The sequence below is a fragment of the Psychromonas sp. KJ10-5 genome (genome assembly GCF_055808325.1).
Genome location: NZ_CM147864.1, coordinates 288,358 through 519,043 on the forward strand (window position 1 = coordinate 288,358; position 230,686 = coordinate 519,043).

The following is a 230,686-nucleotide window of genomic DNA, read 5'->3' on the forward strand; positions in this document are numbered from 1 at the left end:
CCTAAAGGATATATCAATGCTTAACATACCAAATATACTAACCTCTTTTCGAATTTTATTAATCCCAGTTTTTGTCATTATTTACTATCTTCCAAGTGTATGGGCAGCTGCTGCCGCTGCATTTGTATTTTGGTTAGCAGGTGTCACAGATTGGCTCGATGGCTACTTGGCACGTCGTTTAAATCAACAAACACCGTTTGGTGCCTTTTTAGATCCCGTTGCCGATAAAATAATGGTTGCCGTTGCATTGGTGATGATTGTTGAGCATTACGCTGTTATTTGGATCACTATCCCCGCGATGGTGATGATTTGTCGAGAAATTATTATTTCTGCTCTGCGTGAGTGGATGGCTGAATTAGGGGAACGAGGCATTGTTGCCGTTTCTTGGATTGGTAAAGTGAAAACCGCATCACAAATGTTAGCGTTATTTTTATTAATATGGCAATACTCTGTGGCAATGGAGTGGGCTGGTTTTGCATTCTTGTATATTGCAACAGCATTAACTCTTTGGTCTATGATCGTTTATTTAAAAGCAGCTTGGCCATTACTAAAAAAAGGTAATGAAGTAAAAGGTGATTAATTTCACTTATATTGATGAATATCTCGCCGCTTAGGCTAAAAAAGCGGCGAACAGAGTAAAAGAAGTAAAAAAGTCGATAAATAGTATTGACTCATTGTGAAGAATCATTAGAATGCGCACACATCGAGAGGGGAAACAGTTACTGCTTCTTCTTGAGATAAGCATAGTGATGCGGTACTAGCTCAGTTGGTAGAGCACAACCTTGCCAAGGTTGGGGTCACGAGTTCGAGTCTCGTGTACCGCTCCAAATGTTTTGGCGGAATGGCAGAGTGGCCATGCAGTGGATTGCAAATCCATCCACCTCGGTTCGACTCCGGGTTCCGCCTCCATTATAGAATTTGCCCGGGTGGTGAAATCGGTAGACACAACGGATTTAAAATCCGTCGCTTAATAGGCGTGCCAGTTCAAGTCTGGCTCCGGGCACCAATTCTATAAATAAACCAGCTTTAGGCTGGTTTTTTTATGCCTAAAATTTGAGTTAAATAGTGCTAAACTTGTTTTCCTCCTAGTCCCTTATTACTTCAAAAATTATTTACTTGCATTTACTTTGAACACCATTAGCAGCTAGCAGTATTTTTATTTGAAATATACGTTCAATTCAATTTATACCCGTAACATTAAATAATGTGATCTAAATTTTCTCAGAAAAATAACTTCGTTAATAATCTATCGGAGAATAAAAATATTCATTCTTTAATAGTTGTTCTATCTACTAAAATTACAATAAAGAAATAAGTATTTTAACAAGTAAAATAGATAAGCTCATTAATGTAACTGGTATTACCTCACCCTTGGCTAGTTGAGCTTTGATCTGTGCATTAAAGTAATTATTGTTTTCTATTGTAAGATTAATTAGGTAATTTATTATTTATAAAGGGATAATTGTCGGTTTTTTTTACATCCATTTATAGGTACTTATTTCTTTTTTTGTATCTAATTGAAACTAAAGAGGTATTAATTTTGGCATAGATTGTGCTTTGTTTAGTCATTAAATAAATATTAATGGATTAGCCTAAGTGAAACCAATATTGGTTAGGTTAGGTAAGTAGCAAAAGGAATAATTTATGATCAATTCAAAGAAACTGTTAACAACTATTTCAGCAGGCTTATGCTTAATGTCTGCATTTATCTCACCAAGTACACAAGCAACTGTTATTAGTTCTTCACCAGATACTATTGTGAGTGTTTCTGCTGATGGCGATGAGAATTCGGTAGGTACAGTTAACAGCGGGTCTTTAAGCAGTTCTGAGTTAATTGTACGTGAGCGTAAAAATACCTCTCAAGAATCATTACGTATTGCTACTTTTTTTGACTTTGACTTAAGTTACCTAACGGCAAGCGATGTTAATAATAATGCCTTTTCTGCTGTATTCAGCATCGATTTTGTTTCTACTGTCAATAATAAAAACGCAATGGGTGTATTGTTAGGTGAAGTAGAAAGTGCTTGGACTGATACTGCAGGCTCTTTACCATTATACGAATGGGCTGACTTATCAACTAACCAAACAACAGTGGTTAATAACGTTAAAACAGCGTCATTTGATACTTATACGTTAGATGTAACAAGCACGATTCAAGATTGGATAAATGGTGTGTCGGATAATTACGGCTTTGTATTATTTGCAGATTCAACAGTTTATCAAGGTGCTGGTTTTAATAACGCTTCATTAGTCGTTAACGTACCCGCTCCTTCAACTATTGCTATTTTCGGATTAGCGTTAGTAGGATTATCATTAGCCCGTAAAGCTAAAAAACAGTCTTAACTAGACAAGTTTACTTTATTGAAAAAGCACTGATCATTAAGGTCAGTGCTTTTTTGTTTTACAAATACTAGAAATATTTGTAATGGGGATTGTCGACTTTTCCATTATCTGTGACATTAATTTTTTTTCTGAATAAATAAACCAACAATAATTAATATGAGTCCAATAATCGTTGCCGGATAGATAGTCTCTCCAATAATAAAGTTGAGTAATAATAGAGAAACAAAAGGCGAGATAAAAATAAGATTACTGATCTTACTGGTACTTTCCGCATATTTAAGTGCTGTTAGCCAAGCTACAAAAGCTAAGCCCATTTCAAATAATCCAATGTAGGTCGCACCTAACCAACCTTGCCAAGAAGTCATGGTTATGTCGTCAAATATAATGACAGAGACTAAGATCATCGGCAAACTACACAGGAAGCATAGTGACAAAGAGGCGATAGGATCTGCATCATTCTTGCTATTAAATATCCAATAGCAAGCCCATAAAATAGTACTTAATAAAGCTAAGCCAACACCTAAAGGGCTTACAAAATCGAGAGTTAATAAGTCGCCCTTAGTAGCAATAATTAATGCACCCAGATACCCCAAAGTAATCGCTATTATGTCATTCCTACGTAGTTTTTGCCCTAATACTGGTACCGCTAATAGGGATAAAGTAATGGCCCAAGTGTAATTGAGTGATTGCGCTTGTTGTGCAGGTAGTAGGTCATAAGCTTGAAACAATAGGGAGTAATATAAAAATGGATTGATTGCGCCCATCAGTAGGTAAAAGTATGGGGCTTTTAAAAAACTCTCTTTTAATAAGTTAATTTTACCTTGTTGGTAGCAAATAATTAACAATACTAAGCTACTCACTAAACTTGCCACTAACAGCATTTGTAAGGCACTAAAATAGATAAGTGTGACTTTAAATGCAGTAGCAACGGTAGACCACATAAGCACAGCTAATAGAGCAAAAAGAGTCGCTGTTTTTTGATTTTTAATCATCCTTGATCCCCGCGAAGGTGAGTGTCGTATCTATTGGTTATATTATTTTTTTGTATTTTTGACTAGATTAAGTTTTTGATCTTAAATCTAAAATCTTTTGTAGGCTAGTTATTTTATTTTCATTCACTTTAAAGTGAAATTATTCAGATAGTAGGACGGTCGATTAATACTGTTACCGAAAAAGTAACTGTATTAATCTATTTTATATTGCAGGTTATTTGATTATTTTACCAAGTTCTGTCGCAATAAACTCTGCGATCCAGCTTTGCGCTTTAACATTAGGATGTAAACCATCATTTTGCATCCATTCTGGTTTTGTGATGACTTGCTCTAAATAAAATGGCATTAATGGAGTGTCTGTTTGTTCACTTAACCTTGGGTAGATGTCTGCAAAGGCTTGCCCATAACGTTTTCCATAATTTGTTGGGACACGAATTTGCATTAATATCGGTTTAGCATTTTGCGCTTTTATTGTTTCAATTATCGCATTTAAATTTTTACTAATAATCGTTGGAGAAAATCCACGTAATCCATCATTAGCCCCTAATTCAACTAATACATAATCGGGTTGATGTGTTGTTAATAGACCTGGTAATCGTGCGAGACCATTACCACTTGTATCGCCAGAAATACTGGCATTTATTACATTAATTTTTTGATTTTGCGCGCTGAGCTGTTCTGGTAATAATACAGGCCAGCTTTCTTCAACTGGTATTTTATACCCGGCGCTTAGGCTATCTCCAACAATTAGTAACGTGTTACTGTTGGCTGCAGATGAAAAAATAAGCAACGAAAATATTAAGGAAACGAGTTTAATCATGAGTCAATCCATTATAAATGTTGAAAATATTACTAAATCGGTGATTAGTAATGATAACGAACTGTCTATCCTAAAGGGGATCTCCTTTAACATCAATGAAGGAGAGTCTGTTGCTATTATGGGAACGTCTGGTGCGGGTAAATCAACCATGATGAGTCTATTAGCTGGATTAGATCTGCCAAGCTCAGGTTCAATCAGTCTACTGGGCTCAATTATTTCCGATATGGATGATGAACAACGAGCTAAAATGCGAAGTGAATCAATCGGGTTCGTTTTCCAAAACTTTTTACTGATACCTTCATTGAATGCATTGCAGAACGTTACTTTGCCGATGTTATTACGTGGCAACGAAGATCAAGAAGATAATGAACGTAAAGCAAAAAAATTACTAGCAGAGGTAGGTTTATCTGGACGAGAAACTCATTTACCAACCCAGTTATCTGGTGGTGAGCAACAACGTGTCGCATTAGCTCGCGCTTTTGTTACCCAGCCTAAAGTCTTATTTGCTGATGAACCTACTGGAAATTTAGACCAAAAAACGGCAAAGACCATTGTTGAGCTGCTATTTGCGATGAACAAAGAGCAGGGGACAACATTAGTACTAGTGACACATGATCCTGAACTGGCGAAAAGGTGCCAACGTACTTTAATTATGAATGCAGGCCAATGTCAGGAAAGCGCATGAAAACAAACAAAATGATAATTAGCTGGAGCTGGCGAGAGATCTGGTCTGGTCAGTTATGGCCTGTGATGGTCGCGTTAACCTTGATCATTGCTTGTGTTGTTGCCTTATCAACTTTAGCGTTACGTGTTGAAAAGGTCATGACCAATCAAGGACGTGATCTGTTAGCTGCAGACTTAGTACTAAGATCTTCTAATCCTATTCCCGAATTATTAGTAGAAAAAGCGCAAGATGCTGGTTTAACTATTTCATCTCAAAGTCGTTTTCAAACCATGGCGTTTAGTGATGAAAAATTACAGCTAGTCACGGTGAAAAGTGTTGAAAGCAGTTATCCATTGCGTGGTTCATTAACCCTTAGAGATGCAAATCAATCGGCTAAAAACCAAGTCAAAGCCGGTGAATTATGGCTTTCTCCTCGTTTATTTTCAATCTTAGAAAGTAAGGTGGGAGACATCATTGCCATTGGTGATGCCGAACTCCCGATCACTGGTGTGATAGAAGAAGAACCAGAGTTAGCTTACAACCCATTTAACAGCATCCCTAATGTGTTTATTCATAGTAGCGATCTAGATAAAACCGGGGCGATTCAGATCGGCAGCCGTGTACGTTACCGCTTGTTTATTAATGGAGACCCCACTGCATTAGCTGCTTTTCAAGAAAGTTATGAATTACAGCCTGGAGAGTCGTGGGTCGACCAAAATAGAGAAAGTCGTGCCGTACGCTTAATGGATAAAGCCAAGCAATATTTATCTCTCACCATTTTAATGGTGATATTGATGGCTGCGGTGACGCTTATTTTAACTTGTCTACATTATGTACGAAACCGCAGTGAAACTGTGTCGATGTTAAAAAGTATGGGCTCAAGTCGTGCATGGTTACGCACTTGGTTAACCACACAAGTGTTGATCATGTTTATTAGTGCATTTGTGGTTGGTAGCACATTAGGGCTGTTACTAGAATATTTATTACGAGTACCTTTGGCGGATATTCTCCCTCAGGAGTTACCTAATGTAGGTGTGCAACCTTTCTTATTCGCTTTGGGTGTTGCACTGTGCATCGGATTACCGGCGTTATTGATTCCATTAACACGTTTATTGGATGCGCCTGCGATTAATGTTATTCAAAAGCAATCTGTAACATACAGTAAAACGAGCTGGTGGTTATTGTTACTTCCTTTCACTGCGTTAGTCGTGTTTTATGGTGGTAATAAATTAGTATGGATGGTGTTAATCGGTTTATTAGTGCTATTTGTTGTGTTGGCTGGCTTGAGTTATGGTTTTTTACAGTTATTGAGCAAGCTAAAGTGGGGAGCCGCCTTTAGTCTTGCTTTAAGTCGTATCAGCCGCTCGCCAAAAAATAGCATGATGCAGCTCGCTGCTTTATCTGGTTCATTGATGTTAGTCGCATTGATTTGGTTGGTGAAAAGCGATTTGTTGGGGGATTGGCAGCAAACCCTAGCACCTGATGCACCTAATGTATTCTCTATTAATATTAGCCCAGAACAACAGCAAGATTACTTACAAGAGCTGGATAAATCAGGGTTACCACACAGCGATGCTTTTGCCATCATTCGTGGACGTATTACTAAAATAAAAGGTCAGGAAACTAACGAGTTAGCTGCTTACCAAGATCCAGAAGTGCGCATCTTAAAACGAGAAGTAAACTTTACATGGATGGATCAGCTTCCTATTTATAACGAGGTGGTTGCTGGTGATTGGACCGGTGAAAAAACCGTATCGGTAGAACAAGAAGTAGCTGAAGAGCTGGGTTTACAAATTGGCGATACGATGACTTTTGAAGTCAATAGTCAGCCTTTTACTGCTACGGTTAATTCATTAAGAGCGGTAGAGTGGCAAAGCTTAAAACCTAACTTTGTATTTATTTTTAGTAAGGATGCTGTCGCTAATTTACCGTCTACTTGGATGGTTAGTTTCAGAGCGGAAGAAGATCAAACTCCTTTGGTTAATGAATTAGCGCGAGCTTACCCAACTGTTACCTTATTGGATTTACGTACCATGGCGACTAAGGTGCAAAGTCTGCTAAGACAAATATCTTGGTCATTAACTGGATTGGCTGCATTAGGCGTAGTGGCAGGTATTCTCTTAATTTTTACTTTATTACGTTTGAGCTTAAGCGAACGTAAAAGAGAGATAACGCTTTACCGCACACTAGGAGCAAGTAAAAAACGCATTAGCCACACATTATGGGCCGAGTATGGATTATTGGCGTTAAGTGGAGGTTTTGTTGCTGCGATTGCTGCAGAAGTCATTTTATCTGCATTAATGATTTGGGGATTCGAGCTATCACCACAGTGGCATCCAAGTATGTTTATTGTACTGCCGGTACTGGCTATGATTGTGGTATTCGTTAGCTTACGCTCAGTGATTAAAAGCTTAATGAAACCATTACGTTAAGTGCTTCAAGATTAGCTATAAATAAATACGGTTTTTACTTTTGTAAAAGCCGTTTTTTATTACCAGTAATCAAATGTTTGATAATAATGGTCATGACGAGTGTGTCTATTTTGATTTGCTTTAGATACTTGTTTGAGTAGAGGAATAGTAGCGGATAAATAACCTGTAAATAACCGCTTTTGTAGTTGCACAGAAGACTAAAAGTCCGTAAACTTCGGCCTTCACTTTATCGCTGAATTAGTGATCGGCGATAATAATTAAAATAGGTTATCCACATAACCGCAAAATATCGGAGTACGTTATGTCACTAAGTGCAGAACAGAAAGCTGAGATTGTAGCAAAATTTGGTCGCGCAGAAGGCGATACTGGTTCACCTGAAGTTCAAGTTGCATTGTACACAGTACAAATCAACCACCTTCAAGGTCACTTCAAAGAGCACATCCATGATCACCACAGCCGTCGTGGTCTACTACGCATGGTTAGTCAACGTCGTAAATTACTTGACTACTTAAAGCGTAAAAATGTTGCAGCTTACACAGCATTAATTGCAGAATTAGGTTTACGTCGTTAATTCGATTTCAAACTTAATTTCAAAAAGAGCCTAAGGGCTCTTTTTTTGTATCTATTGAATAGTGCTATTGCTATCCATGTAGTTTTTTAACGATTATTAATCGCAGAATTAGGTTTAGTCGACTATATAAAACCCGCGACCCCAAACTTAATGTCAAAAAGAGCCTAAGGGCTCTTTTTTTGTTTGTGGGCTTTAAAAATTAATATTCACAAGTAAAAATGTTGCAGCGAGTAATAAACGGCATTAATCGCAGAATTAGGTTTACGTCGTCTATATAAAACCCGCGACTCCAACTTAATGTCACAAAGAGCTTAAGGGCTCTTTTTTTTGTGGGCTTTAAAAATTAATACTCACAAGTGAAAATATTGCAGCGAGTAATAAACGGCATTAATCGCAGAATTAGGTTTACGTCGTCTATATAAAACCCGCGACCTCAAACTTAATGTCAAAAAGAGCCTAAGGGCTCTTTTTTTGTTTGTGGGCTTTAAAAATTAATACTCACAAGTAAAAATGTTGCAGCGAGTAATAAACGGCATTAATCGCAGAATTAGGTTTAGTCGACTATATAAAACCCGCGACCCCAACTTAATGTCACAAAGAGCCTAAGGGCTCTTTTTTTGTGGGTTTTAAAAATTAATACTCACAAGTAAAAATATTGCAGCGAGTAATAAACAGCATTAATCGCAGAATTAGGTTTAGTCGACTATATAAAACCCGCGACCTCAAACTTAATGTCAAAAAGAGCCTAAGGACTCTTTTTTGTGGCTGTTGAAAATGAGTTTACAGATAGATTTGTTTATTCATTTTTTTCTGTTTATTAGTTCGCTTTGATTTATTTCTCTTAACTGAGCAAGTAAATGGTAATAAATCTCATTTAAAAACCATTTATTCACTCTTTGCTATTGTTAAATTGATATTATTCATATATTTATAGTACTAAAGGAGTGCTTTAATGAATTACTGTTCATTATATTGTGTTTTATTTAACGCAAAGGGATCGCACTTAAAATAAATATAAATATAAATATAAAAAGGTTAATTTAAATGGATTTTTCTTGGCTACTTATCTGTGCGCTATTAGTATTTTGTATGCAAGCAGGTTTTTTATGCTTAGAAAGTGGCAAAATTCGCAGTAAAAATAGCATCAATGTAGCTGCTAAAAATATCTCTGATTTCATCCTCTCTAGTGTTATTTTTTGGATCTTTGGTTTTGCCATTATGTTTGGTGATTCATTTTATGGTGTCTTAGGCTTTAGCGAATTTTTTGTTGGCGAACAACAGTCGGCTTACCAAATTAGTTTTTTCTTATTTCAGATGATGTTCTGTGGAACTGCAGCAACGCTTTTATCTGGCGCTGTGGCTGAAAGGATGACTTTCGTTGGCTATCTCTGCATTGCCTGTATTTTATCTGCTGTAATTTATCCTGTTGTAGGACATTGGGTGTGGGCTTCTGCTTATCAAGCAGGGAATCAAGGTTGGTTAGAGTCCATAGGTTTTATTGACTTCGCTGGTTCAACTGTTGTTCATTCCGTAGGGGGGTATGTAGCGCTCGCTGCGATTATCATTATTGGACCAAGGCTTGGGCGCTTTAGTGGCGAAAAGGCATTTTCAATAGGTAATAACGTCCCATTGTCAGTATTAGGGGTTTTATTACTCTGGTTTGGTTGGTTTGGTTTTAACGGAGGTAGTACACTTCAACTAACAGATCGAGTCCCTTTAATTATCTTAAACACCTGCCTAGCTGCTTCTTGGGGCGGCATTATCTCTTCCATTTTACATTATTATTTTAAACGTTTTTTTGATGTGGGCTTTCTTCTTAATGGTGTCATTGCAGGGTTAGTGTCTATTACTGCTAACTGCCATGTTGTATCTCCTTTTGAAGCCATGTTAATCGGTATCGTAGGTGGCATTATTTTGTATTTTTCTACTTTATGGCTGGAAAAATTAAAAATAGATGACGCGTTAGGTGTGGTGCCTTCACATCTATTTGCTGGAATATGGGGAACATTAGCTTTAGCCATATTTGCAGACTTGTCATTACTGGATACTGGGTTAACTCGTTGGGGACAAATCCAAGCGCAATTAATCGGGGTGGTAAGCATAGGTGTTTATTGTTTTACGCTAAGTTACCTGCTGATATCTCTACTGAACCGCTTTGTACTTCTTCGGGTTAGTGAAGACAGTGAGACCAAGGGAATGAATGTATCGGAGCACCAAGCTTCAACCGAGTTAATCGACTTACTGAGTACTATGCATCGACAAAAAGAAGCGGGGGCATTTAATGATCCAGTACCGGTCGAGCCATTTACAGAGGTTGGACAAATTGCGCGCCAATATAACGAAGTTATTGCTCGTGTAAATAGTGAGATGTCCAAACGTGACAATGCGATCAATGATTTTAAAGCCAGTGAAAAACGTAAAAGCGCAATTCTTGAATCCTCTATGGATAGTATTTTAATTATTAATTTATCTGGGGAAATTATTGAGTTTAACCCTTCTGCAGAACGTAACTTTGGGTGTGTAAAACAGCAAGTAAAGGGGAAAAATTTCATTGATCTCTTTATTCAAGATGCTGATCGAGATGTTATTCAAGCGAGTTTAGATTGTAAGTTTTCTGGCTCTGAAGGTATTTTACGCAACATTCGTAATAGTATTACTTTGATGCGTAATATGAGCGAACCTTTTTCTGCCGAAATAACTGTAACTAGTGCTAATTTTGGTGATTCGAAACAGAACGAATTTACACTACATATTCGAGATGTTACTCGTCAACTCAAACTACAAGATAATTTACGTCAACTTGCATACAGCGATCCCCTCACTGGTTTATATAATCGAACATACTTAATGGGTTCACTCACTAAAGCAATCGAATTAAACCAATATAAAGACAGTAATGTTTTACTGTTTTTCATGGACTTAGATAAGTTTAAAAAAATCAATGACACCTTAGGGCACAAAGCAGGAGATGATCTACTCTGTGAAGTTGCTGAGCGGTTAATCCATGTTACACATGATAACGACATTATTGCACGTTGGGGAGGAGACGAGTTTGTCATTTTAATGACCGGTCATTTCACTCCTGAAGTCGCTCATAAAAAAGCAAACGCTGTGTTAACCGTGATGCGTAATCCGTTAACCTTAGCCGGACGCAAGTTAACCATTCCTACCAGTATTGGTGTCGTGATGACTGAAAAAGGCAAACAGTACAAAGCTGAACAATTGATTCAACATGCTGATATCGCAATGTATCATGCTAAAGAGCAAGGCCGAGATAACTATCAAATATTTGAAATGGAAATGATACACAGTGTCCAACGAAGCTTTAATTATGAACAAGAGATGCAAGTAGGTATTAATTCTGGCAAACAGTTTAATTTGGTTTATCAACCTAAAGTAACCCAATTAGGAGAGTTATTAGGTTTTGAGGCTTTGATGAGATGGCATCACCCTAAAGAAGGCTTTATTTCACCCGTTGAGTTTATCCCGATTGCCGAAGAGTCAGACCTTATTATCAATATTGGTGAGTTTGCGTTGTTAGAGGTTGTTCAACAGTTAAGTGATTGGCAAGCAAAAGGTTACCAAAATGTACCAGTTTCAGTGAACATTTCAGGTAAACACCTTGTATCAGAACGTTTAGTGCCATTCATAGAGACATTGCTGATTGAGTACGCGTTAGATGCAAACTTATTAGAAGTAGAAATTACCGAAGGAGTTTTGTTAACTGATATCGATCGGTGCATCGAAGTGTTGTCTCAACTCAAGGGCCTTAATATTAAAATATCCATTGATGATTTTGGTACAGGTTACTCCTCTTTAAATTACTTAAAACGATTACCGATAGACGTATTAAAAATTGATAAATCCTTCGTCGATGACTGTGCCACCTTAATAGAAGATGGTGAGATTTGTGCCACCATTATTAACTTAGCCAATAGCTTGCGATTAATGACAGTGGCAGAAGGAGTTGAAGATCAAACTCAATTAAACTTTTTATTAGCGCATGGATGTCAAGTTTTTCAGGGTTACTTATTTTCAAAACCACAAATAGCGCAAGAGATAGAACAGCTCTATTTCAAACAGTAAAATGGTTTAATCAATGATAATGGTTAAGCATAGATTGATTGAAAAAGAGGCTATTTATCAAGGCTGCTCTTAATTTTTATACAAGAAATGAAACATTTTTTGATGCAACAAGGATCTATTGATAATTTTAATAATAGGCGCTTGGTAATATGAAAGTTAACTGGTAACGTTAAGCGATTAAAGCCCGATACATACTGTGTGACAGGCTCTAGCCATACGTCAAACCTTATATCTTTAAAATAGCTTACCTAAAGGATTATATTATGAAGCTAAATTCAATTGTTAAAACCTCTCTTCTTGCTGCGGCACTTATCTCTTCTAGTTTACAAGCAAAGCCTGTTTATGTTGCGACTACAGCGATTGTTGAACATCCTGCTTTAGATGCTGTTCGTGACGGTATTAAATCGGTATTAGACGAAAGTAAATATAAAGGTGATGAACTAAAATTTACCTATGAAAGCGCACAAGGACAACCGGCGATTGCAGCACAAATAGCTCGAAAATTAGTGGGGGAGCAGCCTGATGTCATCGTGGCAATTGCCACGCCATCTGCACAAGCAGCCGTCAGTGTAAGTCGCGATATTCCTGTTGTATTCTCAGCGGTAACCGATCCTATTGGTGCCAAGTTAGTACCAACACTTGAGCAACCAGGTGGTAATGTGACTGGGTTATCTGACATGGTCAATGTGAAACAACATATCGAATTAATCAAAGAGTTTATTCCTAATCTGAAAACATTAGGTGTCCCTTATAATCCAGGTGAAGCTAATTCTGTTTCAAGTGTTGCGGCACTTAAAGCGGCCGCTGCTGAAATGGGTATTAAAGTGATTGAATCAGCTGCGCCTAAATCATCTGATGTAATGATTGCGACTAAACAGTTAGTGGGTAAAGTTGATGCGATTTACTGCCCAATTGATAATACAATTATCAGTGCTGTAGAGTCTGTGATTAAAGTGGGTATCGATGCACAAATCCCTGTTTTTGCTGGTGATACAGATACCGTTTCCCGTGGTGCTGTTGCTGCTGTCGGTTACAACTACTTCGATTTAGGTCGCCAAACAGGTGATATCGTAGTGAGTATTTTAGACGGTGAAAAACCTGGTGCTATTGATGTCAAACTAGCAAAAGGGACTGACTTATTTGTTAACCCTAAAATGGCTGCACGCATGGGCGTAACTGTACCAGAATCTGTATTAACACGTGCTACTAAAGTTATTAAATAAGAACGGAACACTATGTCACTTTTTTCATTTTTAGGTACCTTAGAAATTGGCCTCATTTATGGTTTAGTTGCCATTGGGGTCTACCTTACTTTTCGTATTTTAGATTTTCCCGACCTGACCGTTGATGGTAGTTTCACTTTAGGTGCAGCGGTAACTGCAACACTGATCGTGATGGGGGTTAATGTTTTATTGGCAACTGTCATTGGAACATTAGCTGCTGCTTGTGCAGGTTTAGTAACCGCATGGTTAAATTTACGTTTTGATATCTTGCATCTCTTAGCGAGTATCTTAACCATGACTGCACTCTATACCATTAATTTACGTGTAATGGGGAAACCGAATGTTGCGTTGATTATGGAACCAACCATCTTAACGCCATTTGAAGGGATCTTTGGGTTACCTGATATGTATATGCGTGTGATTTTTGTTGCCATTTGTGCAGTGGCTGGTGGGTTACTCGTTGCATGGTTCTTAAGAACACAGTATGGATTAGCAATGCGTGCCGTTGGCTCAAATAAACGTATGGCGCAAGCAAACGGGATTGTTGTTAAGCAAAAAGTATACGCAGGTTTAGCCTTATCTAACGGTCTTGTTGGGTTGGCCGGGGCATTGTTTGCACAAACTAATGGGTTTGCTGACTCAACCATGGGTATTGGTACCATTGTTGTTGGTTTAGCAGCGGTGATCATTGGTCAATCATTATTCGCAAGTCGTTCAATGTATGTCATCGTATTAAGTTGTATTGTGGGCTCTGTGTTATACCGTTTAGCAGTTTCTTTAGCACTTAATGCTGACTTCTTAGGGTTTAGCGCCTCAGATCTTAATTTAATTACGGCAGTATTAGTTGCGCTAGCATTAATATTTCCTAAGTTACGAAATGAATGGAAGGCCAAACAAGCTGCGAGGAATGAAGCATGATTTGTTGTAAAGATTTACACGTTACCTTTAACCGAGGTTTACCGACGGAAAAGCTCGCATTACGTGGTATCGACTTAACCATCCCAATGGGTGAGTTTGTTACTGTCATTGGTTCAAACGGCGCAGGTAAATCGACACTGTTAAATACTATTGCCGGTGATATTAATAGCACTAAAGGGCAAATTTTATTTGGTGACCGTGATGTGACTAAATTACCTGCTACAGGTCGTACTGCTGATATCGCGCGAGTATTCCAAGATCCACTGGCAGGTACCTGTGGTGACTTAACTGTTGAAGAAAATATGGCACTAGCTTATGGCCGAGGTCAAAAAGGGCGTTTATCTTCTGCTTTAAATAGTAAAATGCGTAACGTGTTCCGCGAACAATTAAGTCGCTTAAACTTAGGGCTTGAGAATCGTCTTGAAAGTGAAATGGGGCTGCTTTCAGGTGGGCAACGCCAATCTGTTAGCTTATTGATGTCAGCGTTACAGCCAAGTACAATTCTATTATTAGATGAGCATACCGCTGCCCTTGACCCAAAAACAGCTGCGCTGATCATGGATATCACTTCACAAATTATCGCTGAAAAGCAATTAACAGTGATGATGGTTACTCACTCAATGCGTCAAGCACTAGACCATGGCTCACGGACTATCATGCTACATGAAGGTAAGATTATCTTTGATTTAGCTGGTGAAAAACGAGCCGGTTATGAAGTAAAAGACCTATTAAACCTATTTGCTCAAGCAAAAAGTGACGGTGAAGAGTTAGATGACGATAAGTTGCTACTAGGCGCTTAATTGCCAGTAACTTTGTGATTTAGTTTTACCTTCATTAACAATAAAAAAAGAGCCTAAGGGCTCTTTTTTATATGTATGAACTCTTAAATAAAGATTAAGCCATAGAATGTAAGCCAATCATATTTCCTTCAGAATCAACCACCAAGCAGATAAATCCATATTCACCAATATCCATTTTAGGTCTTTGAATTGAACCACCTGCCGCTTTTACTTTTGCAGCTTCGTTGGCGCAATCATCACATGCAAAATAAACCAGCGTACCACCTCCACCTGCAATAACATGCTCCATTTTAACCAGAGCGCCAGTCGCACCATATCTTTCCATATCAGAAGGGAATGCGAGCATTTGTATGCTGCTATCATTTGGATCGCCAATACTCTCTAACGTCACTTCAAATACGGTTTCATAAAATGTTTTAGCGCGCGCTAAATCATCTACATAAATTTCAAACCAGCCGATAGGATTCTTAGACATGCTTTTCTCCTCAATAATGACTTACTTTCAAATAATAGAAATAACGTTTTAGTTGATTAGTACATGACCTTTATGACAATTCAAGTTGTATAGGGTGAGTTAGATTATAAAAGCTGAATTTCTAGCCTTTATAGGTAGTAAAATAAGGGGATTAAAATAAAGGTAACTTTAAAAGTAGAAGAGAATTTGTAAAGTAAGGTGACAGCATATTTAAAACAATAGTATTGTTTACCTTTCTCTCCATAAACCAATCAGGAAAAATAATGCGTCCAAGTGAACAATTAAAACAAAGCTGTATTGAAAACTGGTCAGCTGCAACAGCTCATCCTTTTTGTATTGAACTAGCTGATGGAAGCTTACCATTAGAAAAAATGCGAGTGTATTTGGCTCAAGATTATACCTTTATTGATAACTTTGTACGTTTAGCCGCTTCAGCAATACATCATGCACCAGCGTTACCTGATCGTTTACCATTAGCACATTTTCTTGGGATTATTGCAGGCCCTGAAAACACCTATTTTCAACGCTCCTTTGACATGCTAGAAGTCGCTCAATCTGAACGAGTTTCACCTTTGCTATTACAGCCAACGAATGACTTTCAAGCATTAATGTTAAAAGCGGCAAATAGCGGTGAATATGGCAACATGGTTGCGGTATTGTGTGTCGCTGAATGGGTTTACTTAAGCTGGGCTGAGCCTGTCGTTGCTGCTGTAGAGTCATTACCTTTTTATTTTGGAGAGTGGATTACCTTACATGCTGGCGAGTATTTTGAATCAGTCGTTGAGCATTTACGCTCTCAGCTCGACACCGCTTACAATAAAGCCGATGCAAGCCAACAAGAAACCATCAAAGAGTACTTTCAACAAGCCGTATTATTAGAAAAGCAGTTTTTTGATGCTTGTTATGAATAAAGAACAGTAGCCAATATACAAAGGTGTGTTGGTTATAGGTTGAATGAAGCTCAGCCTGAACTTAGGTATTGAGCTTTACTTCTTTATATCACCAAAAACAATATCTTGATGTCCATCAACCCATAACTCATGTTTTGCCATCACTTTAGTAAACATTGTACTTTGTAGGTAACCGCTTAACCAAGCTCGCAGTTTAGGGTAGGGGGACTGTTGATACCATTGACGTTCAACTTTTGAAAATTGGCGTACAAAAGGCATGAGAGCAATATCTAATAACCCCTCACGCTCTGAGGTTAAAAAAGCATGTTTAGATAATCGATCCTCTAATTTTTGTAGATAAACCTCACAGGACTGACGACACTCAACAATATTGTTTTCTTGGTAACGTTTGGCACATTTATAGGCTTCAACGGCAACAAAAAAGTGTTGTTCAAACTCATCAATAATAGCAATTATGTCGGAAAGTGGCTCTTCACCTTGAGAAGACAATAAGTAACTCGGATCATTATCTTTTAACACCTTCAACATAATATCGAGACTTTCTTCAATAACCTCGTTGCCATTTAACACCAACATCGGCACCGTGCCTTTTGTGGATAATGTGAGCATCTCTGGTGGCTTATTATTAAGCTTGATCGCGCGAATTAATACCGGCTGTTGCGACTTAAAAATAGCAATACGAGCACGCATTGCATACGGGCAATGTTGTAGTGAATAGAGAACAGGTAAATTGCTTAGCATTGTCAACTCGCATAACAGATGTAAATACGTCATATATTACCTGTACAGTAGCAACGGAGCCAGTCCAGAAAACGATTGTAGATTTGATCGGCTTATTTTGTACACTTTTTAGAAGATTCATTGTTTAGCGGTTAATTTTTGATGAGACTGATTGTTTTCTCTTAAAATTTTTATCTAAAAAATGTTAAAACTTATCTGCATCACGTATACTGTCGGCGCGATAAAAAGCAAAATGAAAATAATACTATTAAAGGAAAAAAAATGACTCCTATTGTAAAAAGTTTCCAGTATGGCGAACATACGGTAACACTAGAAACTGGCGTAATTGCACGTCAAGCAACTGCAGCTGTAATGTGTAGCATGGACGATACATGTGTATTCGTTTCAGTTGTTGGTAAAAATGCAGATGATCAAGAGCGTGATTTCTTCCCTCTTACTGTTAACTACCAAGAAAAAACATACGCTGCAGGTAAAATCCCAGGTGGTTTCTTCAAACGTGAAGGTCGTCCATCTGAAGAAGAAACGTTAATTGCACGTCTTATTGACCGTCCAGTTCGTCCTCTTTTCCCTGAAGGTTTCAAAAACGAAGTACAAGTGATTGCAACTGTTGTTTCAATCAACCCAGAAGTTAACCCAGATATCGTTGCTATGATTGCAACTTCTGCGGCACTATCTATCTCTGGTATGCCTTTTAACGGTCCTATCGGTTGTGCTCGTGTTGGTTATAAAGAAGGTCAATACCTACTTAACCCAACTAAAACAGAATTAGAAACAAGTGATCTAGACCTAGTTGTATCTGGTACAGACAACGCAGTATTAATGGTTGAATCTGAAGCGGGTATCTTAAGCGAAGACGTAATGTTAGGCGCGGTAGTATACGGTCACGATGAGCAACAAGTTGTTGTTGAAGCAATCAAAGAATTCGCAGCTGAAGTAGCTCGTCCTAAATGGGATTGGACTGCTCCAACACGTAACGAAGCATTAGATGCTGCTGTTGCAACTGAAGCGCAAGCACGTTTTGAAGAAGCTTACCAAATCAGTGATAAAGGCGAGCGTTACGACGCAATCAAAGCTATCACTGCTGAAGTTAAAGAAAAATTATTAGCCGCTGACGAAGCACTAGCAGCTAAGCAAGTAGGTGAATACCTACACGATTTAGAGAAAACGGTTGTACGTACTCGCATCATCAAAGGTGAGCCGCGTATCGATGGTCGTGATCCTGAAAGTGTTCGTGCACTTGACGTTCGTACTGGTGTATTACCACGTACTCATGGTTCTTCACTGTTTACACGTGGTGAAACGCAAGCACTTGTTACTGCTACATTAGGTACACAACGTGATGCACAAATCATCGACAGCCTAATGGGTGAGAAGAAAGATCACTTCTTATTACATTACAACTTCCCTCCATACTGTGTAGGTGAAACTGGTTTTGTTGGTTCTCCTAAGCGTCGTGAAATCGGTCACGGTCGTCTAGCGAAACGTGGTGTATTAGCAGTAATGCCTACTGTTGAAGAATTCCCATACACAGTACGTGTTGTATCTGAAATCACTGAATCTAACGGTTCATCTTCAATGGCTTCTGTATGTGGTTCATCTCTAGCACTTATGGATGCTGGTGTTCCACTTAAAGCTTCTGTTGCGGGTATCGCAATGGGTCTAGTTAAAGAAGGCGAAGAGTTCGTTGTTCTTTCTGATATCTTAGGTGATGAAGATCATCTTGGTGATATGGACTTTAAAGTAGCGGGTACAACTAACGGTATCACAGCGTTACAAATGGATATCAAAATTGAAGGTATCACTCGTGAAATCATGCAAATTGCGTTAAACCAAGCAAAAGCTGCACGTTTACACATTCTATCTGTAATGGATGAAGCGATTTCTGAAGGTCGTCAAGATATTTCACAATTTGCACCACGTATCCACACACTGAAAATCAACACGGATAAAATCCGTGATGTTATCGGTAAAGGCGGCGCAGTTATCCGTGCTCTATGTGAAGAAACAGGTACAACTATCGAAATCGAAGATGATGGTACTGTTAAAATCGCTGCAACATCTGGTGAGCAAGCTGACGATGCAATCAACCGCATTAAAGCACTTACAGCTGAAGTTGAAGTAGGTACTATCTACACTGGTAAAGTTGTTCGTTTAGCTGATTTCGGCGCATTCGTTAACATTCTTCCTGGTAAAGACGGTCTTGTTCACATCTCACAAATCTGTGAAGAGCGTGTTCAAAAAGTATCTGATTATCTGAAAGAAGGTCAAGAAGTTAAAGTTAAAGTACTAGAAGTAGACCGCCAAGGTCGCGTACGTCTTTCTATGAAAGAAGCAGCAGAGAAGAAAGAAGAAGTTGCAGAAGCGCCAGCAGCTGAGTAATTTTTCTTAAGGTTTGCTTTTAGTTAAGTAAACTTTTGCATAACTTGATAGAGCAAGCTTCGGCTTGCTTTTTTTGTGCCAGTAATAAAATTCTTTGATAAAGAAAAAGACGGTCTTGTTTACATCTCACCTATGCCTCAAATAATGGTGAAGAGCGTGTACAGAAAGTCTCAGTTCCTTCTTCGCACTGCGAAACTGCGTTTCGGTTACTCATCATTAGCTTATTATTTATCTTGTGAAATAAAGAAGGCCAAGAAGTTAAAGTTAAAGTACTAGAAGTAGATCGCCAAGGTCGTGTACGTCTTTCTATGAAAGAAGCAGCAGAGAAGAAAGAAGAAGTTGCAGAAGCTGAGTAATTTTTCTTAAAGTGTCTTTTTTTAAAGGCATTTTAGCGCTAACTTTATAAGCAAGCTTCGGCTTGCTTTTTTTGTGCCTGTAAGAAAGTGGTGGATGTTATTTTATGAGGCTGGGCTCGTCTTCGCTCGTCGGGGCTGGTTGATTTTTATCCACTGTGGTTTCGCCCTGTCGGCGACTTTACTTTCTCTCTGCCAGCAGAGAACCTATACCTATAAAGAACTCAAAGAGACTGACCCCGATCGTTTTTTAATCTGAATAAATGGCTACCTTCTTAACGCACCGCTCATACGCCACGTCCATGTGGCGAACTGAGCTAGCAACGGCAAAGGGCACGCAGAGCTTAGCCCGCTCATTCCACTATGCTGTCGCATAAATCGCTCCATGCCTTAGCTTGCTAAAGGCAGCCATTGATTCAGAAAAACTCAACGGGGAACATTGACCTAGCCTCGATGAGTAACGTCATTTTTTATATTGTTAACATTCTGAATGGAGAATACTTTTTTATTAGACGTAGAGAAGTTGGCTCGTCTGCGCTCGTTGTGGCTTATTGATTTTATTAGCGGTGTTTTCGCCCTGTCGGCGACCTCCTTTCTTTTACCAGAAAATAAAGGGGGCAAAGAAACTGGCCACCGAGTCGCTTTCTGACCCAACCAATAAAGAACTTTCTTAACGCACCAGTTCATACGCACATCCATGTGCTAAATGAACTTACAGCAAACGTCCTGTTTGCTGTTGCTGAAAGTGCTTAATTGTTTGGGAAAGCTCAACAGTGGGGGAGTTGTAGCCGCGTTGAGTTTTGATTCGCCTACGCTCGTTATGGCTGGTTTTTCTGTGCCTGAAGGAAAGATGCTGTTTTGGTTATGTTGTTTGAGGTTGGCTCGTCTTCGCTCGTTGTAGCTTGTTGGTTTTTATTAGTAGTGTTTTCACCTTGTTGGCGACTTTACTTTCTCTCTGTCAGTAGAGACCTATACCTACAAAGAACTCAAAGAGACTGGCCCCGATCGTTTTTTAATCTGAATAAATGGCTACCTTCTTAACGCACCGCTCATACGCCACATCCATGTGGCGAACTGAGCTAGCAACGGCAAAGGGCACGCAGAGCTTAGCCCGTTCATTCCAATATGCTGTCGCATAAATCGCTCTATACCTTAGCTTGCTAAAGGCAGTCATTGATTCAGGAAAACTCAACGGGGGGATTGACCTAGCCGCAATATGTAACGTTATTTTTTATATTGTTAACATTCTGAGTGGAGAATGCTTTTTTATTAGACGTAGAGAAGTTGGCTCGTCTCCGCTCGTCGGGGCTTGTTGATTTTTATTGGCAGTGGTTTCGCCTTGTCGGCGACCTCCTTTCTTTTACCAGAAAAGAAAGGAGGCAAAGAAACTGGCCACCGAGTCGCTTTCTGACCCAACCAATGAAGAACTTTCTTAACGCACCAGTTCATACGCACATCCATGTGCTAAATGAACTTACAGCAAACGTCCTGTTTACTGTTGCTGAAAGTGCTTAATTGTTTTGGGAAAGCTCTACGGTGGGGGAGTTGTAGCCGTATTGAGTTATGATTAATTGAGGTTGTAACTCGTATCTATACTCCACGCTAGGGTGTTTGCAATCTTTCCGTCGTAAATACTGCATTTTGTCACCTTTCTACATGACTTATATTTCATATTTTATTTTAAATTATTGATTAAAATAATAATTAAAGTAGTCTAAGTCTATTATTAATCGTTAGATGTTTGCCGTATTTCCACTGGAAATATGACTTTTTGTCATCTAATAAGTGACTATGGTGTCAAATCCTAATTTGTATTCATTTTAGGATCCCACATGACGCCGTCTCTAACCATTGAGTTTAATATGATAATCATCTTACGAACACAGGCAATTATCGCTGTTTTTTTGGGCTTTCCTACTGCAACTAATCGTTGATATGTCATTTTGAAAACGGGGTTGTATTGCATCGCTGACATCATTGCTATGTACATCACTGTTCGTATTTTATGACGGCCACCACGTATATTTCGTTGACCTTCGTAACTCCCGCTTTCCTTATTAAATGGCGCGACACCGATTAACGAAGCTGCTTCTTTATTGGTTAAATAACCAAGTTCTGGCATATCGCTCAATAGGTTAAAAGCAACCACTGGACCAATGCCTGGCATGCTTTGAATAATGGTGTTTTTAGCTTTGTATTCACTGCATTTCTCAATAAGCTTACTGAGTTTGTCATCGACTTTTTCTATCTGTTTTTTAATAGCGGTTAAGATGGGTTTGATAATACCGGTTATTTCTTTTGGCATGATCTGAAGTCTATTTTTCTCCATGATTTGCATGGTCATGAGTTGCCTTCTTCGGGATAGTAAATCACTCATTAACTGCATGTTTTCGGGCTTTAATGTAGATAGTGGAGGGGCTATGGCCTCCCCGTAATGCGCGATCAATTGTGCATCTAGCTTATCAGTTTTTGCTTGTTGCCCGATTGAACCCGCAAACTTTTTAATACGTATGGGATTTGCCACTGTAAAGGGTAAATCAGCTTGAGAACATGCCATGATAAACGGATGCTCAAGTCGACCCGTAGCTTCAATCACGATTCGCGAGGGTTTGTAAGGTTTTATTTTTTTAATGGCTTCTTTAATGCCTTCTTCATTATTAGTCACAGTGAAGTAAATATCTAAAGGTCTTATAAAGATGTCGAGTTGAGACTTGCCTGTGTCTACACCAATGGTGATTTCTTTTTGATTATTTTTACAATTCATAATAAGCTGACTCCGCCTTGCTATTCGGGCTCGAGGCCCAGTTGACTATCCGAGTTTAATGCTTGGAGTCCTATACAATGTTCCCACTTATTAACGGTCTCTCAACAGAGGAGCCAGCTGTTAGTCGAACTATTGTATAAGAAGGCTTTGGTTGCAGCCAAAGCTTGGGCCTCACTTTACCCGAACTTGGTGTAATAAATTATTTAAATTGTGGATTTATTATCCATACAAGGCGTTAGAGTGATTGTTGCTAGCTAATGAATTCCTAGGATATATATTATGAGCGGGTTCTCTAAGAAAATAGATGTAGAAGCAAGTCTACGAAGAGGTTTGTATCAAGAGCTAACATTAATAATGGCTTTTATAGAACAACAAAATTATCAATTAGAAAACTATCTTTCTGATTTTTCAGAAAACCTAGTAAGTGGCGGGCAAGGTATAAAAACCAATAAGTTTACAGATCTTGTATCTGTATCGAACGTTAGTAATGATATGTATGATTTAGAGTCTACATTTAAAAAAGATTTACCGAATTATATTAGGAAGTCTCAATTATTGATGCTTTGGGCTATGTTGGAAGATACATTAAGTCAAATTGTAAAAAGCCTTAGTGAGCATAAGGGTGTAAAGATTACTAAAAAAGCCAAAGATAAAGAATCAATTTTCCATTTGAATTTACGCAACCTTGATAAAATTAATAAAAGTGAATTGTTATCGCACAATTCAATTGGTTTTTTGAATGACAATGTCAGAGAAATTCGAAATTCATTAGTACATGGATATCCTCCTAGGGTTACACACGATGAAGTCGAAGTAACGGAAACTGGGACTTTAGTATCAGAAAAATATATATGGGAAGTTTGCATGTCTATGCACGACCTCTCAATGTGTTTGTAAATCACTCTAACAAGCAATTCAACTGGAATAAAAATAGCGGGCTATCGCTCCGCGATTTTAGCCCACCATTTTTATCCAGTTAATGTGGGCCTTATGTACTAAAGGATTACTCGATTGACCTTACCTAAAAATCTATATAAATATGAATCATTTTCTGTTCAATCATTATTGAATTTAAAAACTCAAACAGTGTTTTTTGCCGCACCATCTGGATTTAATGATCCTTATGATTGTGCAATCAAAGCTGAACTAGGTGAGCCAACACCAGAAGAAATAGAAAAACTTAGAGAAATATTTTTAGCTAAAAATTGGCCTAAACATGTAATTGAAAAATTAGAAAGCATGCCTTTAGATAAGTTAAAGCCAACATTGATTAGAGCAGCAATGGACGCTAATGAGCAAGTCATTGACAAATTCATTAAAAATAGAGGCGTTTCATGCTTTTCTGAAGCGAATGATGAACTACTAATGTGGGCTCATTACGCAGATAAGTATCAAGGTTTTTGCTTAGAATTCGCTACAGATAATGAGCTTTTTGAAAAAGCCAAAAAGGTAGATTATGTTGATGAAATACCAAAACTTAATATTCAAAGTATTTATGCTGATGATCAAAGCTCTAAAATATTAGAGTTGTTTTGTACCAAGTCTAAAGCTTGGAAATATGAAAAAGAATGGCGTGTAATACATCACGAAGCAGGGCTTGCTTATACATACCCTACAGAAGCACTGACAGGGGTATATTTTGGGCCAAATATGCCTAGAGATGTAATTGAGATCATTTGTCTTGTTTTACAGGGACAAAACCCTAATGTTAAATTTTGGCAAGGAAAACGCAGTGACATTATGTTTAAAGTTGAATTTGAAGAGGTATTTTATACTTCACGAAAGAACGTGGACACCCAAAAACTTTGATGAGTTTTTAACTATAAACTACCTTTAAGAATCCGGATTTATTGCATTCGGAGGTAATTTGTTATGACTCAATCTCGCCAATCACAAGTATCATTATCTGATACGCCTTATTACCATTGTATATCTCGCTGTGTTCGCCGTGCTTATTTATGCGGGGAAGATTATAGCGCTATGCAAGCTTTAAGTGTCATTGTTGAGAGAGCCTTAATATAGCGGCCCCCTCAATATCGCTCTGTTTACCTTACTGCCTGTTGTTGACTAAACAGTATATATTTAGTCGTCACAGGCATGCAGACCTTACGAAGGTAAAACTTCATCAATACTTTTACTACCGTTAAAAATTTCGGTAATAGCGCTTTTCTTAGGTGGATTTGTCACTGTGAATAACAGTGCTTTAGCCACGTCATCGCGCGTGATTGTCGCTTGTTCTTTTTGCTCTGGTCGCTCATTGGTAAACTTGCCTTTACCTGTGTCATTGGTGAGTGAACCAGGGCGTATTATTGAATAATGCAAGCCACTGTTCATTAGGTGCTCATCTGCCATATGTTTGGCCACTAAATAGGGTTGCATGGTTTCTGGACCTTCTGACGGGTCACCAGATCCAATCGAACTAACCATAGTGAAATGCTTCACATCGTGATTTTTTGCATAATCAGCTGCTCTACAGGCTGCCCATAAATCGATCAGTATGGTTTTATCTGCGCCAGTATGGCCACCAGAGCCTGCCGCAAAAACAACATTTTCACAGTCTTTAAATGCGTGTCCAAAATCTTTGTTAAGATCTTCTTCAACAATGGTTAGTTTGTCATTATGTATATCTGATAGTTTGCTTTTATCACGTACCAATGCGACTACGTATTGATCGTTATCTAGCATCCATTGTGTGAGTTTTTTACCAATTTGACCACTTGCGCCAATAATTAATGTCTGTTTCATTTTATCTCCTGCTCGGTTTTAAAATTAGGTTGATGTTATTAAAAATAATGCTTAACGTTGTTATTGAGAATTTACTTATTATGAGTGTGCTTGTTTGGATTTTAGTTATTACATCTCGTCACTTATTACTTTTAGAACTTATGATTGAATAAGTCCTAGACCCAATATCACTAACATAACTACATTTGCTGCTACACCAATCAAAAAGAAGTAGGTACGTGGACTCGGGTTCTTTTCAGTTGCAATGGTGTAGTACAACGTCATGTGTACAATTCTGGCGACAAGGTAAGTCCAAATACAAATAGCAAAAATAGGACTTTGTACGTTAAGTACAAATGCCAATAGCGCCGTGCCTACAAATAACGCACTATTTTCTAGGGTATTGTGGAAAGTACGATGCGCTCTGAAAACAAAACTATTGTGAGATAGATTTTCATCAATTTTCCCAGGGACTGAATTGGGTTGTTTTGATTTACTAAAGGTGGCAACTACCCACTGAATGAATAACATCACTAAATAGAAATAAAATGCCATGTATCCTGTGTAAGCAATGTCGTTCATCTTTATTTTCCTTCTCATCAATTCAGTGACATTAGAGTTGCAACTACTGTTCCAACTTTAACTTATTGATTTAAATGCATTAATTTATTCTTAATTAAAAGGCACATGGAATTAGTACAGAGGGATTGTAAGATTTACATAGGTAAGTTGTTGTTTGCTAATGGAAATATTCTATTATATTTAGGCGTTAAGGGAATAGCTTATCAGTACTAGATATTAAGGTGGATAAAGGGATGAATAAACTCACGTGTGCGACCAAGATAAAATAAATGCGTAATGGCAGATGTATTGCCTTGTTCATGCTGTTGTTTATAAGGGGGTGAAGTTAATAAGTAATTTACATTAAGCAAGAGCAAAGCCCTATAGTTTGAGTAAAATACATAATTGCCTTAATAAACGTCTTTACAATTCAATTTAATCAACTATTTATTGAAAAACGAATAATCTATTTGAGCCTCAAGTAAGTATAAAATATTGTGTTTTTGTCATTAAAACTTGGGCTGAGAATGAGAAATCCTATGGCCTTGTTAGTTGTATTTATAATATGGAGTTGTACTATATGTTGTACATGTTAATGTTGTTTGTTAAAGTTGTCTTATTAGTTGTACAGGTAATGAGGAGTCAAATATGCGAATAGTATCATTTACAGAAGCTCGAAATGGGCTTAAATCAGTTTTAGACAATGTGGTAAATGACGTTGATTATACAGTAATCACGCGACGAGATGCAGATGATGCTGTTGTAATGTCTATGGATCATTACAACAGCTTAATGGAAACTGTTCATTTATTAAAATCACCTGCTAATGCTTCGCATTTATCAAAATCAATTGAACAGTTTCAACTAGGTAAAATTACCGAGAGAGAAATTTCAAATGATTAGGCTGTTAGCCTGGACTGATGAGTCGTGGAAGGATTATCTTTATTGGCAAGGACAGGATAAAAAAACATTAAAGAGAATTAATAAATTAATAAATGATGCAAAGCGTTCACCATTTGAAGGCATCGGTAAACCTGAACCGTTAAAAGAAAATTTGTCTGGTTTTTGGTCTCGTCGTATTGATGAAACCAATCGATTAGTTTACGCAGTCACAGATGCGCATTTAACAATTATTTCGTGTCGTTATCATTATTAGCTTACACAGATAACAAGGTCATTGGGATCCTCGTACTACAAATTAGTCAATCTGTAATGTTATGTGAAGAAGGTCGTGGGCACCTGTAAATTATAACGGGTCATAATCACTCTTCTATTTTTTAGTGATGTAGTTTTACATATTAAGCACTAATTGTTTTACTGCACTAAATCCGGCTTCATTCCTCTTGGAGATATTCATCTTGAAAGTAATACCTGAGTTAGAAACTGAAAATTTAATTATTTCTGTTTTAAAACCAGATGATTTTGAATTACTTGTCAAATATGAAAGCGATAACTTCTGCCATTTAGCTCCTTGGGAGCCAATAAGAACTGCGGGGTATTTTGGCTTAGAAGAAACCAGAAAACGTGTAGAGTTAAACTTTAAAAGCTTTCAATCTGGGACTGTAATTCCTCTTGTTGCCTTTGATAAAAGTAAGTCTGAGATTATTTGTGTATGTACATTTTCTAATATTGTTCATGGTGCGTTTCAAGCTTGTCACCTTGGCTACTCAATCTCAGAGAAAAACCAAGGTAAAGGGCTAATGTTTGAAATGCTGCAAGCATCAATACAGTACGTATTTACCGAATACAATTTACATAGAGTGATAGCTAACTATATTCCAACCAATACGCGTTCTGGTAAGTTATTAGAGAAACTAGGGTTTCAAAAAGAAGGGGTAGCAAAGTCTTACTTAAAAATAGCAGGCTCATGGCAAGATCACGTGTTAACGTCAAAAATAAACCCGAGTTAAGTTAGTAAATAATAAAGGGGATAAGTTGGTCTCGTAACAGTTTGTTTAGTCTCAATTCTTTTCATATTTCATCAAAGAATTACAAACCGCTTAAAATAGTATGCTATTGCAATGATTAGCTAGAGGGCTTCATGGAAGAGCAATCTCGATTTTATTTAGAAAAATACCTCAACACTTTAAGTGATTCAGATCGTTAAAAGTATCAATCATTCAGTTCAGACTACTTTTGTGCAGATGAATATAACGCTAATTTATGTACTGAATGAATCCAAATCGGTCAGAAGATAGCAACCTGTATGAGGCCTTGGTATGAATAAAGGTCATGGTTGCCCTGAATGGCTTAGTATATATTCAGACGTTAAGGATTAGCTTATCAGTACTAGATATTACTATTAATTCACTTAGTGTTTACAATAATGTCGTAGATTGATGTTTTTGGTATGTTTGCTGGCGCTATATGAATATAATAAGAGGTAACTGTATCAAAAATAATAACCCTTCTGCTTTACTTGTTTTGAGTAAGGCACCATTAAATAAATATTGAGATTTAATCCATGGTACCAGCAACCAGCCTAAGCGTACTTGAAATAAGTGCGATATTTTTATCAATTACCGCGTTACTCACCTATGTAAACCATCGCTTTATTGGCTTACCAACAACCATTGGCGTGATGGTTATTTCAATGCTTTTATCTATTGGCGCTATATTTTTAGGATTTTTAGGATTTGATGATCTCATCGATTACGAAGTGAGCTTGCTCGATCAGTTAGATTTCACTGAAGTTTTGCTTGATGGCATGCTCTCTATGCTGCTTTTTGCAGGTGCGTTACACGTAAATGTTAGCGATTTAAGGCGCTATAAATTACCAATAGGTATTTTGGCCTGTGTGGGTACATTGTTATCGACGGTTATTATTGCTGGCGCGCTTTATTTACTGCTTCCTTTACTTGGTTTTGAATTAGCATTCATTTGGTGTTTACTGTTTGGTGCATTAATTTCACCAACTGATCCGATTGCGGTAATGGGGATTTTACAATCTGCGGGTGCGCCCAAAAGTATTGAAACCGTGATTGCAGGTGAGTCGTTGTTTAACGATGGAATAGGGGTAGTTATTTTTGTACTTTTATTAGGGGTGTTATCCAGTGGTGATATTCCTACAACCTATCATGTAGCACACTCGCTCGCAGTTGAAGCTGGTGGCGGTATTGTTTTTGGTTTGGTATTAGGTGGAGTTTTATATTACTTACTGAAAAGTATTGATAGTTACCAAGAAGAAGTATTGCTTACTTTAGCAGGTGTTATTGGTGGTTATGCATTGGCAAGCCATTGGCATTTGTCGGGCCCCCTTGCAATGGTGATGATGGGGTTAATGGTGGGTAATCATGGCCGTAGTATGGCGATGAGCGACAAGACTCGCCATTACGTTGATCTGTTTTGGGAATTGATTGATGAAATTTTAAATGCCATTTTGTTTGTACTGATAGGTCTTGAAGTTGTCATGATTGCATTCTCGAGTAATTTGTTTATTGCTGGTGGTTTAACTATTTTAATTGCGTTATTCGCACGTTTAATCGTTGTGGGGATAACAACGACTACATTTAATAAACAATTAGAGTTGCCATCTGGCGCGTGGAAGGTATTAACTTGGGGAGGTTTACGTGGTGGTATTTCGGTTGCACTAGTCTTGCAATTACCTGATGGGACACAGCGTGATATTTTATTGGCTCTCACTTATGCTGTCGTGGTGTTTTCTATTTTAATTCAAGGTTTGAGTATTGGTAAAGTAGCGAAAACTATCCGTTAAATATAAATAGATTAAATATCATTTTAAAAAGTGTGTGGAGTCGTGATAGCTACATTGAGCATCGTTATTTTTGAATAGTTACTGGGTGCTTAAAGTAAATCTTCTGCTTTATCGATAGCTATGCGAGCTTCGATTAAAGTACAGCCTGTTTCTGCTATTAAGCGATTAATAGTCATTCCAGGGTCAGATAGGGCTATTGCCACCAAATCAAAGCTAGGTTTTGGCAACCCTTTGTTAATAGCTTCAGTAATCCATACTGTTTTTGATTGATGTAGCTCTTCACCTATCTTAATAAGTTGGCTTTGTTGGCCTGTGAGTGACCAATTTTTAGAACGGCGAATTCGCTTCAAACTACAACCATGCTGATTAACCAACGCGATGAGCGTTGCCTTACAATCAATGCGATGCAGGAAGTTGTTTAACTTAATGGAGAGGGTGGTTGTGGTGTTATTTGACACAGATTTTTCCAGCAAGGTTTTGGATAACGATAAATAATAACGTTTGTAGAATCATTTGACGAATAAATGAAGCGTTTAAGGAAAGCTTCGCGGCACTCATTCACCATTTTAACGCATTCTTAACCTCGTCGGTTTTGCTTGATTATTATTAGTAGCATTTTCGCCTTGTCGGTGACTTTACTTTTTCTTATTCAGAAGAAAAAGTTATTAAAAAGACTGACACTGAATCACTTTTCCCAATCGCAAATACCTTTGTTAATGGGGCAATTTATTATTATGATCAATCCCAAGGGTGCTGTTTAAAATATTCACTTAAGAAGTCAACTAAAGCGCGAACTGTTGGCGGCAAGAATTTCCGAGATGAATATAATGCATATATATTCATGTCATTTGCTTTCCAATCAGGTAATACCTGTTCTAACTCACCTCTCTTCACAGCTTCGTTGGCCATATAAGTCGGTTGCATTGATAAACCAGCACCACACAAAGTCGCTTCAAGTAGAGCGGTGGCTTCATTGGCTGTTAATCTGCAATTAACATGTATAGATTTATGCTCATTTTCACGTTTTAAATGCCAAATATGGCGTTCAAAATTAACGTAACTAAGACATTCATGTGAGCTGAGATCTTCAGGTGTAAAAATGGTTGGTTTTGTTGCTAAATAAGCTCGGCTGGCAACGATGATTGACCGGCATACTGCAATAGGTTTCCCTATCAAAGCAGGATCTGGTGTAGAGGCAATTCGAATCGCTAAGTCAATTTGGCTCTCTATTAAATCGATAGCGGTATCTTGTAGATTCACATCAATTTTAACTTTGGGGTGTAACGACATAAACGCACAAATAGCAGCCATAAATTGAGAGTGAGCGAATGACATGCTGGTGGCTATTTTTATTGAACCTGACAACTCTTTTGAAGATTTGATATTAGAAACAAGCTTATCAGCAACGCTGAGCCATTGCTCTATATCTTCAAGACATTCTTCACCTATCGTCGTTAGTGTTACCTTTCGAGTTGTACGGTGAAGTAAGCGTGCCCCAAACCAGTTTTCCATCGTCTCTACATAACGAGTAACCATTGGTCTCGACATCTCTAGTCTGTCAGCCGTTGCAGTAAAACTGCCGGAACGTGTCACATCAATAAATACTTGAGCTGCTTTTATTCTATCCATTTATATGTTCGATTTATGAAACAATGTTGTATATTATTGTGTATATAAACGTACCAATCAATCATTCATAATTATCCCCACTTCAATAAATGACATGGGTAACAGAATGAACAAAATTATATTAATTATCGCCTCGATACTATTTGCTAATACAGCATATGCCACGAGTGAAACAGCACTATCATTAAAAGTATATAACGCAGATAGTCATAGCTTTCACGTTAACTCAACCTTGATATACGGTGAGACAGAGGCTGCTATCATAGATGCTGGTTTTACTAAGGCTGATGCTTTAAGAATTGCAGCTAACGTACTTGATTCAGGTAAAAAACTGACGACCATTTTCATTAGTCAGGCGGATCCAGATTATTATTTTGGCACAGAAATGCTAAAGCAGATATTTCCTAATGCACAAATAATCACAACACCAGCAGTTCAAAAAGTGATCCAAAGTAAAATGGCTGGAAAGTTAGCTTTTTGGGGACCTAAAATGGGTAACAATGCCCCTCATTCACCAATATTACCTAAAGCAATCACCGACAGTGCTTTTACTGTAGATGGATATACAGTAGAGATTCACGGGACATCAGGCTTACTTGCATATCGACCTTACCTTTGGATCCCATCAATAAAAGCAATAGTGGGGAATATTGGAATATTTGGTAATTTGCATGTGTGGACTGCAGATACTCAAAGCCAACAGAAATTGGATGCATGGCAGGCACAATTAGCTGAAATGCAAAGATTAAATCCACTTATTGCAGTACCTGGGCATATGACTCCTAATACCAGTCTAACACCAGATAACATCAACTATACCGCTTTATACTTAAAGAAATTCGAACAAGAAAAACAACACAGCACAAATGCTGAAGAGTTGATCAATAAAATGTCGGAAGCTTACCCTAATGCCTTATTTCCACTTGCGTTGAATATAGGTGCAAAGGTTCATATGGGGGAGATGAAATGGTAAAAATTCACTATTTATATGATCCAATGTGTGGGTGGTGCTTCGGAGCAACTCCCCTTGTAGAAATGATGTATGAAATGACATCTATTCAATTAGTTATGCACCCTGGAGGCATGATCAAAAGAAGAGAAATAGATAGTGGGTTTAGGAAAATGGCGCAGAGTCATGATCAAAAAATCGCATTAAGCACTGGGCAGGTATTTTCTCAAGCTTATCATGAAAGACTGAGTGGTAATGAATCGATCATACTGGATTCATATATAACGGCTCAAGCTATTTGGGTTATGGAAAAACATTATGACAAGGGCTTTTTGATGCTGAAGTCGATTCAGCAAGCTCATTATCAATCAGCACTTGATACAAGTAATCCTAACGTATTAGCTGAAATTGCGATTAGGCTGGGGGCAGATAAACGTCACTGGTTTGATTTGATGTCAGCAGAGGGAGAGCATTCTTCTAATGAGATTCAGAAGAGCCATATGTTAATGCAACAATGGAACCTTCAAGGTTTTCCCTCTTTTATAGTAGAAAAAGAAGGTAAATATACTCGATTACCTCATGCTCAATTTTATAACAACATCACAGGATGGAGAGCGTTATTAAAAAGCTTATAGCTTATTTGGCATGTAGTTATTACGCTGGATAAAGAGAGTGACTCGAGCTTATAAGTACTTAATTCATTAAGCTCGTGCCACTTATGTTTTATAACCTAAACACTAGGCTCATATTGGCCTAGTGTTATATTGTCGTTAAAGGAGATATGATATTGACGAATCTTGAGATTATTAAAAGCACTTATGAAGGTGACACATCAGAAGAAAATGGGCGAAACTTACAGAAGTATTTATCAAACGAAGTTAAATGGAAAGAAGCAAACGGGTTTCCTTTGGCCGGGACTTATGTAGGTTTTAAAGAAATATCAGAAAAAGTATTTAGTCGATTAGCCACTGAGTGGACAAATTATACATTTAACGTTGATGGTTATGTTGCGAATGGCGATCATGTTTTTGCTTATGGTACTTATCAAGGAGTCTTTAATAAAACCGGTAAATCATTTAAGGCGAGGGTAGCTCATTTATGGATCTTAAAGGAACGTGAAATTATTAGTTTTGAGCAGTTTGTTGATAGTGTGCCAGTCATTCAGTCGATGAAGTGACCTTGTTAAGAAAGCAAGATCGTGGACACCCATAAACTTTATTCGCTAAACCGCGACCTCAAAACAAGACTTCTTTACCAGAATATCTGACTGTTCAGTTTGTTTATCCAGTTTGTTTCACTTTACCTAATTAGAAAAAATGAACACACTGTATTTAGGCATTTTGATAGCTCCATTATTTGCGCTAACTTGATCAGTCACTATGCCATCAGACCACGCAAATAAACATGTTGCCTCTTCGTTTAGTTCACTTAATACATATTCATCTATTTCAACATCAGACAGATTTAGGTAAACATTAACTTGTTCGTCAGCAACCCCATTTGAACGGCTGAATCCAATAATCTTATGCTCGTCATCACGATGTATAATGTGTGTTTGGTCACCGGTTAAACCTGCCGAATTACCCTCATTATTTTTACGTAATGCAATTAATTGTTGGAAGGCTGCATAGTATTCATTAAATTTATCTTTTTTGTGCCAATTAAGTGCTTCGTTATCATCAAACCAGCCACTTTCTTTTATCTCCTGACCTTGAAATAGCATCGGGATACCAGCCGTCGTTAAGACTAACGTTGCTGCAATAATTCCTTTTTGACGTGCAAAAAAATCATCATCAACGTTACCGGGGGCAACTTCTTCTACTATTCTAGCCTGCCCGTTAGCAACTTCATCATGTGATTCCGTATAGATCACACGTGAATAAATGTTACCACTGTAACTATGTAGTAGGGCACCTACTATTTTATCAAGGTCTATGTCTACAGCGGTTGGGTGAGTTAACGCTGCTCGTATTGGGTGTACAAATTCAGCATCCCACTGCGATGTAAAACCACAACCACCTTGTTCTACTGGATCAGTGATGAAATCATGCTTGTGTAGATCTTCGGCTATACACACTTTATTAGGGAAGTTTTGTTTAATGGTTGAATTGATATCCTGAATAAGTTTGTAGCCTTCTGGAATATCATCTTGTCCGTTATCTTCCCCAGAAATACAGCGCATGAAAGGCAGCATATCTACTCTCAACCCATCGGCTTTAAATTCTCTTAACCACATCAGTGCATTGTCTTTGATGAAGTCGCATACTTCGATGCGACCGTAATCAGGTCGGGTCTCGCCCCAAGGAGTTGAACTCCTTTGGTCATTGTAAAAATAAATACCGCCTTTATCGTTTTCGCTCCAACCATCGAATTGCCATATGTCCAAATCACTGGGTCCAAAATGGTTGTAAACAACATCTAAAATGACACCAATACCTCGCTGATGTGCTGCATCTATAAATCGTTTTAAACCATCGGGACCACCATAAGCTTCTTCAACAGCAAAGGGGCTAGCTGGGTTATATCCCCAACTAATATCACCGGCGAATTCATTAACCGGCATTATTTCTAATACATTGACACCTAATTCAACTAAATCATCTAGTCTTTCGATGGCAGAGTTAAAGGTACCGCGCTCGTCTGATTTTTGATTAAAGGTGCCGATATGCATTTCGTAAATGATTCTTTGATGGACAGGAGGTAATTCAAAATCGTCTATTTTCCAATTAAAATCATCATCGTATATGATTGAATTGCCTACGCTGTTCGTCATTTTTCTAGCACGAGGATCATTTTTTTTGTGGTTTTTATTATCTGCAGATTCAATACAAAATTTATACTGATCATGATTTGAAGCTGTTGGAATATCGACCCACCAAATCCCGTTATCTGCTTGTTGCATGGCATTTTGGTCTTCGTCCCAATCATTAAAGTCACCCACTAAATAAACTGATTTAGCATGGGGTGCCCACACTGAAAATTGGTAACCTTTATCAATTTTGTTAACACCTAAAACACCTTGAAATGTTGACATAGTTTTATGCTCCAATAATGTATTCGATAAGATAAAAGAAGCGAGCTATCTATATTTAATTTGTTTGAAACTATCATTAGTGTGCGTTGTGAACAGCATCATGGAGCGATTAGCTAATGGGATCTTAACGCTTCAATTAATTCTTCTTTATTCATCTTAGAACGACCATCAATATCTAATGTTTGTGCTCGTTTATACAATTCAGCTTTAGTCCAGTTTTCATATGGCTGCGCTTTTCCGCCTTTTTTAGCTGGGTGCATCTCTGGATTTGCTTGCGCATTGGCGATGCGCGCCGATTTTTCTTTACTGTTTCCTTGGCTAATCAAGGCTTCGTAAACGCTGTCATTTTTGATTTGTTTACCATGTTGTTCAGACATTTTTTTCCCCCTTTAGTCGCGATAAAACGACCGAATTCACGGTCGTTTATTATTCATTCACAGCATTTCACAGTGAACACTGCATAATTGATTTATCGTTCCCAGAAACGTAACGCTCGAAGTGTTTTAATAAATGAATCAGCTTCTTTATCATCTAAGTTAATCATCCCGTTATCTTTTACTTGATCTAAACCCACGGCTTTGAGTAAAGATTGTGCTTGAGGGGTATAACCAATGAATTTTTTGTGGGAATAAGCATCAGTAATAAAATCTTTTGCTTCGGGTACTGTTGCAAAATAGTCTGCTCCCTCATTACTCACTAGGACTAATACTGCGTCGTATAATACAGATGGGCCACCGGCGATAGTTTGCTGTGCTTTAACGTGATTACCTTTAGAACAAGTAGCCCCGCCTATGTCTGCTGCAACCACTTCGTATCGAGCACCTTCATCAGCTAATGCATCAGTAACGGATTTAAATAATGCACCGTCAAAACCTTCTGATATTAATATACCCAATTTTCTCCCTTTGAAAGTATTAATTGAATTTTTTAATATACTCAATGCGTCTGATACAGGTAAATCGGTACGCGTTGCTTTTGCTGCTTCAGCGGCTGCTGGCATGGTTTCAAAACCTAAGCCTGTTGCGACTTCTTCAGCTAACTTTTTATCGATATTGATCAGGTGTGATACTAAACGTTCTCGGATTGCTAATTTTTCGACTTTTGATAACTCAAATACAAGGGCGGATTGGATGTGTTGCTGTTCTACGTCTGTTTGGCTGAGATAGAACTGGCGAGCTTGGCTATAGTGGTCTGAGAAAGTGTCAGAACGATAACGTGTTTTATCTCCGGTCATTTGCTCTGAACTGCTTTTAAAACCTTGTTCAGGGCAAGCACGAGGATTATTTTCATCTGCATCCCAAGAGTTAGGTTCATAATTAACACGGCCCTTTGGATTGTTCATTGCCATGTGCCCATCTTGTTGAAAATGATGCATTGGACATTTTGGTGCATTAATCGGAATGTCAGTGAAGTTTGGGCCACCAAGTCGTTTAGTTTGAGTATCTAAATAAGAGAAATTACGGCCTTGCAATAAAGGATCAGGGGTAAAATCAATACCAGGCACTATGTTTTGGGTACAGAATGCGACTTGTTCAGTTTCAGCAAAAAAGTTATCGACTACGCGATCAAGTACCATACGGCCAACAATTTTAATCGGTACTTGCTCTTCAGGAATAAGCTTAGTGGGGTCAAAAATATCAAACTCAAAATCATCAGCAAATTGTTGGTCGAACACTTGCAGGCCTAACTCCCATTCAGGATAATCATTCGCTAAGATCGACTCCCAAATATCTCTTCGATGAAAATCAGGATCTGCACCGTTTATTTTCAGTGCTTCATTCCAAACCACTGATTGCATGCCTAGTTTAGGTTTCCAATGAAACTTAACAAATTTTTCTTCACCCTTCGCATTAATCATTTTAAAGGTGTGCACACCAAAACCTTCCATAAAACGCAATGAACGAGGAATCGCACGATCAGACATTGTCCACATCACCATATTCATTGCTTCTGGTGTTAGGCTGACAAAGTCCCAGAAATTATCATGTGCTGTTTGTGCTTGAGGAAAGCCTCTGTCAGGTTCTGCTTTTGCAGAATGAATTAAATCAGGAAATTTCATTGCATCTTGAATGAAGAAGACAGGAATATTATTACCTACAAGATCCCAATTGCCTTTTTTAGTATAAAACTTAACAGCAAAACCTCGAACATCTCGAGCCAAATCGCCCGAACCTTTGTTACCTGCTACCGTTGAAATTCGTGTAAATAACGGTGTTTTTTCACCTGCTCGCTGAAAGATATCTGCGCAAGTAATATCAGATAATGATTCATAGTTCTCAAAGTAACCATGCGCACCATATCCCCTTGCATGTACAACTCGCTCTGGGATTCTTTCATGATCGAAATGAAACAGTTTTTCCCTCAGTATATGATCTTCCATCAAGGTGGGGCCATTTGCTCCGGCTTTTAGAGAGTTCTGATCATCACTGATTGGACAACCTTGGCTTGTGGTCATTGTGGGGTAAGCATCGGCATTTGATTGATGAAGTTCTCCACCTTTGCCTTTACCGCCTGAGTATTTAAATGATTCTGTCATATCTAGTCCTTAATCTTTTGCTAAAAATTAATGTTTAGAGGCTAACAATTGAACACGTTACCTATTTGACTGAGAGCAATAAAAATGCCAAATACAAACCCAGTAAATATCACTGTTAATCTATAGTTAGATATTTTTTATGTGTAATATTTACAAATTTTTTGTAATTATTACGCGAGATGGTTAATGATTTAAATAAGCAAAAACGGGTTTTTTTACCTGTAAGCCTCTATTAAATATCATGCATTTCATTGAGTTCGATGGAGAGTTGTTTCTTTTTTTGTTCTGTGTGTTGGTGAAGATTATCAAATACTATTTTTACTTCTTGGGATTCATTTGATTTAGAGATACCTTGGTAAATGTCTGATAAATATTGGTTAAAGCGATCTGCTAATGCTTCAACTTGTTCGCTCGTTACTTGCGTACGATTAAAATCAGTTGAGAATAAAGCATCAAGGTTTTGCTCAGGATCAAATTGAATAAATGCTTTTTGAGTTTTATCCGATGCTTTATCAAGGTAGTTACTGATAAAATCGAGCAATTCAAGTTCGTGTTTTATCAAAATATCCAATAATAACTTGGTTCTTTGGTTTTCAGCGTCCTTTGATAATGATTGATAAAATTCTGCAATACGTGAGTGCAACTTTTGATTTTGTTTTAAGAAATCGTGCACGTTATTAAAGTTATTCATTAAGTTGCTTCCTTTAAATTTTACTTAGTTTTTAACGTTGATTGATAGGCCTATTCAGTGAGTTAAATAGGTCTAACGATGTAAACTAGTCATGTAAATTAATTTGTCGGCATGAGTGTTATTTCTCTTACATCACAACGAGGGTTGGCAGAAATGGCATAAACAACCGCTTCAGCAACATCTGTAGGATCTAACTTGTCGGGCTTAGCTTCATCAAAGAAAGGCGTGTTAACCATGCCTGGACAGATGGTGGTGCAACGACCTTTCCATTCTGCCATCTCAATCGCTAAATTTTGTGCAAAACCATAAGCAAACCATTTTGAAGCGCCGTATACGGAACCTTTAAGTGAAATTTTTCCTGCGATGGAGCTAGTGACAATGAAGTGTCCTTGCGTTTCTTTTAGTGCAGGAAGGCTTGCTTTAGCGGTATACAGTAAAGCGTTTATATTGACATCTAGCATAGTTTTCCACTCATCTGGGTTACCATTTTCAATACCAGGTGTACTTGCACCCATGCCAGCATTGGCAAATACAACGTCTACTCTGCCAAACTTTTCTTTCGCTTTATTGATGACGTTACTAATTTCATCCAAGTTTGATACATCTGCTGTGACAGCTAATACTTTATCCTCTCCCCAACGTTGTACTATTTTGTTAAGTTTTTCTGTGCTTCTTGCTGTGACTACTGCTTTATGTCCAGCTTCGATGACTTTATCGACCGTCGCTGCGCCTATGCCACTTGAAGCGCCTGTTACGACTACTATTTTTTGATTATTCATGTTTGAACCTCTATTTATCTTTTACGTAAGTCATTTAATGTGTCAATTGGTATGCAATCGCATCGACAAAAGCAGGAATGTCATCAGGGTTACGGCTAGTGATTAATTTTCCATCTACGACTACTTTTTTATCTTCCCAGTGCGCCCCCGCATTTTTTAAATCGGTACTGATACTTGGAAAAGAGGTGACCTTTCTATTATTTACAATGTCAGCTTCCACTAATAACCAAGGCCCATGGCAAATAGCAGCAATTGCTTTTATGTTGTCTTCTTTTGTGGCTTTTTGAATTAACGACACCACCTCTTTATTGGTGCGTAATATATCTGGATTGATTTGACCACCAGGAAAAATAATACCGTCGTAATCTGAAAGGGTGATATCGCCAACTTGTTTATCGACTTTAATTTTATCGCCCCACTTATTGACATCCCAACCACAAATTTCTTGATTGTTATCGATTGATAAAACGTCTATTTCTGCACCAAGTGCCGCTAAATTTTTTTTAGGTTGAAGTAATTCGCTTTGTTCAAAACCATCGGTTGCTATCATTGCAATTTTTTTATTGTTAAGTGAGTTGTTGTTATTCATTCTGCCTCCCATTTAAATAGATTAATGCTTATTCGCTAGTCGTTGTTATGTGTAGCGTCTAATTTGACTATTTAGTTACTATGGCACTGCAATACCAATACCATGTTGTAAAAAGTTGGCTAATATCATTTAAAATAGGGGCTTAGAGGAGTTTTAGGCTTTGTAAGGGAATTAATATCTTGGAAGAAATGATGTAATATTTTTATTTATAAATGTAATAATTTCATGGTGTGGTTACTTTTAGGGGGCTTGAATATTTGTATTTCAGTCAATAAAACTCTCCATTATTTTTTTAAATAATGATCTAAATACGCATGGAAAATATTAATTTATTAAGAGGGGAAATTAGCTTGGAAACATATTGATATAGAGTCGAAAGCCTTATATACACTAGCTATATATTGATTTTTGGTATCTTCATTATAGGATTTTTTACTTTTATTACAGATAGAAGTAGTCTGTTTCAATTTATTAATTTAACCACTTTACTGACGCAATATTATGTATATCTCTTCATAAAAGCACTGCCTCTTTTGGAACTGTAAATCCGTGGCATGCTATTTGCTGCAATCTTTACTGTTACACGAATATATTAACCGAGGAAAGTTGCTACTAGGTTGTTGAAATCGCCGCTTAGCGGTTTCCAAAGACTCATTTACATTTAAGGATTAACCAATGGATATCATTCGAATTATTTTTGCTGTTTTATTGCCACCACTAGGTGTTTTTTTACAAGTCGGATTCTCTTGGACATTAGTCTTGAATATCATTTTGACGCTTTTCGGTTATATTCCGGGCATTATTCATGCAGTTTGGGTTATCGCAAGAAAGTAACAAAATAGATTAAATTTCAGTTTCATAATTATCCATTGCGGTTAAGAGAGTGGAGTCCATAAATCGAGTGGACACCGATAAACTTTATTGGTTGATCCACTCTCCCAAAACAATACTTCATAACCAATAACTTACTGTAAAAGTGCGGAGAAGTTAGTTTCGTTATTTTACAATAGTGATCTCATCTACTTTTTTATTTAACTCACCACACAGTTTTTTGTTAAATCTCCAATGTAAGCTGCTTTAAGGTTTTCTATTGCACATGTAATCATGGCAAGCCTTGTTTCTGATGTTGCAGAGCCAATATGGGGAAAAAGAGTTACATTTTTTAACTCCATTAAAGGTGAGCTGTGTGGAAGTGGCTCGACTTCGTAAACATCCAAACCAGCGGCTCTTATTGTTTGATTTTTTAATGCGATGGCTAGCGCATCTTGGTCAACCACATTTCCTCGCCCACCATTAATGAAAATGGCTGAGTTTTTCATGAGTTCAAGTTCTCTTTGGCCAATGAGTCGGTCTGTTTGTTGATTAGCGGGTAATATTGAACAAACAAAATCTGAATCAGCTAATAATTCATCAAGTTCCATTTTTTGTGCATCTAAGTTTTCTTCTGCTTTTGAGTTTACACTGCGGTTATAGTAATTTATTTGCATGTCAAAACCTAAGTGTGCTCGTTTAGCAACTGCATAACCTATGCGCCCCATGCCTAATATACCGAGCTTTTTACCGTGAATATCGACACCAAAATAATCATCTTTTAAGTTATTAGACCATTTACCGGATGTTACGAAGTTATTTAACTCAGTTGTTCGTCTTGCTGAGCACATGATTAAAGTGAAAATAGTGTCCGCAGTGGTATCAGTTAAGACATCAGGAGTGTTCATTAATGCAATTTTTCGTGACTTTAGGTACTCAAGATCAAAGTGATCATAGCCCACTGAAATGGTTGATATTACTTTTAAGTTCAGAGCGTGCTGTAAAATTTCTTGATGCAATTTAACGCCTGAGCCAATTAAACCAATGGCATCTTTAATTTCGTGGATAAATTGTTTTAAATTACTTTCATCTATTTTATCAAAACAGATAAGGTTAAACATTTGGCTTAATAATAATTTTTGTTGTTCTGGGATTTTTTTATATAACACAACTTTATCTTTCATTATTTTTCCTTTTAAGCCTTTTTGAGAGGGGATAGGCTAAAATGTTAATTTAATTATTCATGGCTAAAGATGATATTACCGTAATACGAGGTCGCTTTACTGCCGCTATTATTGCAAAGATCGAAGACACTCATAAACTTTGCAGATTAACCCACTTCCCAAAACAATACTTCCTTACCAATAACTTACAGTTAAAGGAGGATCTCCTGTTTATAAAATCGTTAATATATTTTTAAAAATATACTCTGCAACTGAACTTTACGTTTTTATATCACGTATTTATTGATGTCATTACTTAAGAAATTTGCAATTCGATAGTGCAATTTAGCGATCACAAAATGCTAAATTTATAAGAATTGGTGAACAGTGTTCTTTACCCAATTTCTGCAAGAGTAGATTGCGTCTACGGCATATTCGATGTACCAAATTATCAATGATTTACACAATGGTAATACGCTAAATAAACGTCACTTCCTATTTGAACGTTATATGCCTGATGTTGCTTTTGTTTCAATACTCATTTTATTGCTGCAGGAGTTAAACATAATTTAAATTCAAACTTATACGAGGTCTATGATTATGTTTGAAAGTTTCACTGCCGAGACACTTGCCAGAATTCAGTTTGCGTTCACTGTTTCCTTTCATATTATATTTCCAGCTTTTTCGATTGGACTCGCTAGTTATTTAGCCGTTTTAAATGGCTTGTGGCTAAAAACACATGATAAAACTTACCTTTTCCTGTTTAATTATTGGAAGAAAATTTTCGCGGTCGCTTTTGGGATGGGGGTCGTTTCCGGTATTGTTATGTCTTATCAATTTGGTACTAACTGGTCGGTATTTTCAGATAAAACGGGGCCAGTTCTGGGACCGCTTATGGCCTATGAAGTACTCTCTGCTTTCTTCCTCGAGGCTGGTTTTTTAGGTATTGCTTTATTTGGACGTGAGCGTGTTGGCGATAAGTTACACATGTTCGCGGTCAGTATGGTTGCTTTTGGTACCTTAATGTCAGCAACTTGGATTTTATCTGTTAATTCGTGGATGCAAACACCTGCTGGCTACAGCATTAATGAGTTAGGTCAGTTTGTTCCTGAGGATTGGTGGCAGATCGTTTTTAATCCTTCATTTCCTTACCGTTTAGTACACATGGTTGTCGCCGCTTTTCTCACAACCGCTCTAGTTGTCGGGGCTGTGGGGGCTTTACACCTCTTAAGAAGAAAAACCGATGTTGCCGCGCGCCGTATGTTCTCAATGGCGATGGGTATGTTAATTATTGCTGCTCCTTTGCAAATTGTGGTGGGAGACTTTCATGGTTTAAATACGTTAGAACATCAACCAGCCAAAGTGATGGCGATGGAAGGGCATTATGATAGTCACCCCGAAGGTGCTCCGCTGATTTTATTTGGTATTCCTAACCCAGAACAAAAGAGAATTGATTACGCGATTCAGATACCTAAAGTGTCCAGTTTAATTTTAAAGCATGATTTAAATGCGCCGCTTGCTGGTTTAGATACGATTGCAGATGAAGATGAGCCACCTGTTGCCATTGTATTCTGGAGTTTCCGTATCATGATTTCTCTTGGTTTTGCGATGTTAGGTTTAGCAGTATGGAGTTTTTGGAGACGCATGCGCGGCAAGCTTTATGATGATGATTGGTTAAAGCGAGCTGCGATCGTGATGGGGCCAATGGGCTTTGTGGCCGTGCTAGCAGGTTGGGTTACTACTGAGGTGGGGCGTCAACCTTTCACTGTCTACGGTTTATTACGAACCTCCGATAGCCTTGCACCAATTGCAGCACCTGCTGTCGCAGTTTCCCTTATCGCATTTATTGTTGTTTACTTCTTTGTGTTTGGGGCCGGTACTTACTACATATTAAGGTTGATGAATAAATTGCCGGCGGCATCTGGCGTTGACATGAATGACGGGCCTATCAGAACCGCAGAAAAACAAGTTATTGAAACCATCGATATAACTCACGCAGACCATAAGTCAGATGGCCAAGGAGATAACCATGGAATTTGAATTATCATTTATCTGGGCAATCATTATCACGTTTGCTGTACTCTGTTATGTCATTTTAGATGGCTTTGATCTGGGCATTGGTATTTTGTTTCCGTCGGCTAAATCAGAACAAGACAAATCGGTCATGATGAATACTATTGCGCCGGTTTGGGACGGTAATGAAACTTGGCTAGTAATGGCGGGTGGTGGCTTGTTTGCTGTTTTTCCTCTCGCCTACGCTGTTATTATGCCTGCATTGTATATGCCTATTATATTGATGCTGTTAGCCTTGATTTTTAGAGGAGTCGCCTTTGAATATCGCTGGAGAACGGTTCGTTGGAAACCTGTTTGGGACTTTTCTTTCTTCGCTGGTTCGGTGATAGCTGCCTTTACGCAAGGCATTTCTCTCGGCGCTTTGGTACAAGGTATCGAGGTTGCTAACCGTGCCTACGCTGGTGGTTGGTGGGACTGGCTGACTCCATTTTCATTATTCACTGGATGTGCTGTTGTCATAGGCTATGGTTTATTGGGCTCTACTTGGTTAATCATGAAAACAGAAGGGGAGTTACAAAGGAGAATGCGTGGTTATGCTAAAGGGTTAGCAATTGCTACCCTCGGATTTATAGGTATTGTTAGTATCCTAACGCCTTTTCAAGATCCTGCTTATTTCCAACGCTGGTTCTCTTTACCAGGTAGTATCTTTAGTGTATTGGTTCCAGTTTTAGTTGGGCTATGTACTTGGTTACTCTTTATGGGATTAAAACAGTACAAAGAAGCACAACCATTTTTCGCCTCACTTGGCTTATTTGTGCTTAGCTTTATCGGTATTCTTATTAGTTTCTATCCTAATATTGTGCCGCCAAGTTTAACCATTACTGAAGCTGCAGCGCCTGATTCAAGTCTAAAATTCGCCTTAATGGGAACGGTAGTATTAGTGCCACTCATTTTAATCTATACCGCTTATGCTTACTGGGTATTCAGAGGTAAAGTAAGACCAGAAGATGGGTATCACTAATGGCTTTGAATAAATATAAAAAACTCGCTTGGTTTATTGGTATTTGGTTTGCTGGAGTATTGGCGTTATTTGTTGTGGCTATGTTGATTAAATCAGTCATTCTTTAATGGTAAAAAGCTGTGAAGGTTAAGTCTGTAATGCAGGGAGAAAACTTATTTTCTCCCTTTTTTGTTGCCATGTTATAAGAGGTAGTTGGTGTATCTGTCTCTCTTTGTGCATCAAGTTTAGGTTGGTTTTATTTACTTTTAAATGAGCGATTCAGCATAACAACACTTCCCCTCGATCACTAAAAAAAGATCGAGGATAACGTGAACAGTCATAAGCTTAGTTGGTTAACCCACTTACCAAAATAATGATTAATTAACAGTTGCTTACAGTAGAGGAGACACCTCTTCTATCGGAGTTTAAGCTTTTCTAATAACAATTCAGCTTGCTCAGTTATCATGTCATTAGGGTTAAAGCTAAGTGCTTTTTCTGCGAATGATTCTGCCTGTGCATTTTTACCTTGTCGGTAATTTAACTCTGCTAACTTTAAATAAACTTCAGGGGTACGTGGAGAGATTCTGATTGCTCGCTCTAACGTCCTCGTTGCACCTTGTAAGTTACCTTGGCTTTCTTGCTGCTCTGCAAGGCTTAATAATGAGTTTAATGCAGAGCTTCTGTTAACTGTATTATCGCTCTTACCTGTTGATGTATTGATTGAGCTTGGTGTTGTCGGGTCTGTTACTGGTGCGGTAACCGTCGGTTTGGTACTACACGCCCATAAAAAACTAGATAAACAAACAACAGCAATTTTGTAATGATTCATTATTTTTCTCCCTTTAATTGGTTAAATTACGGAACCAATCGATGACTTTATCCGTTGCATTACACCGTTTTTCTTGTTCTGGTTCACTGCCACTCACGAAAGGCAAAGGGATCGCATTGTTACAATTATCTTCGCTACCGACGCCTGTTTCGCTATCAACCCAACTTAGAGTGATATTTTTTGGTGGAGTATTTTGTAAAGGTTGATGAGCTCGCGCTTTAAAAATATCAGCCCAGACACGAAGTGCGCCACTTGAGCCAGTTAACCCCGTTGTTTTATTATCGTCACGGCCAAGCCAGACGACTGCTTGCATATCTTCTGAAAAACCTGCAAACCAACTGTCTCGTAGGTCATTGGTTGTTCCTGTTTTCCCTGCCACTGCAAAGTCCGGTAATAACCATTCTAGTGCTTTAGCTGAGCCTTCGTGGGTCACTGCTTGCAAAGCATGGCGTAAGGTATAAATGGCACTCGAATTAAAGCGTTTTTCAATATCAATCGGGTAACTGGTGAGTAATTCTCCATGCGCATCAACAACTGAGCTGATCGCTAACAATGGCGTATAAAACCCACCGGAGGAGATGGTTTGATACATTTGAGCAACGTCAAGCGGGCTCAATTCTGCTGCGCCTAATGTAATCGATGGTACGGCTGGGATATCACTCTCAACGCCAAGTCGTTGTATGGTTGATAATATATTATCTAAGCCTAGCTCATTACCTAAACGTGCCGTTGCCTGATTATATGAATGTGCTAAGGCTTTATATAAAAGCACATCGCCGTGATCTTTTAAATCGTAATTTTTAGGTGACCAAGTATCACCGTTCGCTAATTTTTGTTCGTAGGCCGAATCACTTATTAAGCTCGCTAAGGTATATTCTTCACTTTTTTCTAGTGCCGTTAAATACACTGCGGGTTTCATTAATGAACCGATTTGCCGACGTGCATCAATGGCGCGGTTAAACCCTGCATATTGGGTATCGGTACCGCCTACAATCGCTGTAACTGCGCCAGTATTAGGTTGCGTTACAATCACGGCACCTTGTAGCTTATGCTCAGGATCTGATTGTTTCTGTTTAGTCATTGCTTTAACCAAGCTAGATTCAGCGGTTTCTTGAATCAAGGGGTTAAAGTGGGTGAAAATAGATAAACCATTTGAACTTAAGTCTTCTGCTTTATAGTCATTCTGTAATTGTCTGCGTACCAGATCTAAATAAGCAGGGTAACGTTTATGGCCACTGGCATTTCGGTCGCCAACTTCTAGTGGCGCTTGCTTAGCCAATTCAGCAACGTCTTGATCAAGGCGGTTTTCTCTTACGGCAATATCTAATACTAAATTACGGCGTTTTAATGCACGCTCAGGGTTACGCCATGGATTGTAATAACTCGCGCCACGCACTAATGCGACTAACAATGCTTGTTGTGAAAGGGATAAATCGATTAGGTCTTTTTTGAAGTAATACTGACTTGCTAAACCAAAGCCATGAATGGCACGCGGGCCATCTTGACCGAGGTATATTTCATTCATGTATCCTTCTAAAATATCGGCTTTGCTTGCGTGTAATTCTAATAATATTGCCATCAGCGCTTCTTGTGCTTTACGAATTAATGTTCGTTCGGGCGTGAGGTAATAATTTTTAATCAATTGTTGTGTTAGTGTTGAGGCTCCCTGTGAGAATCCACCTTTTTTAATATTGGTAACCATTGCACGTGCAATACCACGAAGTGAAATACCGAAATGGTCATAGAAATCCTTATCTTCAACAGCAACTAACATTGATTGTAAAGAATCAGGAACGTCGGTCAGTTGCACTAATATTCTATCTTCGTTGTGTGAAGGGTAGATACCTCCTATCACCAAGGGCTGTAAACGTACTAATGCTTTGTTATTTTTACTTTTTAAGCTTGATACAAAGCCATTATTTAAGGTGATTTTTATTTTTTGTGCTGGTGCTAATTCATCACTGAACTGAAATTTAGGGATAAATATCGTCACGTTATTACCATTGATTAATGCCTCGCCGGGATGCTTAACATCTTGTACAAAACGATAGCCAAGCATGGTCATTTCTTCACGTAAATCAGCCAACGGAAGTGGTAACCCTTCATATATTTCTAAAGGGCGAGCATAAACAGTTGATGCAACTGACCACTGTTTATCTTTAAAAGTCGAATTAACGAGAGAGTCTAAGTAGAGGAGGATGCCGCTAGCGATGATTACTAATATTAATAATGCAGCCCATTTTTTACTAATGTATTGACGAGTTGTCGATTGTTTATGAACCAATGTAAGACCTTATAAAAACTAGAAATAAAAAGTAGTCGCGTGGTCACTAGGTTATTGCTATAACAGTGATTTGCGATTTTTCATTGAAGTAAAGGTCTTCGACATCTAGCTGAAGCATAAAGTTCACGAGCATCAAGCAACTTTGAAATCTGATACTTTCAACTCATCTTTTAGCCATGTAGATTTTTAATGTTAGTGGTAGTTGTTATGACGCTGTCACGCAATTTTAGACCTTGTTATTTGATATTCTTAAGTATCAATACATTTTGACCTTTAATAGGTCATTTTCGAAAAACATTTGCTTGATTTAAAAAGTTGTTTTTATCATTTAAAGTTAACTTTATTTAAAGCCTAAAAAACTGTTTTATTAGATACATCGTCTACAATGTTAGCTGCGCATATTTTTTCTGGCATATCAGGGCCTGCGTGATAAGCTAAAATCAATACAATCATTCACTTAACGACTCAATTATTTAATTAATCTATGAAAGACATTAACTTTAAAACTGTATTTAACGATATCTTTATTGAATTACAACCCTTGGAAAATAAAGGTGTCGCTGCTTCTTATATTCCTGAGCTTGCTAAGATAGATCCTGATAAATTAGGGATCCATTTAGTACATGCTGATAAAGGCAATTTTTATCAAGGTGATAGTCAAGAGCGTTTCTCAATACAGAGTATTTCCAAAGTGTTTTCGCTAACGTTAGCGATGCGTATTATTGGTGGTGAATTATGGTCACGTGTTGGGGTAGAGCCATCAGGAACTGCATTTAACTCTTTAATACAATTAGAAGTTGAAAATGGTATTCCTCGTAATCCTTTTATTAATGCTGGCGCTATTGTTATTTGCGATGTATTGATGAGTTATTTGGATAACCCTAAAGTAGACCTATTAAATTTTATTAGAGAAATTGCTAATAACCCAAGTCTACAATACAACGAAACCGTCGCTGAATCAGAAAAACTCACTAGTGATAGAAATAAAGCGCTCATTTATTTGATGCGTGATTTTGGCAATATTCATAATGATGTTGATGAAGTCTTAGATTTATATTTTTACCTTTGTTCGATTGAGATGAATTGCTGCGAATTAGCACATTCATTTATGTTTTTAGTGACGAGAGGCGTTGATTTATCAACGGGAGAAGTAATTGTAACACCTAGTCAAGCTAGGCGTATTAATGCCGTGATGCAATCGTGTGGCTTTTATGATGAAGCGGGGGAGTTTGCTTTTAAAGTGGGCTTGCCTGGAAAAAGTGGCGTTGGTGGAGGGATTGTTGCATTGCATCCTGGTAAGTATGCCGTTGCTGTCTGGAGCCCTCGATTAAATAAAAAAGGTAACTCATATATGGGAATGAAAGTCTTGGAGTTGTTAACCACGAAAATGGAAGATTCAATTTTCTAGAGATTAACAGCGCTGTTTGAGTCTGTTTTCGGTCGATTTTTTAGCTTGAATTGACTGGTTACATCTGCGTTAAATTATTTTTCATTTTTGGTGAAATATTGCTATCTATTTTTAATTGTTGGGAACATAATCTCGCTGTTAGCTGGGTACTTAATACCCTGAATAACATATGTCAAAAGGTTAGTAGTTGTTTATCTTAATGAAAGGAAAGCATCGTGAGTAAAGGCCAAGACAGTAAAAAAGACGGTAAGAAAAAACCACTTTTAACAGCCAAAGAAAAAAAAGCAGTAAAAGTCGCTAAAAAAGCCAAAGTTGGATTTTTAGGCAGATAGATATTAGATGAAAGGCCATCAATTTAGCGGTGGCCTTTTATCACTCAACGCGTTAATTCATATGTTCAATGAACATCATTTTCACAAATTTTATAACCTGATTAACTAACTTTTAGGGCGCATTTTTTCATTTGCCCATTCAGCAAATTCTTGTAATGTACAACTCTCCGTTGACCCTTTTCTGTCACCATCTGCAATGCGATATATCACTAGATAACGAGATGGATCTTGGTGTTCTCGCTGGTCAATTACTTGGCGAACTGACCACTGTCTTCCTGGTTTGCTATTGGTATAGAAGGCCCCTAGTTCGAGCACAAACTGCTTAATTAACTCTTCATGATAAATAGCATCGGCTAAATCAACTACGCGTTTTATCTGTTCGTCACTGGCATCAATCACTAGATCTGAACGCTTTATGGCTTGATGAATATGTTGCTTCTTAATACGGCGCGTATCGGGGTGATACCCAACACTGTGGTAACGCATGAAACTTTGTGGGTAGTTTCTCCAATGAAATAGGTTATTAAAAATCATCGCGATAATAAATAATATGCTGCAATTAATCAGTGTCGGTGTGAGCACATACCAATAACCGAGGCCATGGATAGTAGGGCCGCCGATCACTGCTGCTAAAGCTGTTGCACCACCTGGTGGGTGTAAACTGCGGGTTAAATGCATGACTAAAATAGATAATCCGACGGCTACTGGCGCAGCAATAAGCATAGGGTCTATAAATGTAGCACAAGTAACCCCAATAATAGCGGAAAGAATATTCCCTCCTAAAAAGGCCCAAGGTGTAGAAAGTTGACCATGAGGCACTGCAAAAAGTAATACAGCGGAAGCCCCCATGGAAGGTAAGATAGCTACTGACCCAGCGTCGCCAGTAAAGTAAACGGTTGCATAAAAACAACAAAAAATAGCTAACATTCCACCTATTGTTGCTACGGTTTTCTCTGAATTAACAACGTTACTTTGAACCCCTAAAAATCGAATAATTGCCTGAATCATTTGCTATCACTTATATTACTTATTTTTATTATTATGTGGCACTGGGGGCTATTAAGTTTTTACTTATGCTGTTAGCCCTGATCAAAGGTGGTAAAGGGTATAGTGAGGAGCTGCTTAAATCAAAGTAAGCTATCTGAATAAGGTATAATAAAAGTGTTGGTCTTGGTGTGTTGTGAATAATTGAAAGTGTTCAGTTAAATAAGGTTCTCCAGTCACATTGATCATCTTTACTTCAAACTCTTCACAAATATCATTAAGATAGTGTCGCACCTTACAACGACAATTATAATGATAAGGATTACCGATTTATGAACAAAACGATTGAGACTATGTTAAGTCACCGTTCGATTCGCCAATATACGGATCAGCCAATAGAAAAAGCGCAACTGGACACGATTATTCAGGCTGGATTAGCGGCTTCTTCATCGAGTATGCTACAGGTTGTGTCTATCATTAGAGTGACAGACAAAAGCAAGCGAAAATTGTTAGCTGAATACGCGGGTAATCAAGTGTATGTTGAAAATGCAACGGAATTTTTAGTGTTTTGTATTGATTACCAACGTCATGCTGAAATTAACCCTGAGGTACAAGCTGACTTCACCGAGCTAACGCTTATTGGTGCTGTTGACAGTGGGATTATGGCGCAAAACTGTTTATTAGCAGCTGAATCATTGGGGTTAGGTGGCGTATATATTGGTGGTTTACGTAACAAAGTTGAGCTAGTGGATGAGTTGCTTGAGTTACCACAGAATACGTCGGTACTGTTCGGTATGTGTCTAGGTTACCCTGCACAAGATCCTGAGGTTAAACCACGTTTGCCTGCACATGTGATTATGCATGAAAATCAATATAAGCCTCTGAATATGGACGATATTAAAGATTATGATAAAGTTATTCATGACTATTATGCAAGCCGCACGAGTAATCAAAAGCAAAGTAATTGGTCAGAGCAAGTGACTGGACAGTTATCAAAAGAGTCACGTCCTCATATCCTGCCATATCTAAATAAGAAAGGGCTTACAAAGCGCTAGGCTTTTACTGGTTTGTTGTGCTGAACCTTAACTTGATTGCTTAACAAGTTAAGGTTCAGTTGTTGGTGCTAGTGGTTATTATCTCTATTAATAGTCAGATACTTTTAATCTGTATTCACCTGCTTCATTTTCATCTGCATATAAGTTGTCTTGATACTCAAAGTTTGAAGGCGTTATACCTACGACTTTGTGTTCACTCCAGTACACATGATTTGCATCTTTTGAGAAACGATCTGAAATCACGCTAAAGGTATCTGGGTCTGCTCCACTAATAGGTTCGTTATAATAAAAGATTCGATTACCTATTCTAGTAAATGTTTTTTGATCAGGATTAAGTACGACTACATCACTAGGTTTAATCCCCTCTAGCTTATTATTTCTGGTGTAGACTTCATCATTATACGCATAGAACTCGTAGGTGATGTCTCTAACTTCTTCACTAGGCACCATGATAACCGTTGTCGAGGTTAGATGAAGAGCTCTCCACTCCCAGTTTTTTTGAAGTTGATTAGCTTCAGAACGGCCCACATCGGATGCTTTTCTATTGTTAATAATATAGCCATTATAATAAAGATGTTTTTGATCTTTTGAGATGGCGTCATTTAATACTTTAAACGTATTAGGGTCACTCTCTGGAATAGGCGTGTTAAAATAATAAGCTTGGTTTTTATCTTTTCTATAATAAGGCGAAATAACAGTAAAACCTTCTGGTACCATGCCTTCTATTCTCTCTCCATTAGCATAAACACGGAGTGAATCTGTTGCATATTCATCATTAATTATTTCAAAGCTATTGGCATTTTCGCTAATGACTTCCCCATGGTAAAGAATTTGCTCACCATGCTTAATGTATTGCTCATTAGCTTTATTGATTGCAGAAGGCATTGCTTTGAGTGGCATTTTGATATCTTTGTAATAGTAAAGGTAATGTTTATCCATGCTATACAAACCATGAAGGTAAGTGAAACTGTCCAAATCAGCTCCTGTAATGACTTCTCCATGACATAACACTTTTCCTCCACTAATCAGGTAGCCTGAATCGACGCTACTTGTGTTTAACCCTGATGTTACTTTTACTATCGGCTCTGGTTTTACTCCAACAAGAGGCTTCCCATCGTAATAGAGGTGCTCACTGTCTTTTGCATATGAGTTATCTATGGCTTTAAAGGTGCTTGGGTCTGCTCCTTCAATTTTTACTTCGCCTATTTGGAAAAAATTGCCATTCCTTACATACACAACTTGACCGTCTTGGAAGTAATATTGATTGCTCTTGCTATTATCTACAGCACTAGCATTATGCGTGCTAGGGCTGCTAACGTAAAAAGCAAAAATAGCAGCTACTAACGCATAAATTACAAATATGATTAAAAATACGATTCCAATCCACATCAGAATTTTCATAGGTATATCCTGCAAGTTATTAATTATATTAAGGTTTAAAATAACACAATCATAAAAAATTGATATTAAATCATTGGATTATGATATCTTTTAGGAGGATAAATCCTGATTACTTGGTTTTTAAAGGCCGCTATTCATTGTTTAAAGGGGAGCTTGTGAATTCTTTTTTTAATCACTTTTTGAATAGTTCGATGTAAAGAGCGCTTAAATAATTAACAGGTATAATGTTTTTTGGATACTACTTAACAGTATTAATCTACTCAACGTATTAAGTTAAGAGTTAATAACAGCTATTTTTATTCAATAGTGATATGTTTATTGATAAATAATTCACCAATATGCTATTTTAGCTGGAGATTTTAGAGTTTTTCTTTAATTTCATCATATTAAGTAACGCTCTCAGCTACACTTATAAGACGAACTATTTATTGTCAGTCCTTATTATTCTTTATGGATTTTAGATGAGGGGTTTTATTTGAACGAATTCTTTATTGCAATCATTCTTGCTGGCACATTTCTATTATTAGCTAGTCTTGTTAATACACTGCGAATTTGTAGAAAAACATCGCGTGCCGCCTGGTATATTCTTTTCTATTTCATTGTTTTATTTATTGCCGGCTATCTCGGTATCCTCTATTACTTTATATCTTACCCGTTAGATTCTATGTTGGTGTCGATCGTTGCTTGTATTCTATTTGGTGGCGGCGCATTTGTGTTTTTGGTGATTAGGTTAAGCTTTGCTAGTTTACTAAAGGTTGAGAAGGCGGTAGAAGTACAGCGCTATCAAGCTGAGCATGATGCATTAACCGGTTTACCAAATCGTAAAATGTTCTTTGGTATTTTATCTAAAACGATTGAAGCAAAAACGCCATGTACTGTACTGTTTATTGATTTAAATGATTTTAAACAGGTTAATGATTCTTTTGGTCATCACTTCGGAGACCAACTGTTAATAGCTACTGCACAAGGCATACAAAGTCACTTAAGCAATTATGCATCGCTTTATCGTTTAGGAGGAGATGAGTTTGCTGTTTTATCAACTTTTCAACATGCTAATGGTTTACAACAATGTATTGAATTAATTACCAGAGCCGCCAATTCGCCGGTGGAGATTGATGAACAATTCATTAATGTGCGTTTAAGCATTGGAGTGAGCCATTTTCCGCAAGACAGTGAAGATATGCATGAATTGGTAAGGCTTGCTGATTTGGCTATGTACGAAGCCAAAAATAACAATCAAACACTAGTTTTTTACCATGATAAGCTGAGTCAAAAAGAAAGTAATTTTTTATTGATGACGAATAGGATTCAAACCGCAATTGAGCAGGGTGAATTTATGTTGTTTTATCAGCCAATTGTTTGTGCAAAAAGTGGTGAGGAACATGGTTTGGAAGCCCTAATTCGTTGGCCACAACCTGATGGTAGTTATCTTTCTCCTGAGTATTTTATAAAGATTGCAGAGCGCAGTACACTTATTTTGTCTTTGACCAAGTGGGTTATCATTGAAGCGCTTAATAACTTGAGTAACCTTTATGAGGCTGGCTTTAAAGGTATGCTGCATATTAATTTATCTGCGCAAGACTTAAAAAGTAATGAGTTTTTTAAATATATTTGCTCGTTGCATGAACAAGATCCATCAATTAGCAATACCATTATTTTTGAAATAACGGAAAGTGCTATGATGACTGACATTAAAGACGCTAGAGAGATGATTTTAGCGCTCAACAAAAAAGGTTTTCAATTCAGTATTGATGATTTTGGCACTGGCTTTTCATCGTTATCGTTATTGAGAGAGCTGCCTATTACACAGATTAAAATAGATCGTTCTTTCGTCAATGATATGCTGACGCAAAAAGCAGATTATGCGATTGTGAATTCTATAATATTTTTAGCGGAGCAGTTATCTTGTAGTGTGGTTGCTGAAGGTGTAGAAAGTCATCAAATAGAGCAAGCATTGATTAGCTTAAATTGTGATTTTGTACAGGGTTTCTATTATAGCAGACCTTTGCCAATTGAAAGCTTGAGTATGAATATCAATCACTTTAAAAAAGCCATAAATTAATCTTGTTGGTAGGAGTTGTATTATTGGAAATAAAATTAGATGACTTATCGGGCAATGAGGTTGCTTTATTGTTGCAAGAGCATTTACAAGATATGCGAGCAACTTCACCACCAAAAAGTGTGCATGCTTTGGACTTAACTGGATTAAAAGATCCTTCTGTGCAATTTTGGACTATATGGGATGGGCAAGATTTAGCTGGGTGTGCCGCCCTTAAAAAGTTAGATGCTAACCAAGCCGAAATAAAGTCAATGAGGACGGCTAAAAACTTTAAACATCAAGGTGTTGCTTCGCAGTTACTGCAGTATATTATTACTCAGGCTAAAGGCTACAAGTATAAGAAATTAAGTCTTGAAACCGGTTCTATGGATTATTTTTTACCTGCACATGCTTTATATTTAAAACATGGTTTTACATTTTGTGAGCCATTCTCTGATTATCAGGAAGATCCTAATAGTAAATTCATGACATTAGATTTAACCCTCAATTAATCTCTTTTATTTAAAATCAAAGAGCAGCTGATATTTTAATTTTTAACTTGTAGACTAGTGTTTTAACGTTACTTGACAGAGTTTTAATCCTGATGAATAAAATAGAAATTAAATACTGTAAAAAATGTCGATGGTTAATGCGCTCTTCGTGGATGGCTCAAGAGTTATTAAGCACCTTTGAAGATGAACTAGATGAAGTGTCTTTATTACCTGGTGAAGGTGGTATTTTTGAAATGTATGCGAATGGTACGCTTATTTGGTCGCGTAAAGAGAAGGGTGGTTTTCCTGAAATCACGGAGCTTAAGCAATTAGTGAGAAATATAATCGCACCTGAGAAAGACCTTGGCTGTATTGACCGTAAAAGCAATAAGACTTAATTAATAGGTATGGAATAGTATGTCATTAATTGCTGATACACCAAAACCACCTTACTACGCGGTCATTTTCACCTCCACTCGTACTGAAGGTGATCATGGCTATGCAACGACTGCGGATCGCATGGTAGAACTTGCCTCACAACAATCTGGTTTTTTAGGTATCGAATCAGCTCGGGAAGAGGTGGGAATTACTGTCTCTTATTGGTCTGATTTAGCTTCCATTAAAAAGTGGAAAGAGAATGTTGAACACATAACGGCTCAAAAAATGGGACGCAAGTTGTGGTATGGTGAATTTAAGTTACGAATTAGTAAAGTAGAACGAGACTATGGCGGTGACCTTAAACCTAAACCATAGACTTAAGTACGCTGTTCGTTAATATCTAAACTATCCACTTCTTCGCTATTTAAGTCATGTACCACTAAGTCTAGTAAATGCATTAACTGCTCTGCTTGCGCGCTATCAATACTATTAAATTTACACTGTATTTGCTTTGGTATATCTGCGGCTTGGTGTTTGAGAGATTGACCTTGTGTTGTCAGTTGAATAAAGCGTTTACGTTTATCAGACTCATCTTTAATCACCATTAGTAATGCTTTGTCGGTCATTTTTTTTAGGATCTGCGTTAACGCACTGCCATCGATCGCTGTTTTTTCAATCAAAGCGGCAATAGTTATTTTATCCTCTTCCCATAATGCCATCATTACCACATACTGAGGGTAAGTGAGATTAATCTCATTTAAGAGTGTGCGATAAGTGCGAGCAATGCTATTAGATGCCATGTACAAACGGTGACATAATTGATTCTTTAATTGTAGTTGTTCAAATGACATGTCAGCTCCTTTTATCAAACATTTTAATTTGCATGCAAAATATTTGCAATTGCTATTTATTCTCGTTATTATTTTGCGTGCAAAATAAATAATTTTAATCAATGTCAACATTGGAGTTCATTATGAATGTATTACAAGAAGTCGCTTACACAGCTAACGCTACAGCAACTGGTGGTCGTGAAGGTATCGCTAAGTCAGATGACGGTCGTTTAGATGTTAAACTATCTACTCCTAAGAACTTAGGCGGCGATGATGGTCAAGGTACTAACCCTGAGCAACTATTTGGTGCTGGTTATGCAGCATGTTTCATCGGTGCGCTTAAGCACGTTGCTGGCGCTGAAAAAATCGCATTACCTAGCGATCTATACATCAACTCTGAAGTGTCTATTGGTCCAATTGAAGGTGGTTTTGGTATTGCTGTTAAATTATCTATCTCACTAGGTGATATGGATAAAGCGCAAGCTGAAGCATTAGTAGAAAAAGCTGATTTAGTATGCCCATACTCAAATGCAACACGTGGCAACATCGCTAAAGAACTAGTGATCATCTAACCATTTGTTTAATCAGTATTAATATTTAATATTGATTGATGATATCAAGGCCGCTCATAGTGCATATGAGCGGCCTTTTTTATACTAAGCTGAACGTATTAGTTGCTTGTGTTGCGCTTTGTATTTCACTTGGTATACCACTAATAATAATAAGCAGATAATTAATGCAATACTGGTACTGCCTAACACTCCTTGCCACCCCCACTGTTCATAAAATGGTGCAATGAAGAACACACCTAAACTTGCTCCGCTGTAATAAAATAAGCTGTATAAGGCCTGTGCACTCCCTTTGCCTTTTTTTACTGAGCGACCAACAAGTGTACTTGCTTGTGCATGACAGAAGAAAAATCCAAAGGCCATTAATATCATGCCAAATGTCATCACCGAAAGATTTTGATGACTGAGTAATAGGTTCGCAGCCAACATAATAAAAATACCTGTAGCAACACCTGCGAGTTGTCCATAACGTTTACCAAATTTACCCGCTAATGATGCACTCATGGTGCCGCCCAAAAAGGTAACAAAGATTAAACTACGTAGGGCACTAGGTAATTCATAAGGTGCCGCTTCTAATACACTCATTAAGTAACTAAATAGATTAACAAAGCAGCCAAAGCCGAGACCAATAATAATATAGATAATCAATAGTTGCGGGGTCTGTATATGTTTCGCAAACATATTCAGGCTTGGTTTTAATTGGAATTTTTGTTTGGTGAAATGACGTTGCTTTGGTAAAGCTAGGTATACGCCAATGAATAAAACAGCGGTGAGTATCGCCATACCAAAACCGGTTGCCTGCCAGCTGCCTAATAGATCCACAGATGCGCCACCGATTAAACGACTACTAATACCGCCAATGGTATTTGAAGCGATATAAAAGCCTACTGCAGATGGTAACCAGCTCTTTCTTAACTCGTCTCCTAATAACGGAATCGCAACAGCAGGGCATACTGATAATAGGGCGCCTTGAATAAAACGTAATGATAAGAATAGCGTGTAGTTTTCTACCATAGGGAGAATGAATGAAATACACAAACCTGCAATCATGCCTTTTAATAGAATAGGACCGCGTCCAATTGAGTCTGAAATACTGGCAAATATTAATAAACCTAAGCCCATACCTAATAAAGGAGCTGACATGGTTAAGTTAGCTGCTAGCAAGCTAATATTAAACTCATGTTGCAAGGTTGGAAGCAATGGTTGCATCCAGTAGATATTTGAAAATGTAACTACTGAGCATAGGCAAACAGCGATAACTAAACGATTGTAATGTGTGAATTTTTTCATGTTTTTAACAGGAGCCCCTTGTTGAATAGGCGCATAATAGCTGTCTAATTTAAATAAATAAATTCTGTTGTTTTTATGTTATCCATAGATATAATTTATGGGTGTTTAGATCAATTTATAAGGGTAAAAAAGTGGAATTTAGACAACTACAACACTTTGTTGCGATCGTGGAAACGGGGAGTATTTCTGCAGCTGCTCGTCACCTTTTTTTGGCGCAGCCGGCGATTAGTGCCAGCATTAAAAAACTCGAAAATGAGTTAAATATGCCTTTATTACATAGACGTGATCGTGGTGTGGCCTTAACTGAAGCTGGGGAAAAGTTCTTACAGCATGCTAAACAAATATTGCAGCAAGCTAATGATGCTAAGTTAGCGATGCAAGCGATAGAAGGGTTAGATCAAGGTGAGGCTGAGATTGGTGTTCCACCTATGTTAGGGTCTTACTTTTTACCTCCTTTACTGATGGCCTTTAAACATCAATACCCCGCATTAGGTTTGAATATTATTGATACAGGAACACGTAATATTCGTAAACGCTTGTTAGAAGGGGAGTTAGAGTTAGGGGTTGTTGCGGACCATGATTTACCCCCAGAGTTTGCAACTGGTAAACTGATGCGTGAAGAGATGGTTGTGTGTATGGCGGCTGATCACCCTTTAGCTGAGTTTGAAAAAATTGAATATGCTGACTTTTTAAAGCATGAATTAATACTGTTTGGTAAAGGTTATTATCATCACTCATTAATTGAAAGGATCAGTCAAAAAGAGAAAGCTAGCCCACAGATCGCTTTTACCAGTAACCTGCTACCCTTAATTAAGTCCATTATCCGTAAAGGCTATGCGATCTCTCCAATGTGGAAAGTTGCAATTCAAGATGATGATGAAATTATTACTCGCCCTTTTGTAGAGCCTTTCTGTATTGACCTTAGCTTGGCATGGCGAAAAGACAGCTATTTGTCTCGAGCAAATCAGGTATTTCGAGATTTTATCTTAGAAGAGGTTAAAAGTAAGGGGCTGTAGTAATGAGGCCCCTATTATTAAGGTGCCTCGCTAGCTTATTGATAGTTTTTGTTTATTGTAATTTAAATTTCTTAACTAACAAATCCAGTTGATTGTTCGCTGAAGCTAGTTTTTCAGTGCTATCTAGTGTTTCTTCACCATTCATTTTCAGTTGTTGCACCATTTCATTGATAGTTGTCATGTTACAACTTACTTCTTCTGTAACAACACTTTGTTGCTCTGATGCTGTTGCTATTTGAGTACTCAAGTCATTGATATGAATTATGAAATTAGTCATGTTATCTAAGCTCTCTGTGACACGCGCTGTATTCTCTGCAGTTCGTTGACAGCTATTTCTAGTCACATCCATCGCCGCCACTGCATTTTCAGCATCATTGCTGAGTGTTGCAAGTATTTGGTTGATTTCACCTGTGCTAGTTTGTGTACGTGCTGCTAATGAGCGTACTTCATCAGCTACGACAGCAAAACCTCGTCCTTGTTCTCCTGCTCTTGCTGCTTCTATTGCTGCATTTAAGGCTAACAGGTTAGTTTGATCTGCTATTTCACCAATTACACTTAATGCTTTAATTATTTCTTGGGTGTTGTTACTCATTGTATTAATACTTGCTGAAGCCGAGTCCACCTCGTCAACTAATGCAATAACACTATTTGAAGCCTCTGTTACAATTTGTTTTGATAGTATGGCTTCATCATTAGCTTTTTGTGTATTGGTTGATGTATCTGCTGCATTTTGTGCAACACTCTCAGACGTACTACTCATTTCTGTAATAGCGCTTACCACTTGCTCTGTTTCACTTGCATGAGTGAGTAACGCGTTGTTTGACTTTATTGACTGCTCATTCAATTGTTCAGTTGTTGTTGTGATATTGGAAGACGCTTGGGATATATCAAGCATCATAGATTGTAGATAAATAATAAAGTTATTTACAGAGCGGCTGATATCACTTAATTCATCGTTATTGACAATAGTTATACGTGATGTCAAGTCTGCTTCACCAGTGGATAACGTATCAATACGATCTTTTAATATACGTAAATTTTTCATAATCGCAGTGATGATCCAAATAACTATCACAAATGATAAGAGGATTAACACACTTGCAGTCGTTATCATTGATGTTACTTGCTCATCGAATATTTTCTCAGTGACTTCTGTTAAGCTATTTTGAACTTCAATAATATCGTTTTCATATACACCTGTAACAATGGTCCATCCCCAATCTGGGAAGATATTACGAGAGTAGGTGATTTTGTTTTCATGTTGTTTTGTGGTTGGGTTTTCATAAACAACTTTCACCAATGCTTCGGTTTTGCCGTTAATGTTATCTGCAATTGATTTGGTACTGTCAGTCGCTGTACCTATGATTGATTTTTTAGGGTGAGCAATTATTTTTCCATTTTTATCTTGAATCCAAAAATATCCATTTTTTCCATATTTAGCAATGGTTACGGCGTGTAAAGCCGCTTCAATATTATGTGCTCGTAAAGTGCTGATATACTCTCCGCTGGCAATAACAAGGTTTAACGGCTCGAAATAAAAAGAAGCGGTTATTTTATCTTCTTGAGTATCTGTTGTTGGGTTGGTAAAGGCATACTCACTGAACCCTATCTCATTGTCTTTAGCGGCTTTTACAATATCCCGCACATAATATTTACCATCGCCACTGACTTTATTGTAGTCATTGTTGCCTATGTTTTTTAAATTACTACCATAAGCTTTTGCGATATAAGAAGAAGCATTATAAGCAAATAAATAACGACCATTACTCCAACGGTATTGATTTATAAAATTATAAATACTTGTCTCTGCTTCTGCTTTAGAGTTGCTATTTTGATAAATATTATCAAAAGTGGATCTAAATTCAGACATCTCTGCAGCTAAACCTTTTTTAATGTTCTCAATTTTAGAATCGTTATAAAAGTCAGTGATGGCATAAGTAATTGTATCTATTTGACCTTTAAGGTTATCGTTGAGCACTTCTGCAAGTTGGACTTGAACATTTTCTTTTTCTTTATCAAGTACGTAATTCTCTGTCTCGATAGAGGAGTAGATAAAAAATGCAGCCATAATTAATAACGGTGCGCATAGTGTTATCACAAGCTTTGTTTTGATGGTTAACTTTATGGACATTTATATTTCCTAATTTTAGGTATTGAATTCAGCTACAAAAATTATAGACCAGAATGAGGCGCACTCTATCACTAATTACCACTTTGGTGATATTTATCAATAATGAGCAGTATTCTGTAAAAAATACTTTAATTGTGGTGATTTACCTGAGGCTAAATTAATTTTTAAGTTATACAGAGATCAGAAGTAATAGGTATAACGGTGGTAGTGTTTGGGGGGAACTAGAGTGGGGAGTATTTATTTAAAACGTGATTGCTCGTTAAGTTTATTGCTTATACAAAAAGGGACTCAGTGAGTCCCTTTCTAGAAGAATATTCGACGCTTAGTTTAATAAACGAGCGCGGATTGTACCTTCAATTTCTTTTAGTTTGTCTAATGCTGTATCAGCATCTTCACTGTTTACATCAATAACTACGTAACCAATGTTTTCATTAGTTTGTAAGTATTGAGCTGCAATGTTGATATCGTTATCAGCAAACGCCAAGTTGATCTTAGTTAAGATACCTGGTTGGTTACGGTGAATATGTAATAGACGACTTGCATTTTTGTGTACTGGTAAAGACACTTCAGGGAAGTTCTTAGAAGATAGCGTAGATCCGTTATCAGAGTACTTAACGAGTTTACCTGCTACTTCATAACCGATATTTTCTTGAGCTTCTTGCGTGCTGCCACCAACATGAGGCGTTAGGATCACGTTATCAAATTCACGTAGTGGAGATTCAAACTCTTCTGTATTTGATTTTGGCTCAGTTGGGAAAACATCAACCGCAGCACCCGCTAATTTCTTGCTGCGTAATGCATCACAAAGTGCTGGTATATCAACAACAGTACCACGCGCAGCATTCATGAAGATGGCACCATCTTTCATTTGTGCAAACTCTTTCGCGCCCATCATGTTTTTCGTTGAATCAACTTCTGGTACATGTAAGCTAACTACGTCTGATTTAGCCAGTAATTCTTGCATACTAGCAACTTGTGTTGCGTTACCTAGTGTTAATTTGTTTTCAATGTCATAGAAAGAAACATTAAAGCCTAAACCTTCAGCAAGGATACCAAACTGTGTACCGATATGACCGTAACCGATAATACCTAGATTTTTACCACGTGCTTCGTATGATGCAGTTGCAGACTTATCCCATTCACCACGGTGTGCTTTTGCGTTACGCTCTGGAACACCACGTAATAATAGTAATGCTTGACCTAATACTAATTCAGCAACACTACGTGTGTTAGAGAAAGGCGCGTTAAATACAGCAATACCTTTTGCTTGTGCTGCGTCTAAGTCCACTTGGTTAGTACCGATACAGAAACAACCGATAGCCACTAATTTTTCAGCTGCTGCTAATACTTTTGCATTTAAGTTAGAGCGCGAACGAATACCGATGAAATGCACATCTTTAATCTTTTCAATTAAATCTTCTTCACTTAATGAAGTTTTAATACTTTCAATGTTGGTGTAACCCGCATCAGTGAATGTTGCCACTGAGCTAGGGTGTAGACCTTCTAGTAGAAGAACTTTAATTTTATCTTTATTGAGTGAATACTTAGTCATTGTATTTCCTTGGGCCTTATTTAAAGGTGAATGGACAATTTTGCGAATAATTTTAGTGCGCGTAAAATAGCAAAAATAGTCGTCATTGTGAATCTGGGAGTGCTGTTTCTTATATGATAAAATGAAACAACTTATTACTGACGATTGTTGTATTACGCTGGATTGACTCTCATCATATTGAATCGAGTTGAGAGTCAAACTTGCATTTATTTTAAGGTGTTAACACCGCTATCTGTACCAACAAGTACAACGTCAGCCGCGCGGTTTGCGAACAAGCCATTAGTGACTACACCCACGATTGAGTTGATTTTGTTTTCTAAGGTTAATGGCTCTGCAATTTTAAGATTATATACATCTAAAATGACATTGCCGTTATCTGTCACAACACCTTCACGGTAAACTGGGTCTCCACCTAATTTAACTAATTCACGAGCAACGTAGCTACGCGCCATTGGAATCACTTCAACTGGTAATGGGAAGTCGCCAAGGATATCGACGTTTTTAGTGTCATCGACAATACAGATAAATTTATCAGCAACGGCAGATACGATTTTTTCACGTGTTAATGCTGCACCGCCACCTTTAATCATGTGGTTGTATGGATTAATTTCATCTGCACCATCAACATAGATGCTCAACTCTGACACTTCATTTAGGTCGAACACTTCAATGCCAAAGCCTTTTAATTTTTCAGTGGACGCTTCTGAACTGGATACTGCACCAACAATGTTATTTTTGATTGTTGCTAATGCATCAATAAAATGATTAACCGTTGAACCTGTACCAACACCTACAATGGTGTCTTTTTCTACATATTCTAGGGCTGCATAAGCTGCTGCTTTTTTCTTGTCGTCTTGCGTCATGACTTTTAATCCTGTTCAGTGAGAGTGAGTCTTGAAAGTGGCGCGATTATACCCTTAATTACGCTGTTAATTTAAGCTAAATTTGTGAAAAATATTAAAATAAATGTGGGTATTATTATTTGTCTGAAAAATACAAATGTTGCTGTGGTGTGATTATTTCCGGTAAAGGTACATCCCAAGCTTCAATAGGCAGTTGTGTAACACATTGACAGTCGTGCGCTAGCCCAATTGGATAAGGTCCTGAGCGATTAGTGAACCAAGGTGTAAGTAAGCGATCATAATAGCCTCCACCCATTCCAATACGGTTGCCCTGTGTATCAAAAGCGACTAAGGGAGTGAAGACAATATCTAACTTATCAGCAGGAAAAATTTCAGGGTGTTCAGCAAGATTAGATAACTGCTCAGGCGAGTTGTTAAAGAGAGTGGCTAGCTTGGGTTCTTTGATGCCATAGCGGTTGATGATCATTTCGGTATTTGCTTGATACTCCAAAAAGAATAAATGCCCCTTTAGTGTTGGGTGCACCATGGGTAAATACACCTGTTTACCTTGCTGCCAACACCATTCAATGAACAAGCTTAAGTCTATTTCACCATCGTAAGCTAAGGTTACGGAAACATGCTTTGCTTGCATGATTCTAGGGTGATTAATCAAACGAGTTAATAAATTAGCAGAGGCTAATACTTGTTGTTCTTCGCTTAACGCTTGTCGTGCTTGGCGTACAGTTTGTCGAATTTGGTTGCGCTGTGAAGTAATAATGACCGTCACCAATAAGTTGTGATGTTAGTGTGCTAGGGGCAAATACTTTATCAAATATATAGTAATACGCACAACCAAATAGGCTCAATAAAAGCAATGATGTTGGGAATTTATTTAGAAGTGTTTTTACTGAATTGTAATGACTTAATCACTGCAATAAGAACAATGAAGAAATCATCTGAAAGTGAGTTAACCCAAGGGTACCGCTGTTGACTGTGACCTTGAACCCGAAGGTCAAGGTGGTGTATCAGTGCTTACCGCAGGTTTCTCGATACTAGCCGAGTTTACACAATAGTAATCAACCTAATTCACCAGGGTAATACTTATCGGCTCAGGGACTTAGTCAAGATTAACGGGTACCCGAGGGTTAAATAAACTGTACCTACTTTAATTCGCTTTTTAAAGGGTTTTTAAGAAAAAATGGGAAGTTTGTGACTGCTTGATGTTTTTTTACACATAATAATTACCATGCGAATGAATGGTGTTATTTTGTGTACAAACTTTGCTTGAAAAGTATATTCAGGAAAATGGTTTATGTTTCAATTCTTTGTCTTTCTTTTGGCATTTTGTGTTGAGCTGTATAAGAAAATTAAGCGAAATCGAGAGGGAATTGTTATAAATACCGAAACCGCTAATTGTTTTATTTAAGTGGTGTCGGTATGTTTTTTAGAAAGGGGACAAAAAATCTAAATCAATAAAGCAGTGATTAAATCTGAGCTGAATTATTTTTCTGTTGTTGAGCGGGTATCCAATGCGCCATTAATCGCATCTTGTAATTGTTGAATGCGATTATTCAATTGGTCTGTTTGAGCTTGCATTTCTGCTTTGATAGTATTGAGTTGATGGCGATAATTTAATGCTGCCATCACAACCAATTGTTCATTACGCAGATGTCTCGTATTGCTTTTCATCTCTTTAAGATGCTCATCAACTTGAGCAACCGTCCCTAACAGGTTGTCTTGCTCACCGTCAGGGCAGCCGATTTTATACTGTTGGCCTAAAATAGTGATATCAAGATGTGCCATAATGCCCCCGTTAGATTGAGTAAATAAGGGAGTATTCTGTTTCCCTAAAAAAAATGTTGTATTGTGCGCGAACTATATCGACCTAGCTATCAAGTTTCAAGTACTTACTGGCGACGAGATCTCGTGGATGATAGAATAAGTTAACTATATTTCGTTTATTATGAGTGTCGCTATGAATTCTGCTGTATTACCAAGTTTTGATAAAATTTCGCAAGCCCTTGAAGAGGCTGAGCTATTCACTAATGCAGCGGAGACCCATGGGGTGTTGTCTGGCTTTGTTTGTGGAGGGATCGCATTGGATAATAAAAGCTGGCAACCATTGTTTAATGACGTGGTGAATGAAGGCATGGCGCTATCTTCTTCTTTAAAAAAACTGATCGCAGAAATATATGCGGACGTAGTGAAACAATGTACAGATGATGGCTTAGGTTTTCACCTGCTTTTACCGAAAGATGATAAACCTTTAGATGAGCGCGCAGAAGCAATGGCGCAATGGGCTCAAGGTTTTTTAGTGGGTTTTGGTATGGTTCAGCAATCTTTAAATCAAGCCTCTGAAGATGTACAAGAAGTGATCCGTGATATTCGAGATATTTCTCAGCTATCTCTTGATTTTGAACAAGAAGATGAAGAGTCTGAAATTGCATTTACTGAAATTGTTGAGTACCTTCGAGTGAGTGCGATGTTATGTTTTAATACTTTTTCTCGTCAGACATCATCACCCGTTTCTAACACACTGCATTAATTAGAGAGCCTATGACTGAATTTACCAAGCGCCGTCAACTATTTGCCCATAGTATGCTAGACAACAGCATGGCTATTTTCCCTGCTAATCAAGAGTTAACCCGTAGTAATGACACTGAGTTTCGTTTTCGTCAAAACAGTGATTTTTATTACCTATGTGGGTTCAATGAACCAGATGCATGTTTATTATTAATTAAACAAAATAACCAATTAACCACGGTTTTGTTTAATCGTAAAAAAGATAAAAACGCTGAAATTTGGCATGGTTATCGATTAGGACAAACGGAAGCGATTAAAACGCTGGACGTCGATCACGCTTTTGTTATTGATGATTTTGAAACCAAGTTAAGTGAATTGCTAGAGGGTATTGATACTTTATATTACCCCACCTTGAGCGGTCTTGCCTTAGATCTGTCCTTACAAAATGTACTCAACGGGTTACGTAGCCGCTCCCGCAGCGGTTTAATTAGTACTCATCAATTTTTAGATTGGCGACCTACTCTACATGAAATGCGCCTATTTAAAAGTGAAGCCGAGCAAGCGATAATGCGTAAGGCCGGTGAAATATCAGCATTAGGTCATGTACGTGCAATGCAACAGTGCAAACCTGGTATGTTTGAGTTTCAACTGCAATTAGAAGTGGAATACGAGTTTGCACGTCAAGGCACCCGAGATGTGGCTTATAACAGCATTGTCGCTGGTGGTAATAATGCTTGTATTCTACATTACACGGAAAATGATCAAGTATTACAAGATGGTGATCTAGTCTTGATTGATGCCGGTGCTGAATATCAAGGTTATGCTGGTGATATTACACGTACTTTCCCTGTTAATGGCCGCTTCACTGAAGAGCAAGCCATTATTTATCAGTTAGTGTTAGATTGCCAATTATTAGCGCTTGAACTAGTGAAACCTGGGATCAGTGTGTTAGAGATCAACCAACAAGTTGTGACTAAAATGACTGAAGGTCTATTAACATTAGGCCTATTAAAAGGCGAGTTAACAGACTTAATTGAAGAGCAAGCTTACAAAGCCTTTTATATGCATGGTTTAGGACATCCACTTGGGTTAGATGTGCATGATGTTGGTGATACGGGAACGATTCAATCTCCTCGTGCATTGCAAGCCGGCATGGCTATCACTATCGAACCCGGTTTATATATCAGCCAAGATGCAGACGTAGAAGCGCGTTGGAAAGGAATTGGTGTCCGTATCGAAGATGATGTGATTGTGACAGAGACTGGATGTGAGATTTTAACTGCTGCTGTACCTAAAGAAATTGAAGCAATTGAAGCGTTAATGAATGGCTAAATTATCCCAACAAAGCGACCTAATAGAGCAACAACAAGAGGCTATTCTTTACGATGTAGTGATTGTTGGCGCTGGTATGTCAGGTGCATTATTAGCGTTAACCCTGTTAACGCAAAACCCGTTGTTGAAAGTATTGTTACTGGATGAAAATGCACAGCGTTTACCATCCTCGCCAAACAATGAAGCAGGCCATAACCCTAGCTTTGATGCACGTTGTATTGCATTAAATGCTGGTTCAGTGGACATCTTAGATAGTTTGTCGTTATGGACTGATATTAAAGCCCATGCACAAGCGATTGAGAATATTCAAGTGTCGGATAAAGGTTACTTTGGCGGTGCGGAGTTATCCCCTAATTTACAGGGAGATGCTTTCGGTTATGTGGTTGAGTTACGACATGTAGGTAGAGTACTTTCTCGTGAACTCGCCTCCTTTGCCTCATTAACCACACGCTACCAAGTTAAATTAGACAATTTGTCACAACAACAAGATGCTATTCAATGCGTATTGAATAATGGTGAAACAGTGACCGCTAAATTATGTGTAGGTGCTGATGGAAGTCATAGCCAAGTACGCACTTTAGCGGGTATTAGCAGTAGCTTATCTGACTATCAGCGTAGTGCTATTATCTGTAATGTGCGTTGCCATAAACCCCATCAAAATATTGCCTATGAGCGTTTTACCAAAAGTGGACCAATCGCTTTATTACCATTAACCGATAACCGTTTTTCTTTAGTGTATTGCGTTGAAAAACAACAAGCGGAGCAGATAGCTCATTTATCTGACAGTGAATTTTTAGCACAATTACAGAAAAAATTTGGTTATCGTGCAGGCTTATTTGAACAAACAGGTCAACGTGATATTTATCCTTTAAATCTCTTAAAAACCACTAAGCCTATTGCTCACAGGACTGTGTGCATTGGTAATGCTGCACATAGTTTGCATCCAGTGGCTGGGCAGGGATTTAATTTAGGATTAAGAGATCTGTTTGTACTTGCCACTGTTATTGCAGACTCTGATGATATCGGGTCGTTTTCCATGCTAAATGATTATTGGCAATGTCGTGAAAAAGATCACCACAGTACAATTTGGATGACTGATAGTTTGGTGCGTATTTTTAGTAACCATTATCCATTGTTAAGTATTCCTCGCAACATTGGTTTAAAAGCAATGAACCTTTTCCCATTTTTATCCGCGCCTATTATTGAACAGTCTAAAGGACAGTTTGATTTGTTTAACAGAGAGAAATTATCATGATGCAATCCTATGATGTCACTATTGTCGGTGGCGGAATGGTTGGCTTAACGCTAGCCCGCTGTTTAGCAAATAGCACATTATCGATTGCGATTATTGAATCTAAGCAGCCGGTTGCATTGGCTGCAGAGCCAGAAAATCGTGTCAGTGCTTTGAGTTATGCGAGTAAAACCTTGTTTGATAATTTAGATGTCTGGTCACAATTAAATGCTCAACGTGTTACGCCTTATGATCAGATGCAAGTCTGGGAAAAAGATAGCTTTGGTAAAATTGCTTTTGATGCAAAACAGGTCAATCAGTCAGACTTGGGATATATTGTGGAGAATACCAACCTGCAACAAGCTTTGTTAGCGAGCGTACAAAAACAAGCCAATGTTAGCTTTTTTTGTCCTGATGTTTTGCAGAATATGGCGATTGGTGACGGCGAAGCTTGGTTAACCTTAGAAAGTGGTAAACAACTCACCTCTAAATTAGTGGTGGCTGCTGATGGTGCTAATTCCTGGGTACGTCAGCAATTAAATATCCCATTAACGCAATGGGATTACCAACACAATGCGATTGTCGCAACGATTAAAACTGGAGAACCTCATCAAGCCTGTGCACGACAGATTTTTACCGCACAAGGCCCATTAGCTTTTTTGCCTTTATATGACCAACAAACTAGTTCGATAGTGTGGTCATTACCTCCTGAGCAAGCTAGTTTATTGATGGCCTTAGATGATCAAGCTTTCAATCAAGTCTTAGCGCGTACCTTTGATAACCGTTTAGGTTTGTGTGAAGTGCAAGGCAAGCGCCATAGTATTCCTTTAACCATGCGTTATGCACGTGATTTTGCTAAACACCGGGTGGCTTTGATTGGAGATGCAGCACATACAATCCATCCTTTAGCCGGGCAGGGCGTTAACCTTGGTTTACTCGATGCAGCTTGTTTAGCTGAGGAGATCCTCAAGCAGGTTGAGCAAGGCAATGATATTGGCTTGTACCAAAACTTGCGTCACTTTGAACGTTGGCGTAAGACGGAAGCCACTGAAATGATTGCTTCAATGGAGTTATTAAAACAATTGTTCGACGGTGATAACCCAGTCAAAAAAGTACTAAGAGATGCTGCCTTGTTAATAGCCGATACTATTTCGCCATTAAAAAAACAATTTATTAAGCAAGCAATGGGGGTCAATGGCCATAAACCAGCCGTTTGCTTACCTAAAACACTTGTTTAAAGGCTAAATCATTAACTTGTTTCCTTGTTTTTTGGCATTTGCTAAGAGAACAGGTATATTAGCGATAATTTTACTTACGCCTTTGATTAAATACCTCGTTTATTGATAAAACGAGTCTATGATTGAAGGTTTCTAATACCATAAGAGCGAAATAATATGATCATTAAACCAAAGATTCGTGGCTTTATTTGTACGACTACACACCCAACGGGTTGTGAAAAAAACATTCAAGCACAAATTGAATACACTAAAGAGCAAGGCAAAATTGAAAAAGGCCCTAAACGTGTATTAGTGATTGGTTCTTCTGCTGGTTACGGCATGTCATCACGTATCGCTGCGGCATACGGCAGTGACGCATCAACGATTGGTGTTTTCTTTGAAAAACCTGCAACTGATCGTAAACCTGGTTCTGCTGGTTGGTACAACAGTGCTGCTTTTGATAAGCAAGCAAAGGCAGATGGCCTATACGCTAAAAGCGTTAACGGTGATGCATTCTCTAACGAAACTAAACAACTAGTTATCGATACAATCAAAGCTGACTTAGGTCAAATTGATGCGGTTATCTACTCAGTTGCAGCGCCAGTTCGTAAATTACCTGATACAGGTGAAGTAGTACGTTCAAGCCTAAAACCTATCGGTGAGACTTACACATCAACGGCTATCGATACTAATAAAGATACGATCATCGAAGCATCTGTAGAGCCTGCAACAGAAGAAGAAATTGCTAATACTGTTACCGTAATGGGTGGACAAGATTGGGAACTTTGGATGAATGCATTAGCAGATGCTGGTGTACTAGCTGAAGGTGTAAAAACTGTGGCTTACTCTTACATCGGAACTGAAATTACTTGGCCAATCTACTGGGATGGCGCATTAGGTAAAGCAAAAATCGATTTAGATCGTGCTTCTACTGCTATCCAAGCACAACTTGATTCTTTAGGTGGTGAAGCTTACGTATCAGTACAGAAGAGTGTTGTTACGCAAGCAAGTGCTGCGATTCCTGTTATGCCTTTATACCTATCAATGGTATTTAGAATCATGAAAGAGAAAGGTTTACATGAAGGTTGTATGGAACAGATTCACCGTCTATTCACAACACAACTGTTCAAAGCTGATGGTACTGCACCAACCACTGATGAAGCACGTCGCCTTCGTCTTGATGATTGGGAGTTACGTGATGAAGTACAACAAGCTTGTGCAGAATTATGGCCACAAATCACCACAGAAAATCTGTTTGAATTAACTGATTACCAAGATTACAAAGATGAGTTTTTACAACTATTTGGTTTTGGTGTTGATGGTGTTGATTACGAAGCTGATGTGGATACATTAGTAGAGTTTGATTGCCTATAATCACTAATTAAGCGATTTAATCCATTGAAAATACCCGCTTTGTGCGGGTATTTTTTTAGCTAATAATCAACTTCGTGCTGTTAGTGACATAACAAACAGATGACTTTTTTGTTGCAACTTTTCACTAAATAATTAGAATTACGCAGCATCGGTATGTAGCGCAGCTTGGTAGCGCACTGTCATGGGGTGTCAGGGGTCAGAAGTTCAAATCTTCTCATACCGACCAATTTCCTCGTTTATTAGACTGATCACTGAATTAATGTGATTGGTATTACCTTTCCTCTCATATAAAGGAAGCTTCATGTCTCGCTTTTCATTGCCAGAATCTCAACTATTAAAAGAAGTTAAAACCGTTTTTGAAGTACAAAGTGCTGCGATTACGGATCATAGTAATCAAGTCGGTGAAGCTTACTTACAAGCTTTAGCATTGATGAAAAACTGCCAAGGTCGTGTGATTGTATGTGGTATGGGTAAGTCTGGACATATCGGCACTAAAATTGCGGCCACATTAGCATCTGTTGGGACACCTTCATTCTTTATGCACCCAGGTGAAGCATTTCATGGTGACCTAGGCATGGTGACTAAAGATGACGTATTATTACTTATCTCTTACAGTGGCGAAACAGATGAATTATTAAAAATTATCCCATCATTACAACACTTTGGTAATAAAATCATCTCTATTACTGGTGGCAAAGATTCAACATTAGCAAAACATTCAGACGTGGTATTAGATGCTAGTGTTGAAAAAGAAACATGCCCAAATAACTTAGCACCTAGTACGTCTACGACATTAACCTTAGTGATAGGTGATGCACTGGCTAATACACTCACTTTAGAAAAAGACTTCAGCCCAATGGATTTTGCGCGCTTTCACCCTGGCGGCAGCTTAGGTAAGCGATTACTGACTTTTGTGCGTGATGAAATGCGCAGTGATAATCTACCGATTGTCAGTGCACAAACCTCAGTGACTGATGTATTAATGGTGATGACTGAAACCCGTACGGGTTTAGCGTTAGTATTAGACGGTGACAATTTACAAGGTGTGATCACCGATGGTGACGTTCGTCGCTTCTTGATTTCTGGTGAAAGCATTGTCGATAGTCAAGCATCACACTTAATGAATGCCACGCCACGCTTGATCTCTGCTTCGGCGCGTTTAACTGAAGCGGAAGAGTTAATGCGTGAAAAGCATATTAAATGGTTAGTGGTAAGTGAAGATGGTAAGAAGGTTGATGGTATCATCGAGTGGGGCCAGTAAAACTTGCCAACCACATTATTTAGATAGTTAAGGATGGACTCATGTTCATCCTTTTTTGTTTTAAGGTATGTTTATCAAAAAATTAGATCAGCCGATCTTTTAGTTGCCACATTTTGAACACACCAAAAAAGAATATCTCAACACCTTCTTTTTTGGTTAGTTTTAATTTTTCGGCAAAAGCCCCATAAATCACCAATAATTGGATTGCGTGCATGATCACTACAAAGGCTAATAAAAAGTAAAAAGCCATGGCGGCTTTACCTGGGAAAGGGAATACCAAATTAGTCAGTAGTAGCCCCCAAATAATCAACATTAATCCTTTTGCAAAGGGAATAAAATAAGCCATTAACTTTCTCTCTTAAATAATTGATAGCGTACTTGCCCGGCACTTTTTTCTTTTAGTTGTGTCCAGTTAGCAGGAAACTCTAAATTAGTTAAGGTGCTTTCTACTTCTACATAGATCAGGCTGTTATTAGCTAAATAACCTTGCTCTTCCAATTGCTGGATACAAGGTTGAGCTAACCCAAGATTAAAAGGTGGGTCAATAAACACAACGTCATATTGTCGTTTAGCTGCTTGTGCCAAATAACCTAAAGAATCGCCTTGTATTACTTCGGCATTTTGTGCTTTTAATGTTGAAATATTATTTTGTAGTTGAGTAGCAACTTGTTTATCTAGCTCTAAAAAAGTACAGAATTGACAGTATCGAGATAAGGCTTCAAAGCCTAAACTGCCGCTACCACTGAAGCAGTCCAGACAATTTGCTTCGCGAATATCATGCATTAGCCAATTAAAAAGGGTTTCTTTAGTGCGATCGGTTGTAGGTCTTAACCCTTGTTTATCTTTTACAGGTAGCTTCTTTCCACGCCACTGGCCTGATATTAATCGGATAAATCCATCGGAGTTGGGCTTTTTGCCTTTTTCTTGGCTTGAAGCTCGTTGATTTTTACGCATATTATTTTTAGTCCGGGAAGCAATAGTGTTAATATAGCAATTCAGTATGCTCGCTATTTTAGCAGGGTAATCAGCTTGTTAGTAAGGTTTTTAATTAATGTCTAAAAAGAAAGGGTTGTTTTCATGGTTTTCTAAAAAACCAGCCAAGAAAACAGAGCAAGAAATACAGTCAGAAGTATTAGCTCAACAAAAAGCAGCGGAAGCGGATCAACAAGCCGAACTAGCTGAACAGGAAAGAGTTGCTGCAGATGCTGAGCAGCAAGCCAAACTAGCTGCAGAGGCAGCTGAAAGAGAAACAATACAGGCTGAAGCTGAGCATCAAGCTAAGTTAGCAGCCGAGAAAGCCGAGCAAGAACGCCTTGCAGCAGAGGCTGAATCACAAGCTAAGTTAGCAGCCGAGAAAGCCGAGCAAGAACGTCTTGCAGCCGAGGCTGAATTACAAGCTAAGTTAGCAGCAGAGAAAGCCGAGCAAGAACGTCTTGCAGCCGAGGCTGAATTACAAGCTAAGTTAGCAGCCGAGAAAGCCGAGCAAGAACGTCTTGCAGCAGAGGCTGAATTACAAGCTAAGTTAGCAGCCGAGAAAGCTGAGCAAGAACGTCTTGCAGCAGAGGCTGAATTACAAGCTAAGTTAGCAGCTGAGAAAGCCGAGCAGGAACGTCTTGCAACTGAAGCTAGGTTAGCAGCAGAGCAAGCACAAAAAGAGCAAGCAGAGAAGGCTCGTCAGGCTTATCAAGAAGCCCAACGTAATGCTGAATTAGCTCGGCAACAGGTTGAGCAAGATGTGGCGGAAGAAGCACAAGAAAGCCAAGAAGTTGAAACAGTTACTGAAATAGTTGAAGTAGAAGAAGATAAAAAGTTAGGTTTTTTTGCTCGCTTTGCTCAAGGGCTAAAGAAAACTCGTTTAAGCATAGGCAGCGGGTTATTATCTTTATTCAAAGGTAAAAAGATCGATGATGACCTTTTTGAAGAGTTAGAAGAGCAGTTGATTGTTGCGGATATCGGTGTAGAAACGACGTTACGCATTATTAATAACCTAACTGAGCATGCAAATAGAAAACAGTTAAAAGATGCTGAAGTATTGTATGACCTGTTGAAAAAAGACCTATCAGATATCCTTAATGAAGTTGAACAACCTTTAGTGATTGATGCTACTAAGAAACCTTACGTTATTTTAATGGTAGGGGTAAATGGTGTTGGTAAAACAACCACTATTGGTAAGTTAGCTAAGAAATATCAAAGCGAAGGGAAATCAGTGATGCTTGCTGCGGGTGATACATTCCGTGCCGCAGCAGTAGAACAATTACAAGTGTGGGGCGAACGTAATGATATCCCTGTTATCGCTCAACAAACCGGTGCAGACAGCGCATCGGTTTTATTTGATGCGATGGATGCGGCACAAGCACGTGGTGTTGATGTCTTAATTGCTGATACCGCAGGGCGTTTGCAAAACAAAGACCATCTAATGACTGAGTTAGCAAAAGTAGTGCGTATCATGCGTAAAAAAGATGAAACTGCACCTCACGAAATCATGTTAACTATTGATGCCGGTACCGGACAAAATGCCATTAGCCAAGTTAAATTATTTAACGAAGCAGTAGGATTAACCGGCGTTACCTTTACCAAGTTAGATGGTACAGCCAAAGGCGGAATTATCTTCTCTATTGCCGATCAATTTAAACTACCTATTCGCTATATAGGGGTAGGTGAAGGTATTGATGATTTAAGAGAGTTTAATGCTAAAGAGTTTATTGATGCACTTTTCTCTAAAGAAGAAGAATCATAACAAGGTAAAAATAGACGATGATATTATTTGAAGAAGTCAGCAAAATTTATAGTGATGACCATATCGCATTAAATTCCGTCAACTTTCATTTAAAGCAAGGTGAAATGGCATTTTTGACTGGTCACTCTGGCTCAGGTAAAAGTACATTATTGAAGTTGGTAAGTTTAATGGAGCGTCCAACAACGGGACGTATTGTGTTAAACGGTAACGATATTAGTCATATTAAAGGTAATGATATTCCTTATTTACGTCGCCATATTGGTATGATTTTTCAAGATCATCGTCTACTAATGAATAGAACTGTATTAGACAATGTTGGCTTACCTTTATTAATTGAAGGGTATAGCCGCTTTGAAATTAAACGCCGTAGTTTAGCTGCTTTAGAGAAAGTCGGTTTATTAGGAAAAGAAGATGCTTTTCCAATTAACTTATCTGGTGGTGAGCAACAGCGTGTAGGCATTGCACGTGCCATTATTAATCAACCGCCATTATTACTGGCAGATGAACCAACAGGTAATTTAGACCCTAAATTGTCCTTAGAAATTTTAACGTTATTTGAATCGTTGAATAAATTTGGAATGTCAGTGTTGATTGCCACCCATGATTTAGGGCTTATTGCTAAGATGCGTTATCGCACCTTGACCTTACGCGAAGGTCATATGATTAATGACGGTTTATTAAGGGATTGATATGAGTAACAGTTTGGGCGCAAGCAAAAGAAAATTATCAGGCTCTCCTAAAATTAATAAAGTCTCATTTTTTGGACGTGTGAAAGCCACTATCAGTCAGCATATACATCAATTAGTACATAACTTTATGGAGTTGTGGAATACCCCATTTGCGACTTTGATGACTATTTTAGTCTTAGGTTTAGCATTGTCATTACCTACCGTTTTTCATGTTGTTTATAAAAATGTTGATCGTGTTGGTGGGCAGTGGGAAAGCGCATCAGAAATTAGTCTTTTTTTGAAAAAAGACTTATCTGAAGAGCAAATACAAGTTTTGATTAATAAGCTAGGTCTCTATGAAAATATTGAAACAGTGACTTATGTTTCTCGTCATCAAGCCTTACAAGAATTTAAAGAGATGTCTGGCTTTTCTAAGGCACTTAATTATTTAGATGAAAACCCGTTACCAGCAGTATTAATCGTAGTTCCTGTTGAGTCGGCAATGAACCCTGCAGGCAGTAAACTGCTGGTGGCTAATTTAGAACGAGAACAAGATATAGATTTAGTACGTGTCGATATCGATTGGATTGAGAAACTGCAGGCTATTTTTTACTTAGTTGTAGATATTGTTATCGCCATTGCGACCTTATTATTACTGTCAGTATTGTTGATTGTGAGTAATACCATTCGTCTTAATATTTTAAACCAGCGCGCTGAGATAGAGGTGTTAAAACTAGTCGGAGCAACAAATCGCTTTATACAGTTACCTTACCTTTATATTGGTGCATGGTATGGTTTTTTAGGTGGTGTTATTGCGTGGTTATTCTCTTTGATTATGGTGATTTGGTTAGAGTCAGGGGTGGAAAATTTAACTGGCTTGTACAAAGCTAAGTTTGACATCATCTCATTAACCTTTAATGAGTCTATTATGCTATTGATTATAGGTGCTTTATTGGGGTTAATTGCCTCATTTATATCGGTAAAACAATACCTAGTGACGATTGAACCAAAATAAATTAGCTTTATAAATAATCAAAGCACCTAAATTTAAATTAAAGATGATGATTGTTAATTAAGTTTGTGACAAAGGGTAAAGCTTTCCTGGCCTCAGAAAGCAGGAATATTTAATTAAGTTTGTGACAAAATATGTTTGTACATGAACACTAAAGCGCATAACGCTTGATTTTGTGTTGCAGCACTAACGCCTCTATTTACCGTTAAATGGGTCAAGAAATGATTTATTTCCGCTGCGCCCATTTCTTTAGGATGCCTTTTATTATTAAAAGTAATAAAAAACTTTACCCAATATCAATAACTTTTCTCTATTTGTAGGCCATATCGTTTTGTTCGAATTACATCTCGAAGAGATTGTAAAAAAGGGAATTTGATAATCATAAAAACACCTCACCACAACTGTTTGTTTATACAGTTATAGTGGGGTTTATATAAAAATGCAATTTTTTGTGTAGAAAGTGAGCATTTAATTGCTCGCTTTCTACACGGATTTTTTTATAGTTTATTGATTTATAAACTTTAATGTTTTAAGCATTGCGTCATACTCAGCGCAAGAGAGCTGAGTATGACGCAATGCTTAGTTTCTACAAATTTAATGTTTAAAATAAAACCACATATTTTATTATAAAGCTTTGACTGGCAATGATTTAATTATTATTATTTTATCATTTTTTATTTCATAATCCGTTACTATCGTGAATTATGGATAATATACTGTTAGGTGTAAAACAAGGATCTCAGATGAGTCAAAGTACAGATACGGTTCCAGCAATTTCGAAGACAGCCTTTAGTTGTCCTCATTGCAATGCTTACACCACGCAGCATTGGAGCCAACTTTATGCAGAGTCATATCGAGAAGATAGTCGAACTCCAAATATTCCTGACTCCAGTCTCAAAGAAAGATTTGAGAACGATCGTGAGATAGATAAAGAGATGAAGGCCCGTTTAATTGAGTGGGTGGACAAAATGGTTGCAGGTAAACCATTTATCGAATCTCAAGAAAACTCGTGTTACTCCCGAGCTTTACTAATGAATTTGTATATCTCTCGTTGCTATAACTGCAAAGAGATCTCGGTATGGTGTCATGATCAGATTATTTACCCGGCATCTAAAGTAGATATACAACCAAATCAAGATCTACCTGCTCACATTAAAAAGCTATTTGAAGAGGCTAGAGAAATTGTAGGCTCTTCTCCTCGTGGCGCTGCAGCAATTCTTCGACTATGTATCCAGCATCTCTGCAAAGAGTTGGGGGAAAGCGGAAAGAACATCGATAAAGATATAGCAAGCCTTGTAGCAAAAGGCTTGAATCCACTCGTTCAAAAGGCATTGGATGTTGTTCGGGTAATCGGCAATGAATCTGTTCATCCCGGTGAAATAGATCTTGATGACAACCGAGATATAGCCCTTCAATTATTCAATGTTGTCAATCTAATAACGGAGCAAATGATTACCCACCCTAAGCAGGTTGAAGCGATGTATGGCTCGTTGCCAGAGGGTAAGCTTCAGGGAATCGACAAGCGAAATGAGAAAGCGAAGAGTGGAAACACCTAACAAATCAATCAACTTCGCGCCTACGGCGCCGGACAGCTTACACTGCGCTTCGCTACGTTCCAGCTGCCGGTTATTGGGGCGTTATATTGCAATCGAGGGGAGCCCGTGACCAATTTTAAAACTCAATTTATTGATCTAAAACCTAAATATAACCGACTTGCTGAAAATACATCTTTAGCTATGAAACAATTTCTTTCTGAGTCTAAGATTTCTTCTTTTGATGTTGAGTTTCGAGTCAAAGAACAAAAATCATTCCTTGAAAAAGTGACAAGAAAAGAGGTTGCAGACCCATTTTTAGAAATTGAGGATATAGCCGGAGTAAGGGTCATATGTTACTACAAAGAAGACCTAGTTAAAATTGACAATATTATTCATGAACAATTTGATATTTCGTCAGTTTCAAACAAATTCGAAGAGTTACAAGTAGACCAGTTCGGATATACATCTAACCACTATATTGTAACTATTAAGAAAGAATGGCTTGGAGCTCCAAATTATAGGGGCTTAGATGATTTGAAAGTTGAGATTCAGGTAAGGACGATGCTTATGCATACATGGGCAGCAATAAGTCATAAATTACTTTATAAGAGGAACGATGACGTTCCAAATCAGTTTAAAAGAAAACTTAATAGGCTTAGTGCTCTCATCGAGCTTGCTGATGAACAATTTGATGACATAAAGAATATGAAGATTGATTATCAAGAGAAGTTGGTAATTGAAAAAGATATCGAAATAAATGCAGATAGTTTCCTTTCTCTCATGAACAAGCACTTTAGTGATCGAACTTATGAAGATGATGAAATTCCAAGCCTGCTTACAGAGCTTCGACAGTACTCTCCAAATATTCAAGATTTTGAAGAGAAGGTAAATAAATGTTTACCTATTTTGGACAGAATGGAAGAAGATGAGGCTCAAGAGAATCAGGAGCAAGAATATGAGCTACCAATGTGGGGATTAGCGGGCCTTACAAGATCAATACTAGATTTAACCTCAGATGAATATTTATCTAAAAGAGAGTTGCCTGACAGGGTCTTAGCAATTACTGAACAGTACCGCAAAGCAATATAACAAGAGCTTTAAACGGAACTAAAACAGTTGACTACGTTCCGCTTCGCTCCACAATTTTAGCCAACTATCTTAATCCGCTTAAGCGGGTGTTGAGGTTGTAGAATAACTCGTTTTTTGTAAATTTATAAGAAATTGTAATTTTTAACTTGTTGTTTTATTTGGTTAATACATTTCAATAATAGCTGTGCTTTCTCGAAAATAGAGTAATTCTACAGTCTCGTTAGATTTTCTCGTAACTTTGGAGCATCACTTGTTTCCCAGACATCATGATTTTAAATTTTGTGCAAGCTACAAGCTTGCAGATGAAATCAGAGCCGCAGTTTTTGATGGTTACTGCGACTCACCTGTAGATATAGCATCAAATTTTGACGTGCAGGTGTTAAAACCAGTTAAGGTATCTCTTTTACACGACTATATAGCCCACTATATAAATCAATATTTCTATTTTTTCCTTATGGATGCTGGGGCTGATGAATGTGCTGGTGACGAAATTATAGGGTGGTGTGAAGAATATAAGTTACCTTTAAAAACCGCTGAACAATATTATGTCAGTGTCGGTATTCCTTGGATTGAAGATGAAACTGATTTATTTGAATACCATACTGAGTATTTATTAGAAGAGGCTTCGAAGCAGCTAACTCCACTAATTCAAACTGAAGTATTCAACTTACTATTTTCTGATCGCTGTTTTCTTATCGAGTTCAATAAAGCAATAGCGGAAGATATAACAATGTTAAAGTTAGCCGATGAACCTAAAATTCTTAAAAAAGATGGAGTTGTTAAACGAGTTACCTACTGGCCTAAATGGTTAGAGCGAGCCTTATTTTGTAGAGAGAAAGGGTTATGTGCAATTTGTAAAACGGACTTAAGTTCCATTTATCATACAGGTGGAAAATTAGCTATTGATCATATGGTCCCTCTAAATCTTGGTGGGGTTAATGATTCCAGTAATTTACAGTTACTGTGCCAAAAATGTAATTTAGAAAAGCTAGGGGATAAGATTGTTACAAGTAACCTTCATCCTACATTTTGGTAATAAAATCTAACAAGGCGCTTAAAACGGAACTAAAACAGTGGGTTAAGTTTCGCTTCGCTTCACATTATAACCCACTGTTTTAGTCCGCTTAGCGCGGCGTTAGCCATTATTATAATTTTAATTGAGGTATTTAAATGGAACTTATACAAGGCTTAATATTAATCTCATCAATTCATTTGCTTGCTGCTGCCTCTCCTGGACCTGATTTTGTCCTAGTTTCACAGCAAACATTATCTAATGGAAAAAAAGCTGGTTTAATGTGTAGTATTGGAATCGCATTAGGGCTTTCTATCCATATAACATATTCTGCATTTGGTTTGGCAACTGTAATTGCTAATTCATCAAGTGCGCTTTGGGCAATTAAGATTTTAGGTGGCGGTTATCTTATTTACCTTGGCATTAAAGGTCTTAAAGCGAAACCAGCGAATATAACTGAATCGACTATAAGCGCTCCTACAAAATATTCGGCGAAGAAAAGTATCGGTGTCGGTTTTCTATGTAATGCTTTAAATCCTAAAGCTCCAATATACTTTGTTTCATTATTTACAGTTGTTTTATCTCCAGACATGCCCGTTTACCAAATAGCTATCTACGGTGCATGGATTATGGTAATTCAATTTGCTTGGTTTTCCTTATTAGTCGGAATATTATCAAGACCTGCAATTAACCTTCGCTTTAAAAAGTATGGTCATTGGATTGATCGTGTTTTAGGTGGAGCAATGGTGGCATTGGGTATAAAAGTCATTGCTACTCGCACAAATTAATGGCTAACAAGAGTTTAAGCGTCAAGTCAGTTTTCTATCTCGCTTTGGGGGCGTTAGCTAGTTTGCTTTCGAAGCTAACTTAGTAGAGATAGTAATTTAATACTAATAAAACTACCAGAAAGAGGCACTTTCTAATATCGTTCTATAAAATAGAATTTGTCACAAACTTTATTAATGTCACAAACTTAATTGAAATTGTCACAAACTTAATTGATATTCATCAACAAGAGATCTGCTTGATCTCTTTTGTTTTGCCTGTAATATGTGATCGAGTTCACATCATTTCATTGTGGACATGGAGCATGGGTGTTTTATGAAAGTTGTTGATATTAAATTGTTACCAGTCTCTTCACCTACTTTTCAAGCGTTAATTCAAGAACAGATGGCGGTTCAAAAAGAGACAAAATTAGTAGATCTAATTGCTGAATGTAAGGAAATATTAGCAATTCGTCTAGATGGAAGATTGATTGCTTATGCAACTTTTGACTTATTTGATGGTCAAATTATGCGAATTAACTCTTTACACTTTAGAGATCTATTTCAGCATCATGTGTTAGCGCAATATTGGCTATCACGTCATGTTAAGCGAAAAATAGCTGATAAGTGTTATTTAAATTTTTTGATAGCTAGCTAACTTTTTTAGGTATTTAAAAGATTTTTCTTTTTATAATGCTACTGTATAATGAATTGTTTTCTGTAAAGAAACGTTTATTACCAAAACTTAAAGTATTCAAAGGTGAATCATGAGTGAAACAATAAATTCGATGAGTCTCGTTCCTCAAGGAAGTATTGGAGCCTATGTTCAATCTGTTAATTCATTTTCTAAGCTCAGTGCTGAAGAAGAGCAAGAGTTAGCAGAACGTCTATTTTACCAAGGTGATTTAGAAGCCGCTAAAAAGCTAGTTATGTCACATCTTCGTTTTGTTGCATACATTGCTAAAAGTTATGCCGGTTACGGTTTAGCACAAGCGGATCTCATTCAGGAAGGTAATGTAGGCTTAATGAAAGCAGTTAAACGCTTTGACCCAACTGTGGGCGTGCGTCTTGTATCTTTTGCTGTGCACTGGATAAAAGCTGAAATTCATGAATACGTTATTCGTAATTGGCGTGTGGTTAAAATTGCCACGACAAAAGCACAACGCAAATTATTCTTTAACCTGCGTAAGTCTAAAAAGCGTTTAGGTTGGTTTAAGCAAGAAGAAGTTGAAGCGGTAGCTGAAGAGTTAAATGTAAGTACAAAAGATGTACTGGAAATGGAATCTCGTTTAAATGCACAGGATCATTCATTTGATTTAAGTGTTAACGATGATGACGATAATAACTTCGCGCCGATGCATTTTCTTGAAGATAAAACAGCAAGTGTTGAAACTCAGATCGAGCAGGAAAATACTGAGTCTCATACTAAGAACAAGTTGTACTCTGCGTTATCGACATTAGATACACGTAGCCAAGACATCTTAAGTTCACGCTGGTTAAGCGAACCTAAAGCGACATTACATGATTTAGCAGACCGTTATGGTATTTCCGCTGAACGTGTGCGCCAATTAGAAGCCAACGCGTTGAAAAAATTAAAAACCAATATGGACTTTTAATTAATCAATTAAAGGTGAGCAACTAGCTCACCTTTTTTATGTCATACTTATCACTTATTTAATATAATCGGTACCATCTTTCCCTTTTCTATTACTCTCGGTATTTTATGCTCACTATTGCAACGCTTGGCCCTAAAGATACATTTTCAGATTTAGCTACGAAGCGATATATTCAAGCGATACAAGCGAAACAATCAGTACAAGCCACTGATATCAAATACTATGGTACCTTGACTCAAACTTTCCAAGCTGTTGGTAAAGAGTGTCAGTTAGGTGTTTTACCTATTGAAAATTTATCGGAAGGTTATGTTCAAGTGGTATTAGATCAACTGTTAGATACTAAGCTATCGGTTATTTCTGAATTATTACTTCCTATTCAGTTTTCTTTTGTTGGTTTTTGTAAGGATATGTCTGAGCTTACAGACCTTTATGTGCAGTTTGTTGCACATGGACAGTGTGCTGAGTTTATTAATGGCTTAGAGGGTGTCAAAATTCATAACACTCAAAGTAATATTGAATCTTTAGTGTTGGCAAAAAAGCACGGCAATAAGGCAGGGGCGATTATTCCTCAACATGCACTTTCTCATGCTGAAGATGCTAATATCATCAATAATGATGTGACTAATTATGCGAATAATCAAACTCGATTTTTAGTGCTCTCCGAAACACCTCAGGCACGTATTGCAGATAAACAATATAAAACGACATTGGTGGTTAATAACAAACAAGACTGTCCTGGTGTGCTGGGTAATATTGTGAGCGCCTTTGCATTACAGAAAGTAAATTTAACCTCAATAATGTCTCGTCCAACTCGTTCTCAAATAGGCAATTATCACTTTTTCATTGATATTGATGGCCACCAAGAAGATAAGCATATTGCAGCAGCCTTAGCTGAAATCCAGTCATCTTATGACGTGACAGTGATAGGTTCTTATATTAAGGCGCTTAATTAAGCGCCATACTTGCCTAGTATTTTCATTGTAAAAGCTAAAATATTCCTCTGTGTTACTCTATTTCCTTATTAATATAATGGTTATTAATTAATTTACACTTGCTCAAAAAATAGTTATGTTTTGAACGATCGTTTCTTTATTTCTAATAAATTTTAAATAATGAGAGTGTTAATATGACTAAATCTACGGAATTAAAATCAGGAACAGAAGAACAAAGTACGGTGCAAATTCCTCAAGAAGCCTTTGATTGGTATGACGAATATGCACATGGTGATATTGATAGACGGACTTTTTTAAGACGTTTAGCTGGCATTGCTGGTGCCGGTGTTACCTTGGCTGCTTTATCGACAGCATTAACACCTAATTATGCATTAGCAGAGCAAGTGTCTTTTAATGATGATGATATTACTGCAACCTATGAAAAGTTTGCATCACCTGATGGACATGGTGAAGGACAAGGTTACTTTGTTACACCAAAAACTGTTAATGGCAAGCTACCCGTCGTTTTAGTTATTCATGAAAATCGTGGTTTAAATCCTTATATTAAAGATGTTGCTCGTCGTTTAGCTAAAGCTGGCTTTATTGCCTTTGCTCCGGATGCTTTATATTCATTAGGCGGTTACCCAGGTAATGATGATGAAGGTAAAGTGATGCAAAAGTCGCTTGATAAAGAGAAAATTGAACAAGATTTTATTGCTGCTGCTAGCTTTCTAAAAACACATCCATTAAGTACTGGTAAACTAGGAGCAGTAGGTTTCTGTTTTGGTGGTTATATTGTAAATATGTTAGCCGCAAAAGTACCTGAAACCCTAGATGCAGGCGTTCCTTTCTACGGTACACCGGCTTCTGCTGAATTAAGAAAAAATATTAAAGCACCGCTAGTTATTCAACTTGCTGAGTTAGATAAAAGGGTTAATGCATTCTGGCCTGAGTATGAAGCTGACTTGAAAAAGTATGGCGTAGATTATGAGATGTTTATGTATGAAAAAGCTAATCATGGCTTCCATAATGATTCGACAGCACGTTATGTACCGACCATGGCTGAATTAGCGTGGAAAAGAAGTATCGACTTCTTTAATGAGCAGTTAACTTAAGTCAGTTCATGTCAGGCTTACTATCCATTACATTTATTTAATATAATGGGGATGACTAAAAAGGGCTGAATAGATCATCTATTCAGCCCTTTTACATGTTCATTCAGTTAGTATTGTTTAATCTTTTCGTTTAACTAAGTACACACCAGCTTCTGTGTGATGTGTATAAGGGAACTGATCAAATAAAGAGAAACGCTTGATATCATGCGTTTGTGTAAAGACTTCTAAATTCGCTTTTAAGGTTTCAGGATTACAGCTTATGTACATAATATTGTCATAGGTTTGCACCATCTTCACCGTCTCATCATCTAATCCAGCACGAGGGGGATCAACAAAAATGGTGTTACATTGGTAACTTGATAAATCAATATTCTTCTCTTTTAAACGATTAAATTCACGCACTCCGTTAATGGCTTGCGTAAATTCCTCGGCAGACATCCGCACGATCGTGACATTGTCGATGTTATTCGCTGCGATGTTGTATTGTGCTGAGTTCACCGAAGGTGTTGATATTTCAGTGGCTAAAACGCGGTCGAAGTTTTTAGCTAAAGCTAAAGAAAAGTTGCCGTTACCACAATATAACTCTAACAAATCACCTTTGCTATTACGTGTACATTCAATGGCCCAATCCAACATCTTTTCAGATATTTTGCCGTTTGGTTGGGTAAAGCTATTCTCAACTTGTTGATAGATTAACTCTTGGCCATCAACCTGAAGCTTTTCAATGACGTAATCGTGGTCAACAATCAGTTTTTGCTTACGCGCGCGGCCAATGAAATTAATCTTAAATTCACCCGATAAACGTTCTTTGAGTGCTTTGATTGCGGTTAACCATTCGTCATCCAGAATTTTATGGTAGAGAAAACTAACCATGATTTCGCCACTCATACTGGATAAGAAGTTCGCTTGGAACAGCTTATAACGAAGAATAGGAGAGACTTTAAGCTCTTCAACTAGTCTAGGCATTAATTGATTGATTAGCTCGCTTGCAGGCGGGAATTGGTCGACACGAATACGTTGGCGTGTCTCTTGATCTGTCATGTAGAAATACAGATCCATATCTTCATGCCAGACACGGAACTGACTGCGCATACGATAATGGGTTTTTGGCGAAGCAAAGCATTCTAATTCAGGTAATTCAAAGGTTGAAAAAAGGCGATTAAATTGTGCTTTTTTAGCGTCTAATTGTGATTCATAATTATCCGGATCAACAAATTCTATGCTCATTTCTACCTCTGTATTCTATTGCTTTTTTGGCGCTATTCTTTCAATAACATATAAATGGATGGGCATTCTAAAGCAGGTGCTTGTACTTGGCTAGGTTATATCATTTTATTTGTTGATTTATCTGATTAAGGGGAGCATCAACACATTCATTAATGGGGGATTTTACATGTTAAAAATAACTTATTTGTTGGTTGCGAGTTTCCTAAAGGCAACAATCATTAAAGAATGAGCCTCTTTTCGTTAGTTCTCCGAGAGGCTATTCGTGATGTTCATTTTTGAAAGGTTCAATCTTCTCTTTTAATTAAATCATTCTCACTACATAAAATTTAGGTCAGTTATTTAATATAATTGGTATAAAATAGTTTTTTTCTCTAGGAAGCTGATTAATGTCTGTAAAACGTGTACTTATATTTGATTCTGGTGTCGGTGGTTTATCTGTTTATGAGCAGATAATTAAAATCAATCCAAGTATTCAATGTCAGTACCTTTTTGATAATGCGTACTTTCCCTACGGCGAGTTAAAGCAAACTCAATTAGTCGCGCGTCTTACTCAATTATTAACTGATTTTTTAGGGCAATACCCAGCTGATCTGATTGTTATTGCTTGTAACTCTGCCAGTACTGTTGCTTTAAAGGCGTTACGCCAACATTTTACTATCCCAATTGTAGGGGTAGTACCAGCCATTAAACCTGCGAGTGCAGTGACTCGTAATAATGTGATTGGTTTGCTTGCTACGCCAGGAACTATCGCCCGTGATTATACACAGCAATTAATTACACAATTTGCCGCAGGTAAAACCGTGTTAAGTATTGGTTCGACTCAGTTAGTTAAACTAGCGGAAGACAAGTTAATGGGGAAAGAGCTTGATCAAAATGAGTTTTTAACTATTTTAGCCCCTTGGTTAAATCAACAAGTCACTATGCCAGATACGCTAGTGTTGGGTTGTACTCACTTCCCACTATTAAAAGCTGAAATACAAAAATGCTTTGAAATGCCGATCAAGTTAGTAGACTCGGGTGAGGCGATTGCCTTAAGAGTGAAGCAGTTATTAGGTGAGGATCAAGAGCCTAAGGTTAGTTGTGCAGAGGAACATTCACATCAAGCTTTTTATACAAAGCATTTTAACAATACAGCGCAGTTATCTGCACTAAGTCATCGCTTTGCCGAATATGGGTTTCGCAGCTTAAACTATTTTTAACTGTACATTATGCGAGCACCTATAAATAAGCCCAAAGCGGCTATTTATAGGTCTCTGTAGACGATTACAGTACTTTGTAAGTGCCGTTATCTAAGTCTTTAATTGTCCAATCGCCGATAGCATAGCGAATAAGTCGTAACGTAGGGAAGCCAATGTTAGCAGTCATTCTACGTACCTGACGATTACGTCCTTCCATAATGGTAATGCTTAACCAAGTTGTTGGAATATTAGCACGTTCGCGGATCGGCGGGTAACGCTCCCAAATTTCAGGGTTATCCATTATTTTTGCTTTAGCTGGTAAAGTTAATCCATCTTTTAAGGTCACTCCTTTACGTAGCTTATCTAAATCAGCTTCAGTAGGTCGACCTTCTACTTGTACCCAGTATATTTTTGCTGTTTTCTTACCGGGTTGAGTGATCTCAGCTTGTAATTGGCCGTCATTGGTTAGTACTAGTAGGCCTTCACTGTCTCTATCTAAGCGTCCCGCTGCATATATATTAGGAATATCAATATAGTCTTTTAATGTTTCACGGATGCTATCAGGGTTGCCTTCATCGGTAAACTGGCTCAATACATCAAATGGCTTGTTAAACAAGACAATCTTTTGCATCGATTTAGGCATTACTTTTTTAGGAACAAAGGTTTTATGCGCCGCTTTTTTTACATTGAAGTGAGTTGGCTTTTTGGTTTGGCGTTTACGTTTATTTTCACCTGTTTTGTTATTGTTACTTTTTTTATTGATGGGAGCTTGAGTCACTTATGTTCCTTAACACAGTTGAAAAAGGTTAAGTATATCAGAATAAAAAATTCACGCAGTGCAGTGATTAAATGGTATGTTTAAGGGTGTCGAATAATCATGTTTTCAGTTGTTTTGTTACTTGTTTGTAACATATACAGTGCATGAATGGTGATCGAGGTCACATTTAAGCCTTTGAGATAAGAGCACTAAACTAGATAATTTTGTTTTTTTCGATATGATATCGGCTTAATTATTTTGTGTAACAAATTGATAACATTTTTAACGCAATTAATTCACTTCATAAATTTTTGTTAAAGGAAATAAAATGACAGATAAATCAGCAAAGATCATCTATACACAAACAGATGAAGCACCTGCGCTTGCAACTCACTCTCTATTACCGATTGTTAATGCCTTCACTAAAGCAGCAAACATTGTTGTAGAAACACGTGACATCTCTTTAGCTGGTCGAATCATTGCTAACTTCTCGGATAAACTGCCAGCAGAACAACAACAAGCTGATGCATTAGCAGAATTAGGTGAGTTAGCTAAAACACCTGAAGCAAATATTATTAAATTACCGAATGTAAGTGCATCGATTCCTCAGTTACAAGCGGCGATTAAAGAACTACAAGAGCATGGTTTTGATTTACCAGCTTACCCTGAAGTAGCTACAACAGACGAAGAGAAAGACACACAAGCGCGTTACGCAAAAGTGTTAGGTAGTGCAGTAAACCCTGTATTACGTGAAGGTAACTCAGACCGTCGTGTTGCTGATGCAGTAAAACAATATGCACAAGACAACCCACATCGTATGGGGAAATGGTCTTCAGAGTCTAAATCACATGTTGCTAACATGTCAGAAGGTGATTTTTACAGCTCAGAACAGTCAGTTGTACTGCAACAAGATGATGATGTGAAAATTGAATTCACTAATGCGGCTGGCGAAACGTCAGTATTAAAAGCATCAACGCCAGTATTAAAAGACGAAGTTATTGACTCATCTCGTATGAGCGCTTCAGCATTACGTGCTTTCTTTGAGCAACAAATGACAGAAGCAAAAGACAACAACATCATGTTATCGCTACACCTTAAAGCGACGATGATGAAAGTATCTGACCCAATTATGTTTGGCCACGCAGTAACCGTTTACTTTAAAGATGTATTTACTAAGTATGCAGACTTATTTAAAGAGTTAGGCGTTGATGAGCGTAATGGTCTTGGTGATGTGTACGCTAAAATTGCTACTTTACCTGCAGATCAAAAAGCAGAAATTGAAGCTGATATTCAAGCGGTTTACACAACACGTCCAAGTCTAGCAATGGTAGATTCAGACAAAGGTATCACAAACTTACACGTACCAAGTGATGTGATTATTGATGCTTCTATGCCTGCTATGGTTCGTTCTAGCGGTCAAATGTGGAATGCAGAAGGCAAACTTGAAGATACTAAAGCATTGATTCCGGATCGTTGTTACGCAGGTATCTACGACGAAACAATTAAGTTCTGTCGTGAAAATGGTGCGTTTGATCCTGCAACAATGGGTAACGTATCTAACGTTGGTCTAATGGCGCAAAAAGCTGAAGAATACGGTTCACATGATAAAACATTCCAAATCACCGAAGCTGGTACTGTAAAAGTGAGTGATTCAGCTGGTAATGTATTGATGTCTCATGATGTTGAGAAAGGTGATATCTGGCGTATGTGTCAAGCGAAAGATATTCCAATTCGTGACTGGGTACGTCTAGCAGTTAGTCGTGCGCAAGCAACAGGCCAACCAGCTATCTTCTGGTTAGATGAAAAACGTGCACACGATAAAAACTTAATCGAGAAAGTAAATACTTACTTGAAAGAACACGATACAACAGGTCTAGATATTCAAATCCTAGCGCCTGTAGATGCATGTAAATACACATTACAACGTGTTAAAGAGGGTAAAAATACTATCTCTGTAACAGGCAACGTATTACGTGATTACTTAACAGATTTATTCCCTATCTTAGAGTTGGGTACAAGTGCAAAAATGCTGTCAATTGTACCACTTCTTGTTGGTGGTGGTTTATTTGAGACAGGTGCTGGTGGTTCAGCGCCTAAGCATGTTCAACAATTTGTTGAAGAAAACCATTTACGCTGGGATTCACTAGGTGAATTCTTAGCATTAGCAGTATCTATTGAAGATATCGCAGCTAAAACAGGTAATGAAAAAGCAGTAGTATTAGCGGAAGCGTTACATGTAGCTAACGGTAAATTCTTAAAAGAAGATAAATCTCCTTCTCGTAAAGTAGGTGAGTTAGATAACCGTGGTAGCCATTTCTACTTAGCTATGTACTGGGCTGAAGCACTAGCGGCACAAACCAAAGATCTTGAACTACAGGCACAATTCAAACCATTAGCTGAGTCACTACTAAGTAATGAAGCGGTGATTGTACAAGAGCTAAATGATGCACAGGGAGTAAAAGTTGATTTAGGTGGTTATTTCCATACTGACCCAGCTAAAGTAACTGCTGCAATGCGCCCAAGTAAAACCTTGAATGCTGCTGTAGATAACATCTAATACACTAAACAACGTTATTTGATGCATTACTATTTTGCATCGCATAAAACCATTAAGTCATGTGCTTGATGGTTTTTTTTTGCCCATTTTTTGAAGCCACTGAGTTTACTATGGGAAAATGAGAACTTTTACAGATAATTAAACTCTGTAATAGACAAAAATAATGGCCGCGTTGATACGCTTTTCTGTTATAGCTATAAAAATGATATTATGTAGGTCCGGCTATAAATTATGCCCATCTTTTGCTTTGTTTACTTTTACTGTTTAAGGGTGCTTGATGCGTCTTACTTTGTTTAAAAAAATTCTGTTTTCTATGCTACTGATCAGTTCTTTGATGGTGGTGGGTATTGCTGGCCTAATCGATGATAGTTTCCAACAGGGTTTACAACGCTATTTAAACCATGGCGAAGAGCGCAAGCTGCGTTTAGTGTCTGAAAATCTATCATCCTATTATTCTGAAGATAAAGGCTGGGATGAATTAACCCCTGAAGTCGCAGAGTTTATTCTTGGGCGTATCTTTGCTCGGCCTTCTGAAGGGGAGCATGAACCTCAAAAATCACGATCTAGATATGTTAGTCGTTTATTGAAACGTATTACTGTGTTTGATACCAATTGGACTCCATTGTGGAACAAGAATATTGCCATCGGTGATGATGAATTAATTAAAGTACCGATTAAGTACAATCAAAAAATAGTAGGCTGGGTAGCGACCAAGAAGCGTGACATTACCCCGGGTGCTTTAGAGAGCAGTTTTCATCAACAGCAAAAGTACAACTTAATGTGGATTGTATTGTGGGTGACATTGATCTCCTTTGTGCTTTCATGGTTGTTAGTGCGTCATTTATTAACGCCTTTGAAGCGTTTGGAAGATGCAACAAGCTCAATACAGGAAGGGGATTATCAAACTCAAATAGAGATAGATGGTGAAGATGAATTAGCTGCATTATCGATGCGTTTTAATGAGTTGAGCCAAAGTTTATTGGTGCAAAAAGAAACAAGAGAGCAGTGGTTAGCTGATATTTCACATGAGTTGCGTACACCTATTTCTGTTTTAAAAAGTGAGATCGAAGCGTTACAAGATGGCATTCGTAAACCAGAGCCTAAATATATTGACTCTTTGCATTACCAGGTGCAGAACTTAAATAAACTGGTTAACGATCTCTATCAGTTGTCTTTATCCGATGCAGGAATGCAATTTGACTTAAGCGAATCAGTCAATATTAAGAAATTAATAGAAAATAATTGCTTACAATATCAATTGCGTTTTCAAGAGAAAAAAATTCAGCTACAACATTATTTTCAAGAAAGTGCTGTTAATGTCATCACAGGAGACAGCAAAGCCTTGACCCAATTGTTTTCTAATTTATTCGAGAACAGTTTACGTTACACCGATGGTCCTGGCATTTTAAATGTACAAGTTACTCAAGATAAAAAGATCATGCAAATTCGTATTGAAGATAGTGCACCTGGTGTACCAGATGCTGCATTACCTAAACTATTTGAACGTTTATTTAGGGTTGATGAATCGCGAAGTCGTTTAAGTGGTGGTTCAGGCTTAGGATTATCTATTTGCCAAACAATTGTTAAAGCACACCATGGCAAAATGTTGGCAAGTCATTCGGAGTTAGGTGGCTTAGCAATCACCATTCATTTACCTATCGCATCTCATTAATTTTTTAGAGGAAGTGTTATGTCACAACGAATTTTAATTGTGGAAGATGAAGAGTCCTTAGCACAAGTGCTAAGCGAGTATCTCAGTTTATCGGGCTTTGTGACCGATGTAATTAATGACGGTAGTCAGGCCATTGAGTGGTTAAAAAACAATGCTATTGATCTGTTGATATTAGATCTTATGTTACCGGGTAAAAATGGTTTAGATATCTATCGTGAATTACGAGCCTTTAGTGATGTTCCTGTCGTGATGGCAACGGCACGAGTGGATGAGATAGATCGCCTTATTGGTTTAGAGCTAGGTGCTGACGACTATATTTGTAAGCCTTATAGCCCTCGAGAAGTGGTTGTACGAGTAAAGAATATACTAAGGCGTGCTAGCGACGATAAAAAAGCCTTTGAGCAAATTTTAAGTATCAATGAGTCAACGATGCAAGTATTGGTGAAAGGGCAAGAGGTAAGCTTAACTCGCGCTGAGTTTCGCCTTCTTGCTCATTTTCATCAACACAAAGATCAAGTGTTTAGCCGTGAACAATTAATGTCGCAAATCTATTCTGATAATCGGGTAGTAACAGATAGAACCATTGATAGTCATATTAAGAACCTTCGTCGTAAAATACAAAATGTCGATGCCGAGGTCGATTGTATTCAATCAATTTACGGCGTGGGTTATAAGTTCGCACTCTAGTTACTATATCTGGGTGTCTGCTGCTTAGTGCCGGCACCTACTATTACTAGAACTGGCCTCCTTTAATTATACCGCTACAAAAATCTCTTAAAAATATTCAGAAAAACGCTAACTCCTTAATTTATCCATATTTCCTGCACATTGATTATCTATAGTCTCTACATCGGCTCAGAGCAGAGCCATTCTTACTAAAGTAAAAAGAGGTTTATATGAAAAAGTTATTTATGTTAAGCAGTGTTGCATTAATCGTTTCAAGTTCTCTAACAATGGCTGCGGTTAATAAAGTTGCAAATAACGACTTCGCAAGTTTTGACAGCGACAACAATGGTGAAATTAGCCAGTTAGAAGCTACAGGCAAATTAGCAAAGTATTTTGATAAAGTGGATACAGATGCAAACGGTTCAATTTCAAAAGCAGAGTTCGATAATATTAAGCAAATGAAAAAAGATCGTAAGCAACCTAATTTTGCTGATTTTGATACTAATAATGATGGTGAAATTACAAAAGCTGAATTTGAGTCTGCAAAACCAATGCACAGAGGAAAGCAACCTAATAAGCCTGAGTTTGCTCAAGTAGATACAAATAAAGACGGTGTGATTACTAAAGATGAAGCAAAAGGTGGTTTAGCGAAACACTTTGATAAAATTGATAGCGATGCAAATGGTTCATTATCAACGACTGAATATAACGCCATGGAAAACATGCGTAAAGGTGGAAACCATCAATTAGATTTCTCTGATGTGGATGTAAACAATGATAATGCTATCTCTAAAAGTGAAGCTAAAGGCATGTTACTAAAACATTTTGATAAAGTAGACAGTGATGATAATGGTTCAATTTCTGAAGCTGAATTTGCAAAAATCCAAGAGATGCATAAGGGCAAAGGTAAAGGTCATAAAAAAGCTAACTTTGAGAAAATGGATAGCAACAGTGATGGTGTGATCAGTAAAGATGAAGCAAAAGGCCGTTTAGCGGAAAACTTCGATAAAATTGATGCTGATAACAGTGGTGATATCACTAAAACTGAATTAAAAGCAGCGCTTGATATGCACAAAGGTAAAGGTCATAAAAAACCAAGCTTTGAGAAAATGGATAGCAACAGTGATGGTGTGATCAGTAAAGATGAAGCAAAAGGCCGTTTAGCGGAAAACTTCGATAAAATTGATGCTGATAACAGCGGCGATATCACTAAACAAGAGCTAAAAGCTGCCTCTAAAATGCACAAGGGTAAAGGTCATAAGCAACCTAGCTTTGATAAAATAGATGCAAATAACGATGGTGCTATTACTAAAGATGAAGCAAAAGGGCGTTTACTAAAAGGATTTGATAAAGTCGATACAGACTCTGATGGTAAAATTACATCAGCAGAATTCGAGCTAGTTAAAAAAATGCATAAAGGTAAAGGTCATCCCAAAGCAAGCTTTGAGAAATTTGATACAAATAACGACGGTGCAATCACTAAAGATGAAGCCAAAGGGCGTTTATTAAAAGGTTTTGATAAGTTAGATAGCAATGCTGATGGTAAAATCACACAACAAGAAATTGATGCAAAAGTTATCATGAAGCATAAAGGTAAAAAGCGCCCAACATTTGAAATGTTAGATGCAAATGGCGACGGTAAAATAACAAGTGTTGAGTTTGATAATTTTCTACAACATAAAGATGAGATGAAAAAAGCGCAATAAACTGTTTTTTCTCCTTCACTAATATCAAAATGATAATGCCCAAAGAGTTGACTCTTTGGGCATTTTTTAGGTGAAAAATTAAAGTCCCAATTCCGCTAATAAATCTTCATCTGCGGTTGGCTTCTTAGCATGAGTTTCAGTTGTTTTTACTGAGTTATCTGGTTTTTCATCAAATAACGCATCGATATCAAACTTTTCACGCTCTTCAAAGTTAGGAAGCTTAATGAACTCCGTTTTATCCATAGCAAGCTCAAGGTAGAAGATATTATTGTTGGCTGTTGTAAATGTCACACGACGCGCTTGTGGGCGATCTAAGTTGGTATCGATGGATAATAAAACTTGTTTATTGATGGTCAGCATTTTCGGTTGGTTTTGGGTAATGGAAGTATGCAATTCATGGCCAATAACACCAGTAAAATCACCCACCATTTGATTCATTAACTCTCCCATTACATCACTCACTTCATCAGCTGTATGTGTGGTTGCTAGCTCATCTTTTGGCAGCCCCATGTTGATCATGTAATTGGTATATAACTCTAGCGCAGCTGCAGCATTGAAGTTTAAAATAACTAAGCCAGAGAATCCTCCATCAAATAATACAAAACAGCCAATATCTGGTTTCAAGCATGTTTTGTTGATTTTTTGTACCATACCTGAATAGTTAACTGAGTGCCCTGTTGCGCTACTTAACACGGATTTCATGGAGTTACATAACACTAATAAGATATCGTCAGTGGTAATGGTTTTGGTTCTAGCCATAGCGGTTTTTTGTCCCTAAAAAAATAATATCATTTAAATTATTAACAGAGCATAGGCTATTATTCAAATATGGGTAGTTATAATTGTTATTTCTTTATAAAACATCGATTTATATCTAGTTTAATATGATTGTTATCATTTTTTACTCAGGCAAAGACCATTGTCGGCAATAGTCAATGAACTCTTTTAGGATTGGGCTTTGATACTTCTCTTTATGCCAGACCAGGTATAAATCACGAGACATATCAATATCAATAGGTAAGGTGACTACGCGTTTATCATTGAGGGCATGACGAGCTGCGGTTTTAGACATACAGGCGACACCTAGACCTGAGGCACAACAGTTGATGATCGCTTCTGTACTTGTTAATTCAAAAGCAATATCTAGATCTGTTAAGTGTTGGCCTATATGATCAATAAAAAAATGTCGTGAACCTGAGCCCTTTTCTCGTAATATCCAATGTTGATCATGTAAATCATTAATGGTCACTACTTTATGGCTCATTAATGGATGTTCAGGGTGAGCTACAATGACCATTTCATCTTTAAGCCATCGTTCTACATGTAATTGCTTATCAATGAGTAAACCTTCAACCAGTGCAATATCTAACTCATAATCAATCAATTGGTTGCCAATACTTGTGCTGTTATCAATACACATAAATTGATCTTGATGAGTGCTTACTTGCCTGAATTGAGACAATAAAATGGGTAATAGATGGTTACCTACTGTGTTGCTGGAGCCAATGCGTAATTTTCCTTGGAAATTATGACTATTAAATAGGCTAATAATCGCCTTACTACGCTCTAATTGTTCATCGGCTAATGGCAGTAATGCTTTGCCCATTTCATTGATTAATAAGCGGTTATTTTTACGTTCAAATAATTTATGTCCAAGCTGCTTTTCCAGCTCCGCTAATGCCATGCTTACCGCAGGTTTACTCAAGAATAATTTATCTGCGGCTGTAGTCAGGGTCTTTTCTTGGGTAATCGTGATAAAAACATGTAATTGTTTCAGCGTGATATTCATAATCAACTCATCGTTTTGGTTAACTTAACATTATGTTTAATAGTGTAAGTTATTCTTAATGAGTTTGCAGTGACAGATTAATGATTAACGTTAATCTGTGTTAAAAAATGAAGGCCTAATCTAAAGGTGTTGCTGCGTGTATCTGTTTTAATAAATCAGCACTGGCTTGTTGTGGAGATGGTGCATGGCAAATGGCGGAAACTAAGGCAACACCATCCACTCCTGTCTCGATAATAGTGTCTAAATTGCTTTGGTTGATACCCCCAATGGCAACAATTGGGAATTGGCTGAGTTGTAGTGCTTTCTTTAGCCCCTGTATTCCCCATTGTTTCTTGATATTAGTTTTAGTGGGTGTCGCAAAAATAGCACTTAATCCAATGTAGTCCAATGGTAAATCATTAGCTTCAAGCAGTTGTTGATCATTTTCGATGGATAAGCCTAATATTTTTTCTGGGCCAATCAACTTTCGTGCTAATTGTACTGGCATATCCGACTGACCTAGGTGCACGCCATCGGCATTAACTGCTAAAGCAACATCAACACGATCATTAATAATGAGTGCTACTTGAGTCCCTTGCAATATCTGTTTAACGGCTTGAGCTCGTTCAATAAAAGACTGAATATTGTCGCCTTTTTCACGTACTTGCACCATGGTCACCCCACCCGCAACGGCATCTTTTACCACTCTGACTAGTGTTGTTAAATCTTGTTGGTCGTCAGTGACTAAATATAAACGGTACGGGTTCATGCTTATTCCTTGGTGCTTTTATTGATTGATGGTTAATTTTAGATGTTGATTAATCATTTCAGAATCAATCTGATATAGCACATCTAATAGATTCATTTGTAAGCTACCCGGACCAGCAGATTTTTTCTCTGCAAGCTCTCCAGCAATACCTAAAATAGCTGCTGCAGCTAGCCCTGTTTGTTCACCAATTGCAGCAAAAGCACCGGTTAATGCACTTAAACTACAGCCCATCCCAGTAATATAAGGCATCATGGCATGGCCGTTATGTAATTGTATTTCACTGTTAGAATTAATGATGTAATCCACTTCACCGGAAATAACTACATTACATCGATAGGTTTCCACCAAGTAACGTGCTGCATTTACCGCAGATTCACTACTATCTAACGCATCAACGCCTTTACTCGTTGCCTGTTCTCCTGCTAATGCAATGATCTCAGAGGCATTACCACGAATGATTAATTGCTTAGCTAATGCTGCAATTTGGCGAGAGGTCTCTGTGCGTATTGAGCTAGCGCCACAACCTACAGGGTCTAACACTACAGGCTTATTATTAGCATTTGCTTGTTCTACCGCATACAGCATACGTGGAATCCATTGGCTGTCTAAAGTGCCTATATTAATCACTAATGCACCGCTAAATGACATCATTTCTGCTAACTCTTGGCGAGAATGAGCCATAATAGGCGAAGCGCCAATCGCCAGTAAAGCATTTGCTGTGTTGTTCATCACCACATAGTTAGTGATGTTAACCACTAAAGGTTTCTGTTCACGTAAGCTTAGTAATGCATGGGTGATTAATTGTTGTTTGTCTTGGGTAGCGGTCATTATTTTACTCCTTCACTTAAGGTATTTAACCCTTGTTGCCAAAAAGCGACTTCCATTCTAGTTGCTGTTTTGAATACTTTGACAAGGTGTTGTCCACGTTTGCTGTTAATATCAATGTCAGCCAACAATTGATCTAAATGTTGTGTGCTATCAATGATGCTTTGTTGGAACTCCTCTCCACTGTATAGATCTATCCAACTAGCAAACTCATTACCTTCAAATAATGTGTTGTCGTCGTTTGCTAAAAAACGACCAATTTCTGCATAACCAATTGAACAAGGCGCAAGGGCTACATATAAATCCACTAGGTCACCGGTCATGCCTGCATCTAATACGTAGCGTGTATAAGCTACGGTACCAAAGTCTTCATCTTCGGCCTCTAAATCAGCTTCGCTTAACCCCCAATTCTTACAGTAAGTAATATGGTGATTAATCTCAAAGTCTAATAAAGCATGAACACTGGGTAATGCTTTACGCATATCAGCTAATGTATTGGCTTTATAAATGGCTAGTGCGTATGCACGTGCATATTGCTTTAAAAATAGAAAATCTTGCTTTAAATAATGTAAAAAGCATGGCTGAGCTAAACTGCCATTGCCTAGTTGCAAAACAAAAGAGTGCTTTGTATAAGCTTGCCAATCAGTTTGGCAAGCGGTAATTAAATCTTGATGGTTCATTGTTGTCTCACTTAATCAGATTAATGGAGATGACTATTTGAAAGTTTAAGCATTATTCAAAAGTTGGCATATAGTCTTTTGCCTGTGGTCGCTTTTTGATCAGTTTATTATCAAACATAAACTGAGCGTAATCATCGTAACGCGTTAAATCTACCGCAGAAGGGCGAAGTGCAAAACGAGAAAGCGTGTCTCTCCAAGCTCGTTTATTAAGCTCGTTATCTAAAGTATCAGGTGCATAACTAACAAACTCTTTCCATGCCGCTTGAGGGTGATTAGTGATATAGATAGTTGCTTGTTCTAAGGCTTTATTAAATGCCTTAATCATCTTGGCATCATAGTTATTGGCGTTGGCAACAAAGATTAATTCATCATAAGCAGGAACACCGTGTTCTTCAGGAAAATAAGCCTTAGAGTTAAAGCCTTCTAATGCCAGTTGATTACTTTCGAAGTTACGTAATCCCCCCCAGATCGCATCCACTTTTCCTGATGCTAAAGAGGCTGATAATGCCCAACCAACATTAATGATTTCAACATCATTAAAAGTTAGGTTTACTGTATCTAACATTTTGCCAATAATTGCTTCTTCACTGCCTGAGATAGCAATGCCGACTTTTTTATTTTTTAAATCACTTAATGTATTAATTTTTCCATTATCCAATACCATTAACGTATTTAACGGTGTTGCGATCAATGTTGCAGAGCGAACTAATGGTAAACCTTCTGCTACATCAATGATTAGGTTTGGTTGATAGGTTATCGCTAAATCTAGATTGCCTGCTGCAACTAGCTTAGGTGGAAGGCTTGGATCTGCAGGCTCCTGAATATCTACCTCTAAGCCTTGTTGTTTAAAGTAACCTCGTTGTTGTGCAATAACGATTGGGCCATGATTCGGGTTAACAAACCAATCTAACATCAAGGTGACTTTCTTATCTTGTGCAACTACTGATTGGGTAAAAAGTGTTGCCAGTAATGTCAGTGATGCCAGTAAAAATTGCTTTTTCATTACAGTTATTTCCTTATTTTTCAATATACATCCATTTAATGGACCGTGTTGTGTGTAGCTGGCTAAAGTTGCCAGGGTATTAATTTGTTTAAACATTTGTCTGTGACGAAGTACAGCGCGACTGAAATAGTGGATAAAATAAATAGGGCGGCAAACATTTCATCAATTAACATGCGTGCATTGGCTTGTAACATCAAATATCCCAAGCCTTGGCTAGAACCAACCCATTCCCCTGCGACCGCTCCAATGGGAGCAATGACTACAGCGACACGTATTCCTGAGGCAAGTGTTGGTAGGGAAGCAGGGAGTTGAATGTGGCGTAGTAGCTGCCATTTAGTTGCTTGCATGGTATTGGCTAAATCTAAGTAGCCTGTTGGAGTGTTCTTTAACCCATCGTAACAACAGGTCACCACAGGAAAGAAAATAATGATCGCCGCCATCACTATTTTTGATGCAATACCGTAACCCAACCAGATCATCAAAATAGGAGCAATTGCAAACACGGGAATGGCTTGGCTGGCGATAAGAACAGGTAGTAACCAACGTTTGACCGGTTTAAATAAGAGCATTTGTAATGCAAAAAATAACCCCATGGATAAGCCTAATAACAAACCTAATACGATCTCTTGTGTCGTTATCCAGCTGTGTTTGAGTAAAATATCGATACGATTAATTAAGCGTTCAAAGACAGATAAAGGCTCAGGTAAAATAAAACTTGGTAACTTAAACAGTAATACTGTTGCTTGCCAAATCACTAATAATACCAATAAAGTAAATATCACTCTTAGGGCGTTGTGCAGCACTTTTTCTGATGTGTTAATTCGATTATTTAAGACTTTAATATTAGGGATTTTATTCATAATCTTGCTCTAAGCGTTGAATAACTCGCTGTTGTAATGCCGCACTTTCAGCATTCAACTCTCTGGGTGTTTGTTGTTTTGGCAGTGATAGCGCACTAGCAAAAGCTGGTTTTCCATGCAGAATGTATAATTGGTCGGCTAGGCGAATGGCTTCCAACGGGTCGTGGGTGATTAATAAAACTGTCTTATTTTTTAATAATCGGTGCGCTAAGTTTTGTAGTTTATAGCGTGTAACCGCATCTAGGGCCGAGAAGGGCTCATCCATTAGCACCACGGGTTTGTCTTGCATTAAGGTTCTTGCTAATGCTACTCGTTGGCGCATACCCCCTGATAAATTTTGTGGTAACTCTTGGGTTTTGTCTGTTAATCCTACTTCAGTTAATAATGCGATAGCTTTTTCATATTGCTGAACTTTTGATGGAGAGCGCAGAGTTTTTTTTGAAAATTTTTCACTAAGTAACACATTGTCTAATACGTTTAACCAAGGCATTAATAAGTCTTGTTGAGCCATATAAGCGACTTGCCCTTTCAGCGCGATTTGGTTGCTGGTGGATAACTCGCCAGACCACTGCACTTTATCTGCTAGCAGATTAGCAAGATAGCGTAATAGGGTGGTTTTACCACAGCCACTCCGCCCTAAAATACAAGTCCAGCTTTGTGCTGGCATTTGCATATTTAGGCCTGATAATACAGGTTGGGTATCTTGTTGATACTGTATAGCGCCTTGTTCAATGGTAATAGCTGGTGAATATAAGGGCTTTGTATCTGCAGTGGTTAATAGCATGTTAGCAATCACTGTCATTGTGTTGTTGGTAAAAGTGATGTACTGGGCCTCGCCCTTTACCGATAGTGAGTTGGTCGGCATGAACTAACGCTTGAGTAATATAATTTTTTGCAGTTTGCACTGCCTCTGCTAATAGATAACCTTGTGCTAAATAAGAAGCAATAGCTGAGGAAAGTGTACAGCCTGTACCATGGTTATTATCGGTGTAAACTCGATCTGCTGTTAACTCTTGAATTACATTAGATAAAATTAACAGATCAGTACTGTGTTTATCTTTTTGTAAATATCCACCTTTTAATAGCACGGCTTTAGTACCTAATTGGCGTAACCCGTCGACCATTGATTGCATCTGCTGCGTTGTTTCAGGAAGGTTATAGGATGTACTATCGCCGATTAAGGCTGCGGCTTCAGGTAGGTTTGGAGTAATAATATCGGCTAAAGGGAATAGCTCAGATTTTAATGTTTGAATTGCTGATTTTTCTAATAGTAAATCGCCATTGGTAGTGACCATTACCGGGTCAATTATGACAAACTGAGGCTGGTACTGTTTCAGCTTTTTGGTAACCAAGCGAATAATATCACTATCAGCTAGCATACCTACTTTTACGGCCACGATATTTAAGTCACTGAAAACTGCATCCAGTTGCTTTTCAACATGCTCTAGTGGAATTGGGAAAATACCAGAAACACCTAGGGTGTTTTGCGCTGTGATAGCGGTAATGGCTGAGCAAGCATAACCACCTGTGGCTGAAATAGCCTTAATATCCGCTTGAATACCTGCGCCACCGCCACTATCAGAACCTGCGATGGTCAACACAATAGGCACTTCTGCATGAGTTGAAGATATTTTAATTGAGTCTGTTATTTGAGTTTTAAGGTTGTTATTGGCCATCATTGCTCCGATTACAACGCCATCGGAACTATATGATAAAACCCAATACGCGCAAAGGTGCACTATGGTAGGTGTTTACATAGTTCCCTGCGCCAGTGCTAACTGTATCAGGTTCAACGGGTATCGATGCAATCCCAGTAGATATCGCATTCGTTCTCAGCCTTCGGCTCCCCGACTATAAGTGTTTTGAATCATAACAAGTTTAAATGAAAGTGCAATGCAACATATAGCGCTTTGTTATCTGTGAGGCATAAATTTATGAGGAAAAGGGGAAGGATATGTTTGCGCTTGCTGAGTTAAGCAAAGCGCAAACAAGAGATAATTCATTTTAACAAGTAAAATAGATCAGTTACTTAGTGTGATTGGTATTAATACGCGCTTTAAATTGCGCACGAGTTTTCTCATCTGCTTTCTTGTACCAGTAATCTAGCATTTGACCTGCTACATCACCTTCAGTTTGACCATTGGCTGGAATAATAATTGTCGCCGGTTGTTGTAATGAAGCTGGTTTGTCTGTTTGATTATAAGCAACCGTTTCAGCAACTAAGTCTCGGTTAAATTGAATACCGCTCTTCATTAACTTACCTTGCTCGAAGGGAACGGCTTCACCGTTAATATCTGTGATGATGATTTTTGGTTCTGCGTTAAATTGATCAACTTGTCTTGCTGAACGAAGTGCCGGTAAGCTGATTGTATAATCTTGGTTTTTGCCCTGAAAGGTGATTATTAAGGTATCTGTCGTGAAGTAGTTAACCTCACCGCCTTGACGGTAATTGCCTTCATATTCAAAAGCGATTTGGTTTGTTCCATCTTTTAATGTTAATGAGCTTTGCTGTTTAGCCTGTTTACCATTGACGACTTGTAGTGTTAATTGTGTAGGAAGCGTTAAAGTAATATCAGCAAAAGCCTGTTGGCTTAAGGTACTGATTAAGGCAAGGGTTAAAAAATTCATTAGTTTCATATGTAATGCTCATTATGCTTAAAGGAGAGGAAATGATGCGTAGAGTGAGGTATATAAATGACCTATATAATAGGGCTGATATGCTTTACTCAATTTAAGTTTTATACAAATTATTTTAACAAGTAAAATAGATCTGTTGATCGGTATTAATTTACCACAAAAAAAGCACTCAAAAGAGTGCTTTTAATATGTATTCTTTAAATTAAAGAAAGCTTAGAAACCGTAACGAGCACCAAATTGTAGTTCGTTTTCACGACCAGAACCACTTGAAGTATCGTTGTTTAAAGCTAATTTATAGCTACCGTATAATGCGAAGTTACCCATGTAACGAGCGTATTCAACACCAACAAAGTTTGTGTCTAATGCATCGATATCATCAGCTGAGTAGTAGCTGTAGCTTGCATTTACTACGTTCTCTTGGTTTTCACCAAAGTAGTAAGCAGCAAAAGCGTCAGCTGCAACAAAATCAGAGCCCTCTACGCCTTCTGCAGAGATATCACCAGCCATACCCATTGCTGATAGGTAAACATTACCTTTAGTGTATTTAGCTGCTACTAAGTATGAAGTTGAATCATCAGTATCTGTACCGTTACCGTATTCTTGATCACTTGTTGCTACACCAGCTGCTAATTCAAGCTCAGGGCTAAACTTGTAAGCTGCCATTAAACCGTAACCATCAGCATTATCATTTGCGTTTTGCGTTGCAGAAGCTTGTACAGTTAACGCATCAGCAGTGTAAACGTAGCGTAATGTATTTTTTGAACGGTCTGCTGTCGTTACCGTGTTTTCATTAACGTAACCGCTGAATGTTTCAGCTTGGTCGGTAAAATCAGTTAGGTAAGTTACCGCATTAACTTGATGACCGTAAATGAATGAACCTGCTTGTGTATCGGCACCCACGTATAGGTGACGAGTATTTAAGTTAGCTTCATTATCATCTTCGTTTTCAGTAATTTCAAACTCGTAACGGCCAAATACAGTTAAGTCATCGCTTAATTTATTTTTACCATTCACATTTAAACGTACACGTGATGCATCAGAGTATTCGCCATCAGTTACGTTACCACGTACTTCAACACGACCACCCACATTGAATTCTTGAGTATCTGTTTTATAAACTGTTGCTGCATAAAGAGGAGAAGATATAATTGCGCTAGACGTGATAGCAAGTAGGTATTTATTGAATGTCATATTCATTTTCCTGTTTTTCTTAGAGTCATTTAAAAATTGTCATATTTAAATGTTATTATTTAGGTAAGCAGGAAGATGTGTTAAATGCTTCCTGCAGAAAATGTAGACTATCCGTGTCCTTTTAAATCACACTTGCCAATCTATATAATTTTTTCAAAGAATTCACAATAAACTCACAAATAAAGTGGCTTTTGGTGATCCTTGTCACAATTTATGTTGTTTAAAATTTTATATTTTTATAAATTTGGTCTACGTAGTGAATTATCATTTGGGGTAGTTGTTTAAAAGTGAGATTTTTCCAAATCAACTAATGGGGGGCTCTACTTGTAGACACTAGTTGCTTAATTAGTAGCCGAGTAGCTAGAAATCTTCTAATAAAGTGATTATATAGCTAGCAATAAAGAAAGATATCCAAGACCAATTTTTATAGATAACAAAGACTTATTGCTGATAAATAATATTTTTTACGTCTGATCTTTTGTGGATTCCGAAATATAGAAGACAAACCTAAGCTACTTTTCTAGTAAAATAGCTTAGGCTCAGAATTTAGCGTCTATTGAAGTTTATTAATTACAATAATTGAAGATGTTTTTCTTATTGCTTAAACCAGTCGATGTAAAAGTCAGGAGCGACTTTGTATTGCTTGGCTAATTTTTCAATACTTGCAAGATCGGAAATTTTATCTGCGTGAATACCACTAGTAATGAATAAACTACTAATACCTGCGCCATTTGCGCCTGCAATGTCATGCTCTAAACTATCACCGACAGCAATAGCGTTACCCCATCCACCAACTAGGGTTTTGCACATGTCGTAGATCTCTTTTTGTGGCTTACCATGCCAATGTACTTTTCCGCCCAGCTTTTGGTAAGCCATGGCAATCGCACCTGGACAGGTTTTTAAGTTACCTTCTGGTGTCATGGCAACAAGATCAGGGTTACTCACAACTAACTCTAGGTTGTTACGGCAGGCAATAGCTAAATCCTCCACATAAGCTTCAACACTGCCTCTATCTACACCACAACATAGTATAAAAGAAGCTTGTTCTGCTGTTGCTACTGATTGCACACTGCAATCTTCAAGTACAGTATCATCTTCTTCCCATTTGAAATGTAAGGCTTGTTGACCCAGAGTTTTGAACTTCCCTGAGTTGAAGTTATCACGCATATGATCACCAGACGTCATCACATCTAGGTATAGATCACGGCTGATGCCTGATTCAGTGAGTCGAGCATAGGAGAATGCACTGTTTTTGCCGCTATTCGATAAGATGACGACTTTTTTGTTATGTGCTTTTAATAAATTTAATGCAGCTATTGCTTCAGGGAAAGCGTATCCACCATTATGTAATACCCCCCATTGATCTAGAATAAAAGTGTCAAATTTATCAATAATATCTGTTAAACCTGCAATCATTTTCAATGTACTAACTCCTCTTTTTGAAGGTGATAAAGGCTCTATTCATATCATTGTATACTGCTTTTATGTCAGCTTATAGTGTGGCCAATATAGTGCGAGGGCTATCTAGTCGTTTTTTATGAATCAATATTTTCAAGATAATTCAATAATTATTTATTTTTAAGCTTATGATTTTATTTGTTTTTCTATTTATATAGATAAAAAGCATTAAGATTCACTGGGGTATTGTTAAGCGATAGGGAGTCAAATGTTTAGTATTTAAATTAAAATTGATAAAAGCCGACTGTTTGATATTTGTTGTTTAATTAGACTGATCTTATTTGTTTTAGCAAGCGTAAAACAATCTGAACATTTCGAAATAACACTCTACAGTCCAATCCAAAAGGAAAATACTATGTTAAAGAAGTTCATCACTACCTTATCAATTTTAGTTGCTAGCTTTACCTTCACCTCTGTTGCGCAGGCTGCACATCATGGTACGCACAAAGACATCGTTGAAGTGGCATCAGAAAATGGTTCTTTTACAACTTTAGTTGCAGCAGTCAAAGCTGCCGGATTAGTTGATACCTTAAAAGGTGAAGGCCCATTTACAGTATTTGCTCCAACAGACGATGCATTTTCGAAACTGCCTGAAGGCACTGTTGAGATGCTATTGAAGCCAGAGAATAAAGATAAGCTGGTTGCAGTGCTTACTTATCATGTTGTACCAGGAAAAGTGACTGCATCAGAAGTAGTGAAAATTGATAGCGCAAAAACAGTTCAAGGTCAGTCGGTCATGATTAAAGTTAATGACGACAAAGTAATGGTTAATAATGCACATGTTGTGATTGCCGATGTTGAAGCGAGCAATGGTATTATTCATGCTGTTGACACAGTGTTAATGCCAAAATAAATTCCATAATTCATCACTTTCATACGAAAGAGATTAATTCTTAAATTGAGTCTTAAGAATTTAATGTAAAAGGGTAACGCAAGTTATCCTTTTTTTTGTGGTTAATATTTTGTTCTGTATAAGAGCAATCTCAATCATCAACTTCTTTCTTCAGTTTTTCGACTGAAGATTAACCCTGTTAATTTTTGAAAGGTTCAACTTATGCTCTAAACTAAGTTATGCTTCTCACGCAAAATAGGTCGCCTTATAAACCTCTCAACTCAAGGAGGAAATAGCCTCCAGCCTCTCGGGAACGTATTCAATTGAGTCGTGTTAGGTTGGTCTGTTGCTGTAAAGTCTGGCGATGAGATCGATGCTTAATTAAGTCTATGAATGCTTTATATAGATAAAAAAATAGCTAAATCAGGGGGCTGATTTAGCTATTTTATAACTCTGCATATTGAGTTAATGATAAAAGTATTAAGATTTTGCTAACGATTAAGCGGTTAACTCACTCACTTATTTTTATCACACTCTAGAATAAGCCTTTTAACTTGTTTTTTAAGTCTTTTGCTTCTTCTTTTAAGTCATCAGTAGAGACTTTCTCTCCAGATAATATGTCTTTGGTTGTATCTTTGAGTGCTTCTTTAGCTTTATCCTTAACGGCTGTTTTAGCTGCTTCAAGTTGCTCTTTTAACGCACCTTCAGTATCGAGGCTAAAGCTTGGATCAGAAAATGAACCTTGTATACGCAGTGGAATAGAAACCCCGCTTAAATCTGCATAACTAGTACTTTCATCTGTTTTAGATAAAGGTGTAACCCCTAACTTGTAGTCAATCGTTTGCTTGATAGTATCAGCTGTACCTGCACCATCTAAACGAATAACGGGTGATGTCATGGTTAACTTTTGATTATTAGCAATACCATCATCTACAGTAAACTCACCGGTTAAAGAAGCAAAGTCAGTCTTTTTAACCAATTTATCTTCATCAATTGTTTTACCCGTTAGTTTAGCTTTGAATACACGTATTTCATAAGGTAAGTTAATGCCATACAGTTCCCCGTCTAGTACTTTAAAGTCACCTTTTGCATTTACACCTTGCTGGATTTTAGTGCTAGTCAGGCCTTGACCACTAGCTGCCAGGTTAAAATTCGCTGTACCACTTAACAGATCAACTTCTGCTGCATCTTTTAAAAGAGGGAGTAAAGCAACATTTTTCAGTGTTGTGGTTGCTTGGTAACTATTTTTACCGCCGTCTTCATCAACAGATGCGTTAACAGTTAATGAACCATCATATAGGTTAGCGGTTAATGGATTGATGGTTGCTTTACCATTTTTAACTGTTAAACCATTAGTAATTTTTCCGATGGTAATATCTTGGTATAAAATACCGGCAATAGTTAACGATCCTTTAATATCTAAGTCATTAAGAATGCTTAAATCTGGCTCAACTTCTTCGCTTGTAGTGGTTGTTTCTTGTTCAGAATTAGCGTTTTCTGTGGCTTCAGGTAGGTAAGGGTTTAAATTCCAAACATTACCGTTTAAGTTGTAACGGATAACTGGCACTGCTTGTTGAACAAAACTAACTTCACCATTTAATTCAATATCATCAACTTTGGTTTTAAGTGATGTTAGGCTGAGTTTTTGTTGGTCTAGGTCGTAACTGATATCTGTTGAGATATCACTGTTAATTTTGTTTTCACCAATAGCTGCAACCACCATCTCACTGTCAATGGTAAATTGTTTAATAAGAATTTTTTGGAAATCACTTACAGTTAGCTCTTGTAAGGAGAAGTTCATTTCACCTTCAACATCATTACCTTTAACAGAATTATTTACTTTAAACGTATCAATTTTTGCCGTTTTTTTGGCGATATCTAGCGCAAGGTTCGTTTCTAATGTGCTGTTTACTTGGTTATTTTGTAATGCAGAACCATTCAAACTACTGGTTAAGGTTAATTTACCTAAGTTCACTTGGTTATGTTCAACAACATTGATATCACTACTATTGATATAAATGGTGCCAGCTAAGAAATCACCGGTAAATGTATTGTTAATAGTGATTGCTTGAATATCTAGTTCTTGTGTTTCAGGCTGGTATTTTAAACCACTGGTGAAAATCATATTAAGCTTACTGCCAGATAAGGCATCACTTAAAATATCACTTTCAATGGTTAAATTAGTTAGCTCTACCGTGGTTAAGTCGGCATCAACAAATACGTCCGCGTTAACATCAATATCTGCTTCTACTTGGCTATTTTTAACTGAACTGTTTAAGCTGAAGTGCGCAACTTGTCCAAATGCAAACTCTTCTAGTTGAAGACTATTAATAGCAACTTCTTGCGTTTCATCGGTTTGATGGTCAATCACTTTTAAAGTCGCATTGGTGATATTGATACCAGACAAGACAAATTTCGATAGGTCTAGTGAACTCGATGCTTCTTCGTCAGTCGTCTCTGTTGATTTTTGATCTACAGTGTCAGTCGCCGTTTCTTCGCTAGTATCTGCTGTAAGGTCGTCAAGGTTAGTCGTACCATCTTTATTAGTGATTAAATTGAATTCAACACCATCAAGTACAATCTCTCCAATTTCTAAGTTACCAGAAAATAAAGGTAAAATGTTAATCGATACAGCAGCTTCTTGTATGTTTAATAGTGTTTTTTCTTCGAATTCTGGACTGTTTTGTAATGTTACTTGTCCACTTTTAAACCCTAATAGCGGATATAAGCTCCAACCTAGGTCTCCTGTGATCACTAAGTCTCGGTCAATGGCGTTTTTAGCTTGGTCTTGAATTTGTTGTTTGTAGTCATTTGGGTCAACGGTAGCAACTACGATCACGATGGCTGCAACTAATAAAAGTAATACGGCTAATGCGAGTTTTAGAAACAATTTCATTAACATGTCCTTATAAAGAAAAGATTTATTGGTAATAGACAGTGTAATAGCTTAAGGGTTCATGATCACTATTTGATTACATTATAGGGAGTTCGGTAGTAAATTTTAACTGTTGCATAGCAAAGCTAGTATTCACATCGGTTAATCCGTCTACATCATTTACCAATTGCTGGTAAAAGTGATCATAACTACGCATATCTTTAACAATCACTTTGAGTAAGTAATCATATTCACCAGCCATTCTATAAAACTCTAAAACTTGCGCAAATCCTTTTACCTGCTGTACACAGTTTCGCAGCCAGACTTCCGAATGTTGTTGTGTTTTAATTTGTACAAAGGCGACCAGTTCTAGGCCTACCTTTTCAGGGGCAACTAATGCAACGCGCTTTTGGATAACACCTTCACTTTCTAAGCGTTTAATTCTGTTCCAGCATGGTGTACTGGTTAGGTCCAATTGCTCTGATAATTGCTGTAATGATAATGAAGCATCTTGCTGTAGTAAGGTAATTATCTTTTTATCCGTAGCGTCTAAGCTCATATTGCCTCTTCAATTTTTCTATAGAGTAAGTTGGTCTAAAGGTTGAGTATTATTTTCTGTATATTTAACTTTAGCAGAAAAATATTTTTCATTGTGGCTTATTAAAAGATTTTTAGGACGTTAATTCTGTTTAAGCAAAGGTAAACTAGCTTTATTATTTGAACAGGATAAATATTATGAATCATCAACGTCAATGGGTAAGTGCGGCCATCGCCAAAATTCAAGCTGACTTCCAACGTAGTGCTGATACGCATTTAATTAAAGTCGATTTACCACAATTAAAGGGCATTGATATTTACCTTAAAGACGAGAGCACACACCCAACGGGAAGTTTAAAGCATCGTTTAGCTCGCTCTTTATTTTTATATGCATTATGTAATGGCAATATCAAAGAAGATACGGTGATAGTGGAGGCATCATCTGGCAGTACTGCTATTTCTGAAGCGTATTTTTCTCGTTTGTTAGGATTACGTTTTATTGCTGTGATGGCTAAATCAACCAGCATACAAAAAATAGCAGAGATAGAGCGGTATGGTGGTGAGTGTTTCTTAGTGGATTCAACCAATTTAATTTATGCAGAATCAGAAAGATTAGCAAAAGAGTTAAATGGGTATTATATGGATCAGTTTACTAATGCTGAACGCGCAACGGATTGGCGCGGTAACAACAATATTGCCGATTCAATTTTTAAACAAATGCAACATGAGCCACATCCTGTGCCAAAACATATTGTAATGAGTGCAGGAACCGGTGGTACCAGTGCAACTATTGGGCGTTATATTCGTTATCATCAATTAACGACTGAATTAACCGTTGTTGATCCTGAAAATTCGGTTTTCTATGATTATTACTCAACCGGAAATAAACAGTTAATTAATTGTAAAGGGAGTTTAATAGAAGGGATTGGCCGACCTCGTGTTGAGCCTTCATTCATCGCCTCTGTTATTGATAATATGTTGTGTGTTGATAATAAACAGTCTATTGCTGCAATGTTATGGACTGCGTCATTATTAGGACGAAAAGTGGGGGCAAGTACAGGCACCAATATGTTCGGAGTATTAAAACTGGCGCAGAAAATGATTGAGCAAGGGCAAACAGGTTCAATTGTTACTCTGATGTGCGACCGTGGTGAGCGTTACACGAATAGCTATTATGATAAACAGTGGGTTGCTTCTAATATAGGTGATATTAGTTTGCAGCAAGATAGTATTACAAACTACCTTGATAAAATAACCAATGAATAGGCTAGATGTTTTGTGGTTATTTTATAGTTTCTCTGTCTTCATTGTTACCCACTTTAAATCTAAGACTTTAAAAGGGTAAATAAGCGATAGGGGCATTTATACTTATACTCTGACTTCTCTGTGCGATACTATTATTTTTTAAAGATTAAATAATTTACCTTATCTATGTTTTATCATCATTTTCATTAATGCTCATAAAACAGGAATAAAAGAGAGGAGTTTGTGCCAATTAATTCTATTTCCCTTCGATCTTCTAATGATGATTTATCATCAACGAAACAAGTTGAACAAACGCAAATTAAAGTAGCGACTTTTAACCTGTTTAATTACCTTGCTCCACCAGATGCATTTTACGATTTTGATCGTATCTATTCAGCTGAGCAGTGGCAAAAAAAGGAAAATTGGATTGCTTCTTATTTGCAAAAACATCAACCTGATATTATCGGATTTCAAGAGGTCTTTAGTATTGAAGCACTTGAGATATTGGTAAAAAAACAAGGTTATGAATATTTTGCTGTAGTAGATAAGCCAACAGTGATTGATGATTTTATTTATCGTGATCCTGTTGTTGCATTAGTCAGTAAATTCCCCATTGTTTCTGTTTCATCTGTCGCAGTTGATACTGAGCTGGCAATGCAGTTAGGGTTAACTGCTGAATTTGATTTTAGTCGGCAAGTGGTGAGAGCGACGGTTGAATTGCCGCACCTCGGTCTGTGTGATTGTTATGTGGTTCACTTTAAATCAAAGCGTGCTGCATGGCAGGCTGAGCCAGATCCCCTTACTTCACTGGAAGGTAAAGTGATTGAACAGTTCAAAGCTCAAGTCGCTGGTGGATGGGCTTCTTCTATTCAACGAGGCAGTGAAGCCACTTTATTGATGATGCATATGGTTGCAAGGCGGGCTAAAACGGGTAATGCCATGATCTTGATGGGGGATTTTAATAATCCATTACAAGATGGAATTTTAGCGCATTTAAGCACACCTAATTTGCTATTTAATAATGATCAGCAGCAACAGCAATTAATGCAGTTTTATACATTACGTGATGCCTGGGATCTTTATGAAAGCAATCAAACATTGATCTCAGAGCAGCCTTTAAAGCGGGCTGCAACGCATTACTTTGGTCAAAGTAGCTCGGTACTCGATTATATTCTATTATCCAGCGAATTTGATACAAAGGCACAATCTAACTTCTTTGAAGTGAGTGATTATGTAAATACAGATAAGCACTTGATTAATCCAAGCTTTGAAATCGATGGGGAAAGTACTGACCATGCTGTGGTTAGTATTTGTTTGACGCTCAGACAATAAGATCACTTATACTAAATAAGTGATCTAAATTTTGTATAGGAAAAGTGACTCAGTTTAAGGCAGAATTTTAGCCTTTCGAAGATTAACTTTGTTAATAATGACCGGAGAATGAACGATAAATGTTTATTCTTTAATCGTTGTTTTATCTACGAAAATTACAACGAAGAACTAAGTTATTTTAATCAGTAAAATAGATCAGTTAATTAGTATGATTGGCGATAAAATCAATTGCACAATATAAGAAGGTAATACAAAAAATGAATGAGGTTTTTGCCTTTAGTTTGGTGGCGTTATTGTTAGTGGTCTCTCCAGGACCTAATGGCGTTTTAATTTTAAAAACAATTGCCAATCAACCTAAGTCAGCGGCAATGATCAATTTAATGGGTATTGCTTGTGCTACTTTTATGCATGGTGGATTATCGATTTTTGGTTTGTCTGCCTTAGTGATGCAATCAGCTGAATTGTTTATGTTGATCAAATTATTAGGTGCCGCTTATCTGTTTTATATCGGCTTTAAAGCTTTGTATGGTTCTTTTAAAAAAGCTAAACAAAGACCTCCACAAGACGGCGCATTTAATACGACTGCACCGGATGTGCGCAATAGTGGTTTTATCAGCTGCTTAAATGAAGGCTTTTTTACGCAGTTATTAAACCCTAAAGTGTCAATGTTCTATTTAGCAGCGTTTCCACAATTTATTCATTTTGACCAACAAGATATTACAGCTGCTTTTTTACTAGTGGGAATTCATGCCTCATTAATTATATGTTGGTTCAGTTTATTAATTGTGCTGGTGGATAAGATCAAAGGGTTGCGGCAAAGTAAAGGTTCTTGGTTAAACCTTTGGACTGAGCGACTATCTGGTGCTGTTATGATTTACTTTAGTTTTTTGATTGTTACTCAAAAGTAAGTTCAGTCTATAAATTTATAGCCAACGCCATAGACTGAAGCTATTGGGTTACAGCCCATTTTGACAGCATTAATTTTTTTACGGATATTTTTTATATGTGTATCAATATTTCGGTCAGATACTTCCAATGCATCACCTTGATAGATATGCTGAATAATATCTTCTCGAGTAAAAACTCTGCCAATATGGGTTATAAATAAGAGAAATATTTTAAATTCTACGGCAGTAAAATCGATGTTTCTTTGCTCTAATAAAGCTACATAGCCGTCGACGTTCAATTGAAAACCTGCATGATTAATTGTATTCAAATGAGGTTGACTCGTTCTTCGTAATACGGCTTTAATTCTGGCCATGACTTCCTTAGGGCTGAAAGGTTTAACAATATAATCGTCAGCGCCACTTTCTAAGCCTATTAATCTATCTTGCTCTTGTTGTTTTGCGGTCACCATAATAATAGGTAAATTAGAGAAATCTCTGATCTGTTTGCATAAACTCAGTCCATCTACTTCTGGTAACATCAGATCCAATAAAACCAAATCGACTGTATTGAGCTTGATAAATTCAAGCACTTTCGCTCCGTTATCGAGGTGTTGGGTGTGATAACCCTGCTGCTGGCTATAAGCAATTAGCACTTCTGCGATATTTTCTTCATCCTCAACAATTAAAATCGTTTTTGTTTTCATATAAATTAACCTGTTTGTGGAAGTGTTAATGTCACTTGTAAGCCACCTAAAGGTGAGTCTTGTAATGAAATACTACCTTTATGTGTTTCTGTTATTTGTTGGCAGAGTGTAAGACCAAGTCCTGCACCTCCATATTCGCGACTTCGTGATTTTTCAACACGATAAAATCGGTCAAATAATTTCGTTTGGTCCTGTTTATTAACGCCAGGTGCAGAGTCTGAAAAGGTTAGTTCGATATGTTGTTTAACTTGCTTTAGGCTAATTTGAACCTGACCACCTTGATTCGTATAACGGCAAGTGTTTTCTAATAAGTTAATAAATAGTTGTTGAAGACGTTCTTGATCTCCATACACTTGATAGTTGACCGAATTATCTAAATGTAACGGAGCAATATTAAGTTGGCACTGTGTAAACCGCGCACTATAACTCTCTAAGGTGCGCTGCAAGAGTGCAGCTATATTGAGTGTTTTAAATTGATAACTTAAGCTGGCCGTATCACTGTGTGCGAGTTGTGACAGATCATCGACGATCAAATTTAAATTATTGACTTGGTCTATCAATAAACTAATACGTTTATTATCGGCCACAAATACACCATCTTGCACTGCGATTAAATGGGACCGTAATACGGTTAATGGTGTTCTTAATTCATGTGACGTATCAGACATCCACTGAAAACGCATTTGTTGGTTTTCTTGCAGTGTACTGGCTAGCTCATTAAAGTTGTTAGATAAAGTGCCCAATTCATCTTGAGAAAGGGGAGTTATCCTATTAGTAAAATTGCCCTTATTGAGTTCATTGGTGGCAATAACAATTTGCTGAATGGGTTTAATCAAGTGTTTAGAAAGCACAATTGCCATGATAAAAGCCAGCACAATCACTAATAATGTAATGATTATATAGTTATGCAGTTGGGCATTTAAAAAAGCCTTTGCAGGACTGTTTGCTGCAAGTTTAGAAGGAACTAAGCCAATCCATCCGATGATAGTATTGTTCAGTAAAATAGGTTCAATTAATGGATTTTCATTGATCTCATTACGACCTACTACCACTTGTCTATGCTGATTATATAAACTGATCCGCCGCCCTGTTTTTAGTAAATCACCTGGTAGTTCAATCCATAATAAAGTGGGAGGTGGGTTGTCTAGAGTTGCTCTATCTTCGTTATTTTGTTGTTTAGGGTCAACAATAGAGCGCCATAATTGATTGTTATAGGCAATTGTCTCCCAACTATTTGCTTTGGCATAAAACTGAGTGAGGTGGAGTTTTACTTTGGAGAGGTGTTTCTGTTCTTGTTTTTCAACAAAGTGATTAAATTCAGTGGTGAAATTAAGATAAATGAATACAAACATCGCCCCGACTAAGGTGATGTTTGTAATAAAGAAGGCAAGAAAAAATTTATGTATTAATTTCACGGGCTCTCTAGCTTTAATAGACACAAGTTACTCTACTTGATAGCAAACAGTATTGCATATTGATGATCTCCAAACAATTTGCGAGTTGTTCACGTTTTGATGCGCGAGATGGTTGCTTAAAAGCTAGCTGTTGCACTTTTTCCTGCTTTTATTAGCTTATATTGGGGTTTCACAAAGCTAACGTGTACTGTGGCTAGGGTTTTAGAGAAAGACACTGAAATATTATTGACCGTTTTAAAGGTATGTTTTGCTTGCAACAGAATTTCAATTTCACCTTTCTTTTGTGCCACTATATTTGCTGTTTGTAAGCTTGTTGCCAGGTTGTTTATTTGCAAATTAGTGGACTGCAGTAGAGCGTTTTCTATAAAGGAGTTTTGCTCTTTAGCAGTTAAATTATCAGGCATGACCTCCTGTAAATCACCCATTAACCAAGCGAGGTCATTTTGCATGGCAATCAATAAATGATCTTCTTGGGTTATGATTTTGATGGATACTTGCCCATCACGTAAGATAACTTGTGCGGTACTTTCTTTTAATGTGTGTGCGCTTATTGGGTTGCTAAAACAGGTTACCAATAACAAAAATATGTACAGTGTGGATTTAATTTGATGAATCATTTTAATGTATCTTATTTAGGTGAATCAGACGACGATAACTAGTCGTCTGATTCATTCCTTTATTGATGGTTAACTTTCTGTTCATTAGGTTGAGCGTCCCTACAAAAAGTGCCGTGTTCTATTTGACCACCATTACTAATGGTTTTTTGTTCGAAATCATAACACTGTTCACCTTGTTCGCTTGCTCGATATGTTGTGAAGTAGCTTTCGCCTTGGTAGGTATAACGCATGCTGCGGCTTCCATCTTCCGCTGTTGTGTATTGTAGGTCATCAACACCGTCTGCAGGTGGTTTAAGATTGGCTCTTATTCCTTGTGTATCACCACTTAACGGCGCAACTCTTGGCAATTGACTAGTGTCTACGTCACCGACTAAACATTGGATGATATAGGGTGGTTTAGTAGAGGTGTGGTAGCGGTAACCAAATTCTGGATCTGCTTGGCCATTACACACATCTAAAGTCCCTTCAGTAATAGTGCTGCCATCAGGATTTTCGTTACCATATAAAGGATAGCCATCATAACCCCAACCAATAATGGCATCGCTGCCTTGGTTTTTCATGGTGTCTATCATGCATGTAGGTGAAACATGGTAATGGTAATCATCTCCTCTTCCTGAGTGGCCACCACAAATATCTAATTGCCCAAGTGTCAATGTATCGTGCGCAGGATCATATTCTTCAACTGATAACTCGCCTTGAGATGAATAGTCGTAAATCGGTACGCCGTTAACAGCAACACCAACGGCCGCATCAATGGTGGTTATCTCAGTTGCTTTTTGGGGGTGTAATTTTATTGGTGCGGCATAACCTAAAGCGGGAACAGGTACTTGCTCATTAGTACCGGTAATACCTGTCATCATTTGATGGTCTGGATAGGTTGATGAAGCTACATAAGCATATTCTTGATCACAGGTGACTTGAACACTTTTTGCAAACCCTGCTTGGTTAATTGAGTTCTCTATAATTTGGCATCTTTGAGTGTGATTTGCCTGTGGTGCCGGTTGAGCATTTTTCACTGGTGGTTTAGGTGCGTGCTTTTGATCTGTTTCATTACGTTGATAGGTAACGGTCATTTCAGCTGATGCTAGCGTTATCTCTTTAATCGCATCCAATAAATTTGCTCTCTCAACCTGTGTATTATCGCTGATTTTTACTTGTTCAGATAACGCATAAACAGTAAACGTATAGGCTTTTTCTCCGGGGCCTTTTGAACAGGGTGGTGCATATTCAGTTTTTTGGTTAACACTGTTGGTACCTTGCTGACCTTGCTCTTTACTTAAGGAGAAATCACTGTCTAAATGGGTGATATCCGTCGCTAGGTTATACAAAGTTAAGTACCAATGAACACCTTCAGGCGCATTGTGGTGCATGATAACAGCGTAAGCTTGAGTACCTTCAGGCGCGCCTTGCCAACTGATTGGTGGGTTTATGCTATCACCATCGCAGGTGTAGATTTTAGGAAGGGCACCACCATCTTGCATTACCGAGCTACTGATGGTGAAGTTTGATTGTTGCGTTGATGCATCATTGCAGGCACTAAGCAATATGCTGCAAAGTAAAGTCACTGCGCCTATCCAAATTTTATTCATAAATTAAGATCCGATTAATGTCAAAAATAGAAGAGTAAGTAGTCCTAATATTAAGACTAATATTAGTAGTATAACGAGGAAATGTAGGGCAAATATGTAGTGACTAAAAAATGGATAAAAAAAAGCCAGAACACAAGTTCTGGCTAACATCTAATGGTGGTGACTATATAACAGTATTCAATTAAGCGTTGTGCTTACGAATAACGGTTAACATCTCTTTCAATAATTTCGGGTTAGCTGCAACAACATCACCAGATTTGAAGTAATCATTACCACCGTTAAAATCAGTCATCATTGCACCTGATTCTTTTAATAGTAATTCGCCTGCTGCGATATCCCAAGGTTTTAGACCGAATTCCCAGAAACCGTCCATACGACCAGCTGCTACATAAGCTAGGTCAAGTGCAGCACTACCACCACGACGCATATCAGCAACATCATTAAAGAAGTCTTGGAAGATGTTTAAGTAAGTTTCAAGGTGATATTTTTGCTTAAACGGGAAACCAGTCGCTAATAATGTACCAGCTAGCTTAGGCACTGAACTTGTACGAGTACGGTAACCATTGATTTGAGCGCTTTGACCACGAACTGCAGAGAATAATTCATTGCGGATAGGATCGAATACGATACCGATTTCAGTACGACCCTTGATTTTTAATGCAATTGATACAGCAAAGTGAGGTATGCCGCGAATGAAGTTTGTTGTCCCATCTAGTGGGTCGATAATCCATTGGTGATCTGTATCTTTACCATTATCGATACCTGACTCTTCAGCAACAAAGCTGTGGTCTGGGTAAGATTTACGTAACGTACCAATAATTGCTAATTCAGCTTCTTTATCTACGCTGCTCACATAGTCATTAAGGGATTTTTCTTCCACTTCAACTGACTCTAAATTTTCATAACCTTTAACAATTACTTTACCCGCATTACGCGCAGCACGAATCGCAATATTTAACATTGGATGCATTGGATCACCATTAGATTTTAAAAGAACGTGAAGGGAAATTCCTTCGGCGGCGAATTATACACAGGTCACACTATTGTGCAATATTTTAATTGTTCAAAATATAGTCTAATTAGTGATTAATAAATCCAAAATGGCTGTCTGTAGTGTTTTGTTGTTAATTGAATAGTGCTAAACTTTGCGCTCAAAAAATCACTGAAATATGAAGGAAAAACAATGCTAGACAATGTGCGTATTATATTAATTGGCACCTCTCATCCAGGTAACATTGGTAGTGCTGCTAGAGCAATGAAAACGATGGGTTTGACTGACTTGGTATTGATTGATCCTGAATGTGAAGTAGATGGTAAATCAGTAGCGCTTTCTGCTGGCGCAAGTGATGTACTTAAAAATCATAAAGTATATAAAACACTCGATGAAGGTATTGCTGATTGTGGCCTAGTGGTTGGAGCGAGTGCTCGGCCTAGAACCCTTAACTGGCCTATGCTAGATCCAAGAGAAATGGGTGAAAAAGCAGCTTCAGAAGGTAAAAAACATAAAGTAGCATTAGTATTTGGTCGTGAAAACAGTGGTTTAACTAATGATGAACTGCAAAAGTGTCATTTCCATGTGTTTATTCCTGCAAATCCAGACTACAGTTCATTGAACCTTGCAATGGCAGTACAAACATTAAGCTATGAAGTGCGTATGGCTTATCTTGCCTCTGAGTCTTTTCCTGAAGTCGTTGAAGAGTACCCAAGAGCTGCTGAATTTGAAGGTATGTTAGAACATCTACAAAAAACCTTATTCCAAATTGGTTTCATTGTGCCTGCTCATCCTGGGTTAGTGATGGACAAACTTCGTCGTTTATTCAATCGAGCAAGACCTGAAATCAATGAATTAAAAATGCTGCGAGGTATTTTTAGTAGCATGCAAAAGTCGGTAGAAAGTCTTGAAGAAAACCCAAGAAATAACAAAAACGACAGTAAAAAATAAAACCAACTAAAGTGTAGGGTTTCTTACTTGACTAAAATTGTCGGGTATTTATACTGAGAGTATTAGATCACTAATGCAAATTACATTAGCTTTATAAACTCTTATTATAGCGAATTCTATTATGAAATTAACTTCAAAAGGCCGTTATGCGGTCACTGCAATGTTAGACGTTGCAATAAAAGAGCATACAGGACCTGTACCACTTGCTGAAATTTCAGAGCGCCAAGGAATATCGCTTTCATATTTAGAGCAGCTTTTCTCTAAACTAAGACAAAAACAACTAGTTAGTAGTGTCAGGGGCCCTGGTGGCGGATACAAACTAGGTAAAAGTAAGTCTGAGATATCTGTATCAATGATTATCGATGCTGTTAACGAAAGTGTTGATGTTCGTAAATGTGCTGGAAAAGGTGGTTGCCAAGAAGACGGTGTTGAGTGCTTAACTCATTCTTTATGGGAACAGTTAAGTACACGCATTAGTTCTTTTTTAGATGGTATTACATTGGAAGAGTTGATGGCTAGCGAACACGTACAGAATGTATCCGAACAACAAAAGAATAAGTTTATTAATAGCGAACTGCTGAATATTATTTCTAAGTAACAGCAGTGGAGAAGAAATGAAATTACCAATTTACCTTGATTATGCAGCAACAACGCCTGTTGACCCTCGTGTTGTTGAAATAATGGTTAAATACTTATCAATGGATGGCGACTTTGGTAATCCAGCCTCTCGATCACATCGCTTTGGTTGGCAGGCTGAAGAAGCGGTTGATATTGCTCGTGAACAGATTGCCGAGTTAATTAATGCTGACTCTCGTGAAATTGTCTTTACTTCTGGCGCAACAGAGTCAGACAACTTAGCGATTAAAGGTGCTGCACATTTTTATCAAAATAAAGGTAAGCACATTATTACTGCTAAAACGGAACATAAAGCTGTTTTAGATACTTGCCGCCAATTAGAGCATGAAGGGTTTGAAGTCACCTATTTAGCTCCTCAACAAGACGGTATTATTAGCCCTGCACAATTACAAGCCGCTCTGCGTGAAGATACGATCTTAGTGAGCTTAATGCATGTGAATAATGAAATAGGTGTTATTCAAGACATTGCTGCATTTGGCGAGTTATGTCGAGCTAATGAAACTATTTTACATGTTGATGCTGCGCAAAGTGCGGGTAAAGTGGAGATTGATGTACAGAGTATGAAGGTTGATTTAATCTCTTTCTCTGCGCATAAAGCGTATGGACCAAAAGGTATTGGTGCGCTTTACGTTAGTCGTAAACCGCGTATTCGTTTAGAGTCTCAAATGCATGGTGGTGGTCACGAACGTGGTATGCGTAGTGGGACATTACCCACTCATCAAATTGTGGCGATGGGAGAGGCTTTCCGTATTGCTAAACAAGAGATGGACAGTGAAAACCAACGCATCCTTGCGTTACGTGAGCGCTTGTTAGATGGCGTGAAGGATATGCAAGAAATCTATATTAATGGCTCCTTAGAAAACCGTGTTGCAGGTAATCTCAACATCAGTTTTAATTATGTTGAAGGTGAATCGTTAGTGATGGCATTAAAAGATTTAGCGGTTTCATCGGGTAGCGCTTGTACCTCTGCAAGTCTCGAGTCTTCTTATGTCTTGCGTGCTATTGGACGTGAAGATGAATTAGCACATAGTTCTATTCGCTTTAGTATTGGTCGTTTTACTACAGAAGAAGAGATCGATTACGCGATTAACATTATTCGTCAAAATATCAGCCGTTTACGTGAAATGTCTCCTGTATGGAATATGTTTAAAGAGGGTGTTGCTGCCCATTAGGTGACCTAACTTCTGGATAAGTAAAGCGATGCGTTAAAGGCATCGCTATCCATAGAATGTTCAATTGCTGAGTTATTATTAAGTGGGTAACTCAGCACTTCCTCTCCTTCTTACCTATTAATATCCAGCTATATTCATTCATGCTTCTTACTGCATAAAACGTTGAATACAAAACTTAAGCAATCGATATATTATTTTTTAGTATAATTTTCTTTGCTAAAAAACTAACGACACAGTTAATATAAGAGCAATCCACTTTCAATCTAGGAATATTATGAGCCAGTCATTTTTAGTCACTCTATCGGATCAAAAAGCCAACCCAATTTGGGGAGAGAATGCTTTATTATCTTTTGATCAACAACAAGCTACCATTCATATTAATTATCAGAATGATGTTTTATCACAGGTGCAAAGTGCCGCACGTAAATTAGATGGAATGTCATTACCTAGTATTCAATTAGTGGGTGAGCAATGGAACTCTGATCTATGTTGGGCGTTTAGCCAAGGGTTTTATAACGCTAAAAGTGGTGCAAAAGTATTATTTCCTGAGCTTGATGAGGAAGCAATTAGCGCATTAAAGAGTAAAAAGCGCATTAGTGAATGGGTGAGAGAAACCATTAACTTAGGCCCTGATGCACTTGCTCCTAAAACATTGAGTGAAAAAGCTACTGCATTATTAACTGAGGTTTGTGCTGACAGTCGCCAATTAACACAATATGAAATTGCAGGTGAAGCGTTAATTGAGCATGGTTTTGTTGGTATTTATACGGTAGGTAAAGGCAGTGTAAATGAACCTTGTATGTTACAGATTGATTATAATCCAACGGGTGATGCAGATGCGCAAATTGACTTTGCTTTAGTAGGTAAAGGCATTACCTTCGATTCAGGCGGCTATAGCTTAAAGCCAAGTGCATCAATGGCAGCGATGAAAAGTGACATGGGCGGAGCTGCTACAGTGACAGGTGCGTTAGCACTGGCAATTGCTAACGGCTTACAAAAACGCGTTAAGTTATACTTATGTTGTGCAGAGAACATGATCAGCGATAAAGCCTTTAAATTAGGAGATGTAATCACTTATAAAAACGGTGTGACTGTGGAAGTGTTAAATACAGATGCAGAAGGGCGTTTAGTTTTAGCTGATGGTTTAATTGCTGCGCAAGAAGATGGTGCTAAAAAGATCATTGATGCAGCTACATTAACCGGTGCAGCTAAGGTTGCAGTTGGTCGTGATTACAACTGTGTATTAAGTATGGATGATGAATTTACTGAATCTGCATTAAATTCTGCAAAAGAGACAAATGAAAAACTATGGCGTCTACCATTAGAGTCTTTCCATCTTCAACAGATTGGATCATCATTTGCTGATATTGCTAATATTCATAGTGGTGGAGAAAGCATGGCTGGTGCATCAACAGCGGCTGCATTCCTTGCTAAATTTGTTATACACCCAGAGCAAGATTGGTTACACTTTGATTTGTCGGGTAGCTATCAGTTATCTGGTAATGGTTTATGGGCAACAGGCGGTAAAGGACACGGTATACAAACGATCTGTGATTTATTACTAAAATAATTGATGAAGCATTTATTAAATGCTTCTGTTGATGGCCTTAACTGCCCTGGTCTTTAACATATATGCGTCTATGTCATTGACAGTTAAACCAATATTAAGCCACTTAATATTGGTTTTTTTATGTCTAAAGAGGAATGCTTAAATAGTTACAAGGCCTCTATTCTGTTAATACTTTTAAGCTTGTAGTCAGAATTCCTAAAAGCAGGATCAAAGATTAAAAATGAAAACAGTTGAACTTATGGTAAAACGTGAAATTTATATTTAAATAACGTAGAATCTCGCGCTAAGTAGGCATTATATGCCCAGTTTACACTTGTATAGGTAGAGAAAATAGCAATGGTTATTAGAACATTAATTATTATATCTGGTTTTGCGTTATTAAGTGGTTGCTCAACCATTTCTATTGGTCCTATTCCTGCTGGCCCTGATAGTTATATTATTAGTAAAGAGATCTCTACTTTTTCAAATGAAGAAGATGAATTGTTATCTTCAATTCTTTCACAGGCCAATGAATATTGTGTTGATCAACAGCGCTATATGGAAGTGAAACACTTAAATGAGTATTCAGGTTGGTTCGGTAATGATACAAAAACTACCTTGATGTTTTCTTGTTTAAGCGAAAAAGAAAAAAACTATGAACAGTTAGCTCCGGTAGTGATTGCTGCTCCAACACCCGCAGTGAAGCCTGCTCCCGTTGAGACTGCTCCTGTGGTAGAAGAGCCTAGTTTTCCACCTAAAAACAAGCTAACTAATTACGCTTTTTAAGCGACAAACTAAGCTGATTAAAACGTATCAAAAAATAGAATTAATCAGCTTTTATAACCTTAATACCTGTGTAACTCCCTTAGATAAAATGCTTGAAAAGCGCTTAATGATTTGTGGTTGTGCGACCCTTTCATTAAACCAACAATAACCATACTTAAATTAAGATGACCGCTCTGTTAGTGAATAACCTTGATTTGTTTAAAGTGCTTATTTGTTGGTTAATTATGCTATTATCAGTGTCTATTTTATCTTCTAAAATATCATTACTGGACTAGAGTGTTTTATTCATGATCCCAAATTTAAACCACCAAGAAAATATTAAACAAGATACTTTTTCGTTTATCAAAGCGTTATCTGAAAGTGATTACTCAGGTGAGATAGCAAAAAGTTATGCTAGTCGTTTAGCAGCAGCAACGGACAACAGTGTTTATCAGTGTCTTCCTCAAGCCGTCATCTTTCCTAAATCGACACAGGATATTGTGGCTATTTGCCAACTTGCGCAATCAGCTGAATTTGAAGATATTCGATTTTCTCCACGTGGTGGTGGTACTGGTACTAATGGTCAGTCATTAACGAATGATATTGTTTTAGATTTATCTAAATACATGAATAATGTACTAGAGATAAACGCAGAAGAAGGTTGGGTTCGTGTTCAAACTGGTGTGGTTAAAGACCAATTAAATGAATATTTAAAACCGCATGGTTTATTCTTTTCTCCGGATTTGTCAACCAGTAACCGCGCGACAATCGGCGGTATGATTAGTAATGATGCATCGGGTCAAGGTTCACTGATTTATGGTAAAACCAGCGATCACGTTTTAGCGCTTACTTCGGTATTGATTGACGGTAGTGTATTAGAAAGTAAACCATTAACTGCACTCGACTTAATTGATCAAGTGGAGCGTCAAGATTCGATTGGTGCTATTTATCGTCAGGTTATTGATACTTGTGAAACACAACTTCAAAACATTGAAGATACTTTTCCAAAACTAAACCGGTTTTTAACCGGTTATGATTTAAAGCATGTTTATGATCATGAAACTGGCACTGTTGATTTAACCCGTATCTTATGTGGTGCTGAAGGTTCTTTAGCTTTTATTACCGAAGCTACATTGCACGTGCAGCCTATTCCAACCTACCGTACTTTATTTAATATTAAATATGACAGTTTCCAATCTGCACTGCAAAACGCCCCTTTTTTAGTAAAAGCCAATGCTTTATCAGTTGAAACCGTTGACTCTAAGGTACTGAATTTAGCGAAGCAAGATATCGTTTGGCACAGTGTAAAAGACTTAATTAGTGATGTACCAGGACAAGTACTCGATGGCATCAATATTGTTGAATTTGCAGAAGCCGATGAAACGATTCAACAACAAAAGATTGATGCATTGATTGTGATGCTAGATGGATTGATTGAAAATAAACAAGCTGGGGTGATTGGTTATCAAATTTGTAGTGACCTTGCTGATATTAACCGTATCTATGGAATGCGTAAAAAAGCCGTTGGTTTATTAGGTAAAGCAGATAGCCGTGCAAAACCAATTGCTTTTGCTGAAGATACCTGTGTACCACCAGAGAACTTAGCTGAATATATTATCGAGTTCCGTCAGTTACTCGATGATAAAGGTCTTCATTACGGCATGTTTGGTCATGTTGATGCCGGTGTACTACATGTGCGTCCAGCCTTGGATTTATGCGACCCAGAGCAAGAGAAGTTGATGCGTGAAATCTCTGATAAAGTGGTGGCATTAACAGCGAAATACAAAGGCTTGATGTGGGGGGAGCATGGTAAAGGTTTCCGCAGTGAATATGGACCGGACTTCTTTGGTAATGAGCTGTTTACAGAATTAAGAAAAATTAAAACAGTCTTTGATCCTCATAATCGAGTTAATCCAGGAAAAATCTGTACACCGATTGATTCCACGGAATCATTAGTGAGCGTTGATGCAGCTAAACGCGGTACCTTTGATCGTCAAATTCCAATTCAAGTACGTGAAAGTTATGCGCAAGCCTTAGACTGTAACGGTAATGGGTTGTGTTTTAATTATGATACAAAATCTCCAATGTGTCCGTCGGTAAAAGTAACACGAGATCGTGTACATTCGCCAAAAGGACGCGCTGGTTTAATGCGAGAATGGTTACGTCAGTTAGCTAATAATGATATTGATATTCTACAATTAGAAAGCGACCTCTATGCAGGTAAAAATGCTAGCATCTTTACGAAATTTAAAAACACATTAGCGAAACGTGGCGGTGAATATGACTTCTCTCATGAAGTAATGGAAGCAATGCAAGGGTGCTTAGCGTGTAAAGCTTGTAGTAGTCAATGTCCTATTCAAGTAGATGTGCCTACCTTTAGGTCGCGTTTTATACACTTGTATCACGATCGCTACTTACGTCCGGTAAAAGATTACTTTGTTGCTTATGTAGAGCAATACGCTCCTCTAATGGGCAAAATGCCACGCTTCTTTAACTTTTTTACCGGTTTAAAAGTGACCTCTGCTTTGACTGAAAAAGTGGTTGGTATGGTTGATATTCCTCAACTGTCTTCGCCTACGTTAAAAACCGCATTGCAAGATAATGATATTGTCGAGTTTGATTTAGGTAAACTGCAAGCATTAAGTAAAGAGGAACGCGAACAATACGTTCTAGTTGTACAAGACCCATTTACTACTTTTTATGATGCTGACGTAGTAAGAGATCTGTTTTTAACCATTAAGAAGTTAGGCTTTAAACCTGTGTTGTTACCTTTTAAGCCGAATGGTAAACCACAGCACATTAAAGGCTTCTTAACTAAGTTCGCTAAAACTGCTGAAGATTCTGCAGCATTTTTAAATCAAATGGCTGCGTTAGATATTGCTATGGTCGGCACAGATCCTGCGATGGTGCTTTGTTACCGTGACGAATACAAGCAAGCCTTAGGTGAAAAGCGTGGTGAGTTTAATGTTCAGTTATTCCAAGAATGGTTGAAACCTCGTTTATCGGGAGAAGCAAAAACGTCGCAGAATAGTCATTTCTATTTACTGGGACATTGTACTGAAAAAACAGCAGAACCAACGTCGGGTAATGATTGGGCTACTATTTTTAGTCATTTCGGTGGGACATTATCAAATGTTGCCGTGGGCTGTTGTGGTATGGCTGGGACCTATGGACATGATGCGGGTAAATTAGCAGACTCTAAAGCTATTTACAGTTTAAGTTGGGAAGCTGAAATCGCTAAGCATGATAGAGCACAATGTTTGGCAACAGGCTACTCTTGTCGTAGCCAAGTTAAACGTATTGAAGGCGAAACGTTAAAACACCCTGTACAGGCGTTATTAACTTTATTGTAATCCTAGAAGGTTAATCAATAAGATGGAAAAAACGGCAGATATTTGGAAAAAAAATACCGATTTATGCCGTTTAAACGCGCTTAGCGACAATACTATCATCGCTTTATTGGGCATTGAATATACGGCAATTGGTGACAATTTTTTGCAGGCAAGTATGCCTGTTGATAGTCGTACTCATCAACCTCATGGTCTATTACATGGTGGGGCATCGGTTGTGCTTGCTGAAACCATTGGTAGTGTTGCTGCTAATTTGGTGGTTGGAGATGATAAGGTTTGTGTTGGCTTAGAAGTCAATGCAAATCACATTCGCAGCGTTAAAAAAGGAGTGGTAACAGGCACCGCAACAGCGGTTCATATTGGTTACAGCACTCAAGTTTGGCAGATAGAAATTTGCAATGAACGCCAACAGTTAGTGTGTACATCACGATTGACTGTAGCGGTGATTGATAAACCAAAACAATAACACCTTCACTGTTGAAGGTTATTTAAAAAGAGAAATTATGATTAAAGTAGGTACTTATAACGAGCTTAAAATCGTTAAAGAAGTAGATTTTGGGTTGTACTTAGATGGTGGCTATGATTATGGCGAAATCCTATTGCCAAAACGCTACATCACAGACGAGATGCGTATTGGACAGAGCGTGTCTGTATTTTTGTATTACGATTCAGAAGATCGTTTAATCGCAACGACGCAACATGCAAAAGCAGTGGCTGGTGAGTTTGCTTCGTTAAAAGTAGTAGATACTAACCGTGCTGGTGCATTTTTAGATTGGGGATTACCTAAAGATCTACTTGTGCCATTTAACCAACAAAAAGTGGCGATGAAAACTGGCTTTGGTTATGTGGTTTATGTTTACCAAGATGATATCAGTGAGCGTTTACTTGCTTCATCGAAACTAGATCGCTTTCTGGATAAAGTACCAGCGACTTACAAAGCAGGTGATAAAGTTGACTTACTGATTGCAGAACGAACTGATATCGGTTTTAAAGCGATTATTAATCATAAACACTGGGGTGTTATTTTCGAAAATGATGTCTTCGGAGACTTAGGCATTGGTAAGAAATGTAAAGGTTATATTCGTCGTATTCGTGAAGATGGTAAAATCGATTTAAGTTTAACGCAAACAGGTTATGCAAAAATGGATGGTTTAGCTGATCGTATCCTATTAACCTTAAAGCAACACGATGGTTTCCTGCCTTTATCAGATAAGAGCAGCCCGGAGCAAATCGCTAAAATCTTAAAAATGAGCAAAGGTAACTTCAAAAAAGCAATTGGCCAATTATATAAGCAAGGGCATATTGTGATTGAAGATAAAGGCATTACTGTGACTAACAATACCTAGTAAACTCAGATCCATATTTAATACATCTAATATCAATGATATTCGATGTATTTCGTGGAAATAAAAAAGCGCCAATTCAGCTGTGAATTGGCGCTTTTTTGTTGACGCTTATGACGTCGGTAATTTTAATATAAACAGGTCATTTACAAAAAACTGCTCTGCACTGCTCGCTTCCCACCATGCTTGCCAGGGTTCTCCAAGGTCCTTTTTATTAATCAAATCATTAGTATTTAATGGATCTGAAAAACTCGCCATGGAAACCTGACTGCCACAAATAGTGCGTTTTTTGATCATTTGAGTGGTCAATTTAGCTGGGGAATCTAAGCCCATACTGCCAATCAGCTCAAAGAAACTGGCGAGAGTATTATCGTGAAAATTTTTTACTCGGTCACTTTTTACTTGTACATCAAGTGCCTTAGAACGCGCAGGATCTTGTGTTGCAATACCCGTTGGACATTGATTGGTATTACAATGCCTAGATTGAATGCAACCAATCGCCATCATCATGGTTCTCGCTGCGTTTACCAGATCAGCTCCAGCGGCAATTTTGGTTAATAGATCAAAGCTAGAAGCGGTTTTACCTGAAGCAATAATTTTTATTTTATGGCGTAAACCAACACCATTTAAGGCATTGTTAACAATGCTGATGGCTTCTAAGCACATAAGACCTAAACGGTTTGAAAACTCAACTGGCGCTGCACCTGTTCCACCTTCAGCACCATCGACAGTAATAAAATCGGGAGTGATACCTGTGGCTAACATGGCTTTACAAATACTTAGAAATTCTGCAGGATTACCAACGCATAGTTTAAAGCCAACGGGTTTACCACCACTTAACTCACGTAAACGTTCAACAAACGCCAATAACTCTCTTGGAGTGCTGCACTCTGGGTTAGTTGCAGGAGAGATACAATCTCGATCTTTGGGAATATGTCTTATCTCAGCAATTTCATCGGTAATTTTTGCTTTAGGTAATACACCACCATGCCCAGGTTTGGCACCTTGAGATAGCTTTATTTCAATCATTTTGACGTTTGGTAAGGTGGCTGTTTTTTTAAAACTTTCTGGCTCAAAACGACCATGCTCATCACGACAACCAAATAAACCCGTACCAATTTGCCAAACGAGATCTCCACCATGTTTGAAGTGATATGGGCTAGCGCCACCTTCACCAGTGTTGTGGTAACAGCCTGCTTTCTTTGCTCCTAAGTTCAGTGCTTCGATAGCATTCGCACTTAGTGCTCCAAAACTCATGGCTGATACATTTAAATGGGATGCCGTATAAGGTTGTTTACAGTTACTCTCACCAATCAATACTCTTTGCGTATCTTGGGTCAAATGGACAGGAGCCAAGGAGTGCCACAAGCTTAAATAATTGTTTTCAGCTAGATCTCGTTGTGTGCCAAAGGCAATGGTGTCACGTTGATTTTTAGAACGCTGATAGACAAGTGAGCGTTGCTCTCGATTAAAAGGGGTTTCTTCTGTGTTATTGGCAATGAAGTATTGCTGTATTTCAACTCGATAGGATTCCAGAAAATATCTTAAATAAGCGACCACTGGGTATAGTCGATTTAACGTGTGTGGGCTGTAAAAATAATCGTAAAAGCCAACGATGCTAAAGGTGAAAGATAAAAGTAATAAGAAGAAGGTAAATAGATTAGGAACATAAATTAATAACGCTAATAGAAATATGTTACCAATGGTCGCAATAAACCAAAATGTTTTTTGCATTATTGTCATAGAAAGGCCCTGTTAAAAATTAACTGATCACTAACCAGACAGCTACCAACATCATCATCGAACCAGCAATTCTATTCAATAGTTTTACACTGCTTTGTTGCTGTAATAGATGGCGTAATGTTTTGCCGCCCGTTGCATATAACAACATACAGGTTAACTCAAAGCACAGGATAACTGCAATTAACTGAGTTGCTTGAGGTAACAGATTAGAGTCAGGGTTAATAAAAGGCGGTAATAATGAGATCATAAATGCCCAGCCTTTGGGGTTTGCGATGGCGGTAATAAAACCTTGGCTGATTAACGTGCCGCGTTTGACTTCAGCATTATCTAGAGGAGTAGCTGGGATTGCCATTTTTCCTCGAGAGCGCCACATTTGTATACCGAGATACAGTAGGTAAGCACCACCTGCATATTTAAGTAATAAAAATAGGTTAGGGCGAGCGAGTAATAGTGTTGCTACGCCAATTAATGCAGATAAGGCTACTAATCCAACACCAACGAGTTCTCCAAGCATCATCCAAAGGCTACGGCGAATGCCTATGGTCATGCCCAATGTCATCGCTAATGTCATGCACATGCCAGGCGTGATCGAAACGGCAAAAAAAGTGGGAATAAATAGCAGTAACAGGTTGTTATCCATAGTGGTTCTCATGTTGTTTAGTAGAGATGAATGAAGTTTCATTATAGTGATATATTGATGATAAAATATAGTGTTTATTAAGTTTTATCATTGATTTATATTGCTGTTCTTTTTAAGGTTTAGCAGAACGGTGAGTTAGGTAATAAGTTTTTCTCAAAGTAGAGAGTTCTATCATAAGTTGTGCTTATTTATATATTAAAAGTACTTAATTTATTTAAACTACTTTGGTTTTATTTTAATTGTATTTTTGATGTTAAGTAAACTGCCATTAGCGATTAGGTGTTTCATAGTTGGTGGCGTTTTGTGAATGTTTTGGAGTAAATAGTATGTATGAGTTAATTTCAGAAAATTGGGTTGAGTGGTTTGGTTATGCCGCATCATTAGTGGTGTTGATATCGTTGACAATGAGTTCAATTATAAAATTGCGTTTTATTAACTTTGTAGGTTGTTTGCTATTTGCTGCTTTTGCTTACTTCATCAGCTCTTGGCCGACTATGGTGATGAATCTTGGAATTGCACTGATTAATGTTTATTTCTTATATAAAATTTACTCAACAAAAGAAGAGTTCAAAATTGTTTCTACTTCGATAGATTCTGAGTATTTACGTCATTTCTTAACTAATAATGAAGAAGAAATTACTAAACAATCCTCTTTAGTAGAATTGTACCAAGCAAACCGTGTTTTCTACATGCTGCGTGATGATAATATTGCTGGGTTATTGATTGGTAACCTAGATAAAGAAGGGCGTTTTGAAATATATTTAGATTATGTTGTGCCTAAATATCGTGATTATAAGCTAGGTACTTATTACTTCAAAACACATAAAGAGTTCTTAAAAAATAGAGGTGTACAAGTATTAAAAGCCGTTGCAAACCATTACATGCATCGTCGATATTTAGTAAAAATGGGCTTTGTGCCTAATGCTAATGACGAGTTACACTTTGAAAAACAAATTTAATAGGTTGTGTCATTGATTTATTGATTGTTATACCATCACCTATTTAGATAGATATAAATAGGTGATGGTTTGTTAGACTGTCTATTTTGGCCTTCACTCTTGTAACTCTTTTAACCGCAGATCTCCGCGTTTATATTCTTCTATTTTTGCACTATATCTAGCTTGGTCTAATTTTTTATCGGTGTAAGCTAAGGCACTTCCCATCTGTTCAGAGGCTTCTTTAAAGCGGCCTAACAAGGCCAGATATTCGGCTTTTGTTGCAAATTCTTTCGCTTTTTCTTTTGTCTCTTTATACAAATCTATTGCCACTAGGTGTGCTAAAATATGATCAGGATGATTACGAATGAAATAAGATAACTTCTTATCTGCTAAGGCATATTGTTTATCTTTTTTCAGTGCAATGACCAAATTTAGTGTGCTGACCGCATTACTGGTATAGCGTTTTTCATAATCGGTTAAACGTGTAATTGCTTGTTCATTTTTATTTGTAGAGAGTGAAATATCGGTGGCTAAATCAATGTAAAACAGGTTATCAGGTGCTTCATCTAATAGCTGATTATTTAGTTTTTCAGCCAAATCTAGTTGTTGGTTTTTAAAAAATGCTAATGCTAGACCATATTGAGCCGCTGCTTTTACTTGGTAACTTTTATTACTCAATTCACTTTTATAACGACTAATTAATGAAGCTGCATTACCTGAATTAAAACGCACTATGATACGTGCTTTACTTAATTGATAATCAAGGCTCTTTTTAATATGTTTATTGATGAGTTGACTTGCGCGTAGTCTTGCTTCTGCAAGGCGAGTTTCAGGCAATGGGTGGGTCAGTAACATTTGTGGCTGTGATGACGCATATTTATATTTATTCGCTAACTTGCCAAAAAAGTCTGCCATACCATAAGGGTTATAACCTGCTTGAGCTAATGTCTGAATGCCGATTCGATCAGCCTCGTATTCATTAGCACGTGTATAATTTATTTGATTTTGTATATTAATAGCAAAGGTCGATGTTAATGCAGCAAAACCTGCCGCTGGGGCAATAATCGCTAATAAAACAGAACCGGCTAATGCCGCCATAGAAGCCGGATTACTGAGCGCCTGCTTTTCTAGCATACGGGCTAGATGACGCTGGGTAATATGCGCAACTTCGTGGGCAATTACACTGGCTAATTCACTTTCTGTGTCAGCGTAAATAAATAAACCGGTGTTAATTTTAATATTTCCCCCTAAAAAAGCAGCAGCATTGATTTCATCATCTTCCACTAGAAAAAATTCGAAGGGTAATTTCACTGAGTCTGCATGACTAACAATGTTCTCTCCTAGCTTGGTGAGGTAGTTATTTAAGACGGGATCTCGAACAACCGGTAGAGATTGTTGAGCCATCATTTTAAATGCCCAGCCGTATTCTTTTTCTTTTTGGATTGTTAAAACACCTGCACCTGCAGTACCTATTTCTGGTAAGTCATCATTGGCCAAGCTAGTTGTGGCAATGGTGGATAACAATAAACATGCTGTTAATTTTTTTAATTGGTAAAGCATATATGCTCCGGTTTAAATTAGGCAACACTCGGTTCGGCTATTTATTCAATTACATTGTTTATTGCTAACCGTAAATAGCGCTTATTTGATGGTCTCGAATGCTATATTAAATCTATTCAATATAAACGAGTTATCTTTATGTCATATTTCAAAGTCTAATAAGTTGGCTATAAAGAAAAAACTATTGCTATCATTATCAGCACACTACATTATTGAGCTAAGTTAATCAGTAATCTTCAGATATTTTACTCTGTTTGTGTTTAGCAAATTAATTGAATGTATTAAGTTAAAAGATGACTATTTAAAGCCAGACTTTTAACAGAGTATGACCAGTGCTGATATAAATTGTTATATAACCATTTAGGTTATAAATAAAATAACATATTCGACCCCATATAAGGATGAATCTTGAATGTTTATGCAACTATTTCAATGGTATAAGACACGCTTTTCAGACCCTAATTTAAGTGTTTTGTTCCTGTTACTATTGTTTTCTTTTACCGTTATCTATCTTTTTGGCAATATTTTAACGCCTTTGTTTGTAGCTATTATATTGGCATACCTATTGGATTGGCCCGTCACTTACCTAATGCGTTTTAAAATAAATAGAACATTCGCTACTCTAATTGTAATGGTGTTATTTATCTCCATTTCCATCTTTGCCTTTCTAGGTGTATTACCAACCATCTTTAAGCAAGCGGCTTCATTCATACATGATTTACCGACTATGTTAAATCAAGGTCAAACCTACATTCTAACCTTGCCTGCTCATTACCCGGAAGCGGTTGACCCAGAAACGATTAAGCATTTGATTGGTACTATAAAAAGTTACTTAGTAGATAGTGGTGGTTTCTTACTGTCTCAATCTTTTGCTTCGTTATTGAATATTGCAGCACTGTTAGTTTATGCGATTTTAGTGCCTTTAATGATGGTGTTCATGCTAAAAGATAAAAACGAATTAATTGCCAGTATGGTCAAGTTTTTACCAGATAACCGAAAGCTTGCGGCACAAGTATGGTCTGAAATGAATGGTCAAATAATGAATTATATCCGCGGGAAAATTACTGAAATAGTGATTGTCGGTGTAGCGACCTATTTTACCTTTTTCTTTATGGACTTGCGTTACTCGGCATTACTTGCGTTATTAGTTGGGTTGTCTGTGCTTATTCCTTATATTGGTGCTGCTGCAGTAACGGTACCAGTGGCACTTGTTGCGTTATTTCAATGGGGAATGTCGCCGGAGTTTGCATATTTGATGATTGCCTACGGCATCATACAAGCATTAGATGGTAATTTAATTGTTCCTATTTTGTTTTCAGAGGCAGTTAATTTACATCCAGTGGTTATTATAATCTCAGTGTTAATTTTTGGAGGTTTATGGGGTTTTTGGGGGGTGTTTTTTGCAATACCTTTGGCCACATTAGTCAAAGCGGTACTCAATGCGTGGCCATCAGTACAAATGGAGAACAATGAAATAGAATCTATTGATTAATAAGCTTGTTTTATTGGATATTTTACAATTTTATTAAAATAATAGGTAAAGAAGTCGTTTCTTCTGCCGATAAGGTCGAAAGAAATGACAAGTATTAATAATATGTCTAATTTTAACTAACGGGAATAAACTTTATGTTAGAAGTCGGTAGCTTAGCGCCAAATTTCACTTTACCTGATCAAGATAATAACGAGGTTACTTTGAGTGACTACTTAGGTAAAAAAGTATTAGTTTACTTTTATCCAAGGGCATCTACTCCAGGCTGTACAACTCAAGCCTGTGCATTGCGTGATAGTAAAGCAGAGCTAGCTGATTTGAATGTGGTGGTATTGGGTATTAGCCCTGACACGCCTAAAAAATTAACCAATTTTATTAATAAACAATCTTTGAACTTCACTCTACTAGGTGATGAAGATCATAGTGTTTGTGAAAGCTTTGGTGTGTGGCAATTAAAAAAATTCATGGGGAGAGAAAATATGGGGGTAGTAAGGACCTCTTTCTTAATCGATGAACAAGGCAAGCTACAACATATCTTTAATAAGTTTAAAACAAAAGATCATCACGAAGTGGTGTTGAACTACTTAAACGAACAAGCGTAACACATTACTAAACTGTTCCCTTTTAATGTCATGTATTTCATTGTGTGTATGACAGTAAGAGCGGAGCAGTTATTTGTACTTAACCCCTTATTATTTTAATTATCTAGCCGCGATTCCATTGTTATTAAAACGAAAAATTCGACAAGATAATTGTATTACTCCTTTTCATTACTGAGATGAAAGTAGTTTACCAAGGAAGCATAAACCATGACCGCAAAGACAAAAATATTATTACTGATAGGCCTGCTATTAACGCTTGCTATATCAGCCATCTCAGGTGTTGGATATTTTAATTTTAGAACTGAGTCTATTGAAAATAACAATACAAGAATGGATATTCAAACAGCATTGATTTCTAAAGCAATTGAACAAAAAATGGAACGTTATTTTGATGCGCTTAATATCTTATCTGTGAACCTTGAAATGGATGAAAGTGGGTTAAAAAGTGTGACACAAGCGGTCGATTCCTTAGCTGCTGTAGCGAGTAATCTTGATGTGTTAGATGTTTTTATTGCTGACAAAGAAGGTCGCAGTTATTCAAATGGTAAAGGTGGTTTAATTGAAAACTTTAATGCAAAAACTCAACAAAGAGAGTGGTTTGTTAGGATATTTAACAATGAAAATAGAATTATCACAAAACCTTACCAAAGCGTAACAGGCAATGTTGTCATGTCATTGGCAATACCTGTTCAACGAAATGGACGTATTCAAGGAGCTGTTGGTTTAAATATTAGTGTTAAACAATTAAGCGAATTTGTGCATATATTAGATCCAGATAACCATGTGTTTGTAAGTCGCGAAGATGGTTATTTATTAGCAGCTAAAAATAATACTTTAGTAGGTAAAAACTTATACCAAGAAAGGCCGTCTTATAGAGCGTATCAAACAGCTGATACTAGCCACCATAATTACTTTTTAGATGGTGAAGAATATACTGTATCAGGTATTCGTATTGATGGATTGAACTGGAATGTATGGACATGGACGGCATGGGATGACATTACAGAAGCTTCTAATGATGACTTACAATCAACTTTATTGATTGCTTTGGCTTTTATCGTTATTTCTCTATACCTGATCTATTTGATAATCATCAACGTTATGTATCGTCCTGTGGGCGGAGAGCCTGCGGATATTGAAAAAATAGTCGCGAGTATTGCACAAGGCAAACTGAATTCTGTTGTCCCAGCAACAGGTCAAGAGACAGGGATCTATCGTGCTATTTTAACCATGGTTGATAGTTTAAAAGATATTATTGAACATATTAATGTCTCTAGTAGCCAGTTAAATAGTGCTTCTGCACAGATGTCTGATTCTGCTTCAAGTGTTAATCGTAGTTCTGAAACTCAGATGATGGAGTTAGAGCAAACATCAACAGCAATGAATGAGATGGCAGTGACTGTCGATGAAGTTGCCCGTAATGCATTAAGTGCGTCAGCGGCTGCAGACGAAGCCAATAACCAATCAAATAAAGGGATTGAAGTGGTTAATGGTATGAATTCAGATATTTCGACACTGGTTGAAGGGGTTACTGGTGTACAACAAGTGATGAATAAGTTAGAAGGTGAAATCGATAATATTGGCAGTATCATTGAAGTTATTCGCGCTATTTCTGAGCAGACTAACTTACTGGCATTGAACGCGGCAATTGAAGCGGCAAGAGCCGGAGAACAAGGTCGTGGTTTTGCGGTTGTAGCCGATGAAGTTCGTAGCTTAGCAAATAGAACACAAGAAAGTACGACTGAAATTCAAACCATGATTAATAGTTTACAGACGGAGTCTAAAAACTCTGTTGAATTGATGCAGGTGAATGTAAATAATGCACAATCAACGGCAACTAAATCTCAACAAGCGAATCAAGCATTGGAAGAGATACGTCATTCTGTTTCTATCATTCAAGATATGAACAACCAGATTGCCACTTCAGCTGAAGAGCAAACGTTAGTGGCTGGCGAGATTAATCAAAGTATCGTAGGTATTAATGATATGGCAAAAATGACGTTTGATAGTTCTGCAAATAATGCTAAACGTGCGGACGAATTATTAGAGATTGCTAATGCACTAAGTAAGTCAGTAGAAGTGTTTAAACTGTAATAACAACTATATACATTAAATAGGCTCTTTTTTGTTAACAGAGCCTATTTCTTTATTATAAGTTGCTAAATGAACAACTATTAAAAATTAACTTTTGTCGCTAACTCTCCGACATACGAATAACCAAGTTAATCTTCTAAATGCTCAACTTGCACCTTAAATTAAGTCATTTTTCCTATGCAAAATTTAGCTCACTTATTTAATGTAATTGGTGTTATCAAATAGTATTAAGATTATTCGTCTATTTTAATAGGGCTAATAAACCCTTTTGGTTTTAGAGCCAATAAATCACTGTCTAACTTATCAATAACTTGTTCTGCGGTATGTCCTAATAATGTTAAGCCTAAACCAGATCGACCAACAGTACCTAAAATGACTAACTCTGCTTTAATCTCTTGAGCAACGTCACTGATCACATCCTCAGGTAACCCCTGTTCAAGATGAATATTTCCAGGGTCAATCTGGTATTTATTCGCATAGTCATTGAGTGTTTTCTGGTGGAACTTTTTCAACCCATCTTCATAATGGATGGGATCAAATTCAGGTAACTCCATCATTATATTCATGGGAGGGCTTGGGTAAGCATTTACTACGTGAATATTAGACTTTATCATTTGTGCAATATCACTGGCTTCAGTCAGAATGGCTTCATTCAAACTGTGGTGCGTTTCATCTTCGACACTTTTGCAATCAATTGCACAAAGAATATTACCGTTCTCTGGCCACGATTTTGCTTTTACCAACAATAATGGAATAGGGCATTTACGTAATAAGTTCCAGTCTGTAGGTGTAAATAATATTGCGCTGAGACGTGAATGCGGGTGTGTTGATTTAATTAATAAATCATATCCTTCTCTTAAGATGAGTTGAATCGCAGCTTGAAAAGGACGGTTATGCCAGTGTACCTGACAGCCAATGGCAAAGCCTTCTACACGATATGGTTCGGCGAGAGTATCTAACCACTCTTGATTTTCTTTAATGACCAACGATTGCATTACTTGACGCTCTTCAGCAGAGCTTAGGGAAGTCATTTCATAGGTTAAGTCATAACAGGAGAGAAATAGCGTAATTTTAGTGCTTTTGTTTTTTTGAGCTATTTCAATTGCTCTTTGTAGCGCGGGTTGTTGTTCTTTTGTTGGATCGATATAAACTAAAATATTATTATATTTAAGCATGTTAGCCTCCAATTTTTAGAAATCACTAGCATATAATCTAGAATAAATGTCGCTAAATAGGTAGTGATACCAATCACACTAACTTAAGTGGTTAATTTTATTGTTTAATATAAAGCATTTTCCTGTACTTAATGCCTACTAGATCGTCAATGTATTGGTAATGGAAATAACCAGAAGTAGTTATTAACCTTCTGGTTAACTCAGTATTTAAAAAATTATGATGTAGAGCCAGCTAGTTCAGAAAGCTGTGCATTATCTAATACTGTAATATATTTACCTTTTACTGCAATCATGCCACTTTTTTGGAATCGGCCTAATAATCGACTGATTGTTTCAACGGTTAATCCTAGGTAATTACCGATATCACCACGTGTCATTGAGAGTCTGAATTCTTTTGGTGAAAAACCGCGTGCAGCATAACGTACAGAAAGGTTATTGATAAAAGAAGCTAATCTCTCTTCTGCATTCTTTTTAGACAATAACAGTATCATGCTTTGATCTTCTACTATTTCATTACTCATTAAGCGTAATATCTGTTGTCTTAGCTTCGGCATTGATGTTGATAAACTATCAAGCGTGTCATAAGGAATTTCGCAGATCATAGCTGTTTCTAAAGCTTGTGCAAAGCTTGGGTGATGCCCTGAGCCGATTCCATCAAATCCTACTAAGTCGCCTGCTAGATGAAAGGCTGTAATCTGTTCATCGCCTTGCTCTGTAATAGTATAAGATTTTAATGTACCAGAGCGAATCGCATAGAGGCATTTCATTGGTTCACCAGCTTTAAAAATCTCATTCCCTTTTTGGATAGGCTTTTTACGTTCAATAATAGTATCTAAACGTTCTAATTCAGTTTCGTTGAGGGAGTAAGGGATACATAACTGGCTAATACTACAATCTTGACAATGAATTGCACAAGCTCCGATTTGTACACGACTCACATTACTTTTATCCATATTCAACTCTTAGTTAGTATTGATTTACATTAATACTAGCACCTTCTACAGTACCTTTAAAATGGTTAATAGAAAAGTTGTTATCGAGATGAGAGTTTATAAAGAATTCAGTACAAAAAGACGCTTTATATGTTCAGACTTCGCATTATTCACTGATGATGACTTGCTTTAATGAGCAAGCGGGCTGGTTAAGGCTATTTAATAAATAAGCTTAGAGCATTAATAATAAAATGACTTAATGAATTGTTAGTAACGCTCCTTTCGCTGTTATTATACTGAGCGAAATATCATTATATTGAATGAAAAATATTAAGGGATACTAATGCTTACACCAAACAGGTTAATTCAATTGTTAATTATGCTTACCTTGTTAATAGGATTATTTGTTTGGAGGACGATTAGTTTTGAAGAGATGAATCAAGATCAAAATAAGCTTGAGGTTACTTTAAATCCTTATTCAAATATATGTGACTTGACAGAACCTTGTATTTATCAATCCTCTGTTGGCGACTTTATTTTTGACTATCTAGAAGGGGGAAATTGTGCCTGAAGAGTGGTATCAACTAACTTTACATAGCCACAATAAAGATTGGTTAGTCAGTAACGTTCAATGAGTAAGTGAGCGAGGATTTACTGATAAAATCCCGATTGAACCAGTACTTGAAGAACATGGAAAAGTAAACGATATTACTATTTATAAAGCAAGGTGGGAGCCTGCGCTGAAAAAATATGTTAATGCAGTTACAGATAGACTTATTAGTCAATGGTGAACAAGTGCGAGTTGATTATACATTTGTAATGTCTAATTAAGCTTCATTGATAGCCGAGAGTTGATAGTTTTCCCTTTGTATAGGAACCAATACAAAATAATGTGTTCAAATTACCTATTATCTATCATGTAGTGAGTTATAAATTAAGTTTTCATAGGTTTAAAACGACTTCTGTTTGCCTACTTCCTCGAACTATTCAATAATAGAGTATAATCTTTTGTTAAGTACTATTTGTATTGTTAAAACAACCCCCTTCATCAATATAGCAATAAGCTAAATATCAGATATCCACTTGTGAGTTAGGGGTAGGGTAAGTATTAAAGGAAAATAATGAATTTTTTTAAATCTAAACGAAATAAAAGTTCTGCATCCTCGGTCATTAAGGATATGAATAGAAAACAGAAACGATATGAATCATTAGTTAATGTTTATAGCGCAGATCTATATCGCTACGCATTATGGGTTTGCCGTGATTCTGAGGTAGCTCAGGATTTAGTGCAAGAAACTTGCTTACGTGCATGGAAAAGCATCGATAGTTTGCTTGATGATAAATCAGCGAAAGCTTGGTTGTTTACGATATTAAGACGTGAGAATGCAAGACGCTTCGAGCGTAAGCAGTTGTCGTTAGTTGATATCGATGATTATGAGGTCGCAGCAGAAGAAGATACAAGTCCATATGACAAAGAACTGATTCAACAAAAAATAGCCGCTTTACCAGCAGACTATAAAGAACCTTTGTTATTACAGTTAATAGCTGGTTTTACAGCTGAGGAAATAGCGGTTCAATTAGATTTAAATAAAAATACCGTGTTAACACGGTTATTTAGAGCCAAAAATCTACTTAAAACTAATTTAAAAGTAGAAATTAATAATACCGGAGAAGCGCATGGATGATATTTTATTTCGTCATACAGCGATAGCAACACCTAACGATAAATCAGAAGAATTCTTAGAGAGAGCTATGTCTTCTGATTCATCAAAAAAATTAGTCGATGATGGCAAAGCATTCGATAAGTTATTAAAAGATAGTTTAAAGGTTGATGTACCAGATGATTTGGCTGATAAAATCATGTTAGAGCAAAGTTTTGCGTTAGAGCGTGATAAAAATATTAGTGCTCGATGGCATATCGCTATTGCTGCTTCTGTGGCTTTTGTTATCGGCTTAAGTATACCGCTTATACAAAAAACGGTTACCCCACCTGTAGAAGTTGCAGCCGTTGAGCAAGCCCCTGAAAGTATAGGCAATGTTGCGTTAGAGATGGTTAAAAACGAATACTTTTTAACAGCTAAGGCTAATGAGAATGCAAGCTTACAAGCGGTGAATGCCAAACTCGCAGTGTATGGTGGGCAAGCTAAAGAGGGCTTAGGTGAAATCATGTTTGTAAACTACTGTAGTTTTAAAGGGACTTCAGCATTACATATGATACTAAAAGGTGAAAAAGGTCGCGTTACTGTCTTTGTAGTGCCAGAAAAAGGTAAGTTCACACCTGCCGCCGAGTTTAGTAATGAACACTTGAAAGGTATGTCTGAAAAAATGGGGAAAGCCAATATCGTGATTGTTGGTGAGCCAGATGAGCCACTTGAAATGATGCAAGAAAAACTCCACGACAGCATTAAGTGGGATATTTAATCTGATTGATATTGCACAATAAAAAAGCAGGTTAGGTAATATTTGTGATTGGTTGTTTGATTTATCAGCAACCAATTTTTTTATCCTCCTTTTTTGTTGACATGATTAACTGCAAAAAATATACTGCGCCCGTCTTTAAGATGACTCAAACAAAATATTGTTTAGTTATCCTTTCATTTATTAAATGAATTGATATGATAAAGGGCTAGATAATACCTTTTAGTTATAAAGATTAAAAATTGAAATTCCTCTTTAGCTCAGTTGGTAGAGCGATAGAGACACTGTTAATTCATTTAAGATTAATCAGTGGAAAAACCACAATTCCTCTTTAGCTCAGTTGGTAGAGCAACGGACTGTTAATCCGTGTGTCGCTGGTTCAAGCCCAGCAAGAGGAGCCACATTTAGTTAAATTTGAATATTTTGAGTTTAACAAGTCCAAGGACTTTAAAAGTTACAATCCTCTTTAGCTTGGTTAGTAGAGCAATAGAGACACTGTTAATCGATTGTTAGATTAACAAGTGAGACAAACTTACAATCCTCTTTAGCTTGGTTAGTAGAGCAATAGAGACACTGTTAATCGATTGTTAGATTAACAAGTGAGAGAAAATTACAATCCTCTTTAGCTCAGTTGGTAGAGCGATAGAGACACTGTTAATTCATTTAATATTAATCAGTGGAAAAGCTACAATTCCTCTTTAGCTCAGTTGGTAGAGCAACGGACTGTTAATCCGTGTGTCGCTGGTTCAAGCCCAGCAAGAGGAGCCACATTTAGTTAAACTGAATATTTTGAGTTTAACAAGTCTAAGGACTTTAAAAGTTACAATCCTCTTTAGCTCAGTTGATAGAGCGATAGAGACACTGTTAATCGGTTGTTAGATTAACAAGTGACAGAAAATTACAATCCTCTTTAGCTTGGTTAGTAGAGCAATAGAGACACTGTTAATCGATTGTTAGATTAACAAGTGACAGAAAATTACAATCCTCTTTAGCTCAGTTAGTAGAGCGATAGAGACACTGTTAATTCATTTAAGATTAATCAGTGGAAAAAAATACAATTCCTCTTTAGCTCAGTTGGTAGAGCAACGGACTGTTAATCCGTGTGTCGCTGGTTCAAGCCCAGCAAGAGGAGCCACATTTAGTTAAACTGAATATTTTGAGTTTAACAAGTCTAAGGACTTTAAAAGTTACAATTCCTCTTTAGCTCAGTTGGTAGAGCGGTAGAGACACTGTTAATTCATTTAAGATTAATCAGTGGAAAAAACTACAATTCCTCTTTAGCTCAGTTGGTAGAGCAACGGACTGTTAATCCGTGTGTCGCTGGTTCAAGCCCAGCAAGAGGAGCCACATTAAAAAAGCCTGAACGTGATGTTCAGGCTTTTTTTTTGGAAAATTTTTAGTGTTAAATTTTATTCCTCTTTAGCTTAGTTGGTAGAGCCATTTGAGCACTGTTATTGGGTTGTAATAAGCATCGCTTGGTTGAAGACTATAAATGGTGTCGAAATCAATACAACGGACTGTTAATCCGTGTATCGCTGGTTCAAGCCCAGCAAGAGGAGCCACATTAAAAAAGCCTGAACACTCTCTATGTTAAGTGCTTGTTCAGGCTTTTTTTTGGAAAATTTTTAGTGTTAAATTTTATTCCTGTTTAGCTTAGTTGGTAGAGCCATTTGAGTACTGTTATTGGGTTGTAATAAGCATCGCTTGGTTGAAGACTATGAATGGTGTCGAAATCAATACAACGGACTGTTAATAGAGTCAATATCTGATAACGTTCGTTTCCAGCCTGTTGCTCTAGGTATTAAGTCTATTTCAACCATTTCAAATACTGTCAAAGCAAACTCTGCTCCTATATCTTGTAATACAGTGGCAATATGTTGAGCACACAGGCGTCCTGATAATGACCAAATATTATTGGCCATCGAGTAATACTTCGCCATGTGTCGGTTTATTTACTCTATACAAGCAGCGTAATAAGCTGGTTTTTCCTGCGCCATTGGGATCAACAACAGCAGCAAACTCACCTGCTTTTAGATCAAGGCTAATGGGTTTAAGTCGCTGTTTGTTGCGGTAAGGTGACCAAGTTAATGCATTTAACTCTAAGGAAGCGGGTTGGCAATATGAAAGTAAGGTAAGGAAAGCGCATTAATATACGTACTTTTATTTGTATCAAGATCCAATGTTAGCCAACCTAGTTATCTATTAAATCAGTAAAATGTTGTAATGTAACATTTGCATTGAGAACTCCATCTATTTTGAAACTACCTATTGATAAATATTGAAAGTTATTGGATTAATTACACCTCCTGATGCTTTTCTTTATTGGCGTACAAAAATAATTACTCTCTATTTATTGTGATTTAAATTAACTAAATATCTTGTTTTTATAAAGTCAGATCGTCTCTAAATTATTAGCTGGGATTTTTTCGCCTAATCTTGATTTGATATCAAAAAAAATACAGAAAAGAGGATAAAGTAATTGTTAACTAAAGCATTTATCGGGTAAGGTTCGCTTCAATTTTTTAAGGATGTTAAAGAGGAAGAGATGGACTTAGTACAAAATCATGTCACAGCACTAATTAACAGTGCGGATACCTTATTTATTTTATTAGGCGCGATCATGGTATTTGCCATGCATGCAGGCTTTGCTTTTTTAGAAGTCGGCACGGTACGCCATAAAAACCAAGTGAATGCTTTGGTTAAAATTATGTCTGACTTTGGTGTCTCTGCATTGGTTTATTTTTTCTTCGGTTATTGGTTAGCTTATGGCGTTACTTTTTTCGATAGTGCCGCTGTGTTAGCGGAAAATAATGGCTATCAATTAGTTAAATTCTTCTTCTTAATGACTTTTGCTGCGGCGATCCCTGCAATTATTTCTGGTGGTGTTGCTGAAAGAGCAAAGTTTAATCCAATGCTCATTGCAGCGGCTTTATGTGTTGGCCTTGTATATCCATTGTTTGAAGGAATTATTTGGAATGGTAATTACGGCTTTCAAGATTGGTTAACGGCTAATTTTGGTGCTGCTTTCCATGATTTTGCTGGCTCAATAGTTGTACATGGCGTAGGTGGGTGGATTGCTTTTGCCGCTATTATTGTTTTAGGTAGCCGAAATGGACGTTACCGCCAAGGTAAAGTGATTGCATTTGCTCCGTCAAATATCCCGTTGTTAGCATTAGGTGCTTGGATTTTATCTATTGGCTGGTTTGGTTTTAATGTCATGTCTGCCCAGGCTATTGAGGGTATTAGCGGATTGGTTGCGATGAACTCTTTGATGGCGATGGTAGGCGGTATTATCAGTTCTTTATTGATTGGCAAAAAAGACCCAGGCTTTATCCATAATGGTCCGTTAGCTGGTTTAGTGGCTGTTTGTGCAGGTTCAGATCTTATGCATCCGATTGGTGCTCTGATGACAGGTTTAGTTGCTGGTGGATTATTTGTTTGGTTGTTTACTTATGTGCAAAATAAATTCTCTCATTTTGATGATGTATTAGGTGTGTGGCCTTTGCATGGTGTCTGTGGTCTATGGGGGGGGATTGCTGCAGGTATCTTTGGTTTAGAAAGCTTTGGTGGCTTAGGCGGTGTTACTTTTATGAGCCAATTAATTGGTTCACTTGCTGGTATTGTATTTGCTGTTATTGGCGGCTTTGTTGTTTATAAGGTCGTCAATGCGATTACACCAATTCGCTTAGATGAAGAAGATGAGTTCAAGGGAGCTGATATAGCAATTCATAAAATAGGCGCCACTAATTTAAACAATAACTAGATAAACTTTGTTATTAATAATTATTTAAATCAACAGGCTAGAGGGAAACCTTTAGCCTTTTTTGTTTTAAAAATTGACTAAATTTAACAAAAAGATCTAATTTCAATTTATAATGATGTAGCACATACATTGATATATTTTATCTTGCTAAGATCGGTCGATTTTAACATTTTATTCATTTGGAGACACAGCATGAAAGTCATTGAAGTAAAACATCCACTTATCCAGCATAAGTTAGGTTTATTACGCGAAGCTAATATTAGTACTAAACGTTTTCGTGAATTAGCACGTGAAGTGTCAAGCTTATTAACCTATGAGGCGACTAATGACTTATCATTAGAAACTGTGAAAATTCAAGGTTGGGAAGGTGAGATAGAAATACAGCAAATTGAAGGTAAAAAGGTAACAGTTGTGCCTATTTTGCGTGCAGGTTTAGGTATGATGGATGGTGTGCTTGATTATATTCCAAGTGCAAAAGTCAGTGTAGTAGGAATTTACCGTGACGAAGAAACACTAGAGCCAGTGCCATATTTCCAAAAGTTAGTAAGCCAAATCGATCAACGTATGGCATTAGTGGTTGACCCAATGTTAGCGACTGGTGGCTCAATGATTTCAACCCTTGATTTGATTAAAGAAAGTGGCTGTACAAACATTAAAGTACTGATCTTAGTGGCAGCGCCTGAAGGCTTAAAAGCACTAGAGGCAGCACATCCAGATATTGAAGTTTACACCGCATCAATTGATTCTCATTTGAATGAGCATGGTTACATCGTTCCTGGTTTAGGCGATGCTGGCGATAAAATCTTTGGTACTAAGTAACGCCATCAAAGCATAACTTAACAACATCATATTTTATGAATAAATCAACTTACTTTACCTCAGTAAAATAAGTCGATTTATCTATTTCATTCGTTTTTAGTAAAGGGAATTTATTATGTCAGATAGTCTTTCCTCTGACTCAGCTGAGCTAGATAGCACAGCTAACCTAACATTATTTCAGCAAGCACTTGCTGGCTCTCAAATGTTATTCGTTGCTTTTGGTGCATTGGTATTAATGCCTTTGATTACTGGTTTAGATCCAAATGTAGCGTTATTCACTGCCGGTATTGGTACATTATTGTTCCATTTTGTCACCAAAGGACAAGTACCGATTTTCCTCGCATCTAGCTTTGCGTTTATCGCTCCTATTGCCTATGGCGTTCAAACGTGGGGTATCGCATCAACTATGTCTGGTTTGTTTGCCGCTGGTGTGGTGTATATGTTGATGTCTTATGCAGTGAAGTTAAAAGGCGTCGGTTTTATTCATCGTTTATTACCACCTGTAGTAGTTGGCCCTGTGATCATGGTGATTGGCCTGGGGTTAGCGCCTGTTGCCGTCAATATGGCGTTAGGTAAAACCGGGGATGCAAGTGCGGTATTGATGGATCAAAATACCGCGATGATCATCTCTTTCTCTGCATTGGTGACCACTTTATTAGTGTCAACATTAGCTAAGGGCATCTTCAAACTAGTACCAATATTTTGTGGTGTATTAGTGGGCTATATTCTTGCTTTTTTGTTTGGTGTTGTAGATTTTAGTGCCATCAGTAACGCTGCTTGGTTAAGTGTGCCTAAGTTTGTTGCACCTGAGTGGAATTGGCATGCGGTATTATTCATGATACCTGTTGCTATTGCCCCAGCCGTTGAACATGTAGGGGATATTTTAGCGATCAGTAATGTTACCGGGAAAGATTACCTGAAAAAGCCAGGCTTACACCGCACTTTACTAGGGGACGGTATTGCAACTAGTGCTGCTTCATTATTTGGTGGACCGCCTAATACGACTTATTCAGAAGTAACCGGTGCAGTGATGCTAACGCGTAATTTTAACCCTAAAATCATGTGGTGGGCTGCTATTATTGCTATTTTATTGGCATTTGTAGGTAAATTCGGAGCTGTATTGCAAACTATTCCTGGTGCAGTAATGGGCGGTATCATGATGCTGTTATTTGGTACTATTGCTTCGGTAGGCCTGAATACCATGATTCGCCATCGTGTTGATTTATCACAACCACGTAACATGTGTATTGTTTCCGTTACCTTAGTGTTTGGTATCGGTGGTATGGCATTAGGTATTGGCTCATTTAGCTTACAGGGTGTAAGTTTGTGCGGTATTGTTGCTATTCTACTGAACCTATTTTTACCGCGTCATCGTCTATAAGTTTTGATTAACAAGGAGCTTCAATGCTCCTTGTTTCTCCCTTTATCATATTATTTAGTATAATATGCAGGTCATGAGCGAATCTTCTATTACTTCCCTATCAGGCCTGATTTTATCTCGTCAACAAGTCGAAACTACGAATGGTGTTAACCTGATATTTTGGTTAAGCACTGAACGTGGTCCATGCCGTATTGTTATTCCCCAACAACGTTATGTTTTTCTCATCGAACAAGCCCATTTAGAACAGGCTGAAGCGCTTTGGAAACAAGAAAATTGCTTCCCAGACTTTATTAGACCCATTGAGCTTAAAACCTTTAATGGGCAAAAAGTCTGTGCTATTTATACTGCTAAGCAACAACTCCATAAGTGGTGCCAACTCGCTTTAATGCAACAAGGTATTGCTACCTATGAAGGAGATATTAAATTAAGCGATCGTTTTTTAATGGAGCGTTTTATCTATGGTGTTGTGAAAGTGTCAGGTCAAATCGACTGGCTAGGATCTTATTGGTCCTGTCAGCAAGCGACTGTGTCGAGTGAAGCTAATGCTGAAGTCATTGAAGCCAATAGCCATTTAAGCATGGTTTCATTGGATGTGGAGTGTAGCCCACACAGTGAGTTATACAGCATCGCTTTAAGTATGGGTAATGTAGGAGAAGCACAGCAAGCACATCATACGGTATTGATGATAGGTCGTCCTCAAGCTGCCGATGATATTAATGTGTGCTGGGTTAAAGATGAACGGGCATTATTATTGGCGTTGATTCGTTGGTTTGAGCAATATGATCCTGATGCGATTATTGGTTGGGCTGTTGGCAACTTTGATATGCGTTTATTAGCCAAAAGGGCGCAGTTATTGAATGTCCCTTTAACCATTGGTCGTGATGGAAGTGCATTAAAGTGGTTAACGCATAGAGATGACCCTGAATCAGGCTCAGTAATCTTAAATGGTCGAGTCGTATTGGACGGTATAGATGCATTAAAGAATGCCAGTCTACACTTTGAAAGCTATAGTTTAGAGTATGTTAGTCAAAGTTTATTTGGGGAAGGGAAGTTGATCGCTAATAATAGCGATAAAGGCCTCGAAATTAAGCGTCAATTTGAACAAGAACCCTTAACATTAGCACGTTACAACCTACAAGATTGTTTGCTAGTAGAGCGTATTTTTGAACATAAACAACTCGCTGAATATACCATTCAACGAGCACGTTTGACGGGACTTGCTTTAGATAGACGTGGTGCATCAGTTGCCGCATTTATTAACCTGTATTTACCGTTATTACACCGCAGTGGTTACATTGCACCTAACTTAGGGGATGTACAAGCACAACACTCACCGGGTGGCTTTGTGATGGACTCGGTGCCTGGGTTATATCAATGGGTATTAGTTTTAGACTTTAAGTCTCTGTACCCTAATATCATGCGGAGTTTTAAAATAGATCCACTAGGGATGGTAGAAGGATTATTAGCACCTGAAAATGACACTATTCCGGGTTTTAGGGGGGCTAGATTTAGTCGAACAGCACATCATTTGCCTAAAATTATCAACACCTTAACTGCTGCGCGTGAGCAGGCTAAAAAAGAGAAAAACCATGCCTTTCAACATGCTATTAAGATTATTATGAATAGTATGTATGGTGTATTAGGCTCTGCCGGTTGTCGTTTTCATGATACCCGTTTAGCGAGTTCGATCACGTTACGTGGTCATCAAATAATGCAAGATACGGCTCAATTCATTGAAGCGCAGGGGCAGCAGGTTATTTATGGAGATACAGATTCTACATTTGTTTATTTAAAAAATTGTACTGATCAGCAGCAAGCGATGGAGATTGGGAAGCAATTAGCGACTGATATTAACCAATATTGGGAAGCTAGGCTACGCGAAGAGTTCGATTTAGATTGTTTCTTAGAGATTGAGTTTGAAACTGCTTTTTCGAAATTTTTTATGCCTACTTTACGTGGCCAAGATACGGGATCTAAAAAACGTTATGCAGGTTTAACTATGACCGATAAGGGCGAAGAGATAGTGTTTAAAGGGCTAGAAACGGTTCGCTCGGATTGGACTGAATTAGCGCAAAACTTTCAGAAGACGCTTTATAAAAAAATATTTTCAGAGCAGCCGGTAGAAGCTTATATCATGGAGACTATTGAGCAACTCAAGCAAGGTCAATTAGATGATAAGTTGGTCTACCATAAACGTTTACGTCGGCCCTTAGCTGATTATGTTAAGAATGTGCCTCCACAAGTTAAAGCTGCACGTTTAGCAGATCAGCAAAACGCCGCATTGGGGTTGCCATTGCGTTATCAGCAACGAGGCAGAATTGGGTATTTACTGACAGTTAATGGTCCTGAACCACAGGAATACCTACATTCAGATATTGATTATCAGCAATACATTGATAAACAATTAAAACCAATTGCAGAAGCTATTTTACCGGTATTAGGGAAGGATTTTAACTTAATAACGTCAGACCAAATGTCATTATTTTAATGGGAGTTTGAGTTAGCCATACTGTGATAGTAAGGCTAACGTAATAACTATAACTGGCTAATACGGAGCTGGATAAAGCTTTATGATCTCACTAATATCTGACAATGCTTGTTCAGAAAGCGGATCTTTAAAAGCTTCAATGTTTTCTTTTAGTTGCTTCATAGTGGTTGCACCAATGATCGTTGATGTTACACCGTCTACTTGGTCACACCATTTTAACGCTAACTGGGCGGTGGTGATGCCATTAGCTGTTGCAATCTCTTGGTAGGCTTTAATTGCTTGTTTACTGCTTTCTGTATCACGATATAAGCCATTGCGTTGCTGTAATGTCCAACGACTACCTTCAGGGCGTGCCCCGTCAAGGTATTTTCCACTTAGCATACCTGTTGCTAAAGGTGACCAAGGCAAATAAGCAATATCTTCATGCACACAATTCTCTATCAAGTATGGCCAATCTTTGGCATGTAATAAATTAAACTCATTTTGAATCGATACCATGCGTGGCAAGTTATGTTGCTCACTCAACTTTAAAAAGGTGTTTATTCCCCATGGTGTATCATCAGATAACCCACAGTGACGAATTTTACCAGCTTTTACGCACTTCTCTAAGCCTTGTAATACGTCCAACATGGATTCAGTTTGTTGTGTTGCATCACTGTCAGAAAACTTGAAATGGTTTGGTTGATGGCGACCAAAATGAGGCGATTGGCGGTTTGGCCAATGTAATTGATAAAGGTCGATATAATCGGTTTGTAAACGCTTTAAAGATGCCTCTACAGCACTGATAACAGCTTCTCCAGTAATGGGGCCACCATCTCTTACCCAAGGTAATCCTGGACCCGCAATTTTAGACGCAAGAATGATGTCTTGGCGTTGACTAGGGTTATTTTTTAAATAATGACCAATAATAGATTCTGTCTTACCGTATGTGTCGGCAGAGGGTGGCACTGCATACATCTCAGCGGTATCAATAAAATTAATATTTTGTGCTAAAGCATAAGCAATTTGTTGGTCTGCATCTTGTTGGTTGTTTTGTAACCCCCAAGTCATACTGCCTAAACAAATACGTGAAACTGACTCACCGCTACTACCTAAAGTTGAAAATTGCATATTCACCCTTTTTATCGTCTTATAAATAAGTGCTTAATGTAACTGCTTATACATGGATTGTATATTCTCTGTTATTAATCAATGTTATTTATATGTCCGACCACTTAGGGAGCTGGTGCTTAAAACTGTATTAAAATAATGCACTAATCGCATATTTTTTAATAAATAAATTTTTAGTTAATTTATTTTGAATATTTATATTGAATTTTTCGAATAATGAGTTAAAAAGAGAGTGTATGGTTATTTATTTAAAGTTGAATAAAGTCACCCATACCACACAATTTAAAAATTAATTTTTGTAGTTATATAAGCCGGTAATCGGCTCAGCAATACTGTCATGATTGGAGAACTAAAATGGCAAATAGTAATAGAAACTCTCTACAAACTGAAGACGACACACAAGATATGGTTGACTTTTTTTCTGAAGATGATTGGGATGAAGAGAACTCTTCAGTGAAAAAGAAACAAGCATTAATGAACGATAGAAAACGAGGCAAAGTACGCCGTAGCATTGAAGAAATTAAAGAAAGAAAACGTTTAAAAGAGTTGTTAGGTGATGATTACGACGATTTAGATTACCTAGATAGCTAAAGATATTTTATCTTTGTGGAGAAATAATTCTCTATGTTTTTATAAGGTAGTACAGAGCTATACTAGTTTTTTTATAGCTTATATTTTCTGTCACTAAAAGGTTGATGTTTACATTAACCTTTTTTTTTCGCCTATTTTTTGGCTTCACTTGCGTTTTATATAAGTGACGTAGCTTGAAAAGTTTGCTAACAAGGAAAATGATATCGATTCTCGTCGTTGAATAATAATTGACGAAGGTGATAAGATGTTTTTAAAGGTTAACATTATTAAAATCATTAGCATAACGCCGTTTTAAAGCGTATGTATTAATCTAGAAATATAAGTGAATTTACCGCTCTTATCCTAATAAAATGCTTAAGTAGTATAGTTATTGAGTGGGGGATTTATTTTCATCAAGATAACAAGGAGTTAATATGAAAGTATTAGCATTTGCAGCGAGTAATTCTGAAAATTCAATTAATCAAAAGTTAGCAGCGTACACTGCCAGCCTAATTTCTGATGCTGAAGTCGAGTTGCTTGATATAAATGATTATGAGATGCCAATTTACAGTATTCAGCGTGAAGTGAAACTAGGAAAGCCCCAACAAGCGTTAGACTTTTATGAAAAGATAACTGAAGCAGACGTCATTATTATCTCATTTGCAGAGCATAATGGCTCTTACACGGCTGCTTACAAAAACCTGTTTGATTGGACTTCTCGTATTGATATGAAGGTCTATCAGGATACACCTATGTTGATGTTATCCACCTCGCCGGGTCCGAGTGGAGCAGCATCTGTACTTGCTTCTGCAACAGGTTCTGCCTCTTACTTTGCGGCAGATGTGAAAGGCACATTATCAGTACCTAACTTTTTTGATGTGTTTGATATTGTGAGTAATAAAATGATCGATGAAAAAGTGCAAAATGCACTTATTTCGCTGGTGGCTAAATTAACCGACTAATCGTGCATAAACTGCTATTTATTTTACTGGCTACTATTTATGTTTTAGCCGTCTTTTATTTTCAATCAATTCAGTGGCTACCAAGTTGGTCACTGCTTTTTATGGCGGCGATTAATGTATTAAGTGTGGTTCTTTATGGGATGGATAAGTTAGCTGCCATTAAACAATGGCAAAGAACACCGGAGAAACACTTTCATTACTTAGCTTTGTTTTCTGGTTGGCCTGGCAGCCTAGCGGGACAAATGTTATTTAACCATAAAACGACTAAAGTTAGCTTTCGCCGATATTTTTATCTAATGATATTTTTCAATGTAGCTAGTACAGCGGCTTATATTTATTATATTAACCGCTAAATGTGAGCTGTTAATGCTATAGACAATCAACGATCTTTTGAAACTTGATAACTGACTTCTTAAAAGCTGGTTTTCACAAATTAGATTTCATCCGCTTCAAAAGCTTGATTTGCTTTATCGAATGCATCTTCCTCTTCAGTATCATTAAATAAATCATTTAGCTTTTGACTATTCTCATCCCAAAGTTGCTGACTTTTTTCCTTACTCTCATTCCATAGAGATTCACTAGAGGTTTTGCCATTTTCCCATAAATCTTCGCTGGTTTCTTTACCATCTTGCCATAGAGATTGTGTTTTTTCTTTGCTGCCTTCCCATGCTTCTAAGCTAGTTTCTTTGCTTTTTTGCCAAGCATCTTTACCTGATTCAATGCTTAGATTGAGTGCTTCTTGGCTAGTTTTTTTGCTTTTATTCCAAATTTCTTCGCTGGATTTTGTCACGTTATCCCATGAACTATCTTCAACAGTGCCTTTAGCTTTAGAAGCCGCAGCAGTGGCTCTTTCTAACAATGTCGGTTTTGCAGCACTGCTGTCTGTTATTGTGTCTTGCTGTGCTTCTATCACTGTTGGTTCAGTAGGCAACTCCTGTTCATTATCATTACAGGCACTAAGAAATAATAAAGTACTGGCGTAAAGTGCCGCTTTAGAGAGAGATAAATGATTCATAATTATTTCCTATTAGGCTATTAGTGAGTAACAAAGAGCTCACTAGTATATACGAAATGATATTTTAAAAGTTCTATTGAATGACTCAAAGAGACAATACCTATTTATTACTGATTTTTAAGGTAACGCGACTTAATGTTCATAGTCATGTTCTTCTAAATTCGTTTTAATTTGATCTGCATAAATAGACTACTGTCAGTTAATTTAGTTGCAAATATAGGGCGTTAAAGCTTGAATTGTTCTATTATATAAAATACTGTCTATAAAAACAGTTGGAGTCCATGTTGAAGTTATATATTGCTGAAAAACCAAGCCTAGGGAGAGCCGTTGCTGATGCCTTACCAAAACCCCATCGTAAAGCTGATGGGTGTATTTACGTCGGTAATGGGGATGTTGTAAGCTGGTGCATTGGACACCTTTTAACACAAGTTGATCCTGAAGCTTATGATGCGAGCTTTAAACAATGGAAGTTTGAGCATCTTCCGATTATCCCTGAACAGTGGAAGTTAAAGTCCGTTCCTAAAACCAGTAAGCAGCTGAGTGTGCTAAAGAAGTTAATTAAACAAGCCGATCAACTGGTACATGTCGGAGATCCTGATCGCGAAGGACAGTTATTAGTAGATGAAGTGATCCATTTTAGTGGAGTGAAAGGAGCTAAACTAAAGCAAGTTGAACGGTGTTTGATCAGTGATTTAACGGTTAATGCGGTGAAACGATCATTGCAATCATTACGCTCAAATCAAGACTTTATTCCATTATCAACTTCAGCATTAGCACGCACCCGTGCAGATTGGTTATACGGTTTAAACCTGACTCGTGCTTACACTTTATTAGCTCAAAAATCAGGCTATAAAGGCGTTATTTCGGTGGGGAGAGTTCAAACTCCATTACTAGGTTTGGTGGCTAAACGAGACCGTGAGATACAGCAGTTTGTCAGTAAACCCTTTTATGAAGTTTTAGCCCATTGTAATACAGGGGCTGGAGAAAACTTTACGGCAAAGTGGCAGCCTAGTGAAGCGTGTACCCCTTATCAAGATAGTGAAGGTCGCGTACTAGTGAGAGGCTTAGCTGAAAATGTAGCAAATCGCATTACAAATCAACCAGCCAAGGTCTTGAGTTTTGTGAATAAACAAAAAAAGCAAATTGCGCCATTACCCTATAATTTATCGAGCTTACAAATTGACGCAGCAAAGCGCTTTGGATACAGCGCACAACAAGTATTAGATGCTGCTCAAGCTCTTTATGAACGTTACAAGCTTATTACTTATCCGCGTTCAGATTCACGCTATTTACCACGTAATCATCATAAGCAAGCTAAAACTATCAGCCAAGCTATTATGCATAACGATACTGAGATGAAACAGGCTGTTCAAGGGGTAAATTTATCAATCAAAGGTAGAGCTTGGAATGACAGTAAAGTTGATGCTCATCACGCGATTATCCCAACGGATACAAAAAAACTAACTAGCACTTTAGACAATCTAAGCAAAAATATTTACCAGTTAGTGGTACGCCAATACCTATGTCAATTTTATGATGATTATCATTATGCAGAATGCATTGCAGAAATCGAGATTAACCAAGGTCTGTTTGTTAGTAAAGCAAAGTCTAAAATAAGTGATGGCTGGAAAATATTGTTTCCACACAAGGAAGCTGAAAGTTTTTTACCTCATTTAACTAAAGGGCAAGTTTTACACTGTGAACGTGGCGAAGTTATTGATAAAAACACCCAGCCGCCAGCATATTTTACTGATGCGACACTGCTTGCGGCAATGAGTAATATTGCTCGGTTTGTACAAGATCCTGACTTTAAAAAAGTATTAAAAGACACTGATGGTTTAGGGACGGAAGCGACTAGGGCTGGCATTATTGAATTATTGTTTAAAAAACTGTTTTTACAAAGAGTCGGTAAAACCATTCAAGCAACAGAAGTAGGGCGCAAGTTAATTGAAAGCCTACCAGATAGTTTAACGTTGCCTGATATGACCGCGTTATGGGAAATGCAGTTGAATGCGATAAGTCTCAAGCAGCAAACTTATCAGGGGTTTGTTTTACCACTTCAAGAGCAACTTGAAGGGGTTATTCATAAAGCAATTGCAGATGGTCCACAAGCTTTGGTTAATCTACCTAGTAGCTCAGTAAGCACTAAAAAAACCTTTAGAAAACGAGCAGGACGGCCGACTAAAAATACTGCTTATACAAAAAATAATTATAAAAAAGGCAAAGCTGCTTCGCGTAAATAATAAGACATTTTCGATATGACTAATGCAAACTGCTTACTATAGGTAACGTGGTCCAAGTAGCGTATCTACACCTCACATAAATCAGGTTTACCCAAATAATTGATCAATTATAAAGCACTTAAACCCAGTTAATTAATGTTAATTTATTACCCATTAGTGTAATATCTTTTTGCTGTAGATTGGTGTATGTGAATTATTAATGAACTTTACATCTTTGCAGGTTATTTCTGTTTGACTTTTTTGATTAAAGGTTGAATACCTCAATTGTTCTAAAGAAGTAGAGTTTATGAGTAGATGGTATGATAAACGCCCACAACTTGGTAAAGGGCTAGATCAATTTAAAGAGATGGAGCCTCAAGTACGTGAGCCTATTTTAAAAGCGATTATTCATTTGGTTGAACAGGAAGAGCCTAGTTTATTAAGTGATGAAAAGGCGAATGAATTCCGTTTAGATTCCGCTCGATTAAGGTGGTATGAGCATGATCCATATTGTTGGCTAGTTTTTAATATTTTAGAGTTTGCTAGCATTGCTATTTGGGAGTCTGTTGAAGACTTTTTGGAAGCTAGATTATCGCTAGCCGCTTAATTATTCGTTTTTATCTGATTCATCGTCAATCAGTGCACCAGCCGTATTAGCTTGATTGCACTTGATTTCTGCCTTTTTCTTTTGCGTTGTATAATGCTTTATCTGCTTTTTCAACTAAACGCTCCAGAGAGTCACCCTTCTGATACTCAGTGACACCAATACTAATAGTAATATTAATAAAGCAATTTAGTCTTTGTGAAAGGTAAGGGTTGGTTTCTATTTTTTTACGCAATTTTTCAGCTACCGAGATACTCTCATCTAATCCAGCTTTCGGTAATAAAATAACAAACTCTTCACCGCCATAACGTGCAAATAAATCATCCCCCCTTAATGCTTCTTGAGTTATTGTGACAAAATATTTTAATATTTTATCGCCGGTTATGTGTCCAAAATCGTCATTTACTTTTTTGAAGTGATCAATGTCAATTAATAACATAGAAAGGGGAGTATCAAGCTCATCAGAGGTTTTGAAAAATAGTCGTGATTGCTCGATTAAATAGTGACGATTAAAGGTATCTGTTAGGTTATCTTTATAAGCCACATCACGTAAAAGCTCTTTTGAATGTTCGATATTTTTTGTTCTTTCTTTAATTTGTCGTTCTAAACTTTCGTTTAATTCTCTTAGTGCTTTTGTTTTTTCTTCTATTTGAACGTTTAAACGTTTATTTAGTTTATTGAGAAGACTCTGACGGTATAAGAAAGATGCGATAATCAAAATTGTTACAATTAGCCCCCACCAGAGTAATCTGTAATCGAACTTTTCTATATACTTTATAGAACCACTGGTATCCATTATTTGTGCAATTTTTTCTTGCGATAGATTGTGGATTAACTTATTCATAATCGAGAGCAACGGTACTTGATCACTTCTAACCCCTATACCTAATTGCCTTTTTTGGTCAAATTTGCCACTGACTTTTAGTTGTCCTAAAAAGTGCTCTTGTAAAAAATAGGTCACGGCATCTAAGCCATCAATAAACCCATATAATTCTCCATCAGCAACTTTTTTCAAACCACTTTGAACATCATCAACATCAACTACAATGATATTGGGGTAGTTTTGGCGTATAAAATCTTGTTGTGCATAACCTTTAACCATACCTATTCTTTTATTGGCTAATAAATTGAAATTATTAACAAAAGGCATATGGTGCTGAGTTACTAAAACACGTGGGAAAACTAAATAAGGATCTGTAAAATTGAGGTATTGTTTTCTTTCCTCTGTTTCACCCGCTAACGAAAGTAGATCACAGGTTCTTTGCTTGGCTAATTCTATTGATTCCAACCAATTCTCCGTTGGTATTATTTCAAGAGGGATAGGAAGTTGCTCTCTAAAGATATCAATAAATGCCTTGTTTGTACCTATGTGTTGGCCATTACCGTCAAGGCCTTCAAAGGGCAGCCAATTAGGGTCAACACACATGGTTATTTTTTGCTTTTGTTTTAAATATGCTTGCTCTGAAGAGTTAAAAAATATGTAAGGAGTTTCTGCATCATAAATGAATTTATCATAATCAATACTACCTTCATTAATACCTAACACTTTGTATAGGTCAAAGCTTTTTTGTATTTTAGTCTTATCAATAACCCCGATTTTAGCTGTATTCAGATAGGCTAATTTTTTTAATGCGACCGCTTCAAAGGTGAGGGCTTCTTTAGTTAGATTTTGTTCATTGTATTTATCAAGTATGATTTGAACAGCTTCATCAATGTGAGAGAATGCATACTCCCACCCCCTTAGAGATGCTTTTCTAAAGGCTTTTGTGGCTGAGATATCTTCGGCTATAAAGTGCTCGCTGGTGTACAGGAAGTCACTATATAAATCAAAACCATCGTATTGTGGGGAAAAAATATTAAAGTCGACCCCTTTCTGTTGTAGATCGTAGGGCGCTTTAGAAATATACGCTGAAATAATATCAGTTTTTTTATTGATTAAATCTTCAATATTGTGCGAATGAGTAATTTGTTTTAAGTCAGTTAATTGCACATGGTTTGCATTTAGCATTGCCTTTATAGACACTTGTTTGGCATCTGCAACACTGGTCATGATCTTCTTTCCATTAAAATCAGCAAAGGTATTAATATTAGAAGCTTTAGTGGTGATTAATGTCAAAGGACTTGATTGAAATAAGGCAAACAGCACTACGATTTGTTTGTGTTTTGCTTTTTCTAAAATGAGGTTTTCTTTACCAACGGCAAAGTTAATCTCACCATTAATAATTTGTTGGACAGTATCTGACTGGCTTTCTATTGAGAACGGTTTTATAGAGACAGACAGTCCTTCTTGCCTGTAGAATCCTTTTTCTTTTGCCATGTAATATCCGGCAAACTGAAACTGTTCATACCACGATGTTTTTAATGTTACTTGTTTTAACTCTTCTGCAATTGAGAAGTGGCTAAAAAGTATAAAAAAGAACATGAATATCTTTATATTTTTAAACACTCATTAATTCCTTTTAATCTTTGACTCTACATACACATAATACATCTCTAAAAGCTAATTATAGCAGACATCTTCAAAGCAATATTTATTTTTGGAGATAAAATGAATAAATAATCATATTTTTATAGGTTAAAATGAATAATTATTTGATGTAGTTGAATTTGATGAGGGTTTGTAATACAAAATATAGAGGAAATATAACCACTGCAAAATAGCAGTGGTTATATTGATAGCAGTAGAGTGCTATTGATGATTGTAAAGAACGATAAATAAAGGCTTATTGTTCTTTGTATTTGATTTCTGAAATACGACTTCTTTCAGATGAAACATACTCAGCTAGCTCAACTGCATCATTAAATACTTCAGCTATAACACGACGGTTCTTTTGTGCGCCAATCTCTGTATTGTTATCGTATAGTGGTGAGCTTTCACCAAATCCAATCGCTTTGACTTGCGCAGGTTTAACACCTAATTTAATTAACTCAGCTCTTATTTTAACTGCTCGATCTGAAGATAGTTGTAGATTATAAGTAGCCGTTGCAAATTTACTAGTGTGGCCTTCGATGACTGCGTATAAGTCTGTTTCTTTTAAGAAAGTAGCGAATTCAGCGATTTCCTTTTTTTCAGCATCATTCATATAAACAGTCGAATCATTTTTAAACTCAACATTTAAATCAGGTACCATAATGCAATCGGGACAATCCTTTCCGCCGTCTTGTGCATAAATATTACCAGCAAGTGCTAAACTAAGAACCGAAGATGTAAATAATATTTTTAATGTTTTCAAAATTAAACTCCTTTTTAAATTTATAAATGAACTATATCACGAACTAGCAATTAAATAGCTAAATAAAAGTTATTTTTGTGATAAAGTGCTTGTCATATTCAACGAAAGGGAAAAGCAATGAAAATTAACTTTAAAATGACAGCTATCGCAGCTTCGGTTCTGCTTACTGCAACAGGGTGTTCAGTATCAGATTCTTCAAATGAGGATTTAGCAAAGAAAGATCAACAAATTGAGAAGCTAAATCAAGAACTTCAAGAGAAAAACAATGCTCTTGCCGCTTTAAACGCAACACCTGGTGCTAGTGACAAAGCGTCTGTTGCGAACTCTCTTATTCCACCCAATGCAGAATTAGGTCACTGTTACGCTAAAGTACTAGTACCTGCACAATATCGTACAGATCCAGTACAGCGTTTAATTAAAGAAGCACAGTCTAAAATTGAAATTACTCCAGCTACTTATAAAGTAGTTGAAAAGAAGGTAACAATTAGACAAGCAAGCTCTAAACTTATTCCTGTTCCAGCCACTTATAAAAGTGTGACTGAAAACATTATGGTTGAACCAGAAAAAATTGAATTAGTACCGGTACCAGCTGTTTATAAAACAGTAACAGAAAGTGTGATGGTTGAACCTGAGAAAACTGAATTGGTTGCAGTCCCTGCGGTTTATAAAACAGTGACGCAAAGTGTTATGGTTCAGCCTGAGAAAACTGAACTTGTTGCAGTGCCTGCTACTTACAAAACAATCAGCGAAAGCATTATGGTTGAGCCTGAGAAAATTGAGCTTGTCACTATACCTGCTACTTACAAAATGCAATCTGAGCAAGTACTTGTTTCTCCAGCACACACAGAATGGAAAAAAGGTCGTGGTGAAATTGAAAAAGTTGACCATGCTACTGGCGAGATTCTATGTTTAGTTGAAGTACCTGCAGTATACAAAACAGTGACAACTAAGGTATTAGATCAAGATGCTTATACAAAAGAAGTGAAGACACCAGCTGTTTACAAAACAGTTAAAACAAGAGCACTGGACAAAGCGCCAAGTTCTAAAGAAGTGAAGACACCTGCTGTATTCGAGACTGTGACTAAACAAGAATTAGTGACTGCAGCAACAACAAAACAAGTGGTAACGCCAGCTATTTACGAAACGGTTACTAAACAAGAGTTAGTGACGCCAGCAACAACTAAAGAAGTTGTTACACCTGCAGTTTATGAATTAGTAACAAGTAATGTTTTAGATACTCCTGCAGCGACTGAAGAAGTGAAAATCCCAGCAATTTGTAAGATGGTTAAAACACGTGAGTTAGATGTACCTGCTAAAGAGACTAAAATCTCTATCCCTGCGGTATACGAAACTTACGATACTAGCGTTAAAACTGCAGAACCTTACTTAAAATGGCAAGAAATTTTATGTGAAACAAATACAACAGAAGATGTTGTTTCTAAATTGCAGCTTGCACTACAAAAGAAAGATTACAGCATCACACAAATTGATGGTGTTTACGGTGCAGAAACTAAAGCCGCAGTTAATGCATACCAAGAAGATCAAAACTTAAATAAAGGTGCGTTAACATTAGAGACACTAGAGAAACTAGGTGTTCAATAATTCTTTAGCTCTTTATTAAGTAATACCTAATAACCCACTTCATTGAAGTGGGTTTTTTTATGCTTTAATGTTAGAAGTGTAGATTGAAATAGAGTAATTATTGTAATGAGGGATAACAAATAGCTTCTATTCGGTGGTGCTATAATCTTTGAATGGTAGTTATCAACTCGAAGAAGAGTTATTTCCTTTTGTTGTATTTACGTCTTCGTGATTTTTTCTTTTCTATTTTATTTTCTGCTTGTAACGCCATCAACTCAGCGACTTCTACTTTTTCTATTGCGGCCATTTCAGGCGTTTCAATACTTAGTGGTCCTAGCGCGCCAGAACGAAGCTCATTCAATAATATTGTCGATACTTTGTAAATGTCGAAGTGTCCACCTGCACGTAAAGCTCCACGACGTTTGGCAATTAGCTCCATTAGTTCATGGTCAGACTGCGGAACGTCATCAAATTCGTAACGTTGTTGCAAACGCGGTAAGTAATGCTCAATAAGGTATTCTGCTGCGTAGTAAGCAATATCTTCATATTCTATTGCTGTATCTTTAATTGCGCCTGTTACCGCTAAGCGATAGCCTGAATTTGCATTTTCAATTTTAGGCCATAAAAAACCTGGTGTATCAGAAAGCATAATACCGCTTGGTAAACGAATACGTTGTTGATTTTTAGTTACTGCTGGCTCATTACCTGTTTTAGCGATAATTCTATCTGCGAGAATATTAATGATAGTCGATTTCCCAACATTTGGGATACCCATGATCATTGCGCGAATCTGTTTATCTTGGCCGAGGCGGTGCGGTAACATTTGCTCACATAGCTTTGTAATTTGATGTACTTGCTCAGGTTTACTGGTTGTAATAGCAATTGCTTTAATATCTTGATCTTGCTCCAAATACTCAATCCATTTCTGAGTGATAGCAGGATCGGCAAGGTCAGCTTTGTTTAATACTTTAATACAAGGTGTTTTTTCACGAATAGCGCCAATTAATGGGTTTTCACTGCTGTAAGGAATGCGAGCATCTACTACTTCAATGATGATATCTACCTGTGGCAATACTTCCTTAATTTGCTTGTGTGCTTTGTGCATGTGCCCTGGAAACCACTGGATATTTGCTTTACTCATGTATGTTGTAGCCTTCTAAAATGTACTGGTTTAAATTGTTTTCTTGAGCATCATGATAGCCATAATTACGTTATAAAAAACGATTAAAACGTAAGATGATTCAACTATTATGAAAAGTTAACAGTAATCAATGAATTTTAACACTTATCAGTTGTTAACGGGAGAAAATACGTAGAATGGTTATATTGGTTACTATCAAGTAAATAGTTAATCAAATTGTTGATCAATATGTTGTCAGCTTATGATCTCAATATTTAACAATTAATTTTGTACTAAAGCTGTTTTCTACTTGTTGACTAGGGTGACTTTGATATACTTGCGAAAATTTAATGGCTACAGTTGTTTTTTTGACTTAAATCATAATAAATAACGTAAAAGTACAGTAGTCATTTCTTTCCAGTTCGTTCATAAAGCATATAAGGTTATACCTTTGAGTTTACAGTATTGTCAGCAAACGGAATTATTGTCTATTATCTGTAGATTTTTTTCGTGTGCGCGAAACTTTTTTATGAAACGAAACGTACTCTCAATATTGGTTATTTTATTTTTGAATACGATGGTACTTTTTCAGGGTGTTATCGAAGGAAAAAATGAAATAGGTAGTTTGATGGCGAAAGTTGCATTTTCTGAAACTTTTTTAGTCAATGCTTTAGGTTATTTCACTAGCCCTCTAATGTCTAACCACTTAATAGTCGGCTTATGTTGGTTAATCTTATACTTCTTTCCTATCCGTCGAACTGCTGTTGTTTTACAAAAAGCTGCTATAATTTTTTGTGAAGCATCACATACCTTTATTGTGACTAATACCCGTGGCTGTCGTGCGCCGCCTCAGGTATAGATTAAATTGTCGCTGCAAATAATGTTTTTTTATTTTTTGTGGTTGTTTTTTATTTAGTCGATTTAGTTACTTTTCTCTTATTGTTTTCATTAATGTTTTCTATCAGAGATGAAAACCCATTTGAGAATAATCTTATACTGTTGTATTTCTTAGTTTAGTTAATACAGCATCTTTTAACTTTAGGTTATAGCAAGACGTTTAATTAATATGTGTCAAAGTAGGTAATAAAAGTGTGTGAAAAATTCAACCTTTTCACTTATTTTTACTAGTCACTTTCATGGATAGTTACACGGATTGGTATTAGTAGGATGGTCCATTGTTAATTCGCAACCTTTGTAATATAGCTTTAGCTAGCATAGTCTTGACTTTGTCAGGCTGTAAAGGCGGAGTACTCGATCCAAAAGGACAGATTGGCTATGATGAGAAAAATCTAATCATCATAGCAACTGTTCTTATGTTGCTCGTTGTTATTCCCGTCATCGTAATGACTTTATATTTTGCATGGAAATATAGAGACACTCAAACTCACGAAATATACGCACCGAAATGGGCTCACTCTACCAAGATTGAAGCTGTCGTTTGGGCTGTGCCTATCATAATTGTTATTATTTTAGGTGTAATTACTTGGGAGTCTACGCATCGTTTAGACCCTTATAAGCCCCTTGAAGGTAAAGGTGAACATATCACTGTTGAAGTGGTGTCACTAAACTGGAAATGGTTATTTATTTATCCTGAGCAAGGCATTGCTACGGTAAATGAATTGGTATTCCCGACTAATGTGCCTGTTGAGTTTAAGATCACTTCTGAAAGCACGATGAATTCTTTCTTCATTCCACAACTAGGTAGCCAAATTTATTCAATGGCTGGTATGCAAACTAAATTGCATTTGATTGCTAATGAACCTGGTACGTTTAAAGGTATTTCTGCGAACTATAGTGGTGCAGGCTTCTCTGGAATGAAATTCAACGCGATTGCAACACCTACCCAAGCTGGTTTTGATGATTGGGTAAGTAATGTTAAAGCACAGGGTAATACGTTAACTAAAGATGCTTATTACCAGTTAGCTGAACCTACTGAAAATCATCCTGTAACATATTACGGTAATGTTGAAGACAACTTATTCCATACAATCATCATGAAATTCATGGTGCATATGTCTGGTAAGTCTGACATTTCTGAAATGAAAGGCATGGATCATAAAATGGATGAACATGCAGATCATTCAGGACACTCAGAGCACTCTGAGCATTCAGCGCATTCATCTCACACCCAAGGCGAGGAATAATCATGTCGTTTTTAGGCAAAATTACTTTAGATGCAATTCCACTACATGATCCCATTCTTGTGGTGACCATGATTGGTATTGCACTAGGGGGCCTTATTTTATTAGGGCTTATCACAAAATATAAAAAATGGGGCGTGCTATGGCACGGCTGGATCACTTCGGTTGATCACAAACGTCTAGGTGTCATGTACATCATTCTTGCATTAATCATGTTATTCCGTGGTTTCAGTGATGCAATTCTGATGCGTTCACAATTAGCACTTGCTACTAATGGTTCTCCTGGTTACTTACCACCAGAACATTACGACCAAATCTTTACGGCACATGGTGTCATTATGATCATCTTTATGGCAATGCCATTCATGGTTGGTCTAATGAACATTATCTTGCCATTACAGATCGGTGCGCGTGATGTAGCATTTCCTTTCTTAAACAACCTAAGTTTCTGGTTAACTGCCAGCGGCGCGATCTTAATGAATATTTCACTTGTATTTGGTGAGTTCGCTAAGACTGGTTGGGTAGCTTATCCTCCGTTATCGGAGTTGACCTTTAGCCCTGGGGTGGGGGTCGATTATTATATTTGGGCCTTACAGATATCGGGACTGGGTACACTGTTAACTTCTGTTAACTTCCTAGTAACGGTATTCAAAATGCGTGCTCCTGGTATGACTCTAATGAAAATGCCTATTTTCACTTGGACTTGTACTTGGGCTAACATTCTAATTGCAGCTTCATTCCCAATCTTAACTGCTGTATTGGCAATGTTAACACTTGACCGTTACATGGATTTCCACTTCTTCACCAACGATCTTGGTGGTAATTCAATGATGTACATCAACCTGTTCTGGGCATGGGGTCATCCTGAAGTATACATTCTAGTTTTACCGGCATTTGGTATATTCTCAGAAATTATTTCTACATTTACGGGTAAACGTCTATTTGGTTACAAATCGATGATTTACGCGAGTGGTGCAATTTCTATTTTAGGCTTCATCGTTTGGTTACATCACTTCTTTACGATGGGATCAAGTGCTAATGTAAATGCCTTCTTTGGTGTAATGACCATGATCATTGCGGTTCCAACTGGTGTGAAACTATTTAACTGGTTATTCACTATTTACCGCGGACGTTTACGTATCACAGTACCAGTATTATGGACACTTGGTTTCATGGTGACCTTTACTATCGGTGGTATGACAGGCGTACTATTAGCAATTCCTGGCGCTGACTATGTATTACATAACAGCTTATTCCTAATTGCTCACTTCCATAACACAATTATCGGTGGTGCAGTATTTGGTTACCTAGCTGGTTTTGCTTTCTGGTTCCCTAAAGCAATGGGCTTCAAGCTTAATGAGAAGTGGGGTAAGGTATCTTTCTGGTGCTGGATCGTTGGTTTCTTCGTTGCATTTATGCCGTTATACGTACTAGGTTTCCTAGGTATGACTCGACGTCTAAATCATACTAATACGCCTGAATGGAACTTCTGGCTATACCTAGCAGCAGTAGGTGCGATCATTATTATGTTCGGTATCATTGCACAAGTGATTCAATTATACGTGAGCTTTAGAGACCGTGAAGCACTTGATGATGAAACAGGTGATCCATGGAACGGTCATACACTTGAGTGGGCGACTGCGTCACCACCACAAGCGTATAACTTTGCTGTTATTCCACACGTTGATGATATTGATGCATGGACAGATATGAAAGAAAAAGGTCAAGCTTACATTACCAAGTCTAGCTACAGCCCGATTCATATGCCTAAGAATACCTCTGCAGGTGTCCTAATGGGTGCAGCATTAACTATCTTCTGTTTTGCAATGGTTTGGCATATCTGGTGGTTAGCAGGTGCAGGTCTAATTGGTGCTATCGCAGTATTTATTAAGCGTTGTTACTGCAACGATGTTGATTACTACGTACAACCTGATGAGATTCTCGAAACTGAGCAAGCATTTAATTTAAGTGGCCGTGAAGGAGTTAAAGCATGAGTACACTTTCAGCAGATTTAGCATCTACTAACGTAGATGCTGTATCAACACATGATGATCATCACGATCATCATGACACGTCAGGTGATACCGTATTTGGTTTTTGGTTATACCTAATGACGGATTGTCTATTATTTGCCTCATTCTTTGCTACTTACGCTGTGTTGTTTATGAACACAGCAGGTGGCGTGTCAGGTAAAGACATTTTTGAACTAGATTTTGTTGCTGTGGAAACAGCAGCATTATTATTGAGTAGTATCACTTTTGGTTTTGCAATGATTGCAGCGCAAGGCCAAAAGAAAGCATTAACATTAGCGTGGTTGTTAGTTACGTTCTGTTTAGGTGCGGTGTTCATCGGTATGGAAATCTATGAATTCCATCACTTGATCGTTAACGGTCATGGCCCGCAACATAGTGCTTTCTTAAGTTCATTCTTTGCATTAGTTGGTTTACACGGTTTACATGTAACAGCTGGTTTGATCTGGATGACAATCATGATGATAGAAGTGGTTCGTCGTGGCTTAGGTAAAGCGACAGTAACACGTTTAAGCTGCCTAAGCTTATTCTGGCACTTCCTAGACATCGTTTGGATTTGCGTATTTACCGTTGTTTACTTAATGGGGGCAATGTAATGAGTCAAGATACACATCATGATGAATCGCACGGTACAGTTAAAAGTTACCTAATTGGCTTCGTACTATCGGTTATTTTAACTGCGATTCCATTTTATATGGTAATGGGTGGTGACTTTTCTAAAGCCACTACGATTTGGTCAATCGTTACATTAGCGATTATTCAAATCTGGGTGCACTTAAAATACTTCTTACACCTAAATTTTGTTACCGAAGATGGTCGTGCAAATACCTTCTCATTCCTATTCAGTGCGCTCATTATTGTCATGGTAGTAGGTTTGTCTGTTTGGATTATTTACGAATCAAACGCAATGATGATGCACTAGTTTAACTAGTGCATTTTCAAGAAAGAGGTTAGAGATGTTTCGTCGTTATCTAAGTGTAACTAAACCTGGCATTATCATGGGTAACTTCATCAGTGGAGCAGGTGGTTTTCTACTTGCTTCTCGTGGTGATGTCGACCTATGGTTAATGTGTGCCACGTTAATTGGTTTATCACTGATCATAGCATCGGGTTGTGCAATCAATAACGTGATTGATAGGGATATAGATGTGGTGATGGCACGTACTCGTAAACGAGTCACTGTCACCGGCGAAATGTCTGCATTCAGTGCGTTATCTCACGGAGTAGTATTAGGGATTATAGGTTTTGGTCTATTAATCGCTTATACCACTCCTGTGGCAGTATTATTTGGTCTATTTGGTTACTTCATCTATGTAGTTGTTTACAGCTTATATATGAAACGTAAATCAGTATATGGCACCTTTGTTGGTAGTCTATCTGGTGCAGTGCCTCCTGTTGTTGGTTACTGTGCAGTAACTGGTCAGTTTGATATGGGAGCGGTGATCTTATTAGTGATGTTTAGTTTGTGGCAAATGCCTCACTCTTACGCCATTGCTATTTTCCGCTTTAAAGACTATCAAGCTGCTAATATTCCAGTATTACCGGTATCGCATGGCATTGATAAAGCGAAGCAGCGTATTGTGATTTATATTGCAATATATGCATTAGTTGTCATGTTACTACCGATTGCTGGTTTTACGGGGTTAGCCTTTATGGCCGTTGCTTGTACGACAAGTTTTTGGTGGTTGATAATGGCCCTACGTGGTTATCGCCGTGATGTTGACATCGTCGGTTGGGCACGTAGAGTATTTGCATTCTCAATTGTTAATATCACCGCATTAAGTATTGCAATGGCATTGGATTACCAAAGTATTGCACCGCAAGTTATTAACTTTTAAGCAAATCACGCTATAAGATATAAAAAGCCTTGGGTGAATACCCAAGGCTTTTTTTTGTCTTCGAAAAGTTTCGTAAGAAGTTGTTAAGCAACGGCTAATTGGTCATCAACGCTGTACTAATAACACTGGTTAACTAAGTTGTTTTACTTGTTAAAGTAACTTATTTTTCGTTGTCGCTTTCGTACATAGAGCAACTATTAAAGAATTAATATTCTTTCGTTAATTCTCCGATAGATTATTAACGCAGTTAATTTTGAAGGCTAAAATTACGCCTTAAACTAAGTCATTTTTACCACGCAAAACTTAAATTATTTAGTTAATATAGTTAGTATCAACTTACTTTTGTATCGTGATAATCAGTGACTATTTATAAATAGGTTTATTGCTTATTTGGTTTTCTGCGGTATTTAAAAAAGGTTTAAATATAACTAAATTTTTTGTTAACAAGTTATTTCTAAAAATGAGAAAAGCTATAGTGTTTATTCGTTTATTCGTTTATTCGTTTATTCGTTGAATAGGGGATAGTTCATGAAAGAAATACTATAGGTGTTGTACATTAAATGCATAACACCTATTAATATTGAAGGGTTATTTAGGTTGGTTTAATAGGGCTTTAATATCCGCGATATTTACAACTTTCTCATCAATTTTCAAGTAGGCAATCGCTTCTGTAAATACAATTGTCGCTTCAATAACACCTGGCATATTAATCAATTGTTCTGCCACTTCACCTGCCTTTTTTTCATTTTTTACATTAATTGCAAAACTAAAGTTTTTAGACTTTTTAAGTGTTCTCATAGTTAATGAAACGACAAACCAAATCGCACTAACAATGGCCATTGCGAGGAAAATCGCTTGCTCACCAAATTCACCTGCAATAACCCCACCTAATACACCACCGGTGAATGCGCCTAGGAATTGACTACTCGAGTAGATACCCATTACGCTGCCTTTCACGCCAGCAGGCGCGATGCGAGACAGCAGAGAAGGCATGGTGGCTTCTAAGTAGTTAAATGCGGTAAAGAACATCACAACCATGATGACTAAACTAGTGAAACTGCTTGGTAAGTACCATAGCAAGAATAAGGATAAGCTCAGGAATAATACTGATGCCGATAACATTTGCTTCTCTTTTTGTTTTTTAATTGCAAATATCATAAATGGGATCATTAAGAAAAAAGAGCCTATCAATGTTGGTAGGTAAAGTTGCCAATGATCTTCTAACATCAACCCACTTGCTACGAACTGTTTTGGCAAGGTGATAAAGCAGGCTGTCATTGCCATATGTAAGGTAAAGACACCAAAGTTGAGTCGAGATAATTGAGGATGTCTTAATAATTTTTTAATCTGGGTTGGTAAGGCAACACTATCGCCACGAGGTGCTTTATTAATAGAGTTTGGAACATAGAATTGAATCAATAACATGGCAAAAATCGTGAGTATTGCAATGAACCAAAAGAGGCCGCTTAACCCAAATGCTTCAGCAGTAATAGGTCCAACAACCATTGCAATGGTAAAGGATAAACCAATGAACATACCAATAGTAGCCATCACTTTTGGACGTTGCTCTTCACGACTTAAATCGGCTGCAAGGGCTAATATTGCGCTTGCAATAGCTCCCATCCCTTGTAATGCTCGCCCAAATACTACGCCATAAATAGTGTCTGACATAGCGGCAACAATACTACCAATTAAAAAGGTAAGCAGACCAATGAGAATAATCGGCTTACGACCGAATTTATCCGATAAAATGCCCATGGGAATTTGTAACATAGCTTGAGTTAACCCATAAGCACCGATCGCAATACCAATCCAGACTGGGCTATAGCCTATTAATTGCTCGCCATAAATTGCAAAGATGGGCAGGATCATAAAGAGACCCAACATGCGAAGACCAAAAACAGCTGCTAATGAAAAAGCCGCTCTTTTTTCGATACTATTTAAACCAGTAGCACTCATAAAATATATAAACTCAATTTGTCGTGAAGCCCTAAGTAGGGTGATAAGTCGCAGGGAAGGAATTAATTATTTTATCACGCGCATCAAGGTAAACAACCTTGTAAGTAATAGGTGAATTAGTACTGCGTGTTAAATCACTTTAAAGCAAAGAGCGAATGAAGGTAGAGTCATGTACAAGAAGCAAAATGATCAACACCAATTTAACTATCAATCTATCGCTAGCGATGGTAGAAAAAGGCTTTTATTAACTAACCTTAGTTCTAGATAAAGATAATTAATAAAGCGTTATGATTTTAAATATAAAGGCGCCGTTATTATCCAGAATTGAGGAGAGAAATTTTTAGTAAGAGGAGGTTATATGCATAAAATTACAGTGCCAGTTTTAACCAATGAGCAATCTTCTATTTCGGTGTTTAAAGACGTTGAGTATTCAGTTGAAGATTATAATGGCTTAATGATCACCGAGAGACAAGATGTACTTAATTTTCGATACCGTATCAGTGAGCCTGAATATTTTAGTTCATGGCATGTTGCTGGTGATCCGACACTGATTATTATTCGTTCTGGTACTTTAAGAATCGCTTTACGCAATGGGGAGTACCGAGACTTTTCTACTGGAGACCTATTTATTGCGCAAGACAGATTAGGGGATGATGAAATATTTGATGATACAAAACATGGTCATACTGCACAATTGATAGGTGATGAATTGTTACAGGCAGTTCATATTAAATTAGCGGCTGCGGTAAAGTAAGTGAACACTTTTACTCTCTGGCTTGTTTTTAAAAGAGTGCTTTAATGTTTAACCGTTAGAACTAACCATCTTAAATGTTGCATTGAGGCACGACCATTGTTGCTATATGAGCAATAGTCAATTTCATTTATCCATATTGTTGTTCACTAGAGATGACTTTACTATAGCCGTACAAACTTATTGAAGTAGCGCTATCCGGCGCTGTTTATTGTTAAAAATTAGGAGTTATTGATGACTTTAGCTGAAAATAAATTGTTTCAAGCTGTCTCTGTGGGTGATGTTGAATTAGCGAATCGTATTGTAATGGCGCCATTAACGCGTACTCGTGCTCCTAATCACCAACCAAATGCACTAATGGCTGAATACTACGCCCAACGTGCAAGTACTGGTTTACTTATTACAGAATGTACTATGGTCAGTGAAGGAACATCTTCATTTGGTGATGATCCTGGCATTTATTCACAACAACAAATCGAAGGCTGGAAGTTAACAACTGAAGCGGTACATAAAGCCGGTGGTCGTATCTTTATGCAAATCTGGCATGCAGGGCGTGCGGCTCATCCATTGCTTAATGGTGGCAAAGAAGCTGTTGCGCCGAGTGCAATTGCTATTGAAGATGAAACACATACACCTGAAGGTAAAAAGCCATACACTGTGCCACGTGAATTGACGGTTGAAGAGATTCAAGCGATTGTTGCTGATTTCCGTCAAGCAGCCGTGAATGCGAAAGAAGCTGGCTTTGATGGTGTAGAAATTCATGCTGCAAACGGCTATTTAATTGATCAGTTCTTACGCGATAGCGCAAATAAACGAACTGACCAATATGGCGGCTCTTTTGAAAATCGTTCACGATTCTTAAGAGAAGTGATTGAAGCGGTTTCTGAAGTAATGGGGAGTGGGCGAGTAGGTGTGCGTTTATCACCTTTAAATAGCTTTAATAGCATGAAAGATAGTGACCCTCTTGCTTGGTTAACTTATCTTGCGACTACACTTAATCAATATCAATTAGCTTACTTACACGTGATGCGAGCAGACTTTTTTGGTTTACAAGAAGCGGATGTTATTCCCGTGGCTAGACAAGCATACCAAGGTCATCTAATGGTTAATATGGGATATGATGCCAAGGAAGCAATTGAGGTAACTAATAATAATCAAGCTGACAGTATTGCGTTTGGCACTAGTATTCTAGCTAATCCAGACTTTGTAGAGCGTATCAAACAAGGAGCTGAATTAAATACTCCTGAGCAACATACTTTTTATACGTCAGGTGCAGAAGGTTATACTGATTACCCATTTATGGCATAAGTAAATCATTTAATTTAGTAGAAACAAAAAGAGCGGCTAATGCCGCTCTTTTCAATGATGCTGTTTAATCTACCATTTTCGGTTTAGGCTTGGTCTTAAATAGTTTTACTATCATCACAAAGAACAGTGGTGCAAAGTACATTACTAGACAAGTCGCCGCAATCATACCGCCCATTACTGACGTACCCAGTGCGTTTCGAGCGTTAGCACCTGCTCCAGTGCTCACAACTAGTGGTAATACCCCTAATACGAAGGCTAGAGAGGTCATAATAATAGGGCGTAAACGCATTTCACAAGCATGTACTGTTGCGGAAACCAGATCAACGCCTCTGTCGTATTGTTCTTTGGCAAACTCTACTATTAAAATTGCGTTCTTCGCGGTTAAACCGACAGTGGTTAATAAACCAACCTGGAAGTAAACATCATTTTCAAAGCCACGAAGTAGAATAGCTGTTAATGCTCCTAATACGCCTAATGGTACAACTAAAATAATTGCTAAGGGAATGCTCCAGCTTTCATATAAAGCAGCTAAGCAGAGGAAAACCATCAAGATTGAAATTGCGTATAGAATAGGTGCTTGGTTACCGGCTTGTATCTCTTGGTATGAGGTACCTGTCCAGCTCACCTGTACATCGCTAGAAACTTCAGCCGCTAATTTATTAACTTCAGCCATAGCATCACCTGTACTGTAACCCGTTGCCGCTTCACCTAGAATCTCTAATGCCGAATTACCGTTATATCGCGATAATTGCGGTGATCCTACGCCCCAATGAGAAGAGGTAAAGGCAGAAAATGGTACCATTTGATCTTGGCTATTACGTACATACCAGTGATCTAAATCTTCTGGACTCATACGGTATGGCGCATCTGCTTGAATATATACGGTCTTAGAACGACCTTTATCAATAAAGTCATTAACATAGGATGAACCCCAAGCAATTGATAAAGTATCATTAATATCGCTAATGCTAAGGCCGTAAACTTTGGCTTTTTCATAATCGATATCTAGGTAGAACTGTGCATTATCTTCTAAACCATTGGATCGCGTTCTTTGTAATACAGGACTCTCTGCCATTTTAGCTAATAGTTGATCGCGTAACTCGACTAACTTGCTATGACCGACACCACCTATATCTTCAAGGAAGAAATCAAAACCTGTTGATGTGCCCAATTCACGGATAGCAGGAGAATTAAAGGCAACAATCGAGGCTTTTTTATAAGACGAAAAATAGGCCATACTGCGTTGAATAATAGCATTTACATTGGTTTCATCTGTGGTTCTTTGAGACCAATCTTTCAAACCTACAAACGCCATACCAGCATTTTGCCCTGAACCAGCAAAGTTAAAGCCAGAGACAGTAAATATGGTGCTAACGGTATCTTCTTCATTTTCTTGGAAATAGTTTCTCACATCGTCCATAACTTCAGCCGTTTGTTTGATGGTTGCACCCGTCGGCAATTGCACCATCACATTAAAATCACCTTGGTCTTCACTGGGTAAAAATGAACTTGGAATACTGTTAAACAAGTAGCCAGCACCAGCAAATAAAGCCACGTAAATAATGACAAAGCGGGCAGGGCGAGCTAATACGCGTCCAATTGAACCGTGATAACCTTTTAACAAACGATCAAAGCCTAGATTAAAATAGGTAAATACTTTTGATGATTTAGTTTTGTCTACCGGTTTTAATAATGTTGAACAAAGTACTGGTGTTAAGGTTAAGGCTACGATTACTGATAACACCATTGCAGTTACAATAGTAATTGAGAATTGTTTATAGATAACCCCTGTTGAACCTGACATAAAGGCCATTGGGATAAATACAACCGTCAATACCATGGTAATACCAATCAAGGCACTAGTGATCTGCCCCATCGATTTTTTAGTTGCTTCTAGCGGTGAGAGTTTATCTTCATGCATTATACGCTCAACATTCTCTACCACTACGATTGCATCATCTACCAATAGGCCAATGGCTAATACCATACCAAACATTGTTAGGGTATTAATGGAGAAACCTAACAGTGACATAATAGTGATAGTACCTAGTAATACAACGGGTACGGCAATAGTAGGAATTAAGGTTGCTCGAAAGTTTTGTAAGAAAAGTAGCATTACAAAGAAAACCAAAATGATAGCTTCACCTAAGGTTTTAACGACTTCTTCAATGGATAAGCGGATAAATTTGTTATTATCTGTTGCTTTTTTTAACGCTAAACCTTCTGGGAATGATTTAGATAACTCTGCTAATTTTTCATCTACTGCGTTTTGTGTATCAAGAGAATTAGCGCCTGAAGCAAGTGTGATAGCAATACCTGAAGTTGCATATCCATTGAATACAGGAACTACACTTGAACTCTTACTACCCAACTCTACTCTTGCTACATCTTTTAAGCGGACCTTAGAGCCATCTTCGTTTACTTTTAGTAAAATCTCTTTAAATTCATCAACCGTTGTTAATAAACTTTGTGCGGTAATAGTGGCATTAATCATTTGTGAGTTAGTGGATGGCGTGCCACCAATTTGTCCTACCGTTACTTGGCTATTTTGCACAGAAACCGCATCTGATACATCAACAGGTGTTAAGTTGTAGCTATATAATTTGGCAGGGTCTAGCCATATACGCATCGCATAAGAGGGACCAAAAATGGTCACACTACCTACACCGCTTACACGGCTAACAATATCTTTGATACTTGAGTTAGCATAATCTTGGATATCCCCGGCATTCATTGAACCATCAGGAGAATAAAGCGCGGTTACAGACATAAAGCCTGAAGTACTTTTAGTGACGGTTGTACCTGCATTTTGAACGGCGGTAGGTAAGCGGCTAGTTGCTTGTTGTAAGCTGTTTTGTACCTGTACTTGTGCAATATCAGGATCTGTTTCTGTACTAAAGGTCAAATTAATTGATGCGCTACCAGAAGAGTCACTGGTTGAAGACATATACAGCAAGTTATCAATCCCAGTCATGCTCTGCTCAATAACTTGAGTCACACTGTCTTCAATGGTTTTTGCTGATGCTCCAGTATAAGTGGCTTTAATTTCAACTGAGGGTGGTGCAATAGTTGGGTATTGTGCAATTGGTAAATTTAAAATTGAGGCGATGCCTGCAATTAATACCACTATGGTCATCGCCCACGCAAAAATGGGTCTATGAATGAAAAAATTAGACATACTTAGTTCCTATTCCGCTGTATTTGTTGCTGGTGAGAAAATAGTACTTACCGCTGTTTCTGCACTGGTGGTGTTACTATCAACGACAACAGTTACTTTACTTTTTATGTTAGTCAGGTTGTTGGTAATAATACGGTCACCTGCTTCTAGGCCTTTTTCAACCACCCAGTTATTGCCTATTTCATTGCTGAGTTCCAAGTTTTTCTTCTCAACAACATTGTCTTCATTCACGATATAAACAGAAGGTGCGCCTGATTGACTTCTTACGACTGCATTTTGCGGTACTACTAGGTAATCTCGTGCTTCTGGGTAAGCGATATGTGCTCGAACATACATACCTGCTAACAATTCACCATCAGGGTTAGGGAATACCGCTCTTAATGTCACAGTACCGGTTGAACCTTCTACCTGTGTATCAACAAAACCCAAGGTACCTTGTTGCTCGTAAGTTGTGCCATCTTCTAAAGTTAACGTTACGGGTACTACTGGTTTTGTTGTCGGTACGCCTTTAAATTGTCGCTTTAATTTATATAGATTTACAGCAGACTGTTGCATATCTACGTATACATTGTCTGTTTGAATGATACTAGTAAGGTAATCTGTTTGGCCTGAGGTTAATAAAGAGCCTTCAGAAACATTAGAGAAGCCAGCTTGGCCTGAAATAGGCGCTTTAATCTTAGTATATGAAAGTTCTATGTTGGCATAATCTAATGCGGCTTGACTAATGGCTGTTTCTGCTTTTGCTTCAAGGTATGTTGCTTCAGCTTGGTCATAAAGTTGTTGGCTACTCAGCTTTTTATTTAATAGTTCTGCGTAACGGTCTAGCTCTTTTTTTGCATTACGTTCACTACTTTGTGCTTTTTTCAGTTCAGCACTTGCACTGTTAACCGTTGATTGGTAAGTGGTTGGATCGATTAAGAATAGCGTATCGCCTTCTTCAACTGAGCTACCTTCTTCATATAAACGACTTTTTACAATACCGGTGATTTGAGGTCTTACTTCAGCTTCTTTAAACGCAGTCACCCGACCCGGTAATTCACTACTTAACCGTAAATTAATATAATCTACGGTTAATGTATCAACATGAATTTCTGCTGCCGCTTTTTGATTTGACGGTGTTTGATCTCCACAGCCTAATAGACTTAAGGAAAGACTCAACAGTAAAGGGTATTTAATTGCGTTAGCAAAAGTCATAGGTCAACCTCGGTGTAAAATAAAATAAAACAATGGATCATAACTATCCCATAAAAGAAGTTAAGGCAGAGTTAAGATGATGGGTTATCCACTTTTTTAGACAATAAAAAAGTGGATAATGTTGATTGGTATAAGCCATTAATATGCTAATACCATTTTAATAATTAATAAAGTTATCACTTCAGCTAGAGTGGCCAGTAAAGATTACAAATTAAGTTAATAAAAATCTTATTAACTGTGTGATTAATATAATGTATTTGTAGTACTCTTAATTAACTATAATCAGTTATTAATAATATGCGAGAGGCATCGATGAAATTAGAAATGATATGTACAGGCGAAGAAGTATTAGCAGGTCAAATCGTTGATACCAATGCGGCATGGTTGGGTAATCAATTGATGAATCATGGCTTTGAAATGCATCGTCGCACCACTGTTGGTGACCGATTAGAGGATTTAGTAGACGTTTTCCAAGAACGTAGCATGCAAGCCGATATCATTTTAGTGAATGGTGGCCTGGGGCCGACAGCTGACGATCTTTCTGCACAAGCGATGGCAGATGCGATGGGCGTTGCATTGGTTGAAAATCAACAATGGTTAGATCAATTAACTCTTTGGGGAGCTGAACGTGGTATTACCTTAACGGCAAGTAACCTGAAACAAGCTTGGTTACCAGAAGGAGCCGTATTAGTTGATAACCCAGTTGGGAGTGCTTGTGGATTTCGAGTGAAATTAAACCGCGCATGGTTATTTTTTACCCCTGGTGTACCTCATGAATATAAAAAGATGGTATTAGAGCAATTTATTCCTTTTGTAAAAGCTGAAGCAGGGCTACAAAGTAAAGTAGAAGTCACTAAGTTATTGAGTATTGGAATTGGTGAGTCAACAATGGCTGAACGGTTAGAGAAATTGTCATGGCCAGCTGGCATTACTCTTGGTTACAGAGCCTATATGCCTTACTTAGAATTAAAATTAATCGCTCGCGATGTGCCACAAGCACAGCAAACGATGGCTATTGAGCAAGCTCTGACTGAGTTAGGAGATGCAGTTGTTGCACGTAATCAAGATACACTTGCTGCAGAGGTTCACCAATTATTACTCGCTAAAGAAAGTACCTTGGCAATAGCTGAATCTTTAACAGGTGGTGATATTTGTAACCAGTTAGTCGCCTTTCCCGGAAGCTCTCATTATCTTCAGCAAGGTGTTGTGAGTTACTGTAACGAAGCCAAAATGTCATTGTTGAAAGTCACTGAACAGTGTATTGAACAAAACACTGAAGTTTCCTTATTGTGTGCAGCACAGATGGCAGCTGGTGTGGCCACTGCTAATACTAGAATAGACACAACCGATTTTGCACTTGCAACAACAGGTATTGCTGGACCAAGTGGTGGAACAGAGCAAAACCCAGTCGGTACGGTGGTAATTGCTGTTAAAGACGACAACCAAGTTTATTGTCAAACTATTCGCCTTTCGTCACAACGCAGCCGTACTTATATTCGAGATATTAGCGCAGCTATTGCTTTAGATATGTTACGACGTGCTATTATTGGTATTTCACCTATTGCTGAGTATCACTACATTACTCGTGTTAATTCAGCGGTATATCCAATATCAGAGCTACTTACTTAATATTTAATTATTCAGCCTTCTAGTAAATTAAGCATAGCGTTAGCGTCAATAGAATCAGGAGAATTATGAAAAAAGTACAAATGTATTGCGGGGGATTACTTATGTGCTTCTCTATTATGAGTTCCTTTGCTTTTGCTGATCCGGTGTGGATTGATGTTCGCACCTTATCTGAAAATTTACGTAATAACATTCCTGGTGATCTACGCATTTCACACTCTAATATAGTGAGAGAAGTGACAAAATTATACCCAGATAAAAGCACAGAAATTCATCTTTATGATAAAACAGGTGGTAGATCTGATATCGCCTTGTCTGCTTTAGAACAAGCGGGCTATGAATTTGTAATTAATGAAGGGAGTATTGAAGAAGCAAAAAAGAAAAGAGGGTTAAATTAATTATTTAACCTCTTGAAAAGTAGTGAGTATTTATTTTTAATGTTTATTGTACTTTCAAGCTTTCTTCAATCTCTACGATCTGCTTATCTATCTCTTGTGCTTCAAAGCTTAACTGCGAGTAACTTTTAATATCACCATTTCTCTGTGCATGCATAGCTTCTTCTAACTTAGCCGAAAGTTGTTTATTGAGTTGTTTTAATGGGTCTTTTTTAAATATAGAAAACATAATTTATTCCTTTATCTTATTTTACCCAGATTAATACGTTTAGATTACTTTTTAGGTTCATTTTTATGTACACATATTTAAAATAGAAAATAGGTTGCTTTTATCAACCAAATTAAATATAGTTGTTTTTGTCAACTATATTTAATTTGGTAACAGTGGGAAAAATATGCAGTTAGAACTATTAAATCAAAATGAACAGACTGGCTTAACCGCAACAAAAACACCATTAAGCCATAAAGTGTTTGTTATACTTTGCTTATTGGGCTTTTTTACCGGTACATTAACCGCCATCATGACTTATATGAACTTAGGTTATACAGAGCATTTTTTAATGGACTGGTTTAGTTCATTTTTGTCTTCTTTATTAGTTATTCCCATTGGTTTTTTAGTGATGGCTGTCATCACTAAACTGATTAATCAAAAATATCCTCTACTAAGTGAATTGCAACGAAATTTAATCACTGGGATGATAATGGCGGTTATCATGGAGGCTGTGATGTCATGTAGTACTGCCATAAACAATATCGGTCTAGCAGACTTAGGTAACTTTTATCAAGGTTGGTTAGCTGGGTATTTAGGATCGTTACCAGTAGGATTAGCAATTATGGTGATCATGTCATTAACCATTAAGCCTAAAATAGAAGCTTTTATTAGAAGTTAGTTGTACCCATTGTCATTATACCAATCATACTCATTAACGGAGCTATTTTGCAGATTAAAAAGTTATTGTTTGGTTGTAAATTTGTAAAGGAAGTAACCACTTAAAAAGTAGTCTCTTTTCGTTAATTGTTGATAGACAATTAATGAAGTTAATCTTCAAAAGGCTCAACTTACGCGTTTAAATAAATCATTTTTATAACGTAAATTTAACTATTTATTACAATTGGTATTACACAATATAGGAATACAAATGGGTTATTGGTATTTAGCTATTGCCATCATATCTGAGGTAATAGGCACGCTAGCGTTAAAAGCGTCAGATGGTTTTAGTCATTGGGTTTACAGCGGTGTTTGTGTCATTGCTTATATTATTGCGTTCTATTTTTTATCTCTTGTTTTAAAGACTGTACCAATTGGTATTGCTTATGCCATTTGGGCTGGGATGGGTATTGTACTGGTCGCTGCTGTTGGTGCGCTTGTTTATAAACAGATACCTGATCTAGCAGCGATTATCGGCATGGCTTTTATTATCATTGGTGTGGTTATTTTGAATGTTTTTTCTAATAACTCCGGTCATTAAGTGAAAGCGTAGCAGCATAATTCTCGATGATGAGTGGTAGCTGTTGTGTTTAGCTTCAACATTTAATCGCACTTTTAGGAAATTACTTATATGAAAACATCGCCTCGCTTTTTTGAATTAGCCTGTAGTAGCAAAATTATTATAGCTGCCTTAAAAGTATCACTCATCGTTGGCACGCTGCTCGCGGTTATTAATCACGGTAGTGCGATAATGCAAATGGATTTTGATAGCCAACGCTTATTTCAAATTATTTTAACTTACTTCGTTCCTTATTGTGTATCGACTTATTCAGCGGTCAAAGCAATTCAACAGCGAGATAAGATTTAGTAACAATAGTTTATGCTAGTAGACGACAACAAAGGCAAAGTTAACGATGCAACGTTTTGAACTGTGTAATGCAAAACAGTGTGCTCCAGAGCTATTAGCGCTCGGGCAAATTAATATGAAAATGTGGTATCTATTTACTTGGTTAGTGGAACACGGTGAGTTGCGTCATGGTACACAGGCTGAAGTCGTTAAGTTATACATGGATGAGCAGTTAGTAGCATACAGTCTGTTGGAGAATTACGAAGCTTGCGATGACAAAATGAAGTGGGTGGAAGGTGAAGTGTACCAAGACCTCGGGGTACTACATTTTGTAACACTACCAGCACATCGTAAAAAAGGTTATGCCAGTCTATTAGCGAAACAGATATATAAACAGGTCATCATACCGCTATTAGCTCGTCACCAGGACGTTAACGCTTATATCGTTGCTACTGAAAGGGCGGTGCCATTAATCCAACGAGCAGGTATTGCGCCACGTTATTTAGTGACTCAGTTTTATTCTGACCAGACTTTTCATAAAAAAGTGATTCAACAAATAAATCCAAAATAATCTTATGCTAATGTGATGATTTACAAGTATAAAAAAAGGGCTAATCATTAGCCCTTTTTTATTGGTAAATACTCACTCATTCATTTAGTGAGATAAGATCTGCTCTAGGAACAGTTTTAAACGATCAGATTGTGGGTTATCAAAGAACTCATTAGGTTCGTTCTCTTCAATGACTTGTCCTGCATCCATGAACACTACTCGGTCTGCTACTTTTTTCGCAAAGCCCATTTCGTGTGTCACACAAATCATAGTAATACCTTCATCTGCTAACTCAACCATTACATCGAGTACTTCAGATACCATTTCAGGATCCAATGCCGATGTTGGCTCATCAAATAACATGATTTCAGGGTTAATACATAAACAACGTGCAATCGCTACACGTTGCTGTTGACCACCAGAAAGTTGGTTAGGGTATTTATGCGCTTGCTCTGCAATTTTAACGCGCTCTAAATAATACATAGCCGTTTCAATTGCTTCTTTACGTGGCTTTTTATGTACCCAAGTTGGCGCAATCAACAGGTTTTCTAACACTGATAAATGCGGGAAAAGATTAAAGTGTTGGAACACCATACCCACTTGAGAGCGAATATGACGTACTACTTTCACATCTTCAATTAACTCAGTGCCATTGATGTTGATACTACCTTCTTGGAACTTTTCAAGGTGATTCAAACAACGAATAGTTGTTGATTTACCTGAACCCGATGGGCCACAGATAACCACTTTTTCGCCTTTTTTAATGTTTAAGTTTACATCTTTTAGTACATGGAAATCACCATACCACTTATTGACGTCCTTCATTGTAATCATAACTTCTTGGTCAGACATGACGTTTCCTTTTTAATGCTCGGTGTTAAATTTGCGTTCAATCGATTTTGAGTATTGTGACATTGAAAAACAGCATACCCAGTAAATAAGTGTTACAAATACGTAACCTTCTACTTCGTAGCCTAGCCAATTGGTATCACTGTTAGTCAGTGTCACCATCGCTAAAATGTCGAATAAACCGATAATTAAAACAAGCGTTGTATCTTTGAACAGTGAGATAAATGAACCCACTAAGTTCGGGATAGATATTTTTAAAGCCTGTGGAAGGATGATTAAAATCATACCCTGCCAGTAAGTTAAGCCTAATGCTTCACTTGCTTCATATTGGCCTTTTGGTATCGCCTGTAAACCACCACGTATTACCTCTGCGATATAAGCCGCTTGGAATAGCGTAATACCGATCAATGCACGTAGTAATTTATTAAACTCAATCCCATCATGGAAGAATAGCGGTAAGAGTACCGATGCCATGAATAGAATCGTAATCAGTGGTACACCACGTACAAATTCAATAAAACCAATACATAGAGTTCTTAGAATCGGCATGTTCGATTGACGACCTAATGCCAATACAACACCAATTGGAAATGAAGCAACAATACCTACCGCTGCGACTAGAATGGTTAGCATTAAGCCACCCCATTTTTCAGTCTCAACCACTTCTAAACCAAACCATCCACCACTGATTAATACAAAGCAGATAATTGGAAAAAGAATAATAGTGGCAATTTTAAGTTTAACGCTACTGATGTACTTAAAACCAAAAATCAGTGCAATACTTAAAATACCTACTAGGTTAGGACGCCAATGTAATGCTTCTGGGTAAAACCCGTACATAAATTGGTCGAATTTCTCGACAATAAATATCCAACGGGCACCACTGTTTACGACTTCTTCTTTTGTGCCAGTCCAGGTTGCATTAAATATCATCCAATCCAATAATGGTGGAATAATTGCGTACAGAATATATAACCCTGCAAGTGTTAATAACGTATTTTTTACATCTGGAAAAAGATTCTCTCTTAACCAAAAAACAACGCCTTTATTAGCCGTTGGAGCCGGTTTGGCTTCTTTCATTGTATAAGTTGCCATCTTAACGTCCTTTTATCGCCATTTTCGCATTAACCCAGTTCAACAACAGTGAAATGAGGATACTGATGGTGAGGTAAACAGCCATGGTCATGAGGATAATCTCAATCGCTTGTCCTACTTGATTTAAGGTTGTACCAGAGAAGAGTGTAACTAACTCAGGATAACCAATCGCCGTTGCTAATGATGAGTTTTTAGTTAAGTTTAAAAACTGATTAATAACAGGAGGAATGATGACGCGTAATGCTTGTGGTAATACCACTTTAGTTAATATTACATAGTCTTTAAGGCCTAATGACTTAGCTGCCTCTTTTTGCCCCTTAGGCACGGCTTCAATACCTGCACGTACGGCTTCTGCAATATAAGTAGCTGTATAGATACTTAACGCAAATAATAGAGCAAGTAATTCCGGAATGATGGTTAAACCACCCCTAAAGTTAAAGCCTTTTAATTCAGGGTAAATAGCAGTAATTGGTTGACCAGCAATAAAGTACACTAAGGTTGGTGCTAAAATTAAAATCGCCAATGATACTTTGATGATTGGGAACTCTTCACCTGTATCATCGTGACGCTTACGAGACCAACGAATCAGGTAAATTATCGCAGCAATAGCTAATACAAACGCAACCAAGACTGCGCCGCTACCACTTTGGAAAATAGGTTCAGGTAATAATAAACCACGGTTATTTAAGAATACGCTGTCTAAGTAAGCGAAACTTTGGCGTGGACCTGGTAATGCTGCAAGTACAACGTTGTACCAGAACAATATTTGTAACAAAATTGGAATATTACGGAATGTTTCAATGTATACAAGTGCAAGTTTTGAAATCAAAAAGTTACTTGATAAGCGAGCGACACCTAATAATAAGCCAATAATTGAAGCGAAGATAATCCCCAATACCGACACTAGAATGGTATTTAATAAACCAACGATAAATACATCCATAAAGGTAGATGTGCCATCGTCGTAAGGGATAAGCGTTTGGCTGATGCCGAAGCCAGCTGTGTTGTCTAAAAATGAGAAACCAGTGGTGATGCCACGGCTTTCAATATTATCAAACATGTTATTTGCAAAATAGAATGCAAAAAACACAACGAGCGCTAAAGCGAAAACTTGGAAGAAAATTGCGCGGTGTTGAGGGTTGTTTAACAATCCTTTACCGTCTACTGGGAGCTGTTTGTTTGTCATAATGTGCCTTTTAATCAGCTAGGAAAAAGGGGAAGTAAAACTTCCCCTAGAGACTGGTTAAAATTAACGAATTGGCATTGGGTACATGATCCCACCATCATTCCACAGTTTGTTTAAACTACGTTCGATTTGGATTGGTGAGTCTTTACCTACGTTTAGGTCGTATGATTCTGCGTAGTTACCAACTTGTTTAACAATTTGGTAAGCCCAATCATTTTTAAGCCCTAAATCTTCACCAGTTTTACCTGAAGAGCCTAATAGACGTTTAATGCCTGGGTTAGCTGATGATTTAAGCATTTCATCTACATTGCTTGATGATACACCTAGCTCTTCAGCTTCGATTGTTGCAAACATAGTCCAACGAATTACGTTAAACCAAGCATCGTCACCTTGACGTACAACAGGACCTAGTGGTTCTTTAGAGATTGTTTCTGGTAAAAGAATTGCCGATGTTGGATCATCAAGTTTGATACGTAAACCAGCTAATTGAGAACGGTCAGATGTTACAGCGTCACAACGGCCTTTTTTGAAACCATCGATTGTTTGACCTGATGTATCATAAGTTACGGCTTTGTATTCCATGCCATTAGCTTTGAAGTAATCTGTTAAGTTAAGCTCAGTTGTTGTACCTGCTTGAATACAGAAAGTCGCGCCATCTAACTCTTTAGCTGAATTAACACCTAAACTTTTGCTTACTAAGAAACCTTGACCGTCGTAGTAGTTAACACCAGCAAAGTTTAAACCTAGAGAAGCGTCACGAGTAGCAGTCCAAGTTGTTGCACGTGCTAGTACATCAACTTCACCACTTTGTAAGGCAGTAAAACGCTCTTTAGCTGTTAATGGGAAGTATTTCACTTTACTTGCATCGCCTAACACAGCACTTGCTACTGATTTACAGAAATCTACATCTAGACCTTTCCACTCACCGTTAGAGTCTGCTGCAGAGAAACCTGGAATACCTGTAGAAACACCACATTTAAGTACATCTTCTTTGATAACGTCTTCTAGTGTACCTGCATGAGATAGAGTAGGGACTGCCGCTGTTAGACCAAGTAATAAAGCTAGTTTTGTTACTTTCATCGTATTTTCCTTATGGCTTAAAATTATTGATAAATCACTATGAATATAGATAACGTGGTTTAGAACGATACTCATATAAAAATAATTATGGCAAGTTCCATGCCATTTCATATTTAGAACAATATTCATATAAATACATAAGAGCAATTTGCATGCCACCAATATATTTAACGAGATTAATCATAAGATAGAGGCAGGCTTTTACTACCCCCTAAGAGCCTAACCCATCATTTTTTTTGATTCAGGTCATATTTCCATCGTTTTTATGGCAGGATTTGGGTTTTATGCACCATTTATGAGCAAATTTTTCAGAGGGTTATTTGCTCATAAATGGGTGGAACATTACGGATTGAGATTAGTTATTTGACTTGGATCACTCATCGCTGTGACTTGATGGTGCATTTTTATTAATTTCAGTAGCTGTTGTGCATCCCAATGGTGCGCCTTTCCAGAACAAGCCTGCTCAAGTTGCTGTAAATTAATTAATAATTGTTGTTTGAGATCACTATCTAACCCATCAACCTCACAAAGCTGCGCTAATTTATTCATATTTGGCTGCTGTACTTGTCCATATTGTAGAAGTGCCAAATAAACCTGGCTTGGTTTAGCTTCTTTTAGAGCCGCTAATAAGGCTTTATAAGGCGTACTCTGCTTGGTCTTTTTCGGGACTTTAGGTGCTACGGTTAAGTTATGAGTGCTTCTTACATGGTAAAAACTCAATAAGATTAATAATAGTAATAAAACCAATGTGCTTATTTGCCAATACAGCAATTGGGTGGTTTGTTCCTCTGATGTTTGATTATTGGTTGCTGCGCTATTAGGCGTTGCTGGTAAAGCAGAAAAATCTTGATGGCTCTGAACACTGCTATTTGCACTACTATTATTAGATTGATTAGCACTTTGTGGAGCCGGATTAATAGTGAGGGTCTGCGCAGGTAATGTCGCATACTCTTGTTTTTCTGTTTTACTATTCCACCAAGCAACTTTTATTTCTGGTAGCACAAGTTTACCTGGTTTATTAGCAATAATGGCATGTGTTACTGTGCGTTGACTATATATGAGGCCATCAATAGTGCCTTGTTTTAAATCATCTTGGTCAGGGTAAACACGCAAAGCTTTATCGTAGTTAAGATCGATTTCAGGCATTTTATCGAGTGCAATTGAAGCAACTTGCAGGCTGATACTGCGTGTGATTGGTTCTCCCACAAAATGCTCTTCAGCTTGTAGATCATTATTTTCAATTAGTCTGACATCTTCACTAATTAACCAATCTCCTTTAAATCCAGCTGGCATCGCCTTCACTGTTAAAGGAAGGTTATTACCTCGGATATTAATCGGTGTCGTTTTCACTCTGTCTTGCCAGCCATTAACGCGAGTCACTTGTTGCACAGAACCGGTTAATAAAGGAGAGATAATAGAGACATCGCCAGCCACTGAAGGTGTGACTTTATATTGGTAATGGAATACACGGTAACGTAACCCGTTACGAATAACTTGGTTTTGTTGCTGATCAACATCAAGTGGCTCAATACTAGCATCGCTCAATGATGGCGGTTGAATATCGCCATTAGCAACATTTTCAGCTACAAATATTTTTGTATCGATGATCACGGGTTGATCAATATAAACACTATTTTTATTAATTGAATTTTCAATAAAAATGGTATCGCTGGATGTTGATTGTTGCTGCTTACCTGGTTGTTTCACTTCGATTTGAATGGCTTGAGTTGTTAAATCACCCAAAGTTAGTGCAGGTATAGTAAATTTACCCACTGACTTCGCTCGTAAGCTTACTGTCCATGTTGTTTGCTGGGTAAAGTTGCCATTAATGTAAGAGGTTTGTTGGCTACGTGAAGGGGAGCCAACATTAAAGTCATTGCTTAATTGGCTAGTATCTAATTGGTAATCAGAGCCAGTATCATCGACTTGTACGGTGAGATAAAAAGTGTCACCTAAATAAATAGTATTACTACTGATGGAAGCGGTTGCTTGTGTTGCGGCTACTGCAGGCATGCACAATGCAATGAATAATAGGCTGATATGTAAGAATTTTTGTATAAACGGCATTACCAGATGTCTCCGTTATTATTATTGTTATTTAGAACAGGTTGATTAGCAGCTCGCTTGTTGTATTCAAGCTGCATTTTATTTTTTAATAGCAGTGATGGGTCATCGGGTACATTTTTCAACCAAAGTGGTAAATCTTCATATTCTTGATTAACCTCCGAGCCTTGTACCGTACTCGCAGCAGCTTCTTGTTCTGGAGTTTGTGTATCATCGCCTGACTCAGCAGAAGCCTGTTGTGCTTGTTGCTGACTTTGTTGCTCCTCTTCTTCTTCTGTTTCTTGTTGTTGACTTTGTTGCTGATCAGAAGACTGTTGGTCTTGCTGACTTTTTTGTTGATTTTGCTGTTGCTCAGAAGACTGTTGGTCTTGCTGACTTTGTTGTTGGTTTTGCTGCTGACTATCAGAAGACTGCTGATCTTGTTGGTTTTGCTGCTGACTATCAGAAGACTGTTGATCTTGTTGGTTTTGCTGCTGATTATCAGAAGACTGCTGATCTTGTTGGTTTTGCTGCTGACTATCAGAAGACTGTTGATCTTGTTGGTTTTGCTGCTGATTATCAGAAGACTGTTGATCTTGTTGGTTTTGCTGCTGATTATCAGAAGACTGCTGATCTTGTTGGTTTTGCTGCTGACTATCAGAAGATTGTTGATCTTGTTGGTTTTGCTGCTGATTATCAGAAGATTGCTGGTCTTTTTGATCTTGTTGTTCTTGCTGTTTTAACAACTCTTCAACTGCTTTTTTATTTGCCAGTGCTTCAGCAAAGTCTGGTTTTATCGCTAATGCTGCATTATAGCTCGCCAGTGCTTGTTTATACTTTTGCTGCATGGCCTGCGCATTACCTAAGTTATAAAGGTTGTTTGTATCATTAGGTGTTTGAGTTTTCTGACTTTCATAGATAGCTTCAGCCTGTTGGTACTGTTTATCTTTGAATAAAGCAGAGGCTTTCCAACTTGGATCCTCAAATTGTTCCCCAGCAGATTTATAATCCCCAGCTTGGAAGGCTTGATAAGCATTTTGTTGGCTATTTTCCCAAACCGATGCTTCTACTTTAGTATTTGCAAAGGGCAAGCTTAAGGTAAAGCTCAATAGGGCAACATAGAAAACACCTTTTCTAAACAATAATAAAAACAGCGGAATCAACAGGAAACTTAACCAATAGCCATCATCGATTAATTGTTCACTATTACTATTATTAGCTTGTTCATCTTGTTGCTTATTAAGTTGCTCATTATTGTAATGGGCGGCTAATTGAAAAATATCATTACCAGTATGGTCGAAATTTTTGTACAAACCGTTACTACTTTGTGTCACAGCGTACATCGCATCGGTGTCTAATTTAGGAATAATGATTTTCTCACTACTGTCTTTTAATAAACTACCATCGCGTAACTTAATAGGCGCGCCTTCTGCGGTACCGACCGCGAGAATTGACACCATAAAGTCAGTACCTTCGATCATTTCTTGCATTTTATCGGCACTTTCTTGGTCAATACCATCACTAATAAACACAATATGTCCCTGTTGATACCCGGCATTTTTGAGCAAAGAGATAGCTTTGGCTAATGCTAAATCAGGTCGAGAACCTCTTGCTGGCATTAAATCAGGCGACAGATTAGGAATATGATTGATGATCGAATTGCTGTCTTTCGTTAATGGCGTGATAGTAAAAGCATCACCGGCGTAGGCGATAAAGCCTTTATCGCCCTCTGTCCATTGTTTTAATAGGTCAATCGCTTTGTACTTAGCTTGATTTAAACGATTAGGTTTAACGTCAGTAGCATACATTGAATAAGATAAATCAAAGGCGATAACCTGCGCTTTTTGTATTTCATAAACGGGTAACTTAACCGAACGAATACTGGGGCCAGATAAAGCGATACAGGCAATCACAGCTAATAAACTTAATGCAAAACGGTTGCTTGTTTTGGTTTCGGGTTGGGTTACCAAATGCTCGCTTAAATGATTGGCAATCACATTACTTGATTGATTTTTACCTTGTTTGTAGCGCCATAAACTTAACACGAAAATAATAACAAGTCCGATTAACCAGTAGGGGCGAAGGAATTCTAATGCGCCGAAGCTACTGTCTAGGGTGTCGTTAAAGTTCATCTTCACCTCTTATCTTTAATGACAATATTACTACCAGCAGAATCAATACGGCTATTGATAATGGCCAATAAAATAGATTCTTCTCAGGACGAAACTCTAAATATTCTCCATCAACGGGTTGTAATTGATTAATGGTGTCATAGATTTTTTGTAAATCCTCTTGGCTACGCGCTCGAAAGTATTGACCATTGGTTAAAGAAGCAACCTCTTTTAGCATTCCTTCATCAAGATCAGCTGATGGATTAACGCGTTGATTACCAAAGAAACCGGGTTTAATCATCGAATCTGCACCAATCCCTATGGTGTAAATTTTAATATTGTTTTTAGCAGCTTGCTTAGCTGCTGCAATTGGTTTGATTGAGCCAGCAGTGTTTGCTCCATCGGTTAATAGAATTAACACACGCTGCTCATTTTGGTTTTCAACAAAGCGTTTAATCGCCATACCAATAGACTCACCAATAGCTGTTTGTTTGCCTACTAAACCTATTTGTGTTTCATCAACCATGGTCGATACCGTATCAACATCAAAGGTGAGAGGAGTTTGTAGATATGCATGATCAGCAAATAAAATAAGCCCTAAACGATCACCAGTTCGTTGCTTAACAAAGTCTTTAACAATGGATTTAACTAAGGTCAAACGATCAACTGTGCGTCCATTTAAAGGCATGTCTTCTTCTTGCATACTGCCCGATAAATCTAAAGATAGAATCATATCTCGGCTTTGCTGCTGAATACGAATAGGCTCTCCAAACCACACTGGTTTGGCAATCGCGGCTAATAATAAAGCCCACAATAACCAAGGTACAAAATAACCCAATAATGGATTAGAATTTTTACTCTTTTGCTCTGCTAAACCTTCCGCTAATGGGATCCATAATTGCGTGTAAGATTGTTTTTTAGGCGGTAATAAAAGTCTTGCTAATAATGGTAAAGGTAATAAAAGGAATACCCACCAGTAACTAAATTCAAACATGATGTTGGCCTGTTAATGATTGATCAACCACAGTTGATTTTTGCAGCCTTTTTACCTGTGCGGGAAATCCTTTTATCCAATGTGAGACTGATTTGAAGTCCTGTTCATCGCACATCGAAGGCTGCTGATATAAACGTTGGCAAAATTGTACCTGCTCACCAAATAGTGCGGTGCTACCAGTATGGTGTGCTTGTATAAAACTAAACCAAGCTTCACCAGTCAATGAAGCCACTTTTTGTCTAGAGTAATACTGCAGTGCTAAGCCTTTAAGTAATTGATTCAATTTTGCAAAGCTAGCTGAATCTTGTCGCCTTAATTGCTGCAGTGCTAATAAAGCTTGCTTGACCTTTTGCTGTTTTTTTCGTCGTTGTTTCAGCCACCAAACAAGTACGGTCACTGCACTGATTATGACGGCTAAAATTAACCAGTAAATTGGCGCTGGTGGCCAAGCTGACGGTACTTGCGTTGGTAGTATTATCTGTTCAAAAGGATTATTGGGCGTTGGCATTGAATTGCTCCAATAGTGGGGTGGCAGCACTGATTTGATAATGCGCAATACCATGCTTTAAAAAGTGAGTTTGCATCTGTTGCTGGCGTTCCGTCGCAGCTGCATTATAAGACTTTTGCTGACGCTGATTACGTAAAAAGCCACTTCCTTTTAACGAGTTAATTTTTAAATTAGCTTGTAACATCTTCTTCGGTAAATGCGACTCTAATGGGTCGCTAATTTGCCAAATGGTCACCTGATTATGTCGCCTTAAAAGGTTAATCAACTTATAACAGGCTTCATCTAATTGTGAAAAATCACTGATTAAATGAACTTGGCTACCGGTTTGTACTAGATGAGAAAGACGTTTTAATTGTAAGAAGAGGGATTGTTGTTGCGGTATTTTAAAGGCTGATTTTTGACATAAAATTTGGCTTTGATGTAGAAATGCCATTAAACCTTTATTACGAGAGGTCGGTTTTAACTCTGCGACTTCCTGCTGGTTAAAGACAATCCCGCCTAAACGATCGTTTCTTTGTTTAGCTTGCCAACTCAATAGTGATGCTAAATGGCAAGCTTGTACCGACTTAAATACAAATTGACTGCCAAATATCATACTATCGGAGAGGTCTACTAATAAAAAAACAGGCCGCTCTTTCTCCTCTTGAAATAGCTTAGTATGTGCTTTTCCAGTTCTGGCGGTGACAGCCCAATCGATAGATCGGACATCGTCGCCGGGTTGATAATGTCGAACTTCGGCAAATTCCATGCCGCGGCCTTTAATATTGGCTAAGTAATTACCTGACAATTGACGTGTTGCCTGTAATTGCTTGCTACTTAAAGATAGCTTTCCATGCTGTTTATAACTGAGAAGTTCGTTCAATTGAACATCAACGCCCGTGGTATAGGGCGTATTAGTAAAAATAGCGGGAATATGTGTGCTCATTAGCCTGCGATCGCCACTTGATTAATAATTTCTTGAATAACCTGATTAGCATTCAACCCTTGTGCTTCTGCTTCATAACTTAAAATAAGTCGATGGCGTAAAACCGGATATAAATTGCTGATAATATCTTCAGGCATCACATAGTCTCGGTCATTTAACCAAGCGCGTGCTTTTGCTGTGCGCATTAAAGCAAGCGTTGCACGAGGGCTTGCACCATAGCTGATCCACTCACCGAGTTTTTCACCAAAACGCTCTGGTTGACGCGTAGCCATGATCAAATCAATCAAATATTGCTCTAAGTGCGGAGCAATGCTGACTTTCATCACCTCTTCACGCATCGCAAAAATTTGCTCATTAAGTAATGGTGTTACCGCTGCAATTTTCTCTTTTAAAATCTCTTTTTGATTTAATTGCAGGATAAGGCGTTCCGTATCAGCATCTGGATAATCTAACTGCAAATGCATAATGAAACGATCTAACTGTGCTTCCGGTAATGGGTAAGTACCTTCTTGCTCTAACGGGTTCTGTGTTGCCATTACTAAAAACAGCGGTGGTAGAGGGTAAGTGGTTTTACCTACAGTAACTTGTCGCTCAGCCATCGCTTCTAATAACGCCGATTGTACTTTTGCTGGTGCGCGGTTAATTTCATCTGCCAATATTAAGTTATGGAAAATAGGGCCTTTTTCAAAAATGAATTGGCCTGTCTCTTGGCGAAAAATATCTGTCCCAGTGACATCCGAAGGGAGGAGATCTGGGGTAAATTGGATTCTGTGAAAATCACCTTCAATTCCGTCTGATAATGCGTTGATTGCTCGGGTTTTTGCTAAACCTGGTGGGCTTTCAACTAGTATATGTCCATCTGCTAGTAGTGCGATCAATAAGCTGTCAACCAGCTCACTTTGACCCAAAATCATTTTATTTAAATAGTCACGTAATTGATTTAACTGTTGTTTTGCCATTGCGGGTATCTGCATTTAAATTGATGGTGCGGAAAATATACTGCCAAACCCAAGCAACTTCAATCTTCAAAATGTTTTAAATTCGTGTTAAGGGGATTAAAACTATTTGTAAAATAAAAGTAAAACAATCGTATAAGTTAAAAACCTTTACTGAAATAAAAGCTTTACGCTTTTCTTTGAGTTATATTGCAGTATGATTTTAAGCCGCTTTATCGCTATTGCTAAGGAACAGCAATGCACAGTGGAATTGATCATATTGCATAACAATAACGTATTAACCTATATCGAACGTTAGTAGGCAATGCATTTATTGATGATTAATAAAATCAGTTAGACGGTAATAACCGTGGCTAACTACTATCATAAGTAACGAACACAATATTCGTGATACTTATTTATTTGGAGAAATGAATTTATGCAAATATATATTATGCGCCATGGACAAGCAGAAATGATGGCTAATTCAGATTCAGAACGTAACCTAACGGATGAAGGGCGTCATGAATCAGAGATAATGGCTAAGTACTTAGTAAAACAAGATGTTAAATTTGATGCTGTATTAGTGAGCCCCTACATAAGAGCCCAGCAAACCTGGCAATCAGTCAGTCCTTTTTTTGAAGGTATTAGCAATATCCAAGTTTTACCCTGTTTAACGCCAGCCGGCAGTGCTCGAAAATCTGTTGATGAAATACTCGCTTTACAAGCTGAAGGTATTCAATCTGTATTACTGGTTTCACATCTCCCTTTAGTAGGTTACATCGTTGGTGAATTAGTACCTTCGGCTGGTGTTCCTGCTTTTTCTACCTCTGCTGTTGGACATATCTCACTTAATGATGAAGATGGCTTTGCTGAATTAGTTAGTTTAACGACAGTATCTCAAATCATAGATTAACGGTTTTTCTTGCTCGGCGTTAACACGCCGTATCATTGCTCCGCATAAGTATATATTCCATATATGGTAGCCTCAACTATGCTCGAAGATACTGCGTTTTTAATGGCTGATTATGAACAAAGAGTACAAGCCCAACGTACTTTTTTCATGAAAAATAAACCTTTCTCATTAGCTTATCGTGTACAACAGCTAACACGATTGAAACAGGCGGTGATAGCAAACAAAAGCGCTTTGATTGGAGCCCTCGATGTCGATTTGCATAAATCAGAGTTTGAGGCTTATCTTACTGAAGTCGGGTTTGTGTTAAATGAATTAACGGACACCATAAAGCATCTTAAAAAGTGGATGAAACCTAAAAAAGTATCAACGCCATATTTTTTACAACCTGCAAAAAGTCATATCCATGCAACACCCTTAGGTGTTTGCTTAATTATTTCTCCTTTTAATTACCCGGTTTCATTGTGCCTTTCTCCGTTAATTGCTGCACTTGCTGCAGGTAACACATGTATTATTAAAACATCTGAATTAACACCTAATGTGAGTCGCGTATTAACCTCGTTAATTAATGCCACCTTTGCATCTGAATATGTCCACTGTATTAGTGGTGAAGTCGAGCATGTGACCGCTTTGTTAGCCCAAAAGTTTGACCATATCTTTTTCACTGGCAGTAGCGAAGTGGGAAAAATTGTGATGCAGCAAGCGGCTAAACAGTTAACGCCAGTGACTCTTGAGTTAGGTGGTAAAAGCCCGTGTATTGTGTGTGCCGATGCGAATATTGATATCGCCGTTAAACGTATTGTTTACGGTAAAATGTTAAATACTGGACAAACCTGTGTTGCTCCTGATTATGTATTAGTTGATGACAGTATTAAACAAACATTCTTAGATAAAGTAGTAGCGAGAATCACTGAGTTATACGGTGATAATGCTTTCAATAATGAAGCATTAGGGCGAATTGTAAATCAGCGACATACGCAGCGCATTAGTGAATTAATTGAACAAGATAAGGTGCTAGTAGGCGGTCAGTTTGATATCGAACAAGGCTATATTGCACCGACAGTGATGACCAACGTAGATTTATCTGATGCAATCATGCAACAAGAGATCTTCGGGCCTGTTCTACCCGTGTTAGGTTTTACCAATTACGATCAGGTATTGCAGGTTATTGAACATTTACCAGCGCATCCACTAGCCGCTTATATCTTCTCTGAAAGTAAACAGACTCAAGCACTGTTAAACTCAAAAATCCAAGCAGGTGGTATTGCTATCAACCATTGTGTTCAACACCTTGCTAACCCGAATCTACCTTTTGGTGGGGTAGGGTTAAGTGGTATTGGGAGCTATCACGGCAAACACGGTTTTGACTGTTTTTCACATCAAAAGAGTGTACTTAGTGCATCTACTTGGTTAGACCTACCCTTGCTATATCCACCCTATAAAAACAAATTATCACTGCTTAAAAGATTATTTAAATAACTGAACTATTGGGATTTTTAGGGTTGTGTTTTAAGTATTATTCTGGCCATCTCTTTTGCGATCAATGCGGATTGCTTCATGCCTCGAGTGTGGGCCATCACAATCGCTCCTTCAACTAATAATCCTATTTGATCTGCTTTTTGTTGAGTGGCTTTATCAGTTGCTTTAGTGGCTAATTGCGCTGCAATAATATCTACAATCACCTGTTTATGTTTTGCCGCAAAAATATTAATTGGATGATTAGAGTCTGCGTATTCTGCGCTGACATTAATAAAATTACACCCAAAGAAAGTTTCACTATTAAACCATTCACTTAAATTATCAAAAATAACCAATACATTCTCAACGGGATCATTATTTTTGGGGCTTTGCTTATTACCTTCAACTTTATCTTTCAATTTACTGACAACTTGTTCATGACGAAGTTGTAATGCTGCCAATATCAATTCTTCTTTACTACGAAAATGCTTATACAGTGTTGCCTTAGAAACCCCTGATTCCGCTAAAATTAAATCGATTCCGGTTGCGTGATATCCATATTTATTGAATAAAATCAATGCTATATCGATTAAGTGTTGTTTTCTTGGTTGCATTTAATTGGCTGTCCTCTTTAGGAGCGATGTTAATACACGGCATGTGATAACTGAATTATAACCAATTTAAACTTGACGTAAACAGTTCTGTTCACCTATAGTGGTAAACAGATTTGTTCACTCTTGTTTTTGTCATCATATCTATTGGCATTAATACTGTTATTTGTGAAACAAATATTTTTATAAATGAAAACTTAATAAAGGTATTTACTATGTGCTCTACATCAACAGAAAGCAGTAATGTAACCGTTACAACAATTGCTACTTCAGGTATCCATCATTTAGGTCTTACTGTTCCAGATATTAAACAAACTGCCGCTTTCTTTATTGAACAATTAAACTTTAAAAAAGTAGGTGAAAAACCAGCTTACCCTGCCATTTTTGTATCTGATGGTACTGTTATGTTGACGTTATGGCAGATCAAAGATGCAGAGAATTTGATAACGTTTGATCGTACTAAGAATGTTGGCTTGCATCATTTTGCGTTAAAAGTGAATAGCATCGAACAATTACATACTCTTTATCAGAAGCTACTTAAACTTGATCAAGTAGCTATTGAGTTTGCACCAGAAGCATTAGGTGATTCGCCTTTTGTACACATGATGTGTTCGATTCCGGGTGGTATTAGACTTGAATTGATTAGTCAATAAAGAGAATACGATGGAAAATAGTTGGCATCAAGGTGAGCGCTTAATACAGAAGCGGGTGGGTACTGAACAACGAATGGCTGACATTGGCCCTAAATTCATTCGTGAATTTATGCCTTTACAACATCGTGAATTTTTTCAGTCTCAGACTATGATTTTCATGGCTTATCGTGATACCACTTCAATCATTCAAAGCAGTATTTTGTTTGGTGAAGAGGGCTTTATTTCTTCACCCACAGAGACTGAATTATGGATCAATACACAAAACCCAATGAGTGATTTCAGGAACAATCAAATTAACGTGGGAGATCGTATTGGTTTACTCGCTATTGAGTTTAATACAAAGCGACGTAACCGCGTTAATGCGATCATTACTGAGATTAACCAAAAGAACATCAAAGTATTGGTGTTACAGAGTTATGGAAATTGCCCTAAATATATTCAACCTAAAACATTGGTCAGCAATGCACATTATGATCCCACGTCGCAGCTATCTTCGACCATAATGACCAATAACCTGCGAACCTTGATTTGCCAAGCAGACAGTTTTTTTATTGCCAGCTACTTTGATGATGGAGAAGATAACAGAAGTCGTGGCGCTGATATCTCGCATCGTGGCGGGGAAGCTGGTTTTGTTCGTATTAACAACAAGGGACAATTATTAGTCGAAGATTACTTAGGTAATGGTTTCTTTAATACTTTAGGTAACTTACTGGAGAATCCCACGGCGAGCTTATTATTTTGTGATTGGCAGCAGGGACATGCTATGCAGATAAAAGTGACCTGTGAAATACTATGGTCAGATACAATACAAGGTCAATCAAACCAGAAACAGAGCGAAGCAAAACGTACGTTATGCTTTACACCTCATAAATTTACTATATTAAGCAATAGCCTAGCTTACCGTAGTCAATAATCATTCATTTCTATTTACATTAAACCTTCTCTTAAAGTCAGTTATTAGTTTTTTTAATACATCATAAAGCAGTGGTTTGGATGGTTCATATAACTGTCAATTTCATGGTTTATTCTGTTTGTATTAAGGATAGAAAAATCTAGTGCATTGGTTTATGTCGTATTGCATTCTTATTTTTACTTACTATAATATGCGCATATGTGAATATATGGAATTTTATATGCAACCGCATCAGTTTTTTAAAATGTTATCCGATGAAACACGATTACGCTGCCTTATCTTAATCGCAAGAGAGGAAAGGATCAGTGTCGGTGAACTGTGTTTGGCACTGGATCAATGTCAGCCAAAAATATCACGTCACCTTGCAATTTTACGTCAATCGGGTGTGCTCTTGGATCAGCGTGAAGGACAGTGGATCTATTACCAAGTCAATCCTGCGTTACCAGGTTGGATGCGCAAAGTGATTGCAGGGTTAACCACTTCAAAATGTTTAAAAGCAGAATACCTTGATGATATTGAAAACTATCAACAAAGCAAAATGACAGAAAAATAACCAGATTAAATGTAAATTAAAAAGAGAGAGCGAACATGACAATTAAAGTAGGTATTAATGGATTTGGACGTATCGGTCGTTTAGCAATGCGCGCAGCATTCGATTGGCCAGAAGTTGAATTTGTACAAGTAAATGATGTAGCTGGTGATGCAAAAACCTTAGCGCACCTATTAGAGTTTGACTCAGTACAAGGTCGTTGGAATCACGCCGTTACTTGCACTGACAACACTATGGAAGTAGCAGGGCAATCAATTAAAGTAACGCAACAGGGGGAAATCGATGCTGTTGATTGGTCTGGCTGTGATGTTGTTATCGAATCAACAGGTGTTAACAAAGAGAAGGCCTTATTAGATAAATACACAGCACAAGGCGTTAAATTAGTGGTGGTTTCAGCTCCGGTTAAACACCCTGATGTCGCTAATATTGTGGTAGGTGTGAATGAAGAAACCTTCAAACCAGAGTTTCATAAAATCATTACAGCAGCATCTTGTACCACTAACTGTATCGCACCGGTTGTGAAAGTTATTTATGAAAAACTGGGCATTACTAATGCCGCATTCACAACTATTCATGATTTAACCAATACACAAACTATTCTTGATGCACCCCACAAAGACCTTCGTCGTGCGCGTGCTTGTGGCATGAGCTTAATTCCCACAACGACGGGATCAGCAAAAGCAATTATTGAAATTTTCCCTGATTTAAAAGACAAAATTAACGGTCATGCAGTACGTGTACCATTAGCTAATGCATCACTAACAGACATTGTTTTTGAAGTGGCAAGAGATACCAGCGTCGAAGAAGTTAACCAACTATTAAAAGAAGCATCAGAAGGTGAATTAGCGGGTATTTTAGGATATGAAGAGCGCCCATTAGTATCAATTGATTACCGCGGTGACCAACGTTCAACCATAGTAGATGCCTTATCAACCATGTTAATCGGTAAGCGTATGTTAAAAATCTATGCTTGGTACGATAACGAGATGGGTTACGCAACGCGTACTGCTGAATTAATTAAAAAATTCTCATTAATGTAATAGCCGTTAGGAATAAAAGCAATGAAGTGGTTTTTAACGTTAGATAAATCCTTACGACAATATTTATTAGTAACCTTTAACTATTGGAATTTTACCGTAACAGATGGCGCACTTCGCATGTTAGTGGTGCTGTATTTTTATCAATTAGGCTATAGCCCTTTAAACATCGCTTTATTGTTTTTATTTTATGAAGTATTCGGAGTGATCACCAACCTTGTTGGCGGTTGGTTGGGTGCGCGAGTAGGTTTAAATCGCACCATGAACATTGGCTTAGCCATGCAAGTCGTTGCGTTATTGTTGCTTACCGTCCCTAGTGAATGGTTAACCATACCTTGGGTGATGATGGCGCAAGCTTTGTCTGGTATCGCTAAAGATCTCAATAAAATGAGTGCTAAAAGCACCATCAAAACGCTTATTCCTAATAATCAACAGGGTAAACTTTACCATTGGGTTGCAGTATTAACTGGCTCTAAAAACGCGTTAAAAGGCGCAGGTTTTTTCATCGGTGGATTACTGTTAACGCTGGTGGGTTTCCAAGTAGCCTTATTGATCATGGCGGGTGTATTGGCCGCGGTGTTTGTGATGAGCTTGATGTTCCTCGAAGGGGATTTAGGGAAAGCTAAAACTAAACCTAAGTTTAGTCAGATGTTTTCAAAATCAGGCCCGGTGAACATCTTATCAGCAGCACGTTTATTCCTGTTTGCATCACGTGATGTATGGTTTGTGGTCGCTTTACCTATCTACCTAGCCAGTATCTTTGGTTGGTCACACTCTGTGGTTGGCGCTTTCCTCGCCGCTTGGGTGATTGCCTACGGCATAGTGCAAGGCTTTGCCCCTAAAATAACCGCCTTCTTTGCGAAAGAGGGAACAACACCAGGCGGTAAAAATGCCATGCTATGGTGCGCATTATTGGCCGTTGTAACAGGTGTGTTAGCGATAGGTATACAGCTTGAGTGGCAAGTGCAAACCTTGATTATCGTTGGATTATTGATTTTTGGTGCTATTTTCGCCATCAACTCCTCGTTACATTCCTACTTAATCATCAGTTATGCCAAACAAGATGGCGTGTCATTAGATGTAGGTTTCTATTACATGGCAAACGCAATGGGGCGTTTAGTCGGCACCGTATTATCTGGCTGGGTTTATCAATCCTATGGCTTTGCCGCGTGTTTATGGATAGCTTTTGCTTTCCTAGTGGTCACTAGCATCATTTCATTGAAGCTACCTGAGCAGGGAAGCGATGCAAATAACCCGAATGGTTAAATATTACTAGCGGCAATAAGTTAAGGCCTTTAGTTTATAAAAGGGGAGGAGAAATAATTCAAAACCTTTCTTAAAGTTATAATGTGTTGGTGTAAAGACAGTTATTATTCCCTATTCTTATTGTTAATAGGGATCTTCTTTCTATGTTTAATGATTATTTTTTGATTTTTTAATTTAAAGCATTGTTTTTATGATCTTTCAGCGTATATTTTAGTCAATTAAACTATTCAGTACTTTTGTTATTAATATGGAAGGGGCTGCTTAATGGTGTTGTTAATAATATATATATGAGTTGTATACTAATGAAAACTATATTTTTCCCTTCACATTTCGGGCGTGACACACTTAATGAATTTTTTAAAGAGCTTGAAGAAAACCTCAATACACCTGAAATTTTAGTAGATTGTACAACTTTAGATTTTTCGTACCCAAGTGGAATGTTAATTGCTGGTTCTAAAATTCGAAAGTGGATAAAATATAGGAGAGGAAACGATTTAGTTACGAAAAAAAAAGGCCATGACAGCATCAAAAATGTACATGGTTATCTGCGACATTTGGGTTTTTTTGATTTTATAGGTATGGGGGAAGGGAATGAAATAGGTGCAGCTTCAGGTTCAATGACTTACTTACCAATAACTAAAATTGAAAAACCTATAGTAGATTTAAAAACGCAGAATGTTCAGAAATGGTATGAAGAAATTATTTCTCAAACCAGGCGTTTTGCTAATTTATTATCTGGAACACATGAAGATTCGGAAGAGAATAAACTTTATCATTATGCATTAAGGGAAATCGTTAGAAATGTCTTTGAACATTCTTCCACTGATGAGTGCTTTTTATGCGGTCAACGATGGGCTAATGGACGAGTTGAAGTGGCTGTTATTGATGAAGGAATCGGGATTCCTTCCTCCTTGAAACGATCTTTCCAGATTAAATCGGAAATTGAAGCATTAAGAATGGCGATAAAACCTGGTGTTTCAAGCACAACACAAATAGAAGAGTCTGATAATGTTTATGGTAACTCAGGGTTTGGACTTTATGTATTGGAGCAATTAGTTTCTTCATTTGGCTGGTTTATGCTTGGGAGCGGTAATGCCAAACTTGTGTCTCAAGGCAAAGTCATCAAAGAACAAAGGTTGAATTTTGACGGTACTTATATAGGCCTCAGGCTAAACAGGGCTCCAAGCCAATTTTCAGGAATACTTAATGATATTATTACTGAAGGTGAGTGTGTAGCTCAAGTGCATGGAATAAAAGCAGTAGCTTCAGGTATGTCTAAATTAACATAAGATATTTTAAATCAATACGATATAATAAATTATTGGCTTTCCTGGATTAACTCCTTTGGAGGTTTTTATCAACATTCAACGTTTTTCAACCTTAACTAACCTCTCTTCCCACACTATTCGCTATTATGAAAAAATTGGTGTGTTAAAGCACATCGCTAGAAATAGTAGTGGGCATCGATTTTTCACTACTAAAGATATCGAATGGATTGAATTTGTTAAACGTTTAAAAGAGATGGGGATGCCGCTGGATAATATTAAGTTGTATGCCGATCTACGAGAGCAGGGCGAGTCAACGGCAGAGCAACGAAAGCAGTTGTTGCAAGAGCATGTTGTTATCTTAGAAGAAAGAATTGCTTTAGAGGCATTGCACCTCAAGAAGATTAAAGAAAAAATCCTCTATTACGAAAACTTAAACGGTTGACTTAGAGTTTACTCTAAGGATTAACCTCTATTCATCCCATTAATAAATAGAGGTTAATATGACAACATTAAACGAGCGTTATGAAACAGGGTTAAAGAATCTAAAAATCATCGATAAAGAGGCAGGTGAAAAAGTGGTCGAGAGTTTAATTGACTGCTCACCAGACTTAGTGAAGTACATTATCGAATATGGGTTTGGTGATGTTTATAACCGTACAGAGCTAGCACTTAAGTCAAAAGAGTTAAGCGTAGTGGCTGCTCTAACCGCCATGGGAAATGCGGCACCGCAGTTAAAAGTACATATTCATGGTGCATTGAATGTCGGGGCTAATATCGCTGAAATCCAAGAAGTGATATTACAAATGTCTAGCTATGCTGGTTTCCCCGCTGCGATTAATGGCATGTTAGCGTTAAAAGAGGTAGTTACGGAACGCAAACAAGAGGGCAAGTTAGATGAAGTAGGGCTTACTCAGCCATCTTCTGTTCCTGAAGGAGCTTCACGTTATGCGCTAGGTGCGCAAAGCCTAAGTCAATTGGATGAGAATCAAGTTGAAAACTTAGAAGCGACGTTTGAAGATATCTCCCCCGATCTCGCTAGGTTAGTGATTGAATACGGTTTTGCCGATATTTTTTCAAGACCCGCTTTAGATATTCAGCATCGAGAAATGGCCACCCTCGCAGCTTTAACTGCCATGGGTACTGCTTCAGCACAGCTTAAATTTCATATTAAAGCCGCTTTACATATAGGCGTCAGCCAGATAGAGATTCGAGAAATCATGATTTTAATGAGTGTCTATTGTGGTTTCCCTGCCGCTATTAATGGCACTTTAGTTTTGAAAGAGGTGATGAGTGAAAGTAGTTCATCATAGCTAGGGCTTCTAGCATTTATTATTTAACTTCAATACAGGGGCGTTAAGAAAAGCGAATCAACACTGCTGTTTAACATAGAACTATGTTGTACTAGCGGTTTTACCTTATAAATACTCTAGTTATCTGACTTATATTTTTTGATGCAGTTAACTAGAATAAAAGCTGTTCAGGCAGTCTCCGTGTAAATATCATGATGCTAGAAGTAATAGTCATAAAAAGTGATTAAAGACATACCATTAAACTATTCAATGAGTGACTTAAAAGGGGAGAAAGTGTGTTTAACTCAAAACAAACAAAGAACGAGAAACTCTCTCAACAAAAAATTGATGCGGCTATCAAACGTCTTGAGCGTTTTAGTAAATTAACGGATAGCAGTATTCGTATCCCTTTTACCCAATTTAAAGTTGGGGTTGATGCGATCATTGGCTTAGTGCCTATTGTTGGTGATGCCATTGGTGTGCTGTTATCAAGTTATGTGTTGTTTGAAGCGCAGCGGGTGGGAGTCAGTAAAGGTATTAAATTAAAGATGATCGTTAATATATTGATCGATTTTTTTGGTGGCCTGATTCCCTTGTTTGGTGACCTTTTCGATGCCTTTTTTAAAGCCAATACGCGTAATACGGATTTATTAAAAGATTATCTAATGAAGCAAGGGAAGGTCGGTTGAGAAGTTAAGGATTCAGGTTAATTTATGTTGTTATTCATACCATTTTACGTATTGTTAAGCGTTCTCTATACATATTAATCTGAAAGGAGACCTTATGAAATTAACGCTTTATCACATGGGACATTGCCCATTCTGTAAGCGAGTCATCAAAGTTATTCAAAGCCAGAAAGTCGCGGTGACTTATAAAGATTTAGATGTACATGATAAGTTGAGAAAAGAGCTAATGGCAGGTGGCGGTAAAGTACAGGTACCTTGTTTATTGATTTATGAAAAGGGCAAAAGTGACCAGTGGCTGTATGAGTCTCAAGATATTATTCACTTTTTAAAACAACATTATTAATGTTTACAGTTGTTCTAAGCTGGTGGTTTTACCAGCTTATCTTGATTAACAAATTGCTCTGCTAATTGCTTTACCATAGTCTGGCTAATCGGGTTATGAGTATGGTTTGCCAGTAATAATACGATATCTACCGCTGGCAAAGCAGGTAAACTTGGGTCATCAATGATGATTAATGACTCTGCTTTGCTTATTTCTGCTATTGCACCTATTGCTAAATGGTTTTTTACTAGCGCATCAAGCGCACTTAAACTCGAACAACAGCCAATCACTTTAAATTGTAGCTCAGTTTTTAATAATCCTTCTATTGCGGCTTGATGAAATTTACAATCACGCATAAAAATAGCGATTGGTAAGGTCATATCTCGATGGTAACTAAACTCTTTACTTTTAACCCATACACCGCTACTTGCATGTAGGAAGTATCCTTCTTCTGAACTAGGAGAACGAGTCGCTATAATTAAATCTAGTAAGCCTTGATCTAGCTGGTTCTTTAGTTCTGTAGTTGATGCACAGGTGATTTGTAAATCTAGTTGTTCAATAAGTTGATGTAAGAGTTCGGTGATTTTGGGCAATATCGAGAGAGCATAATCATCAGGGCAACCTAGACGTATACGAACCTGGCCAGCACTTGTTTTTAATTGTTTATAAGCTTCGTCATGCAGTGCAATTAATTGTTTAGCATAGCTGGCTAACTGAATACCTGCATTAGAAAGCACAAGTTGTCGACCTTGTTTAACAAATAATGGGTTAGCAACATCCGATTCCAGTTTCTTCATCTGCATACTAACCGCTGACTGAGTCCGACAGACTTGCTGTGCGGCACGAGTAAAGCTGCCTGTATCAACAAAGGCTAAAAATGTACGAAGAGCATCAATATCCATTTACATCCTATAACATATAATACATCAGTTTAATTGATGTAATGTATGAAAAACTTTGGCGAGTATTTAATTACACCATGCTTTATATTGTTTATAACTTAATCATTTAGGAGTTGTAATGCAATTATTTATTGGTAATAAAAATTATTCTACATGGTCATTGAGAGCTTGGTATTTAATGAGTAAATTCAATGTATTATTTGATGAGACTCAGTTGGTACTTGATACACCAGACTTTTATATTGCGCTACAAAAATATTTTACAGTACAGAAAGTCCCTGCGCTGATTGATGGTGATTTAAAAGTATGGGATTCATTAGCGATTTGTGAATACATCAATGATGCTTATTTATCAGGAGCTGCATGGCCAAAAAATATTGTAAAGAGAGCCCAAGCTCGTAGTTTAAGTGCAGAGATGCATTCTGGATTTATGGCGTTAAGAAACGAAATGCCAATGAATATAAGAGCAACGCGTAAGGTTGAGTTGTCAGCGGCGGCTAAACAAGATATTGCGCGTATTGATGATATTTTTGCTAGCCAACAAGAGTTGTGCCCTAATTCATGGTTATTTGGTGAGTTTAGTATTACAGACGCAATGTATGCTCCAGTGGTATTACGTTTAAAAACATATCAAATTAGGTTATCTCCTCTGGCGGAGCAGTATTGTAAGTCTGTGATGAGTTGCCCTGTGTTGCAGGATTGGATAGCACAAGCACTCACTGAAACTGATATTGTCGAATGCGATGAAGCGGGCGTAGAGGTTTAACGCCAATAAAAAGGGGACAACATTGCGTCCCCTAGATTGGTTTAGCTAGCTAACATGGATGTGTGACTAGCATTATTTTATTAAACAACCGTGATCACGTCATCCATTGCTAAACGTGCTTTTGGTAAGCCATAGTTATAATCTTCTTCTGTTTTTGGGTAGCCGATTGCTAATGCAACTTCACAGATGTGCCCGTCTAACTCTTCTTTAAATAATTCACCGATTAAATCAGCATCTACACCTTCCATCGGTGTTGATGAAATACCCAGGCGTGGCAAAGTATGTAAGATGTTACCTAGTGCAAGGTAAACCTGTGCTTTAGTCCATGAGCCGTTAAAGCCATGTTCATCAGTATTTGAGTCTGCAAAAGCGTAAGCACCCATGAAGTTTTCGTACATTTCAGCTGGCAGGTGACCTGAACTTACTTCTGCATCGACACGTTTACGGAATTTGTCTTTAGTAAATTTAGGGTCGTAAGCAAATAAAATAGTATGTGATGCTTCTTTTGCATGTAGTTGGTTAAACTGATGCTTGTTAGCAAATGTATCATGTAAACGTTGTTTACCTTGTTCACTTTCAACAACGATGAATTTCCATGGTTGTGAGTTGATAGATGACGCAGATAGACGCAGTGCTTCTTTGATTATTTGCATATCTTCAGCTGAAATGCGTTTTGTTTGATCGTATTTTTTTGTGGTGTAACGAACGTTTAAGTCTTTAATGATTTGTTGGCTCATAATCTTATTTCCTGAATTTTTTAGTGTCTGCCGATTTTTGTCATGGGCGTAATTAGTGCAATAGGTACGCTCATTTGATGTTGGCTAGTATATTGATTTGTTATGGTTTTATAAGATTGGTAATGCTAAAAACAGTTTCTAATATTTGTTAATAATAGAGGCTCAATAGAAACTGACGCTTCAACTAATTGCAGTGGTGTAATTAACATTCGATGCGGAAAACTGGCGCGTTAGGGCGGTATCAAGTAGGTATTGTTTATGTTGAAGGTGATTGAAGCTGAGTTGAAAATGAAGATAAACTTCTTCTCCTTCGGGTATGCACGTTTCTCACGCTGAACAACAGTGGAACCACTGGGTAAACTAAGTTTTTTTAGCTAGCTTACCTATTAGGGTTACCACTAAGAAACATAATCCACCTGCTACTAAACCAACAATTCCAGTTAATAGGCTTGGTAATATTGATGCGATTAAGTCAGGAGTATTGGTAAATAAAGCTGTGATGTTATGGACCCATTCAGCAAGAAATGAGAGGTTATGCTCTATTAAACCACCGCCCACCAAGAACATTGCCACTGTACCAACGAATACTAATAATTTCATTAAGATAGGCGCAAAGGCGATTAAAGACTTCCCTACAAGAGGCAACATAGATTTTGTATTGTCTTTAGACTGGTTCATTAAATATAAGCCTAAATCATCCATTTTTACGATGGCTGCAACAAAACCATATACAAAACCGGTTAATCCTATAGATAACGCAGTTAAGGTTAAAACCTGCGCAACTAGGTCATCTGAAGGGATGGAAGCGAGCGCAATAATAATGATTTCAGCAGATAAGATAAAATCGGTACGAATTGCGCCTTTGATCTTTTTCTGCTCGACTGCCAGCAAGTCAATATTCTGATCTGCATTGGCTTGGAGGCGTTGTTGTTTTTGATGTGCTTTGTCCGCGGAAAAGAGGGAGTGTGCTATTTTTTCAAAACCTTCAAAGCATAAATATACCCCACCGATTAACAACAAAATATTAATGGCGATGGGTAAAAAGGTGCTTAATAGCAGTGCAATGGGCAGAATGATCGCTTTATTCAATAATGACCCCTTTGCCACAGCCCAAACAACAGGAATCTCTCGGTCTGCTTTAACGCCTGACACTTGTTGTGCGTTCAGGGCTAGGTCATCACCTAAAATGCCGGCTGTTTTTTTGGCCGCTACTTTGCTCATTGACGCAACATCATCTAACACAGTGACAATGTCATCTAATAAAATTAATAAGCTAGCCATAGCGTGACCTCTTGATTGAGCGGGTGATTGAATTAATGTTAATTTAGCGTTTCTTTTCTTCTTTCATTTGCCAATCTTCTAGTTCTACTAAAATTGATAGCGCCCCTTGACCACCAAACTCTAAAGGGGCTTGGTGAAAAGCTAAAATATCAGGGTGTTGTGCTAGCCAAAGTGGTACTTGTTTTTTGAGTACATGTTTCCCCATGCCATGCACCACACTACAACAATATAACCCTTCTTTTTTACAACAGTTAATCAAGGCAGCAAGCTCACTTTTTGCTTCTTGTTGCGTTAAACCATGTAAGTCAAGAATGATCTCTGGTGTGAAGTCACCACGACGTAATTGCTTAACTAAATACTTTTCTGCATCACTTCGGCTATAACGAACGGGACCTTCACTTGGCAGTAATGGTTCATAGGCATCAGAGAAATGGCTTTGTTCAAAGTTTTGTTCACGTTTTTCTTTAATGACCGCTTTATTCTTAATGTTTTTCGGGGGCAATTTTATGGTATCCTGTTGCAATTTTTTGATACCAGCAAATTCTGCGCTAAACAGCGAAAAATCATCATCATTATTATAATCGGTCATGGTTTTTCCTAAACTAGGTAGTTGAATGAGCGAAGTTTACCTTAAGTGGAGAATAAATTGGATACGATTTTTAGTGATGAAGCGGTTGATGAGTTAGTAACCATTCAAGATATATTACGTTGGGCTGTGACAGAGTTTAATCGTGCTGGATTATTTTTTGGTCACGGTACTGATAATGCTTGGGATGAAGCCGTACAACTAATCTTGCCGTCATTAAACCTTGAGTTACAAAGTAATATCTCAATCTTACAGTCACGTCTAACACAACGTGAACGTAAAATGTTGGTTGAATTAATTGTGACACGTATTGAACAGCGTATTCCTGTACCGTACTTAACTAATAGTGCATGGTTTGCGGGATTAGAGTTTTATGTTGATGAACGTACCTTAGTGCCACGCTCTCCAATTGCAGAGTTGATTGAAACTAAGTTTGAACCTTGGGTTCAAACGTCGCCAAAACGCATTCTTGATTTATGTACTGGTAGTGGTTGTATTGCGATTGCTTGTGCTTATGCTTTTCCTGATGCAGAAGTGGATGCAGTTGATCTATCTGAAGATGCATTAGAAGTCGCTGATATTAATATCCAGAATCACGGTTTGTCTCAACAAGTATTCCCTATTCAATCAGATCTATTTAGTGGCGTTGAAAATGAGAAGTACGACTTGATTGTATCTAATCCGCCTTATGTTGATGCGGAAGATATGGCAAACTTACCGGAAGAATATAAACATGAACCTGAGTTAGGATTAGCTTGTGGTGATGATGGGCTGGACTTAGTACGTGAAATGTTGCGTCAAGCAGGTTCAATGTTAAATGATGATGGTGTGTTATTTGTAGAAGTAGGAAACTCTCAAGTGCACTTACAAGCTGCTTACCCAGAGATCCCATTCCAATGGATTGAATTTTCAATCGGTGGACATGGTGTATTTGCTCTAACTAAAGCACAGCTTGATAACATTAGCATTTAATTAACATCTATTTTGAAATTTATTAAAGTGAGAAATTAACAATGGCAGGAAGCAGTATTGGTCAAGTGTTTAAAGTGACAACCTTCGGTGAAAGCCATGGTGTGGCGTTAGGTTGCATCATTGATGGTATTCCACCTAATTTAGCGATCACTGAAGAAGATTTACAACATGATTTAGACCGCCGTCGTCCGGGACAATCACGTTATACAACCATGCGTCAAGAAGGTGACCAAGTTAAGATTTTATCGGGTGTATTTGAAGGTAAAACAACGGGTTGTAGTATTGGTTTGATCATTGAAAATACCGATCAACGTTCTAAAGACTATTCAGCGATTAAAGACTTGTTCCGTCCTGGTCATGCTGATTACACTTACCATCAAAAATATGGACACCGCGATTATCGAGGTGGTGGTCGTTCTTCTGCACGTGAAACCGCAATGCGTGTGGCAGCAGGAGCAATTGCAAAGAAATACTTGAAAGAGCAGTTTGGTATTGAGATCCGTGGTTACTTAAGCCAAATGGGCGATATCACGCCTGATACTATTGATTGGAACGAAGTAGAAAACAATCCTTTCTTCTTCCCTGATACGAGTAAGTTAACTGCTCTAGAAGATTGCGTGAAAGCCTTGATTAAAGAAGGTAATTCGATTGGTGCTAAGGTAACCGTGGTTGCTTCTGGTGTGCCAGTTGGTCTAGGTGAACCTGTATTTGATCGCTTGGATGCTGAATTAGCACACTCTTTAATGAGCATTAATGCAGTTAAAGGTGTGGAAATTGGTGATGGTTTTGAAGTGGCAAACCAAAAAGGCACTGAGCATCGTGATGAAATGACACCTGAAGGCTTTTTATCAAACCATGCTGGTGGTGTACTGGGCGGTATTTCAACTGGCCAAGATATTGTTGCGTCAATTGCATTAAAACCAACGTCTAGTTTGACTATTCCTGGTCGCACTATTACGACTGATGGTGAAGCAACAGAGATGATCACAAAAGGTCGTCATGATCCATGTGTTGGTATTCGTGCTGTGCCTATTGCAGAAGCGCAAATAGCGATCACATTACTTGACCATGTATTACGCCATCGAGCTCAAAATTTACATGTAACAACCAATACACCTCACTTAAAATAATCTACATTTAGTAAATGAAAACGAGTTACTGTTATTTAAAAACCGATGTTTAACCACATCGGTTTTTTTGTTTTTCACTAAATACTTATAAGTTTGAGTCGAAGCTATATAGAGCAAAATAGTTGGGTTAGTTGTGTTTAAACAGAACTATGTTGTTATCTATCTCGTTAACTAGTTTATTGTCTTTATCAGGGTAATCAAATTGACTGAGTAAGTGGCGGATAGCATGTATACGAGCACGGCGTTTATCGTTTGAATTAATAGTGATCCAAGGTGTGGATTTTTTATCGGTAAACTTAAACATATCATCTCGCGCAGTGGCATATTCATCCCATTTTTCAAGCGCTTCGAAATCCATTGGACTAAGTTTCCATTGTTTTAATGGGCTACTCATGCGTTCATGAAAACGGCGCAGTTGTTCTAATTTTTCAACGGTAAACCAAAACTTTACTAATACAATATCGGACTCTACTAGCATGCTTTCAAGTAACGGTGCTTGTTGGTAAAAACGTGCTAAATCATCTTTAGAGCTAAAGTTCATGACGCGTTCTACCCCCGCACGGTTATACCATGAACGGTCAAAAAATACGATTTCACCTGCGCTTGGGAAGTGGTCAATATAACGTTGGAAATACCATTGTCCTTGTTCTCGGTCACTGGGTTTATCCAAAGCAATAACCTTTGCATGACGAGGGTTTAAATATTCTGTGAAACGTTTAATAGCACCACCTTTACCAGCAGCATCTCTGCCTTCACAAATCACCACTAAACGTTTACCACTATTTAATAGGTAATCTTGTAGTTTCACCAACTCGATTTGTAATTTGGCTAAGCTAGTTTCATATTCTTTTTTATTAAGACGTTCTGAATAGGTAAAAGTACCTTCTTGATGAAGTAATTTGAGACTTTCTTTGGTGGATAACAATGGTGTGGTTTTACCTGCTTTAATGGCTTGGTAATACAGCGTGCAAGCTTGTTTAACATTGGTTATTTTGTTAGCGCTTGATTGTTCCTGTTTCATGTTGACGCTCCATCTATTTTAAGATTCAAGATAATGGGTCATGCTATTAGAGATATTGTTTAAATTGTACAATCTTTCCCTGTTCAGTAATTTCTATCTGCTCGGCTTCTAATAAGGTCTTTTGTCTAATAAATGCATCACCCTTTAAAGAAATTTTTCCTTGTGAATTCACCACGCGATACCAAGGTAAACGGGTGTCTTTAGGAAGTTTTGCTAATATTTTGCCTACATGACGAGAATGTGCTGGGAATCCTGCTTGGCTAGCAAGTTGCCCATAGGTGGTTAATTTCCCTTTTTCTAAATAAGATAGAATGGTAAAAATATTTTGTGCAAATTCATCCATCAATCGGTTTCCGTATATCTTTGATTTCTTAGCCGGTTATTTGATCAAACAAGGCTGTTTTATATTACTTAACGTGTAATATATATTAAATATTAATCTCATCATTAACTTGTCAACGGAAAAAACATGAATATCCGTGGTTTACTTATTATTACTTTCTGCTTAATTGTCATAATACCTATGACTCTTTTTTGGGCATGGCCTTATTCAAAAGCGTTAGATCTTGAAATTCAAGAAGTGAATGAAAAACATTTAGTGATCGCTAAGAACCTTTCTACTGCTTTTGAGCGATACTATCAAGATATATTAGGTGTTTTTTCTATATTAGAAACGGGTTCTCAAAAACAAGTCACTTCACCTGAATTTAATGCTTTATTAAAAAGTTTTCAGTTCCTTGAAGTGGCTGCCATTGCTGAAAATGGCGAACTGCAAACCTGTATTTTTAGTCACCATGACCAGTGTCAGCCTGTAACTGATAAAGCCATTTTATCCTTAGCTAAGAGTACGTTAGGAGAAGAGGATATTCGTATTTCTACGGTGACAGAAGCCCCTAATATTGACGCTAATCCGCTACTGTTAGTGGTTAAAAAGCTAGGAAATCAGATTTTATTGGGTTACCTGTCTACAGAATACATTATCAAAATGGGAAAACGGGTCTCCTTTGGTGAAAAAGGTCATGCTGCGATTGTTGATCAAGCTGGTCAGGCTTTAGCTCACCCTTTAGCTTCTTGGATAAAAACTAGAAAGGATATGAGTAAAATCAGCGCTGTACAAAAAATGCTAGCTGGTAAAACCGGGGTTGATAAATTTTACTCGCCTGCTTTGAAAGGGGATATGATTGCGGGTTATACCAATGTGCCCGGCGCTGGGTGGGGAGTGATGGTGCCACAACCTATTCAAGAGTTAGAAGGTAGAGCTGTTGAGATAGATAAAGCAGCAATCATGGTGATGTTGATAGGGGTGGGTTTAGCGTGTTTATTTGCTATTCCTGTTTCTTTGTTGATTATTAAACCATTGGAAAATCTATCAAAAATTATCAATTCAATTAAAAGAGGTGAAAGTAAAGTTAATTTAGCATTTTCCTTTTCTAAGGCTGTCCCAAAAGAGATCTATGCACTAAAAATGCAGTTTGCTCATATGATGGAAACGATTGAAGCAAAAGAAAGCGTGATTGCCAAACTCGCCTATTTTGATTCGAATACTGGCCTACCCAACCGCAATCACTTTTATCGTTTGTCTCATAAAGCATTAGCTAAAATGATCAAATACAATCAAAAGGGCGCTTTAGTTTTTATTGATTTTGATGGGTTTAAAGAGGTTAACGACACCTATGGGCACAAAGTGGGGGACGAACTATTGTACTTATTCGGACAACGCCTTACTCACTATTTTGCTATCAATGATTTAACTAAAACTGAATTAGCTTTTTATGACTCTTTACCTAAGGTTATTCCTGCTAGGTTAGGGGGAGATGAGTTTGTTATTTTATTGCAAGATGTGAAGGATAAACAGCACGTTTCTTCGGTTATTAAAGATTTACTGGATATTGTTTTTGATGAATACAAAATGAATCAACACCTTAATTTGAAGGTGACAGGTAGTGCTGGAGTAGCATTATTTCCTGAAGATGGCCAAGAATATGACCAGTTAATGAGAGCCGCAGATTTAGCTATGTATGATGCAAAATCAGCAGGAAAAAATACACTTTGCTTTACTAAACCATTAAAGTAATAAAAAACTAACCTAAAGTTTTTTATATTTAGGTGGTTATTTATTACTAGGTAAACTAATCACTTTTCTTGGTTTTAGCTAAACAGTACCGAGCAGCGTAGTAAACAATTTAACTCCCATGATAAAATATCTTAGCGGAGAAATGCCATCTGAAGGTGTGCTGAAAATTCTAGAGTTACAGCTTTTATAATGAAATTAATAATTTAACTAATACCTGCCTTGCTAGATATCTTTTTTGATAGTTATTTTTAAAGTCTGGTTTAATTACAAACGCCTCAAAAATAGATGGCTATTTAGTTGTTATTTATGAGCTTATTAGTGTTGAGTTATCTACTAAAGCACAGATAATAAATAAAATGCGTTATTGAATTTATTTAAATAACAACACTTAAACCGGATTAAAAGAATCTACTTACAGGCTTTGTTCTATACATTATAAGTGGCCTCCCCATTTATTAAACGATAATGAGCTCACTTCATAACTCTATAATGGAGTTTTACCCCTTAAAAAGCTGCAAGTACGATAAACGTCTATGGTTAGACTCTCTGATGAAAGTTTGCATTGAATCTAATCGGTAGTGTTTTTTTAATCATAGTTTTTACTTTGTGCTGTTCGTTGTTTACCTGGTTGGAAGGGACTGATTATTATTGGTGTGAAGCTCAAAGCTAAACCTCCCCCTAGGGTAGATTTTTAATAATTAATAATAAAGCAATCTATAAGTTCCGCGAGCACGTATAGACTAATAATTAAGCTATTCTTTTTCGAAAATAACTTACTGTTTAAGTTTGTATTGCTGATTTAGCAACCGATTTCAAAGGACAATGAGTTAATTACTTTAACTTAATGTAAGCCGAGAGGTATCACTCATTACCGTTAGATACAAACCAGTTTAGAAGAGGAAATCTCTATTACAGTAAGGTCAATGTGAGTCATTACTAAGCGTAAAACTGCGTGTTTTGCTTTTTAAATATAAAGTGATGATAGTAAAAGTTAAAAATCCTGAGGCGCTCTCTTAAAACTCGTAAAGTCACAAAGCAATGTAATTAAAATTAATTTTTTTATCACAGGGTTATTTAATAAAATGACTTCTACTGAAAATTTATGTCATTACGAATGCCATATAAAGTAATAAACTTTCAGTTTTTTTTAAAAAAGTGTGAGCTGTCACGGGGAAGGTTATAAAAAACAAGTCCGAATATCACCCTGTCAGAACTTCAACTAAATAAAATTTAAATGTAATTTTTTTATCATCTGGGTTGGTTTTGGTTGAAATGTAAAGCACTTGTTAATTTGTTTTTACAGTTTTTCAAGTATTTAACTTATGAATTAATATTCACTTTTACCGCATGTAAATTCATGTTTGTGCATGTTTTAGCGCTATTTTTTTGTATATGATAGTCATTATTCTTCGTAATCTAATTTCTTCGATATAGCGGCTACCTACATATTTAAACGTGTTTGGGGAAATTAATGTTCAAAAAAGTGATCTAGGTTTCATTATCTTGCATTCTTTAGCCTAAAGAGTATAAGTGAATAAGAAAATTGGATTTTATGTCGCTTAAAAGATAGAATAGCGTCGAATTCTCACCTCTAACAGTAGGGTGGTTATCAATAATTCGTGTACTGGCCCTATGCTAGTAGGGTTGTCATGCGAGTTATTTACTAAGCAAGGACGTTTTGTAAAAGTGCACTTTTCTCAAAAAAGTAGTTTTCTTACAAAAAGTAATAAAAAATTAATTGCTTGTTTTTTGTTCAATAAATCACAAGCCGTGTGTAGCACTTCGAAACATTAGATTTAGCAGTGCGGGAAATTTTTACTGTTTTATCTTGAAGGACATGTTTATGACTAATAAAGAGCAGAATGCTCAAGGCCTTTATGTGCCAGAAATGGAGCACGATGCCTGTGGTATCGGTTTTGTAGCACATCTTAAAAATAGCAAGTCTCACAAAATTGTGACACAAGCTTTAGATATGCTAGCGCGTATGGAACACCGTGGTGGTCAAGGTTGTGATCCATGTAGTGGTGATGGTGCAGGTATTCTTTTACAAAAACCGCATGAGTTTTTAGTAACTGAAGCATTAAAAGAAGGGATTACCCTTCCTAAGTTTGATCAATATGGCGTAGGTACCATCCTATTCCCTAAAGATAAAAATCATCGTGATCATTGTCGTGACATTTTAGCACGTACCGCTGAACGTCTTTGTCTTGAAGTCATTGGTTACCGCGTTCTTCCTACAGATAACTCGATGATTGGTGCTGACCCCCTAAGCAGTGAACCACAGTTCGAGCATATGTTTGTTACTGGTGGCCCAGATATGGAGCCGGCTGTATTAGAGCGTAAATTATTTATTTTACGTAACTACGCAACACGTATTTGTCTAGAATCAGTCAATGGTATTGAAGATAACTTCTACATTAATACTTTTTCTTATAAAACGATTGTTTATAAAGGGCAGTTAACTACTGAGCAAGTACCTCAATACTTCTTAGACTTACAAAACCCAAGTATGGTAACTGCATTAGCGTTAGTTCACTCTCGTTTCTCTACTAATACATTCCCACGCTGGCGTTTAGCGCAACCGTTCCGTTACATTGCTCACAATGGCGAAATTAATACGGTTCGCGGTAACATCAACTGGATGAAAGCGCGTGAAGCATTGCTAGAAGCAGAATACTTCACTCGCTCTGAATTAGATATGTTAATGCCAATCTGTACTGATGGTATGTCTGACTCAGCAAGTTTCGATATGGCACTGGAGTTATTAGTACTTTCAGGTCGTAGTCTTCCTCATGCATTAATGATGATGATTCCTGAAGCTTGGCAAGAAAATAAAAACATGGATCCTAAGCGCCGTGCTTTCTACCAATACCATGCAAACTTAATGGAACCTTGGGATGGCCCAGCGTCTGTTTGTTTCACTGATGGTGTGCAAGTAGGGGCAACGCTTGACCGTAACGGTTTACGTCCATCACGTTACACTGTAACTAAAGATGACTTCCTAGTGATGGCATCTGAATCAGGTGTTGTAGAAATTGAACCTGAAAATATTAAGTTACGTGGTCGTTTACAACCTGGTCGTATCTTCGTTGCTGACCTTGAGCAAGGTCGTATCATCTCTGATGATGAAGTGAAAGATGGTATTGCAGCAAGAAAACCTTATGAAACATGGTTAGAAAACAACTTAGTTAAGTTAGAAAACCAACCTGCGGCATTAGAGCGTAATATTCAACCTGATGCAGGTAAGTTATTAAAACGTTTACAAGCTTTTGGTGTGACATCAGAAGAAGTTAACGAAATCATTCTACCTATGTTCCGCGATGGTAAAGAGCCATTGGGTGCTATGGGTGTGGATTGGCCGTTAGCTGTGTTATCGCATCAATCTCAACATTTGTCTCATTACTTTAAGCAGTTATTTGCGCAAGTAACTAACCCACCAATCGATCCGATTCGTGAGCGTATGGTTATGTCGCTTAATACATACTTAGGTAAAGATCAGAATTTATTGTCTGAAACACCTGAGCATTGTCATAAAGTTGAGCTTGAGTCACCTGTATTAAGTAATGCTGAATTACAAAAAATTAATGCACTTGATGATAAACATTTACAAGCTAAAACATTAGAGACTTTCTTTGCTGCTTCTGGTGAACCAGGCAAGTTGAAGAAAGCACTGGCACGTATTTGTCGTTACGCAGAAGATGCAATTCACGATGGTTACTCAATCATCATTCTTTCTGACCGTAACGCAACGTCTGATCATGCGCCAATTCCTGCTATGTTAGTAACAGGTGCGGTACATCATTACTTAATCAAACGTGGCCTACGTGCTATGTGTGATATCGTTGTAGAAACTGGCGACGTACGTGAAACACATCATTTCGCAACAGTAATTGGTTACGGTGCTTCAGCTGTTAACGCTTACTTAATTGAAGAGATGATTGTTGACCTTCAAGCTAAGAAACGTTTACCTGCAGAGAAGTCTGTAGAAGATATCTTTAAGTCTTACAAAGCGGCAATCGATGCAGGTCTATTGAAGATCTTCTCGAAAATGGGTATCTCAACGATTCAGTCTTACCAAGGTGCACAAATATTTGAAGCATTGGGTATTAGTAAATCAGTTGTTGATGATTACTTCAAAGGCACAGTAACGCGTATTCAAGGTCTATCGATCGATGATATTGCGAATGAAATTTTAGTGCGTCATCGTTTTGCTTATCCATTACGTGCAGTACCTGTACAGCGTTTAGATGTAGGTGGTGTTTACCAATGGAAACAACGTGGTGAGAAGCATTTATTCAATCCAACAACGATTTCATTACTGCAAGAATCAACGCGTAATAAAAACTACGAACAGTTTAAACAGTACGCTGAAACCGTTGATAAACAAGGTGATGATGCTGCAACGCTACGTAGCCAGTTTGAGTTTGTACCGAAAGCATCGGGTCCAATCTCAATTGATGAAGTAGAGCCAGCTGAAAATATTTTAAAACGCTTTGCAACAGGTGCGATGAGCTTCGGTTCTATCTCACATGAAGCTCATTCAACGTTAGCGATTGCGATGAACCGAATTGGCGCTAAGTCAAACTCTGGTGAAGGTGGTGAAGATCCTATCCGTTTCAAGCCAAAAGAAAACGGTGACTGGGAACGTTCAGCTATTAAGCAAGTGGCATCAGGTCGTTTTGGTGTAACGTCTTACTATCTAACTAACGCAGCTGAAATCCAAATTAAAATGGCACAGGGTGCTAAACCAGGTGAAGGTGGTCAATTACCAGGTCATAAAGTTGATGACTGGATTGGTCGCACGCGTCACTCTACGCCGGGCGTAGGTTTGATTTCACCACCACCGCATCATGATATTTACTCAATCGAAGATTTAGCACAGCTTATCTACGATTTGAAAAATGCGAACCGTGAAGGTCGTGTTAACGTTAAGTTAGTATCAGAAGCAGGTGTAGGTACGATTGCATCAGGTGTTGCTAAAGCAAAAGCTGACGTTATCTTAATCGCTGGTTTTGATGGTGGTACTGGCGCATCACCTTTATCGTCTATCCGCCATGCAGGTTTACCGTGGGAATTAGGTTTATCTGAAGCACATCAAACGCTCATGAAGAATGGTTTACGTAACCGTGTTGTTCTACAAGCCGATGGTCAGATGAAAACACCACGTGATTTAACGATTGCAGCGTTGCTAGGTTCTGAAGAGTGGGGTGTAGCAACAGCAGCATTAGTTGTTGAAGGTTGTATCATGATGCGTAAGTGTCACTTGAATACGTGCCCTGTTGGTATTGCAACGCAAAATAAAACATTACGTGAACGTTTTGACGGCCGTGTAGAAGATGTTGTTACTTTCTTCGGTTACATGGTGCAAGGCATGCGTGAAAACATGGCTAAGCTAGGTTACAAGACGATTACTGAAATGGTGGGTCAAACACAAAACCTTAAAGTGCGTGATGATGTAAGCCATTGGAAATACAAAAACCTAAACCTAAGCACAATTCTATTTAAAGAAACGGCTAAAGAAGATGATGGGATGTTTAATCAAACGACTCAAAATCATAACCTTGAAGCAGTATTAGATAGAAAACTGATTGATTTAGCTAAACCGGCACTAGAAAAAGGCGAAGCAGTATCGGGTTCATTCCCAATTACTAATATCGACCGCTCGTGTGGCACCATGTTGTCAAACGAGATCTCAAAAGTGTACAACGACCAAGGTTTACCACAGCCGATGCAAGTTAAATTTAACGGCTCTGCAGGTCAATCATTTGGTTGTTTCCTTGCTAAAGGTGTTGAGTTTACTGTTGAAGGTGATGCGAACGATTACTGGGGTAAAGGTTTATCTGGTGGTCAGATCGTGGTTTATCCTCATCGTAATTCAAGTGTTGTATCGAAAGACAACATCATCGTAGGTAACGTATGTTTCTATGGTGCAACGTCTGGTCAGTCTTACATTAACGGTATGGCTGGTGAACGTTTCTGTGTACGTAACTCGGGTGCAGAAGTCGTTGTAGAAGGTATCGGTGATCACGGTTGTGAATACATGACTGGTGGTATCATGGTTAACTTAGGTACAACAGGTCGTAACTTTGCGGCAGGTATGAGTGGCGGTGTTGCTTATATTTGGGATAAAGATGACACATTCACAGCTAACTGTAATATGGAACTAGTTGATTTAGATCCGTTAGATGAAGCTGATAAAGCGCTATTAATTGCTAAAGTCACTAAACATTTAGAACTTACTGAGTCTAATACAGCAGCAGATTTCTTAGCTGATGTTGAAGCAAGCTTAGCTAAAGTAGTGAAAGTAATGCCTCGTGATTACAAGGCTGTATTAGCGGCTCGAGCGAAAGGAGAAGCATAATGGGTAAGCCTACTGGATTTTTAGAATTAGGTCGTGAATTGCCACCGAAAGTATCGGTAGAAGAGCGCCTAAAAAACAATAAAGAGTTCGTACAAAACGACGTGTTTGGTAAGAAGGTCAATGACCAAGCTTCTCGTTGTATGGACTGTGGTGTTCCTTTCTGTCATAGCGGTTGTCCGATTGGTAACATCATCCCTGAATTCAATGACGCGGTGTACCGTGAAAGTTGGTTAGAAGCTTGGGATATCCTAAGCTCTACTAACAACTTCCCTGAATTTACTGGTCGTGTTTGTCCTGCTCCTTGTGAAAGCTCGTGTGTATTAGGGATCAATCAAGACCCAATTACAATTTGTAATATTGAAAAAACCATCGTAGAAAAAGCTTACGAAAATGGTTACGTAATGCCTAAAATCCCGACATCACGTACGGGTAAAACAGTGGCAATCATAGGTTCAGGTCCTGCTGGTCTTGCAGCAGCTGAGCAATTAAACTCAGCGGGTCATACTGTGACAGTTTATGAGCGTGACGAAAAAGTAGGTGGCTTATTACGTTTTGGTATTCCTGATTTTAAACTAGGTATGGACGTTATCGATCGTAAAATCGCGGTAATGGAAGCAGCTGGTATTAAGATGGTTGTGAATGCACATATCGGTGTTGATTTCGATGCTAAAGATTTACGTAAGCAGTTTGATGTTGTGTTATTAAGCGGTGGCTCTACTGTACCTCGTGATTTACCTATTCCAGGTCGTGACCTGAAAGGTGTTCACTTTGCAATGGAGTTTCTAGGTCAAAATAACCGTCGAGCTAACGGTATGGATCTTAAAACAGAAGAAATCCATGCAGCTGACGATCACGTAGTGGTTATCGGTGGTGGTGATACAGGTTCTGACTGTGTTGGTACCTCAAACCGTCATGGCGCTGCTTCAGTTACACAAGTGGAAATCATGCCGATTCCACCTGAAAAACGTACTGTTAACATGCCTTGGCCTTCGTACCCAATGATTTTAAAAACAACCACTTCACATGAAGAGGGCGTGGATCGCCATTGGTCTATCTTGACTAAAGAGTTTATTGGTGATGAAAACGGTAACGTTAAAGAATTAGTCGTTGCGGATATCGAATGGGAAGAAGCAGCACCGGGCCAACGTCCAAACTTTAAAGAAGTTGAAGGTTCTGTTCGTTCAATTCCTTGTACTAAAGCATTCTTGGCAATGGGCTTCTTACACCCAGAACCAACAGGTGTTTTAGCACAATTAGAGATTGGTCTTGATGAGCGCGGTAACGTTAAAACTGACGATTACCAAACAACTCAAAGTGGCGTTTTTGCTGCTGGTGATATGCGTACAGGTCAATCACTGATCGTACGTTGTATCAATGAAGGTCGTGAAGCAGCACGTGCAATTGATACATACCTGATGGGTAACACTAACCTTGAATGTATCAACGATTCATTAATGATCGCTAACTAAACCCTTATTATAATGGCCGAACATTTATTGAACTGATTTGAGTGATAAATTAACCAATCATTTGTTTTAAATTATAGTAAAAAGATAAACCCCCTCTCTTTTTTAGAGTAGGGGGTTTTTTTGTGCTTAAACTAGTATAAAATCTCGCCCCCCTGAACTCGGTATTTAATACCGATTATATTAAATAAGTGAGCTAAATTAATGTGCAGGAAAAATAGCCAGGATGATTGTTTAAGGTACTCCTTGAGCAAATTGATAGCCGCTATTTATTCTGACAAATAGAGCACTTAATTAGTGTGATTGGGACTTTATCGTTCAATTAAAACACATTGCCTAGAAACTGTATTCCTGCAGTTTCGAATTTAATGTAGACCAAAGGAAAGTTTCATGTCTTTAATCGACTTCTCAGCTTCGATGCTGTCGATCTTACCTGCTGCCGTTGCGCTCGGGTTAGCTATTATTACTCGCCGCGTACTCATATCACTTGGTATCGGTATTATCTTAGGTGCTTTATTGCTGGTTGATTACTCAATCGTGGATGCTGGCAAATACATTTTCAGTACAGTTAAAAGTGTTGTTGTGGAAGATGGTGGCCTTAATACTTGGAATATGAGTATTGTTGCCTTCTTGCTATTACTTGGCATGATGACTGCCGTGTTAACCTTATCTGGTGGTACGCGCGCTTTTGCTGATTGGGCATTGGATCATATTAAAGATAAACGTGGTGCATCACTGCTTGCGGCATTCTTGGGTGTATTTATCTTTATTGATGATTACTTTAACAGTTTAGCGGTTGGCTCCATATCACGCCCGGTGACGGACCGCTTTAACGTATCACGTGCCAAACTAGCTTATATTCTTGATTCTACTGCTGCACCAATGTGTATCTTGATGCCAGTGTCGAGTTGGGGTGCTTATATCATGACCATTATTGGTGGCATTTTAGTTAGCCATGGCATGACTGAGTATTCGCCATTAGGGGCTTATGTCGCCTTAATTCCAATGAACTTCTATGCGCTATTTACCTTGTTAATGGTGTTTGCTGTTATCTTATTTAAATTAGATATAGGGACCATGAAGCAACATGAACAAGCTGCTGAAAATAATGCGACAGTGGAAGATGCTAATCATGTTGATTTACAAGACGAGCTAGGCATTGAAGAACACCAACGAGGCAAAGTCGGTGACCTAGTTTACCCAATTATCAGCTTAATCTTAGCCACTTTATTCTTTATGGTTTATACCGGTAACAATGCACTAGTAGAGGCTGGTAAAGCATTTTCTGTATTAGGTGCTTTTGAGAATACTGATGTAGGTGCGTCATTAGTTTACGGTGGTTTGGTAGGCTTAGCATTTGCATTGTTCACTGTACTTAAACAAAAACAATCTTTTGATAATATCCGTTTTGCTTTATGGGTGGGTGCTAAATCGATGTTTGGCGCTATCATCATCCTGTTCTTTGCTTGGTCAATTGGCAGTGTGATTGGTGATATGAATACCGGTAATTATTTATCGACACTCGTACAAGGTAATATCGGTTTACATTGGTTACCGGTGATTTTATTCGTATTATCTGGTGCGATGGCTTTCTCTACAGGTACATCTTGGGGCACTTTCGGTATCATGCTGCCGATTGCTGGTGATATGGCGGGCGCAACGGATTTAACAATGATGCTGCCTATGTTAAGTGCGGTATTAGCGGGCTCAGTATTTGGCGATCATTGTTCTCCAATATCTGATACTACTATCTTATCTTCAACGGGGGCACGTTGTCAGCATATTGACCATGTTTCAACACAGTTACCTTACGCATTATCAATGGCATTAGTCTCTATCGTTGGTTTTGTAGTAATTGGCTTTACTGGATCTATGGCTATTTCGTTGACTGCAGCGAGCATTGCATTTATTGCAGTCATTGCTGCTATGAAGATGATGTCTAACCACTAGTTACTTTACGCTTATCTTAAATATAAAAAGCAGGTTCGCCTGCTTTTTTTGTCTTTATAGTTCAAAGTTTTACCATTTTATTATTTGCTTAGTCGATCCTTTCCCCTTATATTTATTACTTCATTAATTTTAACTTTATGTCACTTTTATTTCATATTTTAGCCATACCCTTGTCATCTTCTTTGACTAGTTTAGAAAGTCTTACGCTTAATAAAAAATGGAATTCAAAATATTATGTCAACATCGCAACAGCAGTACTTCGATAGAGAACTTAGTTGGTTATCCTTTAATCAAAGAGTGTTACAAGAAGCTCAAGATAAAACTGTTCCTCTGATCGAGCGATTACGTTTCTTAGGCATTTATTCAAGTAATATTGATGAGTTTTATCAAGTGCGTGTTGCCAGTGTTAGACGCGTGGCGTTTTTAAGTCAATTTCAGAAAAAAGATAAAGCAAAGCAATTGTTCTTGGAGATTCAAGAGAAAGTACAGCAACTACAAAATGAATTTGACCAAACCTATCAAGAGTTATTATTGCTGTTAAGCGATCACGATATTGATCTGATTAACGAAAAACAACTTAATGAATATCAGCAACAATGGTTAACAGAGTATTTTCAAAGTGAATTAAGCAGCCATGTTTTCCCGTTGATGATTACTGATAAAATCAATCTAACTGAACAAATAAAAAATGATTGCACCTATTTAATGGTTGAGATGCGTACCGCAGAGGAAGACCTGAAAGACCATTATGCATTAGTCGAGGTGCCAAGCGATGTGCCCCGTTTTGTAGAGCTGCCTGTCGATCAAAATAGTAAACAAAAAAATATTATCTTAATTGATAATATAATTCGTCACTCTCTGCAGTCAGTATTTAGCGTATTTTATGACTTTAGCCATACTCGTGCTTTTTCTATTAAGCTAACCCGTGACGCTGAATTTGAAGTACATGGCGAAATTAATCAAAGTTTATTAGAGAGTATGTCCAGTGGACTTCGTTCCCGTTTAAATGCAGAGCCAGTACGTTTGCTTTATGACAGAAAAATGCCTGAAGCTATGGTTGAAGTATTGAAAAAAGGCTTAAAAATAAAGTCCAACAAACGTTTAAACGAGAGTGGCCGTTATTTAAGTTTTAAAGATTTTATTCAATTTCCATCGATTGGCTCTAAAGATCTACGTTATAAAAAATTACCTGCTTTACCTCATATCGTATTGGATAATTACCGCAATATTACGCAGGCGATTAAAGAGCAAGATATTTTACTGTATTACCCTTATCATAAATTTAGCTATTTTACTGAATGGTTAAGACAGTCTGCCTTTGATCCACAGGTGGTCAGTATTGAGATATGTTTATACCGAGTAGCAAAGAGATCTGCGGTTATTGAAGCACTAATTGAAGCAGTGAAAAACGGTAAGCATGTACACGTTAATATTGAACTGCAAGCGCGCTTTGATGAAGAAGCGAATATCGAATGGGCAGAAAAGCTATCTAATGCTGGTGTCCATGTGACCTATGGCGTGAGTAACTTAAAAGTACACGCTAAATTATGCGTAGTGACCCGTGAAGAAGAAGGGGAAATTATTCGTTATGCACATGTTGGCAGTGGTAACTTTAATGAAAGTAATGCCCAAATTTACACTGATTTTAGTTTGTTCACGTCGGATTTAGATATTTGTACTGAATCCGCTCAGGTATTTGAGTTTATTAAATCACCTTACTTACAGTTTAAATATAAGCATTTAATTGTATCGCCAACGCATACCCGCGATAAAGTGATTGAGTTAATTGATAAAGAGATTAAATACGCTAAACAAGGCTACCCGAGTGAAATCATACTTAAGCTTAATAACTTAGTTGATGATATCTTTATTGAGCAATTGTATCGTGCCAGTAAGGCTGGTGTGAAAGTCACTCTTATCGTACGTGGTATTTGTGCATTGGTGACTGGTGTTTCAGGTCAAAGTGAAAACATTACCGCTGTAAGTATTGTTGATCGTTATTTAGAGCATGCACGTGTTTCTATTTTCTCAAACGGTGGCAAACAACGTGTTTATATTTCCTCTGCGGATTGGATGACGCGCAACATAGAAAGACGTATTGAAGTAGGGTGTCCGATTTATTGCCCTAAGGTACAAAAAACCATTATTGATATCATTAATATTCAATTAGCTGATAACTGTAAGGCAAGGATTCTTAATACAGATCAGTCTAATGAATATTTAACGCCGAAAAAAGGCGACGAACCACTACGCTCGCAAATGGTAATTTACGACTATCTTCAAAAAATTAATAAAGAAGAAGCTAAAGCACTAAAATAATACCGAGTACTTTATTGGTGACATCGTTATAACAATGAGGAATAAATATGAATGAGGACTGCCATTTAGTCGCTATTGATTTAGGTTCAAATAGTTTTCATTTGATTGTAGCAAGAGAGTTAACAGGCTGCATTCAAACCGTATTCACTAATAAGAAAAGTGTTCGTTTAGCCAGCGGCTTGGATGAAAATAAAGTCTTATCGGAAGAAGCGATTCAGCGTGGCTTAGATTGTCTCGCTGAATTTAACCAACAACTGTCAGGGTTAACCTGTCGTGCAGTTCGCATTGTTGCCACTTATAGCCTTCGCGTAGCCGTCAACAGTGATGAGTTTATTGAACGTGCTAAAGCCATTTTCCCCCACCCCATTGAAGTGATCAGCGGCGAGCAAGAAGCCAAGCTAATCTATCAAGGTGTCGCTCACACCTATCCGCTTAAAGGCACGACGTTTGTGATGGATATTGGTGGTGGCAGTACCGAATTCATTATTGGTAAGCGTTTTAAAATTAAATTTGCACAAAGCTTAGAGATGGGGTCTCGCTCTTTTGCACAACGTTACTTTGGTAAAGGTGAAGTCACTCGTAAAGGCATGCGCTTGGCTCAAGCTGAAGCAAGACAAACTTTAGCGCCGATTGTAGAGGAGTGTTTGCAACTCGGTTGGAAGGGGGTGTTAGGTACTTCTGGCTCCTACAAGTCAATAAAACAATGCATGTTAGAGCTACACGGTGATAGTCATATCACTGAAAAACGTGTGCGCCGTTTAATTGCACAATTTGTGGGGGCTAAAACCTTCGATAAATTAGGATTAGAAAGCGTTGAAGAGAGCCGTTTTGAACTAACAGCAGCCGCATTAGCCATTGTCAGTAGTTTTATGGATGAGTTTGCCATTAAGAACATTAATGTCTGTACTTCAGCGTTACGTGAAGGGGTGCTATACGGTTTAAGTAGTACCGAAGAAGATATGGCACCACGTGACCGTACCGTGAATAACCTATTGCACCTACATCGTATTGACCAAGTTTTTAGTAGGCGCGTGTTGTTACAGTTACAACTGTTTAATCAGCAGCTGTCTGATCAAGGCAAAGCGCTCGACGATATGCACTTTATGTTCCTACGTTATGCCGCTTTGCTCCATGAAATTGGCATTAATATTCATTCTAAAAAGCGTCAACATCACGGCGCTTATATTTTGCATTATTCTGATATGCCGGGGTTTAGTGAGCAGGGACAGGAAATTATAGCCACTATGGTGGGTGATCACCGAGGTAAAATTAAACAAGCTATTGTGTCAGATATGATCAGTGAAAGTGAGTATTATCAATTAGTACAATTGCTCAGAGTAGCGATCATTTTAACTTTAGGGCGTCGAGACTTCCCTTTACAGTTAGCAAAAATAAAGCTCAATGGGGATAAGTTACAACTTGATGTACCCGCGGTTTTATTTAAAGAAAATGACTTGTTTGCTATGTTACAAAAAGAGGTCGCTCAACAACATAAAGCAGGGTTAACCTTGAAAGTAATTGCCGAATCTATCGAACTGTAAACCCACATAAAAGTAAGTGTTAAGTTAGGTGATTAACACTTACTTTTATGTCCGTTAAAGGCACTTATATGGATAAAAAATGATGGTTTATGAAGATTACCATTCTCAATCGTTTAACTCCCACTATCCTTTTGCCATTAGCCTTGCTAGGATCGGTTTTTTGTTTCTGCTAGGTACCTGTTTTGACCATTTCTGCTACTACTTTAAAAGACCATTTAAATGACGTGTTATATAAAGATCAATTCCGCTTAAAGCGCCGTATTGATGATTTACGTAATCTAAAAACACCCGAAAAAGTAGAAGCGAGTTTGACCAAAATAGCCGTTGATATTCAATTGTCAATGGATAAGCGTAAACAGCGTTTAGATAATCTACCTGAAGTGAGTTATCCAGACTTACCGGTTAGCCAGAAAAAAGATGAAATAGCCGAAGCGATTGCCAACAACCAAGTGGTTATTATTGCTGGTGAAACGGGTTCAGGTAAAACGACGCAAATTCCTAAAATCTGTTTAGAGTTAGGGCGTGGCGTTTCTGGTTTAATTGGTCATACGCAACCACGTCGTTTAGCAGCGAGAACGGTCGCCAATCGTATTGCAGATGAGCTTGATTCTGAGCTGGGTGAAACCGTTGGTTATCGTGTTCGTTTTACCGATAAAGTCAGCGATAAGTCTTACATTAAATTAATGACTGATGGGATTTTATTAGCCGAAATTCAAAATGACAGATTTTTAAGTCAATACGATACTATCATTATAGATGAAGCTCATGAACGTAGTTTAAATATCGATTTTTTAATGGGTTATTTAAAACGCCTATTACCTCGTCGTCCTGACCTTAAAGTTATTATTACCTCTGCGACCATCGATCCTGAGCGTTTTGCTAATCACTTTTCTGATAAACGTGGTAAACCAGCACCAATTATTGAAGTCTCTGGTCGTACTTTTCCAGTGGAAACCTTATATCGTCCATTAGATGAATATGCGGCAGGCGATCAAATAGAGGGGATTTTCCAAGCGGTAGATGAATTACAACGTTTAGGTCGTGGCGATATTCTTATCTTCATGAATGGTGAACGTGAAATTCGTGATACTGCAGACGCATTAACCAAACGTAAATTGCGTGATACTGAAGTCTTACCCTTGTTTGCGCGCTTGAGTGTGGCAGAACAAAATAAAATATTCCAAGGTCATCGAGGGCAACGCATTGTCCTAGCAACCAACGTTGCTGAAACGTCGTTAACTATTCCCGGTATTAAATATGTTATTGATACGGGTACTGTTCGTATTAGTCGTTACAGCTATCGCACTAAAGTACAACGCTTACCGATTGAAGCCATTTCACAGGCCAGTGCAAACCAGCGTAAAGGCCGTTGTGGTCGTGTTAGTGAAGGTGTGTGTATTCGTTTATACAGTGAAGAAGACTTTAATGGTCGCCCTGAATTTACTGACCCAGAAATACTTCGTACTAACTTATCGTCGGTTATTCTACAGATGTTATCGCTTGGCCTAGGTGAATTAAATAAATTCCCATTTGTAGAGCCACCAGAAGATCGCAATATTAAAGATGGTTTGAATCTGTTAGAAGAGTTAGGTGCAGTTAATTTAAAAGCTAAAGACCCACGAAAAAAATTGACAGGCTTAGGGCGTCAATTAGCTAAATTACCAGTAGATCCGCGCTTAGCTCGAATGATTTTAGCGGCAAAAGAATTTAACTGTGTCCACGAAGTAATGGTGATCAGTGCGGCCTTAAGTATTCAAGATCCGCGCGAACGTCCAATGGATAAACAACAAGCGTCCGATGAAAAACATCGTCGTTTTTATGATAAAGAATCTGACTTCATTACCTACGTCAATCTATGGAATTACATCAATGAACAGCGTGAAGAGTTAACCAATAACAACTTCCGTAAAATGTGTCAGAAAGATTTCTTAGCCTATATGCGCGTGCGTGAGTGGCAGGATATTTACACGCAAATTAAGCAAGTGACCGATGAGTTAGATATTAAAGTGAGCGATACTCCTTCGAGCTTTGATGCAATTCACCAAGCCCTATTAGCAGGTTTGTTATCACACATAGGTTTAAAGGATAAAGATGCGGAATACTTAGGAGCGCGCAACAGTAAATTCTATATGTTCCCTGGTTCTGGTTTATTTAAAAAACAGCCTAAATGGGGCATGTTTGCCGAATTAGTAGAAACCTCTAAATTATTTGCGCGTGTGGCTGCAAGAATTAAACCTGAGTGGGTTGAGAAGCAAGCACAACATTTAATTAAACGTAGTTATGCAGAGCCGCATTGGCAGAAGAAATCGGGTGTCGTAGGGGCCTTTGAAACACAAACGCTCTACGGTATTCCCATTGTCAGTAAACGCCGTGTTGTTTATACACAAATCGACCCTGTATTGTGTCGTGAACTGTTTATCCGTCATG

General features: G+C 37.7%; 202 protein-coding genes, 9 tRNA genes, 1 other RNA gene, 5 pseudogenes and 1 riboswitch (1 of these 218 cut by a window edge). Of the genes and pseudogenes, 132 read left to right on the forward strand and 85 right to left on the reverse strand.

The window, feature by feature from the left end:
• Window positions 1–16: 16 nt before the first annotated feature.
• The 5 genes from pgsA to AC0L3W_RS01440 all read left to right on the forward strand — a co-directional run bounded on the left by pgsA (window position 17) and on the right by AC0L3W_RS01440 (window position 2,343).
• On the forward strand, window positions 17–580 hold the full coding sequence (pgsA, locus tag AC0L3W_RS01420) for a CDP-diacylglycerol--glycerol-3-phosphate 3-phosphatidyltransferase (RefSeq protein ID WP_290041553.1): 564 nt from the start codon (window positions 17–19) through the stop codon (window positions 578–580).
• 171 nt (window positions 581–751) lie between these two features.
• Window positions 752–827: transfer RNA gene (locus AC0L3W_RS01425), tRNA-Gly, on the forward strand.
• 8 nt (window positions 828–835) lie between these two features.
• A tRNA-Cys gene (locus tag AC0L3W_RS01430) sits at window positions 836–909 on the forward strand.
• Between the two features lie 11 nt (window positions 910–920).
• Window positions 921–1,006: transfer RNA gene (locus tag AC0L3W_RS01435), tRNA-Leu, on the forward strand.
• A gap of 638 nt (window positions 1,007–1,644) precedes the next feature.
• Window positions 1,645–2,343 (forward strand): PEP-CTERM sorting domain-containing protein, encoded by a 699-nt coding sequence (locus tag AC0L3W_RS01440; protein ID WP_409439847.1) that lies wholly within the window; start codon window positions 1,645–1,647, stop codon window positions 2,341–2,343.
• A 116-nt stretch (window positions 2,344–2,459) separates the two neighbouring features.
• Here AC0L3W_RS01440 and AC0L3W_RS01445 read toward each other — a convergent pair whose 3' ends face one another.
• Together AC0L3W_RS01445 and tesA are read right to left on the reverse strand one after the other, a co-directional pair.
• The gene (locus AC0L3W_RS01445; RefSeq protein ID WP_409440388.1) at window positions 2,460–3,332 is read right to left on the reverse strand and encodes a DMT family transporter; all 873 of its coding nucleotides are present in this window, start codon (window positions 3,330–3,332) and stop codon (window positions 2,460–2,462) included.
• Between the two features lie 217 nt (window positions 3,333–3,549).
• Window positions 3,550–4,155, reverse strand: a complete 606-nt coding sequence (gene tesA / locus AC0L3W_RS01450; RefSeq protein ID WP_290041548.1) for a multifunctional acyl-CoA thioesterase I/protease I/lysophospholipase L1 — start codon at window positions 4,153–4,155, stop codon at window positions 3,550–3,552.
• On the opposite strand from tesA, the gene AC0L3W_RS01455 reads away from it, so the two are divergent.
• From AC0L3W_RS01455 to AC0L3W_RS01485, 7 genes are all read left to right on the forward strand, one after another.
• Window positions 4,154–4,840: an ABC transporter ATP-binding protein gene (locus tag AC0L3W_RS01455; protein ID WP_290041546.1), complete on the forward strand. Its 687-nt coding sequence runs from the start codon at window positions 4,154–4,156 to the stop codon at window positions 4,838–4,840. The genes tesA and AC0L3W_RS01455 overlap by 2 nt on opposite strands.
• Window positions 4,837–7,251: an ABC transporter permease gene (locus AC0L3W_RS01460; RefSeq protein WP_409439846.1), complete on the forward strand. Its 2,415-nt coding sequence runs from the start codon at window positions 4,837–4,839 to the stop codon at window positions 7,249–7,251. Before AC0L3W_RS01455 ends, AC0L3W_RS01460 begins: the two co-directional genes overlap by 4 nt.
• Window positions 7,252–7,552: 301 nt before the next feature.
• Window positions 7,553–7,822, forward strand: a complete 270-nt coding sequence (gene rpsO / locus AC0L3W_RS01465) for a 30S ribosomal protein S15 (RefSeq protein ID WP_028870486.1) — start codon at window positions 7,553–7,555, stop codon at window positions 7,820–7,822.
• 1,044 nt (window positions 7,823–8,866) lie between these two features.
• Entirely contained in the window at window positions 8,867–11,908 is a 3,042-nt protein-coding gene (gene amt, locus AC0L3W_RS01470; protein WP_290041542.1) for an ammonium transporter, read from the forward strand.
• Window positions 11,909–12,171: 263 nt separating this feature from the next.
• Complete coding sequence (locus AC0L3W_RS01475; protein ID WP_409439845.1) at window positions 12,172–13,131, forward strand: ABC transporter substrate-binding protein; 960 nt, start codon at window positions 12,172–12,174, stop codon at window positions 13,129–13,131.
• Window positions 13,132–13,143: 12 nt separating this feature from the next.
• Entirely contained in the window at window positions 13,144–14,049 is a 906-nt protein-coding gene (locus tag AC0L3W_RS01480) for an ABC transporter permease (protein WP_290041538.1), read from the forward strand.
• On the forward strand, window positions 14,046–14,849 hold the full coding sequence (locus tag AC0L3W_RS01485) for an ABC transporter ATP-binding protein (RefSeq protein WP_290041537.1): 804 nt from the start codon (window positions 14,046–14,048) through the stop codon (window positions 14,847–14,849). The genes AC0L3W_RS01480 and AC0L3W_RS01485 overlap by 4 nt, the downstream gene beginning before the upstream one ends.
• Window positions 14,850–14,943: 94 nt before the next feature.
• Here AC0L3W_RS01485 and AC0L3W_RS01490 read toward each other — a convergent pair whose 3' ends face one another.
• A complete protein-coding gene (locus AC0L3W_RS01490) occupies window positions 14,944–15,324 on the reverse strand; it encodes a VOC family protein (RefSeq protein ID WP_409439844.1) in 381 nt (126 codons plus the stop codon).
• Between the two features lie 263 nt (window positions 15,325–15,587).
• On the opposite strand from AC0L3W_RS01490, the gene AC0L3W_RS01495 reads away from it, so the two are divergent.
• Entirely contained in the window at window positions 15,588–16,235 is a 648-nt protein-coding gene (locus tag AC0L3W_RS01495; RefSeq protein WP_290041534.1) for a TenA family protein, read from the forward strand.
• 75 nt (window positions 16,236–16,310) lie between these two features.
• Here the strand turns inward: AC0L3W_RS01495 and AC0L3W_RS01500 are convergent, their stop codons facing one another.
• Complete coding sequence (locus tag AC0L3W_RS01500; protein ID WP_409439843.1) at window positions 16,311–16,976, reverse strand: glutathione S-transferase; 666 nt, start codon at window positions 16,974–16,976, stop codon at window positions 16,311–16,313.
• Window positions 16,977–17,237: 261 nt separating this feature from the next.
• Here AC0L3W_RS01500 and pnp point away from each other — a divergent pair, with 261 nt between their 5' ends.
• Complete coding sequence (pnp, locus tag AC0L3W_RS01505; RefSeq protein ID WP_409439842.1) at window positions 17,238–19,355, forward strand: polyribonucleotide nucleotidyltransferase; 2,118 nt, start codon at window positions 17,238–17,240, stop codon at window positions 19,353–19,355.
• Window positions 19,356–19,600: 245 nt separating this feature from the next.
• Window positions 19,601–19,711, forward strand: a pseudogene (locus tag AC0L3W_RS01510) (S1 RNA-binding domain-containing protein); the annotation flags it as partial.
• Between the two features lie 1,801 nt (window positions 19,712–21,512).
• Here AC0L3W_RS01510 and AC0L3W_RS01515 read toward each other — a convergent pair.
• Window positions 21,513–22,472 carry an IS110 family RNA-guided transposase gene (locus AC0L3W_RS01515; protein ID WP_409439841.1) on the reverse strand — a complete coding sequence of 320 codons (960 nt, stop codon included), beginning with the start codon at window positions 22,470–22,472 and terminating at the stop codon, window positions 21,513–21,515.
• A gap of 279 nt (window positions 22,473–22,751) precedes the next feature.
• On the opposite strand from AC0L3W_RS01515, the gene AC0L3W_RS01520 reads away from it, so the two are divergent.
• The 3 genes and pseudogenes from AC0L3W_RS01520 to AC0L3W_RS01530 form a co-directional block, all read left to right on the forward strand.
• Window positions 22,752–23,369 carry a hypothetical protein gene (locus tag AC0L3W_RS01520; RefSeq protein ID WP_409439840.1) on the forward strand — a complete coding sequence of 206 codons (618 nt, stop codon included), beginning with the start codon at window positions 22,752–22,754 and terminating at the stop codon, window positions 23,367–23,369.
• 114 nt (window positions 23,370–23,483) lie between these two features.
• A complete protein-coding gene (locus AC0L3W_RS01525) occupies window positions 23,484–24,281 on the forward strand; it encodes a DUF2971 domain-containing protein (RefSeq protein ID WP_409439839.1) in 798 nt (265 codons plus the stop codon).
• A 63-nt stretch (window positions 24,282–24,344) separates the two neighbouring features.
• Window positions 24,345–24,443, forward strand: a pseudogene (locus AC0L3W_RS01530) (transposase); the annotation flags it as partial.
• Between the two features lie 135 nt (window positions 24,444–24,578).
• Here AC0L3W_RS01530 and AC0L3W_RS01535 read toward each other — a convergent pair.
• A complete protein-coding gene (locus tag AC0L3W_RS01535) occupies window positions 24,579–25,217 on the reverse strand; it encodes an NAD(P)-binding oxidoreductase (protein ID WP_409439838.1) in 639 nt (212 codons plus the stop codon).
• A 138-nt stretch (window positions 25,218–25,355) separates the two neighbouring features.
• Entirely contained in the window at window positions 25,356–25,778 is a 423-nt protein-coding gene (locus tag AC0L3W_RS01540) for an MAPEG family protein (protein ID WP_290038808.1), read from the reverse strand.
• Between the two features lie 627 nt (window positions 25,779–26,405).
• Here AC0L3W_RS01540 and AC0L3W_RS01545 point away from each other — a divergent pair.
• From AC0L3W_RS01545 to AC0L3W_RS01560, 4 genes are all read left to right on the forward strand, one after another.
• Window positions 26,406–26,660, forward strand: a complete 255-nt coding sequence (locus tag AC0L3W_RS01545) for a type II toxin-antitoxin system Phd/YefM family antitoxin (protein ID WP_290038807.1) — start codon at window positions 26,406–26,408, stop codon at window positions 26,658–26,660.
• Window positions 26,653–26,913 carry a Txe/YoeB family addiction module toxin gene (locus AC0L3W_RS01550; protein ID WP_290038806.1) on the forward strand — a complete coding sequence of 87 codons (261 nt, stop codon included), beginning with the start codon at window positions 26,653–26,655 and terminating at the stop codon, window positions 26,911–26,913. The genes AC0L3W_RS01545 and AC0L3W_RS01550 overlap by 8 nt, the downstream gene beginning before the upstream one ends.
• A 202-nt stretch (window positions 26,914–27,115) precedes the next feature.
• On the forward strand, window positions 27,116–27,667 hold the full coding sequence (locus tag AC0L3W_RS01555; protein ID WP_409439837.1) for a GNAT family N-acetyltransferase: 552 nt from the start codon (window positions 27,116–27,118) through the stop codon (window positions 27,665–27,667).
• Window positions 27,668–28,221: 554 nt separating this feature from the next.
• Window positions 28,222–29,472 carry a cation:proton antiporter gene (locus AC0L3W_RS01560; RefSeq protein ID WP_409439836.1) on the forward strand — a complete coding sequence of 417 codons (1,251 nt, stop codon included), beginning with the start codon at window positions 28,222–28,224 and terminating at the stop codon, window positions 29,470–29,472.
• 89 nt (window positions 29,473–29,561) lie between these two features.
• On the opposite strand, the gene AC0L3W_RS01565 is transcribed toward AC0L3W_RS01560, so the two are convergent.
• Together AC0L3W_RS01565 and AC0L3W_RS01570 are read right to left on the reverse strand one after the other, a co-directional pair.
• Window positions 29,562–29,930, reverse strand: coding sequence for a ribosome recycling factor family protein (locus tag AC0L3W_RS01565; protein ID WP_409439835.1), 369 nt, complete (start codon window positions 29,928–29,930; stop codon window positions 29,562–29,564).
• Window positions 29,931–30,210: 280 nt separating this feature from the next.
• Window positions 30,211–31,101: a LysR family transcriptional regulator gene (locus tag AC0L3W_RS01570; protein ID WP_409439834.1), complete on the reverse strand. Its 891-nt coding sequence runs from the start codon at window positions 31,099–31,101 to the stop codon at window positions 30,211–30,213.
• Between the two features lie 106 nt (window positions 31,102–31,207).
• Between AC0L3W_RS01570 and AC0L3W_RS01575 the strand changes: the two genes are divergently transcribed.
• The 3 genes from AC0L3W_RS01575 to AC0L3W_RS01585 all read left to right on the forward strand — a co-directional run bounded on the left by AC0L3W_RS01575 (window position 31,208) and on the right by AC0L3W_RS01585 (window position 33,227).
• Window positions 31,208–32,074, forward strand: a complete 867-nt coding sequence (locus tag AC0L3W_RS01575) for an MBL fold metallo-hydrolase (protein ID WP_290038801.1) — start codon at window positions 31,208–31,210, stop codon at window positions 32,072–32,074.
• Window positions 32,068–32,685 carry a DsbA family protein gene (locus tag AC0L3W_RS01580; RefSeq protein WP_409439833.1) on the forward strand — a complete coding sequence of 206 codons (618 nt, stop codon included), beginning with the start codon at window positions 32,068–32,070 and terminating at the stop codon, window positions 32,683–32,685. The genes AC0L3W_RS01575 and AC0L3W_RS01580 overlap by 7 nt, the downstream gene beginning before the upstream one ends.
• A 146-nt stretch (window positions 32,686–32,831) precedes the next feature.
• Complete coding sequence (locus tag AC0L3W_RS01585) at window positions 32,832–33,227, forward strand: nuclear transport factor 2 family protein (RefSeq protein WP_290038799.1); 396 nt, start codon at window positions 32,832–32,834, stop codon at window positions 33,225–33,227.
• Window positions 33,228–33,353: 126 nt separating this feature from the next.
• Here AC0L3W_RS01585 and AC0L3W_RS01590 read toward each other — a convergent pair whose 3' ends face one another.
• From AC0L3W_RS01590 to AC0L3W_RS01615, 6 genes are all read right to left on the reverse strand, one after another.
• Window positions 33,354–35,084 carry an alpha-amylase family glycosyl hydrolase gene (locus AC0L3W_RS01590; protein WP_409439832.1) on the reverse strand — a complete coding sequence of 577 codons (1,731 nt, stop codon included), beginning with the start codon at window positions 35,082–35,084 and terminating at the stop codon, window positions 33,354–33,356.
• 113 nt (window positions 35,085–35,197) lie between these two features.
• Complete coding sequence (locus tag AC0L3W_RS01595) at window positions 35,198–35,461, reverse strand: DUF7218 family protein (RefSeq protein WP_290038797.1); 264 nt, start codon at window positions 35,459–35,461, stop codon at window positions 35,198–35,200.
• Between the two features lie 92 nt (window positions 35,462–35,553).
• Window positions 35,554–37,620 carry a catalase gene (locus AC0L3W_RS01600; protein WP_409439831.1) on the reverse strand — a complete coding sequence of 689 codons (2,067 nt, stop codon included), beginning with the start codon at window positions 37,618–37,620 and terminating at the stop codon, window positions 35,554–35,556.
• A 232-nt stretch (window positions 37,621–37,852) separates the two neighbouring features.
• The gene (locus AC0L3W_RS01605) at window positions 37,853–38,311 is read right to left on the reverse strand and encodes a hypothetical protein (RefSeq protein ID WP_290038795.1); all 459 of its coding nucleotides are present in this window, start codon (window positions 38,309–38,311) and stop codon (window positions 37,853–37,855) included.
• A 98-nt stretch (window positions 38,312–38,409) separates the two neighbouring features.
• Window positions 38,410–39,090, reverse strand: coding sequence for an SDR family oxidoreductase (locus tag AC0L3W_RS01610; protein ID WP_409439830.1), 681 nt, complete (start codon window positions 39,088–39,090; stop codon window positions 38,410–38,412).
• A gap of 34 nt (window positions 39,091–39,124) precedes the next feature.
• Entirely contained in the window at window positions 39,125–39,679 is a 555-nt protein-coding gene (locus tag AC0L3W_RS01615) for a DJ-1/PfpI/YhbO family deglycase/protease (RefSeq protein ID WP_409439829.1), read from the reverse strand.
• Window positions 39,680–40,354: 675 nt separating this feature from the next.
• Here AC0L3W_RS01615 and AC0L3W_RS01620 point away from each other — a divergent pair.
• Window positions 40,355–40,513 carry a YqaE/Pmp3 family membrane protein gene (locus tag AC0L3W_RS01620; RefSeq protein ID WP_290038792.1) on the forward strand — a complete coding sequence of 53 codons (159 nt, stop codon included), beginning with the start codon at window positions 40,355–40,357 and terminating at the stop codon, window positions 40,511–40,513.
• A 197-nt stretch (window positions 40,514–40,710) separates the two neighbouring features.
• Here AC0L3W_RS01620 and AC0L3W_RS01625 read toward each other — a convergent pair whose 3' ends face one another.
• Complete coding sequence (locus AC0L3W_RS01625) at window positions 40,711–41,673, reverse strand: 2-hydroxyacid dehydrogenase (protein WP_409439828.1); 963 nt, start codon at window positions 41,671–41,673, stop codon at window positions 40,711–40,713.
• Window positions 41,674–42,090: 417 nt separating this feature from the next.
• Between AC0L3W_RS01625 and AC0L3W_RS01630 the strand changes: the two genes are divergently transcribed.
• The 4 genes from AC0L3W_RS01630 to AC0L3W_RS01645 are packed head-to-tail and all read left to right on the forward strand — an operon-like array spanning window position 42,091 to window position 44,793.
• Complete coding sequence (locus AC0L3W_RS01630) at window positions 42,091–42,225, forward strand: hypothetical protein (protein ID WP_290038790.1); 135 nt, start codon at window positions 42,091–42,093, stop codon at window positions 42,223–42,225.
• A gap of 27 nt (window positions 42,226–42,252) precedes the next feature.
• Entirely contained in the window at window positions 42,253–43,692 is a 1,440-nt protein-coding gene (locus AC0L3W_RS01635) for a cytochrome ubiquinol oxidase subunit I (RefSeq protein WP_290038789.1), read from the forward strand.
• On the forward strand, window positions 43,682–44,686 hold the full coding sequence (gene cydB / locus AC0L3W_RS01640) for a cytochrome d ubiquinol oxidase subunit II (RefSeq protein ID WP_290038788.1): 1,005 nt from the start codon (window positions 43,682–43,684) through the stop codon (window positions 44,684–44,686). The genes AC0L3W_RS01635 and cydB overlap by 11 nt, the downstream gene beginning before the upstream one ends.
• Window positions 44,686–44,793, forward strand: coding sequence for a DUF2474 family protein (locus AC0L3W_RS01645; protein WP_290038787.1), 108 nt, complete (start codon window positions 44,686–44,688; stop codon window positions 44,791–44,793). The genes cydB and AC0L3W_RS01645 overlap by 1 nt, the downstream gene beginning before the upstream one ends.
• 287 nt (window positions 44,794–45,080) lie before the next feature.
• On the opposite strand, the gene AC0L3W_RS01650 is transcribed toward AC0L3W_RS01645, so the two are convergent.
• Window positions 45,081–45,494 (reverse strand): tetratricopeptide repeat protein, encoded by a 414-nt coding sequence (locus AC0L3W_RS01650; protein WP_290038786.1) that lies wholly within the window; start codon window positions 45,492–45,494, stop codon window positions 45,081–45,083.
• A gap of 13 nt (window positions 45,495–45,507) precedes the next feature.
• Window positions 45,508–47,778, reverse strand: a complete 2,271-nt coding sequence (gene mrcB, locus AC0L3W_RS01655) for a penicillin-binding protein 1B (protein WP_409439827.1) — start codon at window positions 47,776–47,778, stop codon at window positions 45,508–45,510.
• A 484-nt stretch (window positions 47,779–48,262) separates the two neighbouring features.
• Between mrcB and AC0L3W_RS01660 the strand changes: the two genes are divergently transcribed.
• Entirely contained in the window at window positions 48,263–49,186 is a 924-nt protein-coding gene (locus AC0L3W_RS01660; protein WP_409439826.1) for a glutaminase, read from the forward strand.
• Window positions 49,187–49,623: 437 nt separating this feature from the next.
• On the opposite strand, the gene AC0L3W_RS01665 is transcribed toward AC0L3W_RS01660, so the two are convergent.
• A complete protein-coding gene (locus tag AC0L3W_RS01665) occupies window positions 49,624–50,526 on the reverse strand; it encodes an HPP family protein (RefSeq protein WP_409439825.1) in 903 nt (300 codons plus the stop codon).
• A 308-nt stretch (window positions 50,527–50,834) separates the two neighbouring features.
• Here AC0L3W_RS01665 and nfsA point away from each other — a divergent pair, with 308 nt between their 5' ends.
• The gene (gene nfsA, locus AC0L3W_RS01670) at window positions 50,835–51,557 is read left to right on the forward strand and encodes an oxygen-insensitive NADPH nitroreductase (protein WP_290038782.1); all 723 of its coding nucleotides are present in this window, start codon (window positions 50,835–50,837) and stop codon (window positions 51,555–51,557) included.
• Window positions 51,558–51,644: 87 nt separating this feature from the next.
• Here the strand turns inward: nfsA and AC0L3W_RS01675 are convergent, their stop codons facing one another.
• Window positions 51,645–52,958, reverse strand: coding sequence for a DKNYY domain-containing protein (locus tag AC0L3W_RS01675; protein WP_409439824.1), 1,314 nt, complete (start codon window positions 52,956–52,958; stop codon window positions 51,645–51,647).
• A 475-nt stretch (window positions 52,959–53,433) separates the two neighbouring features.
• Here AC0L3W_RS01675 and AC0L3W_RS01680 point away from each other — a divergent pair, with 475 nt between their 5' ends.
• The 4 genes from AC0L3W_RS01680 to AC0L3W_RS01695 all read left to right on the forward strand — a co-directional run bounded on the left by AC0L3W_RS01680 (window position 53,434) and on the right by AC0L3W_RS01695 (window position 56,240).
• Window positions 53,434–55,020, forward strand: coding sequence for a putative bifunctional diguanylate cyclase/phosphodiesterase (locus tag AC0L3W_RS01680; protein ID WP_409439823.1), 1,587 nt, complete (start codon window positions 53,434–53,436; stop codon window positions 55,018–55,020).
• A gap of 23 nt (window positions 55,021–55,043) precedes the next feature.
• A complete protein-coding gene (locus tag AC0L3W_RS01685; RefSeq protein WP_409439822.1) occupies window positions 55,044–55,508 on the forward strand; it encodes a GNAT family N-acetyltransferase in 465 nt (154 codons plus the stop codon).
• Between the two features lie 92 nt (window positions 55,509–55,600).
• Window positions 55,601–55,885 carry an Rdx family protein gene (locus AC0L3W_RS01690; protein WP_409439821.1) on the forward strand — a complete coding sequence of 95 codons (285 nt, stop codon included), beginning with the start codon at window positions 55,601–55,603 and terminating at the stop codon, window positions 55,883–55,885.
• 19 nt (window positions 55,886–55,904) lie between these two features.
• Window positions 55,905–56,240, forward strand: a complete 336-nt coding sequence (locus AC0L3W_RS01695; RefSeq protein WP_409439820.1) for an antibiotic biosynthesis monooxygenase family protein — start codon at window positions 55,905–55,907, stop codon at window positions 56,238–56,240.
• Window positions 56,241–56,242: 2 nt separating this feature from the next.
• On the opposite strand, the gene AC0L3W_RS01700 is transcribed toward AC0L3W_RS01695, so the two are convergent.
• Complete coding sequence (locus AC0L3W_RS01700) at window positions 56,243–56,716, reverse strand: MarR family winged helix-turn-helix transcriptional regulator (RefSeq protein WP_290038776.1); 474 nt, start codon at window positions 56,714–56,716, stop codon at window positions 56,243–56,245.
• Between the two features lie 122 nt (window positions 56,717–56,838).
• Here AC0L3W_RS01700 and AC0L3W_RS01705 point away from each other — a divergent pair, with 122 nt between their 5' ends.
• Window positions 56,839–57,267 (forward strand): organic hydroperoxide resistance protein, encoded by a 429-nt coding sequence (locus AC0L3W_RS01705; protein ID WP_290038775.1) that lies wholly within the window; start codon window positions 56,839–56,841, stop codon window positions 57,265–57,267.
• 84 nt (window positions 57,268–57,351) lie between these two features.
• Here AC0L3W_RS01705 and AC0L3W_RS01710 read toward each other — a convergent pair whose 3' ends face one another.
• Window positions 57,352–58,554, reverse strand: a complete 1,203-nt coding sequence (locus tag AC0L3W_RS01710; protein ID WP_409439819.1) for an MFS transporter — start codon at window positions 58,552–58,554, stop codon at window positions 57,352–57,354.
• 131 nt (window positions 58,555–58,685) lie between these two features.
• Here AC0L3W_RS01710 and AC0L3W_RS01715 point away from each other — a divergent pair, with 131 nt between their 5' ends.
• Window positions 58,686–59,570 carry a LysR family transcriptional regulator gene (locus AC0L3W_RS01715; RefSeq protein ID WP_290038773.1) on the forward strand — a complete coding sequence of 295 codons (885 nt, stop codon included), beginning with the start codon at window positions 58,686–58,688 and terminating at the stop codon, window positions 59,568–59,570.
• Between the two features lie 52 nt (window positions 59,571–59,622).
• On the opposite strand, the gene AC0L3W_RS01720 is transcribed toward AC0L3W_RS01715, so the two are convergent.
• The 6 genes from AC0L3W_RS01720 to AC0L3W_RS01745 form a co-directional block, all read right to left on the reverse strand.
• A complete protein-coding gene (locus AC0L3W_RS01720; protein WP_354669215.1) occupies window positions 59,623–61,701 on the reverse strand; it encodes a methyl-accepting chemotaxis protein in 2,079 nt (692 codons plus the stop codon).
• A 322-nt stretch (window positions 61,702–62,023) separates the two neighbouring features.
• Window positions 62,024–63,253 (reverse strand): phosphoglycerate dehydrogenase, encoded by a 1,230-nt coding sequence (serA, locus tag AC0L3W_RS01725; protein WP_290038772.1) that lies wholly within the window; start codon window positions 63,251–63,253, stop codon window positions 62,024–62,026.
• A gap of 206 nt (window positions 63,254–63,459) precedes the next feature.
• The gene (rpiA, locus tag AC0L3W_RS01730) at window positions 63,460–64,116 is read right to left on the reverse strand and encodes a ribose-5-phosphate isomerase RpiA (RefSeq protein WP_290038771.1); all 657 of its coding nucleotides are present in this window, start codon (window positions 64,114–64,116) and stop codon (window positions 63,460–63,462) included.
• Between the two features lie 115 nt (window positions 64,117–64,231).
• Window positions 64,232–64,882: a 5-formyltetrahydrofolate cyclo-ligase gene (locus AC0L3W_RS01735; protein WP_290038770.1), complete on the reverse strand. Its 651-nt coding sequence runs from the start codon at window positions 64,880–64,882 to the stop codon at window positions 64,232–64,234.
• Window positions 64,883–65,060: 178 nt separating this feature from the next.
• Window positions 65,061–65,244: non-coding RNA, 6S RNA (gene ssrS, locus AC0L3W_RS01740), on the reverse strand.
• A gap of 351 nt (window positions 65,245–65,595) precedes the next feature.
• Entirely contained in the window at window positions 65,596–65,898 is a 303-nt protein-coding gene (locus AC0L3W_RS01745; RefSeq protein WP_290038769.1) for a cell division protein ZapA, read from the reverse strand.
• 172 nt (window positions 65,899–66,070) lie between these two features.
• Between AC0L3W_RS01745 and AC0L3W_RS01750 the strand changes: the two genes are divergently transcribed.
• From AC0L3W_RS01750 to AC0L3W_RS01780, 7 genes are all read left to right on the forward strand, one after another.
• Window positions 66,071–66,640 carry a UPF0149 family protein gene (locus tag AC0L3W_RS01750; protein WP_290038768.1) on the forward strand — a complete coding sequence of 190 codons (570 nt, stop codon included), beginning with the start codon at window positions 66,071–66,073 and terminating at the stop codon, window positions 66,638–66,640.
• Window positions 66,641–66,651: 11 nt separating this feature from the next.
• Window positions 66,652–67,950, forward strand: a complete 1,299-nt coding sequence (pepP, locus tag AC0L3W_RS01755) for a Xaa-Pro aminopeptidase (RefSeq protein ID WP_290038767.1) — start codon at window positions 66,652–66,654, stop codon at window positions 67,948–67,950.
• On the forward strand, window positions 67,943–69,205 hold the full coding sequence (gene ubiH, locus AC0L3W_RS01760) for a 2-octaprenyl-6-methoxyphenyl hydroxylase (protein ID WP_409439818.1): 1,263 nt from the start codon (window positions 67,943–67,945) through the stop codon (window positions 69,203–69,205). The genes pepP and ubiH overlap by 8 nt, the downstream gene beginning before the upstream one ends.
• Window positions 69,202–70,419 carry an FAD-dependent monooxygenase gene (locus AC0L3W_RS01765; RefSeq protein WP_409439817.1) on the forward strand — a complete coding sequence of 406 codons (1,218 nt, stop codon included), beginning with the start codon at window positions 69,202–69,204 and terminating at the stop codon, window positions 70,417–70,419. The genes ubiH and AC0L3W_RS01765 overlap by 4 nt, the downstream gene beginning before the upstream one ends.
• Before the next feature lie 156 nt (window positions 70,420–70,575).
• The gene (gene fabV, locus AC0L3W_RS01770) at window positions 70,576–71,772 is read left to right on the forward strand and encodes an enoyl-ACP reductase FabV (protein ID WP_290038764.1); all 1,197 of its coding nucleotides are present in this window, start codon (window positions 70,576–70,578) and stop codon (window positions 71,770–71,772) included.
• Window positions 71,773–71,921: 149 nt separating this feature from the next.
• Window positions 71,922–71,998: transfer RNA gene (locus AC0L3W_RS01775), tRNA-Pro, on the forward strand.
• A 75-nt stretch (window positions 71,999–72,073) separates the two neighbouring features.
• Window positions 72,074–73,033: a KpsF/GutQ family sugar-phosphate isomerase gene (locus tag AC0L3W_RS01780; RefSeq protein ID WP_409439816.1), complete on the forward strand. Its 960-nt coding sequence runs from the start codon at window positions 72,074–72,076 to the stop codon at window positions 73,031–73,033.
• A gap of 82 nt (window positions 73,034–73,115) precedes the next feature.
• Here AC0L3W_RS01780 and AC0L3W_RS01785 read toward each other — a convergent pair whose 3' ends face one another.
• Together AC0L3W_RS01785 and rsmD are read right to left on the reverse strand one after the other, a co-directional pair.
• Window positions 73,116–73,379: a DUF1145 domain-containing protein gene (locus AC0L3W_RS01785; protein ID WP_290038762.1), complete on the reverse strand. Its 264-nt coding sequence runs from the start codon at window positions 73,377–73,379 to the stop codon at window positions 73,116–73,118.
• Window positions 73,379–73,987, reverse strand: a complete 609-nt coding sequence (rsmD, locus tag AC0L3W_RS01790) for a 16S rRNA (guanine(966)-N(2))-methyltransferase RsmD (protein ID WP_409439815.1) — start codon at window positions 73,985–73,987, stop codon at window positions 73,379–73,381. The genes AC0L3W_RS01785 and rsmD overlap by 1 nt, the downstream gene beginning before the upstream one ends.
• Before the next feature lie 97 nt (window positions 73,988–74,084).
• Between rsmD and ftsY the strand changes: the two genes are divergently transcribed.
• Genes ftsY through ftsX form a run of 3 tightly spaced genes read left to right on the forward strand, consistent with a single transcriptional unit; the run spans window position 74,085 to window position 77,453 of the window.
• Window positions 74,085–75,770, forward strand: a complete 1,686-nt coding sequence (ftsY, locus tag AC0L3W_RS01795) for a signal recognition particle-docking protein FtsY (RefSeq protein WP_409439814.1) — start codon at window positions 74,085–74,087, stop codon at window positions 75,768–75,770.
• A 17-nt stretch (window positions 75,771–75,787) separates the two neighbouring features.
• Window positions 75,788–76,459, forward strand: coding sequence for a cell division ATP-binding protein FtsE (ftsE, locus tag AC0L3W_RS01800; RefSeq protein ID WP_290038759.1), 672 nt, complete (start codon window positions 75,788–75,790; stop codon window positions 76,457–76,459).
• Between the two features lies 1 nt (window position 76,460).
• Complete coding sequence (gene ftsX / locus AC0L3W_RS01805) at window positions 76,461–77,453, forward strand: permease-like cell division protein FtsX (protein WP_409439813.1); 993 nt, start codon at window positions 76,461–76,463, stop codon at window positions 77,451–77,453.
• Between the two features lie 113 nt (window positions 77,454–77,566).
• Here ftsX and AC0L3W_RS01810 read toward each other — a convergent pair.
• Window positions 77,567–77,734: pseudogene (locus AC0L3W_RS01810) on the reverse strand (site-specific integrase); the annotation flags it as partial.
• A 459-nt stretch (window positions 77,735–78,193) separates the two neighbouring features.
• Here AC0L3W_RS01810 and AC0L3W_RS01815 point away from each other — a divergent pair.
• From AC0L3W_RS01815 to AC0L3W_RS01850, 8 genes are all read left to right on the forward strand, one after another.
• Window positions 78,194–79,006, forward strand: a complete 813-nt coding sequence (locus AC0L3W_RS01815; protein WP_409439811.1) for a DUF4145 domain-containing protein — start codon at window positions 78,194–78,196, stop codon at window positions 79,004–79,006.
• Between the two features lie 105 nt (window positions 79,007–79,111).
• On the forward strand, window positions 79,112–80,074 hold the full coding sequence (locus tag AC0L3W_RS01820) for a GTP pyrophosphokinase (RefSeq protein WP_409439810.1): 963 nt from the start codon (window positions 79,112–79,114) through the stop codon (window positions 80,072–80,074).
• Window positions 80,075–80,324: 250 nt separating this feature from the next.
• Window positions 80,325–81,110 carry an HNH endonuclease gene (locus AC0L3W_RS01825; RefSeq protein ID WP_409439809.1) on the forward strand — a complete coding sequence of 262 codons (786 nt, stop codon included), beginning with the start codon at window positions 80,325–80,327 and terminating at the stop codon, window positions 81,108–81,110.
• A 134-nt stretch (window positions 81,111–81,244) separates the two neighbouring features.
• Window positions 81,245–81,874, forward strand: coding sequence for a LysE family translocator (locus AC0L3W_RS01830; RefSeq protein ID WP_290038720.1), 630 nt, complete (start codon window positions 81,245–81,247; stop codon window positions 81,872–81,874).
• A gap of 313 nt (window positions 81,875–82,187) precedes the next feature.
• Window positions 82,188–82,508: a hypothetical protein gene (locus tag AC0L3W_RS01835; protein ID WP_290038716.1), complete on the forward strand. Its 321-nt coding sequence runs from the start codon at window positions 82,188–82,190 to the stop codon at window positions 82,506–82,508.
• A 109-nt stretch (window positions 82,509–82,617) separates the two neighbouring features.
• Window positions 82,618–83,466, forward strand: a complete 849-nt coding sequence (gene rpoH / locus AC0L3W_RS01840; RefSeq protein ID WP_290038714.1) for an RNA polymerase sigma factor RpoH — start codon at window positions 82,618–82,620, stop codon at window positions 83,464–83,466.
• A 107-nt stretch (window positions 83,467–83,573) separates the two neighbouring features.
• Window positions 83,574–84,419, forward strand: coding sequence for a prephenate dehydratase (locus tag AC0L3W_RS01845; RefSeq protein WP_290038713.1), 846 nt, complete (start codon window positions 83,574–83,576; stop codon window positions 84,417–84,419).
• 173 nt (window positions 84,420–84,592) lie between these two features.
• Window positions 84,593–85,513: a dienelactone hydrolase family protein gene (locus AC0L3W_RS01850; RefSeq protein ID WP_290038712.1), complete on the forward strand. Its 921-nt coding sequence runs from the start codon at window positions 84,593–84,595 to the stop codon at window positions 85,511–85,513.
• Between the two features lie 117 nt (window positions 85,514–85,630).
• On the opposite strand, the gene trmA is transcribed toward AC0L3W_RS01850, so the two are convergent.
• Entirely contained in the window at window positions 85,631–86,740 is a 1,110-nt protein-coding gene (gene trmA, locus AC0L3W_RS01855; protein WP_409439808.1) for a tRNA (uridine(54)-C5)-methyltransferase TrmA, read from the reverse strand.
• A 386-nt stretch (window positions 86,741–87,126) separates the two neighbouring features.
• Between trmA and murI the strand changes: the two genes are divergently transcribed.
• Complete coding sequence (gene murI, locus AC0L3W_RS01860; protein WP_409439807.1) at window positions 87,127–87,939, forward strand: glutamate racemase; 813 nt, start codon at window positions 87,127–87,129, stop codon at window positions 87,937–87,939.
• Window positions 87,940–88,003: 64 nt separating this feature from the next.
• Here the strand turns inward: murI and AC0L3W_RS01865 are convergent, their stop codons facing one another.
• A complete protein-coding gene (locus AC0L3W_RS01865; RefSeq protein ID WP_290038709.1) occupies window positions 88,004–88,696 on the reverse strand; it encodes a pseudouridine synthase in 693 nt (230 codons plus the stop codon).
• A 307-nt stretch (window positions 88,697–89,003) separates the two neighbouring features.
• Between AC0L3W_RS01865 and AC0L3W_RS01870 the strand changes: the two genes are divergently transcribed.
• From AC0L3W_RS01870 to AC0L3W_RS01885, 4 genes are all read left to right on the forward strand, one after another.
• Window positions 89,004–91,232, forward strand: a complete 2,229-nt coding sequence (locus AC0L3W_RS01870; protein WP_290038708.1) for an NADP-dependent isocitrate dehydrogenase — start codon at window positions 89,004–89,006, stop codon at window positions 91,230–91,232.
• A gap of 277 nt (window positions 91,233–91,509) precedes the next feature.
• Entirely contained in the window at window positions 91,510–92,904 is a 1,395-nt protein-coding gene (locus AC0L3W_RS01875) for an ATP-binding protein (RefSeq protein WP_290038707.1), read from the forward strand.
• A gap of 18 nt (window positions 92,905–92,922) precedes the next feature.
• Complete coding sequence (locus AC0L3W_RS01880) at window positions 92,923–93,591, forward strand: response regulator (protein WP_290038706.1); 669 nt, start codon at window positions 92,923–92,925, stop codon at window positions 93,589–93,591.
• A 209-nt stretch (window positions 93,592–93,800) separates the two neighbouring features.
• The gene (locus AC0L3W_RS01885) at window positions 93,801–95,276 is read left to right on the forward strand and encodes a hypothetical protein (RefSeq protein WP_409439806.1); all 1,476 of its coding nucleotides are present in this window, start codon (window positions 93,801–93,803) and stop codon (window positions 95,274–95,276) included.
• A gap of 78 nt (window positions 95,277–95,354) precedes the next feature.
• Here AC0L3W_RS01885 and AC0L3W_RS01890 read toward each other — a convergent pair whose 3' ends face one another.
• The 12 genes from AC0L3W_RS01890 to AC0L3W_RS01945 all read right to left on the reverse strand — a co-directional run bounded on the left by AC0L3W_RS01890 (window position 95,355) and on the right by AC0L3W_RS01945 (window position 106,425).
• The gene (locus tag AC0L3W_RS01890; protein WP_409439805.1) at window positions 95,355–96,035 is read right to left on the reverse strand and encodes a DUF3334 family protein; all 681 of its coding nucleotides are present in this window, start codon (window positions 96,033–96,035) and stop codon (window positions 95,355–95,357) included.
• Between the two features lie 142 nt (window positions 96,036–96,177).
• Window positions 96,178–97,065 carry a LysR family transcriptional regulator gene (locus AC0L3W_RS01895; protein ID WP_409439804.1) on the reverse strand — a complete coding sequence of 296 codons (888 nt, stop codon included), beginning with the start codon at window positions 97,063–97,065 and terminating at the stop codon, window positions 96,178–96,180.
• Between the two features lie 115 nt (window positions 97,066–97,180).
• Entirely contained in the window at window positions 97,181–97,813 is a 633-nt protein-coding gene (gene thiE, locus AC0L3W_RS01900) for a thiamine phosphate synthase (protein ID WP_409439803.1), read from the reverse strand.
• Between the two features lie 18 nt (window positions 97,814–97,831).
• A complete protein-coding gene (gene thiM / locus AC0L3W_RS01905) occupies window positions 97,832–98,641 on the reverse strand; it encodes a hydroxyethylthiazole kinase (protein ID WP_290038701.1) in 810 nt (269 codons plus the stop codon).
• A complete protein-coding gene (locus AC0L3W_RS01910; RefSeq protein ID WP_290038700.1) occupies window positions 98,641–99,318 on the reverse strand; it encodes a TenA family protein in 678 nt (225 codons plus the stop codon). Before AC0L3W_RS01910 ends, thiM begins: the two co-directional genes overlap by 1 nt.
• Window positions 99,319–99,370: 52 nt before the next feature.
• Window positions 99,371–100,321, reverse strand: coding sequence for an ABC transporter substrate-binding protein (locus AC0L3W_RS01915; RefSeq protein ID WP_290038699.1), 951 nt, complete (start codon window positions 100,319–100,321; stop codon window positions 99,371–99,373).
• Between the two features lie 62 nt (window positions 100,322–100,383).
• Window positions 100,384–101,181 carry an ABC transporter permease gene (locus tag AC0L3W_RS01920; protein WP_409439802.1) on the reverse strand — a complete coding sequence of 266 codons (798 nt, stop codon included), beginning with the start codon at window positions 101,179–101,181 and terminating at the stop codon, window positions 100,384–100,386.
• Complete coding sequence (locus AC0L3W_RS01925) at window positions 101,174–101,965, reverse strand: ABC transporter ATP-binding protein (RefSeq protein ID WP_409439801.1); 792 nt, start codon at window positions 101,963–101,965, stop codon at window positions 101,174–101,176. Before AC0L3W_RS01925 ends, AC0L3W_RS01920 begins: the two co-directional genes overlap by 8 nt.
• 1 nt (window position 101,966) lies before the next feature.
• Window positions 101,967–102,860, reverse strand: a complete 894-nt coding sequence (thiD, locus tag AC0L3W_RS01930; protein WP_409439800.1) for a bifunctional hydroxymethylpyrimidine kinase/phosphomethylpyrimidine kinase — start codon at window positions 102,858–102,860, stop codon at window positions 101,967–101,969.
• Between the two features lie 64 nt (window positions 102,861–102,924).
• Window positions 102,925–103,041, reverse strand: a riboswitch (TPP riboswitch).
• Between the two features lie 165 nt (window positions 103,042–103,206).
• Complete coding sequence (locus AC0L3W_RS01935; RefSeq protein WP_409439799.1) at window positions 103,207–103,818, reverse strand: YccT family protein; 612 nt, start codon at window positions 103,816–103,818, stop codon at window positions 103,207–103,209.
• A gap of 213 nt (window positions 103,819–104,031) precedes the next feature.
• Window positions 104,032–105,009, reverse strand: coding sequence for a porin (locus AC0L3W_RS01940; protein WP_409439798.1), 978 nt, complete (start codon window positions 105,007–105,009; stop codon window positions 104,032–104,034).
• Between the two features lie 594 nt (window positions 105,010–105,603).
• Entirely contained in the window at window positions 105,604–106,425 is an 822-nt protein-coding gene (locus AC0L3W_RS01945; RefSeq protein ID WP_409440387.1) for a TIGR01459 family HAD-type hydrolase, read from the reverse strand.
• A 397-nt stretch (window positions 106,426–106,822) separates the two neighbouring features.
• Between AC0L3W_RS01945 and AC0L3W_RS01950 the strand changes: the two genes are divergently transcribed.
• Complete coding sequence (locus AC0L3W_RS01950; RefSeq protein ID WP_409439797.1) at window positions 106,823–107,320, forward strand: fasciclin domain-containing protein; 498 nt, start codon at window positions 106,823–106,825, stop codon at window positions 107,318–107,320.
• A gap of 514 nt (window positions 107,321–107,834) precedes the next feature.
• On the opposite strand, the gene AC0L3W_RS01955 is transcribed toward AC0L3W_RS01950, so the two are convergent.
• Window positions 107,835–110,195 carry an AsmA family protein gene (locus AC0L3W_RS01955; protein WP_290038692.1) on the reverse strand — a complete coding sequence of 787 codons (2,361 nt, stop codon included), beginning with the start codon at window positions 110,193–110,195 and terminating at the stop codon, window positions 107,835–107,837.
• A gap of 76 nt (window positions 110,196–110,271) precedes the next feature.
• The gene (locus tag AC0L3W_RS01960) at window positions 110,272–110,733 is read right to left on the reverse strand and encodes an Lrp/AsnC family transcriptional regulator (RefSeq protein WP_409439796.1); all 462 of its coding nucleotides are present in this window, start codon (window positions 110,731–110,733) and stop codon (window positions 110,272–110,274) included.
• A gap of 176 nt (window positions 110,734–110,909) precedes the next feature.
• Here AC0L3W_RS01960 and AC0L3W_RS01965 point away from each other — a divergent pair, with 176 nt between their 5' ends.
• The 3 genes from AC0L3W_RS01965 to AC0L3W_RS01975 all read left to right on the forward strand — a co-directional run bounded on the left by AC0L3W_RS01965 (window position 110,910) and on the right by AC0L3W_RS01975 (window position 114,196).
• Complete coding sequence (locus tag AC0L3W_RS01965; RefSeq protein ID WP_409439795.1) at window positions 110,910–111,977, forward strand: PLP-dependent cysteine synthase family protein; 1,068 nt, start codon at window positions 110,910–110,912, stop codon at window positions 111,975–111,977.
• A 228-nt stretch (window positions 111,978–112,205) separates the two neighbouring features.
• A complete protein-coding gene (locus tag AC0L3W_RS01970) occupies window positions 112,206–113,288 on the forward strand; it encodes an endonuclease/exonuclease/phosphatase family protein (RefSeq protein ID WP_417697226.1) in 1,083 nt (360 codons plus the stop codon).
• Window positions 113,289–113,545: 257 nt separating this feature from the next.
• Window positions 113,546–114,196, forward strand: a complete 651-nt coding sequence (locus AC0L3W_RS01975; RefSeq protein WP_290038688.1) for a LysE family translocator — start codon at window positions 113,546–113,548, stop codon at window positions 114,194–114,196.
• 2 nt (window positions 114,197–114,198) lie between these two features.
• Here AC0L3W_RS01975 and AC0L3W_RS01980 read toward each other — a convergent pair whose 3' ends face one another.
• The 5 genes from AC0L3W_RS01980 to suhB all read right to left on the reverse strand — a co-directional run bounded on the left by AC0L3W_RS01980 (window position 114,199) and on the right by suhB (window position 119,470).
• Window positions 114,199–114,879: a response regulator gene (locus AC0L3W_RS01980; RefSeq protein WP_290038687.1), complete on the reverse strand. Its 681-nt coding sequence runs from the start codon at window positions 114,877–114,879 to the stop codon at window positions 114,199–114,201.
• Window positions 114,880–114,884: 5 nt separating this feature from the next.
• Complete coding sequence (locus AC0L3W_RS01985; RefSeq protein WP_409439793.1) at window positions 114,885–116,294, reverse strand: ATP-binding protein; 1,410 nt, start codon at window positions 116,292–116,294, stop codon at window positions 114,885–114,887.
• A 116-nt stretch (window positions 116,295–116,410) separates the two neighbouring features.
• On the reverse strand, window positions 116,411–116,911 hold the full coding sequence (locus AC0L3W_RS01990; protein WP_409439792.1) for a hypothetical protein: 501 nt from the start codon (window positions 116,909–116,911) through the stop codon (window positions 116,411–116,413).
• Between the two features lie 59 nt (window positions 116,912–116,970).
• Entirely contained in the window at window positions 116,971–118,500 is a 1,530-nt protein-coding gene (locus AC0L3W_RS01995; RefSeq protein WP_290038682.1) for a YbhB/YbcL family Raf kinase inhibitor-like protein, read from the reverse strand.
• A gap of 181 nt (window positions 118,501–118,681) precedes the next feature.
• The gene (gene suhB, locus AC0L3W_RS02000; RefSeq protein WP_290038680.1) at window positions 118,682–119,470 is read right to left on the reverse strand and encodes an inositol-1-monophosphatase; all 789 of its coding nucleotides are present in this window, start codon (window positions 119,468–119,470) and stop codon (window positions 118,682–118,684) included.
• A 213-nt stretch (window positions 119,471–119,683) separates the two neighbouring features.
• Between suhB and trmJ the strand changes: the two genes are divergently transcribed.
• The 8 genes from trmJ to AC0L3W_RS02040 all read left to right on the forward strand — a co-directional run bounded on the left by trmJ (window position 119,684) and on the right by AC0L3W_RS02040 (window position 129,260).
• The gene (trmJ, locus tag AC0L3W_RS02005; RefSeq protein WP_290038678.1) at window positions 119,684–120,442 is read left to right on the forward strand and encodes a tRNA (cytosine(32)/uridine(32)-2'-O)-methyltransferase TrmJ; all 759 of its coding nucleotides are present in this window, start codon (window positions 119,684–119,686) and stop codon (window positions 120,440–120,442) included.
• Window positions 120,443–120,563: 121 nt separating this feature from the next.
• Complete coding sequence (gene iscR / locus AC0L3W_RS02010) at window positions 120,564–121,040, forward strand: Fe-S cluster assembly transcriptional regulator IscR (RefSeq protein ID WP_290038676.1); 477 nt, start codon at window positions 120,564–120,566, stop codon at window positions 121,038–121,040.
• Between the two features lie 16 nt (window positions 121,041–121,056).
• Window positions 121,057–122,250, forward strand: a complete 1,194-nt coding sequence (locus AC0L3W_RS02015; RefSeq protein WP_290038674.1) for an IscS subfamily cysteine desulfurase — start codon at window positions 121,057–121,059, stop codon at window positions 122,248–122,250.
• Between the two features lie 274 nt (window positions 122,251–122,524).
• On the forward strand, window positions 122,525–123,820 hold the full coding sequence (pepB, locus tag AC0L3W_RS02020) for an aminopeptidase PepB (protein WP_290038672.1): 1,296 nt from the start codon (window positions 122,525–122,527) through the stop codon (window positions 123,818–123,820).
• 336 nt (window positions 123,821–124,156) lie between these two features.
• Entirely contained in the window at window positions 124,157–124,585 is a 429-nt protein-coding gene (locus AC0L3W_RS02025) for a hypothetical protein (RefSeq protein ID WP_409439791.1), read from the forward strand.
• A gap of 287 nt (window positions 124,586–124,872) precedes the next feature.
• A complete protein-coding gene (ydiJ, locus tag AC0L3W_RS02030; protein WP_409439790.1) occupies window positions 124,873–127,917 on the forward strand; it encodes a D-2-hydroxyglutarate dehydrogenase YdiJ in 3,045 nt (1,014 codons plus the stop codon).
• A 22-nt stretch (window positions 127,918–127,939) separates the two neighbouring features.
• Complete coding sequence (locus AC0L3W_RS02035) at window positions 127,940–128,380, forward strand: hotdog fold thioesterase (protein WP_290038666.1); 441 nt, start codon at window positions 127,940–127,942, stop codon at window positions 128,378–128,380.
• 37 nt (window positions 128,381–128,417) lie between these two features.
• The gene (locus tag AC0L3W_RS02040; RefSeq protein WP_290038663.1) at window positions 128,418–129,260 is read left to right on the forward strand and encodes a CvfB family protein; all 843 of its coding nucleotides are present in this window, start codon (window positions 128,418–128,420) and stop codon (window positions 129,258–129,260) included.
• Window positions 129,261–129,368: 108 nt separating this feature from the next.
• Here the strand turns inward: AC0L3W_RS02040 and AC0L3W_RS02045 are convergent, their stop codons facing one another.
• Together AC0L3W_RS02045 and AC0L3W_RS02050 are read right to left on the reverse strand one after the other, a co-directional pair.
• Window positions 129,369–131,000 carry an FMN-binding glutamate synthase family protein gene (locus tag AC0L3W_RS02045; protein WP_290038661.1) on the reverse strand — a complete coding sequence of 544 codons (1,632 nt, stop codon included), beginning with the start codon at window positions 130,998–131,000 and terminating at the stop codon, window positions 129,369–129,371.
• Window positions 131,001–131,019: 19 nt separating this feature from the next.
• Window positions 131,020–131,640: a LysE family translocator gene (locus AC0L3W_RS02050; RefSeq protein ID WP_409439789.1), complete on the reverse strand. Its 621-nt coding sequence runs from the start codon at window positions 131,638–131,640 to the stop codon at window positions 131,020–131,022.
• Window positions 131,641–131,966: 326 nt separating this feature from the next.
• On the opposite strand from AC0L3W_RS02050, the gene AC0L3W_RS02055 reads away from it, so the two are divergent.
• A complete protein-coding gene (locus AC0L3W_RS02055) occupies window positions 131,967–132,599 on the forward strand; it encodes a GNAT family N-acetyltransferase (RefSeq protein ID WP_290038657.1) in 633 nt (210 codons plus the stop codon).
• A 93-nt stretch (window positions 132,600–132,692) separates the two neighbouring features.
• Here the strand turns inward: AC0L3W_RS02055 and bepA are convergent, their stop codons facing one another.
• A complete protein-coding gene (bepA, locus tag AC0L3W_RS02060) occupies window positions 132,693–134,138 on the reverse strand; it encodes a beta-barrel assembly-enhancing protease (RefSeq protein WP_409439788.1) in 1,446 nt (481 codons plus the stop codon).
• Window positions 134,139–134,550: 412 nt separating this feature from the next.
• On the opposite strand from bepA, the gene AC0L3W_RS02065 reads away from it, so the two are divergent.
• The 3 genes from AC0L3W_RS02065 (at window position 134,551) to AC0L3W_RS02075 (ending at window position 138,323) form a co-directional block, all read left to right on the forward strand.
• Window positions 134,551–135,630: an AI-2E family transporter gene (locus AC0L3W_RS02065; RefSeq protein WP_290038653.1), complete on the forward strand. Its 1,080-nt coding sequence runs from the start codon at window positions 134,551–134,553 to the stop codon at window positions 135,628–135,630.
• 134 nt (window positions 135,631–135,764) lie between these two features.
• A complete protein-coding gene (gene bcp / locus AC0L3W_RS02070; protein ID WP_290038651.1) occupies window positions 135,765–136,229 on the forward strand; it encodes a thioredoxin-dependent thiol peroxidase in 465 nt (154 codons plus the stop codon).
• A gap of 207 nt (window positions 136,230–136,436) precedes the next feature.
• Window positions 136,437–138,323 (forward strand): methyl-accepting chemotaxis protein, encoded by a 1,887-nt coding sequence (locus AC0L3W_RS02075; protein WP_409439787.1) that lies wholly within the window; start codon window positions 136,437–136,439, stop codon window positions 138,321–138,323.
• A 233-nt stretch (window positions 138,324–138,556) separates the two neighbouring features.
• Here the strand turns inward: AC0L3W_RS02075 and uspE are convergent, their stop codons facing one another.
• Together uspE and AC0L3W_RS02085 are read right to left on the reverse strand one after the other, a co-directional pair.
• Window positions 138,557–139,498: a universal stress protein UspE gene (uspE, locus tag AC0L3W_RS02080; protein ID WP_290038647.1), complete on the reverse strand. Its 942-nt coding sequence runs from the start codon at window positions 139,496–139,498 to the stop codon at window positions 138,557–138,559.
• A gap of 215 nt (window positions 139,499–139,713) precedes the next feature.
• The gene (locus AC0L3W_RS02085; protein ID WP_409439786.1) at window positions 139,714–140,457 is read right to left on the reverse strand and encodes an FNR family transcription factor; all 744 of its coding nucleotides are present in this window, start codon (window positions 140,455–140,457) and stop codon (window positions 139,714–139,716) included.
• A gap of 316 nt (window positions 140,458–140,773) precedes the next feature.
• Here AC0L3W_RS02085 and AC0L3W_RS02090 point away from each other — a divergent pair, with 316 nt between their 5' ends.
• From AC0L3W_RS02090 to AC0L3W_RS02125, 8 genes are all read left to right on the forward strand, one after another.
• On the forward strand, window positions 140,774–141,001 hold the full coding sequence (locus tag AC0L3W_RS02090) for a hypothetical protein (protein ID WP_290038644.1): 228 nt from the start codon (window positions 140,774–140,776) through the stop codon (window positions 140,999–141,001).
• A gap of 550 nt (window positions 141,002–141,551) precedes the next feature.
• Window positions 141,552–142,115 (forward strand): sigma-70 family RNA polymerase sigma factor, encoded by a 564-nt coding sequence (locus AC0L3W_RS02095; RefSeq protein WP_290038642.1) that lies wholly within the window; start codon window positions 141,552–141,554, stop codon window positions 142,113–142,115.
• Complete coding sequence (locus AC0L3W_RS02100; protein WP_290038640.1) at window positions 142,108–142,851, forward strand: DUF3379 family protein; 744 nt, start codon at window positions 142,108–142,110, stop codon at window positions 142,849–142,851. The genes AC0L3W_RS02095 and AC0L3W_RS02100 overlap by 8 nt, the downstream gene beginning before the upstream one ends.
• Window positions 142,852–143,173: 322 nt before the next feature.
• Window positions 143,174–143,249 (forward strand) — tRNA-Asn (locus AC0L3W_RS02105).
• Window positions 143,250–143,540: 291 nt separating this feature from the next.
• Window positions 143,541–143,616, forward strand: a tRNA-Asn gene (locus AC0L3W_RS02110).
• Between the two features lie 291 nt (window positions 143,617–143,907).
• A tRNA-Asn gene (locus AC0L3W_RS02115) sits at window positions 143,908–143,983 on the forward strand.
• 136 nt (window positions 143,984–144,119) lie between these two features.
• Window positions 144,120–144,195: transfer RNA gene (locus AC0L3W_RS02120), tRNA-Asn, on the forward strand.
• Window positions 144,196–144,261: 66 nt separating this feature from the next.
• A tRNA-Asn gene (locus AC0L3W_RS02125) sits at window positions 144,262–144,410 on the forward strand.
• A 171-nt stretch (window positions 144,411–144,581) separates the two neighbouring features.
• Here AC0L3W_RS02125 and AC0L3W_RS02130 read toward each other — a convergent pair.
• On the reverse strand, window positions 144,582–144,770 hold the full coding sequence (locus AC0L3W_RS02130; protein ID WP_290038638.1) for a hypothetical protein: 189 nt from the start codon (window positions 144,768–144,770) through the stop codon (window positions 144,582–144,584).
• Window positions 144,760–144,894, reverse strand: coding sequence for an ATP-binding cassette domain-containing protein (locus AC0L3W_RS02135; RefSeq protein ID WP_354669218.1), 135 nt, complete (start codon window positions 144,892–144,894; stop codon window positions 144,760–144,762). Before AC0L3W_RS02135 ends, AC0L3W_RS02130 begins: the two co-directional genes overlap by 11 nt.
• Before the next feature lie 499 nt (window positions 144,895–145,393).
• Here AC0L3W_RS02135 and AC0L3W_RS02140 point away from each other — a divergent pair, with 499 nt between their 5' ends.
• From AC0L3W_RS02140 to AC0L3W_RS02155, 4 genes are all read left to right on the forward strand, one after another.
• Entirely contained in the window at window positions 145,394–146,611 is a 1,218-nt protein-coding gene (locus tag AC0L3W_RS02140) for an ammonium transporter (protein ID WP_290038636.1), read from the forward strand.
• A 192-nt stretch (window positions 146,612–146,803) separates the two neighbouring features.
• Window positions 146,804–147,430, forward strand: coding sequence for a uracil phosphoribosyltransferase (upp, locus tag AC0L3W_RS02145; protein WP_290038634.1), 627 nt, complete (start codon window positions 146,804–146,806; stop codon window positions 147,428–147,430).
• Between the two features lie 115 nt (window positions 147,431–147,545).
• Window positions 147,546–148,811: a uracil-xanthine permease family protein gene (locus AC0L3W_RS02150; RefSeq protein ID WP_290038632.1), complete on the forward strand. Its 1,266-nt coding sequence runs from the start codon at window positions 147,546–147,548 to the stop codon at window positions 148,809–148,811.
• Window positions 148,812–148,884: 73 nt separating this feature from the next.
• A complete protein-coding gene (locus AC0L3W_RS02155; RefSeq protein ID WP_409439785.1) occupies window positions 148,885–151,299 on the forward strand; it encodes a DNA polymerase II in 2,415 nt (804 codons plus the stop codon).
• Window positions 151,300–151,356: 57 nt separating this feature from the next.
• On the opposite strand, the gene AC0L3W_RS02160 is transcribed toward AC0L3W_RS02155, so the two are convergent.
• Complete coding sequence (locus AC0L3W_RS02160) at window positions 151,357–152,409, reverse strand: aldo/keto reductase (RefSeq protein WP_409439784.1); 1,053 nt, start codon at window positions 152,407–152,409, stop codon at window positions 151,357–151,359.
• A gap of 354 nt (window positions 152,410–152,763) precedes the next feature.
• Between AC0L3W_RS02160 and AC0L3W_RS02165 the strand changes: the two genes are divergently transcribed.
• The 3 genes from AC0L3W_RS02165 to AC0L3W_RS02175 all read left to right on the forward strand — a co-directional run bounded on the left by AC0L3W_RS02165 (window position 152,764) and on the right by AC0L3W_RS02175 (window position 154,294).
• Complete coding sequence (locus AC0L3W_RS02165) at window positions 152,764–153,000, forward strand: PA3496 family putative envelope integrity protein (RefSeq protein ID WP_290038629.1); 237 nt, start codon at window positions 152,764–152,766, stop codon at window positions 152,998–153,000.
• A gap of 413 nt (window positions 153,001–153,413) precedes the next feature.
• Window positions 153,414–153,941, forward strand: coding sequence for an NADPH-dependent FMN reductase (locus AC0L3W_RS02170; RefSeq protein ID WP_409439783.1), 528 nt, complete (start codon window positions 153,414–153,416; stop codon window positions 153,939–153,941).
• Between the two features lie 2 nt (window positions 153,942–153,943).
• A complete protein-coding gene (locus tag AC0L3W_RS02175; RefSeq protein ID WP_290038627.1) occupies window positions 153,944–154,294 on the forward strand; it encodes a DUF1294 domain-containing protein in 351 nt (116 codons plus the stop codon).
• A gap of 80 nt (window positions 154,295–154,374) precedes the next feature.
• On the opposite strand, the gene AC0L3W_RS02180 is transcribed toward AC0L3W_RS02175, so the two are convergent.
• A complete protein-coding gene (locus AC0L3W_RS02180; RefSeq protein WP_409439782.1) occupies window positions 154,375–154,956 on the reverse strand; it encodes a hypothetical protein in 582 nt (193 codons plus the stop codon).
• Between the two features lie 284 nt (window positions 154,957–155,240).
• Between AC0L3W_RS02180 and AC0L3W_RS02185 the strand changes: the two genes are divergently transcribed.
• Entirely contained in the window at window positions 155,241–157,199 is a 1,959-nt protein-coding gene (locus tag AC0L3W_RS02185) for a DNA topoisomerase III (protein WP_473575048.1), read from the forward strand.
• 286 nt (window positions 157,200–157,485) lie between these two features.
• Window positions 157,486–157,785: a hypothetical protein gene (locus tag AC0L3W_RS02190; RefSeq protein WP_409439781.1), complete on the forward strand. Its 300-nt coding sequence runs from the start codon at window positions 157,486–157,488 to the stop codon at window positions 157,783–157,785.
• Window positions 157,786–157,831: 46 nt separating this feature from the next.
• Here AC0L3W_RS02190 and AC0L3W_RS02195 read toward each other — a convergent pair whose 3' ends face one another.
• Together AC0L3W_RS02195 and AC0L3W_RS02200 are read right to left on the reverse strand one after the other, a co-directional pair.
• Entirely contained in the window at window positions 157,832–160,228 is a 2,397-nt protein-coding gene (locus tag AC0L3W_RS02195; RefSeq protein ID WP_409439780.1) for a diguanylate cyclase, read from the reverse strand.
• A 277-nt stretch (window positions 160,229–160,505) separates the two neighbouring features.
• The gene (locus AC0L3W_RS02200; RefSeq protein WP_290038623.1) at window positions 160,506–161,015 is read right to left on the reverse strand and encodes an OmpA family protein; all 510 of its coding nucleotides are present in this window, start codon (window positions 161,013–161,015) and stop codon (window positions 160,506–160,508) included.
• 117 nt (window positions 161,016–161,132) lie between these two features.
• On the opposite strand from AC0L3W_RS02200, the gene AC0L3W_RS02205 reads away from it, so the two are divergent.
• Window positions 161,133–162,617 (forward strand): peptidoglycan-binding domain-containing protein, encoded by a 1,485-nt coding sequence (locus AC0L3W_RS02205; RefSeq protein ID WP_290038622.1) that lies wholly within the window; start codon window positions 161,133–161,135, stop codon window positions 162,615–162,617.
• 178 nt (window positions 162,618–162,795) lie between these two features.
• Here AC0L3W_RS02205 and ylqF read toward each other — a convergent pair whose 3' ends face one another.
• Window positions 162,796–163,737: a ribosome biogenesis GTPase YlqF gene (gene ylqF, locus AC0L3W_RS02210; RefSeq protein WP_409439779.1), complete on the reverse strand. Its 942-nt coding sequence runs from the start codon at window positions 163,735–163,737 to the stop codon at window positions 162,796–162,798.
• A 556-nt stretch (window positions 163,738–164,293) separates the two neighbouring features.
• Between ylqF and AC0L3W_RS02215 the strand changes: the two genes are divergently transcribed.
• From AC0L3W_RS02215 to cyoE, 6 genes are all read left to right on the forward strand, one after another.
• Window positions 164,294–164,575, forward strand: a complete 282-nt coding sequence (locus AC0L3W_RS02215) for a hypothetical protein (protein ID WP_290038620.1) — start codon at window positions 164,294–164,296, stop codon at window positions 164,573–164,575.
• Window positions 164,576–164,891: 316 nt separating this feature from the next.
• Window positions 164,892–165,860, forward strand: a complete 969-nt coding sequence (cyoA, locus tag AC0L3W_RS02220; RefSeq protein WP_290038619.1) for a ubiquinol oxidase subunit II — start codon at window positions 164,892–164,894, stop codon at window positions 165,858–165,860.
• A gap of 2 nt (window positions 165,861–165,862) precedes the next feature.
• A complete protein-coding gene (cyoB, locus tag AC0L3W_RS02225; RefSeq protein WP_409439778.1) occupies window positions 165,863–167,851 on the forward strand; it encodes a cytochrome o ubiquinol oxidase subunit I in 1,989 nt (662 codons plus the stop codon).
• Window positions 167,848–168,483 (forward strand): cytochrome o ubiquinol oxidase subunit III, encoded by a 636-nt coding sequence (cyoC, locus tag AC0L3W_RS02230; RefSeq protein ID WP_290038615.1) that lies wholly within the window; start codon window positions 167,848–167,850, stop codon window positions 168,481–168,483. The genes cyoB and cyoC overlap by 4 nt, the downstream gene beginning before the upstream one ends.
• Window positions 168,483–168,809 carry a cytochrome o ubiquinol oxidase subunit IV gene (gene cyoD / locus AC0L3W_RS02235; RefSeq protein ID WP_290038614.1) on the forward strand — a complete coding sequence of 109 codons (327 nt, stop codon included), beginning with the start codon at window positions 168,483–168,485 and terminating at the stop codon, window positions 168,807–168,809. The genes cyoC and cyoD overlap by 1 nt, the downstream gene beginning before the upstream one ends.
• Before the next feature lie 34 nt (window positions 168,810–168,843).
• Window positions 168,844–169,725, forward strand: coding sequence for a heme o synthase (gene cyoE, locus AC0L3W_RS02240; protein ID WP_290038612.1), 882 nt, complete (start codon window positions 168,844–168,846; stop codon window positions 169,723–169,725).
• 588 nt (window positions 169,726–170,313) lie between these two features.
• On the opposite strand, the gene AC0L3W_RS02245 is transcribed toward cyoE, so the two are convergent.
• Window positions 170,314–171,684 (reverse strand): MFS transporter, encoded by a 1,371-nt coding sequence (locus AC0L3W_RS02245; RefSeq protein WP_409439777.1) that lies wholly within the window; start codon window positions 171,682–171,684, stop codon window positions 170,314–170,316.
• A gap of 358 nt (window positions 171,685–172,042) precedes the next feature.
• Here AC0L3W_RS02245 and AC0L3W_RS02250 point away from each other — a divergent pair, with 358 nt between their 5' ends.
• Window positions 172,043–172,438 (forward strand): cupin domain-containing protein, encoded by a 396-nt coding sequence (locus AC0L3W_RS02250; RefSeq protein ID WP_290038609.1) that lies wholly within the window; start codon window positions 172,043–172,045, stop codon window positions 172,436–172,438.
• Between the two features lie 231 nt (window positions 172,439–172,669).
• The gene (locus AC0L3W_RS02255; protein WP_409439776.1) at window positions 172,670–173,743 is read left to right on the forward strand and encodes an alkene reductase; all 1,074 of its coding nucleotides are present in this window, start codon (window positions 172,670–172,672) and stop codon (window positions 173,741–173,743) included.
• A 64-nt stretch (window positions 173,744–173,807) separates the two neighbouring features.
• On the opposite strand, the gene AC0L3W_RS02260 is transcribed toward AC0L3W_RS02255, so the two are convergent.
• Both AC0L3W_RS02260 and AC0L3W_RS02265 read right to left on the reverse strand, forming a co-directional pair.
• Complete coding sequence (locus AC0L3W_RS02260) at window positions 173,808–176,921, reverse strand: efflux RND transporter permease subunit (protein WP_290038605.1); 3,114 nt, start codon at window positions 176,919–176,921, stop codon at window positions 173,808–173,810.
• Window positions 176,922–176,930: 9 nt separating this feature from the next.
• On the reverse strand, window positions 176,931–178,115 hold the full coding sequence (locus AC0L3W_RS02265) for an efflux RND transporter periplasmic adaptor subunit (RefSeq protein ID WP_409439775.1): 1,185 nt from the start codon (window positions 178,113–178,115) through the stop codon (window positions 176,931–176,933).
• A 312-nt stretch (window positions 178,116–178,427) separates the two neighbouring features.
• Here AC0L3W_RS02265 and AC0L3W_RS02270 point away from each other — a divergent pair, with 312 nt between their 5' ends.
• Complete coding sequence (locus AC0L3W_RS02270) at window positions 178,428–179,744, forward strand: CinA family nicotinamide mononucleotide deamidase-related protein (protein WP_290038601.1); 1,317 nt, start codon at window positions 178,428–178,430, stop codon at window positions 179,742–179,744.
• 65 nt (window positions 179,745–179,809) lie between these two features.
• Complete coding sequence (locus AC0L3W_RS02275; RefSeq protein ID WP_409439774.1) at window positions 179,810–180,139, forward strand: rhodanese-like domain-containing protein; 330 nt, start codon at window positions 179,810–179,812, stop codon at window positions 180,137–180,139.
• A gap of 43 nt (window positions 180,140–180,182) precedes the next feature.
• On the opposite strand, the gene AC0L3W_RS02280 is transcribed toward AC0L3W_RS02275, so the two are convergent.
• A complete protein-coding gene (locus AC0L3W_RS02280) occupies window positions 180,183–180,365 on the reverse strand; it encodes a DUF6435 family protein (RefSeq protein WP_290038598.1) in 183 nt (60 codons plus the stop codon).
• Window positions 180,366–180,531: 166 nt separating this feature from the next.
• Here AC0L3W_RS02280 and AC0L3W_RS02285 point away from each other — a divergent pair, with 166 nt between their 5' ends.
• From AC0L3W_RS02285 to AC0L3W_RS02300, 4 genes are all read left to right on the forward strand, one after another.
• Window positions 180,532–181,026, forward strand: coding sequence for a DUF2798 domain-containing protein (locus AC0L3W_RS02285; protein ID WP_409439773.1), 495 nt, complete (start codon window positions 180,532–180,534; stop codon window positions 181,024–181,026).
• A 249-nt stretch (window positions 181,027–181,275) separates the two neighbouring features.
• Window positions 181,276–181,605, forward strand: a complete 330-nt coding sequence (locus AC0L3W_RS02290) for a DMT family transporter (RefSeq protein ID WP_290038595.1) — start codon at window positions 181,276–181,278, stop codon at window positions 181,603–181,605.
• A 90-nt stretch (window positions 181,606–181,695) separates the two neighbouring features.
• Window positions 181,696–181,932 carry a nitrate/nitrite transporter NrtS gene (gene nrtS / locus AC0L3W_RS02295; protein WP_290038593.1) on the forward strand — a complete coding sequence of 79 codons (237 nt, stop codon included), beginning with the start codon at window positions 181,696–181,698 and terminating at the stop codon, window positions 181,930–181,932.
• A gap of 46 nt (window positions 181,933–181,978) precedes the next feature.
• A complete protein-coding gene (locus AC0L3W_RS02300; RefSeq protein ID WP_290038591.1) occupies window positions 181,979–182,482 on the forward strand; it encodes a GNAT family N-acetyltransferase in 504 nt (167 codons plus the stop codon).
• A gap of 84 nt (window positions 182,483–182,566) precedes the next feature.
• On the opposite strand, the gene AC0L3W_RS02305 is transcribed toward AC0L3W_RS02300, so the two are convergent.
• The 10 genes from AC0L3W_RS02305 to AC0L3W_RS02350 form a co-directional block, all read right to left on the reverse strand.
• A complete protein-coding gene (locus AC0L3W_RS02305; RefSeq protein WP_113819072.1) occupies window positions 182,567–183,313 on the reverse strand; it encodes an amino acid ABC transporter ATP-binding protein in 747 nt (248 codons plus the stop codon).
• A gap of 12 nt (window positions 183,314–183,325) precedes the next feature.
• Window positions 183,326–184,405 (reverse strand): amino acid ABC transporter permease, encoded by a 1,080-nt coding sequence (locus tag AC0L3W_RS02310; RefSeq protein WP_290038590.1) that lies wholly within the window; start codon window positions 184,403–184,405, stop codon window positions 183,326–183,328.
• Window position 184,406: 1 nt separating this feature from the next.
• Entirely contained in the window at window positions 184,407–185,591 is a 1,185-nt protein-coding gene (locus tag AC0L3W_RS02315; protein WP_290038589.1) for an amino acid ABC transporter permease, read from the reverse strand.
• A gap of 63 nt (window positions 185,592–185,654) precedes the next feature.
• Complete coding sequence (locus tag AC0L3W_RS02320) at window positions 185,655–186,671, reverse strand: amino acid ABC transporter substrate-binding protein (RefSeq protein ID WP_290038588.1); 1,017 nt, start codon at window positions 186,669–186,671, stop codon at window positions 185,655–185,657.
• 342 nt (window positions 186,672–187,013) lie between these two features.
• Window positions 187,014–188,738, reverse strand: a complete 1,725-nt coding sequence (locus AC0L3W_RS02325) for a BatD family protein (protein WP_409439772.1) — start codon at window positions 188,736–188,738, stop codon at window positions 187,014–187,016.
• The gene (locus AC0L3W_RS02330; RefSeq protein WP_409439771.1) at window positions 188,738–190,846 is read right to left on the reverse strand and encodes a vWA domain-containing protein; all 2,109 of its coding nucleotides are present in this window, start codon (window positions 190,844–190,846) and stop codon (window positions 188,738–188,740) included. The genes AC0L3W_RS02325 and AC0L3W_RS02330 overlap by 1 nt, the downstream gene beginning before the upstream one ends.
• Window positions 190,836–191,819, reverse strand: coding sequence for a VWA domain-containing protein (locus AC0L3W_RS02335; protein ID WP_290038583.1), 984 nt, complete (start codon window positions 191,817–191,819; stop codon window positions 190,836–190,838). The genes AC0L3W_RS02330 and AC0L3W_RS02335 overlap by 11 nt, the downstream gene beginning before the upstream one ends.
• Complete coding sequence (locus tag AC0L3W_RS02340) at window positions 191,812–192,327, reverse strand: DUF4381 domain-containing protein (RefSeq protein ID WP_409439770.1); 516 nt, start codon at window positions 192,325–192,327, stop codon at window positions 191,812–191,814. The genes AC0L3W_RS02335 and AC0L3W_RS02340 overlap by 8 nt, the downstream gene beginning before the upstream one ends.
• Window positions 192,311–193,252, reverse strand: coding sequence for a DUF58 domain-containing protein (locus AC0L3W_RS02345; RefSeq protein ID WP_409439769.1), 942 nt, complete (start codon window positions 193,250–193,252; stop codon window positions 192,311–192,313). The genes AC0L3W_RS02340 and AC0L3W_RS02345 overlap by 17 nt, the downstream gene beginning before the upstream one ends.
• Window positions 193,252–194,211, reverse strand: a complete 960-nt coding sequence (locus AC0L3W_RS02350) for an AAA family ATPase (RefSeq protein WP_290038577.1) — start codon at window positions 194,209–194,211, stop codon at window positions 193,252–193,254. Before AC0L3W_RS02350 ends, AC0L3W_RS02345 begins: the two co-directional genes overlap by 1 nt.
• Window positions 194,212–194,626: 415 nt before the next feature.
• Between AC0L3W_RS02350 and sixA the strand changes: the two genes are divergently transcribed.
• A complete protein-coding gene (gene sixA, locus AC0L3W_RS02355) occupies window positions 194,627–195,103 on the forward strand; it encodes a phosphohistidine phosphatase SixA (RefSeq protein WP_290038575.1) in 477 nt (158 codons plus the stop codon).
• Window positions 195,104–195,181: 78 nt separating this feature from the next.
• Window positions 195,182–196,579, forward strand: coding sequence for an aldehyde dehydrogenase (locus AC0L3W_RS02360; protein ID WP_409439768.1), 1,398 nt, complete (start codon window positions 195,182–195,184; stop codon window positions 196,577–196,579).
• Window positions 196,580–196,596: 17 nt separating this feature from the next.
• Here AC0L3W_RS02360 and AC0L3W_RS02365 read toward each other — a convergent pair whose 3' ends face one another.
• Window positions 196,597–197,172, reverse strand: a complete 576-nt coding sequence (locus tag AC0L3W_RS02365; protein WP_409439767.1) for a TetR/AcrR family transcriptional regulator — start codon at window positions 197,170–197,172, stop codon at window positions 196,597–196,599.
• Between the two features lie 212 nt (window positions 197,173–197,384).
• Between AC0L3W_RS02365 and AC0L3W_RS02370 the strand changes: the two genes are divergently transcribed.
• From AC0L3W_RS02370 to AC0L3W_RS02420, 11 genes and pseudogenes are all read left to right on the forward strand, one after another.
• Entirely contained in the window at window positions 197,385–197,822 is a 438-nt protein-coding gene (locus AC0L3W_RS02370; protein WP_409439766.1) for a VOC family protein, read from the forward strand.
• A gap of 10 nt (window positions 197,823–197,832) precedes the next feature.
• The gene (locus AC0L3W_RS02375) at window positions 197,833–198,735 is read left to right on the forward strand and encodes a pyridoxamine 5'-phosphate oxidase family protein (RefSeq protein ID WP_409439765.1); all 903 of its coding nucleotides are present in this window, start codon (window positions 197,833–197,835) and stop codon (window positions 198,733–198,735) included.
• A gap of 208 nt (window positions 198,736–198,943) precedes the next feature.
• Window positions 198,944–199,288, forward strand: coding sequence for a metalloregulator ArsR/SmtB family transcription factor (locus AC0L3W_RS02380; protein WP_409439764.1), 345 nt, complete (start codon window positions 198,944–198,946; stop codon window positions 199,286–199,288).
• A 35-nt stretch (window positions 199,289–199,323) separates the two neighbouring features.
• A complete protein-coding gene (locus AC0L3W_RS02385; RefSeq protein ID WP_409439763.1) occupies window positions 199,324–200,325 on the forward strand; it encodes an ArsJ-associated glyceraldehyde-3-phosphate dehydrogenase in 1,002 nt (333 codons plus the stop codon).
• 21 nt (window positions 200,326–200,346) lie between these two features.
• Window positions 200,347–201,588 (forward strand): organoarsenical effux MFS transporter ArsJ, encoded by a 1,242-nt coding sequence (arsJ, locus tag AC0L3W_RS02390; protein ID WP_409439762.1) that lies wholly within the window; start codon window positions 200,347–200,349, stop codon window positions 201,586–201,588.
• A 302-nt stretch (window positions 201,589–201,890) separates the two neighbouring features.
• Window positions 201,891–202,877 carry an ATP-binding protein gene (locus AC0L3W_RS02395; protein WP_409439761.1) on the forward strand — a complete coding sequence of 329 codons (987 nt, stop codon included), beginning with the start codon at window positions 201,891–201,893 and terminating at the stop codon, window positions 202,875–202,877.
• Window positions 202,878–202,932: 55 nt separating this feature from the next.
• Window positions 202,933–203,298 carry a MerR family transcriptional regulator gene (locus AC0L3W_RS02400; protein WP_290038560.1) on the forward strand — a complete coding sequence of 122 codons (366 nt, stop codon included), beginning with the start codon at window positions 202,933–202,935 and terminating at the stop codon, window positions 203,296–203,298.
• A gap of 58 nt (window positions 203,299–203,356) precedes the next feature.
• A pseudogene (locus AC0L3W_RS02405) lies at window positions 203,357–203,734 on the forward strand (carboxymuconolactone decarboxylase family protein); the annotation flags it as partial.
• 159 nt (window positions 203,735–203,893) lie between these two features.
• A pseudogene (locus AC0L3W_RS02410) lies at window positions 203,894–204,166 on the forward strand (carboxymuconolactone decarboxylase family protein); the annotation flags it as partial.
• A gap of 275 nt (window positions 204,167–204,441) precedes the next feature.
• On the forward strand, window positions 204,442–204,834 hold the full coding sequence (locus AC0L3W_RS02415; protein ID WP_290038559.1) for a DUF4112 domain-containing protein: 393 nt from the start codon (window positions 204,442–204,444) through the stop codon (window positions 204,832–204,834).
• Window positions 204,835–204,928: 94 nt separating this feature from the next.
• On the forward strand, window positions 204,929–205,174 hold the full coding sequence (locus AC0L3W_RS02420; RefSeq protein ID WP_409439760.1) for a glutaredoxin family protein: 246 nt from the start codon (window positions 204,929–204,931) through the stop codon (window positions 205,172–205,174).
• 14 nt (window positions 205,175–205,188) lie between these two features.
• On the opposite strand, the gene AC0L3W_RS02425 is transcribed toward AC0L3W_RS02420, so the two are convergent.
• Entirely contained in the window at window positions 205,189–206,055 is an 867-nt protein-coding gene (locus AC0L3W_RS02425; RefSeq protein WP_409439759.1) for a LysR family transcriptional regulator, read from the reverse strand.
• A 118-nt stretch (window positions 206,056–206,173) separates the two neighbouring features.
• Between AC0L3W_RS02425 and AC0L3W_RS02430 the strand changes: the two genes are divergently transcribed.
• Window positions 206,174–206,821, forward strand: coding sequence for a glutathione S-transferase family protein (locus tag AC0L3W_RS02430; protein WP_409439758.1), 648 nt, complete (start codon window positions 206,174–206,176; stop codon window positions 206,819–206,821).
• Between the two features lie 80 nt (window positions 206,822–206,901).
• Here AC0L3W_RS02430 and AC0L3W_RS02435 read toward each other — a convergent pair whose 3' ends face one another.
• From AC0L3W_RS02435 to smrB, 3 genes are all read right to left on the reverse strand, one after another.
• Complete coding sequence (locus tag AC0L3W_RS02435; RefSeq protein WP_409439757.1) at window positions 206,902–207,558, reverse strand: nitroreductase family protein; 657 nt, start codon at window positions 207,556–207,558, stop codon at window positions 206,902–206,904.
• 360 nt (window positions 207,559–207,918) lie between these two features.
• Window positions 207,919–208,839, reverse strand: coding sequence for a DUF808 domain-containing protein (locus AC0L3W_RS02440; protein ID WP_409439756.1), 921 nt, complete (start codon window positions 208,837–208,839; stop codon window positions 207,919–207,921).
• A gap of 43 nt (window positions 208,840–208,882) precedes the next feature.
• Window positions 208,883–209,428: an endonuclease SmrB gene (gene smrB, locus AC0L3W_RS02445; RefSeq protein ID WP_290038549.1), complete on the reverse strand. Its 546-nt coding sequence runs from the start codon at window positions 209,426–209,428 to the stop codon at window positions 208,883–208,885.
• 57 nt (window positions 209,429–209,485) lie between these two features.
• Between smrB and prmB the strand changes: the two genes are divergently transcribed.
• Both prmB and aroC read left to right on the forward strand, forming a co-directional pair.
• Entirely contained in the window at window positions 209,486–210,397 is a 912-nt protein-coding gene (prmB, locus tag AC0L3W_RS02450; protein WP_290038547.1) for a 50S ribosomal protein L3 N(5)-glutamine methyltransferase, read from the forward strand.
• A 41-nt stretch (window positions 210,398–210,438) separates the two neighbouring features.
• Window positions 210,439–211,527 (forward strand): chorismate synthase, encoded by a 1,089-nt coding sequence (gene aroC, locus AC0L3W_RS02455; RefSeq protein WP_409439755.1) that lies wholly within the window; start codon window positions 210,439–210,441, stop codon window positions 211,525–211,527.
• A 127-nt stretch (window positions 211,528–211,654) separates the two neighbouring features.
• On the opposite strand, the gene ppk2 is transcribed toward aroC, so the two are convergent.
• Together ppk2 and AC0L3W_RS02465 are read right to left on the reverse strand one after the other, a co-directional pair.
• The gene (ppk2, locus tag AC0L3W_RS02460) at window positions 211,655–212,548 is read right to left on the reverse strand and encodes a polyphosphate kinase 2 (RefSeq protein WP_409439754.1); all 894 of its coding nucleotides are present in this window, start codon (window positions 212,546–212,548) and stop codon (window positions 211,655–211,657) included.
• A 46-nt stretch (window positions 212,549–212,594) separates the two neighbouring features.
• Window positions 212,595–212,891, reverse strand: a complete 297-nt coding sequence (locus AC0L3W_RS02465) for an MGMT family protein (RefSeq protein WP_409440429.1) — start codon at window positions 212,889–212,891, stop codon at window positions 212,595–212,597.
• A gap of 126 nt (window positions 212,892–213,017) precedes the next feature.
• Here AC0L3W_RS02465 and AC0L3W_RS02470 point away from each other — a divergent pair, with 126 nt between their 5' ends.
• The 7 genes from AC0L3W_RS02470 to hrpA all read left to right on the forward strand — a co-directional run.
• Complete coding sequence (locus AC0L3W_RS02470; protein ID WP_409439753.1) at window positions 213,018–214,622, forward strand: sensor domain-containing diguanylate cyclase; 1,605 nt, start codon at window positions 213,018–213,020, stop codon at window positions 214,620–214,622.
• 1,843 nt (window positions 214,623–216,465) lie between these two features.
• Window positions 216,466–220,983 (forward strand): glutamate synthase large subunit, encoded by a 4,518-nt coding sequence (gene gltB, locus AC0L3W_RS02475; RefSeq protein ID WP_290038539.1) that lies wholly within the window; start codon window positions 216,466–216,468, stop codon window positions 220,981–220,983.
• The gene (locus AC0L3W_RS02480; protein WP_409439752.1) at window positions 220,983–222,452 is read left to right on the forward strand and encodes a glutamate synthase subunit beta; all 1,470 of its coding nucleotides are present in this window, start codon (window positions 220,983–220,985) and stop codon (window positions 222,450–222,452) included. The genes gltB and AC0L3W_RS02480 overlap by 1 nt, the downstream gene beginning before the upstream one ends.
• A 387-nt stretch (window positions 222,453–222,839) precedes the next feature.
• Entirely contained in the window at window positions 222,840–224,399 is a 1,560-nt protein-coding gene (locus AC0L3W_RS02485) for a Na+/H+ antiporter NhaC family protein (RefSeq protein WP_409439751.1), read from the forward strand.
• 234 nt (window positions 224,400–224,633) lie between these two features.
• Window positions 224,634–226,718 carry a polyphosphate kinase 1 gene (gene ppk1, locus AC0L3W_RS02490; RefSeq protein WP_290038535.1) on the forward strand — a complete coding sequence of 695 codons (2,085 nt, stop codon included), beginning with the start codon at window positions 224,634–224,636 and terminating at the stop codon, window positions 226,716–226,718.
• Window positions 226,719–226,765: 47 nt separating this feature from the next.
• Window positions 226,766–228,259, forward strand: coding sequence for a Ppx/GppA phosphatase family protein (locus AC0L3W_RS02495; protein WP_409439750.1), 1,494 nt, complete (start codon window positions 226,766–226,768; stop codon window positions 228,257–228,259).
• A gap of 182 nt (window positions 228,260–228,441) precedes the next feature.
• On the forward strand, window positions 228,442–230,686 hold the 5' portion of the coding sequence (hrpA, locus tag AC0L3W_RS02500) for an ATP-dependent RNA helicase HrpA (RefSeq protein ID WP_409439749.1). The gene runs 1,643 nt beyond the window's last position; the window shows 2,245 of its 3,888 coding nt (coding positions 1–2,245); the start codon lies at window positions 228,442–228,444; its stop codon lies off the right edge, out of view.

Coding starts and splice junctions, on each gene's coding strand:
- pgsA (WP_290041553.1), top strand. CDS start 17: ATGCTTAACATACCAAATATACTAACCTCTTTTCGAATTTTATTAATC.
- AC0L3W_RS01440 (WP_409439847.1), top strand. CDS start 1,645: ATGATCAATTCAAAGAAACTGTTAACAACTATTTCAGCAGGCTTATGC.
- AC0L3W_RS01455 (WP_290041546.1), top strand. CDS start 4,154: ATGAGTCAATCCATTATAAATGTTGAAAATATTACTAAATCGGTGATT.
- tesA (WP_290041548.1), bottom strand. CDS start 4,155: ATGATTAAACTCGTTTCCTTAATATTTTCGTTGCTTATTTTTTCATCT.
- AC0L3W_RS01460 (WP_409439846.1), top strand. CDS start 4,837: ATGAAAACAAACAAAATGATAATTAGCTGGAGCTGGCGAGAGATCTGG.
- rpsO (WP_028870486.1), top strand. CDS start 7,553: ATGTCACTAAGTGCAGAACAGAAAGCTGAGATTGTAGCAAAATTTGGT.
- amt (WP_290041542.1), top strand. CDS start 8,867: ATGGATTTTTCTTGGCTACTTATCTGTGCGCTATTAGTATTTTGTATG.
- AC0L3W_RS01475 (WP_409439845.1), top strand. CDS start 12,172: ATGAAGCTAAATTCAATTGTTAAAACCTCTCTTCTTGCTGCGGCACTT.
- AC0L3W_RS01480 (WP_290041538.1), top strand. CDS start 13,144: ATGTCACTTTTTTCATTTTTAGGTACCTTAGAAATTGGCCTCATTTAT.
- AC0L3W_RS01485 (WP_290041537.1), top strand. CDS start 14,046: ATGATTTGTTGTAAAGATTTACACGTTACCTTTAACCGAGGTTTACCG.
- AC0L3W_RS01490 (WP_409439844.1), bottom strand. CDS start 15,324: ATGTCTAAGAATCCTATCGGCTGGTTTGAAATTTATGTAGATGATTTA.
- AC0L3W_RS01495 (WP_290041534.1), top strand. CDS start 15,588: ATGCGTCCAAGTGAACAATTAAAACAAAGCTGTATTGAAAACTGGTCA.
- AC0L3W_RS01500 (WP_409439843.1), bottom strand. CDS start 16,976: ATGCTAAGCAATTTACCTGTTCTCTATTCACTACAACATTGCCCGTAT.
- pnp (WP_409439842.1), top strand. CDS start 17,238: ATGACTCCTATTGTAAAAAGTTTCCAGTATGGCGAACATACGGTAACA.
- AC0L3W_RS01515 (WP_409439841.1), bottom strand. CDS start 22,472: ATGAATTGTAAAAATAATCAAAAAGAAATCACCATTGGTGTAGACACA.
- AC0L3W_RS01520 (WP_409439840.1), top strand. CDS start 22,752: ATGAGCGGGTTCTCTAAGAAAATAGATGTAGAAGCAAGTCTACGAAGA.
- AC0L3W_RS01535 (WP_409439838.1), bottom strand. CDS start 25,217: ATGAAACAGACATTAATTATTGGCGCAAGTGGTCAAATTGGTAAAAAA.
- AC0L3W_RS01540 (WP_290038808.1), bottom strand. CDS start 25,778: ATGAACGACATTGCTTACACAGGATACATGGCATTTTATTTCTATTTA.
- AC0L3W_RS01545 (WP_290038807.1), top strand. CDS start 26,406: ATGCGAATAGTATCATTTACAGAAGCTCGAAATGGGCTTAAATCAGTT.
- AC0L3W_RS01550 (WP_290038806.1), top strand. CDS start 26,653: ATGATTAGGCTGTTAGCCTGGACTGATGAGTCGTGGAAGGATTATCTT.
- AC0L3W_RS01560 (WP_409439836.1), top strand. CDS start 28,222: ATGGTACCAGCAACCAGCCTAAGCGTACTTGAAATAAGTGCGATATTT.
- AC0L3W_RS01570 (WP_409439834.1), bottom strand. CDS start 31,101: ATGGATAGAATAAAAGCAGCTCAAGTATTTATTGATGTGACACGTTCC.
- AC0L3W_RS01575 (WP_290038801.1), top strand. CDS start 31,208: ATGAACAAAATTATATTAATTATCGCCTCGATACTATTTGCTAATACA.
- AC0L3W_RS01580 (WP_409439833.1), top strand. CDS start 32,068: ATGGTAAAAATTCACTATTTATATGATCCAATGTGTGGGTGGTGCTTC.
- AC0L3W_RS01585 (WP_290038799.1), top strand. CDS start 32,832: ATGATATTGACGAATCTTGAGATTATTAAAAGCACTTATGAAGGTGAC.
- AC0L3W_RS01590 (WP_409439832.1), bottom strand. CDS start 35,084: ATGTCAACATTTCAAGGTGTTTTAGGTGTTAACAAAATTGATAAAGGT.
- AC0L3W_RS01595 (WP_290038797.1), bottom strand. CDS start 35,461: ATGTCTGAACAACATGGTAAACAAATCAAAAATGACAGCGTTTACGAA.
- AC0L3W_RS01600 (WP_409439831.1), bottom strand. CDS start 37,620: ATGACAGAATCATTTAAATACTCAGGCGGTAAAGGCAAAGGTGGAGAA.
- AC0L3W_RS01605 (WP_290038795.1), bottom strand. CDS start 38,311: ATGAATAACTTTAATAACGTGCACGATTTCTTAAAACAAAATCAAAAG.
- AC0L3W_RS01610 (WP_409439830.1), bottom strand. CDS start 39,090: ATGAATAATCAAAAAATAGTAGTCGTAACAGGCGCTTCAAGTGGCATA.
- AC0L3W_RS01615 (WP_409439829.1), bottom strand. CDS start 39,679: ATGAATAACAACAACTCACTTAACAATAAAAAAATTGCAATGATAGCA.
- AC0L3W_RS01620 (WP_290038792.1), top strand. CDS start 40,355: ATGGATATCATTCGAATTATTTTTGCTGTTTTATTGCCACCACTAGGT.
- AC0L3W_RS01625 (WP_409439828.1), bottom strand. CDS start 41,673: ATGAAAGATAAAGTTGTGTTATATAAAAAAATCCCAGAACAACAAAAA.
- AC0L3W_RS01630 (WP_290038790.1), top strand. CDS start 42,091: ATGTACCAAATTATCAATGATTTACACAATGGTAATACGCTAAATAAA.
- AC0L3W_RS01635 (WP_290038789.1), top strand. CDS start 42,253: ATGTTTGAAAGTTTCACTGCCGAGACACTTGCCAGAATTCAGTTTGCG.
- cydB (WP_290038788.1), top strand. CDS start 43,682: ATGGAATTTGAATTATCATTTATCTGGGCAATCATTATCACGTTTGCT.
- AC0L3W_RS01645 (WP_290038787.1), top strand. CDS start 44,686: ATGGCTTTGAATAAATATAAAAAACTCGCTTGGTTTATTGGTATTTGG.
- AC0L3W_RS01650 (WP_290038786.1), bottom strand. CDS start 45,494: ATGAATCATTACAAAATTGCTGTTGTTTGTTTATCTAGTTTTTTATGG.
- AC0L3W_RS01660 (WP_409439826.1), top strand. CDS start 48,263: ATGAAAGACATTAACTTTAAAACTGTATTTAACGATATCTTTATTGAA.
- AC0L3W_RS01665 (WP_409439825.1), bottom strand. CDS start 50,526: ATGATTCAGGCAATTATTCGATTTTTAGGGGTTCAAAGTAACGTTGTT.
- nfsA (WP_290038782.1), top strand. CDS start 50,835: ATGAACAAAACGATTGAGACTATGTTAAGTCACCGTTCGATTCGCCAA.
- AC0L3W_RS01675 (WP_409439824.1), bottom strand. CDS start 52,958: ATGAAAATTCTGATGTGGATTGGAATCGTATTTTTAATCATATTTGTA.
- AC0L3W_RS01690 (WP_409439821.1), top strand. CDS start 55,601: ATGAATAAAATAGAAATTAAATACTGTAAAAAATGTCGATGGTTAATG.
- AC0L3W_RS01695 (WP_409439820.1), top strand. CDS start 55,905: ATGTCATTAATTGCTGATACACCAAAACCACCTTACTACGCGGTCATT.
- AC0L3W_RS01700 (WP_290038776.1), bottom strand. CDS start 56,716: ATGTCATTTGAACAACTACAATTAAAGAATCAATTATGTCACCGTTTG.
- AC0L3W_RS01705 (WP_290038775.1), top strand. CDS start 56,839: ATGAATGTATTACAAGAAGTCGCTTACACAGCTAACGCTACAGCAACT.
- AC0L3W_RS01710 (WP_409439819.1), bottom strand. CDS start 58,554: ATGAAAAAATTCACACATTACAATCGTTTAGTTATCGCTGTTTGCCTA.
- AC0L3W_RS01720 (WP_354669215.1), bottom strand. CDS start 61,701: ATGTCCATAAAGTTAACCATCAAAACAAAGCTTGTGATAACACTATGC.
- serA (WP_290038772.1), bottom strand. CDS start 63,253: ATGACTAAGTATTCACTCAATAAAGATAAAATTAAAGTTCTTCTACTA.
- rpiA (WP_290038771.1), bottom strand. CDS start 64,116: ATGACGCAAGACGACAAGAAAAAAGCAGCAGCTTATGCAGCCCTAGAA.
- AC0L3W_RS01745 (WP_290038769.1), bottom strand. CDS start 65,898: ATGGCACATCTTGATATCACTATTTTAGGCCAACAGTATAAAATCGGC.
- AC0L3W_RS01750 (WP_290038768.1), top strand. CDS start 66,071: ATGAATTCTGCTGTATTACCAAGTTTTGATAAAATTTCGCAAGCCCTT.
- pepP (WP_290038767.1), top strand. CDS start 66,652: ATGACTGAATTTACCAAGCGCCGTCAACTATTTGCCCATAGTATGCTA.
- ubiH (WP_409439818.1), top strand. CDS start 67,943: ATGGCTAAATTATCCCAACAAAGCGACCTAATAGAGCAACAACAAGAG.
- AC0L3W_RS01765 (WP_409439817.1), top strand. CDS start 69,202: ATGATGCAATCCTATGATGTCACTATTGTCGGTGGCGGAATGGTTGGC.
- fabV (WP_290038764.1), top strand. CDS start 70,576: ATGATCATTAAACCAAAGATTCGTGGCTTTATTTGTACGACTACACAC.
- AC0L3W_RS01780 (WP_409439816.1), top strand. CDS start 72,074: ATGTCTCGCTTTTCATTGCCAGAATCTCAACTATTAAAAGAAGTTAAA.
- AC0L3W_RS01785 (WP_290038762.1), bottom strand. CDS start 73,379: ATGGCTTATTTTATTCCCTTTGCAAAAGGATTAATGTTGATTATTTGG.
- rsmD (WP_409439815.1), bottom strand. CDS start 73,987: ATGCGTAAAAATCAACGAGCTTCAAGCCAAGAAAAAGGCAAAAAGCCC.
- ftsY (WP_409439814.1), top strand. CDS start 74,085: ATGTCTAAAAAGAAAGGGTTGTTTTCATGGTTTTCTAAAAAACCAGCC.
- ftsE (WP_290038759.1), top strand. CDS start 75,788: ATGATATTATTTGAAGAAGTCAGCAAAATTTATAGTGATGACCATATC.
- ftsX (WP_409439813.1), top strand. CDS start 76,461: ATGAGTAACAGTTTGGGCGCAAGCAAAAGAAAATTATCAGGCTCTCCT.
- AC0L3W_RS01815 (WP_409439811.1), top strand. CDS start 78,194: ATGAGTCAAAGTACAGATACGGTTCCAGCAATTTCGAAGACAGCCTTT.
- AC0L3W_RS01830 (WP_290038720.1), top strand. CDS start 81,245: ATGGAACTTATACAAGGCTTAATATTAATCTCATCAATTCATTTGCTT.
- AC0L3W_RS01835 (WP_290038716.1), top strand. CDS start 82,188: ATGAAAGTTGTTGATATTAAATTGTTACCAGTCTCTTCACCTACTTTT.
- rpoH (WP_290038714.1), top strand. CDS start 82,618: ATGAGTGAAACAATAAATTCGATGAGTCTCGTTCCTCAAGGAAGTATT.
- AC0L3W_RS01845 (WP_290038713.1), top strand. CDS start 83,574: ATGCTCACTATTGCAACGCTTGGCCCTAAAGATACATTTTCAGATTTA.
- AC0L3W_RS01850 (WP_290038712.1), top strand. CDS start 84,593: ATGACTAAATCTACGGAATTAAAATCAGGAACAGAAGAACAAAGTACG.
- trmA (WP_409439808.1), bottom strand. CDS start 86,740: ATGAGCATAGAATTTGTTGATCCGGATAATTATGAATCACAATTAGAC.
- murI (WP_409439807.1), top strand. CDS start 87,127: ATGTCTGTAAAACGTGTACTTATATTTGATTCTGGTGTCGGTGGTTTA.
- AC0L3W_RS01870 (WP_290038708.1), top strand. CDS start 89,004: ATGACAGATAAATCAGCAAAGATCATCTATACACAAACAGATGAAGCA.
- AC0L3W_RS01875 (WP_290038707.1), top strand. CDS start 91,510: ATGCGTCTTACTTTGTTTAAAAAAATTCTGTTTTCTATGCTACTGATC.
- AC0L3W_RS01880 (WP_290038706.1), top strand. CDS start 92,923: ATGTCACAACGAATTTTAATTGTGGAAGATGAAGAGTCCTTAGCACAA.
- AC0L3W_RS01885 (WP_409439806.1), top strand. CDS start 93,801: ATGAAAAAGTTATTTATGTTAAGCAGTGTTGCATTAATCGTTTCAAGT.
- AC0L3W_RS01890 (WP_409439805.1), bottom strand. CDS start 96,035: ATGGCTAGAACCAAAACCATTACCACTGACGATATCTTATTAGTGTTA.
- AC0L3W_RS01895 (WP_409439804.1), bottom strand. CDS start 97,065: ATGAATATCACGCTGAAACAATTACATGTTTTTATCACGATTACCCAA.
- thiE (WP_409439803.1), bottom strand. CDS start 97,813: ATGAACCCGTACCGTTTATATTTAGTCACTGACGACCAACAAGATTTA.
- thiM (WP_290038701.1), bottom strand. CDS start 98,641: ATGACCGCTACCCAAGACAAACAACAATTAATCACCCATGCATTACTA.
- AC0L3W_RS01910 (WP_290038700.1), bottom strand. CDS start 99,318: ATGAACCATCAAGATTTAATTACCGCTTGCCAAACTGATTGGCAAGCT.
- AC0L3W_RS01915 (WP_290038699.1), bottom strand. CDS start 100,321: ATGAAAAAGCAATTTTTACTGGCATCACTGACATTACTGGCAACACTT.
- AC0L3W_RS01920 (WP_409439802.1), bottom strand. CDS start 101,181: ATGAATAAAATCCCTAATATTAAAGTCTTAAATAATCGAATTAACACA.
- AC0L3W_RS01925 (WP_409439801.1), bottom strand. CDS start 101,965: ATGCTATTAACCACTGCAGATACAAAGCCCTTATATTCACCAGCTATT.
- thiD (WP_409439800.1), bottom strand. CDS start 102,860: ATGATGGCCAATAACAACCTTAAAACTCAAATAACAGACTCAATTAAA.
- AC0L3W_RS01935 (WP_409439799.1), bottom strand. CDS start 103,818: ATGAAACTAATGAATTTTTTAACCCTTGCCTTAATCAGTACCTTAAGC.
- AC0L3W_RS01940 (WP_409439798.1), bottom strand. CDS start 105,009: ATGACATTCAATAAATACCTACTTGCTATCACGTCTAGCGCAATTATA.
- AC0L3W_RS01945 (WP_409440387.1), bottom strand. CDS start 106,425: ATGATTGCAGGTTTAACAGATATTATTGATAAATTTGACACTTTTATT.
- AC0L3W_RS01950 (WP_409439797.1), top strand. CDS start 106,823: ATGTTAAAGAAGTTCATCACTACCTTATCAATTTTAGTTGCTAGCTTT.
- AC0L3W_RS01955 (WP_290038692.1), bottom strand. CDS start 110,195: ATGAAATTGTTTCTAAAACTCGCATTAGCCGTATTACTTTTATTAGTT.
- AC0L3W_RS01960 (WP_409439796.1), bottom strand. CDS start 110,733: ATGAGCTTAGACGCTACGGATAAAAAGATAATTACCTTACTACAGCAA.
- AC0L3W_RS01965 (WP_409439795.1), top strand. CDS start 110,910: ATGAATCATCAACGTCAATGGGTAAGTGCGGCCATCGCCAAAATTCAA.
- AC0L3W_RS01975 (WP_290038688.1), top strand. CDS start 113,546: ATGAATGAGGTTTTTGCCTTTAGTTTGGTGGCGTTATTGTTAGTGGTC.
- AC0L3W_RS01980 (WP_290038687.1), bottom strand. CDS start 114,879: ATGAAAACAAAAACGATTTTAATTGTTGAGGATGAAGAAAATATCGCA.
- AC0L3W_RS01990 (WP_409439792.1), bottom strand. CDS start 116,911: ATGATTCATCAAATTAAATCCACACTGTACATATTTTTGTTATTGGTA.
- AC0L3W_RS01995 (WP_290038682.1), bottom strand. CDS start 118,500: ATGAATAAAATTTGGATAGGCGCAGTGACTTTACTTTGCAGCATATTG.
- suhB (WP_290038680.1), bottom strand. CDS start 119,470: ATGCATCCAATGTTAAATATTGCGATTCGTGCTGCGCGTAATGCGGGT.
- trmJ (WP_290038678.1), top strand. CDS start 119,684: ATGCTAGACAATGTGCGTATTATATTAATTGGCACCTCTCATCCAGGT.
- iscR (WP_290038676.1), top strand. CDS start 120,564: ATGAAATTAACTTCAAAAGGCCGTTATGCGGTCACTGCAATGTTAGAC.
- AC0L3W_RS02015 (WP_290038674.1), top strand. CDS start 121,057: ATGAAATTACCAATTTACCTTGATTATGCAGCAACAACGCCTGTTGAC.
- pepB (WP_290038672.1), top strand. CDS start 122,525: ATGAGCCAGTCATTTTTAGTCACTCTATCGGATCAAAAAGCCAACCCA.
- AC0L3W_RS02025 (WP_409439791.1), top strand. CDS start 124,157: ATGGTTATTAGAACATTAATTATTATATCTGGTTTTGCGTTATTAAGT.
- ydiJ (WP_409439790.1), top strand. CDS start 124,873: ATGATCCCAAATTTAAACCACCAAGAAAATATTAAACAAGATACTTTT.
- AC0L3W_RS02035 (WP_290038666.1), top strand. CDS start 127,940: ATGGAAAAAACGGCAGATATTTGGAAAAAAAATACCGATTTATGCCGT.
- AC0L3W_RS02040 (WP_290038663.1), top strand. CDS start 128,418: ATGATTAAAGTAGGTACTTATAACGAGCTTAAAATCGTTAAAGAAGTA.
- AC0L3W_RS02045 (WP_290038661.1), bottom strand. CDS start 131,000: ATGACAATAATGCAAAAAACATTTTGGTTTATTGCGACCATTGGTAAC.
- AC0L3W_RS02050 (WP_409439789.1), bottom strand. CDS start 131,640: ATGGATAACAACCTGTTACTGCTATTTATTCCCACTTTTTTTGCCGTT.
- AC0L3W_RS02055 (WP_290038657.1), top strand. CDS start 131,967: ATGTATGAGTTAATTTCAGAAAATTGGGTTGAGTGGTTTGGTTATGCC.
- bepA (WP_409439788.1), bottom strand. CDS start 134,138: ATGCTTTACCAATTAAAAAAATTAACAGCATGTTTATTGTTATCCACC.
- AC0L3W_RS02065 (WP_290038653.1), top strand. CDS start 134,551: ATGTTTATGCAACTATTTCAATGGTATAAGACACGCTTTTCAGACCCT.
- bcp (WP_290038651.1), top strand. CDS start 135,765: ATGTTAGAAGTCGGTAGCTTAGCGCCAAATTTCACTTTACCTGATCAA.
- AC0L3W_RS02075 (WP_409439787.1), top strand. CDS start 136,437: ATGACCGCAAAGACAAAAATATTATTACTGATAGGCCTGCTATTAACG.
- uspE (WP_290038647.1), bottom strand. CDS start 139,498: ATGCTTAAATATAATAATATTTTAGTTTATATCGATCCAACAAAAGAA.
- AC0L3W_RS02090 (WP_290038644.1), top strand. CDS start 140,774: ATGCTTACACCAAACAGGTTAATTCAATTGTTAATTATGCTTACCTTG.
- AC0L3W_RS02095 (WP_290038642.1), top strand. CDS start 141,552: ATGAATTTTTTTAAATCTAAACGAAATAAAAGTTCTGCATCCTCGGTC.
- AC0L3W_RS02100 (WP_290038640.1), top strand. CDS start 142,108: ATGGATGATATTTTATTTCGTCATACAGCGATAGCAACACCTAACGAT.
- AC0L3W_RS02130 (WP_290038638.1), bottom strand. CDS start 144,770: ATGGCCAATAATATTTGGTCATTATCAGGACGCCTGTGTGCTCAACAT.
- AC0L3W_RS02140 (WP_290038636.1), top strand. CDS start 145,394: ATGGACTTAGTACAAAATCATGTCACAGCACTAATTAACAGTGCGGAT.
- upp (WP_290038634.1), top strand. CDS start 146,804: ATGAAAGTCATTGAAGTAAAACATCCACTTATCCAGCATAAGTTAGGT.
- AC0L3W_RS02150 (WP_290038632.1), top strand. CDS start 147,546: ATGTCAGATAGTCTTTCCTCTGACTCAGCTGAGCTAGATAGCACAGCT.
- AC0L3W_RS02155 (WP_409439785.1), top strand. CDS start 148,885: ATGAGCGAATCTTCTATTACTTCCCTATCAGGCCTGATTTTATCTCGT.
- AC0L3W_RS02160 (WP_409439784.1), bottom strand. CDS start 152,409: ATGCAATTTTCAACTTTAGGTAGTAGCGGTGAGTCAGTTTCACGTATT.
- AC0L3W_RS02165 (WP_290038629.1), top strand. CDS start 152,764: ATGGCAAATAGTAATAGAAACTCTCTACAAACTGAAGACGACACACAA.
- AC0L3W_RS02170 (WP_409439783.1), top strand. CDS start 153,414: ATGAAAGTATTAGCATTTGCAGCGAGTAATTCTGAAAATTCAATTAAT.
- AC0L3W_RS02180 (WP_409439782.1), bottom strand. CDS start 154,956: ATGAATCATTTATCTCTCTCTAAAGCGGCACTTTACGCCAGTACTTTA.
- AC0L3W_RS02190 (WP_409439781.1), top strand. CDS start 157,486: ATGAGTAGATGGTATGATAAACGCCCACAACTTGGTAAAGGGCTAGAT.
- AC0L3W_RS02205 (WP_290038622.1), top strand. CDS start 161,133: ATGAAAATTAACTTTAAAATGACAGCTATCGCAGCTTCGGTTCTGCTT.
- ylqF (WP_409439779.1), bottom strand. CDS start 163,737: ATGAGTAAAGCAAATATCCAGTGGTTTCCAGGGCACATGCACAAAGCA.
- AC0L3W_RS02215 (WP_290038620.1), top strand. CDS start 164,294: ATGGTACTTTTTCAGGGTGTTATCGAAGGAAAAAATGAAATAGGTAGT.
- cyoB (WP_409439778.1), top strand. CDS start 165,863: ATGTCGTTTTTAGGCAAAATTACTTTAGATGCAATTCCACTACATGAT.
- cyoC (WP_290038615.1), top strand. CDS start 167,848: ATGAGTACACTTTCAGCAGATTTAGCATCTACTAACGTAGATGCTGTA.
- cyoD (WP_290038614.1), top strand. CDS start 168,483: ATGAGTCAAGATACACATCATGATGAATCGCACGGTACAGTTAAAAGT.
- cyoE (WP_290038612.1), top strand. CDS start 168,844: ATGTTTCGTCGTTATCTAAGTGTAACTAAACCTGGCATTATCATGGGT.
- AC0L3W_RS02245 (WP_409439777.1), bottom strand. CDS start 171,684: ATGAGTGCTACTGGTTTAAATAGTATCGAAAAAAGAGCGGCTTTTTCA.
- AC0L3W_RS02250 (WP_290038609.1), top strand. CDS start 172,043: ATGCATAAAATTACAGTGCCAGTTTTAACCAATGAGCAATCTTCTATT.
- AC0L3W_RS02255 (WP_409439776.1), top strand. CDS start 172,670: ATGACTTTAGCTGAAAATAAATTGTTTCAAGCTGTCTCTGTGGGTGAT.
- AC0L3W_RS02260 (WP_290038605.1), bottom strand. CDS start 176,921: ATGTCTAATTTTTTCATTCATAGACCCATTTTTGCGTGGGCGATGACC.
- AC0L3W_RS02265 (WP_409439775.1), bottom strand. CDS start 178,115: ATGACTTTTGCTAACGCAATTAAATACCCTTTACTGTTGAGTCTTTCC.
- AC0L3W_RS02270 (WP_290038601.1), top strand. CDS start 178,428: ATGAAATTAGAAATGATATGTACAGGCGAAGAAGTATTAGCAGGTCAA.
- AC0L3W_RS02275 (WP_409439774.1), top strand. CDS start 179,810: ATGAAAAAAGTACAAATGTATTGCGGGGGATTACTTATGTGCTTCTCT.
- AC0L3W_RS02280 (WP_290038598.1), bottom strand. CDS start 180,365: ATGTTTTCTATATTTAAAAAAGACCCATTAAAACAACTCAATAAACAA.
- AC0L3W_RS02285 (WP_409439773.1), top strand. CDS start 180,532: ATGCAGTTAGAACTATTAAATCAAAATGAACAGACTGGCTTAACCGCA.
- AC0L3W_RS02290 (WP_290038595.1), top strand. CDS start 181,276: ATGGGTTATTGGTATTTAGCTATTGCCATCATATCTGAGGTAATAGGC.
- nrtS (WP_290038593.1), top strand. CDS start 181,696: ATGAAAACATCGCCTCGCTTTTTTGAATTAGCCTGTAGTAGCAAAATT.
- AC0L3W_RS02300 (WP_290038591.1), top strand. CDS start 181,979: ATGCAACGTTTTGAACTGTGTAATGCAAAACAGTGTGCTCCAGAGCTA.
- AC0L3W_RS02305 (WP_113819072.1), bottom strand. CDS start 183,313: ATGTCTGACCAAGAAGTTATGATTACAATGAAGGACGTCAATAAGTGG.
- AC0L3W_RS02310 (WP_290038590.1), bottom strand. CDS start 184,405: ATGGCAACTTATACAATGAAAGAAGCCAAACCGGCTCCAACGGCTAAT.
- AC0L3W_RS02315 (WP_290038589.1), bottom strand. CDS start 185,591: ATGACAAACAAACAGCTCCCAGTAGACGGTAAAGGATTGTTAAACAAC.
- AC0L3W_RS02320 (WP_290038588.1), bottom strand. CDS start 186,671: ATGAAAGTAACAAAACTAGCTTTATTACTTGGTCTAACAGCGGCAGTC.
- AC0L3W_RS02325 (WP_409439772.1), bottom strand. CDS start 188,738: ATGCCGTTTATACAAAAATTCTTACATATCAGCCTATTATTCATTGCA.
- AC0L3W_RS02330 (WP_409439771.1), bottom strand. CDS start 190,846: ATGAACTTTAACGACACCCTAGACAGTAGCTTCGGCGCATTAGAATTC.
- AC0L3W_RS02335 (WP_290038583.1), bottom strand. CDS start 191,819: ATGTTTGAATTTAGTTACTGGTGGGTATTCCTTTTATTACCTTTACCA.
- AC0L3W_RS02340 (WP_409439770.1), bottom strand. CDS start 192,327: ATGCCAACGCCCAATAATCCTTTTGAACAGATAATACTACCAACGCAA.
- AC0L3W_RS02345 (WP_409439769.1), bottom strand. CDS start 193,252: ATGAGCACACATATTCCCGCTATTTTTACTAATACGCCCTATACCACG.
- AC0L3W_RS02350 (WP_290038577.1), bottom strand. CDS start 194,211: ATGGCAAAACAACAGTTAAATCAATTACGTGACTATTTAAATAAAATG.
- sixA (WP_290038575.1), top strand. CDS start 194,627: ATGCAAATATATATTATGCGCCATGGACAAGCAGAAATGATGGCTAAT.
- AC0L3W_RS02360 (WP_409439768.1), top strand. CDS start 195,182: ATGCTCGAAGATACTGCGTTTTTAATGGCTGATTATGAACAAAGAGTA.
- AC0L3W_RS02365 (WP_409439767.1), bottom strand. CDS start 197,172: ATGCAACCAAGAAAACAACACTTAATCGATATAGCATTGATTTTATTC.
- AC0L3W_RS02370 (WP_409439766.1), top strand. CDS start 197,385: ATGTGCTCTACATCAACAGAAAGCAGTAATGTAACCGTTACAACAATT.
- AC0L3W_RS02375 (WP_409439765.1), top strand. CDS start 197,833: ATGGAAAATAGTTGGCATCAAGGTGAGCGCTTAATACAGAAGCGGGTG.
- AC0L3W_RS02380 (WP_409439764.1), top strand. CDS start 198,944: ATGGAATTTTATATGCAACCGCATCAGTTTTTTAAAATGTTATCCGAT.
- AC0L3W_RS02385 (WP_409439763.1), top strand. CDS start 199,324: ATGACAATTAAAGTAGGTATTAATGGATTTGGACGTATCGGTCGTTTA.
- arsJ (WP_409439762.1), top strand. CDS start 200,347: ATGAAGTGGTTTTTAACGTTAGATAAATCCTTACGACAATATTTATTA.
- AC0L3W_RS02395 (WP_409439761.1), top strand. CDS start 201,891: ATGAAAACTATATTTTTCCCTTCACATTTCGGGCGTGACACACTTAAT.
- AC0L3W_RS02420 (WP_409439760.1), top strand. CDS start 204,929: ATGAAATTAACGCTTTATCACATGGGACATTGCCCATTCTGTAAGCGA.
- AC0L3W_RS02425 (WP_409439759.1), bottom strand. CDS start 206,055: ATGGATATTGATGCTCTTCGTACATTTTTAGCCTTTGTTGATACAGGC.
- AC0L3W_RS02430 (WP_409439758.1), top strand. CDS start 206,174: ATGCAATTATTTATTGGTAATAAAAATTATTCTACATGGTCATTGAGA.
- AC0L3W_RS02435 (WP_409439757.1), bottom strand. CDS start 207,558: ATGAGCCAACAAATCATTAAAGACTTAAACGTTCGTTACACCACAAAA.
- AC0L3W_RS02440 (WP_409439756.1), bottom strand. CDS start 208,839: ATGGCTAGCTTATTAATTTTATTAGATGACATTGTCACTGTGTTAGAT.
- smrB (WP_290038549.1), bottom strand. CDS start 209,428: ATGACCGATTATAATAATGATGATGATTTTTCGCTGTTTAGCGCAGAA.
- aroC (WP_409439755.1), top strand. CDS start 210,439: ATGGCAGGAAGCAGTATTGGTCAAGTGTTTAAAGTGACAACCTTCGGT.
- ppk2 (WP_409439754.1), bottom strand. CDS start 212,548: ATGAAACAGGAACAATCAAGCGCTAACAAAATAACCAATGTTAAACAA.
- AC0L3W_RS02465 (WP_409440429.1), bottom strand. CDS start 212,891: ATGGATGAATTTGCACAAAATATTTTTACCATTCTATCTTATTTAGAA.
- AC0L3W_RS02470 (WP_409439753.1), top strand. CDS start 213,018: ATGAATATCCGTGGTTTACTTATTATTACTTTCTGCTTAATTGTCATA.
- gltB (WP_290038539.1), top strand. CDS start 216,466: ATGACTAATAAAGAGCAGAATGCTCAAGGCCTTTATGTGCCAGAAATG.
- AC0L3W_RS02480 (WP_409439752.1), top strand. CDS start 220,983: ATGGGTAAGCCTACTGGATTTTTAGAATTAGGTCGTGAATTGCCACCG.
- AC0L3W_RS02485 (WP_409439751.1), top strand. CDS start 222,840: ATGTCTTTAATCGACTTCTCAGCTTCGATGCTGTCGATCTTACCTGCT.
- ppk1 (WP_290038535.1), top strand. CDS start 224,634: ATGTCAACATCGCAACAGCAGTACTTCGATAGAGAACTTAGTTGGTTA.
- AC0L3W_RS02495 (WP_409439750.1), top strand. CDS start 226,766: ATGAATGAGGACTGCCATTTAGTCGCTATTGATTTAGGTTCAAATAGT.